Consider the following 223,338-nt stretch of genomic DNA (forward strand, 5'->3'; position numbering starts at 1 on the left):
CCGCATAAAAGGCAAAAAGCGCCTTTTAGCAACCGGAACCTCCCTTCTGGAAGCCAAACGAGGCCCCTCCGCTTTTCTCTATGTTCAGCTGCGGGGCCCGGCTTCCTGCCAGGGAGAACCCGGCCGCATAAAAGGCAAAAAGCGCCTTTTAGCAGCCGGAACCTCCCTTCTGGAAGCCAAACGAGGCCCCTCCGCTTTTCTCTATGTCCAGCTGCGGGGCCCGGCTTCCTGCCAGGGAGAACCCGGCCGCATAAAAGGCAAAAAGCGCCTTTTAGCAACCGGAACCTCCCTTCTGGAAGCCAAACGAGGCCCCTCCGCTTTTCTTATACAGCCGACCAGATGAGCCGGATGCCGACAAGGATCAGGGTGATCCGCAGGGCATTGATGACAGCCTGCCCGCTGAGCCGCGTGTTAATATAGGCGCCGAGCTTGCCGCCGAACCAGGCGCCGGGAATGAGAGCCGCGGCATACAGCCAGTTCACATTGCCAAGGGCAATATGTGTGCCGGAGCTGACAATGGCGGACAGGAACAGAATGAACATGGAGGTCGCCACAGCCACATGGGGCGGGAAGGAAAAGAGCAGCACCATGGCCGGAACAAGCAGGGAGCCGCCGCCGATGCCGAACAAGCCGGAAATAAAGCCGACCGCCACTGAAATGAGGATGGCCAGCCATGGGTTAAATCCGTATTCCATGGTCCGCTCTCCATCAGTAAAGGTCCGGCGCCATACTCCCTTTCCTGTCAGCGGCAGCGGCTTGAGCCGGTTGCGCACAATCAGCAGGAGGGCAACCAAAATCATGAAGGAACCGAAATACAGGTTAAATGTCTGCAGGTTCATGAATTTATTGACATAGGATCCAAGAATACCGGCAGGCCCGCTGCCGATAAACAGGACAAGTCCGCTTTTGTAGTCAACCCGTTTGAGCTTCATGTAGGTGAGAGTGGAGGATAGCCCGGTGAACAGAACTGTTACCATGGAGGTGCCGACCGCCATTTGAGGTGATACAGTGTGCAGGAAGCTCAGATTGCCAAGTCCGACCAAGAGCGGCACTACGATGATGCCCCCTCCGAGCCCGACAAGGCTGCCCACTGTTCCGGCCAGCAGGCCGATGAGTAGTAAGAATATGTAGTCCAATCTAGAAACATCCCCTCTTTTGCATGTTGCATACGTTTATTATACACGAATTGACAAATCTCCCGGTGGCTTTTCTTATGGAAATATGTCAATCCGGCCGTAGACTTGGTATACTTTTGACAGGAAGATTGCGAAAAAGGGGCGGTAAAATGAAGGATTCACACTATACGGTAAGGGGCAGGCTTGAAACCTATTCCCCCTCCTTCACCAAGGCGGAGCAGAAGGCGGCCCAGGTCATTTTGGCAGAACCGGAGCGGGTAATGTATGCCTCTGTGACGGAGCTGGCGCAGCTGGCGGGTGTCGGGGAGGCGACAATTTTGCGCCTATGCCGCAAGATTGGGTATAAAGGGTACCAAGAACTGAAAATCGGACTGGCGAAGGAGTCGGAGGAATCTGCCGCCTCCTGCGGTACAGCTGAGCATGTGCTGCAGGAGGCAGCGGCCAGCATGGACCGGACAGCCGGCTTCCTGGACCAGGACACGCTGAGCCGGGCGAAAGAGGCAATTGAGAAAGCGGAGTGCGTTCACCTGTTTGGCATGGGGGTATCCGGTGTCAGCGCTGCGGCGGCCCAGAACCGGTTTTGGCAGACAGGAAAGCGCGCCTATGCGGCTTCAGACTACCACATGTATGAGATGCTGGCGCGTGTCATTCAAAAGGGAGATGTCGTGATTGTTATTTGTGCCGACGACAAAGCGCCGGATATCATGGAGATGGTGCAGCAGGCGAAGGACAAGGGCGCCGTTCTGATTTTGCTTACACCCTACGCCGCCTCGCCTGTAACAGCCTATGCGGATTATGTGTTCATTGCGAATGGGGGAGACGATTTCTTTCATCTATATATGTCTCAGTTATTCATTGTGGAGTGCTTGGTGCAGGCATGAAAAAAGACGGGGAGCCCGTCTTTTTTTCATTAGAAAATTAAGTTCAGCAGGAAGTAAAGCAAGGCTGCAATCGTTGCGGAAATCGGCAGGGTGATGACCCATGTGATCAGCATACGCTGCGCTGTGCCCCATTTGACACCCTTTACACGATGAGAAGCCCCAACCCCCAGAATGGAAGAGGAGATGACGTGTGTTGTACTTACCGGCAAATGAACGTAGGTTGCCCCGAAGATGATGGCGGCAGATGTCAGGTCCGCAGCCACGCCGTTTACCGGACGGATTTTCATGATGCCGCCGCCGACTGTTTTAATGATTTTCCAGCCGCCGATGGACGTGCCAAGACCCATGGCGATGGCACAGGAAGCCTGAACCCAGAATGGGATGTCTGTCGTTGTTAAATATTTGTTGGAAATGAGGGCCAAGGTGATAATCCCCATTGCTTTTTGCGCATCATTTGTCCCGTGTGAGTAGGACTGCAAGGCAGCTGTCAAAATTTGATAGATACGAAAACGCTTGTTCGTCTTTGTCAAATTGTGATTGCGGAACAGCACCTTGATAATCGTATAGACAATGTAGCCAAGGACAAAAGCCAAAACCGGCGAAATAATCAGCGCCTGCAAAATTTTTAAAAACCCGGCGTAGTTCAGGGCGCCGAAGCCTGCTGATGCAATGGCTGCCCCGGCAATGGAGCCGATCAGTGTGTGGGAGGAGCTGCTTGGAATTCCGTAGTACCAAGTAAGCAGGTTCCAGAAAATAGCCGAAAGCAGTGCTGCCAGAATCACGAGAGAGCCGTTGCCGAGTGTGAACGGATCAACAATATCCTTTGTAATCGTCTTGGCAACTCCGGTGAATGTCATTGCGCCGATAAAGTTCATGGTAGCCGCCAGCAAAATGGCCTGGCGCGGCTTTAATGCTTTTGTCGAAACGGAAGTGGCAATGGCATTGGCTGTATCGTGAAAGCCGTTGATGAAGTCGAAAGCCAAAGCGCCGATAACAATGAGAATCGTTAGTATGAACAATGTATCCATTGGTTTATGACTGCTCCTTATGCGTTCTTCATGATGATGGTTTCAAGAACGTTCGCTACGCCTTGGCAGCTGTCCGCAATTTCTTCCAGGTTTTCATAGATTTCCTTGTACTGGATAATCTTGATTGGGTCCTTTTCCATAGAGAACAGGTGCTTAATGGAATGGCGCAGGATGTCATCGCAAGTGGACTCATAGTCTTTAATCTTGATGGCATTTGTACGGATGTCCAGCAGCTTTTTATTGGACATTAATTCAATGGAATCCGCAATTTCCTTTGCACAGGCATTGATGGCATCCACGAATTTCACCATGAAATCATCTGCTTGTGTGATGGAGTACATTTCAAATAATGCGGCTGAGTGCTCCAGTCCGTCCAGTACATCATCAAGACTCATGGCCAGCTGTAGAATATCTTCGCGCTCAATTGGCGTGATGAATGCTTTGTTCAGCTCCATAATGATTTCATGCATAAATGTGTCGCCGGTTGTTTCATACTGCTTCATCCGCATGGAGAACTCTTTCAAGTCGCTCGCATTCTTGATTTTGTAATCTGCAAAGAATTGTGCAGCCTCTTTTAAATTTTCTGATACCTTGGATAGCATGTCGGAAAATTTATCCTTTTTTCCCTTGAAAACCATAATGAAACCTCCAACAAAAGATATAATAAAAACACAACAATCGCATTCTAACAAAAAAATGCATACAATTAAAAGATTTTCATGCGAATCTTTACAAAACCTTAACATTCAGAGTATTGTCCACACCACATATTCTGCAATAAATTTACATATGGGATTGATACAAGTAGCTTATCCGATTGTGCGGGAGATTATGAGGGAATCAGGGGGAGCAAGAAAACTGCCGCAAAAGCATGCTTTTGCGGCAGGACAGCCGGTTACTTTTCTATTCCGGCATGCGGCGGTGGAGCGGCAGATAGATGCTGAAGATTGTCCCGGCATCGCTGCTGCGCACCTTCATGCTGCCGCTGTGGTTTTGGATGATTTTCTTCGTCACGGACAGGCCGAGTCCCGTGCCGGCATCCTTGGTGGAGAAGAATGGATCGAAAACGTAGTCAATTATAGCCTGCGGAATGCCTGCCCCGTTATCCTCAAAGGTAATGCGAACCTGGTTATCCACCAGCCTGCTGCTGATCACGATGTGCAGAGGACGGTCTCCTTTGGCATCGACAGCATTTTGGAACAGGTTCAGGAACACCTGCACCAGTTCATTTCGGTCCATCTGCACGAAGCAGCCGTCCAAATCAGGCGACAGGGTATACTCCATGGTAATGCTGTGCAGAAAGGCTTCGCTGACCAGGAGCTGCTGTATATACTCCCGCAGAAACACATTGATGGGAAAGAATTCGGTTTTTACGTCATGCTCCTTCGTGATGGAAAGAAACTTCGTAATGATCCCGTTCGCCCTGTCCAATTCCGGGATGAGCAGCTGCTCAAAAAGCTCGCGAATGCTTGAGGATACATCGTCCTGCAAAAACTGCAGATAGCCGCGCACCGTGGTGAGAGGGTTGCGGATTTCGTGGGCAATTCCGGCGGCAATGCGGCCGGCCAGGGCCAGTTTTTCCGATTCCCGCTCTGTGTTCAAATAATGGAACACGCTCATGACACGGAAAATATCGCCGTTTGCATCACGAATAATCCGGTTGTTGCAGATGCCGTAGTTTTGGTCGAGTACCTCTTCATCATACATTTCCCGTCCGGTCCGCAAGGTCTCCAGCGCCTTGATCTTGTGGGGCGGGAGGTTTAACAGGCGCTCAATCGGTTTGCCGATTACGTCCTCACGGTGAAAGCCAAAATCGTCAGCTGCCCGATGGTTGCAAAGGGTGACAAGGCCATTCTTATCAATAAAGGTAATATGATGCGAAATCGCATCAAATAACGGTGTCAGCCAACGCTCAACCTGTGAGAACGGAACTGGGAACTGATACTCCTGTCCGAGAGAGAGAAAGGGTTTGTCTGCAGAATGAGCAGGCAGCTCCTGCAGGGAAACGGAAGAACCGCCCTCCCGCTTATGCAGCTCCAGGCCCAATTCCGGGTCGCGGTAGGTGATGCCATTTGGGAGATGCTGCAGCAATCTGCGGTAGAACAACAGCTCTTTTTCTGGATCTAATGTCGGTTGAATAGGTTTCACAATTTCCTCCGTTTTTTTCTTATATTTTCCGGGTGAATCGGAGCCATGACCATTATAGCATGCTGCGCCCGTATGTAAAATGAAGCAGCGGCGCCTTCGACAAGGCGGCAGGGCTTTGCTACAATGGAAAAAACGAAAAAAGGATGTTTGTGCCATGATTTCAGTAGGTGTGACAGGATGGGGCGACCATGAATCGCTGTATCCTGACAAACAATCACAGCGGCAGAAGCTGCCGGCGTACAGCCGCCATTTTTCCATCGTGGAGCTCGACAGCTCCTTCTATGCCATTCAATCCTTAAAAAACTATCAAAAGTGGCGGGAGGAAACGCCTGCGGACTTTTCCTTTGTCGTGAAGGCGTATCAGGGCATGACGGGGCATTTGCGGGGCGACCTTCCGTTTCCGAACGTGGATGCCATGTTTGAGGCGTTTCTGCAGTCCATCGAGCCGCTGCGGGCGGCAGGGAAGCTGAAGGCGGTGCTGTTTCAGTATCCGCCATGGTTCGATTGTCAGAAGAAAAATGTGGATATGCTTATCTACACGAAGCAGAAGATGGATGGTATTCCGTGTGCAGTGGAATTTCGCCATGCATCCTGGTTTGCCCCGGAGCTGCGGGAGCGGACGCTTTTGTTTTTGGAAAAGCAAAGGTGGGTCCACACCATCTGTGACGAGCCGCAGACGGAAACAGCCTCTATTCCGGCTGTCCTGCAGGCGACGCATCCGGACCTGACACTTGTCCGGTTCCACGGGCGGAACGTGCACGGCTGGAACAATCGCCGGCAATCGAACTGGCGGGCCATCCGCTGCCTGTACCGCTACAATGAGCAGGAGCTGCAGCAATGGGCGGCCGGCCTGCGCCGCTTGGAGCAGCAATCCAAGGAAATTTGTGTATTCTTTAACAACAACTCCGGCGGTGATGCCGCGGACAACGCTAAGCAGCTTATGCGCATCCTCGGTTTACAGCGGGGAGAAGAGGAACCGGAGCAAATCCAGCTGTTTTAGAACAGCAAAGAGCCATACAAACAGGGGGGAATGTACGGCTCTTTGCTTATATAAAAGAGGGGTAACAACTTATATCACTTGCTTACTTAGATGATAACGATTATCATTATCTTTGTCAACGGCTTTTTGAGGGGGAATTACATGAAAAAGGAACAAATTCATGCTGCCGTGGCTGCCCACCTGGCAGCAGGCGGGGCAGCAGCATTTTCAGAGCTCGAGCAGCTTCTGCTGCAACAGGGCATCCTCGCCGGAACGAGAGAGGACCGGCGGCAACTGGCGGAGGTCATCCGGGAGCAGAAGCTGGCCGGATTGTTTTGTCCCAGACCGCGCAGAGAAAAATAAAAAGCAACAGATGGGATCTGTTGCCCTATATAGAACGATGGTGTACGCTGCGGAATTGCTTGGCATCAAAGGGCGTGATTTCCTGTACAAAGGCCCGCATGATCAAACTCTCAACTACATCACTTTCTGTTGTGCCGCTATGCTGCCGTCTCTGTTTTTCCAGCAGCATATCAAGCCGTTCCCGCGCTTCCTTCGATAATCCTACTTCCAATATATATGTTTCCATACAGAATCCCTCCCTATGTCATTGTACCATAACAGGAGGGAGGGGAATGTGAATGTTTTCTAAAATTAGGCAATTCCAATGTACTTCAGCGTTTTGGCCGGTGTCGGATGCTCAAAGAAGTGCTGCAGGAACGCAATGTCTACGCCGGACTTGTAAGCGCAGTAGCCCCATGTTTTCCGGAGGGTGTGCGCGCTGATGCCGTCCAGCCCCGCTTCCTTGGCAGCTTTGTTCAGAATGAACCAGGCATGCTGGCGCGTGATGGAGGCGCTGCCCTTTTGCGACTTCAGCAGCGGCTCATGCAAATGATAGCAGCGGCGCTCGCCCAAGTAATCCGAAATGGCCTGCTGCAAATCCTCGCTGAGGGCAAACCACTTATGCTTCTTTGTTTTTTCATTGTAAAACAGGATGGAACGGCGCAACCGGTTTTGCGCGTCCAGAACGTCGGACACCCGGAGCTGCAAAATTTCGCTCACCTTCAGCCCGGAGTGGACCGCCAGCATAAACAGCAGCGCGTCCCGCTTTGAAGATTGGAGTAATATATGTTTCATCTGTTGTAATTGTGTTTGGTCTTGGATGGGCTGCCCCATTTGTTTCATTTCATCCATGTCATCCATCTCCCCGCACATCCTCTTATGAGGAATGGTATATTGCTTTTTACTATAGCGGGGAGGTGTGTTTTTGGTGTGAACTTGAGGTGAAATTCCGATAGAAATGTTAGATTTCTGCTTGCCTGAGGAAGAAATAGAACTCCACCCCGCCATTTTTGTTCTCTACGCCGTACGGTGCCCCGTGCAGCTCCAGAATGTTCTTGACAATGGAAAGCCCCAGTCCGGTTCCCCCTGTGTGGCGGCTGCGCGACGCATCAATCCGGTAGAAGCGGTCCCAAATTTTGTCCAGGCTCTCCAGCGGAATGGGCTCGCCGCTGTTCCAGATGCTGATCTTCACCAGATGTCCGTCAGCAGCGGCAGATACAATCAGCTGCTGTCCGGCCGGCGCATAGCGGATTGCATTGCTCAGCAGGTTGACAATGACCTGGTCGACGCGGTTCCGGTTCGCTTCCACCAGCAGGCTGTCGTCAATTTCAAGCTGCACCTGCAGCTCCTTTTCCTCAGCGCCAAACAGCAGACGGCTGTATACCTGGCGCAGCAGCGCCCCGATGGGGAAGGCTGTCATGTCCAGCTTATACGTGCCGGATTCCAGCTTGGCCAGCTCCAGCATATCCACAATCAGCGTGTCTATTTTTTCGACTTCTTCCAGAATGACCTCTGTGTAATAGTCTGTATTCTGCCCGACCCCGTCCTGAATGCCTTCTGCAAAGCTGCGGATTACGCTGAGCGGCGTTTTGAGCTCGTGGGAGACGCCGGAGATAAACTCTTTGCGCGTCCGTTCCAGCTGCCGTTCCCGCTCAACATCCTGCTTCAGCTTCTCATTTGCCACCCGCAGCTTGTCAATCCGGTCCTTCAGATTGACGGACAGCGTGTTGATGCTCTCGGATAAGCTGCCAATTTCATCATTTGACGTGGCAGCCAGCTTCTCGGAGAAATCGAAGCCTGCCATTTTCCTCGTGACCTCACTCATCTCCAGCAGCGGCTTGGAGATGATTTTGGAGTAATAGAAGGAAAGCAGAATAATAACAGCAAATGCAATGAGAAGGGCGTACAAATAATAGCTTTTTAACACACCCATCGCCTCATTGACAGGCTGCAGGGAAGTCATCGCGAAGGCAAATTCGGTTGCTTGCCCATTATGCATGATGGGCTTGACAAAGATTTGGTTTTTCACCCCATTGTCATCCTCCATCAAATAGGTGGTCAGCTCGGACGGATCGGATTCGCCAAACCGGACTGACAGTTCCCAGTGCTGAATGCCCTGAATCAGCATGTCCACATTGTTGGCGAACTGTACGTCTGTTTTCGTGGGAAGATGCAGCTGGGTAATCGTCCCCCGCACCGTCACCAGCAGACTCTGGGAGGAGGGGAGGCTGCCCAAATCGGCAAGCTTAATGCCGAAGAACCGCAGACTGTCCACGACACTTTCGTTCGTCCATGTATTTGTGTTTGTCTGGATGAAAATGGGGATGACCATTGTGCCTTTCCGGATGCCCTGGACCAATACATCAGCACCCGCTTCGGCCTGCAGGCGCATAAAGGCGGAATAGGCATCTGCCGTCAGAACATTGTTTAACGGAATTTGGAAGGTTTGCCCTGTAGTGGCATCCTGGACAACCATATCATAGTAGCTCTTGTCGCGGACGACTCCGTTTCGGTCCAACAGGACAATCTGCGCGTTTGTCCGCTCATAGAAAATCTGCTGCAGCTTCCGCAGCGCATCAGGCGACTGGTTGCTTTTTTCATAGGATGTCACGAAGGTTTCAAAGGCGTTTTGTACGTTGTTGATTTTCTTGTTTATATAAAAACGCTCCAAAAACAGCGACTGGCCGAGAAAGAATAAGAGAAACGTCACGATGAATAAACCGGACGTGATCAAAAACAGCTTCATGACGATGCTTCGTCGTTTCACAGCCCCACCCCGCTAGGAATTTTGTATCCATTATACCGGGACAGCGGCAGAAACGCACATAGAAAAAGCAGAGAAGCTTGCCGGACGTATGACAAGTTTCTCTGCTTTTGTCTTATTGCAGGGCTGCTTCCAACGCAATTTCAATCATTTCATTGAAGGTTGTCTGGCGCTCTTCTGCACTTGTTTCTTCACCGGTGAAGATGTGATCGCTTACTGTCAGCACGGATAGGGCATGTACGCCGTATTTTGCAGCCAGCGTATAGAGAGCTGTTGTCTCCATTTCGACTGCGAGCACGCCGTACTCGCCAAGCTTCTTCACCATGTCCATGCTTTCGCGGTAGAAGGTGTCTGCTGTCAGCACGTTGCCGACCCGCAGGCTCAGGCCCTTCGCCAGCCCCGCATCATAGGCGCGCTTCAGTAAATCAAAGCTTGCGCATGGCGCAAAGTCAAAGCCCGGGAATGTCAGACGGTTGATGTTGGAATCGGTGCAGGTTGTCATGGCCAGGATGACATCACGCACTTTTACATCCTTCTGGATGGCTCCGCATGTGCCGACGCGGATTAAATTCTTTACGCCGTAGCTTTGAATCAGCTCATTGACGTAGATTGAAATGGATGGAACACCCATGCCGGTTCCCTGTACAGAGACGCGCTTGCCCTTATAGGTTCCGGTAAAGCCGAGCATGCCGCGCACGTTGTTGTAGCACTGCGCATCCCCGAGAAATGTTTCTGCAATATATTTGGCGCGCAGCGGATCGCCCGGCAGCAGAATGGTTTCGGCAATTTCGCCTTGCTTTGCTCCGATATGTACACTCATTGATAAGTCCTCCTTCATAAGTGATGCAGTATGAATTATATACCAGGGCCGAAACGATTGAATAGTAAAATGTGAAGAGATTGGAAATTTCCTTTTCGTAGTATGTACGCTTTTGAGTGCGGAAATTCCGGGGCGCAGCGGGGAAGGGAAGGAATTGTCCAGCGGCGGCGCGGGCAAGCTATGAAAAAAGAAAGGCGGTGTGCTTATGCCAGACCCGGCATCACGGCAGCAAAAGAAGGAGCGCGTCCATGTACAGAGGGAAGTGAGCGTTTCCCCGACCGGCACAATCAGCGCGGCGGGAGAAATGGCGCAGGGCGCGCTTGGCGGCTTCTCATTTGATGAGATGATTGGGCAGGACATCTTTGGAGATGAGGAATAACCGATGAAGAGAACGAGATTTACGGTGGCGCACATTGACCAGTATATGCATGCGCGATTGAAGCAGATGGAGGAAGAGTTTGAACGGAAGCTGGGGAAGCGTGTGGCCCTGGTGGCTTATGAAGCGGAGGACAAGGGCAGAGAATAATTCTCTGTCTTTCCTTTCAATTTCAATTGACAATGATTCTCATTATTGATATCTTGAAAGAAAGAGGAAAGGGGCGCATACGAGCATATGGAAGCACTTTGGAACCGCTACCGCATTTGTCAGACAAGCGATGATACATCTGTCCACTTAACCGGCCAGCAGCTGTTCTCCGGTCAAGTGGAAATGGCACTTGAGCATATCCGCCAAACCTTTCAGGCGCCGGATCAGCGCGTGGCTGCTTCGTTGTTCATCAAGCGGTATTGCGGGTATTTGGCAGCGCTGGAGGCGATGAGCCGCTGGAATGCGGAAGCTGTGCTTTCTTTGTCCGATATGTGCTTCCGGTGTACGGAAACACAAGTATTTGCCCACTGCCAGGCAGCCTGTGTCCGGCATTTCACGGAAGGAGACCGCAATGAGTGGCGCGAGCAGGTGGTGCAGCGCCTGTTCAGCCAGCATATCGCGGTCATGATTGATGCCCTGTCAAAGGCGACGCGCCTGCCATGTGCGACCATGTGGTCCCATGTGGCCTTCTATATGCATGTCATGTACCGGACATGGCTGCAGGAGGAAATGGATGAAGGGGTGCGCGCCCGCATCCGTGATGATTTCCAATATCTGCAGTCACTGCCGTCCCAATGGTTTGACGGCACCTGTAATCCGCTGTGCATGTCCTTTTGTACGGTCAAGCATCCGTGCAGGGAGGAGGATGTGCTGCTGCGCAAGGCATGCTGCCTCAATTATAAGACAAGCAAGGGCGCCTGTTACACATGCCCGCGCCTTACAGAGGAGGAGCGGCTGCAAAAAATGAAGGATTCTTTGCGGGCATAAACGATTGTTTATGCTCTTTTTTCTGGAGATTATGCTACAATAGAGGAAAAAATTGTTGGGGGATGCGTGTGAAGCGAGCAGCCATGGCAGTCGGAGGACTTTTGGCACTGTTCATCCTGGCGTTTTATTTGCAGCGCAGCGGCCTGTCGGGGCAAAAGACAGAAACAGCTGCCGGTGTGGATCAGGTTGTTTGGGATGTGAAGAATGCGGAAAAGGGAAAAGAGGCAAAGGTTTCGTTCATCATGCAAAACGAACGGGGAGAAGCGTTTCGCGGGCTGGGCGATACGGCGCGCGGGGCTGTAAGAGCAGTCATTGTTCCACCGTCACTGGCGGAGTATGAAGAGGTCCGGCCAGCCTCCTCAGGCGCAGGCACCTTCTCCTTTTCTTACACGTTCAAGCAAACAGGAGAATATGCAGTCTTTGCCTATGTGAAAAATAAAGACGGGCACGAGGCGGTGTCCCGCACAAGTGTAAAGATAGGCACGGACAAAAAGGAGACAAAGGCCAAGCTGGCGCCGAGCCCGCTGCTTTCCATGAAGGTCGGGCCATATGAAGCTTCGCTTGTATTTCCGGCGCTTCGTCCGGGCCAGCCATCGGACATTGTATTCCAGTTTACGCCGCAAAATCGGAAGGAGCTGTCCTTCCAATCTGCATCGGGACAAGTATCTTCGCTCCTTTTGCTTGATGAAAACCGGAAGCACCTGCTGTATGCAGAGCCTGTCCGGGATGAGAAGGGCAAGGAGCTCGTATTTTCCGTCACGTTTCCGGAGGAAGGGATGTACAAGATGTGGGCTTCCCTGTATGTAGATGGCAAGCCGTATGAAAAAACCTTTGTTTTGCATGTGGCAAAGCCGAAATCGTAAATGTTGGAAGGGGCATAGGCATGAAGCAGCTTGTGGAAGCCTGCAAGGTTCTGATTTTTGACCTTGACGGCACACTGTATGAAGGAACGGAACATTATGATTATTACGCAGAGCAAATCAAGCAGGAGCTTCCCGCGGATCTGCAGCCGCTGTTTGTACGTGACTATGAAGAGATGAAGCTGGGGAAGCACGCGCTCTCCATCGGCAAGGTGTATGATATGGAGCAGGATGCCATTCTGACGCTGGACCCGCTGGCGCATACTGTGGTGGAGGTGCAGACATGGACAGGGCAGACCTGGTCGGATGGTGACAGGGGAGCGGCTTATCCGGGACAAATTGTCTACGATGAGACGCGCTACATCGCGGTCGGGGACGGCTGGTGGCTGCCGTATGTCACCGGTGCGCATTATGGCGCCAAGGATACCTATCACTGCTATAACAAAACAAAGGATTATATGTCATCCCCCCAGTTTCACCTGCCGAAAACACCGGGGCTGCGGGAAGCGCTTGCCGGCATGAAGGGTGAGAAAACGCTCGTGCTGCTCACGAATTCGGATGGACCGGACGTACGCCGCCTGCTTCGGGGGCTCGAACTTGCGGACATATTCGACATGACAATTACCGATGCCCTGAAGCCGTTTCGGACAGCGGAGCATCTGCAGCATATTGTGCATACATACGGGGTGCGCCCCGACGAAGTGGTGTCCATTGGCGATAACTTTATCAACGAGCTGGCGCCAGCCCTGAAGCTCGGCATGCATGCCGTTTATATTGCGCCGCATGGCGGCGTCAGCGAGTACGAGAATTTCTTGATTGTACCTACGCTGGCACATGCATTTGCGTAGCGGAGCTGCCCGGACAGGGCGGCTTTTTTGTGCGGCCGGAAGCATTGGGCGCGGAAGCAAGCATCGCTTATCACGGTTTTCAGTCTATTCCCAAAATTATTAACGAATTTGCAAAATACTTATGGTAAGATACAGGTATAGAGTACGAATAGAGGTGTTGGGATGAGAATAAAAGAATATAAAGGATATGAGCTTGTAAAAGCCCAGTCCAATACATCTGAGGACTATTTCAACCGTTCTGAAGTGACATACATAGCAGATGGCGAAGAGCGGACATTGCATGTGCTGTACATCCGCTTTTTTGAGGAGCAGCTGGCAGAATTCACACCGTTTGCTGCCGATCCGGTGCTCGAAGCAGCCGGAGAGCCTGTCACCTTTAAAGAAATTGTCGCGCTGGCCTGTCTGCTGAAGGACCCGGCGCTGCAAAAGCGCAAGCGGCTCTATTTCAACACAAAGGAAGAACTGGGCGCCTTCTTTGACGGGCAGACGATCCAGGCGGTACAGCAGGTTGTGGCGCAGGTTAAGCAGAACGGAAGCGCTGAATATGCTTCCGCATTATCTTAAGGGGAAGAAGGGAGAACGGGCATGTCAAACTCCATTGTGGAAAATCAAACAAAGCAGGTAGAGAGCTTCCTGCAGGAAACCGTAACAGCTATGACACACTACTTGAATCACCACACGATTGGATCGTTGCTTGGGGAAGCAGAGGAAGGAAACCAGCCGTATTATGAAGGTCTCCTGGCAACAATGAGACGACTGCTTGTCTTCTGTGAAGAAGGCTTGGATGCGTGCCGTGTGCTGCTGCAAAGCAAGCCGTTCCGTAAAGGGGCTGCCGAGCGCATGCTGTACAAAATCTATCATCAAGTCATCTGTGAGTTTTTCTCCCCGAAGCATGATCAGTGGTACGAAAACAGCCGCTCTGCTTACACGGGCAGAAATGCAATTGCATTCCATATGGCGCCGCCGCCGTCTCTGAAGGAGCTGATCCGCAGCCTGGAGGGGAAGTTCCAAGCAATGCGCGAAGAGCTGGAGTACTACGAAACAGACTACCAGACAAAGATGATTCAATCGCAATAAGGGGAAGGGGGCTGGCTGCAGCTCCTTTTTTGCTGCAAATCGTTGCTCATCACCCGCGCTGCCATGGCTTCCCGTCATACCCCTATTTCCCGGCGAATACATATAGAAGGTACAGCGTAAGGGGGTGCCACATGAATCAGCGGGAGCTGTTCCGAAATTATTTTCATGAGGTCGAGGATTGGTGCGAAAGTGTGCTGCATATCCTGGACAGCCGGGCTGCAGAAATTTATAACGTGCACATATTGGAGTATAAGATTCAGCTGCTGCTGGAGCGGCTGAAATATCAAGGGGACTGTGACGTTGATTTTGTCTACGAAGTCAGCGATGATGTGGAGAATATTCAGCACCGTCTGGAGGAGATGCTGACATACGGGCGGCAGGAGGGGCTGTTGACCTATGAACGGGGCTATGCCTACACCCGGCAGGCCGTGCCGGTTGGCGGCCATATGCTGCCGCCGCTTCCGTATCCGTACGATTCCTTGGAGCCGTACATTTCCAAGCAGATTATGATGCTGCATCATGATAAGCACCACCGCAGCTATGTCGACGGGCTGAACAAAGCGGAGCTGATGATGCAGAAGGCGCGGGAGACAAACGATTATGCGCTGCTGAAGCACTGGGAGCGGGAGGCCGCCTTTCATGGGTCCGGCCATTACTTGCATACCATTTTTTGGAGCAACATGAGAAAGGGCGGCAGCCAGCCAAGCGGGGCGCTGCTGCAGCAAATTGAAGAGGATTTCGGCAGCTTCGGCCAGTTCAAGCAGCACTTCTCAGAAGCGGCCAATAAGGTGGAGGGCTCCGGCTGGGCCATTCTCGTCTGGGCTCCGCGCGCCGGCCGGCTGGAGATTTTGCAAAGCACGCTGCATCATCTCTTCACGCAATGGGATACGATTCCGCTGCTCGTGCTCGATGTATGGGAGCACGCCTACTACCTGCAGTACCAAAACCGCAGGGAGGAGTATGTACAGAATTGGTGGAATGTTGTGAATTGGGCGAACGCGGCGGAGCGCTTTGAGAAGGCGCGGCAGCTGGAATGGCAGCCGTTTTAAGGACGCACTGCATCGTGCGTCCTTTTTATCGTTTTGCAGGGGGACAAATGTCCCCATAGAGACAGAGAGGTGTGAGCAAACATGGTGATGTTATTTGCGAGAAAAGGAGATTTTGAAATTCCGCGTACAGGGATCAGCACAATCGAAACCATTGAACTTGGCGGCATTGCCCAAACCATTCTGATCCAGGGCGAGGATGCCCGTAACCCGGTATTGCTGATGCTCCACGGCGGACCGAGCATGCCGCTGCCCGGTGTCAGCTCACGCTCCCGTGATTTTGCTGTGGCAACAGCAACGAAGGAGCTGGTGAAGCACTTTACTGTAGTGTTTTGGGACCAGCGGGGAACCGGGAAGTCGTATCATAAGAGTATCCCGCAGGAGTCCATGCATATCGGCCAATATGTAGAGGATGCCAATGAACTGACTGATTATTTGCGGGAGCGGTTCCGGCAGGAGAAGATATTCTTGGCAGGCCATTCGTGGGGAAGTATTCTCGGGCTGCGCCTCGCTTCGGAACAGCCGCATAAATTCCACTTCTATACAGGATTGTCCCAAGTCATCAGCTGGGCGGAAAATGACCGGCTTTCCTATGCGTGGACGTGTAAAGAAGCTGAAAAACGCGGCAGCCGCAAGGCCATTCAGGAACTGGAACGGGTAGGGCAGCCGCCTTATACGAAAAGCCTCGAGCAATGGGGGGTGCTGCGCAGCTGGCAAATGCGCTTCGGGTCCATGATTTATGAGGATGCAGAGGTAAAGCATCCGGGAATGAAGGGCGCGCTTATGCTGCTGCTGCAATCGCCGGATTATACGATGCGGGACGTCATCAACGCATTGTACCGCGGCTTTCAGTTTTCCTATTCCCAGCGCATGATTGAAGAATTTGCCGAAATTGATTTCAAGAGGACGGCGGCCCGTCTGGAGATTCCGTCCTGCTTTATTCACGGCAGGCATGATGTGCACGTGTGGGGACAGCTGCTGACAGACTATTTGGCAGATGTAGAAACAGATTATGCCAAGCAGCTGTACTGGCTGGAGAAATCCTCGCACTTGTTTCATCCCGATGATGCGAAGCGGGTGGAGCAAATTTTTATTGATGAGGTTCGTCCGGCAGCGGATATACATATATAGTGGGAAGGAGGCTCAGATTCCGGGCCTCCTCTTTTTTGCCCTGTAAGTGCCCGTGCCGCTTTAGAAGGGAGATGCGTCCAGCTGCAGGGACTGGCTTGCCGCCAGGGAGAACCAGCCGGTTTCGCTTTTAGTAGCATCCAGCTTCGGCAGCCAACCATCTGCCAGGGAGGTTCTCCGACACAGAGAGGCAAAAAGCGCCTCTCAGGCCGGAGAACCTCCCTTCGGATGGCTAAACGGCTTCCTCCGCTTTTGAATCATATTCTTCATGTCCAAGCATACACTTGTACAAAACAAGAGTGAAGAAGGACGTGAAGCAGGTGCAGAGAGTGTTGAAGACAGGTCTTTCTGTGTTGTGTGTTGTGCTGTTGTACATAACCGCCTCCCCCCATACATATGCCGCTTTTGGCGGAGTGAGCGCCCGCAATGCTGTGCTGATGGAGCAGGAAAGCGGCCGGGTGCTGTATGCCAAGCAGGAGCACGATTCCGAGCTGATTGCCAGCATTACGAAGATTATGACGGCGCTTCTCGCCTCGGAGTCCGGAAAGATGAAGGACACGGTGACAATCACCAATACGATGGTGCGGACGGAAGGCTCCTCCATTTATTTGAAGCCGGGCCAGAAGGTGAAGCTGGAGGATTTGGTGTACGGCTTGATGCTGCGCTCCGGCAATGATGCGGCACAGTCGATTGCCGAGTATGTCGGCGGCAGTATGGAAGGCTTTGTATACATGATGAACGAAAAGGCGCAGGAAATCGGCATGAAGGACACCCATTTTTCAAATCCGTCCGGCTTGGATGGCGATGGCAATCATTATTCTTCCGCTTATGATATGGCGCTTTTGACAAGGTATGCCATGAACAATGAGCAGTTCCGGCAAATTACCGGCACCAAAACGTACCGCTCCGAGTCCTGGGATTATCCGTGGCGCAACAAGCATAAGCTTGTGACCGGCATGTATGAGTATGCCACCGGCGGGAAGACCGGGTTTACGAAAAAAGCAGGGCGCACGCTTGTCACCACCGCTTCGAAGGACGGCATGAATCTCATTGTGGTGACGCTGCAGGCGTCGAGCGACTGGAATGACCACATGTATCTGTTTGATAAGGCGTTTGAGGACTATGAGATGACGACCATTATGAACCAAGGCGGCATTGGGGACGTGGAGAAAGGTCCTTACAGACAGCATGTCTACCTGAAAAATGCCTTCAAATACCCGCTTACAGAAGCGGAGAAGGATAAGGTGACTGTGGACATTCAACTCGACAAAAAGACAGATAAGCAAAGCGGCGGCGATATGGTGGGAAAAGCCATGTTCTACTTGGACGGCCAGCCGATCGGGGAACGCAACGTGTTTTACAGCAAGAAAAAGATCTTTTCGTCCAGCGGCTCGTTTTGGGGAAATTTTAAGGAGGTCTTCTCCTCCATGCTGGGCGTGACGTACGATGGTTAATATTATCTGGGTTGTGATGACGGTTGTCGGCATTGTGTTCGCCATGATCAACGGCACGATGGAGGCAGTCAATAAAGCGGTGTTTGAGGGGGCAAAAAGCGCAGTTACGATTTGTATCGGCCTGCTGAGTGTGCTCGTGTTTTGGCTCGGGCTCATGAAAATTGCAGAGGAAGCCGGGCTCTTGAAAAAGCTGGTGAACCTGTTTCTGCCGGTTATCCGAAAGCTGTTTCCAGAAATTCCGGAGGGCCATCCGTCCATGGGCTTTATCTTGTCCAACATGATGGCGAATCTGTTCGGGCTGGGCAATGCAGCCACACCGCTCGGCATTAAAGCAATGGAGCATTTAAAGGAACTGAGCGGCAACAAGGACTACCCAAGCCGCTCCATGGTCACCTTTCTTGTACTGAATACGGCAGCGATCACGCTCATTCCGACAACTGTCATCTCCATCCGGATGACGTACAAGTCCGCCAATCCGACAGAGATTGTCGGGGTAACGCTCCTGGCGCAGGTGGTTGCCATGATTGGGGCGCTTTGGATTGACCGCATCTTTTACAAACGGCGAGTGAAGAAGGGGAGGGAACATAAATGAGCGTGATGAATACCATCTCTCTCTGGATTATCCCGTGCATGATCGGGTTTATCCTGTTATACGGCACCTTTAAAAAGGTGCCGACCTATGAAACGTTTGTCGAGGGCGGAAAAGAGGGGCTGCAGATTGCCGTATCTATTCTGCCGTTTATGGTCGGCATGCTGGTGTCCATTGCCATATTCCGGGCTTCCGGGGCACTGGATGCAATGGTCGGCGTCATGAAGCCGGTGCTCGATAAGGTGGGCATCCCCGCTGAGATTGTGCCGCTCGCCCTCATCCGGCCCATTTCCGGGTCAGCGGGCCTCAGCATCACGACAGATTTGATTGCCACCTATGGTCCGGATTCCTTCATCGGCCGTCTTGCCTCCACAATCCAGGGAAGCACGGATACGACGTTTTACGTGCTTACTGTATACTTTGGGGCGGTCGGCATCCGGAAAATGGGCGACGCGCTGAAGGTGGGACTGCTTGCCGACCTCATCGGAATCGTTTGCTCCATTATCTTTGTCAGCCTGTTTTTCTAATGAGAATGCCGGAATTCCGGCATTCTTTTTGATTTCCTTTTCCTTTTTGGCAAAACTTTATTATAATAGTAAAAGCTTCATGACATGGTTGTTTCCATTGGACAAGCCGCTTGTCAGGAAGAATTTGCTTGTGACAAAAACGTGAACAAATTGTTAACGGAAAAGTGTGAAAATACACACATAATAAGTCCGCTAACTTGTTTTCCTTTTTTGTGGAAGGTAAGATAAATTTGAGGTGAAGAAACGACATGGAAAGATTGCAGAAGGTGATCGCGCAAGCGGGAATCGCCTCCAGACGCAAGGCGGAAGAGCTCATCCTGCAGGGCAAGGTGAAGGTCAACGGCCAAGTGGTCAAGGAATTGGGAACAAAGGTGTCCGGCAAGGACCGGGTCGAGGTGGAAGGCATTCAGATTGAAAAGGAATCACCGGTCTATTATCTCTTATACAAGCCAACTGGTGTCATTTCCACGGTGAGCGACGATAAGGGGCGGAAAACGGTCACGGACTTTTTTCAGGAGGTGCCGCAGCGTGTATTCCCTGTTGGCCGCCTGGACTATGACACATCCGGCTTGCTGCTGATGACAAACGACGGTGAGTTTTCCAATATACTGACGCACCCGAAATATGAGGTGGATAAGGTATATGTGGCCAAGGTGAAGGGTGTGCTGACGAAGGAAAAAGTCCGGATGCTTGAGCGCGGCGTCATGCTTGAGGATGGCAAAACGGCGCCGGCACAGGTGAAGGTCATCTCCGGTGACCGCCGCAAGGAAACGGCTGTTGTGCAAATTACCATTCATGAAGGCCGCAACCGGCAAGTGCGCCGCATGTTTGAAGCGGTAGGCTGTCCTGTGCAGAAGCTGAAACGCGAGCGCTATGCCTTTTTGGAGCTGGGCAATCTGCGCCCCGGAGAAAAGCGGGAGCTGACGCCGCACGAAGTGAAGCGTCTGCGTGCAACGGCAACGACAAAGCCGCGTTAAACATACACAAACAAGACAGACTCAGCGCTGTGCTGAGTCTTGGCAGCCAAGGGGGAAGAGGATGAAAAAGAACAGATTGCTGTTTCGGTCCGTCATTTTGCTTGTACTCATCGGCGCAGTTGCTTTCACACTGTACCAGAATTTCTCCGGCGATAAGGAGAAGGTCGCAATTGGAAGCGCTGCCCCAAACTTTAAAGCTGTTACGATGGATGGCAAAGAAATCTCGCTGCGGGATTTGCGCGGCAAAGGCGTGTTCTTGAATTTTTGGGGCACCTGGTGCAAGCCGTGCGAGAAGGAAATGCCTTATATGAATGAACTGTACAGCGTGTATAAAGACAAGGGTGTCGAGATTGTCGCGTTGAATGCGGATGAGACCGAGATTGCGGTGAAAAATTTCGCTGCGCAGTACGGTCTGAAATTCCCAATTGCGATTGATAAGGGCCAGGAAATTTTGACTACATACGGCGTCGTGCCGCTGCCAACCTCCTTCTTGATTGATAAGAACGGCAAGGTTGTGGATATCATTAAAGGCACACAGACAAAGGAACAGATCGAAGCCTACATGAAGAAAATTATGCCGTAACGCAGCAAAGGGGTGAGGAAATGGATCATGTGAAATGTGAATGCGGGCACGTCAATCCAATCGGCACGATTTTTTGCGAAGCCTGCGGCAAGCCGTTTGAGGACGGGGAATCTGCAGCGCTGTTGGATATGAAGTATGAAGGCAGCGCCCGCCGGTCCGTGACGAATACAAAAACAATTGTAGATAAGATTTGGAGCTTTTTCTCATCTGTGAAAGTGGGAATTTGGCTCATCGTCATCACATTGGCAGCCTCCGCAATCGGCACAATTTTGCCGCAGCAAATGTACCTGCCGCCAAACGCAACACCCGAGCAGTATTATGCCGACCAATACGGTACGCTTGGAGAACTGTACTACCAGCTTGGCTTCAATAATTTATACAGTTCCTGGTGGTATATCCTTCTCTTGGCTTCCATCGGCATTTCGCTCGTGATTTGCAGTCTGGACCGGGTTGTGCCGCTGTACAAGGCTTTGAAAAAGCAAGGAGTCACACGCCATGCCAGCTTCTTGAAGCGCCAGCGTGTATATGGCGTCTCTGCCGCCACCGGAGAAGAGATTGCAAGAATAGAAGAAAACCTGAAGAAGCGCCGCTACCGCGTACGGATGGAGAACGGCAACATCCTGGCGGAAAAAGGACGTTTCTCCCGTTGGGGCCCTTATGTCAACCATGTTGGTCTCATTATTTTCTTGTTTGGCACCATGCTCCGCTTTGTGCCTGGCATGTATGTCGATCAGTCGGTCTGGCTGCGGGAAGGGGAAACGAAAGAGATCCCGGGCACGAACGGAAAGTACTATATTAAGAATGAAAAGTTTATTAAGGAAGTGTATGACAAGAGTAAGGATGCCGCTGTATTCGGCGATGCCATCGACCGTGTCGGCAATAAAATGATTCCAAAGAACTTCCAAACCAACGTCGTCCTGTACAAGGCGGCCGGCAAGGCTGTGGCCGGCCAGGAGCCAAAGCTGGAGAAAGTGAAAGCCTACGACATCCGTGTCAATGAGCCGCTGGAATTTGATAACTATTCCCTGTACCAGGTGGATTACAAGGAAGGCGAGCTCAGCAAGATGAAGCTGTTTCTGGAGAACAAGGCGACGGCTGAAAAGCTGGGCCCGATTGCCATCAGCCTGGATGACCCGAAGGAATCCTATGATTTGGGCGGGGGCCATGTTGTTAAGCTATTAAACTATTTCCCGGACTTCTACTTCGATGAGGATGGAAAACCGAACACGAAAACAAAGGTGCCCAATAACCCGGCCTTCGTATTCAAGATGATTACGCCGGAGAAGCCTGACGGAGAAGTCAGTTTCGTGGCAATTCGTCAGAATATTGAACCATCTGGCGAAAACAAATACAAGATGACCTTCGCCGGCATTGAGACGCGCAATGCGAGCGCCTTAACAGTGAAGAAGGACCTCACGCTGTGGATCGTTGGCCTTGGCGGAGCCATCTTTATGATCGGAGTGATTCAAGGGATGTATTGGAATCACCGCCGCATCTGGGTGCAGCGTGTCGGCAGCGAGCTGTGGATCGCCGGCCATACGAATAAAAACTGGTATGGCTTCCGCAATGAAATTGCCAAGGTACTGGAGGGTACCAGCATTCCAAAGCCGCAGGATAAAGCATTAACAGAAAAAATCAGCTAAGGGTGGGAGAAATGTGGCGCAACTGAGCAGTGACTTTCTTTTTGTGGCCTTTGTTTTATACTTAATCGCAACCCTATTCTTCGGCGGAGCAATCCGGGAAAAGGGCAAGAGGTGGGCAAATATCGGGATCGGCATTACAATTGCCGGCTTCGCAGCCCAGCTCGTATACTTCATCACGCGCTGGATTGCCGCGGGGCATGCGCCGGTCAGCAATCTGTTTGAGTTCACGACGTTCTTTGGCATGATGCTCGTATGCTCGTTCATTATTATTTATTTCATCTATCGCACAAGCGTGCTCGGACTGTTCGCGCTGCCGGTGGCCATTCTCGTCATTGCCTACGCGAGTATGTTCCCGCGCGAAATTACCCCGCTGATTCCATCGCTGAAGAGCAACTGGCTGCATATTCACGTAACAACCGCAGCGGCAGGGGAATCCATTCTGGCAATCAGCTTTGTGGCCGGATTAATCTATCTGGTTAAAAACATCGACCAGACAAAACGCAGCAAGCAAACATTTTGGCTTGAAGCGGTTATGTTCTTCATGATTTGTACGCTTGGCTTTGTTGTTGCCACAAGTTCTTTTGCGGCGGCAAAGTATGAAGCCAAGTTTCAGTACATTGATAAAAACAAGCAGCAGAGTGAAATGGTGTACAATATGCCGGCATTTGTCGGCCCGAATGAAGGCAAGCTGCAGACAAAGGGCAAGCTGGAGCCGGCTTTACACACGCCAGCCGTTATCAATGCAAAGAAGCTGAATACGGTGGTTTGGTCCATCCTGTTCGGAACCGGCATTTATGCCGTGCTGCGCCTTTTGTTCCGCCAGCGCATCGGAGCATTCCTGAAGCGCTTTGTGCAGCGCGTGGACGATGATTTGCTTGATGAAATCGGCTATCGTTCCGTGGCCATTGGCTTCCCGGTCTTCACACTGGGCGCACTGATTTTTGCAATGATCTGGGCGCAGGTCGCCTGGACGCGCTTCTGGGGCTGGGACCCGAAGGAAGTATGGGCCCTCATTACCTGGCTGTTCTATGCGGCATTTCTGCATCTTCGCCTGTCTAAGGGCTGGCACGGCGAGAAATCCGCATGGCTTGCGGTCATCGGTTTTGCCATCATTATGTTCAACCTTGTTGCGGTGAACTTGATTATCGCAGGCTTGCATTCCTACGCATAAAAGACTCTCCCATTTGGGAGAGTCTTTTTTTCATGGAGGGAGTTTCCCAAGCAACCAAGTGAAAAATAGAAGAAAGCTTAGAAAAGTCAAGGTGTTTGCTATTTTTCTTCGAAATTTTGTCAATTTCTTTTCAATTTTACGCAAAACATAGTAAAAACGGAAATCATTATGTAAAATGTTGACGAGGGTCAAGCGGGAAGATTCATAAAATGCTCATATGTATTGCAAACCTGCAAACATTTAGCAAACTTCCTGTGGGAGGGAGCGCGTATAGTGCGCCTCTCCATGGTAAATTGTAGAGAAATAGAGCGAGAAAGGCAGGTGTGGACCGCTCTGTTTGGCCGAGCGGGAGAACGATGCAAAATACTGAAACGAAGATTCTTGTAGTAGATGATGAGGAGCGTATTCGCCGCCTCTTAAAAATGTACTTAGAGCGTGAAGGCTATACCATTGATGAAGCCGACAACGGCGATACTGCGCTGGCAAAAGCGCTGCAGTACGAGTATGACTTGATTGTCCTGGATCTGATGATGCCCGGCAAGGACGGCATTGAAGTCTGCCGTGAGGTGCGCGAGAAAAAGTCAACGCCGATCATTATGCTGACAGCAAAGGGCGAGGAGGTAAACCGCGTACAGGGCTTTGAAGTGGGAACCGATGACTACATCGTGAAGCCGTTCAGTCCGCGTGAAGTGGTTCTCCGGGTAAAAGCGCTGCTGCGCCGCTCGACACCGGTTACCTTCTTCTCGCAGGAAACAACAACAAAGGATATCACTGTGTTTCCGCATCTGACAATTGATAATGATGCGCACCGGGTGACGGCGGACGGCCAGGAAGTCAACCTGACACCGAAGGAATATGAGCTGCTGCTGTTTTTGGCAAAATCACCGGATAAGGTGTTTGACCGGGAGCAGCTGTTGAAGGAAGTATGGCAATATGAATTCTTCGGCGACCTGCGTACGGTTGACACACATGTCAAGCGTTTGCGCGAGAAGCTGAATAAAAAATCTGCGAGCGCCGCCAAGATGATTGTGACGGTCTGGGGCGTTGGCTATAAATTCGAGGTCGTGAACGAATAATGCTTTGGAGAAGTGTAGTAGGCAAGCTTTGGATTACCATCCTGCTTCTTGTCTCCGTCGTGCTCGGCTTTGTGGCGGTGCTGCTGCTGCAGTTTTTCGAGAATTACTATTTGTCGATGAGCGAAACCAGACTGAAAAACGTTGCCACCCAGATTTCGCAAATGATTGAGGAGGGGGGAGAGGAGCAGACCATTGAGGCGGTGGGCTACCGCTTCGTCGACCCGCTCTCACGCATCATGGTGGTACGCGATGAGGCGAACATCTCCTACTCTCCTGGGGAGAAAGAGCTTGCCAGCCTTTCTTTGTCCGATCTGCAAAAGGACAAAGAGCTGAATCAAGTGTTCACGAAGCAACAGAAGGTACAGAAGCGGATGTATATTCCCGGTGCCAAGGCGGAGGAAAGCAATGAGATTATGATTGTCGGTGTGCCTCTTGGGGCGGGAAGCCATGGTGGCGTGTTTGTTTATCAATCCTTGCAGGTGCCGAAGCAGGCGATGAAAAAAGCAACCGATTTCATCTTCCTGTCGGCCGGGATTGCCATTATGCTGACCACCTTCTTTGCCTTCTTCCTGTCCACCCGCATTACGGCGCCGCTGCGCAAAATGCGGGAGGTGGCCTTTGATGTGGCGCGCGGCCGGTTTGATGTGAAAGTGCCGATGGTGTCGCGGGATGAGATTGGCGAACTGGGAACCGCTTTGAACCAGATGGGCCGGCAGCTGAAGTTCAACATCAATGCGCTGGAGCAGGAGAAGGAGCAGCTCACGAGCATTCTGAGCAGCATGGCGGACGGTGTCATCACCCTGGACCAGGATGGCCAGGCTGTCGTCATCAATCCGCCGGCGGAGCGGTTTCTGCAGCTTTGGCATGTAAAAGGCGAACGGGAGACAGGCAGCCTGCCGGCGGAAGTGATGCAGCTGTTCCACCGGGTTGTCGAGTCAGAGCAGGAGCAGGCGATGGAGCTGAATGTGGAGAGCGGCAGCTATGTGATCCTCATGACCCCCTTGTACAACCAGACGAAAATCCGCGGGGCAGTGGCGGTGCTGCGGGATATGACAGAGGAGCGCCGTCTGGAGAAAATGCGCAAGGACTTCATTGCGAACGTCTCGCATGAGCTGCGGACACCGATGGTGATGCTGCAGGGCTACAGTGAAGCAATTTTGGATGATCTGGTCACCACGAAGGAAGAAGTGCACGAATTTGTGCAGATTATTTATGATGAATCTGTCCGCCTTGGCCGGCTTGTGAATGAGCTTTTGGATCTGGCGCGGATGGAGAGCGGCCATGTAGAGCTGCACCAGACTGAGGTGGAGCTGGGGCCGTTTGTGGACAAAATTATTCGAAAGTTTCAAGGGATTACAAAGGAGAAGGAAATCCGGCTGTACGCACAGTTCGGTTCCACGGCCGAGGTCTATACGTTTGATCCGGACCGCCTTGAGCAGGTGCTGACGAATCTCATTGATAATGGAGTGCGCCACACGGAGGCGGGCGGCAGCGTAACACTTGCCGTGGATTCCCGCTCAGGCGGGCTTGTGTTTGAGGTGCAGGACTCCGGCATCGGCATTCCTGAGGAGGACATCCCGTTTGTATTTGAGCGCTTCTATAAGGGAGATAAAGCCCGGACGCGCAACAGCACGAGCGGAACAGGGCTCGGTCTGGCCATTGCGAAAAACATTGTGCAAAGCCATGGCGGCAGGATTTCTGTCTCCAGCGTGCCGGGAAAAGGCACCACATTTTCAGTCTTTCTGCCTGCATAGCCGGTGCGTTCCTGCGCCGGTTTTTTTTATGGGGAACAGGAGAGCTTGAGGAAAGCGGCGAATACATAGGCTGTGTTATGCTGTAAGCGGGAGGGATTACCAATGAAGCTATATACGAGAACAGGCGATGCCGGCAAGACAAGTTTGATTGGCGGGCGTGTCGCCAAGGATCATATGCGCGTGGAGGCTTATGGCACGGTGGATGAAGCGAATTCGTTCATCGGGCAGGCCATGACGCTTATGGGGGATGAAAAGCTGCAGGATATCTACCGGGAGCTTGAGAAGGTGCAGCACGAGCTGTTTGACTGCGGCGGCGATTTGGCCATTGTCGGCGACAAGCTGCCGTACAAGGCGAATGCAGAGATGATCACCTTTTTAGAGGAGCGGATTGATGCCTACATCCAGGAGGCGCCGCCGCTTGAGAAGTTCATTTTGCCGGGCGGCACACCGGCAGCGGCAGCCCTGCATGTGGCCCGCACCGTTACGCGGCGTGCGGAGCGCTGCATTGTGTCGCTGAAGCATGAGGAGGAAATTAACGAGCATGTGCTGAAGTACATGAATCGTCTGTCAGACTACTTGTTTGCGATTGCCCGGGTCGTCAATGCCCGCTTGGGTGTGAAGGATGTAGAATACGAGCGGAGCGCCATCGTGTTCCGCAGCAAGGATGAGAAGGAAGCATGAAGGGAAGCCGCAGGGCTTCCTTTTTTGCGGCTCATATTCCGCACTTTTCGTCTCTGCTATGTATAGATTTCTAATTTCCTATGCAAACTAACCGGGTAAACTGGCAAGGAGGAAAAACAATGAAATGGTATCGCATACTCCTGCTGCTTCCGCTCCTGCTGACAAGCGGGTTTGCCAAGCAAGCCCATGCGGCGGCAGCGGAGCAGTGGACGTGGCCGGTATCCGGTAAAATCACTGATTATTTTGGCACCCGCAGCGGGAAGCACTACGGCCTTGATATCGCGGCTCCCACAGGAACGCCAATCGTTGCAGCCGCCGCCGGAACGGTGACAAGGTCCTATTATTCGGACAGCTACGGCCATGTTGTGTTCATCCGGCACCGCAACGGCTACGAGGCGGTTTATGCCCATATGAACCGCAGGCTTGTGAAGGAAGGCCAGCAGATCCGCAGAGGCCAGCGCATCGGCGAGGTCGGCAATACCGGTCATTCACATGGGGCCCATCTTCATTTTGAAGTGCACCGCGGTGATTGGAACTTTGAGAAAACCAATGCGGTGAATCCGCTGCTCGTGCTTGGAGAACCGCCGCACCAGGTGGCTTCGAGCATGGCTTATGTCGTGCAAAAAGGGGACACGCTGTCGGCCATTGCCAAGCGCTTCGGCACCACAGTACGAGACTTGCAGAATCGCAACCGCCTGCGCGGTGAAACGATTTACCCGACTCAAAGACTGATGATTAACTAGGTGAATGGATAACGGAAGAGAGATGGCCGGCAGGTCATCTCTCTTTGTAAAAGAGCCGGTGTCACCCTGCCCTTCCTACCAAAACACAAAGGTGGCTACAAATCCGGAAATGGCCAGAAAGCTGTAAAGGTAAAACACATTTTCGCGCGTTTTGGCCCGCAGCTTCGGGAGCACGATGGTCGGGTCAATCATTCCGATCGTCAAGCAGAGCAGCCCAAGCAGCATGATGCCGATAGAAGCGGCAAACAAGGCTTTTTCGATGCTGTAGGGCAGCAGCAGCTTCAGCAAAATGGCGGCGGCGGCGGCATACAGAAGCGATGCAGCATACATATTGCGCTTCACATTGGAACGATAGCCGGGCACCTTTCGCCAAAAGGGGCGAGGCACCTCTTCCACGGTCAGCGCTGTATACTGCTCCAGCAGTTCGCGCAGTTCTTTTCCTTTATGCTGGAGGAGCAGCACCCAATTTGTATCTCCTTGAAAGACAAGCTCAGTTCGTGTTAAGTACTGGTCCATTTTTACACTGCGGAAGCTTGACCATGGATGGCGGCGGACGAGCTTCATCCGGCTTTCAGCTTCTTTGCTATACGTATATATACTAATACCGTCTTTGTCAAAAGCAGCATAGGACGGGTCTGCAGACAGCTTTCCGAGGTCCACAGGACAAGTGAGCAGCAGCTCTCTGCGCAAGTAAAAATATTCTTTGCGGAGATTTTTCCGCATCATATCCTGGACAGTTCGTCTCTGCTTTGTATTCATACACATTCCTTCCTTTTGCCAAGCATGAATTGCGGGCTTCTTGTACAGGAGAGAGCCCGCCCATTCTATAATATGTTCCCAAGCTTCTAATATAGCGGAAATCTTCGTTTCCTTCAATTGGATTTTTTTATTTCCCAATCAGGTTCTATCCTGTATAATAAAGGATGATAATATTATATCGATCTATCTTCGGGGCAGGGTGAAATTCCCGATCGGCGGTAATGGACCATGGTCCTGAGCCCGCGAGCCTGTAAGGGCAGGATCCGGTGCAATTCCGGGGCCGACAGTGACAGTCTGGATGGGAGAAGATGGAGGTTCGCAGCGTTCAAAAATGGATGTTTTGAGCGTTTCTTTCGCGTTCCCGAAATTCTCCCCTTGTCGAGCCGGCAGGGGGATTGTTGCGGATGCCGAACCTTCCCATTTTTCCGGATCAGATCGAGGAAAAAGGGAGAGAAAAAGGATGAAACAGAGCAGAGTGAAAAGAATGGTAAGTGTGGCCATGCTCAGCAGCATCGCGTATGTGCTGATGATGCTGGATTTCCCGGTGTGGGGGCTGCCGGCGTTTTTACGGATTGATTTCAGCGAAGTGCCCGCATTATTGGCGGCTGTCGTGTTTGGCCCTGCGGCGGGTATGGTTGTAGAGGCGATTAAAAATGTATTGTACTATTGGATTAAAGGCAGCTTTACCGGCGTGCCGGTCGGGGAACTGGCGAACTTTACAGCCGGCTGCCTATACATTTTGCCGACAGCGTATTTCTTCCGTAAGTACCGCTCCACAAAAGGGCTGACGCTTGGTCTGCTTGTCGGTACAGTCACCATGACCCTGCTCATGAGCGTGCTGAACTATTATGTAATTTTCCCGGCGTATACTTGGTTCCTGCATGCCGATGCCATGACGGCGGGGCAAACAAAGACAATTATCGTAACGGGTATCCTTCCGTTCAACGCTTTAAAGGGAGCGGCGGTCGCCATTGTCTTTGTTCTCATCTTCACCCGTTTAAAGGGCTGGCTGCAGACGAGAATGGCATAAAAAAAGTCCCCGGCCGCGGCCGGGGACTTTCGTATAAAAAAGATGCGGCACACACATGCCGCATCTTTTTTACTATTCGAACTTCAGCGCGTCGCCGTCGAATGGCTCGTCTGCAACCTTGATGGAGTCTGTCGGGCAGCCTTCAAATGCATCCATCATGTCGTCAATCAGTACATCCGGAATTTCCACGATACCTTGGTTGTCATCCAGGGTAACAAATGCAATGCCTTCATCGTCGTAGTCATAAATGTCTGGTGCAGCTGCGCCGCAAGCGCCGCAAGCGATACAAGTTTCTTTGTCAACAATCGTGTACTTAGCCATTCTGTATACCTCCCGCGAAATATGTACATTACCCATCAGCTGGTGCCGATGAAAGAATTTTCTAATCTCATTGTAAAACGGATGGACGAACTTTTCAATATAAAAGTATAATGATAATGTTTTTCAATTAGGAATGTCAAGATATACTGTCAGAATTCTTGAAAATTCCAACAAAGCAAGCAGCCGGCTGACGCTGCCGGACAGGATTTGTTACAATAGACAAAACGGGCACGAGAAAGGAGGAAGCGTACATGCAGCTTCCATATGCGATTTTGTATGGCCTGGAGCGGACCAAAGGCGAGCGGACAGGGTCTTCCATGTATCACCTGCTTACGGGGAAGCGTTCCTCACAGACCTTGCAGGACGGGCACATGTATGGCTTATCCTTTTTATTCGGAACGTACAAGCGCTTGGACCGTCAAGAATATAATAGGCAAATTGAGGCTCTCTTAACCGGAGGGCGCCTTCAGCAAATACAGGAAAATACGTACGTGCTGACCGAGGACGGGAAGCGCTGGCTGGACGAGGCGCAGCAGTGGGCGTTTCCGGCGCATTTGGATGGCTTGCAATACGGGGAGGCCGGAGACATGCTTTGGAAACGGCTGAATCTGATTGTGCAGACCCTTTCCCATCTGCAGCGGCGCCAGAGTGTCTTCGTGCCGCTTGTTACAGACCAAAGCGTCACGGCCTGGGTGCGGCAATTTTTTCTTCGTGCCGCGCATGCCAGAGCAGAGCTGGCGGCCGCTTTATTTGCGGAGCTGCATATCGCGCTGGCACAGCTGCCGGAGCAGGAGGCCGCTTTGTTTGTATCGCGGTTGAGCGGGGCCGAACGTATCGGGCTGACGGAGGAGCAGCTGGCGCAGCAGCGGGGCATGGATCCTCTGCGCATTCACTTCTTGTTCCTGGCGGTGCTCCATTTTCTTGTCAGAACAGCTGCCTCGGCGCCCCGCCAATACCCGCTTCTGCACAGCATTGCCGCCTACAAGGGGGAGCAGCTGGCTGCTTTGAGCGCCTCGACGGAACGGACGTATGAGCTGTGGCAGCAGGGGCGCTCCCTCGCGGAGATTGCCCGGATGCGCCGGTTGAAGCTCAATACCATTGAAGACCATTTTGTGGAAATTGCCCTGCATGACCGGAGTTTCCCGATGGAACAATTTCTGGATGCGGACAAGGCCGAGAGAATCCGCTGCCTGATGGAAGAGCTGCAGACGCGCAAGCTGCGCATTTTAAAAGAGCATGCAGGCCCGGATTGCAGCTATTTCGAAATTCGCCTTGTGCTCGCTGCGTGGGGGGGACAGCATGAAGCTTGAGGAAGTATTACAGCAGAAGTTTGGCTATGCGTCGTTTCGTCCGGGCCAGCAGGAAATTATTGCAGATCTGCTGGCCGGCCATCATGTGGTGGCCATGCTGCCGACAGGGGGCGGCAAGTCGATTTGCTATCAGCTGCCCGGCATGCTGCTTGATGGGGCGGTGCTGATTGTATCGCCGCTGCTGTCGCTGATGGAGGATCAGGTAAACCAACTGCGTCTGTTTGGCGAAAAGCGTGTCATTGCCTTCAACAGTTTTCGCACAATAGAGGAAAAACAAGAGGCGCTGCAAAATATAAAGAAGTATAAATTCATTTTTGCTTCACCGGAAATGCTGCAGGCCCGCTCGTTTCTGCAGGCGCTGCAGCAGGTGCCGCTTGCACTGTTTGTAGTGGACGAGGCGCATTGCATTTCACAATGGGGCTATGATTTCCGGCCGGATTACCAAAGACTGCAGGAGGTGATCGCCATGCTTCGCCGGCCGCCGGTGTTGGCCATCACTGCCACCGCCACGGGACAAGTGCTGCGTGACATTGTAGGCAGTCTTGGTCTTGGGGAGGTACAAATGCATCTTCGTTCGGTGGACCGGCCCAACATTGCGCTGCAGTTGGACATGGCTGGGAGCATTGAGGAAAAGAAGGAGAAGCTGCGGGCGTATGCCAAGCGTCTGGCAGGGCCCGGGATTATTTACTGCTCCAGCCGTTCCTGGGCTGAAACCATTGCCGAAGAACTTCGCCATGCCGGCATTTCCCGCGCTGCCCACTATCATGGCGGCATGGCGCAGGAGGACCGGATGCTCATTCAGCAGCAATTCATGAAGGGGCAACTGGACGTCATTTCCTGCACAAGTGCCTTTGGGATGGGCATTAATAAAGCGGATGTGCGCTATGTCATCCACTTTCATTACCCAGCCAATCTGGAGGCGTATCTGCAGGAAATCGGCCGTGCCGGGCGGGATGGGCTCGACAGTCTTGCCGTGCTGCTGCTTTGCCCGTTTGACCACGAGCTGCCTGCGGGCATGATTGCGGAGGAGCTGCCGTCAGAAGCGCATATTTCCTATTTTCTTTCTCTGCTGCAGGAACGGCTGTTCCGGCAAAGCGCATTGCCCGTCCGTGATGTGGAGCAAATTGGCCGGAATGTGGCCGGCCTCAGCGAACAGCATTGGCGTTTTCTGTTGTATCATTTAGAGCGGATGGGTGTGGTGCAGCAGGGTAACCTGCTGCTTGGCGTGGTAACCGGGGAGACGGGGCGGCGCCTGGCGCTCGAGGCGGCAAAGCGTTTGGCGGACAAACAGGAGAAGCTGCAGAGGATGCGCTGGTGGCTGCAGCGCACAGACTGCCGGCGCGAAGGGATTTTGCAGTATTTCGACAGCGAAGCGGCAGGAGAGCCTGTGTATTGCTGTGACCTGTGCGGCATTGATGTAACACACTATGAGAATAAGCGGGAGGAGGCAGGAGCGGCGCCTGCGGACTGGGTGGAAGAGCTTCGCAGTCTGCTCGGTCTTGCACATCAGGATGAGTAGAAAGAAAACGCTGGATGAATTTACGGACCGTGAACTGCGGCTCAATTTATATATGACACAAGCCATTATTTTGGGTGTAAGCCTGATTTTGGGCTTAATTTTATTTCAATCTGCAGCCGAGTGGCGCCGGCTTTGGAGACTGGACTGGGAGCCGGTTCTGCTCCTTGGCGGAGGCGCCGCAGTACTGGTTGTGGCCCTGGATTATATGGCAATGAAGCTGCTGCCGGAGGCCTGGTTTGATGACGGCGGCATTAATGAACGAATGTTCCGCGGCCTGTCCATTCCGCATTTGCTGCTGCTCACCTTTATCATCGGCTTTGCGGAGGAGCTGTTGTTTCGCGGCATTTTACAGACACACCTCGGCTTGTGGCTGTCGAGCCTGATTTTTGCGGCCTTGCATTTGCGGTATGTGGCAAAGCCATTCTTATTTGCATTTGTACTTTCCATCAGCATGCTGTTCGGCTGGCTGTTTGCCTGGACCGACAATTTGCTGGTAACAGTATTTGCGCATTTCCTGGTAGATTTTATCATGGGTTTGCATTTGCGTGAGAGTGAAGGGGAGCACAAAGGAGGAGAATGACGGTGAGTCGGAAGGAACAGCAGACTGAACATGAAGAAGCCGGCAAAAGCCGGGTTGCACGGCGAAGAGAGCGGCAGAAATACAATTTCTCCAACTTTCTGGTGTATGCGTTTTTATTGGTGCCCATTCTTGTATTCCTGCTTATTTCCTTAATCAGCCGTGAACAGCCGCGCACAGAGACAACAAAAACATCAGGCGCATATGAAGAGGTGTTTTTCAAAAGCAAGCCGTAAGCTTTCATGAAGTGTTCACAGGAGCATAGTGTGTGCGGCGGGGAGATATGCTATAACAAGGATGTAGTCACATAAAACCGAGGTGGATGCCATGTTCGTAAAAAACATTATGGTTCCAAAGCATCAGTGCGTCACAGTAGCATACGACGAAAGCCTGCAGGCGGCACTGGACCGTCTGGAGCGGTATGATATTGACTCTGTTCCTGTACTGCGGGACGGAAAATATGCCGGTGTCGTTACCCGATATGGAATTTATGAAGACTTTTTCCGAGCGGACCAGCCGAAGGAAAGCTTCCTGGCCGGCACAAAAGCAGGGGAAGCCGCCCGGCGGAAGGATGTATATTTTCATGGGCAGGAGGTGCTGGAGGAAGCGCTGCTCATCCTGAAAAGCTTCCCGATTGTCCCGATTGTGGATGAGGAGCAGCGGTTTGCCGGCATTGTAACCCGCACGGATGTGCTGGAGCAGTTCCGGAGCGCCTTCGGGGTCGGGCGCAGCGGCATCCGTATTGCCATTGCCTGCATGGAATCAGAAGGGCAAATTGCCAAGCTGTCCGAACTGACTAAATCCTTCCATGAAAATATTATCTCGCTTGCCACCTTTGATGAAGAAGACAAGCTTGTACGGCGGATTGTACTGAAGGTTGAGAAGAATCAGAAGGTGGAGAAATTCATCAGCCGGCTCGAGCAGGCTGGATTTAAAATATTGAGCATTTCAGAGACATGAACCGAAGCCGGCCTGCTGAGCAGACCGGCTTTTTTTCGGGCAAGGGCTGGCTGTTCTCTGTCCTGGTTAATTTAGTATGTAAATTTCCAAATGTTTATGATTTTCTTTTTGGAACATTTCAGCTACAATAGAAATAATTTTATACTTTTTCCTTTTGGCCCTTCCCTGTATCCCCGTTCTTTGCCTGCCATGCTCCCCGAACTGCAAGGCTGCGAAAAAGCATGCTGTTTTTTTATTTTCCGAGACATTGTTTTTAAATTTTCTCTTGAGATATGATATGATTTATTGTATAGGTTATACAATAATAAATGTACAACAAAAGTATAAGGAGTTTAAGATGAATATACTGTTTGTGGCTGCAGGTGTGCTGCTCATCACAGGCGCGTCCTTTCTTTGGTGGATGTACTTGGAGGCACAGCGCAACAATGTGCTGGAGCATCGCTTTACATTTTCAGAGCTTCCGGGCAGCTTTGGACAGGTGCGGATTTTCTTCATTTCCGATCTTCACCGCCGGCTTGTCGCGAAGGAAATCGTGGAACAGGCAAAAGGGCGGGCGGACCTTGTTGTAATCGGCGGCGATTTGCGGGAGCAGGGGGTTCCGCTGGAGCGTGTGGCGGAGAACCTGAAGCGTTTGCGCGAGATTGGACCGCTCTACTTTGTGTGGGGAAATAATGACTATGAGGATGATTATCACGAGCTGGATGCGCTGCTCTTGGACCACAAGGTCACTATCTTGGCCAATACAAGAGCCCTGTTTGAATCCGGGGCGGGCGACAAGCTGCTGTTGATGGGTGTGGATGATATTGGCGTAGGACGGGACCGGCTGGACCTCGCCTTGGAAGATTGTGAGGAGGAAGGCTTTCGCATTCTCGTCAGCCATAGTCCTGAGATTATGCACCAGCTTTCCGGCACAGAGCGTATTTCGCTTGTCTTGAGCGGCCATACGCACGGCGGGCAAATCCGGCTGCTTCCGTCCCGCCGCCACATGAAGGGCGGCGTCTACACGTACGGGAATACGAAGCTGCTGCTCAGCAACGGATATGGCACAACGCTTGTCCCTCTCCGGTTTCGGGCGCGTCCGCAGACACATGTCGTGATATTAGAAACAAAGCATAGTAGATAGATTGCCTAAGGTGGGAAAAGACATGCCAACGTCAAAAGGAAAGTATAACATTAAAGCTGTTTCCAACATGCTTGCGATTCAGCCCGGCACATTGCGTGCCTGGGAGCGACGCTATCAAATTATTGCCCCGAAGCGAAATGAGGCAGGACACCGTTTATATACAGAGGAACACGTGAAGATTTTAAAATGGCTCATTGCGAAGGTGAATGAAGGCTTTACCATCGGCCAGGCGGTCAGCCTGCTTGAAAGCAGCCAACTGAACACGCAGCTGCTGTCGGAGAAAGAGGATAACCGGACGGAATCGATTGTCGATGGCATGCTGCATGCCCTGCTGCGCTTTGACGAAGTAAAGGCGCATGAGTATCTAAATGAGGCATTCAGCATCTTCTCTGTGGAGAAAGTGACAATGGAGGTCATGGGCCGGGTTCTGACAAAAATCGGCGACCTGTGGGTGGAAGGCAAGATTACGAGTGCGCATGAGCATTATGCCACCTCATTTTTGCGTTCCCGTATGGGGATGATTTACCATAACCTTCCGGTGAATGCCGTTTTGCCGAAAGCAATTGCAGTTTGTGGGCCGGGGGAAACGCATGAGCTGGGCTTGCTTGTCTTTACCATCTACTTGCGCCGCAAGGGTTATCAGGTGATCTACCTCGGGACAAGCATCGATGAGAAGGATATTGACATTGTCATTGAGGAGGTCAAGCCGAGATACGTGTTTATGTCCTGCACCCTGGAAAAGAACATTGTGCCGACCATTAAACTTGCAAATCGTTTGCGTGAGCAATATGATTATCTTTCAGTGGGACTGGGGGGCTCCGCATTCCATTACTTGCCGGAGCCGGAGCAGCAGGCCATCCAGGAGTACCTGCTCGGAGCCACAAAGGACGAGTGGGATCAGTGGATTGCCGGCGCATAATGGAATCGTAAGAACCATCCCTCTCCTCCTTCATATAATGAGAATCAAGGCAATGGCTGAGGCAAGGAGGTTAAGAGATGAGACTTGAACGCTTGAACTATAATAAGATTAAAATTTTCCTCACATTCGATGATTTGCTGGAGAGAGGTCTGACCAAGGAAGATTTGTGGCAAAATGCGCCCAAGGTGCAGCAGCTGTTCCGCGATATGATGCTCGAAGCGAATAAAGAGCTCGGCTTTGAAGCGGACGGCCCGATTGCGGTGGAGGTGTTCTCGCTGCAGGCACAGGGAATGGTCGTGATTGTGACAAAGGAGCAGCTGGAAGAGGGTCTGGAAGAGGATTTCAGCGATGAGTTCATCGAAATGCAAGTAACGCTTGATGAAAGCGAAGATATATTATATGAGTTTGCAACGCTTGAAGATATCATCTCGTTGGCGGGGCGTCTGTACCCGTTGGGAGTGGAGAGCGGCGCGCTCTACTCGTTTGAGGACCGTTTCTATCTGTTGCTGGAGGATGACAGTGCCCTGCTTGGCAAAGAAGACTTGATTGCCATTTTGGCGGAGTACGGCAACTCCTCCACCATTACTGTCTATCGCCTGATGGAATACGGCCGCAAGCTGATGGAAGAGCGGGCCGTAGCGCAGTTATATCATTATTTTGTTGCGAAATAATCGCCGTGTCCTGGGAGTTTCTGCTTTCAGGGCATTTTTCTGTTTTGCAAGAACTGCATGCTATGCCGAATGAAATATATGCAAAAAGGCAGGAAAAGCAAAACGCGAAAAAAGATGATGGTTTTTCCTTTCCGTATCGGGGAAAAACAATTATAATGAAACTGCAAGCGTTTACATTCATTATATGCGTAAAATATATGCATTCACATTTTTGCTTTGCATTCTGTGAGGCAGCGTGTATACTTAGCAATGAAGATTTTACTAAATGAGTGATTATTTACAGGGGGTTTACTGGACATGGCGGCCGAAAAGGGAGATCGTGCACAGCAAAGGGAAGAACACCTAGACGTATTGAAATCAACGCAGACTGTGATTAAAGAGGCCTTGGAGAAGCTGGGCTACCCACAGGAGGTATATGAGTTGCTGAAGGAGCCGGTGCGGATGATGACCGTGAAGATTCCGGTCCGCATGGATGACGGCTCTGTAAAAATATTTACGGGCTACCGCGCCCAGCATAATGATGCTGTCGGCCCGACAAAGGGCGGCATTCGTTTCCATCCAAATGTAACGGAAACAGAGGTCAAGGCGCTTTCCATTTGGATGAGCCTGAAATGCGGTATTGTGGATCTGCCGTACGGCGGCGGCAAGGGCGGCATTATTTGTGACCCGCGCGAAATGTCATTCCGGGAATTGGAGCGTTTGAGCCGCGGCTATGTGCGCGCCATCAGCCAAATCGTCGGCCCGACAAAGGATATTCCGGCGCCGGACGTGTTTACAAACTCGCAAATCATGGCTTGGATGATGGACGAGTACAGCCGGATTGATGAATTCAATTCACCTGGCTTCATTACCGGAAAACCGCTTGTGCTTGGCGGTTCGCACGGCCGTGAGACAGCTACGGCAAAGGGCGTGACAATTTGTATCCGCGAAGCGGCCAAGAAAAGAGGCATTAACATCGAAGGAGCCCGTGTAGTAGTACAAGGCTTCGGAAATGCAGGCAGCTTCTTGGCAAAGTTCATGCATGATGCGGGTGCGAAGGTCATCGGTATTTCCGATGCGTACGGCGCGCTGCATGATCCGGACGGCCTGGATATCGACTACCTGCTGGATCGCCGCGACAGCTTTGGTACAGTGACCAAGCTGTTCCAGGAGACGATTACAAACAAGGAATTGCTGGAGCTGGAGTGTGACATCCTTGTGCCGGCGGCGATTGAAAACCAGATTACGGAGGAAAATGCCGCGAATATCAAAGCGAAAATCGTGGTTGAGGCAGCAAACGGTCCGACGACCCTTGAGGCAACCAAAATCCTGACTGAGCGCGGCATTCTGCTGGTGCCGGACGTGCTGGCAAGCGCCGGCGGGGTGACAGTATCCTACTTTGAATGGGTGCAGAACAACCAAGGCTACTATTGGACAGAGGAAGAGGTTGAAGAGCGTCTGGAGAAGGTTATGGTAAAATCCTTCAACATGATCTACGACACGGCCCAGGTCCGTAAAGTAAACATGCGTTTGGCGGCCTATATGGTGGGCGTCCGCAAAATGGCGGAAGCAAGCCGTTTCCGGGGCTGGGTATAAGGAAAAGCGTAGCCGGCTCGCTCATCAGCTCTGGCAGATGGCGAACGGAACAAAATATAATTGCCTTACAGCAAAAGCCCGGCTTGGATCCCTATGTCCAAGCCGGGCTTTTTTTAAGCTGGGCGGCTCACGCGGCAGGCTGAGTGGGGACACTTCTAACAGGACAGCCCATGTGAATATGTATAAGGTGAGGCAGGGAAAGGGGGAATACCACATGCGTTTTCCAATTGAACAGTCCTATATCAGCTATGGAAACTCACGGCCCGGCAGGCGGGTGGTGAAGCGCCGCTTCGTTGTGGCCCACGATACCGGGAATCCGGGAAGCAGGGCGATGGGAAACCGGGACTACTTTGAACAAAACCAGCCAAAGTCATCGGCCCACACATTTGTCGATGACCGGCAGATTGTTGAAATTATTCCGCTTGATGAAGTAGCCTACCATGTCAGATACAGTGTGCCGGCCGATAATGAGCGCTACGGCTATGATGCCAATAATGCCGCGATCGGAGTGGAGCTGTGCTACGGAGGGGATGTCAGCTTCTGGGATGCCTACACACGCTTCACTTGGTATTTGGCCTATTTGTGCCAGCTATACGGGCTGAACCCCAAAACGGACATTGTTTCGCACAAGGAGCTTGACCCGAAACGAAAGATTGATCCGGTTGAGGTGCTGAGCCGGCAAGGCATCAGCTTCCGGCAATTTCTGAATGACGTGTACCGCATGTATGTGTCCTTCAGGTGACAAACAGGAAAAAAAGGAATACAATACTATACAGACAAATGCCTGCTGTACCATGATCCGGCTGCAGTGGGCTTTCCTTTTAAAGCAGAGGTGACAAGGATGCAACAGGAAGAAGTACTCATCATCGGCGGCGGCCCGTGCGGCCTGGCGGCAGCCATCGCCATGCAGGATATCGGCATGTCAGCGCTGGTGATTGAGAAGGGGAATATTGTGAACGCGATTTACCATTATCCAACGCATCAAACCTTCTTTTCCTCCAGTGAGAAGCTGGAGATCGGGGAGGTGCCGTTCATTACGGAAAACCGTAAGCCGGTGCGCAATCAGGCGTTGGCATATTACCGGGAAGTGGTGAGGCGCAAGGGGCTTCGCATCCATCCGTTTGAAAAGGTCCTGCAGGTTGAGAAGCAGGAAGGCAGCTTCCTTGTGCGCACGGAGAAGCAGGGCGGCGAGCAGGGCGTATATGAGGCGCGCTATGTCATCATTGCGACCGGCTATTATGATCATCCGAATGATATGCATGTGCCCGGCGAAGAGCTGGACAAGGTGTCACACTACTTTAAGGAGGCTCATCCGTACTTTGACCGGGATGTTGCGGTCATTGGCGGCAAGAACTCCAGTGTGGACGCTGCGTTGGAGCTTGTGAAGGGGGGAGCCCGTGTTACAGTGCTGTACCGGGGCGGAACGTTCTCCTCCAGCATTAAGCCTTGGATTTTACCGGAGTTTGAGGCCCTCGTTCGGCAGGGCACCATTCAAATGGTGTTTCATGCACATGTGAAGGAGATTACAAACGAGACGCTGACCTACGAAGCAGAAGGGCAGACGCACACCATTGCCAATGACTTCGTATTTGCGATGACCGGCTATCATCCTGACCACAGCTTCCTTACCCGCATGGGTGTTGGAATTGACGAAGCGACCGGCCGCCCGTTATACAAGGAAGAGACGATGGAGACAAATGTAGAGGGTGTATTTATTGCCGGCGTCATCGCGGCAGGAAACAATGCCAATGAAATTTTCATTGAGAACGGCCGCTTCCATGGCGATGCCATTGCCAAAGCCATTGCGGCAAGACGATAAAAAGGAGAGGGCCTGTGCCTTCTCCTTTTCAGTGTGTTCAGCTGAACATACGTGCCACCTCGGATACATCCGCAGCGGCCTCCAGCGCCACCAGGAGCTTCAAGCGTGCCTTTTGTCCGCTGAGGCCGTTCGTGAAAATGACGCCGAGTTCCTTCAGTTGCTTGCCTCCGCCTTCATAGGAATACACATCCTGGGCAATGCCGTTGAAGCAGCGGGATACAATCACAATGGGAACACCCCGTTGCAGCAGCCGCTGCAGGGCCGGCACAGTTGCCGGCGGGAGGTTTCCTTGACCGAGCGCTTCAATGACAAGTCCGTCAAGCGGCAGCTGCTCTGCAGCGCCAAGCAGCATGTCATCCATGCCTGCGTGTGCCTTCAGCAGCAGCACACGCTTGGCGGCTTGGGAGATGCGGTACCGCTCCCGGCGAAGCAGCGCCTGATGGAACACCACACTGCGCTTTGTCACGATGCCGATGGGGCCATACTGCGGGCTCTGGAAGGTGGCTACGTTGCTTGTGTGTGTTTTCGTCACATTCGTGGCGCAATGAATTTCATCATTCAACACAACAAGGACGCCTTTGTTTTTGGCTTCCTCGCTGCTGGCCACCTTGACGGCTGACAGAAAATTATATAAACCGTCCGAGCCAAGCTCATTGCTGGAGCGCATGGCGCCTGTCAGCACAACCGGAATGTCTGTTTGCAGAGTCAGCTCGAGAAAGTAGGCCGTCTCCTCCAGTGTGTCTGTGCCGTGTGTAATCACGACTCCGTCCAAATGCTGCTGTCTTGCCCGTTCGTCAATCAGCAGCTGCAGCGTTTGCATTTCCCGCGGCGTGATGTGCGGCGACGGCAGGTGAAACACATCCTCAACAAGCAGCTTGACATGGCCGAGCAAATCCGGGCTGTAGTGCATGAGCGGATTTTGCTGCTGCTGCTTGACTACGCCGGTCTCCCGGTCTTCCTCCATGGCAATGGTGCCGCCTGTATGTAGTACCAATATCGTTTTCAATGCTGTCACACCTTTCCTGACGAATACACCTCCACGATACCACGAGACGGCGTGCCGGACAACCTGCAGCGTATAAAACGGGGCGGGGTGCCTTACAATGGTAAGGACAGAAGCGAAGGAAGGGAGAGGTGCGCATTGAAAGCAGGAGAGCGGATTTTGCTGAAAATCCTGATGATCCAGCTCCTGTGCCTGTTGGCGGCGCAGGCTTTGCTGACGCAGGAGCGTGTTGCGCAATATATGTCAAAGGTCGTGTACTATGAAGGGGTAACGAAGGAATCGGTGACGCGTGTGCTTGAGACGGGCCGATAGTTTTCATTTTCTTCAGGGGTGGGGTATGCTACAATGGAAAGAGTTTCATATTTCAACGGGAAGTACGGCGGGCAGCGCTCCTGCCCTTTACATTCCATACCAAGCCACTCAGACGAGTGACTGAATGAAGAATGAGGTGTTCAGTAAGATGGAGAAACGAATTTCGATTGCGATTGACGGGCCGGCAGCAGCGGGAAAAAGCACGGTTGCCAAGATTGTTGCCAAGAAGCTTTCTTATGTATATATTGATACCGGGGCGATGTATCGCACTTTGACATATGCTTGTCTGCAGCGTGATGTGGACGTTGAGGATGAGGCGCAAGTGATGCGTGTTCTTGAGCCAATGTCCATCGAGTTTCAATATGACAGCGATAACCAGCAGCGGGTGTTCCTGAACGGACAGGACGTAACAGAGGAAATCCGGACGCCGGAGGTCACCAATCTTGTTTCCATTCCGGCGAGGCACCGTTTGGTCCGCGAAGAAATGGTGCTGCGCCAGCGCCGCCTCGGGGCATCCGGCGGAGTTGTCATGGATGGCCGCGACATCGGGACGCATGTGCTGCCGGATGCAGAGGTGAAGATCTTTATGCTGGCATCCGTGGAGGAGCGCGCCCAGCGCCGCCACCTCGAGAACACGGCAAAGGGCTTCCCTTCCGACCTCGGGCAGCTGCAGCGTGAAATTGCCCAACGCGACAAACTGGACTCCGAACGGGAAGTCGCACCGCTGAAAAAGGCGGAGGATGCCATTGAGCTGGATACGACCTCCTTATCGATTGAGCAGGTTGTGGAAAAGATTATGGATATTGTTGCAACAAAATTAACACAATAAGGAAGGAGCGTACGGCTCTTTCTTTTTTATAGAGCAGAAAAATAATCATTGTGCCGAATTTGTCTGCTGAACAGGAAGGGGATTTCCAGCCTCGTGCAGAAATGCATATATAGGTGCGGGTTTTTCTGCTGCTTCAGGGCAGAGACAATATGCTTGACAAATGATGTGATTTGTTAGAAGTTAGTAAAAGAAGGTGTTTTCTAAATTTTTCTTCTACGTGCAAATGGAGGTCTCTGATTTCCATTTCGTATATACATAAAAGACACTTTGTCATTTCAGTAGGGAGGTATTTCCATGGTTGAGAAGATGAATGAAGAAGTTGTAGACACGAAAGCGCTGCAGGTCGGCGACATTGTGACAGCAGTTGTCACGAAGGTGGAGGATAAGCAGGTGCTGGTAAACGCCGGCTTTAAATCTGACGGTGTCATTCCAATCAGCGAGCTCGCGAATGTTCATATCGAGAAAGCAAGCGATGTGGTGCAGGAAGGACAAACTTTAGAGTTAAAGGTGATTAAGCTGGAGGACGATGACCTGGTGCTGTCCAAGCGTGCTGTGGATGCAGAGAAGGCTTGGGAAAGCCTGCAGGCGAAGTTCCAATCAGGCGAAACCTTTGATGTGACAGTGCGCGATATCGTCAACGGCGGCCTTGTGGTCGATCTTGGCGTGCGCGGCTTCATTCCGGCATCCCTTGTTGAAACACATTTTGTAGAAGATTTCACAGATTATAAAGGAACAACCCTCGCGGTGAAGATTGTGGAGCTGGAGCGCGAAAAGAACCGCGTCATCCTTTCTCACAAGGCGGTCGTGGAGGAAAATCTGGAGCTGAAGAAAAAGGATGCCATCAACTCCCTGAAGGCTGGCGAAGTGCTTGAAGGAACAGTGCAGCGTTTGACTGATTTCGGCGCATTTGTCAATGTCGGCGGTGTGGACGGTCTTGTTCATATCTCCCAGATCGCGCATGAGCGTGTGGAAAAGCCATCTGATGTGCTGAAGGAAGGCCAACAGGTGAAGGTGAAGGTTCTGTCTGTAGACCCTGCAACGCAGCGCATTTCTCTTTCCATCAAGGCAGCGCAGCCGGGGCCTTGGGAGACAGTGGCCGGCAAGGTGAAGGCCGGTGATGTGCTGGATGGAACAGTAAAGCGCCTTGTTGCGTTCGGTGCATTTGTTGAGGTTCTGCCGGGTGTGGAAGGGCTTGTGCACGTATCCCAAATTTCCAACCGCCATGTGAAGAACCCAAGTGAAGTCCTGACAGTCGGGCAGCATGTGCAAGTGAAGGTGCTGGAAGTGAATGTGAAGGATAAGCGCATTTCCCTCAGCATGAAGGACGGATCCGGCGAAGCGGAAGAAGCAACGAAGGAAGACTACAGCAAGTACCAGTCAACATCAGAGTCCTCCACGTTCCAGCTGGGTGATATCATCGGCGAGCAGCTGAAGAAATTAAGAAAATAAACGGGGGAATGACTGTGACAAGAGCACAGCGGAAAATAGATCATGTGCAGTATGCTCTGTCCACCGGTCAATCCCGCGCCCACGGGTTTCAGGAAGTGTCTTTTGTTCATCAGAGTCTGCCGGACTTGGCATGCGATGATGTGTCACTGACAACGTCTTTAGGCGAACTTACTTTAAGTTCGCCTATTTTCATCAATGCGATGACCGGTGGCGGGGGGAAGGAAACCGAGCGGATTAATGAAGGACTGGCGCTGGCGGCCAAGGAGTGCGGCCTTGCCATGGCAGTCGGCTCGCAAATGGCAGCATTGCGCGACAGCGAGGAAGCGCGGTCGTATGAAATTGTGCGGCGTGCCAATCCAGATGGCATTGTGTTTGCAAATTTGGGCAGCGAGGCGACCGTAGACCAGGCAAAGCGGGCGGTTGCGATGCTGGAAGCCAATGCGCTGCAAATCCATCTGAACGTCATCCAGGAATTGACAATGCCGGAAGGGGACCGTGACTTTACAGGGGCGCTGTTCCGTATTGAGCAAATTGTCCGCGGCCTGGAAGTGCCGGTAATTGTAAAAGAGGTCGGGTTTGGCATGAGCCGGGAGACGGTGGCGCAGCTTGAGGGCGCCGGTGTATCAATTATTGATGTGGGCGGCTATGGAGGAACGAATTTTGCTGACATTGAAAATGAACGGCGCCAGCGCGTGTTGTCCTATTTTAATGAATGGGGCATTCCGACTGCCGTCTCCATTGCCGAGGCGGCTTCCATACGGCGGAGGGCTGCGCTGATTGCTTCCGGTGGGATGCAGACAGCGCTGGAAGCAGCGAAAGCGCTCGCGCTGGGAGCGTCGGCTGCGGCATTTGCCGGCAGCTTCCTGAAGCATTTTATGGAACGGGGCACAGAAGGGCTGATTGCGGAAATCCACCTGCTGCATGAGGATCTCACTTGGATCATGACCGCCCTTGGGGCAGCGCGGGTGGAAGAGCTTCAGCAGATGCCGCTTGTCATCAGCGGGACAATGCATCATTGGCTCGCGGAGCGCGGTATAGAAACGGCACAATACAGCAGACGTACGAAAAAAAGCGACATGACCAACTAGGTTGTGTCGCTTTTTTTCGTATATGGCACTGTAGGCTTACTCAGCCCCGCCAGCTTATTAATGCTGGTTTTGCTTGCGCGCCTGCTCCGGTGTATCCAGTCCGGTTGCGCCCGGGTATTGCAGGCTTTGGTCGCGGTCAGATGGAACGCGGCGGGACTCCCTCATTTTTTTCTCCTGACGATCTTTTCCCATGGTGTGCACCTCCTCTCGCTTCCTTTCCTCTTTTACAAGTGTTCCTAGCAGGCGGCAAACTATTCGATGCAGGGCTAAGATTATTTCTCATAAAATGTACCCATACTGGAAATGATAGGAGGTAGATGCATGGAAGGAAGCTGGTTTTACTTATTTGCCTGGAGCGGCTGGATTGTAGCTACATTTTGGATGCCAAAAGGGGCACTGCGTTTGTATACTGCCATCTTCATCTTACTTTTGCTAAGTACCGCGCAGTTGGAAATTCCTTTTGGCAGGATAGCAGTGGCGGTGCCGCTGCTGCTGCTTTGTGCGGCCGGATGCCTCGGCATGGCGCGTCTTTCCTTTTGGCGGAAGCTGTACATGATCATTGGTTCTACGGTGCTGGCCATGCTGTATGCCATTTTCCACCTTGTGGAGCTGTATGATCCTGTCTGGATTGTCCTGAATCAAACCTGGCTGCTGGCAGCCTGCTTGGCATACGCGTCGGTCCTGCTGTTCCGTGAGCACTGGCCAAGAGTATTGGTGGTGCTGACGGGAACCGTGCAGGGAGAACTGCTGCTCACGTTCATTCTCCGCCCGTATGGGTTCCGTAATACAGTTGGCGCCGTCTCCAGTTTGGATATTGCCGCTTGTGCCATTGCTCTGCTGTGCGCCTTGCATGTCCTGCTGCAGCTGTTCGTGCATCTGGAACAGGCAAAACAAAAACAGGTAAGGGAGAGACAAGGATAGCATGAATGACTATACGTATCCCATTTTGCTCGGCGTAATCGTCGGGCTCATCACACGCCTTCTAATGCTCCGCACCGATGCCAGACAATATCCGAGCCGTCTGCACGGGAAGATTATCCATGTGGCGATGGGTTTTATTGCGGCCGCTCTCGGGGCGATTGCGATTCCTTCTATTATGAAAAAGGATTTTTCGGCCATCACCTTTCTGACGCTTGCTGCTTCTCAGTTTCGGGATGTGCGCAATATGGAGCGCAATACCCTGCAGGAGCTGGATGAGTTTGAGCTGGTGAAGCGCGGCAATACATATATTGAGGGCATTGCAATGGTATTTGAGAGCCGCAATTATTTGGCGATTTTCACTTCATTTGCAACAACCTTTGCCTATCTGGCTGCCAATTCCGTGTATGCCGGTCTCGCAGTTGGGCTGGTCAGCTTTTTAATTTCGCGCAAGCTCATGACCGGCCATAAAGTCAGGGATATTGCCGATATCCGGCATGTGCCCCTCCGGTTTGAAGGAGCCGGCCTGTATATCGACAACATCTACATCATGAATATTGGCTTGCCGGCCCGCCAGGATGAAATCCTGAAATACGGCATGGGCTTCGTTCTGACGCCAAAGTCTATGGATGCCAACATTACGCTTGCCAATCTGGGACAGCGGCAGGCCATCCTGCATGATGCTTCCGTGGCGCTCGGTGTATTCCGCGATTCCGGCACACCAGCGCTTGTGCCGCTGGCAAAGCGTGACCTGAACGATGGGCGGGTCGGGGTGCTGATTCTGCCGCAGGAGCAGGATCCGGAACGGGCCGCACGTGTCATCGGGCAAGTGCCGACCCTGGAAAATGCCATCCGGAAATCCCGCCAAGCCTTGAATAAGGAGAATGAAAGAACATGACACTGGAAAATTGCATACTTGCGGTCATCACAACAGACGCAAGCAAATTCGCCGGCGGCGCCCCTTTATTCACTTGTCAGGACCAAAAGGAGCTGGAATTTGTAACATCCAATCTGGAGGCCATTCTTGATGGAATTGCCCACCGGCTGCAGGATAATGTATATATTATTGTGAAGCACTGAGATTGTGTGCTATAATGTACAAGGTTTTAAGATGGAAATAATTATGTGCACGGTCCCTTCTTGCCTCAAGAAGGGCTTTTTACATAGTAAGCCATACAAGGAAGGGTGAAAGAAATGGCAAAGCCAACAGTAGCGATTGTAGGCCGTCCGAATGTCGGCAAGTCTACAATCTTTAATAGAATCGTCGGAGAACGCATCTCTATTGTAGAGGATATCCCTGGAGTGACCCGGGACCGTATTTACAGCTCGGCGGACTGGTTGACACATGATTTTAATATTATTGATACAGGCGGAATTGATATTGGGGACGAACCGTTTTTGACGCAAATTCGCCAGCAGGCCGAAGTGGCAATTGACGAAGCGGATGTGATTATTTTCCTGACAAACGGACGGGAAGGCGTTACAGCGGCAGATGAAGAAGTGGCGAAAATCTTATACAAGACGAAAAAGCCGGTCGTTCTGGCAGTCAACAAGATTGACAACCCGGACATGCGTGCGGATATTTATGATTTCTATACGCTTGGCTTCGGGGAGCCGTTCCCGATTTCCGGCTCGCACGGCCTCGGTCTCGGTGATCTGCTGGATGAAGTGGCCAAGCATTTCCCTGAACACGATGCCGGCGATTATGATGAAGATGTCATTAAGTTTTGTTTGATCGGACGTCCAAATGTCGGCAAGTCTTCTCTTGTCAATGCTTTGCTGGGGGAGGAGCGCGTAATTGTCAGCAACGTGGCGGGCACGACGCGGGACGCAGTCGATACTCCGTATACAAAAGATGGACAAGAATACGTCATTATTGACACAGCGGGCATGCGCAAGAAAGGAAAAGTGTACGAAACCACCGAAAAGTATAGTGTACTGCGTGCACTGCGGGCGATCGAGCGCTCCGATGTCGTGCTTGTCGTGATAGACGGCGAGGAAGGCATTATTGAACAGGATAAGCACATTGCCGGCTATGCCCATGAGGCGGGACGTGCGGTCGTGATTGTTGTAAACAAATGGGATGCGGTAGAAAAGGATGAAAAAACGATGAAGGAGTTCGAGGAGAAAATTCGGGCACACTTCTTGTTCCTCGATTACGCACCGATTGTATTCCTGTCGGCGAAAACGAAGAAGCGCATTCATACGCTGCTGCCTATGATCAATGCGGCGAGTGAAAGCCATTCCCTGCGCGTGCAGACAAATGTACTGAACGATGTAATTGCCGATGCGGTTGCCCGGAACCCGGCGCCGACGCACAACGGCAAGCGGTTGAAGCTGTATTATGTAACACAGGTAGCGGTGAAGCCGCCGACGTTTGTTGTGTTTGTAAATGATACAGAGCTGTTCCATTTCTCATATGCGCGTTTCATTGAAAACCGGATTCGCGATGCGTTTGAATTTACCGGAACGCCGATTAAGATTATTGGCCGAGAAAGAGATTAACGGAGAGGGCGGGATACCAATGGCAACAATTGCGGTAGTGGGAGCCGGAAGCTGGGGGACAGCGCTGTCAATGGTGCTGGCGGATAATGGGCACAAGGTCCGCATTTGGGGGAACCGGGCTGAGCAAATTCAGGAAATGAATGAAGCTCATACGAATAACCGGTATCTCCCGGGTGTGCGATTGCCGGAAAGCATTACGGGCTATACCTCCTTGCAGCAGGCGCTTGAAGGCGTGCAGAATATTTTGTTGGTGGTGCCGACAAAGGCGTACCGGGACATTCTGCGTGAAATGCGGGAACTGGTTACACATCCCGTGACCTTGATTCATGCGAGCAAGGGCATTGAGCCGGATACACTGAAGCGCATTTCAGAAATGATCGAAGAAGAAATGCCGGCTCCGCTTGTGCAGGACATTGTCGTGTTATCCGGTCCCAGCCACGCGGAAGAGGTGGCGCTGCGCCAGCCGACAACGGTCACCTCTGCCTCCAAGAACATGCAGGCGGCTGAAGAAGTGCAGGACTTGTTCATCAACCAGTATTTCCGGGTTTACACAAACCCCGATATCATTGGCGTGGAGCTTGGCGGCGCCTTGAAAAATATTATTGCCCTGGCGGCAGGCATGACAGCAGGCTTGGGCTTTGGCGATAATGCAAAAGCGGCGCTCATGACCCGCGGGCTTGCGGAAATTGCCCGGCTTGGCCGTAAAATGGGAGCCCATCCTCTGACTTTCGCCGGCTTGACGGGAATGGGCGACTTGATTGTAACCTGCACAAGTGTACACAGCCGCAACTGGCGTGCCGGCAACATGCTTGGCAAAGGCCAGTCACTTGACGAGGTGCTGTCCAATATGGGCATGGTTGTGGAAGGGGTTCGTACAACAAAGGCAGCCCATCAGCTGGCGCAGGTGCTGGATGTGGAAATGCCTATTACTGCAGCGTTGCACGGAGTGTTGTTTGACGGAGCGGATGTCAAGGAGGCGGTGGACTCTTTGATGGGGCGTGTCCGTACGCATGAGGTGGAAGCTGTTCCGGACCTGTTGTGAATATCGGGGCCGACTCTATGGAGTCGGTCCTTTTGTTTTGGGGCTGCTTCCGCTCATCTGTGTCCAGTTGCGGGTACTGGAAACCTGCCATCATACAAGAGAAAAAGATCCTGTTAGGTATCAGAACCTCCCTTTGGTGAGCCGGGCGAGCCGGTTGCGCTTTTTTTGTTGTCCAGCTCCACCGGCTAGCTCACTGCCAGGGAGAACCCGCCCCCGTAAAAGGCAAAGAGCGCCTTTTAGGGGTCGGAACCTCCCTTCGGTGAGCTGAACGAGCCGGTTGCGCTTTTCTTGATGGGCGTTTCACCAATTTCCTTCTTGTGCATACGATGAAAGGGAGACTGAAGGAGAGGGTGGAATACGTGAGCTCTAATAATTTCTTTGATAATGTGGAAAAAACAACAAAGGTGAATAAGGAAGATATTTTCAAGCTGGCTTCCTCTGTGCAAAATGCCAACCTGAAGGATGAGCAGGTGCTGCGCCAATTAATCGGGCAAGTGGCGGCTTTGGCCGGCAAGCCTGTGCCGAAGGAAAAGGAAGACCAAATTGTGAAGGCCATCATCAACAATAATATGCCGTCTGATTTCTCTTCCTTGGGCAAATTATTTAAAAAATAGAGGCAATAGGAGCACCTTTGGTTCTGGAATGTGCATATGATACTTACGTAATAAACCGCACAGTCAATGTGGATAGGTTTGGTCAAACGAAGCGGGAAGCCCCTCCGCTTCGTTTTTTATATGGCTGGAACCGTTCCCTTCGGATGGCCAATCGGACTGCTTCCGCTTTTCTGGATATCTCAGATTCTTTTTGTTGTGTCGGGCTTATAATTTGCTAAAATAGTAATGTACGAACTTTTGCAATATTGACTACATAGAAGGGGTGTATGTATGAGCCTGTCCATGCTGAAAATGTGGCTGTCGTTTGGGGCGATGGGAGCCATGGCTGTCTCCATTTTGTTTATTATGCTCAGCCGTTATAGATTGCGGAATGTGTTCTTGAAAGGAATTACGGCTGTTGTGGCTTATGTACTGATGATTACGTCCGGACTTGTCATGTTTTACCTTGTGTTCAGCGGTCCAACAAACTAAGCGGCGGAGAAGATGCAGATGAAGAAATGGATAATGATATGTTGTGTACTGCTGGTCAGTTTGTTGTCGGGCTGTATGTATCCGGACAGCAAGATTGCACAGAACAGTGTGCCGTATAAGGACCAGCTGCAGGCCGTCCAAAGTGCGGTAAATCAATTCCGGGAAGCAAACGGAGGGCTGCTCCCGATTAAAACAAAGGAAATGGATACGCCGATATACCAAAAATATCTGGTGGACTTTACGAAGCTGGCGCCGCACTATATGGCGGAGCCGCCGGGAAATGCTTTTGAGAGCGGCGGCATCTATCAGTATGTGCTGGTGGACCCGGAAACAAATCCGACAGTCAAGCTGATTGATTTGCGGGTGACTGAAGTCATACGGGACCTCAAGCTGCGCATTCAAATGTACCGCGATAAAAATCAGTACCCGCCGTTTGAGAAAGAGCTGGCCGCAGGAGTCTATACGCTGAATTACAAGGAACTCGGCTATCAAGAGGAGCCGCATGCCGTCAGCCCGTATTCCGGCGAAAATTTGCCGCTCGTAATCGACGGCAAAGCGGAAATTTATATTGATTACCGCGTGGACCTCTATCAGGCTGTCAAGAAATACAGCAATGAAGCGAAGGAAGGCAAGGATATCCGTCCGCTTCTGCTGAAGGATGCGCCATTCGTTCCAGCCTACTCCTTGCCATACACTGTCAAAAATGGCGAGCCTGTCTTCATGGCACAATAATTGGGTAACCCTAAGCAGCCGAATCTACCGGCTGCTGTTTGCATTTCTGACTGTTTCGGCTGTATCCTTGCACACGTTCCTTCCCGGCTAAAAAAGAAAAGGGTTTTTCTTTCCCCCCAAGTCATGAACACTTCTGCAAAAGAATAAGTTCTACAAGAAGGGTTTTTCCTTCTGTGCACACTACAGGGCGGGGGAAGATTTTTTCTGAAAATAGGCATAGGAGATTAGGACAACATCATACTTATATACTGTCCTGGCTTCTAGAATGCTCGTATATTATTCCCAACAACTCTCAGGGAGGGGATCTCTTGGAAAAGGTCGATATTTTTAAAGATATTGCGGAGCGGACAGGAGGCGACATTTACTTAGGTGTCGTCGGAGCGGTCCGGACCGGGAAATCTACATTTATTAAAAAGTTTATGGAGCTCGTTGTAATTCCGAACATTGACAACGAGGCAGAACGCCAGCGGGCACAGGATGAGCTGCCGCAGAGCGCAGCCGGACGCACGATTATGACAACGGAGCCGAAGTTTGTTCCAAATCAGGCTGTTTCCATTCATGTCGATGAGGGGCTGCATGTGAACATCCGCCTGGTGGATTGTGTCGGCTATACGGTTCCGGGCGCCAAGGGCTACGAGGATGAAAACGGTCCGCGCATGATCAGCACACCGTGGTACGACGAACCGATTCCATTCCATGAAGCGGCGGAAATTGGCACGCGCAAGGTCATTCAAGAGCATTCCACCATCGGCGTGGTCATTACAACAGACGGCACGATTGGGGAAATTCCGCGCCGCGACTACCTGGATGCGGAAGAGCGTGTCGTCAATGAATTGAAGGAAGTCGGCAAGCCGTTCATTATGATCATCAACACGGTACAGCCATATCATCCGGATACAGAGCAGCTGCGCCAGCGGCTGATTGAGCAGTACGACATCCCGGTTCTGGCCATGAGCGTGGAAGGCATGCGCGACGGTGATGTGTACAACGTGCTGCGGGAAGCATTGTATGAGTTCCCTGTGCTGGAAGTGAACGTGAACCTGCCAAGCTGGGTCATGGTGCTGAATGAGAACCACTGGCTGCGCCAGAGCTACCAGGAGGCTGTGCAGGAGACAGTGAAGGATATTAAGCGTCTGCGTGATGTGGACCGGGTGGTTTGGCAGTTCAGCCAATACGATTTCATCGACCGGGCCAGCCTCGCCGGCATTGATATGGGGCAGGGCGTGGCGGAGATTGACCTGTATGCGCCGGATGAGCTGTATGACCAAATTCTGAAAGAGGTCGTCGGTGTGGAAATCCGCGGCAAGGACCACCTTCTGAAGCTTATGCTGGATTTTGCTCATGCCAAAGTGGAGTATGATCAAGTGGCAGATGCGCTGCGGATGGTAAAGCAGACCGGGTACGGCATTGCTGCACCGGCATTAGCGGATATGAGCCTGGATGAGCCGGAAATTATTCGCCATGGTTCCCGTTTTGGCGTGAAGCTGAAGGCTGTTGCTCCGTCGATCCATATGATTAAGGTAGATGTGGAGTCCACCTTTGAGCCGATTATCGGCACCGAGAAGCAAAGTGAGGAGCTTGTCCGCTATCTCATGCAGGACTTCGAGGACGACCCGCTCTCCATCTGGAACTCCGATATCTTCGGCCGGTCGCTCAGCTCCATTGTTCGGGAAGGCATCCAGGCAAAGCTGTCGCTCATGCCGGAAAACGCCCGCTACAAGCTGAAGGAAACGCTTGAACGCATTATTAACGAAGGATCCGGCGGCCTGATTGCCATCATCCTGTAAGGAGAGAACCCCCGCGCAGCGGGGGTTTTCTTCTGTCCGCATGCCGGGCCCGCTGTTCTTCTGTCCGCCCTGAATGCAGGCGCGACAGCATTTTTCGTGCTTTCTTGCCGACATTTTCATGAAAAATATTGAATTATAGAAAAGAATCGTATAATATAAGCCATGACAACGAATTATCTGCATCTTGGTTGTATAAAATACGATGAATTTGCCTACAAATGAAGATAAGATGCACTTTGATACATTGGTCCCTTTGGGAGGAGGTGAATGGCATGAATAAGACAGATCTAATTAATGCAGTTGCAGAAGCGAGCGAGCTTTCCAAGAAGGATGCAACGAAAGCAGTTGATGCTGTTTTCGACGCAATCCTGGATGCTCTGAAAAGCGGTGACAAGGTACAGCTGATCGGCTTCGGCAACTTTGAAGTTCGTGAACGTGCTGCTCGCAAAGGACGCAATCCTCAGACTGGCGAAGAAATCGAAATCGCAGCAAGCAAGGTTCCGGCATTCAAACCGGGCAAAGCTTTGAAGGATGCGGTGCAGGAAGCGTAAGAGTTTGCATTTGAACCGGAATGAACGTCCAGTTTTCATACATAGTGCAATAACACATTCCGTATGCACGGGAGGCCCCTTTTATAAGGGGTCTCTTTTTCTGTGAAAGAGGGAAAAAAGCACTCTTTGTTTTGCCGGCAGGCGCAGAGATGCACGGGAGAGCGGTTGGTGTCTCTGTCCGGATGTTCTTCCATGAAAAAGATGGGAACGGCAAGTGCTCTGCTTTGCTTTTCGGAAGGGCGCTGTGCTAGAATGTGTCTGTATAAGTTTAGTACAATTTTTGTAGGAGGATCTTGACCGGATGGCAAAAGTAAATTTAGAACAAATTGAGCAGGCTGTGCGCCTCATTCTGGAAGCAATTGGAGATGACCCGAATCGGGAAGGCGTACTGGAAACACCGAAGCGTGTGGCAAAAATGTATGCGGAGGTATTCTCCGGTCTGCATGAGGATCCGAAAGAGCATCTGCATAAAGTATTTGGCGAAGACCATGAAGAATTGGTTCTTGTTAAGGATATTCCGTTTTACTCCATGTGCGAGCATCACCTGGTTCCGTTCTACGGGGTGGCGCATGTCGCTTATATACCAAAGGGCGGCAAGGTAACAGGACTCAGCAAGCTGGCTCGTACGGTTGATACAGTGGCGCGCAGACCGCAGCTGCAGGAGCGCATCACTTCTACTGTGGCGGAATCGCTGATGGAGGTGCTGGAGCCGCACGGCGTCATGGTTGTGGTGGAAGCGGAGCATATGTGCATGACGATGAGAGGCATCAAGAAGCCGGGAGCCCGTACGGTGACATCCGCTGTACGCGGTGTACTGGCAACGGACGCGGCGGCACGCGCGGAGGTATTGTCCCTAATCAAGACCAACTAAAAGAAAAGCAGACCACTGCTTTTCTTTTTTTAAAAGGATGAGAACATGTTATGTTTCCGGGGGATGCCCGGTCCGGATTGCAGAATCGGCTCCGGCACAAAGAGCAGGAAGTGCTTTGTGTGCCGGAGCCGATTCTTCCGCAGGGGCACAGTGCAGAACTGGGAGGATGCTGTAAACAAATGGTTTGCTATCGGGCTTCTGTGCAAGAATAAAGATATCCCCTTGTACGATGGGGGGATTTGTTGAAAAAGCGCATTTTTCCGCTTTTCTTGTAGGAAAACTATTTCTGTATGTTATAATAAGTTCCATGAATAAACGCGAGGATACTTCAAGAACAAGGGTGATGAGTGTGAAGCACATCTATGAAGATGTTACAGCAATCAAGGAGCAGCTGTACAACCGATTGCGGCATCCGTATTTGATGCAATATATTGATGAGCCGTTCGTAGATGACGAGAAGCTGCTCCTGCTATATTCCATTTTAAAAAGTGCCCGTCTGCCGGCAGCAGCCCTGCAGCATTACGCCGTGACCATCATGCTTGTGCAAATCGCTCTTGATACTCATGAAAAGGTTTCAAATAAAGGGACAGAGGAAGGCGGCAGGTCGCATAAGTACCGCCAGCTGACAGCGCTTGCGGGAGATTACTACAGCGGACTGTATTACTACTTGTTGGCGCAAAAAAGCGATATCTCCTTAATCCGGGTGTTGGCAAAAGGGATTGAAGAAGTAAATGAGGGGAAGATTGTCCTGCATCAGCAGGGGGGAAGCGACCTGCGGACGCTGCTTGGCAATGTGGCTGTCGTTGAATCGGCTTTGCTGCAAAAAACATGTGAACATTTCAATGTTCCTGTCTGGAAGCCGTTCGTATCATCGTTTCTGAAAATGACCCGGCTGCAGCGGGAGTATCAGTGCTACCAGCGCGGCGAGGAGTCTCCTGTATTTAGGGCCTTTTTGCATGCTGAGCCGGAAAAAAATCCGTTCTCACTGTACGAGGCGCACCTGCGCCAGGAGCAGGAAAAGCTGCAGCAATGGGCCGCGGCGCATCCGGATTCGGAGCTGGCGGCCAGGCTGCTGGAGAACTTGTTAATGAAATTGTAGTGGAAGAAGGGTAAAACATGCAGCAATCGAAGGAACAGAGAGTGCACGACGTATTTGAGAAGATTTATGGCAAATACGATGTGATGAATTCGATTATCAGCTTTCAGCGCCATAAGGCATGGCGCAAAAGCACGATGAAGGTGATGAACGTACAACGGGGCGAAACCGCCTTGGATGTATGCTGTGGCACATGCGATTGGACGATTGCGCTGGCCGAATCTGTCGGTTCGCAAGGAAAGGTGTATGGCCTGGACTTCAGCCAGAACATGCTGTCTGTCGGTGAACAGAAGCTGAAGGCACTTCATATGGACCAGGTGGAGCTCATTCACGGAAATGCCATGCAGCTTCCGTTTCCCGACAACTCGTTTGATTATGTAACCATTGGCTTTGGCCTGCGCAATGTTCCGGATTATATGCAGGTGCTGCGCGAAATGGCGCGTGTCGTCAAGCCGGGCGGCCAGGTGGTTTGTCTGGAAACCTCACAGCCGACTTTGCCGGTCATCAGACAGGGATACCTTCTCTATTTCCGATATATCATGCCGTTGGTCGGCAAGCTGTTTGCCAAAAGCTATCAGGAATACTCCTGGCTGCAGGAGTCTGCAAGCACGTTTCCTGGCATGCAGGAGCTGGCTCGGATGTTTGAGCGTGCCGGACTTGAGCATGTGAAGGTGAAGCCGTTCACATTCGGCGTGGCTGCCATGCATCTTGGATATAAGCCGAAGCAGTGACGAGAAAAACAAGCGTTCAAAGGTGAATGATATGAAGCTACAACTTATGTATTCTTTTTTACGGCCCGATATCGAGAAGATTGAGAAGGAGCTGAAGCAGGTTATAACCTCCGAACAGCCGCTTCTGCAGGAGGCATCTGCACAGCTTCTGCAGGCGGGCGGAAAACGCATCAGGCCCGCTTTCGTGCTGCTGGCCGCCAAGTTCGGCAACTATAAGCTCGATGCCATCAAGCATGTGGCGACGGCGCTCGAGCTGATTCATATGGCCTCACTCATTCACGATGATGTAATTGATGCGGCGCCGCTGCGGCGGGGAAAGCCCACAATAAACGCCAAGTGGGGAGACCGCGTGGCGATGTATACAGGGGACTATTTGTTTGCCAAGTCGCTTGAATGCATCACGAATATTCAGAGTCCGGAAGCACATCAGGCATTATCCAAGACCATGGTGGAATTGTGCAAGGGAGAAATTGAACAAATTCGAGATAAATACGATTTTAACCAAAATCTGCGTGCCTATTTGCGCCGCATTAAACGCAAGACCGCATTGCTGATTGCCGCCAGCTGCCAGCTCGGAGCAATTGCGTCCGGGGCGGATCGGGATACAGTCAACCGGCTGTTTTGGTTCGGCTATTTTGTCGGCATGTCCTATCAAATTATCGATGACATTTTAGATTTCGTTTCAAACGAGGAGGCGCTCGGGAAGCCTGCCGGCGGTGACTTGCTGCAGGGCAACATTACCCTGCCGGTGTTATATGCCATGGAGCAACCGGAATTGCGGGAGCTGATTATTCAGGTGCATGAGGGTACAAATCGCACAGCCATGCAAGCCATCATTTCCCGGATTAAGCAGAGTGATGCGATTGAGCAGGCTTTTGCGTTCAGTGAGCGGTATTTGCAAAAGGCTTTGGCTGCCATTGAGCCGCTGCCGCGCGGCCAAGCGAAATCCTCGCTGCAAAACATTGCGAAATACATTGGAAAACGGAAATTCTGATTATTTTCCGGACAATCACAAATTGTATGAGAATTCCTCCATTTCCGAACAGTTGCGAAATTGGAAAAGTAGTGGTACTATTCTTATTGGGTAACTACCATACATATTCTAAAGGAAGTGGAGAGATTCTTATGGAAAAAACATACTTAATGGTAAAGCCTGACGGCGTACAGCGCGGCCTGATCGGCGAGATCGTGTCCCGCTTTGAAAACAAGGGATATCAGCTTGTTGGCGCAAAGCTGATGCAGGTGTCCAAGGAAACTGCTGAAAAGCATTATGCTGAACATGCAGAGCGTCCGTTCTTCGGCGAACTCGTGGACTTCATTACGTCCGCTCCTGTATTTGCCATGGTTTGGCAGGGCGAAGGCGTGATCGCGACAGCGCGCCAAATGATGGGCAAGACGAATCCGAAGGAAGCGCTTCCAGGGACAATTCGCGGCGATTTCGGTGTAACAGTGGGCAAGAATATCATCCACGGCTCCGATTCTCCTGAAAGTGCAGAGCGCGAAATCGCGATCTTCTTCACAGAAGAAGAAATTGCGGCTTACAGCAAGCTGATTAACGAGTGGGTTTATTAATCTTGAAAACGCTTTAATTGCTGGCATGGGGCGACAGTTGTCGTCTCATGCTTTTTTTTATGCATCTAGGTACGAAGTGTTGCGGGGATGTGTTATATTGATACATAAACAATGAATAGGGAGGGTTTCGTATGCGGTATTTGACAGCAGGAGAATCACATGGTCCGCAGTTGACAGTCATTCTTGAGGGTGTGCCGGCCGGGCTGCCGCTCACGGCTGAGCAAATTAACAGAGAGCTGGCACGCAGGCAAAAGGGCCATGGCCGCGGCCGGCGGATGCAGATTGAGAAAGATGAAGCGCAGATTACATCAGGTGTGCGTCATGGCTATACATTGGGTTCTCCGATTGCCCTGGCAGTGGAAAACCGTGACTTTACCCATTGGACAAAAATTATGGGGGCTGCACCATTGACAGAGGAAGACGCGGCGGAGGTAAAACGCCAGATCTCCCGTCCGCGCCCGGGCCATGCCGATTTGAATGGGGCCATCAAGTATGGGCACCGTGACATGCGGAATGTACTGGAACGCTCCTCCGCACGGGAAACAACAGTGCGTGTGGCTGCCGGAGCAGTTGCCAAACGTATTTTGGCTGAGCTTGGCATTCAGGTGGCCGGACATGTTACGGCCATCGGCGGCATAGAAGCGCGCCCCGCTTCCTATTCCTCCATTGAAGAGCTGCAGCGTGTAACAGAGGAATCACCAGTTCGATGCCTGGATGAGGAAGCTGCCTTGCAAATGATGAATGCCATAGATGAAGCAAAGAAGAACGGTGATTCCATCGGCGGCATCGTGGAAGTGGTTGTGGAAGGCATGCCTGTCGGCGTGGGCAGCTACGTGCATTACGACCGGAAGCTGGATGCCAAGCTGGCGGCAGCGGTCATGAGCATCAACGCCTTTAAAGGGGTGGAGATTGGGATTGGGTTTGAGGCAGCCCATAAGCCTGGGAGCTCTGTTCATGATGAAATTGTTTGGAGTGAACAGGAAGGCTATACGCGCCGTACAAACAATGCCGGCGGATTGGAAGGCGGCATGACCACCGGCATGCCAATCGTTGTTCGTGGTGTGATGAAGCCGATTCCGACGCTGTACAAGCCGCTTCAAAGTGTGGATATTGAGACGAAGGAAGCATTTCAGGCAAGCATTGAACGTTCCGACAGCTGCGCGGTGCCTGCCGCGAGTGTAGTGGCGGAGGCAGTTGTTGCCTGGGAGCTGGCCAATGCGGTTCTGGAGCAGTTTGGTTCTGACAGACTGGGGCTGCTGCAGGAAAATGTGGCGCGCCATCGTGACTATGCGAGGGAATTTTGATGGAAGTTGTACATATTGAAACGACGTCCAAACGTTACCCGCTGTATTTGGGAGAAGCTGTTCTGACAGAGCTTTCCTCTGTGCTTGCCGCTCTGAAGCCGGCTGTCTCCAAGGTGCTGATTATTTGTGATGAGACGGTGGCCGGACTGTTTTTGGAGCAGGTACAGGAATCTCTGCAGCAGGAGGCGCATGTCCATGTAGTTCCAAGCGGCGAACAGGAGAAATCCTTTGCCAACTACTATGCGGCCCAGACAAGCGCACTGGAAGCCGGGTTGGACCGGCGCTCTGTCATTATCGCGTTTGGCGGCGGCATGGTCGGCGACCTGGCCGGTTTTGTGGCAGCGACTTACATGCGCGGCATCCGCTTCATCCAGCTGCCGACAACATTGCTTGCCCATGACAGTGCCGTCGGCGGCAAGGTGGCCATCAATCATCCCCTCGGGAAAAATATGATCGGAGCGTTTCATCAGCCGGAGGCGGTGTTGTATCATACCCCGTTTCTGCGCACGCTGCCGGAAAAAGAGCTGCGCTCCGGCTATGCGGAAATGATGAAGCATGCGCTGATTTGGGACGCTGACTTTTATACATGGCTGCGGGATCAGGTGCGCATATTGTCTGACCTGCAGGGGGAAGTGCTGCAGACAGCCTTGAAGCGTGCCATTGGTGTAAAGGCTGCGGTGGTGGCGGAGGATGAGCATGAAACAGGCATCCGCGCCTATTTGAACTTTGGCCACACACTCGGGCATGCCTTGGAAACAGCTTGTGGCTACGGCAAGCTGACTCATGGCGATGCAGTCGCAGCCGGCATGCGCTTTGCGATTTTGCTGAGCGAGACGGTGTACGGAAAAAGTCTCGGCTATCAGGAGCTGTCGGATTGGTTTTTCTCCTACGGCTATCCGCCATGTCCGGCCCTCGATGCCGCAGAGCTGCTGCAACTGATGAAGAAGGATAAAAAGGCGGCGGGCGGCACCGTGCATATGGTGCTGATGCCGGAAATCGGCCGTGTGGAAACGATGTCGGTTTCTGATGAGCTGATTGTACAGGTGCTGCGACAATTTCAAGAGCAGGAGGGGTTGCGATGATACGGGCAATTCGCGGAGCGATTACAGTGGAAGAGAATGACAGGGAGCAAATGCTTGCGGCTGCAGAGCATCTCCTGCGCGACATGATGGAGCGGAACGGGGTGAAGCCGGCGCATATTGCATCTATTCTGATTTCCGCCACTTCTGACCTGAACGCCTGCTTCCCGGCAGCGGCATTACGGAACATCGAGGACTGCATGCATGTACCGATCATGTGCATGCAGGAAATGGATGTTTCCGGCGCTTTGGAAAAATGTCTGCGTGTGATGATGACTGTTGCCACAGACCTTGAGCAGCATGAGGTTCATCATGTATATTTAGAGAAAGCCATTCAGCTGAGACCAGATTTACAGACACATTAGACCATCGAGGCGAGGAGAAGAATCATGATTGTAAAAAAGCAGCTTTCCACTTTAAAAGCATATTCCCCGGGGAAAACAATTGATGAGGTGAAGCGCCAATACGGCTTGACGAAAATTGTGAAGCTGGCGTCCAATGAAAACCCGTTTGGCAGTTCGCCAAAGGTAGGCGAAGCATTGGCAGAGCTGCCGGGCAAGCTGGCATTGTATCCCGACGGCGCGGCTTACGCGCTGAGACAGAAAACAGCGGGCCACCTTGGCGTACAGCCGGAGCAGCTGTTGTTTGGCAGCGGTTTGGATGAGGTAATCCAAATGGTGAGCCGTGCGCTTCTGGAGAAAGGGACAAATGTTGTCATGGCGAAGCCAACCTTCTCACAGTACCGCCACCATGCCATCATTGAAAATGCAGAGCTCCGTGAAGTGCCATTGAAGGATGGCGTGCATGACTTGGAAGCTATGCTGGCACAGGTTGACGAGAATACGAGAATTGCCTGGATTTGCAATCCAAATAATCCGACAGGAACGTATGTAAGCAAGGAGGAAGTACAATCCTTTGCGGCACGCGTTCCGAAGACAACGCTTGTCATCGTAGATGAAGCGTACTTTGAATACGCATCCGCGCCGGACTATGCAAGTGCGCTTGAGCTTCTGCCGGACTATGAAAATCTGATGGTGATGCGTACCTTCTCCAAAGCATACGGCATCGCGGCGCTTCGTATGGGATATGCTGTTGCCCATGCAGATTTGATCGGGCAGCTTGAGGTTGCGCGTTTGCCGTTCAACACGTCAGCGGCAGCACAGGTGGCGGCTCTCGCAGCACTTGAGGATCAGCAGTTCCTGCAGAACTGCGTGGCAGCGAACCAGGAAGGCTTGCAGCAATACTATGATTTCTGTGAAAAGCACGGCCTGAAGTACTATCCTTCTCAAGGAAACTTCATTTTTATGGAAGTCGGCAAGCCGGGGGATGAAGTATTCCAGCAGCTGCTGCAAAAAGGATACATTGTTCGTTCGGGCGGTGGTCTCGGTCTGCCTGAAGGCATCCGTATTACAGTTGGATCCAAAGAAGAAAATGAGGAAATTATTGCAGTGCTGGAGCAGGTTGTGCAGGAGACAAAGGAGACGGCTTTGTGAAACGCACTGTCCTGCTTGTCGGCACAGGGCTGATCGGATGCTCCGTCGCGCTGGCAATCCGGCAGGAGCATGATGTCCATATTATTGGACACGATGTGAATGAGGAGCATTGCGGATTGGCGAAGTCTCTGGGGATCATTGATGAAAATGAAGTACCCTTGGAGGAGGCTGCGCAGCTGGCGGATTTCATTTTGCTGGCTGCGCCTGTCCAAGAGACGGAAGCATTGCTGCGGCGGTTCGCGGGTTGCACGTTGAAGGAGCATGTGATTATTACGGACGTGGGAAGCACGAAATCGCAAATTATGGAAGCTGCTGCCGGTTTGGCGGAGCAAGGAGCGACCTTTATTGGAGGGCACCCCATGGCGGGCTCGCATAAAACAGGGGCAGGCAGCGCCAAGGCACATCTGTTTGAGAATGCCTTCTATATTCTGACGCCTGCGCCGTACACAGCGCCGGAACGGGTGGGGCAGCTGCAGGATTGGCTGAAGGGGACAAAAGCGCGCTTTTTGGTTATGGATGCGGCGCAGCATGACTTCCTGACAGGTGTGGTGAGCCACTTCCCGCATCTGATTGCTGCGAGCCTCGTCCGGCACATGCACGGCTATTCGCAGCAGCATGAGCTGTTGACGGGACTGGCCGCCGGGGGATTCCGCGACATCACCCGCATTGCTTCAAGCAGCCCGCTTATGTGGCGGGACATTGTATCACACAACCAGGGCAATTTGTTGGAGCTGCTGGATGACTGGATGGAGGAAATGCAAGAGGTGCGCCGCCTCGTGGCTGAGGGAAGCCCGGATGAATTGTACGGCTATTTCCACGGAGCGAAGCAGTTTCGAGATTCGCTGCCAATCCGGACAAAGGGAGCCATCCCGTCCTTTTACGACTTGTATGTGGATGTGCTGGACCGCGCCGGGGTTATTTCCCACATCACCACGCTATTGGCGAAGGAAAATATCAGCATTACCAATATCCGGATCATTGAGGCGCGTGAGGATGTGTTCGGAGTCCTGCGCCTGAGCTTCCAGACAGAGGAAGACCGCCTGCAGGCAAAGCGCTGCCTGGAGCAGCATAGCTATGAAACATACATTACGATGTAGGGAGATTGAATAATGAAGCTGACGCGTGCTGAAAACGGGCTGCGCGGTACCATTCGTGTACCGGGCGACAAATCCATTTCGCATCGCGCCGTCATGTTCGGGGCGATTGCAGAGGGAACAACGACCATTTCGGGTTTTTTGCCGGGCGAGGATTGTTTAAGCACCATTTCTTGCTTCCGTAAACTCGGGGTGGAAATCCGCCAAGAAGGCGATTATGTGGAAGTACAGGGTACAGGCCTGCATGGCCTGCAGGAGCCGGACGAGGTCCTGGATGTCGGAAATTCCGGCACAACGATCCGCCTGATGCTCGGTGTATTGGCCAATACACCCTTTCACAGCTGTCTGATCGGCGACAAATCCATCGCCAAGCGGCCGATGAAGCGTGTCACGGTGCCGCTCAAGCAAATGGGCGCGCAGATTGATGGGCGTGAGGGCGGCCAGTATACGCCAATCAGCATTCGCGGCGGCAATGTAAAGGGTATGCACTATGTATCCCCCGTTGCCAGTGCCCAGGTGAAATCCGCTGTGCTGCTTGCCGGTCTTCAAGGGGACGGCGTCACGGCTGTAACAGAGCCGGAAAAGTCGCGCGACCATACGGAGCGTATGCTGCGGGCATTCGGCTGTGAGGTGCAGGTTGATGGTATGACAGTTTCTGTGCAAGGCGGCCAACAGCTGCATGCCACCCATATCGAGGTGCCGGGCGACATTTCTTCAGCGGCCTTTTTCCTGGTGGCTGGCGCAGTTGTGCCAAACAGCCGCATCAAGCTGCAAAAGGTTGGCTTGAATCCTACACGTACCGGCATCCTGGAAGTGCTGCAGCAGATGGGTGCCAGCATTACAATTGAAAATGTCCAAAATGAAGATTTCGAACCGTATGGCGATGTAACGGTGGAATACTCTTCGCTGCGCGGGGTGGAAATCGGCGGAGACGTAATTCCGCGTCTAATCGATGAAATCCCGATTTTGGCTCTGGCAGCTGCGCAGGCAGAGGGAACGACGGTGATTAAGGATGCGGCAGAGCTCAAGGTGAAGGAAACAAACCGGATTGATACAGTGGTGGATGAACTGAAAAAGCTTGGCGCGCATATTGAAGCGACGCCGGACGGCATGATCATTCATGGCCGGACACCGCTGCGTGGGGCGTCAGTGAGCAGCCACGGCGACCATCGGATCGGCATGATGCTCGGTATAGCAGCGTGCCTCGCAGATGGGGAAATGCTCATTGAGAACAGTGAGGCGGCAGCCGTATCGTATCCTACCTTCTTTGCAGAATTGCAGCGTTTACAGCAATAACCAAAATGGCTCCGTGCCGGACACGGAGCCATTTTGGTTATTGCTGTAAAATTTCATGTATCGAATTAAAAGTCTCAGTATCTCCCGGCTTGCCTTCTCATGCCAATCCTGCGTACAATAGGCATACACAAAGAAAGGCGGAAGCAGTCCGCGGAGCTTCCCTGGCTGCTGCAGCTGGATACAAAGAAAAGCGGAACCGGCTTTCAGGCGCCGTTCCGGCACATATTTTTTTGAATTGACGAAAAGGAGTTAAGCGGCATGAACCAATTAGAACAAGCTGTTCAATACATAGAACAAGGTGAAGTAGAGAAGGGGCTTGAGCTGCTGGAGGAGCGCGAGCAGGCCGGCACAGACGAAGAGAAATACTATGTGGCTTATTATTATCAAAGGCTCGGGCTCGTGGAGCGGGCGCTGCGCATCATGGAAGACTTGCACACTCTGTATCCCGATGAGATTGAGTTTCGGCTGCTGCTGGCAGAGCTGTATGTGGACGATGACCGGGAAGATGAGGCAATTGACCTGCTGAGCGAGGTGGCGGAGGATGAGGAAGGATACGTCCGCACCCTGTTGCTGTTGGCTGATTTATACCAAATGCAGGGATTGGAAGAAGTGGCGGAGAAGAAGCTATTGCAGGCGCAGCGTCTTCTTCCGGATGAACCGATTGTCTCCTTCGGGCTGGCGGAGCTCTACAGCAGCCGCGGTGATGATGCGAAGGCGGTGCCGTATTATAAGGCGCTGCTGGACGAGCACGATGAGATGGGCGGGGTAAACCTCTCCTTGCGCCTCGCAGAGTGTCTGAGCGCGCTTGGCAGCTGGGAAGAGGCAATTCCATACTATGAAGCGGGGCTGCAGGAGCAGGAGAATCTCCATTCCGTATTCGGCTACGGCTTCACACTCTACCAGGCGCAGCAGTATCAGCGTGCCATTCCGGTGTTTCAAAAGGTGCTGGAGCAGGATGAAATGTCCGCCGCCTATGTGTACTTGGCAGAGTGCTATGACCAGGAAGGGATGAAGCAGGAAAGCTATGCAACGTGGAAGCTGGCTCTGGAGCAGGATAAAATGTCCGCTGACCTTCATGTCCGCTTTGCGGAAGCCGCTGCCAAAGCGGGAGAGACGGCGGAGGCTCAGCAGGCGCTGCAGGAGGCGCTCGCTCTTGATCCGTCCCATTTGGAGGCGCTGCTGCAATATATCCATCTGCTGAAGGAAGACGCGGATTATGAGCGCGTTGTGGAACTTGTCGGATATGCTGCGGAACATGGAGAAGCGGACCCGCAGCTGATATGGGAGCTTGCTCATGCGAAAAGAGAGCTGGAGCAGTACTCAGAGGCATTAAAACATTATGAGGATGCATATACTTCTTTTAAGACGGATGCAGTCTTCTTGGAGGAGTACGGGCGCTTTTTGCTTGAGGAAGGGCTGCGCGCGCAAGCAAGAGAAGTCTTTACGCAGCTCCTGCAGCTGGACCCGACACAAACACACATTGAGGAACTGCTATATAATTTAGAGGATTTCGGGTAAACCGGAAGGAAATTCGACAGAGCTTCTTGAATGTTATAAAAAAAGAAAAGTAGGACAGAGGAGGGAGCCGGCGCGATGAATACTCCTGTTTCTGTAAATGAGAAGAAGGATTTTGTGAAGTGGTTTTTAAGCAACTACCAGCTTAAGCAGCGTGAGTGTGTATGGATTTTAAATTACTTGATGAGTCACGATCAATTGATGAAAAAGGTACATTTCGTTGAACATGCCAAGTATTGCCCGCGCGGCCTGGTGATGTCTGCAAGCTGCGTCAAGGATGCTCCGTTCCATTTTTACAAACAGAATGTGATGACGACCGATGCAGAGAAGTCCTTTCATGATATCCGATTGAACCGGGATGAAGATATCTACATCCAGCTGAACTTCAAATCTTCTTTTCAAAATGCAAATTACGTAGCGGTGCTGGAGGACAATCCATTCTTGCCAAAGAATATGGAAGTCAACGAAAAAGACCGTCTGCTTGCAGAGCGTTTCCTGGAGGAGAGTATTTATAACTTTCGTCGTGACCGCCTCATGCGTCTGATTGATGAAGCGCTGGATAAGGATGACCGCGGTGCCTTCGCACAGCTGACCAAGCAGTTAAAGCAATTGTAGGAAATGGCACCTTGTCTTATTTTTGACAAATTTATGTCGCGGCTGTGAAAGAAAACCCCTGCCAAGCAGGGGTTTTTCTTTTTTTTTCCTGCGGCTGTATGGTTTAATAAAAGAGGGAATATTGCAATATCTCGGGTGCATGCCCGCACCTGATGCAGGATGGGGGATTTGGATGGATTGGATTGTGAAAGATATACAGTTGTATGAACAAGCGAGGGAATATGTGGACACGGCTGTGGTTCCGCTTATTCCGGTATCGCTCGGGGCAGACGTCCAGAGCATAGTACAGAAGGGGGAGTATATTTCTGTACTGACAAGAGAACTGGAGCATGAGTATCGCGGCAGATTGCTGCGCTTGCCGGAATTCTCCTATATGACTGTCCATGCGGAAGCCGAGCAGCAGCGTCTGCGGGATTGGACTGACCACCTGCTGGAGAGCGGGATGCGCCATGTGGTGTATGTAACAAGCGATTATAGCTGGAAGGAAGCCGATCTGCCAAAAGGGACGCTGTTCTGGCTGCCGGCACTGCCGATTGAACAGCTCGACAGCAAGGCGAAACGGGAAGTCATCCACTCGCAAATTCGTGAAATGATGACAATTCTTACGAAAAAGTGGGAAAAGACAGAATAAAATGATAGTTTGTATGATTATGAGAAGTATGATATTGACCAATGCATTTTGTTATTATATCATGATAGTGTCCTAGTTTTTCTATTATTACTAATGTTATCCTAAAGGGGTACAACTCTGTATAGAGGGGGGAAATGTTTCATGAGCGAGAAAGAACATCGGGTATCAAGACGCCAGTTTCTGAACTATACCTTGACAGGTGTGGGCGGATTCATGGCGGCAGGCATTATCATGCCAATGGCGCGTTTTGCGCTGGATCCTGTTTTGAAAAAGGAAGCAGGAACTGATATGGTGGCCGTGACGCAAGTCAAGGACATCACAAATGAACCGAAGCGCTTTGACTTTAAGGTAAAGGTAGTAGACGGGTGGTATAAATCCGAAGAGACAAAGTCAGCTTGGGTATTTAAACATGAAAGCGGAGACATTATAGCGCTTTCGCCTGTTTGTAAGCACTTGGGATGCACAGTCAACTGGGGTGGTGACAAGGCGCATCCAAACCAATTCTATTGCCCGTGCCATGGAGGGCGCTACGACAAGGACGGCATTAACATCAAAGGCACACCGCCATTGGCGCCGCTTGATGTGTACCAGTCGCAGGTGAAGGACGGCACGCTGTATCTTGGCAAGGCAAAGCCGCATGGAGGTGCTTAATAGATGTTGAACAAAATTTATGATTGGGTCGACGAGCGGTTGGATATTACGCCGTTGTGGCGCGATATCGCTGACCATGAGGTGCCTGAGCACGTTAACCCGGCCCACCATTTCTCAGCATTTGTGTATTGCTTTGGCGGATTGACATTCTTTGTTACAGTCATTCAAATCTTGTCCGGCATGTTCTTGACAATGTACTATGTACCCGATATCAAGAATGCCTGGGAATCTGTGTACTATTTGCAAAATGACGTGGCGTACGGCCAAATTGTACGCGGCATGCACCACTGGGGCGCAAGTCTTGTCATCGTCATGATGTTCTTGCATACGCTTCGTGTATTCTTCCAGGGAGCATATAAGAAGCCGCGCGAGCTGAACTGGATCGTGGGCGTGCTTATTTTCTTCGTCATGCTCGGTCTTGGCTTTACAGGATACCTGCTGCCATGGGATATGAAAGCGCTGTTTGCGACAAAGGTAGGCTTGCAGATTGCGGAGCAGACGCCGTTGATCGGCAAACAGGTCAAAACGCTGCTGGCAGGCCACTCCGAAATCGTAGGGGCTCAAACATTGACGCGTTTCTTTGCTATTCACGTCTTCTTCTTGCCGGGGGCATTGATGGGCTTGATGGCTGCGCACTTCCTGATTATTCGTAAGCAGGGCATTTCCGGCCCGTTGTAAGATGCAAGAATGATAGATTGTACGGTATTTAAAGGAGGGAGATTATGCATCGCGGCAAAGGGATGAAATTCGTGGGAGATTCGCGCGTGCCGGCATTATCCATGCGCAAGCCGAATATTCCAAAAGACTATTCTGAATATCCGGGAAAGACGGAGGCATTTTGGCCGAACTTTCTGTTGAAGGAATGGATGGTAGGCTCAGTATTCTTGGTTGGATATCTTTGTTTGACAGTGGCGCATCCATCGCCGCTTGAGCGGATTGCCGATCCGACAGACACGGGCTACATACCGCTTCCAGACTGGTATTTCTTATTCTTGTATCAGCTGTTGAAGTATTCTTACGCATCAGGCCCATATACAACAATTGGCGCATTCATCATGCCGGGTTTGGCTTTCGGTTCATTGCTGCTGGCTCCGTTCCTGGACCGCGGTCCGGAACGCCGTCCAAAGAAACGTCCGGTCGCAGTCGGCTTTATGCTGCTGGCCTTGGCGGCAACGGTGTTCCTGACTTGGGAATCTGTTGCGCACCATGACTGGGAAGCTGCCAAGAAGCAAGGAGCCATTAAGAAAACTGTAGAGGTTGACAAAAATGCTGATGGCTATAAAGTGATGCAGGCCAACACTTGCTTGACTTGCCACGGTGATAATCTGCAGGGCGGCGCGGCTGCGCCACAGCTGCAAGGCTTGACGCTGAAGCCGGAAGAAATCGCAAAGATTGCGAAGGAAGGCAGAGGCAAAATGCCTGCCGGCGTCTTCAAGGGTACAGACGAAGAGCTGAAAAAGCTGTCTGAGTACATTGCTCAGTATAATAAGAAATAATGAAAAAAAGCGAAGGTTCTCCCTGGCAGTAAGCTGTCCGGAGAGGCTGGACAATAGGAAAGACCGGCTGCTGCTGCAGCCGGCTTTTTCTTTTCAGCCGGTGCGTATATAATGGAAAGGACTTATACATAGAAAGCTGAGGGAATCAGAGTGGCATTTTTATATCATTTTTTGCGCAGCCGCGGCGTGCTGTGGCTGCTGCTTATCGTAAATACGCTGGGCACTGTATATGGGTACATTTGGTATCAATATCAGCTTGTGGAGACAAAGCCGCAATTCCTCCTGTTTGTGCCGGACAGCCCGACGGCAAGCCTGTTTTTTATGTTTGTGCTGATTGCCTTTTTGCTGCGGAAAAACTGGGGGCTGTTTGAGGCACTGGCGCTGGTGACCTTGTACAAATACGGCATTTGGGCGGTTGTGATGAATGTGCTGCTGCTGCTGGCGGCAGGGACGCTTGATTGGACCGGCTATATGCTGATGGCTTCGCATGGTGCGATGGCCGTCCAAGGAATTTTATATGCGCCGTTCTATCGGATGAAGAGCTGGCATCTGGCCTTTGCTGCTGTATGGACACTGCACGATGTTGTGATTGATTATGTGTTTCGGCAGATGCCGCATTACGGGATTCTGGACCAGCTCTATCAGCCGATCGGGTACTTTACCTTCTGGCTCAGCATCAGCGCGATCGTGCTGGCCTACCTGCTCTGCCTCCATCCAAAACGGCGTACGATGAGCTTGTAAGGTCTATTCTTGTCCCAATCCTCATAGATTGTAGTAGAAGTTGTGGGGGGGACAGGAATGAAACGACTGATTCTACTGCTGATCATATTTTTGTTGTTCATGCCGCCTCGGGCGCATGCAAAGGATTGGAGCGAACTGGATGAACTGGTGGACCAGACCATTCAGCTCGTGAAGAACAAGGAGTGGAATAAAGCGGACGAGATTATGCGCTACTTCCCCACCGCATTTGCCGGCAGCAGCGCTGGTACGGCGCCTGAGCATGTACGTGTGATTTCTATGGCCTATGACAAAGCGGCTGCAGCCGTTCGGAATACGGAAGCAAGTCAGAAGGTGAAGGAGGATGAACTTCTGTCGCTGCGCCTCGTGCTGGATGCTGCGACATCAAAGTATCAGCCGCTCTGGCAATCGCGCCGTCAACAGGTGATGGAGGCCTTTGCGAAAATGGAGCAAGCGGCAAAGGATGGAAAGGACGACATGTTCCAGCTCGACTTGAATGTGTTTTTGTATGAAATGGAAATCGTCTATCCAAGCCTTGTGGTGGATTTGCGGAAGGAAGATCTGCAGCAGGTAAATGCGCACCTGTCTTATCTGGATGAGTATCGCGGCACGATGATGAAGAGCAAGGACAGCGGGCGGCAGCTGCGCATCATCCGGGATGACTTGGACAAAATGTTTCAAAATGCCGGCAAGGACGAGGCGGAGCCTTCCTTGGTCTGGATTATGATTACTACCGGCGGCATTATCATTTTTACATTAACTTATGTCGGTTGGAGAAAATACAAAGGTGAACAAGAAAGGAAAAAGCGCCCTCTGGAGTCCGAAAACGGGTGAGACACGTTTTCTTTGACAGCACTCCTAAAGATACATACAATACAAATACAACAGCTTTGTAGGAGGTTGCAATGCTCTATATCATCTACTTCATCATCATTCTCGTTATCCCGCTGTACGCACAGGCGCGGGTACGCAGTGCCTACAGCAAGTATTCACAGGTATACTCCACATCCGGGATGACCGGAGCGCAGGTGGCGCGCCGCATTTTGGATGCCAATGGCCTTTATGATGTGGCAGTGGAAGAAACACCGGGACATTTATCTGACCATTATGACCCGCGTTCCCGGACTGTCCGTTTGTCTACCAGTAATTATTACGGCCAATCTGTAGCCGGAACAGCGGTCGCAGCTCATGAAGTAGGCCATGCAATCCAGCATGCAAAGGACTACAGCTTCCTTCGCTTCCGCCATGCGCTTGTTCCGGTGGCGAGCTTCGGTTCGAATTTATCCTGGGTCTTCGTTATGATTGGGATTTTCGCGCAGCTTTCCAACATGCTGCTGCTTGGCATTGTGCTGATGGCGGCGGGGGTGCTGTTCCAAATCATCACCCTGCCGGTGGAGTTTGATGCTTCCGGCCGGGCAATGAAGCAGATTGCCGGACTTGGCATTGTGGACCATGCAGAAGAGCGTGATGCCCGCAGAGTGCTGAATGCAGCGGCGCTCACGTATGTTGCTGCAGCGGCGGTAGCGGTATTTGAGCTTTTGCGTCTTGTGCTGATTTATACAGGCATGCAGCGCAGTGATGACTGAGGAGCCTGAACAGAAAAAGCGATCTGGCATATCCAGATCGCTTTTTTGTGTGTGGTGTTCTAGGTATGGAGCGGGTTTTTGTTTTCGTCGAGCGTGAAGCCTTCACCGATCACATCATGCACATCGCTGACCGCAACAAAGGCGTGCGGGTCGATGGAGGTAATGATGGATTTCAGCTTCACAATTTCGTTGCGGGCAACCACACAATACAGAACATTTCGCTCTACCTTTGTATAGGTGCCCATCGCCCGCAGATATGTGGCACCCCTGTCCATTTCGGAGAGGATTTTGGCGGCAATTTCCTCATTCCGTTCCGAAATGATGGTAGCGCCCTTGGCGGCATAAGCCCCTTCCTGCATGAAATCAATGACTCTTGCGCCGATAAACACAGCCACCAGTGTATACATGCCTTGCCGGTAGGAGAGGTATGTGATGATAGAAATGACAATTACCACCGCATCGAACAGAAACATCGTTTTTCCCATGCTCCAGCCGGCATACTTATGGGCCAGCCGGGCGATAATGTCCACGCCGCCTGTGGTTCCCCCGTACCGGAAGATAATGCCAAGTCCGACACCGATGAATACACCGGCAAACAGAGCAGCCAGAGTCATGTCCTTTTTCAGGTCCAGGTGTATATTGAATATGTCGTAGCGCTGGAACAACCAGAGAAACACGGATACGCTGACTGTCCCGATAATGGTGTACAGGAAGGTTGTGCGCCCAAGCATCTTCCATCCGACAAAAAAGAGCGGGATGTTCAGCACCAGATTTGTATAGGATGGATCCAGATTGAAAACAAAGTACAACAGCAGCGTGATGCCGGTGAATCCGCCTTCGGCCAGTTGATTGGCAATATTGATGTTGACAATGCCGAAGGAGAAAATGGCTGCGCCAAATAAGATATATAGAATATTTTGCATGCGTATGTGTGCGAGCATCGAATTCCCCCTTGTTCCATAATCCAACAACTTATTATAGTGTATACGTCCATCTTTGGCAAACATTGTAAAAATATGCAGAATTCTGTCGTGTCTATAGATTATGCATATCTCCCCCAAAATAAATATCGTTAAAGTTTGTCAACTTCTGCAGAATTGGCTAACATAGGAACAGAAGGAGTGGAAGCAAGATGGAACGCAAAACCATGCACGAAATGCAGCAGGAAGTGGACGCGTATATCGGCCAATTTAAAGAAGGGTACTTCAGTCCGTTGGCAATGATGGCCCGCCTGACAGAGGAACTGGGCGAACTTGCGCGCGAAATCAACCACTATTATGGCGAGAAACCGAAAAAAACAACCGAGAAAGAGAAAAAGATAGATGAGGAGCTTGGCGATGTATTATTTGTCATGATTTGCTTGGCAAATAGCTTGAACATTGACTTGGAACAGGCTCATAATATGGTGATGCATAAATTTAATACGCGTGACAAAGACAGATGGACACGTATCGATGAGGGAGAGACAAAGGAATGAAGACAATTGCAGTTGTACTGGCAGGACCGCGCGGCCGGATGGGGCAGGAGGCGCTGCGCCTTATTGAAAGAACACCAAATCTGCAGCTGGTTGGCGCCGTGGACCGTGTCAACGGCGGCAAGCGCATTGCAGATATTGCCGGATTGCCGGCTCTGGACGCTCCTGTCTATGAGGATCTGGCACAATGCCTGCAGGAAGTGCAGGCGGATGTGCTGCTGGATTTGACGACACCGGAGATTGGCAAGAAGCATGTACATATCGCCATGCAGCACGGCGTCCGTTCTGTCATTGGCACAACCGGCTTTACGGAAGCTGAACTGCAAGACTTGACGCATACTGCCAAAGAACGCGGCATTGGCACCATTATCGCTCCGAATTTCGCAGTGGGGGCGGTGCTCATGATGAAGTTTGCCCAAATGGCTGCCAAGTATTTTCAGGATGTGGAGGTCATTGAACTGCATCATGACCAAAAGCTCGATGCCCCGTCTGGGACGGCCATGAAGACAGTAGACCTGATCCGCACGGCCCGTACACCAAAGCAGCAGGGGCATCCAAATGAGACAGAGACGTGGACAGGCGCGCGCGGCGCCAATGTGGACGGCATCCATGTGCATAGTGTGCGGCTGCCAGGATTGGTTGCTCATCAGGAGGTGCTGTTTGGCGGGGATGGCCAAATGCTTACCATTCGCCATGATTCCTTTAACCGTGCATCCTTTATGTCAGGCGTAAAGCTGGCTATTGAAACGGTGATGCAACTGGATACACTTGTGTACGGCTTAGAAAATATTATGGACTGATACATCGCAGAGGAAGTTAGCTTTGCTTGCACGCAAGGATCAGCGGCAGAGCATGGATGATTCACGGCCGGCACAACCGGCCTCTGTATGATGGGAAAACCGGACTCACGGTCACCCGCTGCCAGTCGGGAGCGCTTGTCATGATGGTTGCGAAGCATGAGTTCCGCAATCCTCTCACAACGCAGCTTCATAAGCCTGCAGTCCATGAGTGACGTGTATGCCTGTCATCGGCGGCAAGTATGGCGGGTGCACACGCACTGGAGCGTGGTCACCTGAACTATTGAAAAAAGTAAAGAGGGAACGAGCATGAAGGAATTAGATGTACTGGCATTTGGCGCGCATGCAGATGATGTGGAAATCGGCATGGCGGGCACTATCGCCAAGCTTACAAAGCAGGGATACCGTGTGGGGATTTGTGATCTCACAGAGGCCGAGCTTTCCTCAAACGGAACAGTGTCCCTGCGCAAAGAGGAGGCTGCCGAGGCAGCCTCTATTCTTGGCGCTGCAGTGAGATTGAACCTGGGCATTCCAGATCGCGGATTGAGAGTGGAGGAAGCCTATATTCAGCGTATTACGGAAGCAATTCGGGCGTATCGGCCGAAGTTGGTGTTTGCGCCTTATTATGAGGACCGCCATCCGGATCATGGTCAATGTGCCCGTTTGGTGGATGAAGCTGTGTTTTCGGCCGGCATTCGGAAATATATGCCCCATTTGGAAGCGCATCGGGTTGGGCGAACGTACTACTATATGATTAACGATTTCCACCGTCCTTCCTTCTGCATAGACACTTCCGCGGAAATGGAGACGAAAATTGCGTCCTTGCAGGCGTATCGCAGCCAGTTTACGAAAGGAGACGGTGTCAGTACACCATTGACAGAAGGGTATGTCGAAGCGGTGACAGCCAGAGAAAAGCTGCTTGGCAAAGAAATGGGCACGATGTATGCGGAGGGATTCCTGAGCAAAAAACCGCTGCTGCTGGATATAGGAGGTATATTATGAAGCTGAAAATCGGTATTACCTGTTATCCATCCGTGGGCGGGTCCGGCGTGGTCGGGACAGAGCTTGGCAAGCTGCTGGCAGAACGAGGGCACGAAATCCACTTTATTACGTCGAGTGTTCCTTTTCGCCTGAATAAGTTTTATCCGAACATTTTCTTCCATGAGGTGCAAGTGAACGAGTATTCGGTGTTTCAATATCCGCCGTATGATTTGGCTCTTGCCAGCAAAATTGCGGAGGTGGCGGAGCGGGAGCAGCTTGATTTGATTCACGTGCACTATGCCATGCCGCATGCCGTATGCGGATACTTGGCGAAGCAGATGACGGGCGGCCGTCTGAAGGTCGTAACGACTCTCCATGGAACGGATATTACGATTTTGGGCTACGATGCTTCCATGAAGAATTTAATTCGCTTCAGCATCGAACAGTCAGATGTCGTGACGGCCGTGTCGCATTCCCTTGTCGAGCAAACGCATGAGCTCATTCAGCCGGATAAGGACATCCGAACGGTATACAATTTTATTGATGAGCGGGTGTACCGGAAGCGCGATATGAACCATCTGCGCCGGGAATACGAGATTGCGCCGGAGGAGAAAGTGCTCATCCATGTGTCCAACTTCCGAAAAGTAAAGCGTGTGCAGGATGTCATCAAGGCTTTTGCGCTGGTGCAGCAACAGGTTCCCGCAAAGCTGCTGCTTGTGGGAGACGGACCGGAGCAGTATGCCATGACGGATCTTGTAAAGCAGCTTGGTCTGGAGGAGAAGGTGTTGTTTGTCGGCAAGCAGGAGAACGTGGAGGATTTGCTGTCAATGAGTGATTTGCTCCTGCTGCTCTCTGAGAAGGAAAGCTTCGGCCTAGTGCTGCTGGAAGCGATGTCTTGCGGCATTCCGTGCATTGGCACAGATATTGGCGGCATTCCCGAAGTGATTCAGGACGGGGAGAATGGCTACATTTGCGCTCTTGGCGATATTGAAGCTGTGGCGGATCGGGCGGCGGCACTATTGCAGGATGACGTTCTGTATCACGAAATGTGCCAGAAAGCACTTCAGGCGGCGTCAGAGCGGTTTGGCTCCGCTCATATCGTCTCGCAGTATGAACAAATCTACCGTGATGTATTGGGGATGAGCCGGCATGGAGCAGTTTAAGCAGGCGGCCCGCATTTTACGCACCCTGCGTGAGAACGGGTTTGAAGCATATTTTGTCGGCGGAAGTGTCCGGGACTATTTGCTGCAGCGTCCAATTGGCGATATTGATATTGCCACGGCAGCCCTGCCTGAGGAGGTCATGCGCCTCTTTCCGAAGCATGTGCCGGTGGGCTTGCAGCATGGGACTGTTGTCGTCCTGCAAGAGGGCATACCGTATGAGGTAACCACCTTCCGTACCGAAGCCGGCTATGAGGATTTTCGGCGCCCGAGTGAGGTTGTGTTTGTCCGATCGCTTACAGAGGATCTGAAGCGCCGCGATTTCACAATGAATGCGATTGCTATGCGGGAGGATGGAACCATCGTGGATCCATTCTGCGGCCGGCAGGCACTGGAACGGCGGCTGATTGAAACGGTAGGGCAGGCAGACGAACGGTTTCAAGAGGATGCCCTGCGCATGATGCGCGGCATCCGCTTTGTCAGCACACTGGACTTCACGCTCTGTCCGCGTACAGAGACAGCCATTCGGACACATCGGCATTTGCTGCAGCACATCGCAGTGGAGCGGATGGCTGTGGAGTTTACGAAGCTGCTGCTTGGACCGGCCGTATCGCAAGCCCTGCAGCTGCTCGTTCAGACAAAACTGCATGAGCACCTTCCTCTTCTGGAGCAGAAAGGGGAGGAGCTGCTGGAGGCTGCCGGGCATAATTGGGCCGGTATACAGACGGAAACGGAAGCATGGGCATTGATCATTTGGATGGCGAAGGCGGACGCGGAGGATGTGTGCAGGCAGTGGAAGCTGCCCAATCGGAGGCTGAAGGAGATTCTGGAGGTGTTGCGGGTACTGCAGCAACGCCTGAATCAGCCATTATCCGCGTACCTGCTGTATCAGGCCGGGGAGGAGACGGCCATGATGGCAGAGCGCCTGCTTGCTGCTGTAAAGGGAACGGCGCCTGATGCGGAGAGCATCCGCCGACTGTACAAGCAGCTCCCGATGCATTCGCGGCAGGACATGCAGGTGACGGGACGGGACATTTTGTCCTGGTCAGACAAGCCTGCCGGGCCTTGGGTGGCTGATTGCCTCGCGGCGGCAGAACGGGAGATTGTCAGCGGGAGTTTGGTGAATGAGAAAGAACGGATTAAGGGGTGGCTGAAGCAATGCAATCTTCTATAAGACAACAGCTTCTTGAAGTATTTTCCGAAGCTGACGGGGAATTTGTGTCAGGACAAACCATCAGTGAAAAATTAGGATGCTCCCGCACAGCGATTTGGAAGCATATGGAGGATTTGCGCCGGGAGGGCTATGAACTCGAGGCGGTGCGGCGCCTTGGGTACCGCATTGCCAAAAAGCCGGACAAGGTGACCAACAATGAAATCAGCCTGGGCCTGCAAACAGAAGTGATCGGGCGTCACATTCATTATGAGGAAACGGTGGATTCGACTCAAAAAATTGCAGCACGCTTGGCCTTTGAGGGGGCACCTGAGGGAACGGTTGTTGTGGCAGAGGAGCAGACAGCCGGCCGCGGCCGGCTGAGCCGAATATGGCACTCGCCGAAAGGAACCGGGGTTTGGATGAGCATCATTCTGCGTCCGGCTATCCCCGTGCAGCAGGCGCCGCAGCTTACCCTGCTGGCAGCTGTAAGCGTGGCCCAGGCAATTGAACAGGTAACAGGCTTGTCGGTCGGCATCAAATGGCCAAACGACATTTTAATTGGAGGCAAAAAGGCAGTCGGCATTTTAACAGAGCTGCAGGCTGATCCGGACCAGGTCAACGCGGTGATTATCGGCATCGGCGTGAATGTCAATCAGCAGCGGGAGCATTTTGCCGAGGAAATCTTGCCAATCGCGACCTCACTGGCAATAGAAGCAGGTACAGCATTCCCGCGGGCAAGCCTCATGCAGGCTGTATTTCTGCAGCTGGAGAAGCTGTACAAGGAGTACTTGACGAACGGCTTCGGCATTATTAAACTGCTGTGGGAAAGCTATGCCATCAGCATCGGCAGAGAAATTACCGCACGTACAGTCACAAGCACAATTGTGGGCACGGCCAAGGGCATTACCGAAGAGGGCGTCCTGCTGCTTGAGGACCGGGATGGCCGCATACATGCCATCCATTCTGCTGATATTGAAATTTAAACTAGGAAATAATTGCAGCAGTTTGGTATAATGAACGAGAGAAAGGGCAGTATCTTGTCGAACTGCACCCGTTATACACAGTATTCAAAAATGGGTTCTGCCTGGATCCAATGGACCGGGACAGAGGGATGAAGCAGCTGATACAATCCTTCTTTCCTATGGAGAGAAGGATTTTTACTGTCGTCATCTCCTCTAGCCGGCAAAGAAGGAGGAGACATATGAAGAATACGAAGGATTTCCTGCAGATGAAGCAAAACGGCGAGGCAATCGTGATGGTGACGGCTTATGACTATCCGTCGGGACGGTTGGCCGAGCAAGCCGGCGTAGATATGATTCTTGTCGGTGACTCCCTTGGTATGGTGGTGCTTGGCTATGACTCCACAATTCCGGTGACTGTGGAGGATATGATCCATCATACAAAAGCGGTGCTCCGCGGCGCGAAAGACACGTTCATTGTGACAGACATGCCGTTCATGTCCTATCACGTGTCAAAAGAGGACACGATGCAAAATGCCCGGCGCATCATGCAGGAAGCAGGCGCGCATGCCTTGAAGGTGGAAGGGGCGGATGAAGTGCTTGAAACTATCCGTCTGCTGACGCATGCCGGTGTGCCTGTAGTGGCGCATCTTGGCCTCACACCGCAATCTGTAGGCGTACTTGGCGGCTATAAGGTGCAAGGAAAGGACGCGGAAAGCGCCCGTAAGCTGTTGGCGGATGCGAAGGCCTGCGAGGAGGCCGGTGCTGTTGCTCTCGTGCTGGAATGCGTACCGAAGCAGCTGGGGGCGGAGATTTCTGCCATGCTGCAGATTCCGACAATCGGCATTGGTGCGGGCAGTAAAACAGATGGCCAAGTGCTTGTATACCATGACATTATTACCTATGGCGTCGGCCGTGTGCCGAAGTTTGTGAAATCCTATGCGGCAGTACAAGATGAAATTGTCAGAGGCATCATCCAGTACCGGGATGAGGTAAAGGCAAGGCAATTCCCGGACGATGCGCACTCCTTCACCATGAAGGAGGAAGAGCTGACGGCTTTATATGGGGGACAGATGACATGCAAATAATCTCAAGCATTCAAGAGATCCAGCAGCGCATGCTGCAGCTGCGGGCGGAAGGAAAAACAATTGGCTTTGTGCCGACGATGGGCTTTCTTCATGAAGGCCATATGACCTTGCTGCAGCAGGCCAGACAAGAAAACGATATTGTTGTGCTCAGTGTGTTTGTCAATCCGCTGCAGTTCGGCCCAAATGAGGATTTTGACCGGTATCCGCGGGATATTGAGCGGGATGAGCAGCTTGCCCGTGAAACAGGTGCAGATTACCTGTTCTATCCAAGCACGGAAGAGATGTATCCGGCACCGATGACAACAAAGGTGACGGTCACATCGCGCACCGATGTGCTTTGCGGGGCAAAGCGCCCCGGCCATTTTGACGGTGTGGCGGCTGTTTTGCTGAAGCTGTTCAACATTGTCATGCCGCACCGCGCCTATTTCGGCTTGAAGGACGCCCAGCAGGTGGCAGTTGTGCAGGGTGTCATTTCCGATTATAATATTCCTGTCACGCTCGTGCCTGTTGCCACGGTTCGGGAAGCTGACGGTTTAGCGAAGAGTTCCCGCAATGTCTACCTGTCTGAACGCGAGCGTGCGCAGGCCCCGGCGATTTACCAGGGGCTTCAGCTTGCCCGTCAGGCGGCAGAGCAAGGGGAACGCTGTCCGGAAGCGTTGACGGCACTGGTGCGAGATCATATCGTGTCCCATACTGAAGGGGAAATGGATTATATACAGCTATATTCCTATCCGGAATTGGAGTCTGTCAGCGAGCTGGCCGGTACGTTTATCATTGCGGTGGCCGTGAAGTTTGCCAGGGCAAGGCTCATTGACAATATTATTTTAACGGTTGAATAAGGGGGAGCAGCCATGTTTCGCACAATGATGAGAGCAAAATTGCATCGTGCTACAGTAACCGAAGCAAATTTAAACTACGTGGGCAGCATTACGATTGACGAGGACCTGATGGATGCCGTTGGTTTGGCGGAAAATGAGAAGGTGCAGATCGTCAATAATAACAATGGCGCACGGTTTGAAACATATGTCATTACAGGAGCGCGGGGGAGCAAGGTGATTTGCCTGAACGGTGCAGCTGCCCGTCTCGTACAGCCTGGAGATAAAGTAATTATTATCTGTTATGGACTTGTCCCGGATGAAGGGGTGGCATCGCATGAGCCGCGTATCGCTGTCCTGGATGAAGAAAACAATATCGTGGAGATGCTTGGCCGCGAGCCGGCAGCAACCATTTTGTAAGAAAAATCCCCATGGCAGCATGGGGATTTTTGGTCTGTTTTTATTAGGATGTGCGGAAACGTGGTATAGTAACAATAAGAACGGGACATACCGGTCGATAGATTGAGGTGTAGCAAGTGAGTGAAAGATATGTTGTGGTAGATATCGAAACAACGGGCAACAGCGCCAAGGACGGCACTGACCGCATTACCCAATTTGCCGCTGTTGTCATTGAACATAATGAGATAACGGAGATTTTCTCAACCTTTGTGAATCCGGATCGGGATATTCCGCCTTTTATTGTCGAGCTGACAGGAATCAGCCGGGAGCTGGTGCAGCATGCGCCCCGGTTCCGTGATGTTGCGCCAATGATCGTCGAGCTGCTGCAGGATTCCTGCTTTGTGGCGCATAATGTTCACTTCGACTGGAATTTTCTGCAGGAAGAGCTGCGGCAGGCCGGGCTGCCGCAGCTGGATTGCCCGAATCTGGATACAGTTGAGCTGGCGCGCATTCTGCTGCCCACTGCAGAAAGCCATAAGCTCGGCGATTTGGCAAAAGTCTTTGCATTGGAGCATGACCAGCCGCACCGCGCCGACAGCGACGCGATGGTGACGGCGCAGTTGCTGATGGAGCTGCAGGAGAAGCTGTCGCGGCTCCCTTTGCAGGCGCTGCAGGCGATGTATGAGCTGAGCCATGGCTTTAAAAGTGATATCGGCCGCCTTCTCTCGCCGCATATTATGAAAAAGCTGCAAAGCGGGAAGGAAGAGGAAGACTGGGATGTGTTCCGCAGCCTCGCCCTGAGAACAAGGAGCTATCGCGTACAGATGGACCAGCAGGAGCCGCTTTCGTTTGAAGAGGCCATCCACCACGTTGAGACAGTGCTGCGGCATCGCCCGGGATACGAGAAGCGGGAAGGGCAGGAGCAGATGATTCAAGAAGTGTACCATGCTTTGGCGGAGAATCGCTATTCGCTGATTGAAGCGGGGACGGGCGTCGGCAAAACCTTGGCATATTTGCTGCCGGCTTTAGTATTCTCCAAGGAGAAATCTGTTCCTGTTGTAGTAAGCACACACACTGTACAGCTGCAGCAGCAGGTGATTGACAAGGAAATACCGCTCTTGCAGCGGCTGCTGCCTTTTACATTTGAAGTTTCCTTGCTGAAGGGACGGAAGCACTATATTTGTTTACATAAATTTGAACAGGCTCTGCGGGAGGAAGACCACAATTATGACAGCATCCTGACAAAAGCAAAAATTGTGGTCTGGCTGCTGGAAACAGAAACCGGTGATGTGGATGAGCTGAATCTGCCGAGCGGCGGCCGCCTGCTGTGGGAGCGGATTTGCTGCGACCAGAGCAGCCGGAGCAAGCAAAATCCTTGGTCGAGCCGCTGCTTTTATGAACGGGCTAAGCACAGGGCTCTGTTTGCTGACTTAGTCATTACAAATCATACCCTGCTGCTGCAGGATTTACAGCAAGAGGAATCGCTGCTCGCTTCCTGCGAGCATGTGATTTTGGATGAAGCGCACCATATAGAGGAAACAGCGAGTCAAAGCCTGGGCCGACAATTCTCCTGCATGCAGTTTCAACTGCTGCTGTCACGGATTGGCACACTGGATACAAATGAAGTGCTGTTTCATGTGTATGAGCTTGCCAAGGAATACGGCATTTCGGAGGGCCGTTCCTTCCGGCTGCTGCACCGCTTGCTGAAGGAGCTGAAGCTGGAGTCTGACGAACTGTTCCGCATGCTGCGTGCATACATTTTTGAGCGCAGCCGCGGCGGGGGAGTAGAAGGAAATGTGCGGCTGCTGTACCGTTATGAAGCCGGCCGGGAGCGCGGGCGGCTCTGGCGGGCCATCCAGGAAAGCGCCAGCCGTGTGTCAGCCCTGTATGACCGGCTGCTGCCGCTGCTGAACGAAGCGGTTCAGGAACTGCACCGCCATCCCTACTGCACGGGCCTTTTGGTGGCTGGGGAGTTCCGCCGCCTTGTAGGCGCGCTGCAGCAATCGCAGGAGAACCTCACCCGTCTGCTGTTGGAGCAGCAGGAAGGGAGTATAACCTGGATGGAGACAGAAGCGAAGGGCACCATACACACCACGGTGCTGTATGCACAGCCGGCAGATGTGAGCGAGAAGCTGGCTGACCAGCTCTTTGCCCGGAAAAAGAGTGTGATTCTCACATCTGCCACTCTGACGGTCCATGATTCCTTCCAGTATATGATTGACTCGCTCGGCTTGACAGATTTCCATCCGAGCACGCTGTCTGTGGCATCTCCCTTTGCTTACGAAAAGCAAGTAAAGCTGATGATTCCGACTGACCTTCCGCACGTGAAGCGTGTGTCTGCCGAAGAATATGCAGCCGCGGTGGCGGAGCAGCTGGCCCGGATTGCAACCGTAACCGGTGGCCGGATGCTTGTGCTGTTTACTTCATATGATATGCTGCGGCGCACGCATGCTGTTATGAAAGAGCGGGAGGAGCTGGCTGAGTTTGCCTTGCTGGCACAAGGGGTGAACAGCGGCAGCCGCACCCGCATCACAAAGCATTTCCGGCAGTTCGATAAGGCGATTTTATTTGGAACAAACAGCTTTTGGGAGGGAGTGGACATTCCCGGAGAGGATTTAAGCTGCCTCATTATGGTGCGGCTTCCCTTTGCGCCTCCGGATCATCCGCTGGCGGCGGCGAAGGCGGCTTTGGCGGAACGTCAGGGGAAAAATCCATTTTTGGAGGTATCGCTGCCGCAGGCCATCATTCGCTTTAAGCAGGGGTTCGGTCGTCTCATCCGCACAAAGCAGGACAGCGGAACCTTCTTCGTATTGGATCGCCGGATTACGAATTCCTTTTATGGAAAACGGTTTGTGGAGTCCATTCCAAAGGTTCCCCTGTATGAGAAGCCATTGGAGGAACTGCTGAAGCTCCTGCAGGAAACATGAAAAAAGCCTGCAGGAGACAGCTACAGGCATCAATGTGGGTAGGAGGAAATTTTGTAAAGCCGAAAACAATATTCAAATGGCACTCGTTTTGAAGCAAGTCTTTTTTCAGTGTAACTGACCTGCTATAATAGATGGGTAATAAAGCGTGGATCGAGTGTACTGTTATTGTAACCGAACAGCTTTCTTATATAAGTAGAAATTTTGTGTAACGGAGGATCATCCATGGAGAAGAAAATTGAAGTGCTGGCAACCACGAGGGTTCAATATACATCTGATTTGTATAAAGTGGTCGACATCCTGAACCGGACTTTAAAGGAACGGGACGTAATGTTCGGTCTAGCTTTGGACAACCAAGATAAAGATACTGCTGTATTTACGATTTACAGAACGTAGTGATACAATGAAAAAGTGGGTGGCAGCATGTATTGCGACAGCAGCGCTATTGGCTGCATATGCAATGAATATTTATAATGAAACGATGAGTCAGAAGATTCCCGGCGGCAACAAGGCGGTTGCGGCAGCTGAGGACAAAGCGGCACTTGTCAAGGTCAGCAATGTGGACTATTATCATGGTAAGTCCTCGTATGCAGTGGTGCAGGGAACAGATGATGCCGGAGAAGAATGGATCGTATTTGTGCCGGAAGGAAAAGGCAAAACGCTTATGTACATGGCGAACGAGGGCATTTCGAAGCGGCAGGCCCGGCAAATGGTCACGAAGGAAGAACAGCCGAGAGAGATCATCAACGTGAAATTAGGCGCCGAGGACGAGACTCCCTTATGGGTTGTTACATATATTGACCAAGAGAATCGTTACGCTTACTATTACATGCGGTTTAAAGATGGCAAGCGCGACGTCACTTATAGTATTTCACAATAGATGCAGGGGGAACATAGCATGAAGCTGGCAAAAAGAGTAGCGGCATTGACTCCATCTACCACGTTGGAGATTACAGCAAAGGCGCAGGAACTGAAAGCGCAGGGTCACGATGTAATCGGTCTTGGCGCCGGGGAACCGGATTTTAACACGCCGCAGTATATCATTGATGCGGCTTATCAGGCCATGCTGGCGGGACATACGAAATACACACCGACAGCGGGTTTGGCATCCTTAAAGCAGGAAATTGTCAGGAAGTTTGACCGTGACCAGGGTCTTGCGTATGAGCCGTCACAAATTATCGTTTGCAACGGTGCAAAGCATGCGCTGTACACGCTGTTTCAGGTGCTGCTGGATGAGGGGGACGAAGTGATTATCCCAACTCCGTATTGGGTGAGCTATCCGGAGCAGGTCAAGCTGGCAGAAGGTGTGCCGGTGTACGTGGAAGGGGCAGAAAGCAACTCCTTCAAAATCACGCCGGAACAGCTGCGTGCGGCTATTACGGACCGGACAAAGGCAGTCATCATCAATTCCCCAAGCAACCCGACGGGCATGCTGTATACGGCAGAGGAGCTTCAAGCATTGGGGGAAGTGTGTCTGGAGCACAATGTCTTGATTGTGTCTGACGAAATTTATGAAAAGCTCGTGTACGGGGGAAACAAGCATGTTTCTGTTGCGCAGCTCTCTCCGGAGCTGAAGGAGCTGACAGTTGTGATTAATGGCGTGTCCAAATCACATTCCATGACAGGCTGGCGGATTGGCTATGCAGCGGGCAACAAGGAGCTTATTAAGGCAATGACGAACCTGGCAAGCCACAGCACGTCCAACCCGACATCAATGGCGCAATATGCAACTATTGCCGCCTATCAGCACCCGGAGGACGAGCTGGAAGTGATGCGCCAGGCCTTTGAGAGCAGATTGAACATCATTCATGAGCAGCTGTTGGAAATTCCAGGATTCAGCTGTCTGAAGCCGCAAGGTGCATTCTACCTGTTCCCGAATGCCAAGCGTGCAGCTGTGATGGCCGGCTATGACTCCGTTGATGCATGGACAAAAGCGTTGCTGGAGGAGGAAAAAGTCGCGCTTGTACCGGGCTCCGGCTTTGGGGCGCCTGACAACGTGCGCTTGTCCTACGCTACGTCCCTGGAGCAGCTGGAGGAAGCCGTACGGCGCATGAAGGCATTTATGGAAAAGAAATGCTGAATGAGAAAGTGAAAGGCTGGCTTTGCACAGCCTTTCCTTCTGTATCCATAAATTGTATACAGGATGTAGAAACCTCCCAAAATGAAAACAGGGAGGTTTTTTAAATCGTTTCGAGTCAATGGGGAAGAAATTCCTTATCATTTTGCTTCACAACATAACGCTATACAATTCAATCATTGGCAACAGTAGCAGAACCATGCCTGTGATATACTAGAAAGCGAGGTGTACCGGCGATGAAAAAGAAAGCAATGATTCAGTGGTTTGAACAAGGAAGCATCGCGATCCCGAAGCTTCTTATGATGCAATACCGAAAGCTTGGCTTAAATGAATTGGAATTTATGATTATTTTGCATATCCATACGTTTTTAGAGTGCGGCAATGCCTTTCCGACGCCCAATGAAATTGCGGGTCGGATGACCATTACACCCGCACAGGCGATGGAGGTCATACGGAGCCTGATGCAACGCGGCTTTGTGACAATTGAAGGAAATCGAAAGCAGGAAGCGCTTATGTCCGAGGTCTACTCCCTGCAGCCGCTGTGGGAGAAAATGCTGCAACTGCTGATGCAGGAGAACATGGAGCAGGAGCAGGAGCGCACGGAGCAGGCACATATAAGTCTGTACAGCATGTTCGAAAAAGAGTTTGGCCGGCCGCTCTCGCCATTTGAATGCGAAACGCTCGCCATGTGGCAGGACCAGGATGAGCATGATGCCTCTTTAATTCAATCGGCATTGCGGGAGGCTGTGATGAGCGGCAAGCTGAATTTCCGTTATATCGACCGCATCCTCTTCGAATGGAAGAAAAACGGCATTCAAACAGTGGAGGAAGCACAAAACCACAGCAGGAAGTTCCGGGCGCACCAAACACGCCCGCAGCCGAAGAAGGAACCGAAATATACAGGCAAAGTGCCGTTTTATAATTGGCTGGAGCAATAGGACAGCATAGAGAGGAGGACTGGCTCGCGGCAGCCAGGGCATGATGTTAACGCAAAAGCAAATTCGATACTGTTTAGATGTAATGGGCAACATGTTTCCTGATGCTCATTGTGAATTGAATCATGAGAATCCCTTTGAGCTCGTGATTGCGGTGGCCTTGTCTGCACAGTGCACAGATGCACTTGTGAACAGAGTCACCAAGGATTTATTTCGAAAGTATCAAACACCTGAGGATTATCTCGCTGTGTCATTGGAGGAGCTGCAGCATGATATTCGCTCCATCGGGCTGTACCGCAATAAGGCCAAGAACATCCAAAAGCTTTGCCAGCTGCTCATTGATGAATATGGCGGCGAAGTGCCCCGTGACCGGGATGAACTGACGAAGCTGCCGGGTGTGGGCAGGAAGACAGCAAATGTTGTCGTGTCTGTTGCCTTTGACATCCCTGCTATTGCTGTGGACACACATGTGGAACGTGTCAGCAAGCGCCTTGGATTTTGCCGCTGGAAGGATTCAGTGCTGGAGGTTGAAAAGGCGCTGATGAAAAAGGTGCCCATGGAGGAATGGGGCTTGACGCATCACCGCATGATTTTCTTTGGCCGCTACCATTGCAAAGCCCAACGGCCACAGTGTGAAATTTGCCCGCTGCTGGAGCTGTGCCGGGAAGGTAAAAAGCGTATGAAGGTGAAGCAAAAATGAGCAAATTCGCAGTGCCTTCTGCCTATCTTGTTATCCCGTTCTTTTCACCTGGGGCAGTGCTGCAGGATGATGGGGAGAAGATTTTTGGGGAGCAGTATCTTCTGTATGACATACTGGCAGATCTGCCTGATCTTCCTAAGCCTTGGCAGCAGATGGAGAGCAGCATTCCGCTTTTATTGAAAAGATGGAAGGATGAACATACAAGCATTGCGCAATTATTCCGTGAGCGTCAAAAAGAGGCAGCGAAGGAGCCGATGGTACGGTATACGGCCTACTTGCTTTCTTTGCTGCACTGGCTGAATGGGGTTCCGGTGAAATCTCTGGTGCATCTATATGACGGCCTCGGGCAACTGCAGCGAAAGCCTGTCAATGTGGAGGAACGATTGCGCTTCATTATTGCGCAGCCTGCGCACCACCACTCCTATATTCAGTTGGCAGAGCTGTATGAAGAGGCTGAGAAGCTGTTTTATAAGGCATTGGCCATGCAAAAGAAAAGCTAGTCTATTGCGGACTGGCTTTTCTTTTACATGAAAAAAGGGGGCCGGATACGGAAATCGGTTTCTGTATCACAAGAGTAGAACGTAAAGGGGATAAGGCTGCACTGAGCCGGAATACAAAATAGCCCATCAATCAGAATCCGGTAAAACCAAGGATTCCATTGATGGGCTATTACTTTGGTCATATTTCATGAACCAGGGCTGTTGGCCCTCTAATCAGAAGTCAATCGGTGTTTGGCCGGGCGCCAATGAAGGTGCCTGTGGCTTAATTGTGCCGTTATTGCCGCTGCCAGTACCTGTACCATTGCCAGTACCCGTACCATTGCCAGTACCCGTACCATTGCCAGTACCCGTACCGTTGCCAGTACCCGTGCCGTTGCCATTGCCGTTGCCAGTACCCGTACCGTTGCCAGTACCCGTACCGTTGCCAGTACCCGTACCGTTGCCAGTACCCGTGCCGTTGCCAGTACCCGTGCCGTTGCCAGAACCGTTGCCATTGCCGTTGCCATTTGTGTTTCCAGGATTCGGAGCCGGCTTGGCTGCTTCTGGCACCACTACTGTTACAGTAAGCTCTTGGCTTGCCTTGCTGTTCTTTATTGCAGTGACATAGAACGTATAGCGTCCGCCCGGCTTTACATTGGACACGGCCAATCCGAGCTCTGTTGTTGTCTTGAGCACTGCTTTCGGGCCGCCGTCAAGAGAGTAGCTTACCTGGAAGCTGGTATTCTGCAGCTTGTCGGCAGGGAATGTCCAGTTCAAGGAGATGATGTTCTTGGTCTGGTCATACTTTGCCTGCAGGCCAGCCGGATCTTCCGGTTTTTGTGGAACCGGCTTTTCACCATTAATGATGTACAATTCCTTATCCTCTCCGCGGTATACACTCTGCGGCTGTTCAAAGGCAGAACGATCATTGCCGAAGGATTTCATCATTTGCTTGAAAATAAGCTGTGAAATCTTGGTTGTGTCGCCCACCATGTAGTTGCCCGGCCCGTTTTTGGAATAGCCGGTCCAAACAGACATGGTGTACTGCGGCGTATAGCCGACGAACCAGCTGTCGCTTGTTGCGTTGCCAGGATAGCCGTATTTTGCGATGGTTTCATCTTCAAAGTTGGTTGTTCCTGTTTTGCCGGCGATATCCAGACCCGGTACATTTGCGCTTTGTCCGGTTCCCTCATCCACGACTGTTCGGAGCATATCTGTGATGAGATATGCGGTGGCATCACTCATCACACGCTTTGGCTTTTGGTCAAAGCTGATTTCCTTGCCGTCAGGGAAAACAATTTTCTTTACAAAATGTGCCTTTGTGTATATGCCGCTGTTTGCAAAGGCACCGTATGCACCTGCCATTTCCAGCGGGTTCACGTTATTGGCGCCGATCGCTGTTGATTCATAAGGGCCTTCTTCAAAATGAATGCCCAAATTCTCGGCAAATGTTTTGGACTTGTCAATTCCAACCTCCTTCATGGTGAGGTAGGCAGGAATGTTATAAGACCACTGCAGGGCTTTGCGGATTGTGACCCAGCCCTGATATTGTCTGTTGGCGTTGCGAAGCGGCTTGCCGGTGGAATAGGTTGTCTCTTTATCTTCCATTTGATGGCCAGTGCCCCACTTCAGGTTTTCAATTGCCGGACCGTAGTCGAACACCGGCTTGAAGGTTGATCCAGGCTGCCGATTGATTTCAATCGCATAGTTGTTGCCGCGGAACTTTGCCTTGTTCTCCTTGCGGCCGCTGCCGATGGCCCGCACTTCGCCCGTTTTGGAGTCCATAAATATAAAAGCGGCTTGGAAGCGGTCATTCGGATAGTTCACATAATCGCCTGTATCAAGAATTTTGTCAGCAAGATCCTGCTGCTGCTGGTCGATTGTTGTGTAAATCTTTAATCCGTCTGTGTTGATATCGACATCAGGAAGCTGCTTCTCCACTTCCTTCACGGCTGCATCCAGGAAGGCTTGATGCGGCATGCTGTCAGCTGTGCTTGGAACAAGTCCATCCGTTACAGGTACCTTCATTGCATCGTCCATCTGCTGCTTGGTGATGAAGCCTTGTCTGTTCATGAGAGACAGGACAATGTTCCGGCGCTTCGTCGCTTCCTCGCGGTTCGCTTCCTGAGACGGATCATAACGGCTTGGTCCCTGCGGCAGACCCGCCAGCATGGCAGCCTGGGGCAGGGTGAGCTTGTTCAAGTTGCTTGGATCCTTAATGCCATAGTATCGGGCTGCTGCTGAGGCCAGTCCGTAAGCACGGTTTCCCAGATAAATCTTATTTAAATACATCTCCAAAATTTCATGCTTGGAATATTTCTGCTCCAGCTTGTAAGCCAGGTACCATTCCTGCACCTTCCGCTTCAGTGTCTTTTCGGGACTGAGGAAGGAGTTTTTGATCACCTGTTGGGTAATGGTGCTGCCGCCCTGCGAACCGAAGCCGCCTGTGACGTTTTCAAAGATTGCTTTAGCGGTACGCTTTATGTCAATGCCATGGTGTTCATAGAAACGGGCATCCTCTGTAGCGAGGAACGCATCCTCTACAACCTTCGGAATTTGCTTGTAAGTGATTAAGGTTCGTTTTTCTGACCCATACTCTGTAATGAGCGCGCCATTGCGATCATAAAATTTTGTCGAAAGTGGATCTGCCAGCTTGGATTCGTCGATTGCAGGAACATCCTTAATCATGGCGAAAAAGGCGGAGACACCTGCTCCGAGCCCGACAATTCCAATCAGCAGGCAGGCAATGAGGAACTTTTTGAAAAATGAGCCTTTCTTTTTTGCTTGAGACGGCTTTTCATTTTTCGTCTTCTGCTCCTGCCTTTGTTTTTCCACTTGTTTTCGTTCTTCGCGAGAACGATATGTGTCTGACATTATGCTTTCTCCTGCCTTTCACTTTCTTAAAAGTGTCGAAAAATGAATGTTACGGTTGACTTTATCACGAAAAATACAGTGTGTCCAGTATGTCCAAATAGCGGATGCGCGGGTGGTAGCCGGTCTCAATCCGGTGTCCTTTCTCTTCAATTTCCCGTTTGGGAATGGACTTTCGCTCTCCGGCCATCTGCTTGTTCCAATAGGCGATGACGTGTTCCGCCTCCAGCAGGTACACCTCGTCTTGTTGCGCGAAGCGGATGATGACAAACGCGATGCCCCCGTGTCCAAGCACCTGCTCCATATGATGGATCTGATGAGGGTGAAAGTTTTGTAGCGGAAAGCTTGTTTTGTTTTGCGTTTCCTTCGCCTCAAAATCAATATATTTCCCCTTATAAACACCGTTGTAGTCCGTGGTGGCCGGCTGTTTGAAATATGCTTCCCGGATGACCGCCGCACTGCGCTGCGGGTAATCAACCTTCACAATTTGCAGCGGCGTCGGCTTTTTATGTACACATGCCATGTTGTTGGCCAGATAGTATTGATTTGTCTCATTCAATTCCTCTTCTAAACTCATCCCTCTGTTACTATAAGTATGGTTCTTTACAGGCGGTTTATGAGTGCCTGCCTCCGGGATATACTTTCTGCCATTTGGATATCGAATTGCCATCGCGTGCTCACTCCAGCCTACTGCAAAATCACTTACAAAAGAGATTATATCAAAAAATCGACAAAGTAGGTGATAAAGTTTTTCTGACAAGCCGGGAAACATAGTGTGTAGAAAGGAATGCGGAAGGGAGAGTGACGCACAGATGTACACGGGTATTCAGGAGCGCAGGAAAATACGAAGGCCGACCGCTGCGGAGCATCGTCTGCTGGCTGCGGTGCGAAGACAGACAGAGGCCGGCAATGCGGATAATATTACCCGGACGCATGCCTATCAGGAATATTACAGGCGGCAGCCGGAAATCCGCTGGGCCTTTCTGGCGAGCATGGTTTCCCGCAACGCAGGGTGGAATATGACGGATTTGGAGGGGAAGTACTTTCCGCGCATTCTCTCTGACACAGTACGGAAGCGGCTGTTCTTGACTTACGAGCGGGCCAATTGGTTCATATTTGATGATGCGTATCCGCAGCTTCTGCTGTATGAATACAGCAAGCGGGAAAACAGGCCGCTTTTTCATTTGCTGGCGGAGCTCCGCGTATCCGCCTTCATGGAAGGGGAGTGGGAACGCTTCTGGCAAAAGCCGGATTTGAACCGCCTGATGACCGCCCTGATTATAAATGAACAAAACATGATTCAAAAGCCGGTGATTGAGCATCCCTACTTCCAAAAGCATGTCTTTCATTCCTTATTATTTAAATTTCAAGAGCTCTTCCACTTCAGCTCTGTTTTGTTCCCAACGGAAGGGGGCAGGCTGTACGGGCTCTCGGTTCAGGGATTTGAAGATATCTCAAACCGCATCGATCTTGGCAAGCGGCTGGCATGGCTGCTGTTCCATCCGGACTACCAGGAATCGTTTCAGCTGTTTTCTGATCATACTGTCCACACAGGGTCACGGACGGATTACGAGCAATACCTCGCCTTTCATAAAAATCCGGATACACCGCAGCTGCGCGATGTATTTCCCATGATCCCGCACCAGCGCAGCCATGTGGAGGATTGGTGGACGCCGGAACAGCCGCTGCAGGAGTGGTTCTCCTTTACTGTGCCGGAGGAGGAGCCGGATATTACCGAGCATTTCCTTCTCAAGCAAAAGCAGCTGCATCTCATGGCTGCCTTGGAGGGAATCCTTCATATTAGAGAGGAAATGTAGCGGAAAAAAACGCTTTCTTTGCCGAATTCTAACTAGTTTTGTCAGCGGGGAAGGGGTAATTTCCTGACTGGCGAATTACACATGTAAGAAGGCAATGAGGAGGCTGAAAAACATGGAGATGGTTTCAAAGCATGCAGTGTTGAATGGGATGGATTCGCTTCTCAATACTCTTGATTTGCTTGATATGCAGATGACACTGCGTATCAACCATACGGTAAAGCATAAGGAAGAATCATTGCTGGATCGCATGGACGTGCTGCATGTAAGCCTGACGCATATGGAAGGGAAACTGGAGCGGCATTTGGAGGAGGGCGACTGGCTGGCAACGCCTCTTTTAAGAAAGATTGCGGCCGTGTAGGATGAAATTTACGCCTGTACACGATATACTGAGGCAGGACGGCTTTCAGGTCGTCTGAAACGGAATGGACGGCGGGTGTCAGAATGGAAGAAAAAGTGGAAGAATTGACAAGGCAGCTGCTCGAACGAAATGATGAGATGCTGCTCATACATGAAACAGTACGGGAATTTTCCTTTTATGAGGATATAAAGCCATTTGTGGAGGAAACTGATGATTTGCTGGCGCGATGGCAGGAAGCGGCGCTTACCTGGATGAGGGAGCATCGACCGAAATATATCCATGCTTCCCAAATCCGGCAGACGCATGAGAACCTGCAAAATAATGCGCTTGCATGCTTTGGCACACAAAAGGAGAGGCGGTTCAAGCAAACGCATCAAGCCATACGCTATACGCTTGCCGGCCTGCTAGATGAACTGGCCAAGCATAATTAAAGCTCCTTGGCAGCTGTTCGTGCGGGAGAGCATGTACGAACAGCTGCTTTTGCCACTGGAATAGCCATTGCATTCGTCTGTTGTACCTGCGCCCAAGGAGAAAGTTCCCACAAAAAAAAGAGAGGGTTTCCTCTCCATTGTTTATGCATTCCGCTGCACAAGCCCATCTACTATATAATCGGGCTTCTTCGCGCCAATTGCTTCTAGCTCTCTTATCAAATTCCGGTACTGCAGCACACAAATTTCGCCTTGTAAATAACGCTGTTGGGCAAAATCCAACAGTTCATTCGTATCCTCAGGCTCATACTGCTTTAAACTCATGAAAATTCTCCGAAGCTCCCCTAGTGTCATATCCGTTTCCCCCTTGAAAAGATATGCCTTCCAACTTCATCGTATCACAAAAAAGCAATATCTCTTGATTTTTAAAAATTTAAACTTCCGACAAGAATAGACATTCCCCATGGCTACACATCCGCCCTGTTCCCGTCATACGCTAGGAGTAGAAGAGAAAAAAGGAGGTGGGGAAGATGATGTTTCCAAACCAGGCAGGCGACGGCATGCATCCTCCGGTGATGTACAATATGCATCCGTTTGAGCCGTTTTATCCAACGCAGCCCAACTACTTTCAGCCGTTTCAATTATCCTTTATGAACGGCCATGCACAGCAGCCGGCGTTCTACCCGCCCAAGCCCCCGGCGCAGACGATGAATCCCGGATTTAACCCGTACACACCATATCCAGCCATGAATAAGCAGAATTATATGAAGAAACAGCAAAGCCCGGGGATCATGTCACAATTCAAAACAAGCGATGGCAACTACGATATTCCGAAGATGATGAATACGGCGGGTCAAATGATGAACGCAATGAATCAGGTGACAGGACTGCTCAAGCAGGTGGGGGGCTTCTTTATCCGTTAAATGCATCATAATAGTCAGAAAATAAAGAATTTAATTTCTTGCTGTAAAGCAGTTGTATGCTGGCCCTATCCGTCTTACAATTGTATGTTGTATAGACTGAAATAGGAGAGGGAAGCAAGTGAGAAAGGCAATCTTATATATGTTTTTTGCAATGGTGACGCTGACATTTGTGATTTTTACAAGCTTCAAGCATGTATTGTACACAATTTTCTCTTGATAAATAGGTGTTTATAACAGTCATGTACCATCCCTTTATCATATTGTACAGTGTAATCAAATCTTTATGATAGAGAGGAGAAACAAAGACTATGTATTGCAAACCTTGTTTTGGTGGAGGACCAAATTATGTTTCCCCGGCTGCTACTGGGCCAGTGAATATGGCACCTCCTGTCGTACACCCGACAAAATATTGTGAAACACACACATTCTCTACAACGGTAGTTCCACACATCCATCCACAGCATAATACACTCGTGAACCACCAAATGATCCAGAACCAGCACTATTTCCCGCAAACACAGTCTGTAGCGAACACAGTAAACGTTACAGATGTTCCGGGGGTTGGACCAGCACCGTTAGTGGCAGGCGCAGCAACAGGCCCGTCTCCATACGGCTTCGGCCCGTCTCCGATGGTGGCAGGCGCTATGACAGGCCCGATGATGGGCGGCGCGCCAATGATGGGAAGCCCAATGGTGGCAGGCGCAGCGACAGGCCCGATGATGGGCGGCGCGCCAATGATGGGAAGCCCAATGGTGGCAGGTGCAGCAACAGGCCCGAACATGGGACCAAACATGAACCCGATGGTTGCCGGTGCAGCCATGGGACCAAATATGGGACCAAATATGGGACCAAATATGGGACCGAATGTAAGCCCGGCTGCAGGAATGTTCAAGAAGTAATGACAGGGACCGGCTCAGCCGGTCTTTTTGTTTTGCACTGTTCTGTGGTATGCTGAAGAAGGGTGAAGCGTAATGAGGATTCTGACGGTAACAGGCTACAAACCGCAAGAGCTCGGCATTTTTTCCTCCAAGCATCCCGGCATTGATATGATTAAGAAGGCTCTTCGGCGCCAGCTGCTCTCACTGCTTGATGAAGGGCTGGAATGGGTCATCATCAGCGGCCAGCTTGGCGTGGAGCTGTGGACAGCAGAGGTTGCGTACGAGTTGCGGGAGGAACATCCACACCTGAAGGTAGGCGTGTTCACGCCGTTTCTTGAGCAGGAGGAAAAGTGGAATGATGCGAATAAGGAGTATTATTTACATATCTTATCCCGTGCTGACCATGTAGACAGCATCACGAAACGGAAGTACGAAAGCCCACAGCAATTTCGGGCCAAGAACATATTCTTAATTGAAAAGAGCAACGGTTTGCTGGCGGTATACGATGAGGAGAAAGAGGGGAGCCCGCGGTTTTTGGTAGAGCTTGCCAAGCAGCGGCAGGAGCAGGCTGACTACGGGTGCATGCTGATCCGCTTTTCTGATTTGCAGCTGCTGGCTGAGGAAGAGCAGTGGAGCGAAAGCCACCCGGAATAAGAGAACCGGTTGACAAGAGGGCAACAGGTATGAAAAAATTCAGGTATAGAAAGTTTTGGCAAAGACTTGGGGTGAAAATATGCTTTCTGATAAAATTAAATTGACCGCAAAGGATATTTTGGAGAAGGATTTCAAAACAGGCCTCCGCGGTTATCAACAGGAAGAAGTCGATAAATTTTTAGATGTAATCATTAAGGATTATGAAACGTTCCACCAGGAGATTGAGCAGCTTCAGCTGGAGAATGCCCGCTTGAAGCGCGCGCTGCAGGAGCAAAAGGCAAAGCCGCAGCCGCAAATGCCTGTGCAGCCGCCGCAGCCGGCGTACAACAGTGTCAACACGGATATCCTGAAGCGCCTGTCCAATCTGGAGAAGGCAGTATTCGGCAGCAAGCTGTACGAGTGATTTCCAAAAAGACATTGCAATTCTTTTGCTTTTCCACTATACTAGGTGGAGTCATAACGTTTGGGTGATCGCTGCGGCCCTTTGGCCGTAGAGGAAAGTCCATGCTCGCACAGCCTGCGACGGCTGTAGTGTTCGTGCCTGGCGAAGTCATAAGTCAGGGTAGCCTGTAAAGGTTAACGGCAGGGAAAAGACCTAAGTCCGCCGGATATGGTCTGACTACCTTGAAAGTGCCACAGTGACGGAGTCCCCGAAGAAATGAGGGGAGTGGAACGAGGTAAACCCCACGAGCGAGAAACCCAAATTATGGTAGGGGCATCTTCTCCAAGGAAATGAACGAGAGAGAAGGACAGGGCAACCTGTAGATAGATGGTCGCCACCGGAGTACGAGGCGGGAGCCGCTGGCAGTACAAAGGTACAGAACATGGCTTATAGAACGTTATGCACCTATGTCAAAAACGTAGCAGCTCTCCAAACTGGAGAGCTTTTTGCATGTACATAGCAGTGGGGGTTAAACTGGTAAAGAAGCTATTTGCGTTAGGAGATTTCATATGACGAAACTTACATTAATTGCGACTGCTGCCATGGGGCTGGAGGCGCTGGTGGCACGGGAAGTGCGCGATCTCGGATATGAGTGCCAGGTTGATAACGGCAAGGTCATCTTCGAGGCGGATGAGAGTGCCATCTGCCGAAGCAATCTTTGGCTGCGCACGGCTGACCGTGTGAAAATTAAGGTCGGCGAGTTTAAGGCGACCACCTTTGATGAACTGTTTGAAAAGACAAAGGCGCTGGATTGGGAGCGGTATATTCCGGAGGATGCGGAGTTTCCGGTAATGGGAAAATCTGTGAAATCCACACTGTTCAGTGTGCCGGACTGCCAGAGCATCGTGAAAAAGGCAGTTGTGGAAAAGCTGCGGCGCGTCTACAAGCGCAACAGTTGGTTTGAGGAAAAGGGGCCGCTGTTCCGGATTGAGGTATCCCTGTTAAAGGATATTGCTACGCTGACCATTGATACAAGCGGATTTGCGGGACTGCATAAGCGCGGCTACCGGCAGGATCAGGGCGAAGCGCCGTTGAAGGAAACCTTAGCCGCGGCGCTCGTTATGCTCACAAATTGGCGGCCGGACCGTCCGTTTGTAGACCCATGCTGCGGATCTGGAACAATTCCGATCGAAGCGGCGATGATTGGGCAAAACATCGCTCCCGGCTTTAACCGTGATTTTGCGTCTGAGGACTGGGGCTGGATCGGCAAGGACAAATGGAATCGTGCCCGCCAGGAAGCAGAGGATTTGGCAAAGTATGACCAGCCGCTGCAGATTATCGGCTCGGATATTGACCATCGCATGGTTCGCATTGCCCAAGCCAATGCGGATGAAGGCGGATTTGGCGACCTGATCACCTTCAAGCAAATGCAGGTGAAAGATTTTACGACAAAAGAGGAATACGGTTATATTGTGACGAATCCTCCTTACGGGGAGCGTTTAAGCGAAAAGCCGCAGGTGGAAAAGCTGTATGCTGAAATGGGACAGGTGTTCCGTCCGCTTGATACATGGTCTGTGTATGTGATGACAAGCTATCCGCAGTTTGAGGCCTGCTACGGCAAGGAAGCCTCCAAAAAGCGCAAGCTGTTCAATGGTTTTATCCGTACGGATTATTATCAGTACTTCGGCAAGCGGCCGCCGCGCAGCTAGAATAAATTGCCTCCTGAACACGTATACTGTCTATTATGCGAATTGTTCAAGAAGGAGGAGCGGTATATGAATCGGCTGTATACACAATTTGATTTGATTCAACGGGCAATCCAGACAACATCCCATCTGCTTAAGGAGCATGGCACGGAGGCGGAAAGCCTGCAGTCAGCCCGTGAGCAGTACTTGCATGCGTTGTCTCATGAAACGCTCATTGATCCGGATTATCTGCGGCATATCATTGAATAAAAAGTTTTCCGCATGCGGAAAACTTTTTACATTTTGTATTGTAGAGTTGGAGGAGACGCATGTTGACGAGAGAGAAGCTGCCGTTTACAGTCGGCAAGCAGGATAACTTTTTTGATAAATTGAATGAGTGGATTGGGGATGTATTTTACGATATCCTGCCGGAAGCGGGCTTTGAACTGCGTGATGAGCAAATTTTTATGGCATTCCAGCTTGACCGCGCTTTCCGCGAGAAGCAGGTTGCGTTTGCCGAGGCAGGCGTGGGGACGGGAAAAACAATCGTCTATCTGCTGTATGCCATTTGCTATGCGCGATATACCGGCAAGCCTGCCATCATTGCCTGTGCGGACGAGACCCTGATTGAGCAGCTTGTAAAGGAAGAGGGCGACATCGGCAAGCTTTCCAAGGCCTTGAATCTGCATGTGGATGTGCGTTTGGCCAAATCCATGGAGAATTATCTGTGCCTGAAAAAGGTCGAGCATGCCATGAGCGGGGATGTATCGGAGGAAATTGAGGATGCTTATTACAGCCTGCCTGATTTTGTGTTTGACAATGGCACAATGCAAAGCTTCCATCACTACGGCGACCGGAAGGAATATCCGCTGCTGAGCGACGCGGATTGGAACCGTGTGTCTTGGGATTATTTCCAAGACTGCTTTACCTGCGACCGCCGCCACCGCTGCGGCCAAACTTTATCCCGTGAGCATTACCGCAAGTCTGCCGATTTAATTATCTGCTCACAGGACTTTTACATGGAGCACATTTGGACGCAGGAAGCGCGCAAGCGTGAAGGACAAATGCCGCTTCTGCCGGAAGCGAGTTGCGTGGTATTTGACGAAGGGCACCTGCTCGAATATGCAGCGCAAAAGGCGCTTACTTACCGTTTGAAGCAAAACATGATGGAGGAGCTGCTTACGCGGCTGCTGCAGAATGACATCCGTATTGAATTCGCTGAACTGATTGAAGATACCATTTGGCAGACAAATGAGTTCTTCCAACGCGTGGAGCAATATGCGCAGGAAGTGCCGGGTTCGCACCGTCTGAAGCTGACCGTAACAGACGATGTCCGCAAGGAAGCCAATGCACTGTACAAGCGGGTGGAGGAAATCGGTGATGCGCTTGTATTCGAAAGTGAACTGCATACCGTTGATGAATATGACCTGAATATTGTGGACGAGCATCTGGATATTTTGGAGCATTCCCTCAAGCTGTTTACGGCCGGCAAAAATGTCGTAACATGGGGGGAAAGAAGCAGCGATGGCTTTACACTTGTCATCATGCCGCATGCAGTGGAGGAAGTGATGCGCGAAAAGGTATTCTCCAAGCGTATTCCGTACCTCTTCTCGTCCGCGACAATGTCTGAAAACAAATCCTTCGCCTACATCGCGAAGAGCCTGGGAGTAGAGGAGTATATGTCCTTCTCTGTTGCATCTCCGTTTGATTATGAGGAGAATATGCGCGTGGTGCTGCCGACCTACAGCGGGGATGCATTAGAGGAAAAAGTGCAATATACGCTGCAGGAAATCGAGAAGCTGCAGGGACGTACGCTTGTGTTATTCCGGACGAAGGAGGAGCTGCAGGCCTTCCGCAATCGTGTGGACCGCGAGCAGCTGTCCGTGCCGTTCTTATATGAAGGAGACCAGGAAATCAGCGGCCTCGTGTCCCGGTTCCAAAATGAAGAGGAAACTGTGCTGTGCGCTGTGCATCTATGGGAAGGGCTGGACATCCCCGGCGCCTCTCTATCTCATGTGATTCTTTGGTCGCTGCCATTCCCGCCAAACGACCCTGTGTTTGAATCCAAGCGCAGCCATGCAGATCATCCATTTGCAGAGGTGGACCTGCCATATATGATTCTTCGCTTGCGACAGGGCATCGGCCGTCTCATCCGTACAAGCGAGGATGAAGGGACGGTTACCATTTTCCTCCGCAAAGAAGAGGATGAAAAAGTGGTACAGGCTGTCCTGAATGCATTACCAGTAGAAGGAAACGTGATACAATAGGCTTGGCACCTCGTGCCAAGCTTTTTTTACATATAAGGAGGGGAATATCTTGAGTGTAGAGCAGCAATTTTCGGCTTATGTGAAGCGCATGATGAACTATGGGGAAGCCCTGAACCTGATGTTCTGGGATTTGCGCACCGGCGCGCCGAAGAACGGGGTGGAGCAGCGTTCCGAGGTCATCAGCCAGCTGTCCGCTGATATTTTTAACATGTCGACATCAGAGGAGATGCGGCGGTATTTGGAGGAACTGGAGCAGCAGGAGGGATTGTCTGAGAAAACGCGCAAGACGGTGGCGGAGTGCCGCAAAGAGTATGACCGCAACAAGAAGATTCCGGAGTCAGAGTACCGGGAATATGTGAAGCTGCAGGCGAAGTCCGAAAGCATGTGGGAAACAGCAAAAGAGCAATCTGATTTTGAGGTGTTCCGTCCATACCTGGAGCAGATTGTCGCATATAAAAAGAAGTTTATTGATTATTGGGGCTATGAGGGATACCGCTATAACACACTGCTGGACATGTATGAGCCGGGGATGACGGTTGAGGTGCTGGACCGCGTATTTGGCGAGCTGCGCGAACGGATTGTGCCTTTGGTGCAGCGTATTGCCGCTTCTGGCAAGAAGCTGAAGACGGAGCCGCTGCTGGCGTATTTCCCGACGGAAGAGCAAAAGGCCTTCAGTCTGGAACTGCTGAAGCAGCTGAACTATAACTTCAATGCGGGCCGTCTAGACACCACGGTACATCCGTTTGCCATCACATTGAATCCCGGTGATGTGCGCATCACGACCAAGTATGATGAGTATGATTTCCGCACAGCTGTTTTTGGAACGATTCATGAGTGCGGGCATGCTGTGTATGAGCAAAATATCTCAGCGGATTTGATTGGCACACCGCTGTGTGACGGAACGTCCATGGGCATCCATGAGTCACAATCGTTGTTCTTTGAGAACTTTATCGGCCGCAACAAGAAGTTCTGGGAAAAGAACTATTCCCTGCTGAAGGAATTTGCAGATGGACAATTTGATGATGTGACATTGGATGAGTTTTACGATGCCATCAACGAGTCCAAGCCATCTTTCATCCGCATCGAGGCGGATGAACTGACCTATGCGCTGCATATCATGGTGCGCTATGAGCTGGAGAAGGCGTTGTTTGACGGCAGCTTGGAAGTGCGTGACCTGCCGAGTGTTTGGAATGAGAAGATGGAAGAGTATCTCGGCATTGTGCCGCCAAACGATGCGAAGGGTGTGCTGCAGGATGTGCATTGGTCCGGCGGCGATTTTGGCTATTTCCCATCCTATGCGCTTGGCTATATGTATGCCGCGCAGCTGAAGCAGGCGATGCTGCGGGACATCCCGCATTTTGATGCCCTTCTGGCAGAAGGCAATGTGATGCCAATCCGCGAGTGGCTCACTGAGAAGGTGCACCGCTTTGGCAAGCTCAAGCAGCCGCTGGAAATTCTGCGTGATACCACAGGAGAAGGCTTGACCGCGGCATATTTGGCCGACTACCTGGAAGAGAAATACACAAACATTTACGAACTGTGATTATAAGGGGAGACGGCATAAGCCGGCTCTTTTTTTGTGGGCGACAGTCACATGCCTTTGAGGAATTCTTGCTCCGTATGACAGACAGGCTGATGTCACTTAACCTGAATATACCGTAAAAAGGCTGCCTATGAAAGAAAGGGAACCCAGTGCAGGGTTCCCTCTGTTTGTCTTACCAAAGTTTATATCCTTTTGATCCAGGCGGTGCATTTTGGATAATATCGATGAATGGAATGGTATATGCAAACAAAATCAGAGCAATTGTGATGCCAATCCAAAGCTTCCAGTTCTCAAACACCATTGGCGTGCGCTCGGCTGCTTCTGCCACTTCACCAATCGGGAATTCTGTTTCCCCCTTCGGAGCAAAGAATGCCAGATCCAGGAAGATGATGATGGCAATGATGATGCCGATAAACAGGATGGTTCCGCCGACTGCCTGCGCAATTTGGTATGGAATCCACTCAGCCGCCTGGGCAGAGTTGCCGTAGGTAGAGAAGGAAGAACGGCGCGGCGCTCCCAGCAAGCCCTCGATATGCATGGCTGCTGACATGAAGAACATGCCCACTGCCCATATGCAGGTCTGGATAATCGCCAAGCGGTTCATTTCTTTTGTCAGCACACGGCCGGTCAGGTGCGGAATGAGCCAGTAGCCAACACCGAAGAATGTCAACAGTACAGTTGTCGCCACAGTCAAGTGGAAGTGGCCGGTTATCCAAATCGTGTTATGAACAACCTGGTCCAACTGGTTACTGGCGTTGACGATACCGCCCGCACCTGCCGGAATGAAGATCAGCATACCAACAAATGGCGCGAAGAAGCGGGCATCGCTCCAAGGAAGCACGCGCATCCAGCCAAACAAGCCTGTGGCCCCTTTCGAGCGTCCATACTGCTCGAAGGTGGCAAACATAGAGAATGCTGTCAACAGAGATGGAATGACAACCATGAATGTCAGCACAACCTGGATGAACTTCCAGTTCGGATCCACGCCCGGCTCTACCAGTTGATGGTGGAAGCCGACCGGAATGGAGAACAGCAGGAACAGTATAAAGGAAAGACGTGCCAACGCATCACTGAAAATTTTGCCGCCGATTACCTTTGGAATGACCACATACCAAGCCATATATGCCGGCAGCAGCCAGAAGTACACGAGCGGGTGGCCGAAGTACCAGAAAAGGGTACGGCTGACCAGAACGTCAATTTTATCGACCAGTCCCAAGCTCCAAGGAATGAACTGAACAAGAACGGTTGCTGCGACACCGAGTGTTGCCACGAGCCAAAGCAGCATTGTGACAACTGCCATGAAGCTGAACAGGGGCCCGACTTGTCCGCGGTTTTGTTTTTTCCATGCGCGGTAGTGCGCGAACATGGCAAATCCGCTGATCCAGCTGCCGACCACAACGAGCGCCAGACCGATATAGAAGCCGGGATGCGCCTTCAGAGGCGCGTAGAATGTGTATAGCACAGATGCTTGATTGAGCAAGATGAAGGTAGCTGTAATGGCGGTGCCTACTGTCATCAGCCAGAAGCCGATCCAGCCGGTTTTCCGTCTGCCTTCCGTAAATGTGCCTGCCGTTTTGCTCATGCCGGCAATTAAGAATCCTATAATGAAGAAAGTAGTAAGAACAAGTCCAAGCAATACACCGTGTGTTGTGAGAACCTGGTAATATCCGATTCCGGCCGGCAAGGTAAATTTGCCGGAGCGGACCAGAACCTGCAGGAGGCCGCATAAGCCGCCTAAAAACAGAGCAATGAAGGCTACATACAAGTGCGCCATTGCCAGTTTGCCATCGCGTTTATCCACTCTTTCTGACATTGTGCTCATCAGTCCGTCACCTCAACCTTCGCTGTCATCATGTGATGACCTGTGCCGCAGTATTCATTGCACAGAATTAAGTATTCGCCCTTTTTATCAAATACTTTTGTAGCTGTGCTGACATAGCCGGGCTCAACCATCATATTTACGTTTGTCCCTGCAATTTCAAAGCCGTGCACGACATCCTTCGTCGTGACCACAAAGTCAACGGTTGCCCCTTTTGGCACCTTGATTGTATTTGGCGTAAACGCAAAGGCTTGCATGACGATTGCCACCTGGTAGTGGTTATCGCCAACCTGCTTCACGCCGGGCTGGTCAAATGGTGCAGTTTGGTCCACCTTTTCCGGATCAATGGTGGTCAAGCAGCTTGGCGGCTGCTGTCCTTTGTAGTAGGCGCCGACTCCAATGACGGAGAGGAATACAAGCAGTGATCCAATGCCAAAAATAAGCCAAATTTTTTCGTACTTATGCAAATGCATATGTCGCTCCCCCTTTGCAACAATTTTACAATCTTTCGATGAAGATTGCGTATACGCTCAGCCAGGTGAAAATTAGAAAGGCGCCGAGCAAGAAAACAGCCGTGAGTGTACCTTTCAGTGAAGATTGGCTTTCGACTTTTGTCCCCTTTGCCAATTCTGGTTTTGCCATGTTTCTCCCCCCTGTTTTGGCGAAAATATATATCACATCTTCATCATACAGGACATTTTGGTAATTTCTACATGGATGGAGGCGGTTTCAAAAAGTGTTCATTGTTACAATAATAACTATAGATATAGTGCAAACCTTATGTATCAATGGTCTGGGGAGGTTTCCCCTATTGCAACTGTGAATTTTTTGTGAAACGGCTGCAGGGGCAGAAAAAAGCATATTGACATAGGATACGAACAATATCTATTGCGGATGATAAAAATATACGGTTTTCGCTAATTTGTTTCTTCCCAAGCGACAAGAACTTGTGTATAATTGCTTTATAGCTTACATACATAACAACCACTCATATAATCGCGGGGATATGGCCCGCAAGTTTCTACCGACCGCCGTAAACGGATCGACTATGAGTGAGGATGCTTCATTTTCGATGTTGCTTGGTCTTTCTTTGCCTTAGCAGCCCCAAAAGCTTGTTCCTCACTTGTAAGAGTGGGGTCTGCTTTTTGGGGCTTTTTTGCATTCACAGGAGGGGAGAGTCATTATGCAAGCTTTACAAAACAAAATTTGTTCAGAAGGAAAGGTGCTGTCCGCGGAGGTGCTGAAGGTGGATTCGTTTCTGAACCACCAGATGGATCCGGCATTAATGCAGGACATCGGCCGGGAGTTTGCCAAGAGATTTGTGGACGAGGGGATCACGAAAATTGTAACGATTGAATCTTCGGGCATTGCCCCTGCCATTATGACGGGGCTGGAGCTGGGGGTAAGCGTCGTGTTTGCCAGAAAGCGCAAGTCATTGACGCTGCAGAATAATCTGTACATTTCACAAGTGCATTCCTTCACAAAGCAGGAAACGAACGACATTTCTATTTCCAAGGAGTACCTGCAGGCAACGGACCGGGTGCTGATCATTGACGATTTTCTGGCAAACGGCCAGGCGGCACTCGGGCTGCTTGATGTGGTGAAGCAGTCGGGCGCAACGGCTGTCGGCATCGGCATTCTCATTGAAAAATCGTTCCAAAGCGGCCGGACTTTGCTGGAGCAGACCGGTGTGCGCATAGAATCATTGGCAAGAGTGGCATCCTTGGAGGATGGCACGGTTACATTCCTAGAAACCGTCACTGCAGGAGGAGCACAATCATGAAACAGCATCCCATTCAGGTTTTCTCACTTGGCATTCAGCATATGCTCGCTATGTATGCGGGCGCAGTGGTTGTGCCGCTTATTGTCGGTGGTGCCATCGGGCTGAATTCCGAACAGCTTACATACCTTGTTGCAATTGACATCTTCATGTGCGGCATCGCAACGATTTTGCAGGCGCTCAGCAACCGCTTTTTCGGCATCGGCCTCCCGGTGGTGCTTGGCTGTACGTTCACAGCAGTAGGACCGATGATTGCCATCGGCGGCAAGTACGGCATTTCTGCCATCTACGGCTCTATCATTGTGGCGGGGGTGTTCATGGTTGTATTGGCATCCTTTTTCGGCAAGCTTGTCAAGCTGTTCCCGCCGGTCGTGACCGGCTCGGTTGTAACTGTCATTGGCGTTACGCTTGTGCCCGTTGCCATGAATGATATGGCAGGCGGCGTGGGAAGCAAGGATTTTGGCAGTCTTGCCAATCTGGCCTTGGCCTTTGGCGTCTTGCTGTTTATTATTGCCGTGTACCGTCTGTTTAATGGATTTATTCGTTCCATCGCAATTTTGCTTGGCATTGTTCTTGGCACAATTGCAGCATCCTTCATGGGCATGGTCAGTCTGAAGCCCGTTGCACAGGCAAGCTGGCTGCACGCGGTACAGCCGTTCTATTTCGGAACGCCGACCTTTGAAGTGACACCGATTGTTACCATGATTCTTGTAGTCTGTGTCGGGGTTGTGGAGGCGACCGGCGTATACTTTGCCCTGTCTGACATTTGCGGCCGCACGCTGACGGAGAAGGATCTGACAAAAGGCTACCGGGCAGAAGGCCTGGCGATTATTTTGGGCGGTGTGTTCAACTCGTTCCCATACACAACCTATTCCCAAAACGTCGGCCTTGTCCAGCTCTCCGGCGTAAGAAACCGCGTTGTTATCTACGTATGCGGCGCCTTGCTGGTCCTGCTCGGCTTTATCCCGAAAATTGCGGCATTGGCAACCATCATCCCGCATCCAGTCCTTGGCGGGGCGAGTCTGGCGATGTTCGGCATGGTTATGGCATACGGCATTAAAATGCTGAGCAAGGTGGACTTTGCAAAGCAGGAAAATCTATTGATTGTAGCATGCTCTGTAGGCATGGGTCTCGGCATTACTGTAGTTCCAACCCTGTTTGCCAAAATGCCGGAAAGCATCCGCATTCTGACGGACAACGGCATTGTGCTTGGCAGCTTGACTGCTGTTGTGCTGAACGTGCTGTTCAATCTGCTGCCATCTAAGCAAGCGGAGATGAAGCAAGCTATGGAAACAGCTTCTTAAGCAGAAAGCCTCTCCGGATTCAGCCGGGGAGGCTTTCTTGCTTGCGGATGGGAAAGGTGCGTCCATATGTGCCGATCCGCCATAGATACTCCAGCGGTCCGTACTGAAACCGGGACAGCCATTGCCTGCTCCACCAGATTTGCAGCAGATAAAACAATGGACAGTAGACCAGGCTCGCGGCGAGAGAAAGCGGCCCATCCAGCTTCAGATACAGGCTGAACAGCAAAAGGGTGCCGATGGTTTGAGCAATATAATTTGTAAGTGCCATCCGCCCAGCCCAGGCAAGCGGCTGCAGCCGTCGCAGCCAGCGTTCCCGCCCCGTCAAGCGCAGCAATGTGACTGTATAAAAAATGAATAAAAACTTGCCGCTCAGGAGCACCCAGGGAAAAATAGCCGTGGCATTGTAGGATTCGGTGCTGAAATAATAACGCAGCATGTAATACCAACAAGGCAAGGCCAGCACAAGAGAAACTGATTGTACAATGCATAATGTACGATCGAACTCCCGGGTGCGCTGGAATAATTTGATTTTCCCGGCATACAGTCCCAGAAGAAACAACCCAACTGTCTCGGGAAGGAGAATGATGTTATTGCTCATGTTCCCATGGAGAAAGTAGCTCCAGCGGTACTGAATCTGTCCGCCCCATGCTGCCAGCGGATTTTTAATTTCATTTACTGTATGGGAAAGAGGGACTGTACCATATACCGCAAATATAAACAAAACGAACAAAGTCAGCAAAACCGAGCCTGTAACAAGAAGCGCCTCCGGTTTGCAGCGGTAAAACAACAAGAGAAGCAGGCCGGCCATCGCATAGCTGTGCAGAATGTCCCCGCCCCAGAGCAGCACATAGTGCAGCGCGCCGAAGAGGAACAGGAGCAGCAGGCGGCGCAGGAACAATGTTCGTGCTGAAGCGCCCTTTGCTTCCGCGCGGCTCATGAAGATGTAAAAGCCAAGACCAAATAAAAAAGAAAACATGGTGTAGAACTTCGTTTGCACAAGCATGTCATACAGCAGCCGGACCACTGCATCCGTTCCGCTGTATACGGTTTGCCCATTTAAGGACTCCAAGCCGGACAGTGTCGGCCAATTGACCAGAAAGATGCCAAATACGGCAAAGCCGCGGATGATATCAAGCGCCTGCACCCGCTCTTGGACAGGCTCCGCTATTTTCAATGCAAATCGCCTCCAATCCTCCCCATTATACAAGAGGCATGGAAAAACAATCCATATGAAAGATTTCCATAATTTTTTGCTGTTTTCTGCAGACAAGTGCGCTATAATAAACATGCACAACAAAAGCTTAAACCACTCCTTTAAAACAGGCAGTCAAGCTGGAAGCTCCTTAGGCAGGGAGCTTTTTTTATTTGTCTGCATATTTTCCTGCCGGCAAGAGGAAAGTATAGGTAAATAATGAGATGGAGTGGGAAGTATGCCTAAGGTTGTATCGGTCGGAATTTGTCCGCCTCCCCATGTGCTAAATCAGGATACTGTAGTGGAATTTGCAAAAGAGCTGTTCAGTGATGCTTACCGTGACATAAACCGGCTGCTGCAGGTGTTTGAGAACGGCCAGGTTGAGAAGCGGCATTTTGTGAACGATATGGCTTGGTTCCGGCAAGACCATAGTTTTGAGGAACGGAATGATACATATATAGAGCAGGCAAAGCAGCTTGGCGCGAAGGCAATTGAGACTTGTCTGATGAATCAAGCTTTTTTGCGGAGGCCCGTCGAAGCGGGAGAGATTGATGCTTTCTTTTTTATTTCTTCAACGGGCATTGCGACGCCCAGCGTGGACGCAAGAATTATGAACATGCTGCCGTTTTCGCCGCATGCAAAGCGCATTCCGATTTGGGGATTGGGCTGTGCCGGCGGAGCAGCGGGGCTGTCGCGCGCATTTGAATATTGCCGTGCTTTTCCGGCTGCAAAGGTGCTGGTGCTGGCCGTTGAACTGTGCAGTTTGACCTTCCAGCGCAATGACCTGTCAAAGAGCAATCTGATTGGCACATCGCTGTTTGCGGACGGAGTCGCTGCAGTGCTTGTGGCCGGGGATGAAGCAGATGTTGCCGCTTTATCTGCGCTGCCGGTTTTGCCCGCATATATGGATTCCCAATCGACACTGATGCCGGACTCTGAGGGGGTGATGGGCTGGGATGTGAAAAGTAACGGGTTGTACGTCGTTTTCTCAAAGGATATCCCGGCCATCATCCGCGGCTGGCTGCGTCCCAATGTCGAAAGCTTTCTTGAGCGTCACGGCCTGGCAATGACGGATGTGCCGCATTTCATCGCCCATCCCGGCGGGAAGAAGGTGCTGGAGGCCTATCAGGCGGCGCTTGGTGTCCGGCCGGAGCAAACCGGAATTTCATTTGATGTGCTGCGTGAATATGGCAACATGTCCTCGGCAACAGTGCTGTATGTGCTGGAGCGCTATATGCAGCAGGTAAAGCAGGCCGGTGAAGCCGGCATCGTGGCTGCCCTGGGACCGGGCTTCAGTTCAGAGCTTATTCTGGTGCGATGGGAGGAAGTAAGGTGAGCTTTTTTCCGTTTTTTCTGTTTGTGCTGCTGCAGCGTCTGCTGGAGCTGTTCATTGCCAAGCGCAATGAACGGGTGATGAGGCAGCGGGGGGCGTTTGAATTTGGACAAGGGCATTACAAGTACATGGTCATGCTGCATGTTTCTTTTTTGCTGGCGGTGCTGCTGGAGGTCACGTTGTTTGGGCGCAGTGAATCGCCGCTTTGGCCGGTGCTGCTTGCTGGTTTTGTCGCCGTGCAGTTGCTGCGGGCCTGGGCGATTTTATCGCTCGGGGCTTTTTGGAATACGAAGATCATTGTACTGCCGGGTGCCGAAGTGGTGGCGAAGGGGCCATACAAATATATCCGGCATCCCAACTATATGGTGGTGATTGTGGAGTTTCTGTTGATTCCGCTTCTGTTTCAGGCCTATTTTACCGCTGTCCTCTTCAGTATATTGAATGTGCTGCTGCTGCGTGTCCGCATCCGGGCGGAAGAGAAGGCGCTCATGGAGGCGACGGCTTATGAGAAAACGTTTGCAAATCGTTCAAGATTTACGCCAAAAAGATATTGATACTCATTCTCGCTCCTGCTACAATAAGCTCTATAATGATAACCATTATCAAAGACGGGTGTGGTGAAAGCATGGTATACGCATTTTTAGCTGGGACAATTGCAATTTATACAGTAGTGGCCAAGGTTGTGCTGCAGCAGGTGGCAGGGCCAGCAAAATGAGAATATATGTATAAATCCTCTTTCATGAAAAATGAGAGAGGATTTTTTCGTTTTTACTGTGAACGCCTTGAAAATTCAGATAAAATATACATAGATACGCATCAAGACAAAAAGGGGACACAAGGGATGAAATATGTTCTAGAACGCAGTCAGCTGCAGCCGCTTCTCGGGCTGTACGAGACATGGAAGCTTGAAGGCGATGCCGTATACAGCACGAAGCTTCTTGAGGTGGCGCGCAAGCAGGCAAAGGGAGAGTTCCTGCTCGCCTTTTGTGGCCATTTTTCCGCCGGGAAGTCCACAATGATGAATCACTTGTACGGAAGCGATCTGCTGCCGACAAGCCCGATTCCAACGAGCGCCAATGTGGTGAAAATTCAGCGGGGCGCCGACAGGGTGGTGCTGACGCTGCAGTCCGGCGTGCAATATGAGTATGCCGGTGCATATTCGGATCAGGAGTTGAAGCAGCTTTGCAAGAATGGCGATGAGGTCGTGGGGGTGCATATCTACCGCAGCGATGCCAATTTGCCGGACGGGGTAATCCTCATTGATACACCGGGAATCGACTCCACAGATGAGGCGCATAAGCTGGCCACGGAGTCCGCTCTGCATTTGGCTGATGTAATTTTTTATATGATGGACTACAACCATGTCCAGTCCGAAGTGAACCTGCAGTTCGTCAAAGAGCTGAAGGAACGGCAGAAGCGGGTATACCTGGTCATTAATCAAATTGATAAGCATAAGGAAAATGAATTGACCTTCGCGGCCTATCAGGAGAGTGTTTCCGGCTCCTTTGCAAATTGGAATGTCGTGCCCGATGGCATTTTCTATACTTCTCTGCGCAGCAAGCAGCATCCGCACAATGAGCTCGGCAAGCTGGAGGAGCTGCTGCATGCCATTGTGGAGAATCGTGCTTCTCTTATGAAGGAGAGCCTGGAAAAGGAAACAGATTATTTGCTGCAGGAGCATCTGGATTGGCGGCAGCGGTCGCTGGAGCAGGAGACTGAAGCGGCTGCACAGCTTGTAAGCCGGGCCCCGGACCAGGAAGCAGTGCAGGCGAAGCTTGCCGGACTGTATGAGGCGCGAAACACCCTCCATGAGCGCGGAAAGCAAGTGAAGCTGGAGTACGGCAAAGGGGTGGAGCATATCCTGGAGAATGCCTATCTCATGCCCGCCCAGCTGCGGGAATTGGCGCAGCTGTATCTGGAAACAGAGCTGACAAACTTCAGGTTCGGGCTTTTCTTTGCCAAAGCCAAGACGGAAAAAGAAAAGGAAAGCCGGCTGCAGGCCTTCTATTCCCAGCTGCGGCAGACAGTGGAGTCCCAGCTTGATTTTCACATAAAAGAGTACATTCTTTCCTTCTTGAAGCAGGAAAAGGTGTATACAGAAGAGCTGGGCCGGCTGGTGTACGATTTGTCCGTGGAATTTGAACCCGCGCTGCTGCGCCAAGTCGTGAAGCCCGGTGCCGGATTCACGGGCGACTATGTATTGAATTACACAAACGATCTGGCCCAGGAGTTGAAGCGCAAGCACCGGAATGCGTCCGTAGCCTTTCTGGAGGCGCATTGGCCGCTGCTGCAGGGAGTATGGGAGCGCGAGCTGGCAGACGTGGCTGCACAGCTGGAAGAGTACGAGCGGTATGCATCAGCCTGGCATGCGATTACGCAGGGGAGACAGGAATATGAGGCGTATACTGCTTATGTGAAACATATTCGCAGCGGGGAGGAGGAAGTGGCGGTTCCGCAGGCGGAAGAGCTGCTGCAGGGCGAGGACATTCAGTTGCATGCCCGCCCTGTCCTTCTGTCGGAGCAGACGGAAGAGATCACTGTTGACGAGCAGCCGCAAAGCGTGCAGGATTCCTCTGCCGAAGAACGGGTGGCGGCCATTACGGGACATGTGCGGAAAGCAGAGGAAATCATCCGTTCCATTCCGGCTCTGCAGCATCTCTATGAAGAGATCGCCGAGAAGCGGGAACGTCTGGAGACGCGCCAATTTACTGTTGCGCTGTTTGGCGCCTTCAGTGCCGGCAAATCTTCCTTTGCCAACGCTTTGCTTGGGGAAAAGGTGCTGCCGGTCTCTCCAAATCCGACAACCGCAACCATCAACAAGATTATGCCGGTGACGACTGAGCGCCCGCACGGCACAGTGCTGATTCAGTTAAAGTCAGCGGATGCTTTGTTGAAGGACCTGCAGCAGGTGTATCGCCTGTTTGAAAAGGACGCAGCTTCGCTGGAAGAGGCGCTGCAGCGGGTCGGGGAGCTGTTAGACCATCCATCCCCAAGCGGCCGGCAGAAAACGACCTTCAGCTTCCTGCGCGCCGTGCAAAGGGGCTACAGCTTCTTTGCCCCTAAGCTTGGACAGCTGCTGACCACAGATTTGGAAGAGTTTGCGGCATATGTGGCCGAGGAAGAGAAGTCCTGCTTTGTCGAATACATGGAGCTGTACTATGACTGCGAGTTCACGCGCAAGGGCATTACACTGGTGGATACACCGGGAGCGGATTCTGTCAATGCGCGGCACACAGATGTGGCCTTCCAGTATATTAAAAATGCTGATGCAATTTTGTTCGTTACGTATTATAATCATGTCTTTTCAAGAGCGGACCGTGAGTTTCTGATTCAGCTCGGCCGGGTGAAGGATACTTTTGCAATGGATAAGATGTTCTTTATCATCAATGCGGCTGATCTGGCTGCCTCCATGGAAGAGCTGCAGACCGTAAAAACGTACATTGCGGGCCAGTTGCTGCAATATGGCATCCGCCATCCGCGTATGTTCCCGCTTTCTAGCCTGTTTGCCCTGCAGGAGCGCAAAGGGGAAACGGCGGCGCCGGGGCAATACGGTATTTTGGCGGAATCAGGCATGCATGCCTTTATGGAAGCCTTCACCGCCTTCACCATGAAGGATTTGCTGCGGGTTTCCATCGTATCGCTGCAGCATGTGCTGCAGGGGACGCAGCAGCTTTTAAGCACGATGCTGCAAAATGCCGAGGCTGGCAATGAGGAGAAGGAAGCAAGCAAGAAGAGATATACGCGCGAGCGCGAACAGGTATTGCAGGAAATCCGCTCCTATAGCGTCCTGACCGAAGAACGGGCCTTGCTGCAAGAGGTGCGGGATCTCTTGTATTATGTGCGGCAGCGCATCTTCCTCAGATACCGGGATATTTTCCCGGAGATTTTCAATCCGGCGGCATTGCGTGCGGACAAAGGCGATATCAAGCAGCAGGTGCGTGATTGCACAGCGGAGCTGCTGGACTTTATGAAGCATGATTTGCTGCAGGAAATGCGCGCCACTTCACTCCGCATTGAAAAGTGGATGAAGGAGAAGCTGCACGTGTCCCGTGAGGATTTGGCCGTACAATGCCAGGAGCGGAACAGAGGCATCATGTTTGATGAACGGGAGGCCATTCTTGCGTCGCCTGCCCATGGGGAGCCGATGGCTGGTCTGGAGCTCGGCAGCTTTAAAAAAGCGATGGCCCTGTTTAAGAATACAAAGAGCTTTTTCGAGCAAAATGAACGGGCGAAGATGCAAGAGGAGATGAAGCAGCTGATTGAGCCATTCATTGCCGCCTATACAGCTGAAGAGGAAACCCGGCTTCTGGCGCACTATCAGCAGCTGTGGCAGACCCTTTGGCAGGGAGAGAAGCAGCAAATGGAGGCGGATGTGGAGCAATATTATGAAGGAATTTTGTATGCTTTGTCGGAAACAATTGATGTTTCATTGTACAAGGCGGCGCGTGATACAGTACAATACACAGTAGAAGCTGTACAAAGCGAACTATAGAGAGGTGAACATCATGGGAGAAGTACATGTAGCAATCAGCGCCCACTCCAAGCAGCAGCATGCGGTAGTCACGCAATTTGCCCAACTCGATGCAATGCGCGAGGCGGCTATTGAGGCGGCAGTGGCGCTTTGCCTGCAGGGTCAGCCGTTTTCCGTAGACGGCATCAATGGCGCTACACAGCAGGTGAATGAATTGGCTGCGAAATACGGCTATGTGCCAACAAGAAAATATGTCACAGCAGACATGGTGCAGGAATACGCAGCGCGTTTGCAGAAGAAGTAAACTGACAGCGGCGGAGGGGGGTTCCCCTCCGCTTTTTCCATTTGAGGTAAGGGGGATTTTCATGAAGCATATTGTAGAGGCAGGCTGGCTGGCAGAACGTCTGCAGGACTCGAATATCCGCATTATCGATTGCCGCTTCGACCTTGGCAGACCGGCCTGGGGGAGAGGAGCCTACATAGAAGGGCATATTCCGGGAGCCCTGTACTTCGATTTAAATGAGGACCTGTCTGCACCTGTAGGGGAGCATGGTGGACGCCATCCGCTGCCGGATTGGCACATATTTGCAGAGAAATTGTCAGCGGCCGGAATCGATGATGGCACAATTGTGGTCGCCTACGACAGCCAGGCCGGAGCGATGGCTTCGCGGCTTTGGTGGATGCTGACCTATTTAGGGCATTCGCAAGTGTATGTCTTAAATGGCGGCCTCCAGGCTTGGGGGGATATGGGATATCCGGTAACTGCGGATGTGCCGCAGGTGGAGCGGAAAACCTTCCTCCCGCGCGAACAAACACATTTGCTGCTGTCCATGGAACATGTGCGTGAACGTATCCAAAACGGGGGCGAGTATGTCCTTTTGGATGCACGTGAGCCGCACCGGTATGCAGGAATTGAAGAGCCGATTGATAGAAAGGCCGGACATATTCCGACCGCCGTATCCGCCTTCTGGAAGGACGGTGTGGCTGAGGACGGCCGTTTTAAAGCGGGGGAGGAGCAGCGTCAAAGGTTTGCGGGCCTGCACCAGGAGAAAGAAATTATTGTATATTGCGGTTCAGGTGTAACAGCTTGCCCCAATGTGCTGGCTTTACAAGAAGCGGGCTTCCAAAACGTCAAGCTCTATGCCGGCAGCTTCAGCGACTGGATTTCCTACGAGGCGAATGCTGTCATAAAATCGTGAAACTCACCGGGCATTTTCTGTTGCATCATGTGAACCATTGTATTACAATGAGTACACAAAGCTGATACACGGCTTGTACAGGAAGCATTTTACAGACGGTCAAAAGTGTGATATGATATGAATCAAATGGAAAGCATCCTGCGGTGTACGTGACTTGTTTATGTCTTAAACCGATGTGAATCATACGGAAGTCCGATATTTAGACACTGACATCATGCCCCCGCGTCGGGGAAGATGGATGCGTTTGTGAGGACATCCACCTGCGAGAGCGGGTTTCAAGGCATATCGTAGTGACGGCACAGGCGGGACTTTCTGCTAACCTTACGTAATCCACGTGAGGTTTTTATTTTTTTTGGGAGCGAATGGGATGAAAAAAATTTTATTGATTGATGGCATGGCACTCTTGTTCCGCGGCTTTTACGCGACAAGCGTGCATGGACAATATATGAAAAGAAGCGACGGTACGCCGACGAATGGCGTGAATGGCTTTGTCAAGCATGTGCTGGCGGCAGTCAGTGCGGTTCGGCCGACACATGCCATTGTGTGCTGGGATATGGGAAGCACGACCTTTCGGACAGAGTCCTTTCAGGATTACAAGGCCAACCGCCCTGAACCGCCCATGGAGCTGAAGCCGCAGTTTGACTTGGTGAAGGAGGCGGCTGCGCATCTGCAACTCCCAGGCGTCGGCCTGAAGGGCTATGAGGCGGATGACTGCATTGGAACATTGGCGAAGCAGTATTGCGGGGAAGCGGATATATTTGTGCTGACAGGCGATACAGACCTGCTGCAGTTGGCAGATGAGCGGATAACAATTATGCTCCTGCGGAAAGGCATCGGCAATTATGAGTATTATACGCCGGAGCGCATCATGGAAGAGAAGGGCGTGGCTCCTTGGCAGATCGTGCACGCCAAGGCGTTCATGGGCGACAGCAGCGACAATTATCCCGGTGTGAAGGGCATTGGCGAAAAGACGGCCTACAAGCTCATTCAGCAGTTTGAAACCGTGCAGGGCGTGCTGGACAATCTGTCTGCGCTGACAAAAGCACAGCGCACCAAAATTGAAAGTGATTTGGACAATCTGCATATGTCCCTGCGGCTGGCGGAAATTCACTGTGAAGTGCCGATTTCCTGCGAACTGGAGGAGGCGGTGCTGCGGCTTGGCGAAGAAGGTCTGCAAGCCTTATATGACCAGATGGAATGGCGCCGGCGCGATCCGTTTGCCCCTATCCTGTAAAAGGAACTTCCTGCGGGGAGTTTTCTTTTTATACATAGCCTTATCAATTTCCAGTGCTGCAAAAGTGCGTTGGGAATAGAAAATGGTATGCTACAATAAGGGTATATAGCATAATGGGGGGCGCCATGAAGACAGTTGCAGAATATATCTCCTTTTTGCAGGGGAAAGGGTTTAAATTGCGGGAGGAAGCCCTGGGGTTCATTTCCTTTGGCCAACGCTACACTGGTGCGGCGGATGAAGTGGTCATTGCGGCAATTGAAGCGACGCTGAAGCATCAGCTCCACTTTGACGGGAGCTATTTTGTAGCCCTGCTTGAGCAAATGAAGGGGCATCAAATTGAAGATAGAAAAAGCGCACAGGCATATGCGCGTAAGCTCTTAAACTGAGCCTACGCCGCCTGTGCGTCTTCTTTTTCTTTGCCCGGCAGTTCAGCGAAAACCATGCCGAGCAGGATGCAGGCGCAGCCAATGACGGCTGACAGGGAAAGGTGCTCGCCTGCCGCCAGTACACCTGCGAGCGCTGCAAATACAGGCTCTGTCGCCAGTATGATGGCTACCCTGGTCGGTGACGTGCGCTGCTGTGCTGCCGTCTGAATGAAGAAGGCCAGCGATGTGGCAAATACAGATGTCAACACCAGAGCGAACAGGAAGGACCCGTTCTTCCAGAGGGCTGCAGACAGCAAGGCATGCCAATCCTCAAACAGAAAAGCGCAAATGGTGGAGAACACCCCGACCGCCAGCACCTGCATGGTACTGAGCGTCAAGGCTGAAAATTTTCGGGAGTAAGCGCCGTTTACCAGAATATGCACTGCAAAAGCTACGGCGCAGCACAGCACAAGAAGATCCCCCTTATTCAAACTGAAGGAGTCCTCTGCTGTAAGCAAAAACAGTCCGATTGTGGCGACACCGACACCAATCACTGCGAACATCCCGGTTTTTCGCTTGAGGAACACATAAGAGAAAACCGGAATCATCACGATGCTCAATCCTGTGAGAAACCCAGCCTTGGAGGAGGTTGTATACAGCAGGCCGAATGTTTGGAACAAATAGCCGCCAAATAAAAACAGGCCAATGAGAAACCCGGCCTGCACCGGCTTCCACGAGAAGACAACACGCTGCTTCTTATGAGAAAAGAGCTGCGCCATCCAGAGAATGAGCGCTGCCAGCAGGAAGCGAATTCCATTAAAGGAAAAGGGCTCGACCAGGGAAATTGCATTTTGTACGACTACGAACGTGGCGCCCCAGACAAAGGCAACAAATAACAGAGCAGCATGCGCCAGCCATTCCCGCTTCATGCCTGCGCCTCCCGTTCCTGCTTCTGAATGGCCCGGCGCGCCAGTTCATCCGCCACTTTATTTTGCTGGCTTGGGATCCATTTGATAAAGAATAGATCAAATTGCTCAATGAGCTGCAGCGCCTGCTCCAGCATGGGGGCAAAAGCCTTGTTTTTGGCGTAACGCTTCTCCACCGCCCGCTCTACAAGCTGGGAGTCCGTGCGGAAGGATACCACGTTATACTGATGCTCGCGGCAATAATCCAGCGCCAAAAGCAACGCCCTGTATTCGGCTTCATGATTGCTCATGATGCCAAGCGGCACAGACAGCTGCACCGGATTATCAATGCCTTTAATAAAGATGCCCGCACCGGATGGACCAGGGTTTCCCTTTGTCGCCCCGTCAATGTACACTTCTATCAATGAGATACCCCCTTCAGTCAATTCTTCATCTACTGTACCATGTTTGCATCCAAGAATACAGATGGTATTTATGATAGGAAACATGCCCGCACCGGTCTTTCGTCCCCAGGCTGGATGCCGTCCGCACATTCAGATGTATGAAAATGACATGTTACTATAAGATATAAATATAAGATCTTCCACACTTCTCAAAAAGTCAGATTGCCCGAAAAAAGGAGAATGCGACATGAATTATCAAATCCATTGGCTATACAAACCGAAACGCGGCAAGGATGCCCTGCTTCAAACTGAGTTTATGCCCCTCGATGAAGCTCTGCAACTGGCGGCTGATTTCGAAAAAACCGGCCGGGTAAAGGAGCTGTCCTTCTATGATGAAATGGGGACGCACTGGACACGGAAGGAAGCGGAAAAGCTCGGCAAGAAGGCGGAAGAAGAGCCGCAGCGCATCGTTCTGTGCTTTGACGGCGGCTTCGACCTGCAGCTGAAGCGGGCGGGCATTGGGGTTTGTATGTACTACGAGAAAAATGGAAATACTTACCGCGTTCGCCGAAACAGCCAGTTTCATGACCTTGACAACAATAACGAGGCAGAATATGCCGCCCTTCTTTACGGCATGCAGCTGTTGGAGGAAGCCGGCGTGCAATACCAAACGGTGACGCTGCGCGGAGACTCCCAGGTGGTGCTGAATCAGCTGTCCGGAGAATGGCCGTGCTATGAGGAAGGGCTTGCGCGGTTTTTGGACAGAATTGAGGAAAAGGCGAAGCGGTTAAAAATTTTATTTCAATATGATCTCGTGTCACGCAAGCAAAATAAGGAAGCACATAATTTGGCAACCCAAGCGCTGCAAGGAATCGCAATTGACAGCCATGCGCCGGTTGAGCAGCAGGAGGAGTGATTGCACGGTGAGCCGCAAGCAGCTCATTACAGAGGTCCATAACTTAATTGAAGCATATTGTGAGGGGTGCTTTTTAAATCGGCAGCTCCGCCATGATCACAGCCGGCGGTACGCACAAAATTTTTGTATCCGCCAATGCACAGTTGGTGAAAAGCTGCAGCAGTACGGGCAGCTGCTGTCAGGCGGGGAAACATAAGAAGAGCCTTGAATCTCATGAATAGTACAGTTCCCCAGCTAAAAAAACCGCCCACGGAGGGCGGTTTATCGTTTTGCTTCCAACAGTTGGTGCTCGCAGCGGGCCAGCTTTTCCTCTTGATCCATCAAAAACGGCTCATCGAGGTCCACGGCTTGCGCCTTTGCGCTTTCCAGCTGTGCGCGGGCTTGTTCTACAGCTGTTGTTGCATGATCCATGGTTTCAGGGTCCATGGTAACGGTGGCGGCGCCGACCATTTGCTCGGCAGCCTGCACCCGCATGAACACCTGTTCAAAGTCATTGAAGCCTGTATTTTGGGATTGATGTCTGCTTTGTGTCATAAGTAATACACCTCCTGAGCATAGATTGCACCCATCAGGTGTCTTTCATTCCACGATTCACAAACCTTTTGTACAGAAAAAGGGGACTGCCGAAGCAGCCCCCTTATGTATACGGTGAATTACAGCTTTACAACGTTAGCTGCTTGCGGACCGCGGTTTCCTTCCACGATTTCAAAAGAAACTTCTTGTCCTTCTTCCAGGGATTTGTATCCTTCGCCTTGGATGGCGGAGAAGTGTACAAATACGTCTGCAGCGCCTTCAGCCTCAATGAAGCCGTAGCCTTTTTCGTTGTTAAACCATTTTACTTTACCTTGCATGTTTACTTCCTCCCACTACGAATCCAGTTTCTCATTCTATGAATATCTCAATTATTGCAGCAGAAAGCACCGCCAATTTCTGAAATATTCTGCTAAATGACAGTTTAAATATACAATATAACGCAAAAAATAGTCAAGTAAGCGTTTTAAATTTTCTTGGCAAAAGGAATTTTGCCGGGGAAAGGCGAATATATAAAAAAAGCAAAAGGTGCTTTTGAATGAAACCAGGAGGGATCCGGTATGTATCGGACAACAGTAAATGGACAAGAAATAATTATTAAAGTATCACTGCGGCTCGCTAAGGAATCGGTTGACCGCGATGCTGTATATGAATCTGTTCTTTCCATTGCAGAACGGCTGCTGTGCCGGCCTGAACAGGCGGACTTCGCAGTTCATAATAAGGAAATCGGCCTGATTATTGGAGAAGTGCAGCGCGGCAGCATTACCGTATTTGCTGTGGAACATATCATTCAAAAGCAAAATATTTTTCGGCAGCACATGCAGGATTATATGTTTGAGGAGGGTGCGGGCTTATAATGGCCTCCGCTCCGATTTAAATGTGAAATATTTCACAAATTGTTGCGGGATCCATCGGCCGAGGGGCTGCTATCCATGCTATAGTAGAGGCAAGAACAACGAAAGGGTGATCGACATGATCTGCTGCGAATGGCAGTCCTTTGCAACTGAAGCAGAAACATACACGCGCGATAAGTTTGAAAACATTATTGGAGACAAATTTGAAGCCATGCTGGTGGATGATCAAGGCTTTCCAAGCTACATTTGGACAGCAAACTTTGTATGCATAGTAACAAAGCGCAGCAAGATCGTGGAGGAAGTAGAATTCAGAACAATCCCGCGCAATCCTGTGTGCGAATAATGGCGATTGAAACAGCCGGGGCCGCGGCTGTTTTCTTTTTTGTATAACAGGGGAAAGGCGGGAATGCGCCAATATGCCAAGTGATCAGGGGATTCGGCAGATATTATGTGCAAACTCAGCATTCTGTTATACTACAAGAATTTATGGGAATTTTTGGTGCAATTTGTCGAATGAAATTTCTATGCAGAATGGGACATATTGACTACACTAGACTTAAGTTTCTGAATATTTCCAATTTTAATTCGGATTCTTATTCGTATTTGTCAATCAAGCGAGGGGGGATGCAAGGCAAGAGAGCAGCTGCTGCCGCTGCACACGTCATACAAGTTCTTATTTCGAAAGGAGAGTGCCTTACATGGAGATCAAACAAGAAGCGGTTTCCCGCGCGAGAAAAAATGAAATTGATTACACGGCTGTGGCTAACTCGTCAGAATTCAAGACGCTGCTGCAGGAAAAGAGAAAATTTATTGTTCCAATGTCCATCTTCTTCTTTTGCTTCTACATCGCCCTTCCACTCATGACTTCTTACTCCAAGGTATTAAACACGCCGGCAATTGGGGCTATTACTTGGGCTTGGCTGTTTGCGATCGCCCAATTCATTATGACATGGGCGCTGTGCATCATCTACAGCAGGAAGGCTGAGTCCTTTGACAAGCTGTCTGACAAAATTCTGCAATCATTAGAGAAGGGGAGGGGCTAAGAGTGAACGGCACAGTTAACACTACCGCATTTTCACTATTCCTAGTAATTGTACTTGGAACATTGGCAATCACATATTTTGCATCCCGAAAGACGAAGAACGCGAGCGACTTCTATACAGCTGGCGGAGGCCTTACCGGCTGGCAAAATGGTCTGGCCATTGCCGGCGATTACATGTCGGCTGCATCCTTCCTCGGTATTGCCGGAACAATTGCGCTGGCTGGATTTGACGGATTCTTCTATAGCATCGGGTTCCTTGTGGCGTATCTTGTTGTACTGTACCTGGTGGCCGAACCACTCCGCAATCTGGGGAAATATACGCTGGCTGATATGATTGCGGCGCGGTTTGATCAACGTAAGGTGCGCGGCGTAGCTGCCTTGAACACAATGACGATTTCCATCTTCTACATGATTGCGCAGCTGGTAGGAGCAGGTGCACTTATTAAATTATTATTGGGTATTGAGTATACTACCTCTGTACTGATCGTCGGAACGCTGATGACCGTGTACGTAATCTTCGGCGGGATGACTGCAACAAGCTGGGTGCAAATCGTAAAGGCAGTCATGCTGATGGCTGGAACGTTCATTATTTCCGTGATGGTTTTTGCCAAGTTTGGCTTCAGCCTTACTGAAATGTTCGCGCAGATGAAGACGGCAACACCGTTGAAGGAAGCTTTTTTGAATCCAGGCGTAAAGTACAAGAATGGTTTGGACACGCTTTCGCTAAACCTGGCACTTGTACTGGGAACAGCAGGCCTGCCGCACATTCTCGTCCGTTTCTTCACAGTAAAGGATGCCAAAACAGCACGCCAGTCCGTTGTATATGCAACATGGATGATCGGTGCTTTCTACATTATGACATTATTCCTTGGCTTTGGCGCCGCTGCCTTTGTTGGTAATTCCGCCATTGTCAAAGCAAATCCTGCCGGAAACATGGCAGCACCGCTGTTAGCTCAAGCACTGGGCGGAAACCTGCTGTTTGCTTTCGTATCCGCTGTTGCATTTGCAACAATCCTGGCCGTTGTAGCAGGTCTTGTATTGACAGCAGCTTCTGCTTTCGCGCATGACTTCTATAACGAAATTTTGCGAAAAGGCAAAGCAACAGAGAAAGAGCAGGTTGCAATGGCACGCTATGCCTCCATCGGTGTTGCGATTCTCTCCATTATTTTGGCACTGTTTGCCCAAACATTGAACGTGGCGTTCCTTGTAGCTTTGGCTTTTGCCGTTGCGGCAAGTGCAAATCTGCCGGTTATTCTGTTCACGATCTATTGGAAGCGCTTTAATACAACGGGAGCCATCTGCGGCATGCTGTTCGGCTTGATTACAGCAATTGTGCTTGTGGCAATCAGCCCGAATGTTTGGAATCCGGTTGCAGGCAAAGCGATTTTTGTGGGCACACCTCTGATTACATTGACAAACCCGGGCATTATCTCGATCCCTGTTGGCTTTATTGCAGCATATTTGGGAACGGTGCTGTCCAGCAGGAAGGTGGACCAAGCGAAATTTGATGAAATTTTGGTTAAGTCCAATACAGGACACGGTGTGAGTGGTGTTTCAAATCACTAATATAGGGGAGGAGCGCGTAGGCGCTCCTTTCTCTTTTGGAAAAACAGTGGAGAAACGATCGCTTTAGGCAATCCGAATCAGAATGACTCTGGCTACAAACAATAAAATGAGGTGGATTTCCATGTGGATGAATCATTCTAACGTTGCCATGTCCCAAACAGGCAAGTATAATGGGTGGTAGAGGATAGAATGCTGTTCTTCCATATGCAGCCTGTTGCATATTATTTTTTACCTTTCTATACGTAAAAATTTAATATACAAATTATTTATTAAGGAGTGCGAATGCTGATGGCACACAAAATTTTAGTAGTGGATGACGCAATGTTCATGCGGACAATGATTAAAAACCTGTTAAAGAGCAGCCCGGATTTTGAAGTGGTTGGGGAAGCAGAGAATGGCAAGGATGCCATCCAAAAATATAAAGAACTGCAGCCGGATATTGTGACGCTGGATATTACCATGCCGGAAATGGATGGACTGGAAGCATTAAAGGAAATCATGAAAATAGATGCAAAGGCAAAGGTTGTTATTTGTTCGGCCATGGGCCAGCAAGGTATGGTGCTTGATGCGATTAAGAATGGGGCAAAGGATTTTATTGTAAAGCCATTCCAAGCAGACCGCGTAATTGAGGCGCTTACAAAAGTTTCCGCCATGTAAGAGAGGCGCTTGTCTGTAGGAGAAAGCAAGACAGAGCATACTATCCTTAAAAGCCGCATATGAAAGGGCGCTGTATTCTGGACGGGAATAGCGCTCTTTTTCTCTACCTTTCTGGAGACATCTGTCTCCGGGAAAGCAGGTACATATCGTGAAAGGAGGAAAGAATATGGCAAATGAATTGCTCACGATTTTTTTGGATGAGTCACAGGAGCATCTGCAGGCACTGAATGAGAATGTACTTCGTTTGGAGAGCAATCCTGCTGACATTGCTGTTGTGGGCGAAATCTTTCGTTCCGCCCATACTTTCAAAGGAATGTCCGCTACCATGGGCTATACAAATATGGCAAATCTCACTCATAAAATGGAGAATGTGCTGGATGAAATCCGGAATGGGAGATTGTCCGTTTCGGGGGAAGTCATCGATGTCATCTTCGAGTGCATTGATTCGCTGGAAAAAATGGTGGCCGATGTGCAGCAAGGAGGCACGGGAAATATCTCGGTCAGCAGTACGATGCAGCGTCTGGAAGCATTCATGAACCGCGATCAGGCCAAGAGACAGATAAAGGATGAACAAGCTGTTGAGGCAGGACCTGCAGAAGCCACACATATTGTGCGGGTTACCATTAGTGAGAGCGCGCTTCTGAAGGCTGTCCGGGCCATTATGTGCCTGGAGGCAATACAGCGTGTGGGAGAGCTTCTTGCGACAGAGCCGGCCATTGATAAAATTGAAGCGGACGAGTTTGGCACACAGTTTGCTGCCTATCTGATTACGAATCATGATGCAGAGGAAGTCCGGCAAGCTGTGTTGTCTATTTCTGAAATTGAGGCAGCGGAAGTGCAGTCGCTGGAGGAGAAGCAGGAAGAAGTGGCTTCGGCACCGGCTGCAGGCGCCACAGCAGCGCCGAAGCCGGCTGCTAAAGGTGCGAAGGTGGAAAGCCGGACAATCCGGGTTCAGCTGGAGAAAATTGAAAAGCTGATGAATATGTTTGAGGAAAGCGTGATTGAACGCGGAAGGATTAGTGAACTGGCAGATGCCATTGCAAATAAAGAGTTAATTGAACATCTGAATCGTTTGGGAGACATCTCAAAGGATATTCAGAATCTCTTGTTGAATATGCGCATGGTGCCAATTGAAACGGTATTTAACCGTTTTCCGCGTATGGTGCGCTCTCTTGCCAAGGATTTAGGCAAGAAGATTGACCTGCAAATTGTGGGAGAAGATACAGAGGTTGACAAGATCGTCATTGATGAAATTTCTGACCCGCTTGTACATTTGATCCGCAATGCCATTGACCATGGTGTTGAAACGGTGGAAGAACGGCTGCAGGCAGGGAAAAGTGAAACTGGTTTAATTAAGTTGGAAGCATTTCACAGCGGAAATCATGTTGTCATTCAAATTACGGATGACGGCCGCGGCATCAATAAAGTAAAGGTGCTGCAAAAAGCGATCAGTAAGGGGATCGTGACAGAAGCCGAGGCTTTAAAAATGTCTGACCGTGAAGTGCATGAGCTTATTTTCAGCTCCGGATTCAGTACAGCAGAAGTTGTTTCGGATTTGTCCGGCCGCGGTGTCGGCATGGATGTTGTAAAGCACACCATTCATTCCTTGGGCGGCCATCTTATGATTGAATCGGAGGAAGGAAGAGGAAGCACCTTTAGAATTGAGCTGCCGCTGACGCTTTCTATTATCCAATCAATGCTTGTGCAGACGAATGAGCGGCGATATGCCTTCCCGCTCGGAAATGTGGTTGAGGCGATTCGTGTGAGCCAAGAAGAAATTCAGGTAATTCAAGGCAAGCATGTATTAAACTACCGGGATCAGATTATTGAAGTAATTGGCCTCGGGGATGTATTCGGCGAGAAACAAGCAGAATCAGGTGGAGGCAGCATGATTCCTGTATTGATTGTGCGCAACACAAGACGCAGCTACGGACTGATTGTAACCGGAATTATTGGCCAAAGGGAGATTGTCCTGAAATCACTGGGTGATTTCTTCGCCAATAGCTCTAAGTATTTCTCGGGGGCAACAATTCTCGGAGACGGCCGGGTAGTACTAATTGTGAATCCGGAAGTGTTTTAAGGTGTGATGGGGAGAGTCCAGGGGGGTGCTGCGGCACCTCCTTTTCTATGCGCACAACAGAAAAACATTTGTCAAAAGGCAGGCTTTTAAGTTAATATATTATTATATTTAATTATATTATTTTTAGAGAGGAAAGAAAGCTGTCCGCACGGCTGATAGCTTTTTTGTTTTTAGACAAAACTGAACGTATCAGAGTAAAAGCACAGGAATGCTGCACCAGGAGGGGGGCAAACAGCAATGGAAAACAGCAAGGAGTTACTGACACAAGCCGAGATTGATGTTGTAGGAGAAGTCGCAAATATCTCCTTCGGTTCAGCCGCGACTGTTTTGTCCACGCTGCTGAATAAAACGGTCAGCATTACCGCGCCTCGTGTGGAGGTTGTAGCACTGCAGCAGGAGCAAATGGAGGTTCCGTATGTAGTGCTTGATATCGAGTTTACCAAAGGGTTAAGCATGCAGAACTTGCTTGTGCTTAAGCAGGAGGTAGCGCTGGCGATTGCTGATTTAATGATGATGGGAACAGGTGAAATTGAGCCGGGCCGGGAACTGACAGACCTGGAGCTGAGTGCTGTCCAGGAGGCTATGAACCAAATGATGGGGTTTGCGGCCACCTCGATGTCCCAATTCTTCGGTGATACGGTGGACATGACGCCACCCGGCATTAAGGTTGTGGATCTGTGGCAGGAAATCCACAGTGTGTACGACTTAAGAGAAGGAGAATCTGTGGTACAGGTTTCCTTTGATTTACAGATCGGGGACTTTATCAGCTCCAAGCTTGTGCAAATTGTATCCGTAGAGAGTGTCAAAGCTATGGGCCGCAAGCTGCTGGGAGAAGCAGAACCTGAAGCTCATAAGGAAATGCCGGCTCAGACGAACAGCAAGGAATTGCTGACGCAAGCTGAGGTTGACGTCGTGGGAGAGGTTGCGAATATTTCCTTCGGCTCGGCCTCCACCGTCTTGTCCACGTTGCTGAATAAGACGGTCAGCATTACCGCGCCTCGTGTGGAGGTTGTAGCACTGCAGCAGGAGCACATGGAGGCTCCATACGTAGTGCTTGATATCCAGTTCACCAAGGGGTTAAGCATGCAGAACTTGCTTGTGCTTAAGCAGGAGGTAGCGCTGGCGATTGCTGATTTAATGATGATGGGAACAGGTGAAATTGAGCCGGGCCGGGAACTGACAGACCTGGAGCTGAGTGCTGTCCAGGAGGCTATGAACCAAATGATGGGGTTTGCGGCCACCTCGATGTCCCAATTCTTCGGCGATACGGTGGACATGACGCCGCCCGGCATTAAGGTTGTGGATCTGTGGCAGGAGATCCACAGTGTGTACGACTTAAGAGAAGGAGAATCTGTGGTACAGGTTTCCTTTGATTTACAGATCGGAGACTTTATCAGCTCCAAGCTTGTGCAAGTTGTATCCGTAGAAGGCGTGAAGACAATGGCGCGCAAGCTGTTGGGGGAAGCGGAGCCTGAAATGCAGACGAGCGTCCCCGAGCCTGTGCAGAGACTGTCCCGGGAAGAAAAGGACATTCTTGGCGAGATTGCCAATATCTCTATTGGTTCGGCTTCTACAGTCCTATCTACGTTATTAAATCAATCAGTCGTCATCAGTGTGCCGAGTGTGGAACTGATTAATGCCCGGCAGTACATGGATGTTGCCATGCCTTATATTGTCCTGAACGTGAATTTCATTGAGGGCATTAAGCACGAAAATGTATTTGTGATTGAAAAAGAAACGGCTTTGTCCATGGTGGATTTAATGATGATGGGAACAGGCGAGGTGGATGCTGACAGGGATCTGACCGAACTGGAAGTGAGCGGCGTTAAGGAGATTATGAATCAAATGATGGGCCACGCCGCGACGGCAATGTCAGAGCTGTTTCACGAGAAGGTGGACATTACCCCGCCGACGGTACGGGTGGTGGCATTGGCTGAAGAGCTTGAGCAGATGCGGACAGTTGCCCGTTCAGATGAGGTTGTGCAAATTACGTTCCAACTGGAGATTGGCGACCGCATCCACTCCAGGATGTATCAATTTTTGACGATAGAAGAAGCGCAGAGCATGACAAGGCGTCTGCTGCCTGAAGAAGAGCCGATACCTGTTGCGGTGCCGGAGCCTCCGCAAGCCGAAGCTTTCCTGTTGCCTGACTTTGGACAGACAAAGCCGGCTGCAGAAGAACCGGCGGCACAGGCGGGCAATCAGAATGATCTGATGCTCCAGCAAGTTGAAATCAACCTGGAGTTTGTCTTTGGAAGCACTGTGCGGACGATTGAAAATATTCTGAGTCTGCAGGAGAGTGAAGTAGTCGTACTCGACGAGGATATTGATGAACCCATTCAGATTTATGCAAATGGTGTACTGATTGCTTACGGTGAATTGGTGAATGTAGACGGCTTCTTTGGGATTAAAGTGGCAAAGGCGCTGTAGCTGGTACATGTTGGAGGCTGCTGTTCAAAAGGAATGGTTTTGTTGTATGATCGTGATGTATGAATATAATATCCCATGTGGTCAGGAGGAGTTGGATGAAACGTTTACTTATGACTGTACTTGCTGCAAATGCTGCGGTAGTGCCGGTGGCGGCAGAAGAGCCGGGAACAGCTCCCTCTCCTGCTGACCAGCCCCCGGCTGATCAAGCAGAACAGCAGCCTGAGGTATCCATGGAGTTGAGTGTGCAGGCATCGCAGCAAACAGCGGAGGTTGGGGATACAGTGTCTCTTCTGCTGCGCCCGTTGGATTCGGTGGAGTCCACTGGCGATCTCTATGCGATGCTTCGTTCCCCGGACGCAAGCGCGACAGTGCAGGAGCGCTTTTTGCATTTTTCCTATGATGAACAGGAGCATGCCTGGAAGGCGGATTACACCGTCACAGCTTATGACCAGCCGGGAGAATGGACACTGGATGTATACGGCGGACACGCCTTGGAGGATGTGAAGGTGCTCCAGATCCACAACGAGGAGCCGCGCGTTGACACAGAGCCTCCTCAGCTGGTGGACCTGCTGCTCCCGGACAAGATGGAGGTCATGGAGGGCCGGACACTGCAGGCCAGTGAACTAAAGGTAAAGGCCAAGGACGAGGGCTCCGGCGTACGCAGTATTACAGTGGCGCTTGTCAATGAGGAGAGCATGGATACCGAGCGGACACTGCAGTTGCGCTGGCAGGAGGATAATACATGGACTGCCGATATCGCGGAGCATGAGACACTCCGTGCCGGTACGTATAAGATTGTATACACAATGGTGGATCACACAGGCAATGCAGTTCATGAAATTGCTAAGCAGCAGCTGCAGATCGTAAGCCGTGAGCCGCAGCCGAAGCCTTCCGAATTGTTACAACCAAAGCCGGAGACAAAGCCGTCTGAAAAAACGCATGTGCAGCCGAAGCCAGCTCAAATGCCGGTGAAAAAACCAGCCCAAACAGTGGCTGCAAAAAAAATGCCTGCAGCTGTAAAGGCGGTGCGGAAGCCGGCGGCAAAGACGTATTTTGTCAAAAAGGAACTATCAAACCCGGCTGCTGCCGTGCTGAAGTCAGCCCAAAAGGCACAGCAGAAGCATACTGCCGCTTCACAGCCAAAACAGTCGGTGCCGGCACAGCAGGAGAATAAACCATCTGCTTCTACGATGTTTGGCTATGTGGCGGGTGTATTTCTTCTCTTGTCTGTATTCAAGCATAATAAAGATTGGGCCCAAGAGAGCTGATCGGAAGTCAAGCACGAGTGTTGCTTGACTTTTTGCGCCATATGCAGGCGATAAAGGCAAAACAGGAGGGGAGAGGGATATCGTGAGAGTGGAGAAGAATGCGCCGGCTCTAAAAACAGAATATCCACCCAAGCAGCCGGAAGCCAGACCGGAACGAATGCAACTGACAGGATCAGGGGGACTATTGAAAGAAACGAAGCAACCAGGAAATCCAGTCCAGTTTGCTATCCACACGTATGTGCATAAGGAGAGCGGCCGTACAGGAGTAGTATTGCACAGCATCAAGGACAGCATTGCCCTGCTTCGGGAGGCGCAGCAAGCCACAAAGCTGATTGCCGGTATTTTAGGGAAAATGCATGAAATGCTGAAAAGTGGGAACTCGGACGCATTCGCCTGGGAGATGCTGGTGAAGAAGCTGCAGCAGGTGGCTGCAGAGACTCATTTTAAGGGGATTCATCTGTTGAATAAAAGTGCCCGGCACACTTCTTTGGAGCTTGGCAACCCGTCCCATCCATTGCAAGTGCAGCTTTTGGACGCAACAGCGGCAGGACTGGGAATTCATAAGGCGATGCAGCAGCACTCAGCAGAGCAGCTGGAGCGGATTTTGGAGCTTACCCGCAGCCAACTGCAGCAGCTTGTCGGCGCTGAGCAGATTATGCAATGCTATCAGGAAGGAAAGAACGGGCCGGCAGCATTTCTGCGGGCGCTGTACGAGACAGAAAGTGGGGCAGGCAAGCTGCTGCAGGATCTGCCGGCCCTCCGATCTGCTGCTGAATGGGCTGCCATGCTCATGCTGCAGCCTGAAAAAGGAAGGCAGGCATCCATCGCGGCTGCTGTTTTGGCGGGAGTGCTGCTGCTGATAGTTGCATATATCGCAGCCGGCTCTTATTAAAGCACTATAAAAAACGGTCGGCCATAGGCTGGCCGTTTTGCTGTTTTTGATAAAAGAATGTATCAGCCATGCGCAGGTGAAAGCGTTCCGGGTGGATGACCTGCTCCGTACTGCCGATGAAAAGTACCCCGCCCGGACGAAGTGCTTTGCTGAACTTTTCGTAAATCATTGCCTTCGCCTGTTCTGTAAAGTAAATGGTGACATTGCGGCAGACAATGAGGTCGTACGGACCTTGATACGGCTGCAACAGCAGATCATGCCGCTTGAAGGATACCGGACGCTTAAATTCTTCTTTCATGATATACAGACCGTCCTGTTTGACGAAGCAGGATTGCTTCACCTGTTCCGGAGCCTCGGTAAGGGCATGCTCGTCATATATGCCGCACTTCGCCTTCTGCAGGATGCCGGGATCCAAATCGGTTGCCAAGATCTCAAAACGGGATGGAGGCAGCAGGCGGGAGAGAATAATGGATAAGGTATAGGGCTCTTCTCCCGATGCGCAGGCTGCACTCCAAATCCGCAGCCTCCCCTGGTTTTGCGCCAACAGCAGCGGCAAAATTTTTGTCTCCAATACGTCCCACTTACTTTTGTTGCGAAAGAAGCCGGACACGTTGATGGTCAGTTGTTCAATGAACTCATCTAATAACCCGGATTGATCAGCAAGAGCCTTCAGAAAAGCAGTATGGTCCCTAAAGTGGCGCCGGACAAGGAATGCTTCTACACGTCGTTTCATCCGGTCTTGCTTATAGAGAGATAAATCGAGATGAAACCGGCTTTTCAACTGTTGGGTAAAGGCGGCATATTCATGTTCTGTCATCGTTGTGCCCCTCTCATTGTATGACTCGCAGTTTATCTGCAAGTCTGCGGTGTGTTTCCCCGGCATTTTCCCCGGGCAGCTCATAAATGACGGCATCAATGCCCATCTCTTTGGCTACATCGACCGGGATGACGGAGGTGTGGGAATCACCGTTATAGAAGCAAACGACAAGTTCGATACCGAGCAGAACAGACCGCAGGTAAGTGATATATTCTGACCGGTAGATCGAGGAGTGTGCATAGCCGAAGCTGACATAACGGGCCCCTTGCTCTTCCAAGTAGTGCACGATGCTTTGGAAGGAGGGGGAAAGGGTATGAATCGGCTGCAGGGAGTACATATGCAGCTGTGGCGCGAGATGGTCGCGCTGTACAAAGAAGCGGAGCACCTCCCGCTCAATATTTTTATAGCTCAATACATGCACCTGATGCTTCGGCGCATAGCGAAGCAAAAACTGTTCAATTTCGGTCTGGTCTGCTGCTGATAAATGGCTTGAGCCGCATACAAAAATATTCATTCGAACACTCCTATCAAGAATTGCCAGCTTTGCAAGAAATAACAGCTGTTAATTAGGCCTTTTCCTTGTACAATAAGAAGAGATATGTACGCTTCACTGTTAGATAGTGTAAGGAAAAGGCGAAGAATTATAAGGAAGCGGGCATGAAAAATGATTCCAATGCGGGTCTGCAGCCCGGCATATTGCAATTCAATCAGACATGCTATAATATAATTATAATCTATATATTTGTTTAATGTGAAATTATAATTTGAAAAGGGTGATGCATATGCTACGGACAGTTTCTTTGCAGCCCGCGTTCTTGCACGCAGCTCCCATCCAACAGCAGACACAAAAGGAACAGTCAGCCTCTTCATCCTTTCACCTTGGTTTGCAGTCAGAGCGAAAAACTGAGGGTGTAATGGAGAAAATGGGAAAGTTAGTAGAGAGCATCGGCAAGATTAAGGAGAAGATGGAGACAGACCTGACGCTCGACAACATCTCGGAGTACAAGAGCGCCGTCAAATCATTTCTCAACTTTTATGTGGACAATGTGCTGCAATATAAAGATGTGCATTCCCGCCATCCAAAGTATGGTTACGCACAAAAGATGACCATCATTGAACAAGTGGAGAACGGCCTCAAGGAAGCTGAAGACGTCTTGAGCCTTATTAATACAAAAACCGGACATCTCGAAATGCTGAATAAGATTGGGGAGATTCACGGACTCATCCTGGATCTCGTTCTATAGTGAGGAGGAAGCACTCATGTTTCAAGCACTTTCACGCGCTTTGGCCGATATACTGGCGTGCTATCAGGGAATTCATGAGAATGGCAAAAGCATTTACCGTTTGCTGCAGGAGCGGAAGCTGAAGGATGTGCAGCCCTTTAACTCAAAGCAGCTGCAGCAAATTCAGCAGCTGGGAAAGCTGCAGCAGGACCTTGAAGGAATTGTCGGCACCTACTGCAAAGAGCAGAACATCGGAGAGCTGAAAATCAGCCGGCTGCTGCCGCTTTTGGCGGAACGCGAGCAGGAATATATCCGGCAGCTGCAGGGGCAGATCCGGAGCGCGGAGGCGGATGCCAAGCGGATGCTGCTGCAAAATCAATATTACTTGGATATTCTGCTGAAGACAACAGAAGGCATTGTAGACTTTGTTTCGGATATGAATCGGGAGCGCGGCCATAATTCACAGCTGTTTATGGACGAACTGCTATAAGCGGGAGGAGGACAGGCAAGATGAAGCTGAGCGAATACAATACTTCATTGTCAGGCATGCTCGCGGCACAGCGGGCAATGGCGACAACAAAGCAGAACATCTCAAACCTGAATACAGAAGGCTACGTACGGCAGAAGGTGAACTTTCAAGAGGCGGGTCCCTCACAGGGAAGCATGCTGGCGCAGGACCCGGGATACGGCGTGCAGGTGCAAAGTATTGACCGCGTGACAGATGCCATGCTGACGCAGCAGTACAACAAGCAGCTGTCCCAATCTTCCTATTATGAATATAAGAGCAGCGGGCTGGCTCAAGCGGAGACCGCTTTTTCCGGAAGCGGCGGCTCCTCCCTGTCAGCCTTGACGGACGAAATGTTCCAAGGCTGGCATGAGCTGGCCAAGCATCCGAATGAGCAAGTGTATTATCAGCCTGTTCTATCCGCTGCGACAAAATGGACAAGCCAGCTCAATCGGATTACCGGCGATTTGAACACTGCAGAAGCGCAGGCAGCCCAGGATACAGAGGGCCAGGTGCAGGAATTCAATCGTTTGGCACAGCAGCTGGCAGCAGCCAATAAAGAAATTGGCAAAGCCGGCGCAAATGTGCCAAATGAACTTTTGGATAGAAGGGACAGCATTATTGCTTCCATGGCAAAGAATGCTCCCATTGAAGTGTCTTATGAATCGCAAAATCCAAATATATCAACAGTTAGAGTATCGGGTATTCTGGCTGTTTCCGATCAAGCCGTGTACCCGCTGCAGCTAAAGAATGAAGGAGGAGCAGGAAGCTTCTTCATTGGGTCCAGTGCGGTCAAGATTGACAGCGGTATGATTGGTGCGTCGGTAGATGTGCAAAAGCAGATAGCAGGATATCGGGAGAAATTGGACACGTATGCAAATGCCATCAACCAGAAGGTGAATACAATGCTGCATGATGATTATGCGGCGAAAAATGGAACAGAGCCTGCAACAGATGCTGACGGCACATATGTTACGGATTTCTTTAAAGGAGAAGGTGCCCGCAATCTTCGTGTCAACAATGACATGCCAAAGACAATTTCCGGCGATACACTGTCGCAGCTGGACCGGCTGTCCGGCGATGAGGTTGCAGATGGGTTGACTTATACGAATTATTTGGATGATGTGACCGTGCGTGTGGCAGCAGATGTAAACGAATCAGATTCCTTTAAGGATATTCATCAGGAGCTGATGACAAGCATCCAGACAAATAAAGCCGGTGTTGAGGGTGTCAACATGGATGAGGAAATGGTGAACTTGATGATGTACCAAAACTATTTTACCGCCAACTCCAAGGCAATCCAAACGATGAACCAAGTGTATGAGGCATTGTTTGGCATTATTTCATAACGAAAGGAGGTGCTTGAAGGATGAGGATTTCTACATTTCAGCATAACAATTGGACGAAAACAGAGCTGGGTAAAGTACAGGCGAAAACCGTGTACCACCAAGAGCAGGTGGCCAGCGGAAAGAAGAATATCCGAATGAGCGAGGCGCCGATCGCGGCAGGAAAGGGCATGGCGGTAAATCACTCTATTCGAAATCTTGAGCAGATGCAACAAGATCTTTCAGACGCGAAAGAGATTATGACCACGAAAGAAACAGCATTATCAGGCATTCAAAAAGCACTTGACCGGGTTAATTCGCTGGCACTGGATGCAGCAAATGGCACCAAGTCACCGGAAGACCGGCAGGCAATTGCCACTGAGGTTGACGGGCTGATTCAGCAAGTGGTTCATTTGGCCAATACTGAACAGGGCGGCCGTTTTCTGTTTGGCGGCAAAGATACTACGCAGCCGCCGTATGCGGCTGATGGCTCAAGCCAGAGTAAAGGGGAAGCGACATCCTGGCAGTTGGGCAGCAGCTACACAGTGAAGGTTACGGAGGACGCTGGCAATGTGTTCAGTCCCATGTTGAAGACACTGTCTGATTTATCGCAGACACTAAAGGACCCGGCGGCAGATGGCAGTTCTATAAAAGGGTTGATGGACCAAAATAGTAAAAGTATGGACAATGTGCTTAACATGCTTACAGAAACAGGATCCGTAATGAGCACCATGCAGTCCTTTGAGGACATTCTTGCGGAGCAAAAGGTGGGGCTGGAGGAGCGGCGTTCTTCCATTGAGGATGTGGACGTAATGGAGGCCGTATCTGATTTGTCGACAGCCAACGCTGCCTATCAGGCAACGCTGCAGGCTGTCAGCATGATGAATAAAATCAGCATCCTGAATTATATGTAATGAGGCAAGGGGGAGAGGAGCATGACGGCAACAGTTACCAGCATGGGCGGCAATAACCAGATATGGAACCTTGGCAATAATATGATTAATACGGCTGACTTGGTCAATCTTGAAATGCAGGCCTTGGAAACACGAAAAAGTCCGATGACAACACGGAAACAAAATATCACCAATGAGAAAAGCATATATGAGGGATTTAAAAAGGACTTCAGCAAGCTGGTACAGACCTTTAAGGATATGTCTTCATTTAAGGGCACAGACAAGCCAACCACCCTGTCACAAACAGGGTTTGTCAGTGCGGCGGCTTCCGCGGATGCAATAAGCGGCACCTTCAGCCTTACAGTTGACAAGCTGGCGGAGCGTCATCAAATTTCCGGCACAAAAAACGTTGCAGACCTGGATGCGGATCTTGGGGTTTCGGACCAGTTTACTCTGACCGTCGGTACAAAGAGCTACAGTATTCCCGTTACGCCGGACATGAGTGTCCGTGACCTCATCAATAATGTGAATAACGGCAATTACGGGGTCAGCATGTATACAGTCGGCAGCCGTGTATTTATGGCTGCGTCGGAAAGCGGTACAGCCAACACTATTTCGTTGACTGACGGGGCTTCCAACACACTCCGGGATACGCTCGGTTTATTGGCGGCAGACGGAACGGTCAACACAATGACAGCGGCGCAGGATGCAGCCTATACGGTAAATGGGGTGCCATTGACAAGCTCATCCAATACTGTGGAGAATGCGATTTCCGGCGTGACATTGAATTTGCAGCAGACTACAACCTCGCCTGTCCGGCTCGATGTCAGTAATTCCACAGATGCTGCAGCCACGAAGATGGTACAGGATATGGTAAGTACTTTTAATGATGCAGTCGGTATTCTTTCCAATTATGCCGGCGAGGGCTCTTATATGCAGGCAAGCACAGCAGCACTCAGCACCGGCAGAGCAATGTCCCAAATTGCTTCCTTTGAGTTGAACGGCCAACGGTTGTCTACCTTTGGAATCCAGACTGATAAAACAGGGAATCTCACCGTTGACAGTGCAAAGCTGGCGGCCGCATTTAAGCAAAATCCGGATGCGGCCAAGCAATTTTTCTTTGGTGCGTCCGGCCTCAGCAGCTATATGAACAAGCAGATGGACCCGGTGTTTGGTGATACCGGGATGGTTTCGGGCCGTGTACAATCGCTTGACGGCGAACTGAAAAAAGTGAACGATCAAATTGACAAAATTGATGCGTCAAACAAGGATAAGCAGGCCGCCATCATTGACAAGTATTCCAAATATGAGCAGCAGATGTCTGCATTGAATGTGCAACTGTCATACCTAAAGGCCATCACAAATCAGAAAAGCAGCGATGAGTAATGACTAACGATTGACTGCGAAGGAGAGAGCATGATGCAAGCATGGCAGCGTTATATGGAAAACAGCATCGCGACAAGCAACCCTATTAAGAATACGATTTATATATATGAAAGATGCATCGTGGAATTCCGGAAGCTTGAGGAACTGCTGAAGGAGCTGAAGATAAAAGAGGCAGATGAGATGCTTGAAAAAATGGAAAACATTTTTGAAGAGTTGAAGCTGCAGCTGAATCCAGATGTAGGTGAGCTATATGATGATTTAACAAAGCTATATGACTGGATTTTGGAGCGTGTCCATAAGATGAAGATCACTCGTCAGCCGGAGGACATGGATGCCGTCGTAGAGATTCTCAACAATTTAGCCGAGGGCTATCGCGGAGTACTTGCCAATGCCGGACAATAAGGAATGGTCTGCCTTCCTGGGCTGCTTTGGCACAGGATATGAGATCACTGTTTCCCAAGAAGAGCTGCAAGCGCGGATGGAGGCGTTGAATAAGTGGCTGATGTCACTGCCGGCAGAAGAGCGCAAGCAGGCAGCAGCTGATGCAGAGACACTTATCCTGAAGGTGCAGCGTCATATCAGGCAGCAACAGCAGATTCTGGAGGAAACGATTCTGTCAAATCATTCTCAGGCTTTCGCCAATATGAGGTATGGAAGGTTTTGAACAAAAGCGGACATTGTCCGCTTTTCTTGTTTATCACGATTTACCCGCACTGGACAATTCTTACTGAAGACAAAGCGCATAAAATGACGTACAATGTGAACTGTGCCGGACAGCATACAGATGCTGCCGCAGATGATAAAAGATATTCTCAAAAACTTTAAATCTAAATAGATAAATATAAAAATAGATGCTATAATGATGGGGGAAGATGGCGGAAAGGAGGAAATACAGTGAACAACTTTGTTGGGAACATGAGTAATTATATGACCTATTTAACGGCGCGCCGCAACGTGATTTCGAACAACGTTGCAAATGCGAATACACCTGGATATAAAGCGAAGGATGTTACCTTCATTCAGCAGCTTGAGGGAGATGCTCCGGCAGCTGCAGGCAGCAAAACTGCCTTTTACCAAACGAATCCGATGCACCTTCCGCCATCGCTGCAGGGCCGTTCAAGCTATGAAGTGGTTACCAAAAGCGGTTCTGCAAAGCAGGATGGCAACGGTGTAGATGTGACAAATGAAATGGTTGAACTGGTAAAGACGAATCAGCTTTACAGCATATCAATAAATGCTTTGAATACACAATTTACAATTGACCAGGCAGCACGAGGCAAGTAAGGACGTGACAGAAGGAGGCTGTGAACATGTTTGAGTCCATTAACACAAGTGGTTCCGGAATGACAGCAGCAAAGAAATGGATGGAGGTTACCTCCAATAACATTGTGAATATCAATACAACAGGCAGTCCCACTCAGGATCCGTACCGCCGGCGCAGCGTTGTAATGGGAGAGGCCGGCAGCTTTGACAGCATGCTGGCCAATCAGCGGGGCAGCGGCGTGAAGATTGAACGGATTGTAGAGGATCGCAGCGAGAAGCTGGTCTATGATCCGACCCATCCGCACGCGAATAAAGATGGATATGTCCGCTATCCAAACATTGATTTGACTGCTGAAATGACCAATGTTATGGTCGCGCAGAAAATGTACGAGGCGAACAGTTCTGTATTGAATGCGAATAAGAAAATGCTTGATAAAGATTTGGAGATTGGCCGAGGATAAAAATTTATAAACAGGAGCGTTGATGTGATATGCGTATTGACCAAATAAAATCTAACCCAATCTACAATGCTCCGCTCACGCCGGCTCCGCAGGCAGGGCAGAAGACGGAAGGGAAAGCCTTTATTGATTTGCTGGAGGGCATGGACACCACGCAGAACGGTGCGCAGAAGGCTGTGTACGATTTGCTGGTAAATGGCAAGGGAGATGCACATGAAGTACTGATTCAGCAGAAGAAAGCCGAGAGCCAAATGAAAACAGCAGCTGTCATCCGCGATAACCTGATTGAGGGATATAAGCAGCTGCTGAATACGCAACTATAAAAAGGGTGAACAGACTAAATGGAAAAGCTAAAGAGTTTGTTCCAGTCGTTGAAAACATGGCACAAGATGGTAATCGCGGCTGTCCTGTTGGCTGTTATTACAATTGTTTCACTGTACTACACGCTGCCTGGCAGCAATGTTGTTCTCTACAGTAATCTGACTGAGACAGACAAGCAGGATATTTTGACAGAGCTGTCCAAGCTCGGCGTAAAGTATGAAATCGATAAAAACGGGTCAATTACTGTGCCGCAGCAGGACGCATCCTGGGTGCGCAGTGATTTGACGGAGAAAGGTCTTCCGTCTTCGGGAGATGGGACGAGCGGTGATGATATTTTGCTCCAAAGCCCGCTTGGCACCAGTGAACAAGATAAAAAGATGCGTGAGATTGTCGGTATACGCAAGCAGCTGGAGACGGATATTGTCCGTAATCTGGATGGCATCCAAACAGCAAATGTTCAAATTAATCTTCCGGATAAAGGAAGCATCTTTGATGAACAGCAGCCAAAGGGCTCAGCCGCTGTTACCCTGGGAATCCGCAGTGGCACAGTTCTGACTGAAAACCAGGTCAAGGGCATTCAATATATGGTCAGCTCTGCTGTTTCCGGTGTGAAACCAGAGGAAGTAAGCGTCATTGACAGCAAAAAAGGCGTAATCTCTGCGAATGGAAACGATGGAAGCGCGGCTGGCACATCTGGTTATGAGAAAGAGCTGGCAATTCAGCAGCAAATGGAAGATAAGATGAAATCAGATATTGAAGATACACTGGTAAACATTTTCAATATTAACAATTTCCATGTCAATACAAAGGTCACAGTGAACTTTGATGAAATCCAAAGCCAGAGCGAGAAATATGGCGATAAGGGTGTGCTTCGCAGCAAGCAGGAGCAAAAGGACCGTTCTGTTGCGTTAGATGGTGCAACAACAGCGGCGCAGGCTGGTGTGAGCGCCAATGGCGATGTGCCGGGCTATAATGCTGATACTGCCAACGGCGACGGCAAGCGTGTGTATGACCAGAGCAATGACAACACAACAGAAAACTATGAAATTGATAAAACAGTCGAGACAGTCAAGAAGCATCCGGAGCTTGCCAACACAAACGTGGTTGTCTGGGTGGATGAAAAGACGTTAATGAAGCAAAACATTGACATCAATGCGTTCAAGCAAGCAATCGGCACAGCTGCCGGCTTAAAGCTTGACCAGACCGGCAACTTTGTGAACGGTCAAGTCAATATTATGCAGGTGCCATTCAGCGGAGCAAAGGCGAGCACGGCTAATAAAACGTCTGCCGCTGCGGCTGGAACAAACTGGTGGCTGATTGGCGGAATCGGTGCAGGTGTGCTTGCTGCTGCCGGTGCAGGAACATTCTTCTTATTCAGACGCAAAAAGAAACAGCAGGAAGAGCAAGAGGATTTGTTCGTAATCGAAGAGGAAAAGCCAGCATATGAAGAAGCGGCTGCCGCACAGCAGATGCCATTGCTGAAGGAACGCAATGAGCAGGATCTTACACTTGATGAGCAAGTCAAGAAGATTGCGAAGGATCATGTGGAAGAAACAGCCCGTGTGATGAAAAAATGGCTGAACGGATAAGTGAGGGGAGAATCATGGCAGAAAGCGCAGATAAGTTATCCGCAAAACAAAAGGCTGCGATTCTTGTTCGTGTCCTCGAAGAAGATGTCGCAACCAGGATCATTGATTTGTTGAACGAAGAGGAGCGGGAAACACTGATCAGAGAAATTGTGAAGCTCCGCGCCCATAAACCGGAAATGGTTGAGACAGTTATGTATCAATATTTGCATGAGCTGAATGAGCGGGAGCTGGTAATCAGCTCCCCGGATAAGCAATATATTCGCCGCCTCTTCCGCAATATGTCGGAGGACGAGATGGAGAAGATGCTTGAGGATCTGCCATATAACCGCGAGAACCCATTTGAGTTCTTGAATGAGTTGGCAGACCTGAACCCATTGCTGACCGTGTTGAATGAAGAATCACCGCAAACCATCGCCATCATTGCTTCTCATATTAAGCCGCAGCTGGCATCCCGTCTGATTGAGAAGCTGCCGGAAAATAAGATGATTGAAACAGTGATGCGCGTGGCGAAGCTTGAGCAGATTGATGCTGATTTGATTAATCAAATCGGTGATGTCCTGAAGGCGAAAATGAACACGATGTCGTTTGGTTCCACGAACAAAACAGATGGTCTCAAGACCATTGTAAATATCTTGAACAACGTATCCCGCGGTGTGGAGCGTACGTTGTTTGATCGTTTGGACCATGTCGACCAAGAGCTGTCGGAAAAAATTAAAGAGAATATGTTTGTCTTCGAAGACCTGCTTCGTCTTGACGACTTGGCGCTGCGCCGCGTACTCGAGGATATCAAGGACAACCTGTTGATTGCAAAAGCACTGAAGGTGGCAAAGGAAGAAATCAAAGAGAAGCTGTTTACCTGTATGTCCAGCAGCCGCCGCGATATGATCATCGAAGAGCTCGATACACTCGGACCGCTCAAGATGACAGATGCGGAGAAGGCGCAGCAGGCAATTACAAGTGCAGTCAAGCGTCTTGAGAAGGAAGGAAAAATTGTCATTCAGCGGGGTGAAGAGGATGTCCTTATCTAAAAGCAGAATTCTTAAGAATTCTGTTTCTTTTTCTAATGAGAGCTATCAGCTGACGTACAATAGCTTCAATGAAACGGGGCAGACAGAAGAGGCTGCGGAAATCAACCAAGGCTGGAGAGAGCTGGAGGCAGAGCGGGGACGGTTAGAACAAGAGAAGCAGCAGCTTCAGGAACTGCAGCAGCTGCTGGCCCGCCAGCAGGAAGAGCTGCAGCAGGAGTTCGCCCGGGTTATACAAATGAAGCAATCTGTTGAAGAACATGCCAAGCAGCGGGAGCAGGAGCTGGAAGCACAAAAACAAGAAATGCTGTATCAGTTTGCCGATGCGCTGTGGGACAATGCCCTGCAGCTGGCGGAAAAGGTTGTCGGACAGGCAATCGATACAAGACAGATTTCCATGTTGACCATGCTGAAGCGTACGGTGGAAACGCTGCCGGTTGCATTTGAGAAGCTGGTGATCACGGTGCATCCTGAAACGTACGAGTGGCTGAAGGGCGAGCAGGCAGAGACAAAGGAGTACTGGTTGCTTGAACTGGTGGAATGGAAGTTCGATTTTTCTCTGAAGCCCGGCGAATTCATTGTGGAAGAGCAGAAGGAATACTTTCAGTATCGTTTTAAGGAAATCTTTGAACGGCTGCGGGAGCAATGGCAAGATCAAAAAGACTTTGAGGAGCGATGAGCATGAACACATACTTTGCAGGCGAACGCCAAAAGTGGGAGCAGTTCCTCGCTGCTCCGCTGTACTTACCGACAGGAAGAATTCATAGCATACAGGAGCAGGTGTTTGTCTCCAAAGGGCCAAAAGCAAAAATTGGCGATATTTGCGTGGTGGGCGAGAAGAAAGTGATGTGCGAAGTCATTGCAATTGAAAAGGAAAACAACATGCTGCTTCCGTTTGACCAGAACGAAAAGGTCAGCTACGGCGATGCTGTTATCTTAATCGGAGAAGAAGTGAAGGTGCCGCGCGGCGAGCATTTGCTTGGCAAGGTTTTAAATGCAAACGGCGAGGTGCTGAACGATGCGGTTGGGGACTATGCATATCAGCGTATCCATCTCGATGCGCCGCCCATCCATGCTTTTGACCGTTTGGAAATTCAGGATGTATTCCAGACAGGCATTAAGTCCATTGATTCCATGCTGACAATTGGGGTTGGCCAAAAGATTGGTATTTTTGCCGGTTCCGGTGTCGGGAAATCCACGCTGCTGGGCATGATTGCAAAGAATGCCAGTGCGGATGTTAACGTCATTGCCCTGGTCGGGGAGCGCGGACGCGAGGTGAAGGATTTCATCCGCAAAGAGCTGGGAGAGGAAGGAATGAAGAAGAGCGTGCTTGTTGTGGCGACCTCCGATGAAAGCCATCTGATGCAGCTTAGGGCAGCGAAGCTTGGCACCTCTATTGCAGAATACTTCCGTGACCAAGGAAAGAATGTCCTTCTCATGATGGACTCTGTCACCCGTTTTGCCGATGCCCGCCGCAGCATTGACATTGCCATCAAGGAGTTGCCGATCGGCGGTAAGACGCTTTTGATGGAAAGCTATATGAAGAGACTGCTGGAACGTGCCGGCCGGACAAGGAAGGGAGCCATCACAGGTATTTATACTGTACTGGTGGACGGCGATGATATGAACGGTCCTGTTCCTGACCTGGCCCGCGGTATTTTGGACGGACATATTGTCCTGAAGCGTGATTTGGCGACGCTGGGCCACTATCCGGCCATCTCCGTATTGGACTCTGTCAGTCGTATTATGGAAGAGATTGTAAGACCTGAGCATTGGCAGCTGGCAAAAGAGATGCGCAAAACCATGTCTATTTACAAACAAAATGAGCTGTACTTCAAGCTTGGCACAATTCAGGAATCAGCAGAGAATCGTGACATCTTTGATTCCAAACGAAAAATTGACGGCATTAACGAGTTTCTGAAGCAGGGACGCCATGATTATTTGGAGTTTGACGAAACACTTGAGCAGATGCAGCGGGTCATTTAAAAGCAGGAAGAAGAGGAAAAAACTTTTTGAAACGTATTATTAAGATATTATGCGATTAGTGCATGAAACATTATATAATAGGTCTATAGAGCGGCAGAGGGGGGAGCAGTGTGAACCGTGAGCAGTACAATGTCATTAAGATGCAGCTTGAACGTGAAAAGGAGAAGGTGCTGGCTGAAATCAGCGCGCTGACAAGGGAAAAGCGTTTCATAGAGCAGAGGAAGAGCTATGAGATTCAAGTGTTCTGTTCGCGCAGCCAAAACACCGGGACGGTTGCGGCAGGCATGCTTGCAGCTCCTTCCTTCTCGCCGGAAAGACTGAAGGACTTGGACAAAAAGCTTGGCAAGGCTGTGGAATTTATTCAGCGAAATGAGCGGGAGCTCGAGCAGCTGAAGGAGAAGGAAAGAACCATTGATGATTTGTACCGCGAGCACGAGAGGCAGCGGCAGGACAAGGAAAACAAGCAAGAAGAAAAGGTGCTGTTAGATTTGAAAATGGCATTGGCAGTCCGTTAAGGTGGTGGAAGCTGGATGATGATTGAACAGGTGCTGCCTGTGGCACAGCGTGCACAGGAGCCGCGAATGGAACAAAGGAATGAGCAAGAGCCAGGTAAATTTGCGGAGGAACTGAAGAAAGGAATAGTCCGGGAGAAGAAGGCAGCGGAGAAGGATCCAGAAACGAAAACACTGCAGAAAATAGAAGAAAAGCACGATACAGGAACACTGAAGAAAAAAGAAGGAAAGCATGATACAGAAATTACGAAAAGTGGCAAGAAGCCCTTCTTGCTGCCGGAGCAGGAAGCGGCCGTGCCCCTGCAGCCAGCCTCGATTCCAGTCGAACAGATGCAGCCGCTAAGCCATGATGCCAAGGCGCAGGAGCTTTTGCTGGCTGTATCTGATAAGGGGCTGGCATTGGAAAAGCTGAAGGACCGGCCTGAAATACTGGAGCAGCTTACAGCTCTTTTGCAAAGCATGCAGGGGAATACTCCGATATCTCAGTTGCCGCAGGTGCAGCAATTTTTGCAGGAGCAAGGCTTAGAGACGATTGCCGGGCCTGGCCAGTCGGCTGCCCAACTGCTGCAAAGCTTGGCTGATTTGCAGCCGTCCCTGCTTGTGGAGGATGTCTCCTTGCCTGCTGCAGCTGATGAGAAGGATAAGCAGAAGGATGATATAAAAGATGGCATGCCCCTGGATTCTCTTCATGCTTTGACGGCAGAGACAGTGCAGCCAAAGCAGCCGAATGGCGGGCAGCCGGAAAAGGTGCCGGTAGCCGACTTGAAGGAGCATATGCAGCAGAAGGTTGAAGAGCTGCAGAAGTTTGTCGCCCGGAACGAGCGCATCTATATGCAGCTTGATCCAGACCGCTTCGGCACGCTCCATGTATTTCTTCGCAAACAGGGCGATCAAATTCATGTGCATGTGGAAGGGCAGCGCAATGAGATGCAAAAGCAGGTGGAGAATATCTTCCAAGAGCTGAAGCATCAGCTGAAGGAGCGCAATATTGATGTGCAGCTAAGCTATACGGAGCGGGACAACAAGCAAGAGGGTGGACAAGAGCAGCGGCAGGAACGGCAGACAAAGCGGGACAGCCCAGGGGCTGAAGCAGAACAAAATCAGTTTGCGGGATTATGGGAGGGAGTAGACGATGGCAATTAATTTGAACACATTGGCAAACCAGGCCTTGCAGCCGGCTGCAAGTACCGGAGCATCCTCCTCAGCCTCGAAGGCCATGAGCAGCATGATGGGGAAGGATGACTTCTTAAAGCTCTTCTTGGCGAGCATGCAGTATCAGGATCCGATGAACGCCATGGATACGAACCAGATGATGAGCCAAATGTCACAGCTCACGCTTATTGAACAGGTGCAGAATATGTCCAAAGCGGTAGAGTCCTTCTCAGCCGTGGCGCAGACAAGTGCATTGGACAGCGGGATGAAGTTTTTGGGCAAGCAAATTAAGGGTGTGGATCAGGACGGCAATACGATAGAAGGGCGTGTAGATCAAGTTCGTTCAGTGTCCGGTGCAGTAGAGCTGGTGGTGGGCGATAAGACTGTACCGCTTCAGCAGGTGGCAAGCGTGGAAGCAGGCCAAGCGTAATACTAGTGTAACACCCATACATTCATTTCATACAGGGAGTGGAGACGATGATTCAATCTTTATATACAAGCATCAGCGGGATGAAGTCATTCCAGGAAGCATTGAGCGTGACGTCCAATAACATTGCCAACGCACAGACAATCGGTTTTAAAAAGCAAAAGGCCATGTTCGATGATCTTCTCTATCAAAGCGCTGCCGGATCAAAGAGCGACGGCAAATATGCCGGCACAAATGCCCGCAGCGTCGGTACAGGGGTTAAGCTCAGCAGTATCAACACAGATTACTCCAGCGGCTCATTGACGCTGACAGGCGGGAAAACGGACGTAGCTCTTGAAGGAAATGGCTTCTTTCTGCTTGGCGATGCAAGCGGTGCAAACCCTCAATACACACGGAAAGGCGCTTTTAACGTTTCAGCAGATTTCCGGATTGTGAACGCCGAGGGCAAGTACGTCATGGGTTATCCGGCAGACCCGGCGACAGGAAACATCAAGCAAGGCGGCGTCCCGCAGCCGATTGAACTGCCGATGGGCACAGCGGTCGGCGGGATTAAGACAGATACGGCAACCATGTCCGGCAACCTGCCGAAGGACGGCACAACCATTCAGTTTCCGTTCTATGATGATGCCGGCAATAAGCTGGTAATGGAATTGAAATATACTCCGGCCACAGACACTGAGAAGCAGGCAGCCGGTCTTGCGGCTGACGAATCCATGTATACCTATAACGCAACTGTGCAAAATCCGGATGGCAGCACAGCGCAGGCGGGTTCAGGCAGCATCACATTCAATGCAAATGGAACATTAAAACAAGATCCAAATGTGGATCCGGCCCAAATACCGTCTCTTGATTTAACGTATGGAGGCAGCCCTGTCAGCCTGAAAATCGGCGGCATGACCAACTATCCTACAGACAAGACAATGAAGGTAACGGATATCAGCGGACGTCAGGCAGCGGTTGCAATGGATTATTCCATTACAGACGGCGGTTACGTCATGGTGAAGTACTCTGACGGCACCATGAAGGCGGCCGCCCAATTGGCAGTTGCCACGTTCCCGAACGAAAAGGGCTTGGTTAAGACAGGCAGCGGCAACTATATTGAAGGGCCGGCAGCCGGTGCGGTAGCCTATGGCGTATCCGGGCAAAATGGCGCCGGACAAGTCCGCGGGGGCGCGACAGAGGGCTCTAACGTGGACTTATCTACAGAGTTTGTGGATTTGATGGTGTACCAGCGCGGCTTCCAGGGAAACTCCAAGGTGATTAAGGTAGCTGACGATGTTATGAATGACATTGTCAACCTTATTCGCTAAGGATGCGAGAGGAGGAGTGTTTTGCCGCTTCTCCTTTACATAATGAGGGTTTGGATAAAATACAGCGGCATTTCATATCATAGAAAAAAGATTATGGTCCAGAGAGGATTTTTGCCATGCAACGAGCAGAGCGGATTCGCAGCCTGCCCTTCTTTCAGGACAAGGAGGGTTTGGCCCGGCAGATCATACGTCTCGAACAGGAAGAGAATATGTATCTTCCGAATGAGTTTGCCATCAAGCAGGTGCCTCCTTATGATTTTGACGGCAAAGAGGCTGTCATCGGCCGCATCCATGACTTCTATTATATCGGGATCCAAAATGGGAGCGGGAGCTGGAAGTATCAAGCATTTGCCAGTGAAATCAAGTGTAAGGAATTTTTCATCAACCTGCCGGATATCACGGATAGGCAGCTGGCATTCTGGCTGCATAATATTGAGATGCTGTCCTAGGGAGGCAGACAATGGGTGAAAAGCAGAACAAGTATCGTGTGACATTTATAACGGCAAGCGGCATTGAGCAGCGTACAGTGCTGGATGCGCATAATCTGCCGGACTGCATCCGCAAGGTCGAAGGGATTATGAAGGATCCGGCCGGCTATTTCACCAATGATAAGAAAAATAATACGTACTTCACTGTTCAAAAGCAGCAGGCCGCTTACGTTCAATATGAACTGCTGTTTTCCGGACGGGAAATCCATATGGAAAAGCTGAAGCACCTTCCTGTTGAAGCCGTGCAGCAGGTGCTGCAAGCCTTGACCGACCCTGAGGTGTATGCGCTTGCCCTGGCCGAGGTGGATTTGGAAACACGCAGCCTCTTTTATCAGCACATGTCCCCCGGATTCCGCCAGGATGTGGAGCGGCATCGGCAGGAACGCTGGGAGGAAGGCTCCATGGAGGCTTATCAGGCGCAGGAAATGCTTTTGGATACCGTTACATCCATTATCCGCAGGAACTGATCCTGCTATCGAGGAGGTCTACTTATGTCTGATAATAAAAACAGCATCCTGCTGGAAAGCGGTACAAACGAGCTTGAGATTGTTACATACACAGTGGGGAGCAGCCTATTCGCCATTAACGTCATGAAGGTGCGGGAAATCATCAATCCGCTGCCGGTGACAATTGTGCCCCAATCTGATCCCGCTGTCGAAGGGGTCGTCCAGGTGCGCGGTGAAATTTTGCCGGTCATTAATCTGGCCTATGTACTGAAGCTGCAATCCGACCGCGCCGTGGAGGATACAAAATTCATTATAGCTGAATTGAACCAAATGAAGGTGATTTTCCGTGTGGACGAGGTGCACCGGATTCAGCGCATTTCCTGGGAGCAGATTGACGAGCCGGCTTCGCTCTCCATGGGCTTGGAGGAAACAACCTCCGGCATTATTAAGCTTGACGGCAAGATTGTGCTCCTGCTGGATTATGAACGCATTGTCTCTGAAATCAATGATTCCGGATATGATTCCCAAAAGCTGAACAACATTGAAAAGAAAACAGAGCGCAACAGCAAGATTGTATACATTGCCGAAGATTCGGCGATGCTGCGGCAGGTGCTTGAAGAGACACTCACACAAGCCGGCTATACAAAGCTGCAGTTCTACAGCAACGGCGCAGAGGCACTGCGCAACATCGAGCGTCTGGCCAAAGACTATGGCGAGAAAATGTTCGACCACATTCATCTTTTAATTACAGATATTGAGATGCCGAAGATGGACGGGCATCATTTGACGAAGAATATCAAGGAGCACCCAATTGCCCGGAGGCTGCCGGTCATCATCTTTTCCTCCCTTATTACAAATGAACTGCACCATAAGGGTGAGGCAGTGGGAGCGGACGCGCAGGTCAGCAAGCCGGATATCCGCAAGCTGATCGGGCTGGTGGATGAATTGATTTTCTCATGAACTGTTACAAGGAGAGTGCTGCCTATGATGCAGCACTTTCCTTGTCATGTAGTCGGAAAGGGGAACACATGGAGAAGCCATTTTTGTCAGCGTGTTTGATTGTAAAAAATGAAGAGAAGGTGCTCCGGAGATGCCTGGAATCCCTGCAGGGGGCAGTGGATGAAATCATTGTGGCTGACACAGGCTCAACGGACAAAACGAAAGAAATCGCCAGTGAATTCACACCGCATATATACGATTTCGTCTGGATAGATGATTTTTCGGCAGCCCGCAACTTCGCGGCACAGCATGCTTCCGGGGAATGGGTGTTAAGTGTGGATGCGGACGAGTATTTGGATCGGGACAGCCTTCTAAAATCATTGGAAGTACTGCGCAGCCCAGAGAATGAGCTTAGCATGTTTACGGCCGAAATCATCAGCTTTACAGGTGAGCAGGGAGAAGGGACAGCCACACACCGCATGGGCAGGGTGTATCGAAGAAACAAGGTGGAATACGTCGGGGCGATCCATGAGCAGCTGTCAGGAGCCGGAGGCATGGGCAGTCTGCCGCTGACCTTTTACCACTATGGTTACTTGCAGCATGTTGTTAAGGAAAAGAAAAAGGATGAACGGAACTTGGCTATTTTGCGTGCCGAATTGCGGAGCGGCAAAGCAACAGGCTTTACATACTATAACTACGGGCAGGAATTGATGCAGTTGGAAAGATGGGAGGAAGCCCTGCAGGCATTTATGACAGCATATGAACGGAAGCCAAATATGCAGGCGGCTTGGATTCCTCACACGCTTCTTTCCATTATTAAGACCTTATTTCAGTTAAAACGGTACAGTCAGGCCTTGACAGTTGCAGCTGAGGCGGAGAAAGCATGGCCGGATTCTCCCGATTTTTTGTTTTGGCGCGGTGAAGTGTACCGGCAGCAGGGGCGGTTGGCTGATGCCAAAGAAGTCTTCCACCACCTTCTTGCCCGCTCATATGCGCATGTTATTGTGCTGTTTGACGCGAAGGAGTACTTGCCTCATGAACGTCTTGCAGTGATTTACGAGCAGGAGCATCGGCCGCAGGAAGCGGTAAAGCATTATGTGGCTGCGATGAACGTAAAAGGTCCCATAGAATTGCTTGTGTGGCGTCTTGCGAGGATTCTAAGCAAGCATCATGAGGCGGAGGAGGTTGTTGTGTTCCTGGAGAAGCATAAAATGCTCCCCACAAAGCGGAGTCGTTTAAATCTCATCCGCAAGCTGGTGCATGAAGGCCATATTGAATTGTCGCTGCGGCTTGCGGCCGATGAGTTTGAGCCGCCTATTCAAACAGCTATTATGTGCAAAGCTGCCATCCTGTCAGAACCGCACTTGGAGCCAGACATGATGGAACTGTCAGAAGAAACGGTCAGCACAGCCTTACAGCTGGGTCTGATGGATTTAGGAGACTTATGTGTACTGTATTATTATAGGAGAGATGAGGCATTAAAAAGCTTCTTCCAAGGGAAAGGAACAAGACAACTGATTCCTTCCTTATTTCAAGAAGGAAAGGCTAAGAAAGCGGACCAGCAGCAGTTCTTACAGGTGCTGGAGAAGGCTCTGGTTGCCAAGAGATATGCTTTTATCGAATATTTGCTGCTCTATGCCGAGAAGTACAGCCACGCTTTGGATGCAAAGATGGCAGATTTGTTCTACTGGCATGGATACAGCGATATTGCCTTGAATCTGTACCAAAGCGCACCGGACAGCCAACTGACAAAGCAGGGATACGAAAATGTGGTGCTTTGGCTGCGGGAGCATGGGGAGGAAGAGGAGGCAGTGCGGATTGCCAAGGAAGCTGCTGCGAAATTCCCGGCCGATTTCCGCTTTTACCCTTACATTTTAGAGAGCCATGCACTAGACAAAGAGCAGTGGCTTGCCCGGGCGCTGGAGCAATATCCGGACAGCCACTATCTGAGACAGAAATCGACCCCATAAAAAGGACAACACGCGCAGCAGCACTCATGGCCCCCGAAGAACACAATATGTACAGGACTGTCAAGGCTCCCGACTCTGGAGCAGCTTGGAAATATCGGCAGCTTGAATTTGAAATGCGAAGGCGGCCATGGAAGCTGCTTATGTGTTGGGTTTTCAAGATTGTAGCAAAACGGTTTAGGATGGCATCAAGCTCGGCACAGCTATCTGCCGCCGTTTGGAGAGGGAGAGGTGATTATGTCGCTGCTGCCTTCTAATTCATAGAAATACCGTTATTTATGTTGTGTAAGAAGCAACCTTTAGGCGGGAAAAATGGTATCATTAAGAAAAAATGGTGTGAAGCTGCGGCAATCAGAAGCGTGTAATACAACGGATATCAGGAAACACTATGTATAAAGGCAAGCCCTCCTCAAGGAGAGCTTGCCCAAGAAATCTATATTAGCCCTGAAGCAGCTTAGAAACGTTCTGTGTAGACTGGTTCGCCTGGGACAGCATGCTCACGCCTGCTTCTGCCAGCACCTTGAACTTTGTCATTTCGGACATTTCCTTCGCCATGTCGGCATCCTGGATCTGGGATGCAGAAGCTGCCATGGAAGTCGCTTGTGTGTTCAGGTTTTCTACGTTGTAGTCAAAACGGTTCATTGTTGCACCCAATTGTGCCCGGCTGTCTGCCACTGTCTTTAAGGCGTCATCAATTGCACCGATTGCAGCCTTGGCGTCTGCGGAGTTTGTGATGCCGCCGCTCAATGTCAAGGCAGTTGTGTCAATTTGGGAAAGTGCTACGCCAATTGTACCGCCGCTGCCATCTGTTACAATATCAATTGTCTTGTTGGCATTCAGCAGCGCTGTGCCGTTGAACTTTGTGTTTGTAGACACATAGTCAATTTGGCCCTTCAGTGCTTGATATTCTTTGTCCAAAGCAGCTTGGTCATCGCTGTTGTTTGTACCGTTCTGGGACTGTACAGCCAAGTCACGCATACGAGTCAGCATATTGGACACAGAGTTCATTGCACCTTCTGCAGTTTGAATCATGGAAATACCATCGTTTGTGTTGCGGGAAGCAGCTTCCATACCGCCCTGCTGCGCCTTCATGCGGGTCGCGATAGCCAGGCCGGCTGCATCGTCAGCTGCAGAGTTGATGCGCTTGCCGCTGGACAGACGGTTCATTGATTTTTCCATCTGTGCTTGAGATTGGCGAAGGTATTCCTGAGTCTTCATAGAGTTGATGTTAGTATTGATCTTCATGGATGTGACCCCCACATTTTATATTTTTTCAGCGAGCTCCCGTTGTTTTCAATCTATCATTTCGTTGCCCGTTTAGGAGTGCCTCGCTACAATTCATATTCTAAAGCATAAATATAGAATGGTCAACAGAAAATCATAATATAAAAATATACAATATAAACCAAGCTTGTAAATGTTCCTCTGAAATCATACTTGGTCCATAATAAGTTTGCAATTGCCCGACAAAAACAAGAGAATGTGCTAATGAATACTTGTAAGTGGCAAGGGAAAAATAAAAACGGACTCCCGTGAGAGAAGCCCGTTTAAGAAATTTATATCAGCCCTGAAGCAGCTTGGAAACGTTCTGTGTAGACTGGTTTGCCTGGGACAGCATGCTCACGCCTGCTTCTGCCAGCACCTTGAACTTCGTCATTTCAGACATTTCCTTGGCCATGTCGGCATCCTGGATTTGGGATGCAGAAGCTGCCATGGCAGTTGCTTGTGTGTTCAGGTTTTCTACGTTATAGTCAAAACGGTTCATGGTTGCACCAAGATCAGCACGGCTGGTTGCCACTGTCTTCAAAGCATTGTCAATCTTAGAAATTGCCGAATTGGCGTTGGTCGCAGAAGTGATGTCAGCCTGCAGGCCAAGGGTTGAAGATTTAATGCTAGACAGGTTTACGCTGATTGTACCGCCGCTGCCATCTGTTACGATGTCAATTTGTGTCTTTGAACCGTCCAGCAATGTTGTGCCATTGAATTTTGTATTGTCTGCAACATAGTCAATTTGCTTGGACAATGCTTGATATTCCTTATCCAAAGCAGCTTGGTCGTCGCTGTTGTTTGTACCGTTCTGGGACTGTACAGCCAAGTCGCGCATACGAGTCAGAATGTTGGACACAGAGTTCATTGCACCTTCTGCAGTTTGAATCATGGAAATACCATCGTTTGTGTTGCGGGAAGCAACTTCCATACCGCTTTGGCTTGCTTTCATACGAGTCGCAATAGCCAAGCCGGCTGCATCGTCAGCTGCAGAGTTGATGCGCTTGCCGCTGGACAGACGGTTCATGGACTTCTCCATCTGTGCTTGAGATTGGCGAAGGTATTCCTGAGTCTTCATAGAGTTAATATTAGTATTAATCTTCATGGATGTGACCCCCACATTTTATATTTTAGCGAGCTCCTGTTTCTTGTATCATCTCGTTGCCCTGTGAGGAGTGCCTCGCTACAATTCATATTCTACCTTCCTTCTATTCTATCGTCAACATAAAATCTACATTTATAAATATAGAAATAAATGCTAAAATGGATGAGGCGTTTCTTTCTTTTGGTCTTTAGTGAAGTCATGCAGTTTGAACGGGCATACTTGTAAGGCAGGAAGACTTGTCTGATAAGGAAGGAGGAAGGCAGAATGGAACAAGGGAATCAGGCGAAGGTGCTTTTTCAGCAGCGTATGCAGGAAGCAGCCTCTTTTTGGTTCAGCCTCATGCCGGAAGAATCGCATCACCTGATCGGTACAGCCATGCTGATGGATGGTCAAATAGAAAGAGGAATGGCATTGTACAGCCAACTGCCGCCAAGCCTGCACCGAAATTGTAATGTGAACAGCGCCTATAGACTTGCGGGCGTCGATAATGCTTGTGGACAAACGGGGGAATGCAGGATGGATACAAGCGGCGGCCAACCTTTTCGTAAAAAAGCAGCTATGTTCCTCGCTTATTTAGGAAACACAGGGGCGGTAAGGATGTTATTGACGCATAAGAGATGGCTGGAGGAGGATGGCTTTCAGGTGGACTTATTTTTCCCGTCTGTGAATCGGGAGAAGCTGGCATACAAACTGTTTGGGCAGGATCTCATAATTCAGACCTATCAAACTGATGCAGATATGCCGCAAATCGCAAGTGAGTATGACATTGCTTTTGCCCCTCACTGGGATTACTTGTTTCCTTTATATCGAAACTTCAGAAAGGTGTTCTACTTTACACAAGGGGATTATGATGTGTTCTCTGAGGATGAGCAGGGCATTCAAACCTTACAAAACTTTTACCTGCTGCCAGTCCATATTTTCACGGTATCCCGCTTCCTGCAGCAGCATGTGCTGCGAAAACAGCATCGTAATCCGCCTATAATCCCCTGTGGAATCGATTTGGATTTATTTCAGCCAGGAGAGAAGTTTGAGCAAACAACTGTGCTTGTTGTAGGGAACGCCGGTGCAAAACAAAAGCATATTGTGGATGTTTTGGCGAATGTAAGGGTACTCCAGCAAAGATACGACTTTCAAATTGTTTGGATCAATCCCTCGCCCCAACCAAATGAGTTAAATGGTATCACGGTTGTGTGTAACCCGGACGCGCAGACATTGGCAGCCTACTTTCGCAAATCCCATATTTTTGTTTCCGGGTCAGAAATTGAATCTTTTTCGTTGCCGCCGCTTGAAGCGATGGCCTCCGGTACCGCTGTTGTTGCTGCTGATAACGGCGGCATTCTGGAATACGCAAGGCATGGAGAAAATGCCCTGCTTTTTGAACTGAATAATTGGTCTCAGATGAATCAATATATTGAATTTCTTTTGCGCGACATCGAAGCAAGAACACATCTGGAACGAAGCGGGATACAAACAGCGGCAGCCTTTGCAATGGGGAAAATTCGCAACCGGTTTTTGGCCTATGTAGAGCGCTGCCTCTCTGTCCCGTTTTTCACAAGCTGACAGGGGGTGCACCGTATGAAGCTTTCACTGGCCATGATTGTAAAAAATGAAGAAAGAAATATTGCTCTATGCATCGAGCATGTGCAGAAGTATGTAGATGAAATTGTGGTTGCGGACACGGGTTCGACAGACCGGACAAAGGAGATTGTATCACAGTTGCCGGTACGCCTGCTGCACATTCCGTGGCAGAACAGCTTTGCCGCAGCGCGTAATGCCGTGATTGCCGAGACAACAGGGGACTGGGTGTTGGTGCTGGATGCGGATGAAATGGTTCTTTCGTTCGATGAGAGTGCTGTACATTCATTTATAGAAAAAGAGCAGATTGGCCAAATCCGGATTACGAGCGAATTTGTGGATGAGGCGGGGGCGAAGAAGCAGGCGGTGCAATATGTTTCCCGCCTGTTTCCCCGCCGCTTTCGCTTCACCGGAATCATTCATGAGCAGCTGGCGAGTGATTTGCCGCGTGTCCCGATCCCCATTCATGTCAGGCACTCCGGCTACTATTTGACGGAAAAGGCCGGGCGGAATCTGCCGCTGCTGCTGCAGGCTCTCACTGAACAGCCAAACCATCCATATTACTGTTATCAGACTGCGAGAGAGTATCGTAATTTGAAGGACTGGCCCCGTTCCCTTCAATATTACGAGATCTTCTTCCAGAACAGAGAAGAGCAATACGCCTATACCAAAGAGGCAATTGTCGAGTATCTGTATGCCCTGCTGCACGCCAAGCAGTATGAACGGATGCTGCAGGTGATGGAGCAAACAGAGCACGTCATGAAGCACTATCCTGATTTCTATTTTGTTTGCGGCCTTTTTTATATGGAGTACATTCAAGAGGATATGGAAAACCGGATGCATCTGATGCCGGAGATTGCCCATAGCTTCGAAAAGTGCTTGGAGATAGGGGATGAGAAGAAAGTGGGCGGAGTGGTCGGAACCGGCACATTCCTGGCAGCGTATAACCTGGGGCTGTATTATGAATTGATGGACGGACTTGTGGCAGACAGCAAGGAGAAGGCGCGGACAGCCTATAGGGAGGCTGAAAGATATGGGTATCAGCCGGCCATTGAAAGATTGAACAGGCTGTGAGGAGATACAGGAAGCTCCTCCTGTTTGCTGCAATGAAAGGAAGGAGGCACCGCGCTCCTTTTCTTTCCTTTTATGCGTCCTCTAGCTTCAACAATCCTAAAAATCTTGTCTTGCCAAGCGGTACAAAAGCTATTAATATTATATTATATGGATATTTAATTTGATTATCCGTGCAGACAAACCTGCTGTGATATTCTATATAGATAAGGTGATGCTCTCATGATTAATAATGTGGTCACACAAATGTTATCTTATAAAAGAGCCGAATTTGAGGAAAAAATAAAGAATCCACCATCCTTTTCAGATGCACCTGCAAGCAGCTTTGCCGAGCAATTATCCGCTGCTCCCGAAACAGGCAGCACAGGAGCCGGTGAGGCAAGTGCGGCAAGCATGAGCAATGTCCTGGATAATCAAGAGTTTGCCCGCCGTTTCGGCGCAGTATCCGGAACGGGAAGCGATACATGGGGATTGGTGCAAAAGTATAATATTCAACCCGTATCTTCGAGCAATGCAAATGCGTATACAGATATCATCGGCGAGGTGAGCGCGAAGTACGGCGTGCCAAAGCAGCTGATTCAAAAAATCATCGAGACAGAGTCTAATTTTAATCCAAATGCCCGTTCTTATGCAGGAGCGCAGGGGCTGATGCAGCTGATGCCCGCCAATCAGCGGGAGCAGGGCGTTGCCAACCCCTATGACCCAAGACAGAATATTGAGGGCGGCGTGAAGGAGCTTGCCGGCTATCTTAAGCGATATAATGGCGACCTTGTCATGTCGCTGGCAGCCTATAATGCCGGGCCGGGCAATGTGCAAAAGTACGGCGGAGTGCCTCCATTCAAAGAGACAGAGGGCTACATCCGCAAAATTTTGGGGATTCAGGTACGATAAGGAGCATGATGTATGGAAATTCCAGAAAATATTCCGTTGACCATTCATTTTGAGCTGGGACGCACCCGTAAAAAGATTGATGACCTGCTGCAGATTACAAAAGGAACACTTTACAAGCTGGAGCAGTCAGAGAAAAATGTGGTGACGATTATGCTTGAAAACCAAGAAATTGGTCGTGGCAAAATTTTAACAAAGCAAGGTAAAATGTACGTGGAGATTACGGAGCTGCAGAAATTATAAGCTCTTGGAGAGAAGGGAGGGGAGTAGTTTATGAGCGGCGGTGACAAACTAAGTCAAGAGCAGATTGATGCCCTGCTGAAGGCAATGCAGGAAGGGGCCGAGGTGCCCAATTTCGAGGAAGAGATAAAGGAAGAGGAGAAATTCCAGGAGTACGATTTCAACCGTCCGGAGAAATTCGGCATTGAGCACTTGCGGAGCCTGCAAACCATTGCCAGCAATTTCGGCAAAACCTTTATTCAAAACATGTCAGCCCGTCTCCGTATGCCGGTGGAAATGGAGCCTTCAACTGTGGAACAGGTTCCATTTATGAATGAGTATGTGGAGAAAATGCCAAAGGATTACTATGCGTATTCCGTGGTGAATCTCGGGCACCCGGAGCTGGGGGAAATTATTGTTGAGATGGACCTGGCGTTTATTATTTATTTGCACGAGTGCTGGCTCGGCGGTGACCCAAGGCGGGACTTTCAGCTGCGCCGTCCGTTGACTACGTTTGAGATGATTACGCTCCGCAACCTGTTTGTAGTCATCAATGAGCAGCTGCGCCAAGCGTTCGGCAATGTTGCAGATATTGAGCCGCGTCTGGTCACTACTGAAACAACGCCGACCGCACTCAAGGTAACTACGCCAAGTGATATTATCTCTCTGCTCAACGTGAACATTCGGACAGAGCATTGGAACACAACCGTGCGGATCGGCATTCCGTTTCTCTCCATTGAACCCATCATGGACGAGCTGACTGCCGAAAACATTGTGGAGCACGCTTCTGACAAGCGAAAGCATTATTCGAAGGAAGTGGAGCAGGAGCTCAAAAAGGTGAAGAAGCCTGTTCACATTTCCATCGGGGAACGACGCATGACCATTGCGGACCTACAGCAGCTTGAGGAAGGGGACATCATCCCTCTTGGCACGAAAATTACGGATAAGCTGGGCGGATATGTGGCCGGTAAGCGGAAATTCGAGTGCTTGATCGGCAGGGAGGGCCATAAAAAGGCCTTTTTGTTCCAAAATTATGTGGAGGAATAACGAAGTCATACACAGGGGAGGGAATGCCTAGGACATTTGTCCGAAGCATCCAATGAATCAAAAGCATACGATTTCATCCGTAGAACTGATGGACTTCCAGCGCGCCAGTGAACAAGGAGCCAAGGGTGAGCAAACCGGGCAAATTGAAAATATTGCCGATGTGTACGTCGACATGGTCGTGAAGCTCGGCAAAGCCCAAACAACCGTGGGTGCCGTGCGAAGCATGAAGATTGGCGATATTTTGGAAGTGGAGAAAAAGCTCGGCCATAAGGTCGACATTTATCTAGGAGAAACAAAGGTCGGCATCGGCGAAGTTGTTGTGATTGATAATAGCTTCGGCATCATCATTTCAGAAATTCAGGCATCCAAGCGTCGGGAAGCATTGCACGAGGCTGGGATGTAAGCGGTGCGGGAGCCAAATTTGGCAGACTGACACATGGAAATGAAATGCGATTGGCGAGCGAAGTGGATTGTGTTAGATTATGAATGTGCCGGTAATGACCGCACAGCAGGAAAGGAGGATGCGGCGTTTGCCGCACGTTCCGCTACATGAGCTATGTATGGACATTATTACAAGTGGCCTTATTCCTGGGCGTCCTTGGTTATGGCGCTTATTATATGACAAAAAAAACAAAAAAGCATGCCTTCCGTAAGCAGGGTGAGAATGGCATCATCCAGGTGAAGGATGGCATTTATATCAATCAGCAGACGGGCGCATTTTTGTTCGAGGTGGACGGGAGACAGGTATTCACCGTGTTCGGGCAAAACGGTGTGCAGTCAATCCAGCTGAGCAGCGATAAAAGCTTTACAAATATGCTGCAGCAAACACTGCAGGAGGAAATGCCAAAGACGGAAGAAGCAAAGGAGAATATATGAAAAAACAACACATTGCCTTGTTTGCAGTTTTGTTCGCGTTTTTCGTTTCCTTTGCTTTTATGCCGCATGCGTATGCGGCGGCAAAAGAAACGAAGGCTCTCTTCGACCTATCTGGCAAGGGCTCTATGAACGAGAGCGTGCAGCTGTTCCTAATGGTCACGCTGCTGTCGCTTTCTTCCTCAATTGTCCTGATGTTTACACAGTTCACGTACTTCGTGATTGTGCTTGGCATGACGCGCCAAGGTCTTGGGGTGACAAACCTGCCGCCGAACCAGGTGCTCGTTGGTCTTGCATTGTTCCTGGCACTGTTTACGATGCAGCCGGTCATTTCGGACTTGAAAACGGATGTTTGGGACCCGATGCAGGCTGGCAAGCTGCAGGCTACGGATATCGTGGAGCGGAGCGCCCCAATTTTGAAGGAATATATGGCCAAGCACACGTATGAGCATGATTTGAAGATGATGCTGAAGGTGCGTGATGAAGAGGTGCCGAATAAGCCGGAGAAGGTGTCCATGCTGACCATGGTGCCGGCCTTCACACTGACGCAGATTCAAAAAGGAATTTTGACGGGGATGTTTATTTACCTGGCCTTCGTCTTTATTGACTTGATTGTCAGCACATTCTTGATGTATCTGGGGATGATGATGCTGCCGCCAATGGTGATTAGCTTACCCTTTAAAATCCTAATATTTGTATATATAGGTGGATACACGAAGATTGTTGATATTATGTTCAAAACGGTATCATAAGAAGCGGTTACAGCCGCTTTTTCTCATAGATTCATACTTTCAGAAGGAAGGTGTCCGGGTGAATACAGCTCCGATTTTCGATATTTTTCAGTCCTTCATGTATAAAAGCTTTGAAGTGCTGCTTCCCGTTGCGGCAGTCAGTACGGTCGTTGTTGTCATTATCGCCGTCATTATGGCCATGATGCAGATTCAAGAGCAAACGCTGACCTTCTTTCCGAAGATGGCAAGTGTCATTATTGTCTTGGTCGCGCTTGGTCCATGGATGTTCGGTGAACTGACAAGCATCATTACGCATATGTTTGACAAAATTCCAGATATGCTGCGTTAAGCAGCTGAACAAGGAGGCTATGTGGCATGAATATGGAGCTGTTAACTGCAATGTTTCTCGCTTTTTGCCGCATCGGCTCGTTCCTGTTCTTTCTGCCTGTTTTCTCAAGCCGGGCGCTTCCGGCAATGGCAAAGATGGTATTCGGCCTGGCTTTAGCTGCCTCAGTGGCAGACCGCATTCCTCTTGAAAAGATTGATGGTGTGCCTGCCCTGTTCGCCTATGCAGCCACGCAAATCATCATCGGGATCGCTTTGGCCAAAATTGTTGAACTGTTCATGAGCATTCCAAAAATGGCCGGCAACCTGATTGATATGGATATGGGTTTGGCCCAGGTTACGCTGTTTGATTATAATGCCGGGTCCCAGGCAACCGCTTTGGCAATCCTGTTGGACATTTTCTTTGTGATTGTGTTTATTTCACTGGGCGGCATTGATTATCTTGTCCTGGCGATTATGAAATCCTTTCAGTATACCGAGACAGCGGCAGCCCTGCTTCATACCGACTTCCTAAAGATGGTGCTGTCGACCTTGCTGTTTGCCATGACATCGGCTGTAGAGATTGCACTGCCAATTATGGGCAGTCTGTTCATCATAAATTTTGTCATGCTGATTATCGGTAAGAGTGCACCGCAACTGAACATCTTTGCCAATGCGGCGATGGTGAAGCTGACGGTCGGGATTTTGATTATGGGTGCCAGTGTGCCGATGCTCGGATTTGTGTTTAAAAACTTGACTGCCAGATTGCTGGAGGAGTACACGAATGTATTTAACTTTTTCCTGACGAAATAATCGTCAGTATGATTTGAAAGGGCAAGGGGGGAGACAGTGTGGCAAAGGATAACCGTACCGAAAAAGCGACCCCGCAGAAGCTGAAGAAGGCGCGGGAGGAAGGGAATATTGCGCGAAGCCAGGATTTGAACAACTTATTTTCCTTGGTGGCGCTCGCAGTGTTTTTGTACGTGTTCGGCACGAAAATGGGCGGAGAGGTCCCGAAAGCAGTCAGCACACTGCTCGACCAAATTAATGGCTCCACAGACCCGAAGCAGTATTTGCAGCTGATGGGCTCCTTGCTTTTCCGAATCGTACTGCCGATTTTGCTGCTGGTCACAGGCTTGCATCTGGTCAACTATGTACTGCAGGTCCGTTTCTTGTTTGTGCCAAAGCTGATTATGCCGAAGCCTTCGCGTTTGAACCCAAAAGGGTATTTCTCCCGTTTGTTCGGCCGCAAGGGCCTGATTCAGGTGGGGAAGTCGCTGCTGTATACCGTTCTGATCGGCTATGTCGGTTATGTTGTTGTAAAAAAAGGAATTGCTCATTTCGTGGGCGCCATCGGCCAAAGCTGGTCGGCAACATTGCTGCAAACCTTGAGCGAGTTGAAGTCTGTGTTTCTTGTGCTGCTTTTGCTGACAGCCGTTCTGGCAATCGGCGACTACATCTATCAAAAGTGGGAGCACGGTGAGGACTTGAAGATGAAGAAGGAAGAGGTAAAGCAGGAGCACAAGGATAACGAAGGAAATCCAGAGGTTAAGCATCAGCAAAAGAGCTTCATGCATGCCATCATTCAGGGAGCCGTGGCCAAGAAGATGGAGGATGCCACCTTTATTGTGAACAATCCGACACATATCTCTGTGGCGCTGCGCTACCGCAAGAATGTGGATGCCGCCCCGGTGCTGCTTGCCAAGGGGGAGGATGAGCTTGCCATGTATATGCGGCAGCTGGCAAAAGAGAATAAAATACCAATGGTCGCAAATAAGCCATTAGCTAGATCTGTATATTATAATGTAAATGAGGGCGAGATGATTCCCGAGGATTTATATGTCGCCGCCATTGAGGTTATGCGTTACTTAATTCAAACAAAACAATTAGAACTATAAGAGAAATTGAAAGACTAGGAGGAGATGGCTTTGCTTCGAGCAAGTTCCGCCAAGGCGTACGCATCCATTTTAGTGGCAGTGTCATTCGTAGTTGCTTTACTTGTGCCGCTGCCGCCGTTTGTGCTGGACATGACGCTTGTATTCATGCTCGGCTTGGCCGTGCTGATTTATATGCGCTCCACAAGCATTAAGGGCTGGGATGAGCTAAAGACCTTCCCGACAATGCTGTTGTTAATCGGGATTTTCAGGGTTGCGCTGAACATTTCCACTACGCGCGCCATTTTGTCAACAGGCAATGCCGGACATGTCATCGAGGAGTTCGGCCAGTTCGTAATCGGCGGCAATATGCTGATTGGCGTTGTCATCTTCCTGGTGCTGATTGTGTTCCAGTTTATTATTGCCCACGGCGCCTCCCGTACAGCCGAGGTGGCGGCCCGCTTTACGCTGGACTCGCTTCCAGGGAAGCAGATGTCCATCGACGCGGATTTGAACCAGCGCATGATTACGGAAGAAGAGGCCAAGGAACGCCGTAAGAAGCTGAATATGGAGACAGACTTCTACGGGGCGATGGATGGTGCCGGCAAGTTCGTTAAGGGTGACGTTGTGTTTAGTATTGTCATTTTGTTTGTAAATATTATCTTCGGTCTGATTGTAGGGATGCTGCAGCAGGGCATGAGCTTTACAGATGCAGCCTACCACTTCACCAAGCTGACAATTGGTGACGGCATCATTAACCAGATTGGTTCCTTGATGCTGGCGATTTCGACAGGCTTGATTGTGACGCGCGTATTTGACGGCTCTGAGGATAATCTGACGCAGGGCATTTTTAGAGAATTGATGGCACAGGAGATTATCGTATACGCGATGGGCGGTCTGTTCATTGCGATGGGTGTGTTCACGCCGCTGCCGATGTTTCCATTCCTATTGATTGGCGGCGCAGTCATCTACTTCGGCTACCGCAGCAAGAAGGAGCGCAAGAAGCAGCAGGAGCAGGAGCTGCAGCAGGAGATGGAAATGATTAAAAACGAGGGCGACACAAAGCAGGTTGAGGATTCCTTCGGTGTCTTCACTGACAAATATCCAATTATCGTGGAATTAGGATTAGATTTGGCTGCGCTTGTGAAACAGAAAATTAATGGTGAAACTGCGCGCGATAAGGTTATGCTAATGCGTAAGTCCATTATTAATGATTTGGGAATTAATGTACCCGGCATTAACTTTAAAGACAACACAAGCTTCCGTCCGCGCGGCAAGTATGTAATCACAATTAAGGGAGCAAAGGTGGCGGAGGGTGTGCTGAAATCCGGTCATCTGCTGGCGCTGAAAACGCCGCATGTGATGACAGATTTGGATGCAGAACCGACGAAGGATCCGGTATTTGGCGAGGACGGCTACTGGATTATGGAGCATATGGTGCAGGATGCACAAATGAAAAACTATCAGGTGCTTGAGCCGCTCAGCATTTTAACAACGCACCTCGATGTTGTGATTCGCAAAAACATTCACGAGCTGATTCAGCGCCAGCACGTGAAAGATTTGATCACATCGCTTGAGAAGGACCATGAAGTGTTGCTTGAAGAGATTAAGAAGAAGGAAATTGACTTGTCTTTGATCCAAAATGTAGTCAAACAGCTGCTGAAGGAGGGCATTTCCATCCGGGAGCTGCCGACGATTATGGAGGCCATCATCGATGGCAAGGAGATTTATCAAAACCATGTGGATGGGGTTACATCCTTTGTTCGTGAGTCTATTGCCAAGGTGATTTGTGAAAATGCCAAAAACTATGATGGCAAGGTATATGCTGCGTTGTTCCAGGACTCACTGGAGCTGGAAACAGAGGTTGTAAATAATTCGTATCAGGGTTATGTGCTGAGCTGGGACTTGCAAACGGAAATGCGTGTCATGGAGCAGGTGCAGCACATTCTGAAGAAAGCGCGTCTGACAGGCAAAGAGCCGGTGCTGCTTACAAGACGAAAGGACTTCCGCTTCGGGTTTGTCCGTACGCTGGAGCGTTACCAGCTTGATATGAAGGTGCTGACGGTGAGCGAGCTTTCTCCTGAGGTGATGGTGGAGCAAATTGCGGTTATAGAGTAATGCGGCCGGTGAGGTGAGGCGAAGCGATGAGTATTGAAACAAAGCTGGAGGTGCTCCAGGCGCCTTCCCGGGATGAATTGTACCGGGAGTTGTTTGAGCGGTTCGGAAGCCTGCAGTATCATATCATTGATGAAAAGGTGAAGCGGAAGTTCCCGCTGTTTTGGCGAAAGCAGTATGAGTTGAAGGTGATGCTGGTGCTGCAGGTGCAGCAGCCTGCTCCGCAGCCGGATATCCCCGCAGCGGGAGCGGAAGAGACAGAGATTGCGGCTCCCCCGAAGGATGCGGTGCAGGCATTGCTGCGTAAGCTCGAGGACAGCCCGGCAGCGCGGCTGCCATCAAGGACTATGGGGCATGACGGCAGAAAGGCAGTCCTGCTGCAGCTGCTTGGCGATTCATTCACGGTTGTTCCTGCAAATGCACGCTCAGCAGCAGCTGTGCCGCAGCAGCAGGAGCTGCAGCAGCTGAAGGAAGCTATTGCGCTCATCCAGCAGAAGCTCGGCGAGCAGGAGCAGGCAACCTCGCCGCTGTTCTCTGATTTATTGTTCGGACAGACGGACCAAACGAAATAGAAGGGGGAGAAGAACACAGAGGCAATCTGCTTCTGGTTCGTTGCGAATGAGTCAAGGATTATATATCGGCTCCATGGGGATGATGACGTACATGCGGCGCTTGGATACGCATGCCAATAATATAGCCAATGCGCAGACAACGGGTTTTAAAGCTGATTTTCTGACAACAAAGCCGATTGCAAACCATACAATGTACCGTCAGGATGATGGTGGCCGTACAGGGATTGGCAATGAGGATTATGCTGTTATGTCGGCCAGGGTATACTCGAAGCTGCAGCCCGGGGCGATGCAAATTACGAACAGCCCAACCGACTTGATGCTCGAGGATGGGATGGAGGGGAATACATCCTTCTTCGTTGTCGAGCAAAATGGCGAGTCGATGCTGACAAGAAATGGCCATTTTGGAGTGAATGAGGAAGGGTACCTGAAGACAGAAACGGGGTCCTATGTGCTCGATGTCAATAACAATCATATTCAGGTGCCGTCCGGTACAAAAGTGGGTGTGACGGCAGAGGGGTATTTGTATGATGTAAATACAGGCAAAAACATTGCCCAGCTGCAGACAAGAAGTGTGAGTGCCGCTGCTTCTGACCAGCTGGTCAAGCATGAGAACGCCGGATTCACTTTGGATGGGATGCAAATCGGAAATCTCCCTTCCGGTACAGCGAAAGTGCATAACTATATGCTGGAGGCCTCCAATGTAGATATGACAAAGGAAATGGCGGAGGTTATGACAAACCAACGGAGCATCCAAGCTTCTCAGCGCATTATGACATCCTTTGATAAAATTTATGAAAAAGAAGCAAATGAACTTGTGAAATAGCCTGCCGCTGCGGCAGGCTTTTTCTATTTGGGAATATAGCAGAGAAGGATGCCTATGGAGAAACACCGGACTCCTTCATTGTAAGGAAATGTGCGAACTATTATAATAAAGCAGACTATTATGAGAGAGGAGCGGACGTACGTGAAACTTGTCATTGCCGAGAAGCCGGACCAGGCCATGAAGCTGGCGGCGCCGTTTCGCCCGAAGAAGAAGGACGGTTATGCAGAGGTTGCCCCGAATGAATTATTCCCGGAGGGCGCTTACTTTACTTGGGCGGTCGGCCATATTTGCGAGCTGCTGCCGCCGGAGGAATATAACGAGTCATGGAAGCGCTGGACGCTGGGCACATTGCCCATGATTCCGGAGGCCTTTCAATATAAAGTGATGAAATCCAAATCAAAGCAGTTTTATATCATTAAGGATTTGCTGAAAAAGCCGGAGGTGAAGGAGATTATTCATGCCGGGGACGCCGGGCGGGAAGGTGAGCTGATCGTGCGCACTATTTTGCAGACAGCCCGGACCCGGAAACCGATGAAGCGTCTCTGGATTTCCTCTCTGACAGAAAAAGCAGTCCGGGACGGCTTTCGCAGCCTGCTGGCGGAAGAGGATACACGAAGCCTGTATCATGAAGCCTACAGCCGTGCCTGCGCCGATTGGCTGGTGGGAATGAATGCATCCCGTGTATATACCATTCTGATGAAGCAAAAAGGAATTCAGGATGTTTTTTCTGCCGGGCGGGTGCAGACGCCTACATTGGCGCTTGTGGTGAAGCGGGAAAAGGAAATTGCCAGTTTTGTGTCAAAGCCGTTTTGGGAAGTGCTTGCCCTGTTTGACATCAATGGCAAGCAGTATGAGGGGAAATGGCATAAGGATGAGGAATCGCGGCTCGATAACCCGGAGATGGCAGCAAAAATTGCGGCCTTCTGTCTTGGAAAGCCGGCTCAGGTGGCGGAAGCGGAGAAGGAGCGGAAGGAGTATCAGCCGCCCTATTTGTTTAATCTGTCTTCTCTCCAGGCAACAGCTAACCGTGCCTTTAAATTTTCACCGAAGAAAACGCTAGACTTGGCCCAAAGCTTATACACAAAGGGATATTTGTCCTATCCCAGATCGGATTCCTCCTTTGTGACAAAGGGAGAAGCGGCCGGTTTTCCAGATATCTTGCAGAAGCTGGCCAAGCAGGAGGCATATCAGGCATATTTCCCGACCCCGATTGCTTCCATTATGGATAACAAACGGTATGTGAACGAGAAGAAGGTGACAGACCACTATGCCATCATCCCGACAGAGCAGGTACCGAACGTGGACAAGCTGGGCGGTGATGAGCGGAAGCTGTATGATTTGGTGGTAAAGCGTCTCATAGCCGCCTATTATGAAGCCGCCATCTTCGACTATACAACCATCACAACGCTGGTGGACGGCCGGGCTGTCTTCCTTTCAAAGGGAAAACAGCAGATCCGGGAGGGCTGGCGCAAGGTGCTGTTTCAGGAAACGGCACAGGATGAGGATGACGAGGCCTTGCTTCCCCCGCTGGAAAAAGGAGAAGAGGGCATAACGTTGGATGTGCGTGTAAAGGAAGGGAAAACACAGCCGCCAAAGCGCTATACAGAGGGGCAGCTCATTACAGTGATGAAAACAGCCGGCAAGGTGCTGGAGGATGAAGCGCTGGAGAAGGTGCTGAATAAGACAGAGGGGCTTGGCACAGAAGCTACGCGCGCCGGCATTATCACGATGCTGAAGGACCGAAAGTACATGGAAGTAAGGAACAACCAAGTGTATGCGACAGAAAAAGGCATCCTGCTGATTGATGCCATTGGGGAACACATTCTCGCTTCACCGGAAATGACTGCGCGCTGGGAGCAGCGTCTGGCGGAAATCGGACAAGGAAAGGCTGATCCGGATGCCTTCATGGAACAGGCGAAGAAGCTGGCGTCCAGAATTGTGGAGAGTGCGCAGCAGGCAGCCGGGTCCTGGGATTTCACCGGTGTTGATACGGAGGCAATGAGCCAAAAACGGGAGAAAAAGGCAGCGGTGCCGGTGGGGATTTGCAAAAAATGCGGCGGGCAGGTTGTGGATAAAGGCACCTTCTATGGCTGTGCCAACTATAGCAAAACAAAGTGCAATTTTACATTTTCCAAGAAGATTCTAGGCAAGACTCTCTCGCAGGCAAATGCCAAAAAGCTGCTGAAGGAAGGGCGCACCGGCTTGATTAAGGGCTTTAAAAAGGGAGAGAAGACGTTTGATGCCGTACTTGTGTGGAGCGAGCAGGAGCAGCGTGTGAACTTCTCATTCGAGCAGTAGGAAGCGCATGTTTGAAGAGAAATATTTGCGGCTTCCGCAAACTGCAACAAAGCTGAAATTACCTTTGTGCTTTCCATTATGATGAGATTGAGGGGATGTTGTATACGTATACGTACATAACATCCTCTTCATCTGTATATCGTATGGAAAGGTTTCCGTTTCCTTTGCGCCTAAAAAATGGTAGCATAGTAGGGTGACTGAAATGCATGTGAAAGGAAGATATGTATGACACAGGTACAAGCATTTATTTTTGACTTAGACGGCGTAATTACGGATACGGCCGAGTATCATTATCTTGCATGGAAACAGCTTGGCGGAGAGCTGGGCATCCCGTTTGACCGTGAGTTTAACGAGCAGTTGAAGGGTGTGAGCCGTATGGAGTCCCTCGAGCGAATTTTGGCTTTGGGAAACCGCCAGCATGATTTCACCGCAGAAGAAAAGGAAGCATTGGCAACGAAGAAGAATGAACATTACAAGGAACTGATTACGAAAATTACACCGGCGGATGTTCTGCCTGGCATCACGGAGTTTCTGCGGGCCATCCGTGCGCATGGTCTTAGAATCGGGATGGCCTCTGCAAGCAAGAACGCTTTTGTAGTGGTGGACCGTCTGGGTGTACAGGAATATTTTGATCATATTGTAGATGCCGCGACAGTAGCCAACAGCAAGCCGCATCCGGAGGTATTCCTGCGTGCAGCGGAGGTATTGGGCGTGCCGGCGGAAGCCTGCATTGGCGTCGAGGATGCCGAGGCCGGGGTGGAAGCCATTAAAGCAGCGGGTATGTTCGCAGTTGGCGTAGGCACGAAGGAAGCAATGGCAAAGGCCGATGTAGTTGTGGCAGGCACGGCGGAATTGAGCTATGAGGAGATTGTCGCAGCTTTTGCGGCGCATACACGCCGTTGAGTGAAAACGGTTGCGCAATCCTTGGACAGGCTATCAGCCTGTCTTTTTTGCATGGACATTTTTGGGAATTACTCATATAATAGGGATAATTCTATTTGGAACGGAGTGATGTTTTATGGTGAATGTACAAGTGAAGTACGCAGAAGCAGGAACAGAAGGAGCGGTGTCCGGATTCTGACATTCACCGGGTCCTTCTGCATTTTAAAATCAGGAGGATATACCATTGAAAAATGAAAAGCTATTGGATTTGGGCTGGAACGAATTTTTTGACGGGCAGTGCCCGGCGGAACGTACAGCGGGGCGTATTGTGCTGGAGCACAAGCACCTGTACCGTGTCATGACAGATGACGGGGAGTACTTGGGAGAGCTCTCGGGAAAGTTCCATTACCGGGCTGCTGTGAAAAGCGATTATCCGAGTGTCGGAGACTGGGTTTGGCTGACGAAGCTTCCGGATGAGCGGAAGGCAGTCATTCACGGGGTATTCACCCGCAGAAGTGCATTCTCCCGCAAGGAGGCCGGCGAACGGACAGAGGAGCAAATCGTGGCGGCCAATGTGGACTACGTGTTTCTCGTGAATGCGTTGAACCGTGATTTTAATGTAAGGCGCTTGGAGCGATATTTACTGGTTGCCTATGAAAGCGGGGCAATGCCCGTGATTGTGCTGACCAAAAGCGATTTATGCGGGGATGTAGCGGGGAAGGTGGCAGAGGCTGAAGGCGTTGCCTTTGGTGTGCCCATTGTGGCTGTCAGCAGCTTGGAAGGCAGCGGTATAGAGCAGTTGGCGCCTTATTTGGAGAGGGGCCGGACTGTTGCTCTTCTTGGTTCTTCCGGGGCAGGCAAGTCAACGCTGCTGAACGCGCTTGCCGGCCGGGACGTCAGCAAAATCGGCGATATCCGTGAGAGCGATGACCGGGGCAAGCATACAACCACGCATCGGGAGCTGTTTTCGTTGGCGTCGGGGGCGCTGGTTATTGACACACCTGGAATGCGCGAGCTGCAGCTTTGGGAAGGCAGTGATGCTATAGGGGCGGCCTTTGCAGATATTGAGGCGTTTGGGGCGGTATGCCGGTTCAGCGATTGCCGTCATGAACAGGAGCCGGGCTGTGCTGTCAGAGCGGCAATTGAAACAGGAGAATTGCCGGCAGGGAGGCTTGTCAGCTATAATAAGCTGCAGAAGGAGCTCGCTTACGCAGCACGCAAGCAGGATGCGGGTTTGGCTCGGCAAGAAAAGGAAAAATGGAAGAAAATCAATCAAACGATGCGAAAGCAGGGGAAAAAGAGGTGAGCCACACCTCTTTTTTGTGCCTGTTGTAAGATGGAGGACATACTATGATTCAAGAAGCACTGAGGGCGTTTTTTCAAAGTGAGCCGGGAGAATGCCGGACCGGGCATCGATACGTTTTGACAGAACAGGATGGGACGTACAGCATCTCCTCGGATGCCGCTGTAGAATATACAGGGAACCGCATAATCATTGAGTGCACGGAGGAAAATGAAGTCCGTATTGTGCTGCAGCAGGCTGGCAGGCCGCTTGTGCACGTGCAGCGGATTGAAATGGAGCGGGTTGTTCCCATACGTGATGATGGGGAAGAGGCCTTGCAGTTTGTGCTTGCGCGTATGTCAAGCCGCATGATCCAGGTGCAGCTTAAGCCGTTTTTTGCGGTGGAGATGGGGCTGTTCTGGGAGTTTTGTGACGATTGTGATGAATAGAGGGCGGCATCATATAGGCGGACGTAAAGTGTGTATCCTTTATGTCCGCCTTTTTGTCTGCCTTGGCAGCCGGCAGCGGCTTGGAGCTTTTTGGTGAGCAGCGAGGCTCTCATCTGTTCGCCTGTTTGATGGCCAGAAGCGGGAGGAGCACAAGGCTGATCCAGCCTATCAGCGGGTAGAGTGTATGAAGCAAATCGCCGTAGCCGATATAGCTGATGCAATAGCTGACTGCCAACAGGACATAGATAATCATGTCACTCCGCCAGCCCGCCATGGATTGCAGCTGCTTTGTCATGCCGAATACATTGCCAATCAGGGTCGTGAAAATTTCGCCGTAGATAACAAAGACAAAGAAAAAGTGGAACACAGGATTAAAGCGGCGCACGACCTCCGCCATCGGAATATTGTACTGGGCAAAGTCCGGCACAGAGAGTAAAGCAAACTGGCTGCAGATCAGAATCAGACATAGACCTGCTCCGCCCAGCATGCCGCCGGCCCGGACGGCTTTTTCATCATTCACTTCATAAGCAAGCGGCACAAGGACACTTTGGGAAAGGGCAAGATTCATGGCGACATATGTAATAGGACTCGTCACCCATCGCCAGTTCCATTCCTCCTGCGGGACGGAATTTGTGAGAATCGGCCATGCCTGCGATAAAGTCGTGGAAAACAGCCCGATGATAAACAGCATCATAATGGGCACAACGAGTGAATTGACACCGAATACCCCGGATAGCCCCCGCGTAGAAATAAAGATGCAGACAAAGACCGTGAGCAGCACACCGAGCTGGCGCGGCCAGTTCAGCTGCTCTTGAAATACAGCCCCTGCTCCTGACAGCATGACACTTGTGACACCCAATAGCACAAGCAGGAGCACCATATTCACGATATTGCCGAATACATCGCCAAACAAGTATTTATTGAACTCTTGGGCGGAGTAGGCGCGTATGCGCATCGACAGCAGCATCATGCGCGTGCCGAGCCACATGAATAAAAGCCCGCTGCCAAGAATGCCGAGAAAGCCGTAGGTGCCATACATCGTGAAGAATTCGACGATTTCCCTCCCTGTCGCAAAGCCGGCACCGACAATTGTTCCGATATAAGTGGCCGCGATTTTTTTGGCCACCTTCCATTGTTGATCGTTCATAGCTTCCCCCCTCTGAGACGGGTTTGTTATATGCATATGAGGGGACTTGGCCAATTAGACATGCGTGTATTTCGAAAAGTGGCGGGTGGTACAGTAAAGGTTGTTTGTTTCGGGTATGCTACGTGTATCCTGCAGTTTTAAAGATATTTTTACATTTTAATGATAAATACTACCTAATCATTATAAAAGGGGACGGTGTCAGGAAATGAGTGAAGTACAGTATGAAGCTGTTGTGCAAGAGTTAAATAAGCAGGTGGCCAATTGGAGTGTGCTGTATGTGAAGCTGCACAACTATCACTGGTATGTAAAGGGACCGCAATTTTTTACGCTTCATGCAAAGTTTGAGGAGCTCTATACAGAGGCGGGTGCATACATTGATGAGATTGCAGAGCGCATTCTGGCACTGAAGGGGCAGCCGATGGCAACGATGAGAGAGTACTTGGAAGCATCTACTGTAAAAGAGGGACAAGGAACGGAGAATGCAGAGGAAATGGTGCAGGAGATTGTAAATGACTACTCCGCCATTATCGCCGAACTGCGGGAGGCCATGGAGATTGCCGGGCAAGCGGAGGATGAGACAACAGCAGACATGCTGCTGGCCATCCATATGGCCCTGGAGAAGCATGTATGGATGCTGGGTGCGTTTCTTCGGTAAAAAAAGCTTCATAACTGTGTCCAAAGCAATCGGAGATTCTATGGTATAATGTAGGTGGAGAGGGAGTGATTGCATGTTCCGTTTCTTTAAGGAAGGAAAGGGAAAAAGAGAGATTACACAGCAAGAGCTGGAAATTGCGATTGCGGCGTTTCTCGAGCAGCACCCGAATATTGCCTATACTGTACTGGTGAACGAAGATTATACAGTAAATTTCAAGCTGCTGAAGCCTTATTTGCCGGCGGTGCCGCTCAACCAATTTTTGATTACCAGGGAAACACTGGAGGTGTTTCCGGATACTCCGGAGTATCGGGAATTGATTCAAGAGATTGATGCAGTGCAGAAGGCTGTGGATCAGTATGTGATGGACAAAGAAACGTTTCCGGTTGTGGAAAGCGATGAATATCACCGGATTTGCCCAATGAAGCTGCTGCCTTATTTACGCCGGCAGCTTGAGCGGGAATTGTATATATCCGAAAAGCACTATCTGGTCAGCAGCAGACCGGACCATAAGAAGATTGGATAAGAGGGTGTGGAAGCGCACCTTCTTTTTTGTGTGTAAGAATTGCCGGAACAAGGGTGCAGCCCTTACAATGGGAAGGTTGGGATTTTGAAAAGAACGGGGATGTTAGAATGAAGTGGAAAGAATGGAATCGCAATCTGAAAATCCGCCTGGTCGGCGAATGGCTGTTTGGTTTGTTCTTTTGGATGCTGCTGCCGTTCATGGCAATTTATTTTTCGGAAACATTGGGAAAAGCAACAGCAGGAATCCTGCTTGTTGTGTCGCAGTTGCTGTCAGTGGCGGCGAACCTGGTGGGCGGATATTTGGCGGATACGTATGGCCGGAAACGAATGATGGTCGTTTCTGCAACGGTGCAAACTGCGGCCTTCTGTCTATTTGCATACGCAAACTCGCCATGGTTGGAATCGCCTGTGCTGACGTTCATCGCGTTTTCTCTCGTCGGCATCATGGGCTCCTTTTATTACCCGGCGAGCGCAGCCATGGTGGCGGATTTGGTTGAGGAAGAGAAGCAAAACAGTGTATTCGCTGTCTTTTATACCATGATTAATGTAAACGTTGTGCTTGGCCCGATTTTGGGCGCGTACTTCTTCTTTACAAGCCGGTTTGAGCTTCTCTTAGTCAGCGCACTGGTGAATGCAGCAGTTACGCTTGTGTTTTGGCGCTATGTGGAAGAGACCCTGCCGGCGGAGCAGCGGACAAAGCGCAAAAGAGGCGGCAGCTGGATTTCATTCGTCACGGACCAAGTGCGAAGCTACCGGGTTATTCTGCAAGACAAGGTGTTTCTGTTATTTATTGTCGCCGGTATTCTGATTGCCCAGACGTTTACGCAGATTGATTTGCTGGTGGCAGTCTATATTAAGGAAACCGTACCGCTGCAGCAGCTGCTGAGCTTTACGGTAAATGGCGAAAAGCTGTTCAGTTGGATCATTGCGGAGAATGGCTTTTTAGTGGCTTTATTCACTGTGTATGTGACAAAGATTGCGGACCGCTTTAATGAGCGGAACATCTTTGTGGCTTCTTCCGTTGCTTACGGCATTGCCATGATCATATTCGGCAATACTGTGGCAGCATGGGGCTTGATCTTTGCGATGGCGCTATTTACAATGGCTGAGATTATGGTGGTTGGCATTCAAAACAGCTTTATTTCCAAGCTGGCGCCGGAGGATACGCGCGGGCAATATTTCGCGGCTGCTTCCTTGCGCTGGTCAGTCGGCCGGACTCTTGCGCCGTTGGCCATTCCCATGACGGAGTGGATTGGCTATCGGATGACCTTTATGTCCATTGCTGTGTTAGCGTTTGTCAGCGCCGGCCTGTACGTCTATATGTACCGGCTGTTTGGGCAAAAAGAAGCAGGGGTCCATCAGATGGCAAGCAATGAGTGAGTGCGGGTGTAAGACCCGTGCTTTTTTCATATCAAGAAGCAGGGGAGCTTTGCAGGAGGAGGGTGATGTTGTTGGAATGGAAGGAAATTCAGTTGGGAGATACAGACGGATTGGAGCAAGCGCTGCAGCTGTATGACGAAATGTTTCCGCTGCCGGTTCGGGAGCCGCATGAGGTGTTTTGGAACGGGCTGCGATATGGAGCAGGGCAGGGGCAGGGCAGCTTCCGTTTTCTTGTTGCCTGTGAGGGAAAGCAGGTGAATGCCTTTGCCACCGGCCATTATTTCCAGGACATGCATGCGGCTTTCATCGTGTACATCGCGGTCAGGCCATCAGTCCGGCACCACGGGCTTGGCTCACAGACCTTGCAGCGCATGGAGGAGCTGCTGCGCGGGGGCGCAGCAGCCCCGCTTCGGGCTGTTATCCTTGAAGCAGAAAAGGAAGAACTGGCACATGATGAACAGGAGCGGGTGGATTGTATGCGGCGCAGCTGTTTCTTCATCAGAAACGGCTATCGGAAATATGAGGGACTGGAGTACGTGCAGCCCCCTCTGCATGCAGGAGAACAACCGGTTCCGCTGCAGCTGTTCATAAAAGGTCCAAGGCAGACAAGCCCGGATGTCCGGTCTTATGTACAAGCCATGTACAGAGAGAAGTACGCGGCAGTGAATGGAATTCAGAGTGAAGTGTTGGAGCGCTGTCTGCGGCAAATGGGATTGGAATCATCTTAAGGCGAAGCAGTGTATGCACCTTGTCCGTCATGGCCGGCCAATCATAGGTGATTGCTTGTTTTTACATCTCCATTCACTTCCCCAAGAAAGCTGACTCTTCATATATTTGCGGAAGGCCTTTGGGTATCCTGCCGGTCCCAAAGGAAAAACCCGGGCAGGCTGCCCGGGTCCCGCGGCATCAGTAATGGATGCCGCGGCCAAAATGGTTCATTTCCACAAGGTCAAGGATATATTGATAATTGTCAATTGACATCTGGATTGCTTCACGTTCCTGCTCCGTTAATGCCTGAGTTTGCAGCTTGTGCAAAAGGCTTTGCTTTTGTCCTTCTAGGCGGTCTTTAATTTCCTGGTAATTGTAAGTATGTGTGTTTGTCATCACCTATAACCCCTTTCCGGTTTTTTCCTTCCCTACCCTTAGTATAGAAGAAAAGAATGACAGAGTTCACACAGCAATATGGATTTTTCATGAATGTTTGCACAATTTCCAAAAATGCAGATTCTAGTATGTTTTAGGGGATACTTTCAATAAATTCCTGTATGATAAGAAGGGAGTAAAAAGGAGGCGTTTGGAATGCAGGAGGCAGTGTCTATTTTGCATGAAGGGCAAGTGCTGCGCGGGATGCAGCATATTCCGGGAGGAGCGGAAAGCGCGCCGGCAGTCATTTTGCTGCATGGCTTTACCGGTACTAAGCTGGAGCCGCACCGCCAGTTTTTGAAGATTTCACGGGCGTTGGAGCAGCAAGGGGCGGCGAGCTTCCGGTTTGACTTTCTTGGCAGCGGTGAAAGCGACGGCAATTTCGAGGAGATGACGGTGCTGCGTGAACTGGCGGAAGCCAAGACAATCTTGGAATATGTACGTTCACATCCGGCAGTGGATCCAAACCGGGTAACCGTGCTCGGCTTCAGCCTTGGGGGGCTTGTGGCCAGCCTGCTTGGGGGCGACGTGCAGGATGATATTCATAAGCTCATTCTCGTGGCGCCTGCGGGAACGTTCCCGCAAAAGGCAGCCATGTTTGCTGATGAAGCGATGTACATACCGGAAAAGGATGCCTATGATTTGGACGGAAACCTGATTGGCCGTGCCTTTGTGGAAGAAGCAGCCGGTATTGAAGTATGGGAGCGGGCATCTGCCTTTCGTAAGGAAGTGCTGCTGATTCATGGGACGAATGACGAGGCGGTGCCCTTTGAGGTGTCTTCGCTGTACATGAAGCAGTGCTATAAGGAGCAGGCAACGCTGCATGTGATTGCCGGGGCGGACCACACCTTTAACAGCTTCCTTTGGGAGCAGGATTTAATTGCAGCTGTATGCAAGTTTGTCTGACGGAGAGCCCGGGCACATGGCCCGGCTCTTTTTGCTATAATAGAGAAAATATGCAGGGAGAGATGAAGATGGAAGGGAAAATTCCAGTCACGATTTTAACCGGGTACTTGGGATCAGGAAAAACAACGCTGCTGAATCGGCTGTTGGCGGATACGCACGGCCGCAAGCTGGCAGTCATTATCAATGAGATCGGCAGCGTGAATATAGACGGCAAGCTTGTGATGAATGTAGAAGAGGGCATGATGGAGCTTACAAACGGCTGCCTATGCTGCACTGTGCGGGAGGATTTGGTGCAATCCTTGCGGCAGCTGGCACAGGCAAGGGAGGCCGGAGACGTTCAATTTGAAGCTTTGGTAATTGAAACAACAGGCTTAGCGAATCCGGGCGGGATCATCCAAACCTTCTTCGCAGTGCCGGACGTCCAGGCTGCTTATACCATCGACGGGGTGGTAACGGTCGTTGATGGCTATCATTTGGACAAGCATATAGAGAAGGGGGCGGAGGCGGAAGAGCAGATTGCATACGCAGACGTGGTTCTGCTGAATAAGGCGGATTTGCTGACAGGGAAACAGCAGCAGGAGCTGGCCGCTTATATACAGAGATTGAATCCGACAGCGGAAGTCATTCCAACCATTCAGGCAAATCTTGATACGGGCCGGCTGCTGCAGCTGCAAACCCTGCTGACAAAGGATCGTCTAGAAGCACGCGGGCTTGGAGGCGCGAGCCATTTGAGCGGAGTCACCTCCTTTGTCATCCGGGAAGAACGGCCGTTGGATTTACAAATGGTGTATGAGCTCATGGGCGCCATCGTGCAGGAACTGGGTGATTATCTGTATCGCTATAAGGGGATTCTATACATTGCGGAACTGGAAAAGCGGGTGGTGTTTCAGGGAGTCCACAGCATGTTCGCCGCTGCGTATGACAGAGAATGGCGTGAGGGAGAAGTCCGGGCCAGCGAGCTTGTATTTATTGGGCAGGGCATAAGCAAGGAATGGTTTGCGGAGCATTTGCGGCAATGCGCTGCAGAATAAGGAGCATTGTGGAGCCCCCGGAAAAGGAGGCTCTGCAACCTTATATGCTTACACACAACGAAAAAGGTGTTTTCGTTGTTTACTGCATGGAATCTTGAATGCCCTGATCCATCTTTTTGCGTCCCGGTGACGGGCTGTCTTTCGGCACATGGTTGGTGGCCGTACGGCGCGCCTGCTTCTTCTTGCCCTTTGCCATAGCTATCCCCTCCTTATCACCTATAATGTGAGCGGAGCAAAGCAGAATTATGCAGAAAAAGCCTCCGCTTGGGGAGGCTTGGCATTAGGAATTCATGGCTGTCTGCAAGGCTTTCAGATTTTCCTCCATCAGGGTGAAGTAGTCTTTTTTAGCCTTCAAGTCTTGGTCTGAAATGGTGGAGATATGGTGCAAATATAATGCTTTTGTGTTTGTTTCCTTTTGTACCACCTCTGCCACTCTTGGGGTGGAGAAGGTTTCAAACAGAATGTATTTGATTCCGTGCGCCTTTGCCGTGTCGGCAATGGCAGCCAGCTGCTTTTGGGAAGGCTCCTGCGCGGAGGAGACGCCGGTGACTGCGATTTGCTTGATACCGTAACGGTGCTCCCAGTAGCCGTAAGCAGCATGGGATACAAGCACTTCTTTTGTTTTCGCGTGCTGAACCAGATCTTTAAATTGCTGATCCAGTTGCGTAAACTGCTGCGCCAGCGCCTCGTAGTTTTTCTCAAACTCCGTTTTATGGGAAGGCTCCAGCTTTACCAGCGCATTTTTAATCGCTTCAGCCTGCTTCATCGCCAGAAGCGGATCCAGCCATACATGCGGGTCTTCGTCATGCTCATGCCCTGCTGTTGCATCCTCATCATCGGAGGCCTTCAGCAAGGCAAGCCCCTTCGAAGCGTTTACAATGCTTACCTTTTCCTTCTTCAGAGATTGCTCCACTTTGTCAACAAAAGGCTCCAATTCTGCGCCATTGTATACAAATACATTTGCTTTCGCAATTTGCACCATTTGCTTTTGGGAAGGTTCAAATGTATGTGCATCTGCACCTGCAGGGTAAATGGATTGCACATCTACATAGTCGCCGCCAATTTTCTTTGTAAAATCAGCCAGTGGGAAAATGGTTGTATATACGGTCAGCTTTCCATCCTGCTTCGTTGCTTCCGGGCTCTTTAAACAGCCGGAAAAAAGCAGTGATGCACCAAGCAATACAGAGAGGGCTGCTGCTTTTAGTTTCATAGGTTTTCCGCCCCTTTCATCATGTCCATTCTGCATTATATCGTAACTGTTCCGCTTTGTATATTTTTTTCTCCTGCGTACTCAGAAGGGCGGAAGCCTACCATTCATTCTGCCCGAATCGGGCGGAAAATACGTATGCTTTCCGTATTTCTTTGACACGGCTGTATCAAACAGGCCCGGAAAATAAAGCGTAACCTTTTCGATTTGGCAGATAGGCTCAAGTATACTATGAAACTTCCCTTCTGACAATAAACAGGAATAATTCTGATTTATTACGAGATGCCGGACCCGCGCAGCTCGATTATATGTGCCAAAATGTTCAAAAATTGCAGGAATAGAGAAAAAGGTTTAGGTATACCTCTGTTGCCCTCCTAATATATTAGAGCAAGACGATATAAGGGGGAATGGTTATGGAGTACGGATTTGAGGCATTTTTTATTTTAATTGGCGTGCTGTTCCCGTTGGTGTGCTGTGTGATTTTCCTTTATGCCCTTGTCGGAAGCCTGGGCAGCTCCAGTACGGTGGACCCGCTGCCGGAGGAGATTGAAAAGGGGTAGGCGGGAACAGGAGGCCGGACTGGCGGAAGAGCGGGGCTTTTCGCCAGTTTTTTTTGTGCTTTCTGCAGAACAAACGATGGCATTGTATGCATAAGTTTCCTGTATTCCTGCATTTCCAAACATGATAGGATAAAGGAGTATGAGATGTCAGAGCGAACAGTCAGAAAGAGAGGAATCATTTTATGGAGAGAAACGAGATTTTGCTGTACGAGAACGAGGCGGTCAAGTACACCATTACTGAGGATGGCTACATATTTCGTTATTGCTTCCAGAACAAGTGGGTGTTGCTGGAAAGCGCTCCTGTGAGCGAGGCGCATTACATCGTTTCTAAGCTTCATCAGGCTTCCAAGCAGCTGCAAGCGCTATCTTTGGCCGTGGATTATGCTGTGTATGAAGAATTCTATGAGAAAATGAAAAACCAGCAAAAAGGACGGAAGCTGGATTATGTGATGTCAATATTGAATTAAGCCTGCCTGCAGCGGGCTTTTTTTCATACGGGGATGCAGGCGGATAATATGTTCCGGATCAGAATATATATGGAGCAATCTATTTTTTCTTTCCGCATTCAAAAAAGCTTCTCTCGGCGGGAAGCCGGCGGAAAAGCAGTTGCAACCGTCATGCCGTGTTCGTTATACTTGCTAATAAATACTATGTTTAACTGGGGTACATATGATGCATACACGAACAGCGCTCGTACTTGGAGCGACAGGTCTTGTCGGGCAAGAGGTTGTCCGGCAGCTGCTGGATTCGCCGGCGTACAGTTCCGTTGCCATTCTCACAAGAAGGCCGCTGGATTGGGAAAGCCCGAAGCTGCATCAGCACATTGTTCAGTTTGATGAGCTGGAGGTATATGCTGCACAATTTCAAGTGCATGACGTATACTGCTGCCTTGGTACAACGATTAAAAAGGCGAAGACAAAGGAGCAGTTCTGGAAGGTTGATTATGAGTACACAATTCAGGCAGCAAAGCTGGCTGCCGGGCAGGGTGTACAAAACTTTTTAGTGATTTCTTCGATGGGGGCCAGTGAAAAGTCACTGTTCTTCTACTCACAGGTAAAGGGCAGGATGGAACGTGAATTGAAACAGCTGCCGATTCGCAGCATCCATGTGCTTCGCCCCTCGCTTCTGTTGGGAGAGCGGGAGGAGTTTCGCTTTGGCGAGAAGCTGGCTGAGAAAGTGTCGGCAGCCTTCCCTTTTCTGTACAGCGGAGCTTTGCGGAAATACCGCCCCATTACGGCGGAGCAGGTGGCCAAGGCCATGTGCAGACTGGCATTGGCAGACGGGAAGGGCATCCATGTCCATGAATCGGATGAGCTGGGAGGCAATGACAAATGAGGGGTGAGAAAATGGACCGGACGATTTTGGACTTATTCAGCTTGGCTGCTGAAACCGCGGCAGCTGCGCATCAAGGCCAAACACGCAAGGGGAATGGAATGCCGTATATTACGCATCCATTCACAGTGGCGCTGCTGCTGCAGGAGGCAGGATGTTCCCCTGCTGTGATTACAGCGGGTCTCCTTCATGATACGATTGAGGATACGAGCCTCACATACCAGGATTTGCAGCGTAACTTCGGAGCTGCTGTTGCCGATATTGTACAGCAGTGCTCGGAGCATGATAAGGAAAAGTCTTGGGAGGAGCGCAAGCAGTATACGATTGCGCATGTACAGACCATTTCGCCGGAAGCATGTATGGTGATTTGCGCAGATAAGCTCCACAACATCCGATCTACCGTAAAGGGAAAGGAGAAGGAGGGCGAGCTTGTTTGGAAGCGATTTACCCGCGGCAGAGAGCAGCAGGAATGGTATTACCGGAGCATGGTGGAAGCGCTCGGAAAGAGAATTCCAGGTTTTTCCTTGTATGGTATGCTGCGAAGAGAAGTTGAAGAACTGTTTGCATAGCAAAGGCGGAGGCAATGCCTCCGCCTTTGCTATGCAAACAGCAGATGCTCTCTCTCTCATTTTGGCTTATAATAGAATAGACAGGAGTGAGAGTATGTATCAGAGCTACTATAAAAGCGAGCTTGGCTGGATTGAAATCAAAGGGACGGAGAGCGGAATTGCGGCTGTTGAATTTGTGGAGAATCCGGGGACGGAGCAATTTCATCCCATCGTGGAGCAGGCAAAGACAGAGCTGGATGAATATTTCAAAAAGCAAAGGACAGCATTCACGGTTCCCCTTTGCGCTGCAGGCACCCCTTTCCAAAAGCAGGCATGGGATGCGTTATGCACCGTTCCGTTTGGCGAAACTGCATCGTATGCAGACATGGCGGTGAAGGTGGGAAATCCAAAAGCCGTCCGTGCCATCGGGGGAGCGAACAATAAAAATCCTATTTCCATTATTGTTCCGTGCCATCGGATAATTGGCAAGAATGGCAAGTTGGTCGGGTATGGCGGCGGCCTTTGGCGAAAAGAATGGTTACTGAAGCATGAAGGCGTGCTGCCGGAAGAGGCAGGCAAATAACAAAAGCAAGGAAGCAGAAAGAGGCTGAAATGAAAACAGAGGATATACATAGATTTGCGGGAAAGAATGCGGGGTATTACGAGCGGGCCTGGAGGAAGAAAAAGCGTGTGGCCTGGAACAGCGCGGCTTTTCTGTTTCATGCGGCTTGGCTTGGCTTCCGGAAAATGTACCTGTATGCGATTCTGTTTTTTCTATTACTGACTGTTGCACACGCACTTGCGTATGCGGCCGGATGGAATTATGCACTTCCAATCATTAATATTACCATACCGGCGCTGCTTGTGGTGCTGGCGGCCATGGCAGGACTCGGACTGTTTGGCAATCACCTCTATCGCCTGCATGCACAACGCAAGGCCGGGAAGGCTGCAGGTGTGGAGGAGGAAGCGAAGCATTTCTTTTTACAGGCTGCCGGCGGAACGAGTTGGCTGGGGGTGCTGTTTGTCGTATGCCTGGGAGTTGTAGCGCATGTCGCCAGCCATGTGTTGTTTCCCACTCAGCTTGATATTATCCGGACGGTGAAGAACAGCTCGCTGTACAATTATCCGCTGTATGAAATCGGCGAAACCTTTGAAGAATATTTTCAGGACCCTTCGTGGACGTACTCTCATGCGCCGGATGGACTGGAGATGGTGGAATTTCATGGCACTGACAAAGAGTACGGGCGTGTGGATATGCAATTTTTGGTGGATTACCGCATGAAGGAAATTGAACCGTATTCGCTGAAAGTCTCCGGAAAAGAGCGAACTGAAAAGCAAATGGGAGAGCTGCTGGACCGGGTGTTCCATGTGGAAACGCCGTTTGAATTGGATGATCAGTTGGATGAGGGAAGCAAGAAAAGTGCGATGTAGGCTGCCGTTGCGGGCAGCCTTTTTGATTTGAACGGTCTATTGCCGGAGCAGTTGGAGATTATTTTTCTAATATACGTATAAAGTGCTGGGAATATAGTGTGAAGGGGTTCTGTTGTCAAAATATGAAGAAATATGCTTGTAGCAAAGAGGGGGTATCGTTATTTTGAAAGCGGATTCAGGTAAAAAGCATTGGAGAATTACCTGTTAACTGGAAAGAATTGAATATGTATTCATGAAAAGAGATAGATGTAAGCATATTTCTGAAGAATTTCAAAAATAGTAATTGACCATTCTGAAATATTCTGTATAATCAAAACAGACAGAAGTTATCCGAGAGTTAAGCAAGTTCTTATTTTTCGGATTATCAGAAAATTAAAACATTGTAACTTCTATCATGCTATGGAGGGGGATTTCAACAGATGAAAAAGAAACTTACTGCGCTGACGGCTGTAGCACTATCCACAAGTGTATTGTTAGCAGGCTGCGGCGGCGACAAACAGGCATCAACAGAAACGAAGAAGGAAGAGGGCAAGAGTGCGGACCAGCTGGCTGACAAGCAAGTGCTGAACCTGCTCGAAACGGCTGAAATTCCGTCCATGGACACAACAAAGTCCACAGACAGCGTATCCTTTAAGGTATTTGTAAACGCAATGGAAGGTCTGTACCGTTTGGACAAGGACAACAAGCCGACTCCTGGTATGGCGAAGGATGTAAAGGTCAGCGATGACAAGAAAACATATACATTCACACTTCGCGATGCAAAGTGGTCCAACGGCGAACCGGTTAAGGCACAGGACTTCGTATATGCATGGCAGCGTGCGGTTGACCCTGCAACAGCAGCAGAGTACGCGTTCATTCTGTTTGACGTGAAGAATGCACAAGCAATCAATGAAAAGAAAGCGACACCTGACCAGTTGGGCGTAAAAGCAACAGACGACAAAACACTGGTTGTTGAACTGGAGCATCCGCTTCCATACTTCCTGGAGCTGACTTCCTTCCCGACATTCTTCCCGTTGAACGAGAAGTTTGTAAAAGCGCAGGGCGACCAGTATGCGCTGGAGGCTGACAAGGTATTGTACAACGGACCATTCGTGCTGACAGATTGGAAGCATGAGCAGGGCTGGAAGCTGAAGAAGAACGACAGCTACTGGGATAAAGACAATGTAAAGCTGCAGGAAATCAACACAAGCGTTGTAAAGGAAACTTCCACAGCGGTGAACCTGTATGACACCAATCAGGTGGACCGTGTAACATTGGCTGCAGAATTTGTAGACAAGTACCGTAAGAGCGCTGAGTTCAAGACAGTGCTGGATCCGCGTTTGTTCTTCGTCCGCTTCAATCAAAAGGACAAGAACTTTGCGAACCAGAAGCTTCGTGAAGCGATCGACCGCGGCTATGACAAGGAAGGCATCGCAAATGTCATCCTGAATGACGGTTCCTTGGCAGCATACTCCCTTGTTCCGAAGGACTTTGTAAAGAGCCCGTCCGGTGAAGATTTCCGCAAGACTGGCGGCGACTACAACAAAGCCAAGGACAATGCTGAGCAGGCGAAGAAGCTGTGGGAAGAAGCAAAGAAAGAGCTTGGCGTAAGCACGCTGAACGTGGAAATGCTGAACTACGACAACGACAACGCGAAAAAAATCGGTGAGTACATGAAGGAGCAGCTGGAGAAGAATCTGCCAGGCTTGACTGTCACACTGAAGTCTCAGCCGTTCAAGCAAAAGCTTGATATGGAGAAAAAGTTCCAGTATCAGTTCTCTCTGTCCGGTTGGGGCCCTGACTATCCAGACCCAATGACATTCGTTGATATGTTCGTAACAGACAGCGCGTTCAATGAAATGGGCTACTCTAATAAGAAGTATGATGAGCTTGTAGCACAATCCAAGGGCGAATTGCTGTCCAAGCCGGAAGAGCGTTGGAAGGCAATGCTGGAAGCTGAGAAAATCCTGATGGGCGACACAGCGATTTCTCCTGTATACCAGCGCGGTATCGCGTACCTAGAAAAGCCATATGTAAAAGGGGTTATCAAGCATCCGTTCGGCGGTGACTACTCCTACAAGTGGGCTTATATCACAAAGAAATAAGCACGGCAAAGAGTGCATATCCATTCGTGGGATATGCACTTTTTTGTGAAAAGGTGCTCTGCATAAAGGCGGCGGGGCAGCCATATACATGGGGAAAATGTGAAGAGAGGGAACCGGATGCTTCAGGTGTTTATATCTCCTATTTCCATACGCATGCTGCTTCGCCTGCTTCTATTTATGTCTGCCTGTGTGAGCGGCGGCTGGCTTCTTGTCTATGCGAGCAGCCGTCATACGCAGGAAGGGAAACAGACGCGCTTGTCCGCTTTCTTGGTGCGCGCCGGGTTTGTCAGCTGGTTTGCCGCAGCATGCGGCATGCTGTTGTTTCTGCTTGACGTGATCTGGCATGCGCTGGAGCTGTTTTGGCGTCAGTAGGAGAGGGCTTCCTTTTTAATAGTATTTTAATATACGTAACGGTGTGGAGGATGAAAAGGAATCGCTTCATTTCAATAATTTTTAAAAATTAAAAATTTTGGACTTTTCGAAATATATTTTCCTGCTATATAATAAGCCTATGTAAAGAGAAAGGGGGATTTTCGTGGACTTTAATTTTCAGATTATTGCAGAGTACGCACCGTTCTTTGCGAAGGGTGTATTGTATACACTCGGCATTTCACTTGTCGGCATTTTATGCGGGACAATCCTTGGACTCGGAATGGGCTTGGGCCGTCTGATTCAAAATCCCTGGCTGCGGATGCCTTTCACCTGGTATGTGAACTTCTTCCGGGGAACGCCGCTGCTGGTCCAACTGCTCATTATTCATTATGGCTTAATGCCGCTCTTTATGTCTCCGCCAAATCCAGTTGTGTCCACAATGGTTGGACTGTCCTTGAATGCAGGCGCATATATTGGAGAAGTGTTCCGCGGCGGCATTCAATCGATTGACCGGGGCCAGACGGAGGCGGCCCGTTCACTGGGGATGACGCACGCGCAGACGATGCGCCACGTCATTGTTCCGCAGGCCTTCCGCCGCATGCTGCCGCCGCTTGGCAATGAATTTATTGTTTTGCTGAAGGATTCCTCCGTTGCCAGCGTATTTGCTACACCGGAGCTGCTGTATTGGGGCAGAGCTGCTGTTTCCCAGTACATGCGCGTGTGGGAGCCGTATGTAACAATTGCACTCATTTATTTGTTCCTTACTTTGACGCTGACGTATCTGCTAAATTATGTAGAAAAGAGGTTGAATCAGCATGATCCAAGTCAAGCAGCTAAAAAAGAGCTTCGGGCCGCTCGAGGTGCTGAAAGACATCTCGGTTAGCATTCGGCAAAAGGAAGTGGTGGTGGTCATTGGGCCGTCCGGATCCGGGAAATCCACGTTTCTGCGCTGTTTAAACCTGCTGGAGGATGTAACGGCAGGAAACATTGAAATTGACGGTATATCTTTATTGGACAAGTCGACAGACATCAATGCCCTGCGTGCCGATGTCGGGATGGTGTTTCAGCACTTTCATCTCTTCCCGCACAAAACGGTGCTGCAAAACATTATGCTGGCACCCATGACAGTGCGGAAGTGGCCGCGCGCACAGGCAGAGCAAAAGGCGCTGGAGCTGCTGCGAAAGGTGGGGCTGGCTGATAAGGCGGATGTATATCCCGACTCTCTTTCCGGCGGACAGAAGCAGCGCGTCGCCATTGCGCGGGCCTTGGCGATGGAGCCGAAGGTGATGCTGTTTGATGAACCGACATCTGCGCTGGATCCGGAAATGGTCGGTGAGGTGCTGGAGGTTATGAAGGACCTGGCGCGTGAAGGAATGACCATGGTGGTGGTAACGCACGAAATGGGCTTCGCCAAGGAAGTGGGCGATCGGGTGCTGTTTATGGATGGCGGCTATATTGTCGAGGAAAATGTGCCGCAGGAGCTGTTTGAAAAGCCGCAGCAGGAGCGGACGAAGCTTTTCTTAAGCAAAGTGTTATAGAATGGGGGGCAGACCTTAAGAGCACACGTGTTCTTTGGGGGAGGCCTCTTTTTCTATGCGGAAAAGGTTGGCAAGCCGTCGGTTTCATGGAATAATGTGTTGTAGGAAACTATGAAATGAAGGAGAAAGCGATGCTTGCACATGTAGTAGAGACATTATTAGAATTTTTTATGGGGCTGGGGTACTTCGGTGTCGCCCTGGGTCTTATGATTGAAGTCATTCCAAGCGAGATTGTATTGTCCTACGCCGGATTTCTGGTGGCGAAAGGAGAAATTAATTTTATTGGCGCGGTGATTGCCGGCACAATTGGCGGAACAGTGGCCCAAATCTTTCTGTACTGGCTCGGCTATTACGGAGGCCGTCCGATTGTTGAGAAATACGGCCGGTATTTGCTGATTAACAAAAAGCACTTGGATGTTGCTGAGGACTGGTTCCGTAGGTACGGTGTCGGGGTCATCTTCTCAGCCCGTTTCATTCCGGTTGTCCGTCATGCCATCTCCATCCCTGCCGGTTTGGCAAAAATGCCGCTCAGTACATTCACCCTGTATACAGTGCTTGCCATTGTTCCATGGTCCATTTTCTTTATTGTTCTGGGAGAGCAGCTTGGGTCGAACTGGCGCCATATTAAAGAGTATGCAGCGGATTATATGCCGTATATTGTGGCCGGCGCGATTGCATTCATTGCTCTGTATTTTGTATATACCGCACTTAAGAAAAGACGGGCTGCCAAGTAAATGGCAGCCCTACATATTTTTCGGCGCCCTGCGGCATACTGAGGGGAAAAGGCAGGGTGGTGCAGTGTGAACAGAGGTTTGCGGTATGGGTCCGAAGTACTGCTGGGTCTGGCACTTGGTTTCTTCTATTATGTCTTCATGATCCAGGTTCCGAAATCAGCCTTTTTGAACCCGATTTTCCTTGATTATCAGCTTGTTGCCTATTTTGGAATTCCACTTGTTTTTCTCTCCTTTTTATTCGTATACTCACATTTTAAGCTGTACGCGTTTGTCTCGTTTGCAGCCATCATCGGCTCCTACGTGTGGTTTGGCACAGAGCTCGTCCGCTAGTCCGCCATTTCGGTTCTAAAGAAGCCAAGCTGTCCATATGCTGTAGCATAGAAGGTCCGTGACCGGACAGATGAGCGGGGGATGTGGATGAAGAGCTCGCCTTTTGTGCGGGGAACAGTATTTTTGACGATGGCTACCATGATTTCCAAGCTGCTTGGCTTTGCTTACGTCATTCCCTTCACAGCCATGGTGGGGACGAGCGGCTATGTGCTGTATACATACGCGTACCGCCCATACACAATTATGCTGAGCATTGCAACGATGGGCTTGCCATTGGCTGTGTCCAAGATGGTATCGAAATACAACCAGCTCAATGATTATCACACAGTCAAGCGGGTGCTGCGCAGCGGTGCGGTCTTCATGCTTTGTATGGGGACAGCCTCCTGCCTGCTGCTATATATGCTGGCACCCAAGCTTGCCGGACTGGTCATCAACGGGGATGATCCGACGGGCAACAGTGTAGAGGCCGTAGAGCTGAATATCCGGATCGTCAGCGCTGCCTTGCTGCTGGTGCCCGTTATGAGCCTGCTGCGTGGCTTCTTTCAAGGCTTTCAGTCCATGGGGCCTTCTGCTGCGAGCGTGGTTGTGGAGCAAATATTCCGTGTGCTGACGATTCTTGTTGGAAGCTTTGCGGTGCTGCGCTTCTATCGTGGCGGAACAAGTCTGGCTGTCGGCCTTGCCACATTTGGCGCTTTTATCGGTGCTGCAGCCGGGCTGTCGGTATTGCTTTTTTTCTATATGAAACGACGAAAATACTTAAAGAAGAGAGAACTGGAAAGCCTTCCGCTTACAAATCAGTCCTTCTTCTCCTTGTATCGGGAGCTGTTTACCTATTCCATTCCCTTTGTTGTGGTGGGCTTGGCAATTCCGCTGTATCAAACAGCCGATACGTTCACTATGAACAGGCTGCTGCTCGGCATTGGCTACGGGCAGGGAGAGGCGGAGAAGGTAAACGCGATTATTGGGCTCGTGCAGATGGTTGTGCTGATACCGGTTTCCCTGGCAACTGCCTTCAGTATGTCCCTTGTGCCGGAAATGACAAAAGCCTTCACAGCGCGCCGGCAGGATACGCTGTACCGGCATTTTACAAGGACCAATGGATTTGTGGTGCTGGTTACCCTTCCGGCAGCGCTTGGCATGATTTGGCTGGCGGAGCCGGTCTATACGCTGCTCTTTGGCAGCGGCAATGATCCGGCGCTTGGCAGTGAAGTGCTTCGGTACTATGCGGCTGCCTGTATTTTGTTTTCGCTGTTTTCGGTGACTGCCGCCATGCTGCAGGGAATCAACCAGCAGATGAAGACCATTATCGGGCTGTTAATCGGCCTTGCCCTGAAAATTACACTGAATGTGCTGCTTGTCGCTCATTTTGATTATGTCGGCACAATCATTGCAACCTACACAGGCTATACATTTTCCGTCCTCTTTAACCTCATTTGTCTATATCGGCACATCAGACGGACAGAGGAGGCGGTTTGAAGTGCGGCCGGCCGCATTTTTCTGTTGAAATCCGGCTGCACTTTGCATATGCTTGATGTGATGAGCAATGCGCAAAGGCTGGTTTTCGGATGTGATGGAACTGAGGTGGCAGAATGTTAAATATGTATTTGACGGATGAGAACGGAAGGCTCCAAGAGGTGGACAACATTGAGAAGGGCTGCTGGATTAATGCACTCCACCCGACAGAGGAAGAAGTGCAATATCTAATTGAGACCTTGCATTTGGAGCATGACTTTATTAAAGACCCGCTGGACGACGAAGAACGGTCGCGGATTGAAAAGGAAGACGACAAAACACTCATTATCGTGGACATCCCAACCGTGCGGCACGACGACGACGGAAACTCCACCTATGATACCATTCCAATCGGGATGATTATTACGCCGGACTGCTTCATCACGATTTGCCTGGAGGAAAATCCGATTTTCGAGCGGTTTATCAACCAGCGGATCAAGGGCTTCTATACCTTTAAGAAAACGCGCTTTGCTTTGCAGCTTTTATATATCATCTCTACTTACTATTTGCGTTACTTAAAGCAAATCAGCCGGAAAACGGTTGACTTGGAAAAAGAACTGAATAAATCAATGAAAAATAAGGAAATCTTCACACTGCTTGGGCTGGAAAAAAGCTTGGTCTATTTCACAACCTCTCTAAAATCCAATAAAACTGTAATTCAAAAGCTGACGCGCAGTGAGTATTTGCGCATGTACGAGGATGACCAGGATCTATTGGAGGATGTGCTGATTGAGAATAAGCAGGCGATTGAAATGGCGGAAGTATACAGCAACATTCTGAATGGCATGATGAATACGTTTGGTTCGGTCATCTCCAATAACCTGAACAGCGTAATGAAGCTGCTGACCTCTATCACCATTATTTTATCCCTGCCGACCATGGTGGCCAGCTTCTTCGGCATGAATGTGGAAGTGCCATTTGGGCATTACCCCCATGCGTTTACAGTGATTATGGTGATTGCGGCAATTTTGTCCTGCACGACTGCGTTTATTTTTTGGAAAAAACGATATTTCTAGGAAATCCGTTCTTTGCAGCGGATTTTTTTGTATGTGATGTTAAAAAGACCCCTTGTTGAAACGGAAAAAGGGGCGTACAATCACAAGCATGTCCTATATGTAACGGGGTGAGTACATGCTTTTATCTATACCAAAATCATTTCTACAGATGAATACTATTTTTATTTCCATTCTGATTGAGGCACTCCCGTTCATTCTGCTCGGGGTATTTGTATCCGGCCTCATTCAAATGTTTGTAACAGAGGACATGGTGGCCCGCTACATGCCGAAGAATCGGGTGCTGTCCATTCTGACGGCGCTGCTGCTTGGGCTCTTTTTCCCCGGCTGCGAGTGCGGCATTGTGCCCATTGTGCGCCGGCTGATTGGCAAGGGTGTGCCGGCCCATGCAGCTGTAGCCTTCATGCTCACCGGCCCGATTGTAAATCCGGTGGTGCTGTTTGCCACCTATGTGGCATTCGGGAACAGCTGGCGGATGGTTCTGCTGCGCTCTGCCGCCGCCATGGCCGTGGCTTTTACAGTCGCATTGCTGGTGTCCTTTTTCTTTAAAGGCTCCGTTTTGCGGCACGAGCCGGCAAGAGATGCTGTCCAGAAGCAGCAGACGGTGAAGGAAAAGCTGTGGGCAGTGTGTGAGCACGCAGTGCAGGAGTTCTTTTCCACGGGCAAGTACTTGATTATTGGTGCCCTCATTGCGGCAGGTGTCCAAACCTTCGTGAAAACGTCGCTGCTGCTCTCAATTGGCCAGGGGCCTTTTGCTTCGGCGGCAGTCATGATGGCCTTGGCATTTATCATGTCCCTTTGCTCAGAGGCAGATGCCTTTATCGCCTCTTCTTTTCAAAGCACATTTGCGGCCTCTTCGCTTGTTGCTTTTCTCGTGTTCGGTCCAATGGTCGACATTAAAAATATGCTGATGATGGCAGGAGCGTTCCAAAAGCGGTTTGTGGTTTCTTTGATTGCAATGATTGCCGCTGCGGTATATATCAGCTCTATACTGCTGCATATTGCGGGGTGATGGAATGGCACGCGCCTATATTTTACTTGGCTTCACGTTCTTGCTGGTGCAATTGCACATCTCAGGAGATATTACGAAATATATCAATATGAGGTATGCCTATCTTTCAAAAAGTGCTGCGGTCCTGCTGGTGCTGCTCACTGTGGTGCAGGTGATTTCTTCCTTCAGGCAGGAGCGCGGCCACGCTCACCATACTCATGACTGTGATGACCATTGCGGCCACCATCATGAGGAAGAGCGGGGCTGGAAGCGGAAGCTGACTTTTGCTTTATTTGTGTTTCCGATTTTCACCGGCTTATGCTTGCCGGTTGCGGTGCTGGATTCAGATATTGTAAAGGCAAAGGGGTTTCATTTCCCTGTTGCGGAGCCTGGCAATCAGGACCCGTTCATGCAGCGCCAGTTTCTGAAGCCGGACACAAGCATTTATTATGGAGAAGAAGGATACCGGGAGCTCATTGAGAAGGAGAAAAAACAATTTCTGCAGCGCGACTCCATTTCTTTAAATGATGCCAACTTCTTAAAAGGCATGGAGTCCATTTATAATAGTCCCGGGGAGTTTTCCGGAAAAACGCTGTCCTTCAAAGGGTTTGTCTTTGCCGATAAGAGCACCGGAAAAGAGGAGTACTTCCTGTTCCGCTTTGGCATTATCCATTGTGTGGCTGATTCCGGGGTATACGGCATGCTGGTGGAAAAGCCGGCAGGTGCCCAGTGGAAGGATGACGAATGGATTATGGCGGAAGGAAGCATTCAAACGCAGTATTATCAGCCGTTTCATACAACGATTCCTGTGCTGCATGTGACCGGTTGGACAAAGGTGGCAGCGCCCGAAGAACAGTATGTGTACCGGGGTGCAGAATAGAGGGGAAAAGGGTTCAGAAGATAAAAACGTCTTCTGAGCCCTTTTTGTTTTGGCTGTTTTTGCACTTTCAGCCGCTTCGTTGTATAGGCTGAGAAAAAGGGAAAGACTAGGAAATAGAACAGCGGGCAGCTTACGCTGTCCATTTGGATACAGCAAGGAGGATGGCAGCATGAATCAGATGGAGAAGTTAACGGTGCAGAGCTACGAAATGATCCGCGTGGTCGGCATCTATTTGCAGCAGACAAGTGACCGGGATTTACAAGAACTGCTGCAGCAGCATTTGCCGAATTTTCTGCAATGCTACAACCGGCTGCTGGAGTTTTCTGAAGGGGAAGAATTGCAGGTGCTGCTGATGCAGTCCCTGCAGGCCATGCTGATGGTACAGGAGGAGCAGCCGCCTCAAGGAGCGGATCTGGTTGCATGTTCATACCTGCAGGACATGCAGCAGATGGCCGCAGCATACGCTAAGGCGGCCATCGAAATTGCAAACCCGGGGGTGCGGCAATTTCTTGAAAACAGCTTTCTGGTCATCAACCGCCATGCGTATGAAGCTTGGCAGTATGTGATGAAGCGCGGTATGACCATGCCGGTGCCGGACGCCTGCCGGGAAGCAACATAACAGAGACAGCTTATATGCGCGGCATATAAGCTGTCTTGGCGTTACAGGCTTTTCACCATTCCACCGTCCACAAGGAAGGTGCTTCCGGTCATATATGTATTCATCGCAGAAGCAAGGAACAGCACAACCTTGGCAAATTCCTGCGGCTCGCCGTAGCGGCCAAGCGGAATGATAGATTCATAGGCTGCCTGCACCTCTGCTGCTGAAATCCCCTGCTTCTCGGCAGCCGCTGCATCCAGGAAGGCCACGCGGTCTGTAGAGATGCGTCCCGGTGCTGCGGTATTGATTAGAATGCCGGAAGATGCCAGCTCCGCCGCCAATGTCTTCGTCAAACCCGTGAGAGCGACGCGGAAGGTGTTGGAAAGCAGAAGTCCGGGGATCGGTTCCTTCACTGAAGAGGAAGCAACGTTGACAATCCGCCCTCCTTGCATCCGCAGAGCCGGCAGAGCGGCACGGATCAGGCGGATGCAGCTCAGTACATTCAACTCGAAGGCATTGTACCAATCTTCATCAGCCAGCTGTTCAAATGTACCTGGCTTTGGTCCGCCGGAGTTGTTAATCAGAATATCAATCGTGCCGAATTGCTGTACGGTTGTTTCCACGAGCTGCTGAATTTCCCCGGCTTTTGTAATATCGCACGGATGATAGGAGACCGTGCCTGTGCCAAGCGGAGCGAGTTCTTCCTGCACCGCCCGCAGCTTGTCCGCATGGCGGCTTGTAAGCATGACGTTCGCGCCCTCGCGGACAAGCTGCTCAGCAATGGCTTTTCCAAGTCCTTGGCTTGAGGCAACCACAAGTGCGCTTTTTCCTTTTAGCTGTAAATCCATCTTCATTCCTCCATTTCCACACGTACATAATTCTATTATAATGGGTGGGAGGAAAAAATTGGAGTGATATGAAGGTGGATATTTTTACAAAAACAGCAGAGCGGGTTGCCGGGGAGTATGGAAAACTCGGGAAAGTAGAAGGAGTTATGCTTACGGGTTCAGTGTCACGCGGGTGGCAGGATCTCTATTCTGACATTGAACTCTATGTCCTGTGGAAGGAAGCGCCAGAAGAGGAAGACCGCACGGCGGTTGCAAAGGCCTTGGGGGGAGAAGTGCTTCAGCTGCACCCCTACGAGGAGGGAGAGTGGGCAGATGTATACATGGTGGATGGAATCAAGCTTGAGATCAGCGGCTTTTTGCCGGACACCGTGGAGCAGTGGATTTATGAGGTGACAGAGCAATATGATACCGATATAAGCAAGCAGCATGTTCTTGCTTCCATTGCGGATGGACGCGCACTTTTGGGTGAAGGATTGATTGTACAGTGGAAAAAGCAATGTGCCGCATATCCAGCCGGGCTGATGGCGGCGCTTATGGAAGAGCATTTGGAAACAACGGGGCGCTGGAGCAGCCGCTATGCGCTGCTGCACCGGAAGGATGTGCTGATGCTGCAGGCGGTCAAGTGCCAGGTGCTGCAGCAGCTGTGGACACTGTTATTTGCGGTAAACCGGCAGTATATTCCGCACCCTCTGTTCAAATGGAGCCGGCAGTATGCCAAGCTGCTGCCTGTTATGCCGCAGGATTTCCAAAAGCGGGCCGAGCATGTGCTCACACAGCTGACGGAGGAAAGCGTTGAGATGCTCGAGACGATGCGCCAGGAGGTCTATGACCTGGTGGAGGCGGCAGGTACACCGGTGGACAAAGTGTACCGCCATACTTTTATACGTCCAGTGCAGTGATAAAACGAAGATTTGTTTCGTCAGGTAAAGCAGTACTGAAGCTTCCTGACAAACGATGCTTTTCCTTCTTGAAACTGCTTGTGTCGATGGCCGTTCGCGCCTGATGGATGCGGAAAGCCGAACAGGCAGCGCTCCTCCTCCAGCAAGCCTTCCTGTGCCAAATGCTGCAGTGCATCTGATACCGCTTTTCCAAGAGGGATGAGCACAAGCGGATGCACAGAACGCCATTCCGGCACAAACACAGTCCGGATCCAATCCAGCAGCAGCGGGGATTTCACCATCTGCGGATTGTGTCCTGTATAGTTGAGATTGTTGCGAAACACTGGATAGCGGAGGAGGGAGCATGGGTGCAAAAGCTCTCTCCCGGCGCCGAACAGATCGGAGGAAGCAGGAATGCCCAAATAGCCGGGCAACTCCAGTTCATCGAGCATGGCGTTCAGGTTCGTGCGCATGGAGCCGGCAAAGCTGGCCTGCTGCTTGACACGCCGGACTCCTTCCTCCGGCGGTTCGCCCCGGCGCAACGCATCCAATACTGTGGTATAGGAAAGCTGCATTTGCGTCCAGCCAGGGGTGATGCCCACAATCATCACTTTTGCAGCAGTGTTAATGTAGTCGAACGGCGCATAGTAGATTTCCAGGCCGGACTCGCGCTGCAGCAAAAAACGGGGATGCAGCAAATTCTCTCTCGTTAAGGTTTCAAGGCAGAGCAGCTCTTGCAGTGCAGGCAGAAACTCCTGCACCTGATGAATGGAAGCCATCGAATCACCCCATTTGCCGAATTGTACAGCAGTTTGCTGTCAAAAGAAACGAAACTCATATATAGTATACCCAAAGAGATTTGCGGGAAGGGGAAAGAAAGATGAAGCTATGTATATTGGGGGCAACCGGCCGGACAGGGCTGCATCTGGTGCGGCTGGCGCTTGCAGGCGGACATGATGTGAAGACACTCGTGCGGGATGCGGCGAAGCTGGGCGATTTGCAGGGCGGTGTCTATATACTTGAAGGAAATGCAAGAGAGGCAGGAGACCTGTCAGCGGCAGTATCGGGCTGTAATGCGGTCATCAGCGCGCTTGGCACAGATGGAAACGGCACGCTCAGCTGCAGTACACCACTGCTGATGGAAGCGATGAAGCAGGCCGGAGTCAGCCGCCTCATTACGATTGGGACCGCCGGCATTTTGCAGGCGCGCAGCAATCCTGCGCTGTACCGTTTTCAGTCCGGTGAATCCCGGCGCAAATCGACCGCAGCGGCCGAGGACCATTTACAGGCTTATTTGCAGCTGGAGCAGTCAGACCTGGATTGGACCATCGTTTGCCCTACCCACTTAATTGACGGGGAAGCGGCCGGACAGTACAGGACAGAGAAGGACATGCTCCCGGAAGACGGCCTCGCGATTACAACAGGGGACACAGCGCTGTTTGCTTACAGACAGCTCTTTTCTGATGCTTACAGCCGCAGCCGCGCCGGTCTGGCAAACTAGAAAGCTCTCCGCAGACGGAGAGCTACCAAATTAAGTATAAAGCAAACACAGCAATCATAATAAACTGTATCACAGCTTTGGCGACGGAGCTGCTGAGGAAGCTGATGACCGTGGCCAGCGCCGCCATGAAAGCAGCCTTGGCAGCTTTTTTCTGCGCCATTTCTGTTATGAACACAGAGAGGAATGGCACGATGAGCAAGCCAAAGGGCGGAAGGATGAAGGAGCCGATGAGAATCGAAACAACCCCGATTCGTTCTCCCCATTTGGTGCTTCCATATTTTTTGAGGAAATAGCTATTGGCAAGAAAATCTACAAGAAATAAGAAGACAGTGAACACTGCCTGCAGCACCCAGAAGGTCCAGTGCAGTTCCCCGCTGTCAATTCCAAACAGATAGACAAGAAAGCCGGCCCATAGTAAGGCAACACCTGGAATGACCGGGTACACGAGGCCGACGAAGGCAAGAATGAAGCAAGCCGCAATTACGGCCCAAAGCACAATTTCAAGCATGACCAATCCTCTCGCTTTTCCCCTGATTTTTCCTCCATGATAAGGGGAATGGGAGCGGCAAGTCAATATCGGTTCACAGCGGCAATTCGTTGGCTGTCCGTTCAGAGAATTCTTTCCTGTGCCCCGATTGCAGGAGCAGCATGTTCAGCAGCAAATACGGCATATAGAGCAACAGCAGGCTGACTGCAACAACACTTGGCGACAGCAGGATATATTGCATGAGAAAGGTAATGAGCCCGTCTGTATTCAACATGTATTCAAACAGGGATGCGCTGATCCAGACAGCGAAGCAAAGCGGCTTCCAATGCCGCAGAAGCAGCGCAAATGGCAGACGTATTGCCTGCAAGAAGGACGAAGGCGGTATTCCGTCCTTTTGCAGCCAAAGGTTCACACACTCCAAGGGAAGGACAAGCGAAGCAGCGAGTATAATGAACAGCTGTGCCGGGAGCTTCGGCATGTGCCATTGCATGGTAAGCAGGAGCAGCAAAAGCTGCAGGCCGGCTGTCAGAGGGACAGTAGGAAGAAACCGAAGGACAGGCCCTGGTTTGACAGCAAAACAGCATACCATCAGCAGCATGCTCAGCAAGAGTCCGACCAGCAAGGCTGCTGCAAAACGGCTGACGGACAGCAAGTAAGGAAGCCAGATGTAAGGGAATAAGAAAGTCGTCTTGTCATGAAAGGAAAATTGAGCCGTGAGGTCCACCGCCCGGACATTGGAGAAGAAGAAAGGCTCCCGAATCCAGTGCGAGGAGGGAAACAGGATGGTTTGCGGCTGCAGCAGCTGCTGCAGCACAGAGCTGAGGGCGGCCGTATAGGAGGTGCCGGTAAACACTACAGAGCAAACGGGACTGAAAAAAATAATGAAGCAAAATGAAAGGCTTGCATGGCGCAGCAGGGCGGCAGACAGGCGCATATCGGATTCCCTCCTTTTTATTCAGAATATTTTTTACAATTGGGCAGAGGACAGGTACAATGAGAGAGAGTCTGCTGCAGCAGGAGCAGGCATGCTTGAGTAAATAGCGGGGGAGATGGTGCTGATGCGCATTGCCGACGTATGGATGCAGCAGGATTCATCACTGATACTATTTCAGGAAATTGTGAATTGTGCCAGCCGGCATGAAGCGGAAATCTTGCTGCGGGTACGGGGGCGGACAGTGGATGTGAAAAGTATGCTGGGCCTATGCAGCCTGATGTGGTATGCAGGTGACCTCGCTGAACTGCGTGTCTGCGGTGACGATGAGGAAGAAGCACTTCAGTCAATTAAGGATGTATTAAGCCGGGCGCAATGTGGCCATACATAACAAAGGGAACTCCTGTCAAGGAACTTCTTTTGCCGGGATGGAAGCTGTACAGAGAAAGATTCGGCATAGAGAGGGGAATGCCCTGCCGCGGCAGGATTTTTTCTGCCGGCGGAGAATGGGATAGAGCCGCTGTATATGACAAGTTTTCTTTTACAAAGGAGTGAAAGGACATGGCAACAATTGAAGATTTTCTGAAGCTTGATATTCGTATCGGCACGATTCGGCATGCAGAGCCGTTTCCAGAGGCAAGGGTGCCCGCCATTAAGCTGCAAATTGATTTCGGCGAGCTTGGCATGAAGCAGTCCAGCGCCCAAATCACAAAGCGGTATGTGCCGGAGGACTTAATCGGCCGGCAGGTTGCTGCTGTCGTCAACTTTCCGCCGCGCCGCATCGCCGGCTTTCAGTCGGAAGTGCTTGTTCTTGGCGGGATGCCGGAAACAGGCGATGTGATTCTGCTTCGGCCTGATGAGGAAGTGCCAAACGGAACACCTGTCGGTTAGACAGGTGTTTTTAGGCGCGCAGCTGTTCCATAATCAGGCGCAGCAGCATATACAGGCCATATGCACCAAGATAAGCTCCGCATAGGAGAAAAACCTCGTTTAAGAGCACTTCATGCACCTCGGTCATAAAAACAGTATGGTTCCTGCGCACTTCATAGATGGTTATAGATAAGATGGCACCAAAGATATAGGCGCATATATAAGCCAGCACGTGCAGCAGCAGACGGATGCGCGGGTGGACTGCCAGCAAAAGCAGGATTGCCGAACCGGCCAGCGGGCCGGCCATGAGCAGGAATTTCATCAGCTTCACCTCACTGCCAATATAGACAAGTACAAGCTGTTCTAATCAGGAGGGCTTGTACATATATTGGAGGTAGAAAGGGTGATCCAATGAGCCGAAGCTATTTTTATATTAAAAAAGCAAACTTAGCGAAAATAAGCCTCCTCTTTCTTCTCGGCATCATCAGTGCCTTCCTTGTTACAGGCATGATGGTGACATCCTTCAAACAGACAAAATCAGGCTACCTGCATAAATGGTTAAATGAACTGTCCATGAACGGATATATGTACGCATTCGGGACAGAAAATCATTATTTTACCCAAGAGTACCGCAATTTGAATAAGGAATTTTCCGTATCTTCCTTTCTGTTCTCCACCGCAACCAACATTCGAGTTGACGATGTGCGCAGTCTGTTCGGCACAGAGCTTCCGGGCTTTTCGAAATATGACACCGAAATTATTGCGGCCGGAGAAGGGACAAACTATACGAATCTTCCAATTGAATCAGATGTGCCTCTTGAGGAACTGCTGAAGGAACGAAAAGGTGATGGAACGCCGCCGCCGGCAGAGGCGCCGAAAAGCACAAAGCCGCCTGCCCAGACGACGGGAGGCAAGAAGGTGGTTTTTATCTATCATACACACAGCTGGGAGTCTTTTCTGCCGATGCTGAATATGGCGGGAAGTCCCAATTCGAATGATGCATCCAGTTCGGCAACCAACATCTCCATCTTTGGCGACCGCTTCCGGCAGCAGCTTGAAAATAACGGAATCGGCGCCTCAAATGATAAGACGGACATCGGCAGAATGCTGGTCAGCCGCGGCTTAAATACAAACAGCTCCTACAAAATGTCACGCGAGGTTGTAAAGGAAGCCATGGCCGGAGACAAGGATTTGCAATTCTTGTTTGACCTGCACCGGGACAGCGCCAGGAAGCAGGTGACCACAAAAGAACTGAATGGGCAGTCCTATGCCAAGCTGGCCTTTGTTGTCGGAAAAGGAAATCGGAATTATCAGCAGAACCTGAAGCTTGCCCAGGCTTTGCATGAATGGATCAACAAGAAGTATCCGGGTGTCAGCCGCGCTGTCATCGGCAAAGACTTCAGCACAGGAAACGGCATCTACAACCAGGACTTGTCCGGGCAAGCTGTTCTGGTGGAGGTCGGGGGCGTGGATAATACGGCCGAGGAGCTCAACCGGGCTATTGATGTTCTGGCGGAGGCCTTCAGTGATTATTATTGGCAGGCCGAGAAGGTAAATGGCTAAACTGGCAGAATGTATGATTCAGAGGCAGCCTTGGAAGATATATGCTTCCAAGGCTGCCTTTCTGTGGAAATGAAAAGCGATGTTTGATCAGCATGCAAGCAGACATAACAAGGCAAAGAGCAGGCTTCTCCCCTGAGCGGCCTTGCAGCGCCCGGACGGGAGAGAACAGATTGGCCGGTTTACGGAAGTGGTGTCCGGCCGATAATGAAGATAAAACAAGAGCTGGAGGGGTGGCAATGAAAGATAAAAAGAACAGATTTCTTTTCATTCTTCTGCTTGTCGGGACTGCACCCATGCTCAGTTGGCATTCGCCCCAAAAACCGTTTGCCGACCCCAATTTGCAGAATCCCCATATTATTAATGAAAGCCGTCCGGCATTTCCGTCATATGAAGAAACCATCGCGTCCCCGGATGGCCCGGTGTACATTGTGAATAACCCAGATTCGCTGCTCGTGCTTGTCAACAAAGAGCGACGCCTTCCTGACTTTTACATTCCTGAGGATTTAAGAATTCCTAAGGTAAGATTTTCCTTCGATGGCGACCAAGAAAAAATGAAAATGAGAAAGGAAGCAGCAGGGGCTATGGAGAATTTATTTAAAGCGGCTGAAAAACAGAATATTCATTTATTTGTTGTTTCCGCCTTCCGCTCCTATGAACGGCAAAAGGTGCTGAACTCCATGTACAAGCGGACAGAAGGAGAGGCAGCGGCTGCTGCTTCCAGCGCGGTGCCGGGGACAAGCGAGCATCAGACGGGTCTTGCCGCGGATGTAAGTTCTGCATCCATCAATTTTCAAATTCATGAGCGGTTTGCTGAGACGAAGGAAGGAAAGTGGCTGGCTGCCCATGCACATGAGTACGGCTTTGTGGTCCGGTACCCAAAGTATAAAAGCGAGGTGACCGGCTATACATATGAGCCGTGGCATATCCGGTATGTGGGGCAAGCGCCCGCAGCCTACTTGTACGGTCATCACCTGACGCTTGAGGAAGTCATGCCGAAGAAGTAGAGGTAACAGCTGTTTACAAACAGGGGACGAAAAAGGGGAGGAAGACAAGATGAAGGAACTATACACAAAAAAGGTCTATGCTTACATCACAAGAGAACAAGACGGACGGGAACAGCTGCTGGTCCATGCACACCGTGACTTCCCCGAAGCCGGCGTGCAAGTACCAGGCGGGACAGTGAATCCGGGCGAGACGCTGGAAGCGGCCCTTTTGCGCGAGGTGTATGAGGAAGCCGGATTGCATGCTGTCCAAGTACAGCGCCATGTAGCAGATGAACTTGTGCATATAAGAGAAAAAAGTGAGTATCAAAAGCGCCATTTCTATCATATCACGCTTACTGCTGTTGTCCGTGATGAGTGGGAGCACGTTGTAACCGGTGATGGTGAAGATACAAATCTCGTATTTCAATACCGTTGGGTGGACCTGCAGCAGACTCCGCCTCTTTCAGGCAGACAAGGGGCGTACCTGCATCTGCTGGAGCACCCGCACCTGCTGAAATAAAAACAGGCACTCCAGAGCCTTCTGGAGTGTTTTTTGTTGTGCTTCGACATATTCAGCAGGAATGCTCCAAAAGGAGTCGAATAGTAACTGACGGGGTGCCAAATGAAAGGACGCCGTGTCTCATATACATAGTGGTAACAGCATTTACTCTACAGCTGGAAAGGGGTGGGACGAATGGCAGCTTGGGTCATTTGGTTACTTGCAGCCGGCTTTTTATTTGTGGTCGAAATGCTCACCTTAACCTTTTACTTGCTTTGGCTGGGAGTCGGGGCTCTCGCCGGTGCAATTGCAGCGCTGGCATTGCCGGGTTCCTTCTTAGCACAGGTCCTTGTCGCCTGCTTGACAGCGCTCGTCCTGACCATCTATTCAAAGCGCATCTCGGGGAAGGTGCGGATTGGACGGGGGTATCAGGATGCGGTGGATACACTTGTCGGCAGACAGGCTGTCGTGATACAGGACATTTCCAAGGAAGGGAACGGCATCGTCAAGGTAGGCGGCGATTTATGGAGCGCCAAGGCTGATGAGCCGATTGGGAAAGGGGAAACCGTAACCATCGTTCAGCGCAGCAGCACCATTGTTCATGTACAGAAAGGGCGTGAAGGGAAATGATTGGAACTATCCTATCAATTGTATGTATTATACTTGTTGTCGTATTCGCTGCACTTACCGTGAAAATCATTCCACAGCAGCAGATTGGCGTCGTGGAACGTCTCGGCAAGTTTCATCGTCTCATGCATCCGGGCCTCAATATTCTTATGCCGATTATTGACCGCGTGCGGGTGTACCACGATTTGCGCATTCAGCAGACGAATGTGCCGCCGCAGAAGGTCATTACGAAAGATAACGTGCAGGTGGAAATTGACACCATTATTTTCTATCAGGTCGTGGATCCTGAACAGGCAACATACGGCATTTCCAATTACGTAAACGGGGTACGGAATATTACAACAGCCACGATGCGCCAAATTATCGGGAACATGGAGTTGGATGAGACTTTATCCGGCCGTGAGAAAATTTCCTCTGAAATCCGGATTGCGCTTGATGAAGCAACCGAAAAATGGGGTGTGCGCATCGACCGGGTGGAGGTCGTTGACATCAACCCGCCAAAGGATGTACAGGCCGCCATGGAAAAGCAGATGAAGGCCGAGCGGAATAAACGTGCCATCATATTGGAGGCAGAGGCTGCCAAGCAGGATATGGTGCTGCGGGCAGAAGGGGATAAGCAAAGTAAAATTCTGATTGCCGAAGGGGACCGGGAAGCCCGTATCCGGGAAGCAGAGGGGGTCCGGCAGGCGAAGGAGTTGGAGGCACTCGGGGAGGCACGGGCCATTGCCGCCATTGCCGAAGCTGAACGGGGCCGGATTGAGCTGCTGACACAGGCGGGACTGACGGAGAGATTTCTGGCCTACAAGTCCTTTGAGGCACTGCAGGAGATTGCAAAGGGACCTGCCAATAAAATCTTTTTGCCGACGCAGGCGCTGGAAACACTGGGGAGCCTGGGGGCTGTGTCTGAGGTCTTTCAGGAAAAGCTGAAGAACTGAGGAAGGGGCATGCGGCGGCATGCTCCTTTCTTTATATTGTCTTTCTCCACATCATCGGGCCTATCAAGGAAATGATAATAAATAATAATATTATGTAAACTAAATCCATGCCGCAAGCACCGGTTTCATCCGGTGCTTGCGGCACTATGAAATTAAACGGCTGCCTTTTCCTTCACCTGCTGCTTCATGCGGCCGGCTGCTACGACACCGGCGATGACGGTAACCTGAATGACCCACTTCAGCCAGGACTGGTCTCCCAGCAGACCTTTCACGAATGGCTCTGCCACAAGCATTTTTGACGCTGTCCATGCGAGGATGGCAGCACCCGCCGTAATGATAACCGGGAAGCGCTCCACCCACTTTAGAATCAATGTGCTGCCCCAAACAACAATGGGTACGGAAATCAAGAGACCCAGTACGACGAGGAGTGCGCTGCCGTGGGCTGCACCGGCTACTGCCAATACGTTGTCAAGGCCCATGAGCGCATCCGCAATGATGATGGTGCGGATGGCGGCCCAGACACTGTTGCCCGCTTCCACTTCATGTCCGGAATCATCCGTCATCAGCTTGTAGGCAATCCATATTAGCATGATGCCGCCGATTGCCAGCAGTCCCGGAATTTTTAACAGCCAGACAACGACGAGTGTAGCCACAATACGAATTGCAATGGCACCCGCCGTTCCCCACAAAATGACCTTCTTCTGCTGGTCCTTGGACAGCTTTCTGGCAGCCAGGCCGATCACAATGGCATTATCCCCTGCCAATACGAGGTCAATCATGACGATGGCCAGCAAGGCGGACACAAATTCCCAAGATAAAATTTCCATCTTCTTCACTCTCCCAGATTTAATATAGGTTTCGCCTGCAGCCTGTCAAAGCTGATAGAAGCAAAAAAGACCTTTACCAAAGAAATCGAGACAATGCTCCATTGCTTTGGTAAAGGTCTTGCTAACAGCGCGGCTGCCAACAAAGCCGAGGGATGTATCCCTGTAATGACGACTTTGCTGTAAAAGCTACTCCCCTTTATCTATCATGCTTTTATTCTATACGTATGGGGCCAACTTTGTAAATATGCATTTTGTAAAAAGAGAAAGAGGGGTGTTCGTCTGATTTCGATAGCGCTTCATTCTTATTTGTTCAGACTATTTAAGAATGCATGCCCGGTCATGAAGAATATGGTATGTTGAAATGGGTTACATAATTTTCGAATGGGGAGAGAGAGACATGAAAGTACAATTGCTGCAGACAGAGGAAGAGCTGCTGGAAGCCTTGCCGGTGCTGCGGGAGCTGCGGCCTCACTTGACAGAGGAGTCGTTTGGAGAGCTGCTGGCACAAATGAAGCTGGAGGGATATCGGCTGTTCGCGCTGCGGAATGACGCCGGCCGCATTGTATCGCTTGCCGGTACGGCGATTATGACCAATTTCTATAATCGTAAGCATGTGTTTGTGTATGATTTGGTGACAGCTGAAAGCGAACGTTCCAAAGGCTATGGCGAAGTACTGCTGGCGGCAGTTGAGGCCTGGGGCAGGGAGGATGGCTGTGAGGCTGTATCGCTGACATCCGGCCTGCAGCGGACGGATGCCCATCGGTTCTATGAGCGGGAAGGGTATGCGAAAACAAGCTTCGCTTTCCGCAAATCTCTGTAACATGATTATACGAAAAGCCGGACGGTCGTGTCCGGCTTTTCCTTCAATGTATGGACTGGGCAGAGCCTTTGGCAAAGGTAAAGGATTGCTCCGATATTTCGTAGTCTGTATGTGCTTCTTCTACAGCAGATTGATTGAGTACCCGTTCGCGTTTCTCCATAGCCGCTTTCAAGCCTGCCGCCATCAAATTCAGGAAGAAGATGGTCAACGCAAAGGCGAAAAGCGGCCCCAGTACAACCCATGGCTTCAGGTTGGCTTCGAAATAGTTCAGGCCGATAAGGCCGGACCATTCATTGGACAGAGAGACAGGGCGGTAGTCATTCTCATAGAGCTCCTTATACTGCACGCCGCCGATGAACAGCTGCAGCAAGCCCATGTGTGTAAATAAAATCAGCGTCTGCACCGCATGCTGGATAAACAGGAGAAGCAGCCGTTCCTGAAATAAGACAGACAGGTGCCGGCGAATCAGGTGGCGTCGGCTGGCCCCGAGAAGCCGGGCGCTGACCATATACTCCTTTTTCATGAATGTGTCAATCTCATCACTGACATACAGCGATAGAGAAGGCCAAACCACAAAGACCGCAACCGCTGCTTCGTACAGCAGAAGCGGTATGTTGGGAGAAACGTTTTCCCGGTTGTCGTGGATGGCATACATAACCGGGGCAATTAAAATAAAAGCAGTGAAGATGGTCGGGATATAATGGAACATTTCTCCAAAGTAGCGGAAAAATGGCTTCAGCTTTTTGGTGTACAGGCTGAGCATGACACCGCAGATCACACCCGAAAACAGTCTGATCAGGGCGATGCCGATTGCCAGACTGATCGTGAACTTGGCCCCTTCGAGCACCTGCAGGAAGATTTGGTCGCCGAAGCGCCCTGTTCCCATAGGCGGATACAGCAGGGGAGAGGCCGGGTGCGTTCCGATGATTTGCCCTTTGTCTCCGTATATATACTTAGGCGGTTTAGGAATATCCGCTTGAAAGCCGTATGTGTAAATGAAGCTTGCGCTCATGACCGCAATCAAGTACAGCAGCCCAATCATAAACCGTTTGGACTTCCAAATATATTTCATGGCTTTGCCGCCCCGCTTTCTCCGGAAAACCGTTTTGCTATACAAGAGCTGCCGAGAAAAAATAAAAAGAACGGGGCAAAAATGAGCAGGAGCACAGCGAAAGTGACTGCCGGGGCGCCTGCATAGGTACGGACGAGAAAGCGCATAATGCCCGGGATGTTGAATACAATTTCCAGCACGAGCAGATTGGAGATCAGGAACAGGGAGATCGTTTTGGCATGATGCAGCAGATGAATCCACACGTTGCGGAACAAATGCATCCGGACAATATAGGCGGAGGACATCCCTTTGCCCCGCGCTGTTTCCACATAAGGCTTGCTGCTTTCCTCCGCCAGGCAAAGAACGAACATGCGGAAGAGCTGTACGGTTGGCAGGATCGTCAAACAAATAATCGGCAGTGCGTACGCTTTCTTATCGCCAAAGGCTAAAATGTGAAACGGCATCCAGCCGGTCTGCCGGAGCAGCCAAATGAAGAACATTTGGGAGCAAATGAGAATCATCATATCTGGTGTGGATTCCAGAACAAACATTACCGCCTGTATCGTTCCCTTCCACCGTTTGGAAATCAGCACGTATACATAAGCAAGGCATGAAGCAAGGAGCAGAGCGGAAACAAAAGCAGCAGCGAGGAGCGCAAAGGAATACATGTAAGGCTCCCATACATTGGGGAACAGGGGGAACATGCGCGGCAGTTCGCCTATTCTCTGCATGGAACTGGCGTATTCCAGCTTTTCCGGGTGCAGCAGCTGCTTCGCCAAAGCAAGCAGCTTATCCCAAAATACGGCGGGCTGGAAGCTGATGCTGCCTTGTTTGGAGAACAACGCCGGCAGACTGAGCAAGATGAGCAGCGCTGTCAGGACACCGAGCACACCGGCAATGATACGGAACAATCGTTGCAGCAAATCCATCATTCCTTTCTGTAGAAAATTTCCACAATACCTATTATACAAAATATCTCACTTTATTTTTGAAAATTTTGATATTTCTATCACAAAATCTGTGAATATGAAAACAGGAGGCATAGAAATCCTGTCGAAAAGAGTAAGCACGGGAAAAGAAACTGACATGTTCAGGTGCTGTCTTCCATATATTCGCAGTAAAAGAGGTGGTATTGTGAAGCAATATTTCGAGTTGGGTCTGTGTGTGGCGGCCCTGACAGGAATCATTGCGGTGCTGCTGCAGGATTGGTATATCGTGTACCAGTTTTCGGGTCTGATTGGCATCACAGCAATTGTATTTGCCGGCTTGCTGCTGCTGACAGCCCGAAGCAAGCATGTGTTCAGCGGAAAATCTGTTTCGTTGCTGCTGCAAAGGCGAAAGCAATTTGCAGCGGCGCTGCTCGTCTTCAGCATGCCAAACCTGTTGGCTGCCGGTTTGTCCATGCTGTTTCGTTAGAAGGGGGGATGGGAAATGCCGCCAATATGTTTAACAGGGCAGCGGGTGAAGGTGCGGACACTGTATGAACAGGACTTATACCCGCTTTGGTCCTTCATGTACGGCGAAGCAAATCCGGAATGGAAGAAATGGGATGCACCATATTATCCGCTTGTGCATCAGGATTTTCATAGCTTCGGGCGGCAGCTGCGGCAGCGCCTGGAGCGCGATCCATACTCGTGGCTCGTTATCGAACGGAATGGGGAAATTATCGGATCTGTCAGCTACTACTGGGAGCATGAAGCCTCGCTTTGGCTGGAGGTCGGCATTGTCATCTACAGGCCGGAATATTGGAATGGCGGGTACGGAACGGAGGCCCTGCGGCTGTATACGGATTTCCTGTTTCAAGCACTGCCGCTGGGGCGGCTCGGGCTGACGACATGGTCCGGCAATGAAAGGATGATGAAGGTGGCGGAAAAGCTGGGTATGCGATTGGAGGGGCGGCTGCGCCGCTGCCGCTATTACAATGGGCGGTATTATGACTCCATCCGGATGGGGATGTTGCGCGAGGAGTGGGAGCAGGCCCGGTATGAGCAACGGCTTCCCCGAAAACAAAAAGGATAGGGACACAGGCAACATACCTGTGTCCCTATCCTTTTTGTGCAACAAACGCTGTGTCCTTGCTTTAATGGATCCACCTGAAAAAATTGTGGGATAATAGTTGGTGAACAGTTTCATAACAAACTGCTGATTCTTCCTTGCTTACCAGCAAAGGATTGTGTCCAAATGTCACATGAAATAGATGATTCTTCTTGGATAGGTGAGAGAAATAACTTAGCGAATTGCCATAATCCGAGTCATCTTCATGGGAGGGCAGTACAGGAAGCTGCCGCTGATATGCTTGATGAATCACCGATACATGTTCCACATGCCGATATCCTGGAATCCAAGCCTTTTGTAAATGCGACCGGCATCCGGATTGTCGTAGAAGAGGCAGAGTGTCTTGCCCTCGGCAGTTATGTCGCGGATCATTTGGGCGACGACCCGGGAAGCATAGCCTTTCTGCCGGAAGTCCGGGTGGGTGCAGACAGCGACAACCATGGCGGACATGGAGTTCTCGGCGGCTGTTGCTGCCGAAGCCACAGCCTGGCCGTTCTCTTGGATATAGTATGTTCTGCCTGTTTTGGAGGTCATGGATTTTCTGAAGCGTTCCTCAGCATCAGGCGGTACAACGAAATCTTCAATTGTATGCCGCAGGCTGACGATCCGGCTTGCATCCTCCAGGTGTGCCCGTTTAATACCGTGTGCCGGAACCAGCACAGCGGCAGCAGCATCCCGGCATTCACAAAAATACATGGACCTTTTCTTTCCCAGCGAAAGACCCTGCACGTGCTCAAATGCCTCTGTGACAGCCGCCTTGCCTGACAATGTGAAGCCCTCATATCCTATCATGCACCGGGCCAAGCCTGCTGCATCAAACTCCCCTTTTGCGTAAGGAACGAAGGAATCATAGTAGCGGAGCAGCACGGCACGCAAGGCGCCATCCTCCGTAAAATCCCCCCACAGCTCCTGAAATGCCTGTTCATATCCGAAGGCCTCAAGGTCTCCAAGCAGAAATAAGTTGAAGGAAGGCTCTTCTGCCAAGAAAGCATATACGCGTCCATGATCTTCCCTGCATAGCTTTCGAATCAAGTGAAGCCCCCCTTTTATTTGTATTTTTAGAATTTTACACCATTTTATTATGGAGAACAATTGAAACTTTTATGTTTAGTTCTTATGTTTTCGGAAAAACTAGGGAAAGGAAATGAAAAGGAGGGAATGTCAGGTGGATCATCCAATTCAAGGGTTAATGAGAGCAGCCATGGAAAATTTAAAAAGCATGGTTGATGTGAATACAATTATCGGCGAGCCGGTACAGACGGCAGACGGCGGAGTTGTATTGACGGTATCAAAGGTGGCATTTGGTTTCGGGGCCGGGGGAACAGACTTCCAGACGGATCATACAGCCGCAAACCATGAGGATCATGCGTTTGGAGGCGGAAGCGCCGGCGGAGTTTCTATTACACCGGTTGCGTTTCTGGTCGTGAATCAGGAGGGCATTAATATCCTGCATCTGCAGAATTCTACACATTTAGTGGAGAAGGCCATGGATTTGGCGCCGCAGACACTGGATAAGCTTCAATCCATGTTCGGCCAAAACAGCAATTCCAATTCCGGGAACCAGCAGCAGCAGCAACAGCAGTCACAACAGCCGCAGCAGCAGCAACAGCAGTCACAACAGCCGCAGCAGCAACAGCCGCAGTCACAACAGCCGCAGTCCCAGCCGGTGAGCGAGATTGTAGTCGAGCTGGAAACGCGTCCGGCAAACGACCCGGATATGATTTAAGAGGCCAAAGCGGCCTCTTTTTTTGTTTCTGTAATAATTTTGTAATAAAATAAACGGAAATGTAAAGAAAAGAATTAGCTATTTTTTACAGCTGGTCTATGTTTCTAAAAATTTTCATGATAAAATAAAGTGGTGCAATCATTGGATGCATGCATATCCTGCTGCATCGTGTATAATAGATGAAAAGTTGACCATATGAACAAAGGTGGCTAGGTGTTTTGTCTGGAGGATCCGATCTCATAAAAGATATTATTTATATTAACGGTGACCGGCGTAACCACTGTTTTCTGACATCGGGCATTACCTTTCGGGAATTTGCCGGCAACATCCCTTCTCCGCTCCAAAGCTTGCTTCTTTTGAAGCACAACTTTGAATGGACTGATCTAAATTATCATACGCTGCTGGAGTATGTGGAGGAGGAGAATGTGCAGAGGCTCATTGCTGCAGATGTTGAGCAATTCGGGGAGTTCTGCTGGGTGGATGTGGATGACATCAATGACTTGGATGAACTGGAGCCGGCTGAAATCGCGGAGCTTCTGTATCTGGCGCATAAAAAGGAACCGATCGGCAAGCCGTTCTTCCCGCTGCTGAAGAACAAGTATGTATATCTATCCCGCGATGACGGCTGGTATAACAAGGTGTATTACCGCCGGCTGCAGGATTTCAGTGCTATGCTGAGCAAGGTAATCCCATATAAGCTCGGGTCATTTGGGCGCCGGCGTCTTTTGCTGTTTCAGAAAACACGTATTTATCCGGCCATATCCAAGGATATTATGGAGCAACTGCTGCCTTACGCCGAGGATGGGCTGCTGTTTGATTTGTCCCACAAGGATGATTCGCGCCGCGGTCTGGAAATTCCTTTGTTTGTCATCGGTTCCTTTAGCGGTACAGATGATATCCTGGAGAATTTGTCGGAGGTAAAGCGTGAGGCATCTGAACGGGCCTGGCTCATTTTCGATAAGAAAGACCAGGAATGGAAGCTCTCCTTTGAATAGAGCCGGCGTGAGGAGTGAAGCGGTTGAATAAGTCATTTGCCGCTGTCGGCATTTTCAGCATTGTGCTGGCGGCGCTGCTGATTCTGCTTTGTCCGGATGAGCAGGATTTTGTGAAGTATATAGAACAGAAGCAAGACATCAGCTGTTCCGGCACAAGCTTGGTTTGTGAGCAGAACGGCGTGAAAATGACGCTGGCGGAAACGCACATTCGAAAAGGTGTGTTTTTCATGACCGGTGAAAGAACATTTGAGTACGAAGGGCACCGCCTGAAGGTGTGGTCCTTCGGGATGCTGGGGACATTCTTTGGCACAAGAGTAACAGAGACCACGTAATGGGTCTCTGTTATTTTTTTTAGTACGAGCCAAACAGCATGGGATACAGGATGCTGAACAGTACGGAAAAGCCACCGAAGCCAATAGCTGTATAGCCGAGTGTCTTGGCGCCATACCGTGCCGCAATCAGTCCCATTACAACGCCGAGTGCCCCGAAAACAATTGGGTAGAAGGCGATGGAAAACAGAGAGAGAAAGAGGGCCATATAGCCGACAATCCGCCCTGTGCTGATGCCATCCTGTTCGCGTGTCTGCCGGTATGCTTGCAAACGCCCGGTTGTCAATTCGGCCGCATATTCCTCTTCATGTTTTTGGTCATCATGTGTATGCAAGTTTATCCCTCACTTTCTGTGGAGATATGAGTAGCTTATGCCTGCGCGGGACAAATGATAAGCGTAAGTTTCTCCCATGGACAGGAGCTCGCCTGCCTGCTGTAGAAATAGGAAAGAGAGGAGGGGTAGGATGTTTAATTGGCATGAGGAAGCGCGCCAGCAGTGGAATGAGCGGGCTGGACACTGGAACAAGGGCAGCAGGGAGATGTGGGACAGCGGGAGCAGAAGCACAGTAATTCCGTTCTTGCAGCGATACGCCGCAAAGGGCGCGGCAGTCTTGGATGTCGGCTGCGGCGATGGATATGGGGCTTACAAAGCGGGCCAGGCAGGTTATGTCGTGTGCGGTGTCGATTTGTCTGAGAACATGATTGAAATGGCAAAGCAGCATGAGGAGAAAGGCCGGCTCACCTTTCTCCAGGCTGATTTGGCGGCTTTGCCGTTTTCAGACGAGGCGTTTGATGCGGTCATGGCGGTGAATTCCCTGGAATGGACGGCACAGCCGCTGCAGGCGCTGGAGGAAATGCGGCGGGTGCTGAAATCAGGCGGCCATGCCTGTGTGGCTATTTTGGGACCGACTGCCATGCCGCGGACCAACAGCTACCGGCGCTTATACAATGAGCCGGTCATCTGCAATACCATGATGCCGTGGGAATTTGCAAAGCTGGCGGCAGAGAACGGCTTTACTATTATAGATGGCCAAGGAGTATATAAGCGCGAAGTGCGGGAGCAGCATGTGGCTGGCCTGCCGGCGGAACTGCGGCAGGCAGTAAGCTTTCTGTGGGTATTTATGCTGCAAAAAAGCTGATGCGCTCTAGGAGTGGGCCAGCCAGTACAGCAGCGGAATGCTCAGCATGGACAGCAGGGTGCTGACGGCGACAGCGGCAGACGGGAAGGCCGTATCACATCCGTAGCGCATCGCATACAGCGTCATCGTCGGAGCTGACGGCATGCCTGCAAGCAATACGGCTACTGTGAGGATGGGAAGCGGCACAGAGAACCAGAGCAGAAGTCCCGGCAGCAGCAGAAGTCGCATGGAGGCGCTGAGCCACAGATAAGGCAAACGGATCATGGTCCGGAGCGTCTGCCGCGGCACGCTGCCAATCAGGCTGCCAATGACAAGCATCGAGAGCGGCGTTGTCATGCCGCCGGTCAGCTGCAGGGCGGCGTGAAGCGGCTTTGGCAGCGACAGTGGCAGGAGAAAGAGAACGACCCCGGCAGCGGTTGCGGCAACACCCGGATTCCAAAGAATGCTGCGTATGCTCATGACAGAAGAGGTCCGGGCAAATATATACATGCCGTACGTCCAAATGAGGAATAAATAGAGAATGTTGAATACTGTCGCATACACTATGCCGGTTTGGCCGAGCAGGATGCTGCAGACAGCATAGCCGATAAAGCCTTGGTTGCCAAAAATGATGCTGCCTTCATAGCCGGGCTTTTGGGCCGAAGGAAGCTTTGCCAGCCGGCGCAGCAAAAAACCTATGAGACAGGCGCTGCCGAGTGCGAAGGCGGACATCAGCAGCAGCTGGCCAAATTCCTGCAGCAGCCGGCGGGAAAAAGGGATATCCAAAGCGGAAACAATTAAAGCAGGTAAAGTAATTGTCAAAATAAGCTGCATCAGCAGCTGGTCGCTTTGACCGGTGAACAGCCGCTTTTTCTTTGCGGCAAAGCCGATAACAGCAAGAAGATAAATGGCGAGCAACTGCTCCCATAGCAGATTGAACCAATGCATATGAAACACCCCATAATACGCATATGCGTATGGCGGCGGGACTGTGCCTGTCGCAGCAGACCAAGTTAAGCTGCCTTGAAAAAAGGAACAAATGCGAATGTTTTGTAAATCTGGTACAATAGCGCTTGAACATACATAAGGGGGATTCCTACATGACAACTACCGTTCCATTTCAGTCAGACATCGAAATTGCCCAGGAAGCCAGCATGAAGCGGATTCATGAGATTGCTTCCGCATTGGATATTCAAGAGGAGGAGCTTGAGCCTTATGGGCATTACAAAGCGAAGCTGTCCTTGTCCGTTCTGGAGCGTCTGCAAAGCAAGCCGGACGGCAAAATTATTCTGGTGACAGCCATTAATCCGACACCGGCGGGAGAGGGGAAATCCACGGTTACGGTCGGATTGGGACAAGCCTTCCACAAAATTGGCAAAAAGGCTGTCATTGCCCTGCGGGAGCCGTCCCTTGGACCGACCATGGGCATGAAGGGCGGAGCGGCAGGCGGCGGCTATTCACAGGTTGTGCCGATGGAGGACATCAATTTGCATTTTACCGGCGATCTCCATGCCATCACGACGGCCAACAATGCATTGGCAGCGCTGATTGATAACCATATCCAGCAAGGAAATGAGCTGGGCATTGACGTGCGCAAGATTGTTTGGAAGCGCTGTGTGGACCTGAATGACCGGGCTTTGCGCAAGGTTGTGATCGGTCTTGGCGGACCGATGCAGGGGGTGCCGCGCGAGGATGGCTTCGATATTACGGTTGCTTCAGAAATTATGGCGGTGTTCTGCCTGGCCACAGATATGGCTGATTTGAAGCAGCGCCTGTCCCGCATTGTCGTTGCCTACGATATGCAGAACAAGCCTGTCACAGTGGAAGCACTGGGGGCAGCCGGAGCATTGACATTGCTGCTGAAGGATGCTTTAAAGCCAAATCTCGTGCAAACACTGGAGCATACACCTGCGATTATCCACGGCGGGCCATTTGCTAACATCGCGCATGGCTGCAATAGTGTTATCGCTACAAAAATGGCAGCCAAGCTCGGGGATTATGTGGTGACGGAGGCAGGCTTTGGCGCTGATTTAGGCGCAGAAAAGTTCCTGAACATTAAGGCCCGCACTGCAGGCATCAAGCCGGAGGCAGTGGTCATTGTGGCGACCATCCGCGCTTTGAAGATGCATGGCGGTGTAGCGAAGGATCAGCTGAAGGAAGAAAATGTGGAAGCCCTGGAAAACGGCATGGAAAATTTGCAGAAGCACGTGGAAACACTGCAGGCCTTTGGAGTGCCGTTTGTCGTAGCCATTAACCGCTTTGTTACGGATACAGAGGCGGAGGTAGCCTTCCTGGAGAATTGGTGTGCGGAGCGTGGCTATACCGTTTCCCTGACAGAGGTATGGGAGAAGGGCGGCCAAGGCGGCGTGGATCTGGCGGAGAAGCTGCTGCAGGTAATCGAGCAAGGAACGAATACATATGCGCCTTTATATGATATCGAGGCATCACTAGAGGAGAAAATCCGTACCATCGCCCAGAAGGTATACGGGGCAAAAGATGTGGAGTTTGCGCCGCAGGCACGCAAGCAGCTGCTGCAGTTTGCAGGCGAAGGCTGGGACAAGCTGCCGGTTTGCATGGCAAAAACGCAATATTCCCTGTCCGATGATCCGTCCAAGCTGGGACGTCCAAGTGATTTTGTCATTACGGTGCGGGAGCTGAAGCCATCCATCGGCGCCGGCTTTATTGTGGCGCTGACAGGAACGATGCTGACGATGCCGGGCCTGCCGAAGAAACCGGCTGCATTGAACATGGATGTTGCTGCGGACGGAAAAGCTGTCGGCTTGTTCTAAGGTTGCTTTTTGAAGCAGTTATCTGTAGACTAATGGTGATATAGACGAGGCGCCTTTCGGTGAGAAAGGCGCTCAATTTTTTGGAGGAACGTGATGTTTGATCCAACTGCATTTGAAAATCTGAAGGTTGTGGCAGAAGGAGCTGTCTATGACCATGACCTGGCAGGCGAGGTGCTTGTCACCGGCCGGAAGGATCTGGTCGATTTGGCCTCGATGAGCCGTACGTACCGCATTGCTTTTCAACTGCATGAACAAATCGGCACGGAAGTCACTGCCTGTCTTGTGCTGCAGACGGATGTGAAAAGCTGGGCGGGCGAAATTATGGAAGAGCCCTTCCTGACGCCTGTTTGCCTGCTGTCGCTGGAGTTCAGCTTTCCGATTCCCGCTGATTGGACAGGCTATGAAGAAATAACGGAAATACTCTATAAGATGTGGGGACAGGAACGCATGATTCAGCAGGTGATTTCATACGAATATAAGAAGCAAGCGTTTTCATCCCGCGACACTGTGACGGTTCTTTTTCCGAAGCCGCTTACGGAGGAGCATGCGGAGGATTTGCCCGCTGTCGCGGAGCATACGGTGCAAACGCTGCACGCTTTGCAAGATGTCCTTGCAAAATAGAGATAAAGGAGAAAGATACATGATACAGCAACTACAACCATTTTTACAGCATGCCTGGGAAAAGGCCGGCTTCCAGGATGCGACAGATGTCCAGAAGCAAGCCATTCCACTCGTGCTTGAAGGAAAGGACCTCATTGTGGAGTCCCCGACGGGCACCGGAAAAACGCTGGCGTATGTACTGCCGCTTTTACATAAAATTAATCCCGAGGTGAAAAGCCCGCAGGTTGTGATTTTGTCGCCGACCCGCGAGCTGGTGATGCAAATTCATGAAGAAGTGCAGAAGTTTGCGGAAGGCAGCGGCATTACGGGAGCCTCCTTTATTGGCGGAGCGGATATCAAGCGCCAAGTGGAGAAGCTAAAAAAACACCCGCAGGTCATTGTTGGCTCGCCCGGCCGCGTGATGGAGCTCATCCGCATGAAAAAGCTGAAAATGCACGAGGTAAAGACAATTGTGTTTGACGAGTTTGACCAAATGGTAAAGCAGAACATGGTCGGCACAATTGAGGAAGTTATTAAGACAACGATGCGTGACCGGCAGCTGCTGTTCTTCTCGGCAACAATGCCGGCCGCGGCTGAGGATGCGGCCCGCAATGCCGCAAACGAGCCGGCTGTGGTGCGCGTCAAGCGTACGGCTGATACCGGCCGCGTCAAGCATCTCTATATCGTGTCCGAGCTGCGCGAAAAGCTGGACTATGTACGCCGTATCGTACACATGGAGGATGTCAAGGCAGTCGCATTCTTGAACGACCCATTCCGTCTGGACGAAATGACGGAAAAGCTGCAATTCCGCAAAGTGGCAGCCGGTACGGTGCATGCCGAGGCGAAAAAGCAGGAACGGGAAGCGACGATGCGGGCTTTCCGCCAAGGGAAGGTCCAGGTGCTGCTGGCAACGGACTTGGCGGCACGCGGCTTGGATATCGAGGGACTGACGCACGTCATCCATCTGGATTTGCCGGACACACTGGACCAGTACATCCACCGCTCCGGCCGCACGGGCCGCATGGGCAACGAGGGCACAGTCATCTCTCTGGTGACGCCGAACGAAGAGAAGAAGCTGCTGCAATTTGCGAAGAAGCTTGGCATTGAATTTGAAAAAATGCAGATGTACAAGGGAAGCTTCGTGGACCGCAAGCCGCCGGCGCCAAAGAAAAAACGCCCGGCTTATGCCGGACGCAAGAAGCCTAGATAATTCTAGGCTTTTTCTGCTTGGGCTTGCTTGACCAGGTAGTCAATGAGCCCCATGGCGCTGACCTCCATATCAAGCCGCAGCACATTTTGCGCCGATTCGCTTACTTCTGCGCCGTTTTCGGAAAGAAACTCATGCACCCGTGCGAGCATGACCTTGGCAAGCTCGGCGGAAGCCGCAGGGAAGTCTGTTTGGGCGGCAAACACGCTCTGCCCCATCTCCAAAAACTGTGGAAGCCAAGCCGCAACCTGTCGGTACACCTCCTGTACGTTGACCGACATGCCGTAGTGTCCGAAATAAATGCGGTCCACATGCAGGCTGCGGATGCGCTCCAGCGATGCCAGCATCGCGTCCGGCTGGAATTGCGTCGGCGATGTGGACGGCAGATACAGCTCAAAGTCCCCCAGTCCCTGATAAAAAATGCCGATCGTGTCGCCTGTGAAAATTCCGTTCGTCAAGGAGTCATGGATGCCGATATGATGCAGGGCATGTCCAGGCGTATGATAGAAGGTCAAAGTGCGCGCATCGCTGATTTGCAGTGTTTCACCGTCCTGCACGGTCATCACGCGCTCCTCCGGAATCGGCACAATCGGATCAAACAGGCGGTCAAATTGTTCGCCGTATACAGCCCGGGCTCCTTGGATCAGCTTCACCGGGTCAATCAGATGGCGGGCGCCGCGCGGGTGCACAATCAGCTTGGCGTTCGGACATTTTTCCATCAGCAGCCCAGCGCCGCCGGCATGGTCCAAATGAACATGGGTGACGATGATGTAGGCGACATCAGACAGGGAAACGCCGAGTTCCCCCAGTCCCTTCAGTATGTATGGCAAAGACGGGCTGGCGCACGTTTCCACAATGGTGACTTTTTCTTCAAGCAGCACATAGGTGCCGGTGCGCTCCGGCTCCCCCAAATCATAGTCATCAATTATATATAAGCGTTCTCCCATACATTGCGGCAATTCAATCTCTCCCCTCACAGACTATACGTTTAATTATAGGGGAAAAGGAGGGAAGTGTAAGGGCTTTCTTCCGACAAAATTTGTAGGTGCTGAAATTAGACTTTTGTAAGAAAAATCAGTAAGATGAAACCAATACTAGATACTGGGAGGAAGCATGATGACAGTCTATGATTTTTCTGTCCGCACCATTATAGGTGAAGAGAAGACGCTCCGTGATTACGAGGGCAAAGTGCTGCTCATTGTCAACGTTGCCAGCAAATGCGGCCTGACGCCGCAGTACAAGGGATTACAGGCATTGTATGAGAAGTATAAGGACCAAGGCTTGGAGATTCTTGGTTTCCCGTGCAACCAGTTCATGAATCAAGAGCCGGGCACAGAGGAAGAAATTGCGGGCTTCTGCGAGCTGAACTACCGTGTGACATTCCCGCTGTTTGCCAAGATTGACGTCAACGGCGAGACAGCCCATCCCTTGTATAAGTATTTGTGCAAGGAGGCCCCGGGCGTGCTCGGTTCCAAGGCGGTCAAATGGAACTTCACGAAGTTCCTGGTGGACAAGAGCGGCAAGGTGCTGGACCGTTACGCGCCGCAGACGGTTCCGGAGGATTTGGAGAAGGACATTGCAAAAGCGCTGCAGGCGTAAGAGAGGCTGCTGGATGGATTCCGGCAGTTTTTTTGTTCAATAGAGCACCACACCGCCTTTCTCCCGAACGAGGGCAGACTGTGGTACAATAGGAAATTGGGTGATGATGATGACAAACGAACAAAAAATTCAGCAAACCATCGTTTTTGTAAAGGGAATTTTGGCCGGTGACGCCAGCGGACATGACTGGTATCACATCGAGCGTGTACATAAATTGGCTGCCGCCTTGGCAGCGAGTGAGGGCGGCAATATGTTCGTCATTGAACTGGCGGCCCTCTTGCATGATGTTGCAGATGAAAAGCTGAATGAGAGCGAGGAAGCCGGCCTGCAGAAGGTACAGAGCTGGCTGGAGCATTTGGATGTCAGCAGGGAAGAGCAGGAGCACATCCTGCATATTATTACAAACATGTCCTTTAAAGGCGGGCATGGCGGCAAGGTGGAGACACTGGAAGGGAAAATTGTACAGGATGCGGATCGTTTGGATGCGATTGGCGCAATCGGCATTGCCCGCACGTTTGCATACGGCGGAGCAAAGGGCCGTCTGATGTATGACCCGAATGTGCCATACCGCGAAGCCATGACAAAGGAAGCGTACCGGAAATCCAATGACCCGTCGCTGAACCATTTCTATGAAAAGCTGCTGAAGCTGAAAGACTTGATGAATACAGCGGCGGCCAAGCGGGTGGCAGAGGAGCGCCATCGGTATATGGAGCAGTTTATTGAACAATTTATGAAAGAGTGGAATGCAGAAATATGAAAATGTTGACTGTCGAGCATCTATCAAAATCATATGGGGAAAAGCCGCTGTTTCAGGACTTGTCCTTCAGCATTACAGAGGGGCAGCACATCGGCATCATCGGGGTAAACGGCACCGGAAAATCTACGATGCTGAAAATTTTGGCGGGGCTTGAACAGGCGGATGAGGGGCAAATCTCCCAGACACGCGGCTATACCATCAGCTATCTGGCCCAGCAGCCGGAGTTTGCAGAAAATTTGACGGTGCTGGAGCAAGTCTTTTACGGCGATACCCCGCTGATTCGGCTTCTGCGCGAGTATGAAGCAGCATTGCTGGATTTAGAAAAAGACCCGATGAACGAGCAGCTGCAGCAGCATATTTTTATGCTGCAGCAGCGTATGGACGCTATGGATGCCTGGGATGCGAGCGCCAATGCGAAGGCGTTATTGACAAAACTCGGCATCCACGACTTTACAGCGGTGGTCGGCACGCTCTCGGGCGGACAGAAGAAGCGGGTGGCGATGGCCCAAAGCCTGATCCAAACGCCGGATTTGCTCATCTTGGATGAGCCGACCAACCATCTCGATCATGCAACGGTTGAATGGCTCGAGGAATACCTGTCCCGTTATACCGGCTCCTTGCTGCTGGTGACGCATGACCGCTATTTCCTCGACCGGGTGACAAACCGGATTTTAGAGCTCGATAACGGAAAGCTGTACAGCTATGAAGGCAACTACGGTGCTTTCCTTGAGGCGAAGGCTCTGCGTGAGGAGCAGGAAATCGCCCAAGAGGAAAAACGGCAGAATCTGTACCGGCGCGAGCTTGCCTGGGTGCGCCGCGGCGCCAAAGCCCGGACGACAAAGCAAAAAGCCCGGCTGCAGCGCTTTGATGAGCTGAACAAGCAGGAAGGCCCCGCTGCCAAGCAGCAGGTGGATATTTCGCTTGGCGGAAGCCGCCTCGGCAAAAAGGTGCTGGAGCTGCACGAGGTCACGAAGCAATTTGACGGCCGGAAGGTGCTGGATCACTTCAGCTATATTGTCAAGCCGGGAGACCGCATCGGCATCATTGGGCCGAACGGCAGCGGCAAGTCCACGCTGCTGAATATGCTGACCGGAAAGCTGACACCGGACAGCGGTGAAATTGAAGTGGGCCAAACGGTGAAAATTGCCTATTACACGCAGGAAACAGAGGATATGGACCTCAATCAGCGCATGATCGAGTATATTAAGGAAGCGGCGGAGGTTGTCCATACAACAGACGGCAAGGTCATTTCCGCTTCCCAAATGCTGGAGCGCTTTCTGTTTCCGCCTCGTACGCACGGCACGCTGATCCGCAAGCTGTCCGGCGGGGAACGCCGCCGTTTGTACCTGCTTCGCATCCTGATGAGCGAGCCGAACGTACTGCTGCTGGATGAGCCGACCAATGATCTGGATACACAGACGTTGACGGTGCTGGAGGACTATCTGGATGAGTTCCCGGGTGTCGTCATCACAGTGTCACACGACCGGTATTTCCTGGATAAAACAGCCGAGGAGCTGTTTGTGTTTGAAAGAGAGGGGCGCGTGCGTGTGTTCTTTGGCAGCTACAGCGAGTATCTGGAGGAACGGAAGCAGCAGGAGGCGCTGCTGAAGGCAGAGGTTGTGAAGGAGAAAAAGCGTGAGGAGCAGCCGAAGCAGAAGAAGCGGAAGCTCTCCTACAACGAGCAGCGCGAGTGGGATACGATTGAAGACCGGATTGCCGGGCTGGAAGCGAAGCTGGAGGAGCTTGCCGAAGAGCTCGAGAAGGTTGGCTCTGATTATACGCGTGCACAGGCTGTATCAGAGGAGCAGCAGCGTGTGGAGGAGGAGCTGGAACGCGCGATGGAACGGTGGGAAGAATTGTCCGAAATCGTGGAAGGTTTGAAGGCGTAGGTGCATAGTATTGAAGAAAAGGACAAAATCTCGTATAATGGTCATATGAACTTATTGGAGGTGTTCTCATGAGAACGAATAATCCGATGCTGCGGGAAGAGGCTTTTCGGCGCACTGGTGCTTCACAAGCAACGATGACTGTCGGCGGCACAGTCGGCAAGACATTCATTATGCTGGTGTTGTTGTTGGGAACGGCAGTCTATTCTTACATGCAGGTTGTACTGAATCAGATGAGCATGGGTGTGATTGGCGGCGCGGTCATTACGGCAGCCATCATCGCTTTTGCATCTGTGTTCTTTCCGCGCATTACGCCTGTGACAGCCCCGGTGTATGCGGCGGTGGAAGGCGTCGTGCTGGGCAGCGTGTCCGCCTGGTATGCGCTGCGGTTTGGCGATACGCTTATTTTGCAGGCTGTGCTGCTCACCATTGCCGTGTTGTTTGCTATGCTGCTTCTGTACGCAACCCGTATTGTCAGAGTAACAGACAAGTTTCGCATGGGCGTGCTGTCGGCGACCTTGGGCATTGCGCTGATGTATCTGCTCTCCATGGTGCTGCAGCTGTTCGGCGTGGCGGTCCCGTTTCTGCATCAGGGCGGCACAGTCGGCATCATTATCAGTGCAATTGTGGTTGTTGTTGCCGCTTTGAACCTAGTGCTTGATTTCGATTTTATTGAGCGGGGTGCCCACTACGGAGCGCCGAAGCATATGGAATGGTACGGCGCGCTCGGTCTAATGCTGACGCTTGTTTGGCTGTACATGGAGATTCTGCGTCTTGTTTCTTATTTTACGAGAAATGATTGAGAAAAAAACTCTCGCTTCAGCGGGAGTTTTTTCTTTGCCTGCTTGTCAAAGAGAAAACCTCCGGGAGAATTTGCCCCCATCTATGTAAGAAGTCCTTATTTCCCTTTTTTTACCTGTTTCATTTTCTCGGCTACAATGAAACAAAAGTGAGGTGAAAAAGGATGATTAATCGTGTAGCACTTACGGGGCGGCTGACGAGAGACGCGCAGCTTGCCCATACGTCCAGCGGCAGAGCATACACCCGGCTGACCATCGCTGTCGACCGTGTGTACCGGGGACGGGATGGAGAGCGGGAAACCGACTTCATCAGCTGTACCCTTTGGGGGCGCACCGCTGAAGCTATGTCGCAATATTGCCAGCGGGGACGGCTGATTGCTGTGACCGGGCAAATTCGGACCAGCCGATATGAGAAGGAAGGCAAGCGCGTGTATCAAACAGATGTCTTGATCGAGAGTATCGCGTTTCTCGACCGGAGACGGCAGACAGAGCCGGAGCCGGACTTGCAGGAGGCGTAGAAGCGTACGGGGACTGATTCAGGTCAGTCCCCTTTTGTATGTAAATGGGGAAACGTTGCAGGGCAATCCGTGAAAGCGTCGGAGAAAAGCTCTCGTATCGGAGCCTTCCAGAAAGGAGGGGCGGATTTGAGCCAGTCTTTCTTGAAATATCACATACCGTATAGGGCAGATATACTGCTGTTGCAAGTGCGCCTGATGCGATTCAATTGCGAAACAGCCGATAGATGTGCTTAAATTTAGATGAGTTATAAGCAAAGAAACAGAAATGATATATACATATAGCAGTAAAGGAGAGAGTACGTTGAAGATTAAAGCAATTGAACCAACGCCGAGCCCGAATACCATGAAGGTCATCCTGAATGAAGAGCTGTCCGGAGGCAAGCGCCACAATTATACACGCGAGAACGCGATGCAGGCACCTGAGAAGGTGCAGCAGATTTTACAGATTGAAGGAGTAAAGGGTGTGTACCACGTAGCGGACTTCCTGGCTGTGGAGCGCAATGCCAAATTTGACTGGAAGCTGATTCTCCAACAGGTGCGTGCCGTGTTCGGCGAGGATGCGGAGGAAGCGCAGGCAGGCGGATCCGCAGAGACGCCTTATGGGGAAGTGAAGGTATTCCATCAGATGTTTTACGGCATTCCGATGCAGGTCAAGCTGCTGGATGGCGAAAGTGAAACGCGATTTGGCCTTCCGGATTACTTCAAGGGCTCCATCATGAAGCTGCAAATGTCGGCGCCAAACGTCGTGAAGGAGCGCAAATGGGTGGAGCAGGGCACACGCTACGGCGATGTGCAGGAAATTGGCCAGGAGGTCGTGGAGGAGATTGCAGCTGCCTATCCGGAGGAACGGGTCCGCTCCCTGGTGGATGATATCCTGCAGCAAGCGGGCGTAACCGAAATTCAGGTGGCCAAGCGCGAGCCGTACCGGGTAACAGAGGACATGATGGAGGACGCCGACTGGAAGAAGCGCTATGCCGCTCTGGAGCAGATGAATCCGACAGAAGAGGATTTGCCGGTGCTGGCAAAAGCCATTCATGATGAAAAGCCGTCCATCCGCCGTCTTGCGGTTGCCTATCTCGGCATGATTAAGGGGGAAAAGGTGCTGCCGCTCCTGTACGAAGCGATGGAGGATAAGTCAGCCAGCGTGCGCCGCACAGCGGGTGACTGTCTTTCAGATATCGGTGATCCGGACGCCATCCAGGTCATGATTGCGGCGCTGCAGGACCCGAGCAAGCTTGTCCGCTGGCGGGCGGCCATGTTCCTGTTTGAAACGGGAGACGAGAGTGCAATTCCGGCGCTGCAGGAAGCGCAGGAGGATCCGGAGTTTGAAGTTGCGATGCAGGCGCGCCTGGCGCTGGAACGGATTGAAGGCGGCGAAGAAGCAAAGGGATCTGTCTGGAAGCAAATGACTGAATACCGAAACGGGGAATGATGGATGCTCACCGTCTTTTATGATGGCTGGTGTCCGCTTTGCACGGGAATTGCGGAGCGGACGAGAAAGCTGGATGTCCGGAACGCCACAAGGTTTGTGTCATTTCGTGAGAGGGCGGTCATTGAGGAGTATGGTTTAACAAGAGAACAGCAGGAGCGGATGAATCAGCGCATGTTCGCCTATGACGGCAAGTGGCATGAAGGCATAGGGGCTGTATATGCCCTTGCCTGCCAAATTCCGGCGTATTGGGCAGCAGTGCCATTCCTGAAGCTGTCGCTCTGGACGGGAACGGGGCAGCCGCTGTATGACTGGATTGCCGCGCGGCGCAAAATCGTGCCGGTCGGCCACTGTGAGAACGGGGCCTGCAGCTTGGAGGACCGCAAAGGAAGGAGATAATAGCCTTTCCTTTGCCCTGCCCGTCCTGCCATGGTATCATAAGGAAAGAATATAACAAGAAGGAGCAAACCCCATGAATGCATATGAAGAATATATGAGACAAATGGTCATTCCCATGCGCCAGGAGCTTGTGCGCGCCGGCTTTGAAGAGCTGACAACATCCGAGCAGGTGGAGCAATACGTAGAAAATGCAACAGGCACAACACTCGTTGTCGTCAATTCCGTGTGCGGCTGTGCAGCCGGCCTTGCACGTCCGGCAGTCGCACAGGCGCTGCTTCGTGCGGAAAAGCGCCCTGACCATCTCGTGACAGTGTTTGCCGGCCAGGATAAGGATGCAACAGCGATGATGCGCTCTTACTTTGATGACATTCCGCCATCCTCTCCATCCATGGCACTCCTGAAGGGCAAGGAAGTCGTACACTTCATCCACCGCCATGAAATTGAAGGAAACTCCATGGAAGGCATCATGAGCAATCTGCTTGATGCATTTGATCAGCATTGCTAAAAGGGAGCGTTGTCTCCCTTTTTTCTATTCGGTGAACATATGATTATTACAACAGCAGGAAGAACGAATGAAGAGATGGTGCAGTATGCCAAAAAAGTGGCTGCTGATTTGGACAGTCTGTTTGTCTTGCGGCGGGATGCGGCAGTCGCTGATTTACGAAAGCGTTTGCGCGACGATGTGCTTGTGGTGGGCAAAAATCGTTTGGAGATTTATCCGCACCGCGGCGAGGAATCCTTTTTCTTTCATCCAAACTCCGCCGGCTTTCGTGTCAAGCGGCTGCTGAGAGGGGAGCACGATCCGTTCCTGCAGGCGGCTCAGCTGGAAAGCGGCATGGCAGTGCTCGATTGCACATTGGGTATGGCTTCTGATGCAATTGTTGCCAGCTTTGCAGTCGGCAGCAAGGGGCGGGTAACCGGCATTGAAGGAAACCGCTATATGGCCTATCTCGTGAAAAAGGGTTTGCGGGAATGGCAGTCAGATGTGCCGGAGATGAATGAGGCGATGCGCCGGATTGAAGTGGTGCAGGGGGATCATGCGTCTGTGCTGCGGGCATGTGCCGACCAATCCTATGATGTGGTGTATCTGGATCCTATGTTTGAGGAGAGTATTTTGGAGTCGGATGGCATCCGGGGGCTGAAGCATTTTGCCCTCTATGATGAGATTGCGGACGAAACAATTGAGGAGGCAAAACGGGTGGCGCGCAGCCGCGTGGTGCTGAAGGATCACTTCCGCAGTCCGCGCTTTGAGCGGTACGGATTTTCCGTCTATCGCCGCAAAAGCGCGAAATTCCATTTTGGCGTCCTGGAAAAGGACTGCACTTCCGGAGAATTTCGTTACAATAGCTAATGAGCAAGTTTTGTAAATCCGGAGATGGCGAGAGTAGTCTGCTTGGAGGCCGCAGCGAGCCGGGGACGGTGGGAGCCTGGCGCACAGAAGGGCAGAGAAAGCGCACTTCGGAGACGTTCTTCCGAAAGCAGCAGGGAGAACCGGGGGACCCCAGCCCCGTTATGGACGGGAAAGGTGTCCCATAGGACAATAAGAGTGGTACCGCGGATTCGGCCCGCCTCTCGCATAAAGAGGCGGGCTTTTTTGTGTACTCAAAAAGGAGGATAACAAATCAGATACAAACAGGCATGTGCTGACAGTTTATCTGAAGCATTGCAGGGAGCCCTGTCCGTAGATGCGGACATGATTGAAAGTCCAAAGCTGGAGCACC

250 protein-coding genes, 2 other RNA genes, 1 pseudogene and 2 riboswitches are annotated in these 223,338 nt (G+C 50.8%); of the genes and pseudogenes, 210 read left to right on the forward strand and 43 right to left on the reverse strand.

All coding sequences use genetic code 11. The features are described from left to right. Nucleotides 1–323: 323 nt before the first annotated feature. On the reverse strand, nucleotides 324–1,136 hold the full coding sequence (locus NK662_RS09090) for a sulfite exporter TauE/SafE family protein (RefSeq protein ID WP_254758612.1): 813 nt from the start codon (nucleotides 1,134–1,136) through the stop codon (nucleotides 324–326). A gap of 149 nt (nucleotides 1,137–1,285) precedes the next feature. On the opposite strand from NK662_RS09090, the gene NK662_RS09095 reads away from it, so the two are divergent. Continuing rightward, on the forward strand, nucleotides 1,286–2,017 hold the full coding sequence (locus tag NK662_RS09095) for a MurR/RpiR family transcriptional regulator (protein ID WP_254758613.1): 732 nt from the start codon (nucleotides 1,286–1,288) through the stop codon (nucleotides 2,015–2,017). 29 nt (nucleotides 2,018–2,046) lie between these two features. Here the strand turns inward: NK662_RS09095 and NK662_RS09100 are convergent, their stop codons facing one another. The 3 genes from NK662_RS09100 to NK662_RS09110 all read right to left on the reverse strand — a co-directional run bounded on the left by NK662_RS09100 (nucleotide 2,047) and on the right by NK662_RS09110 (nucleotide 5,196). Further along, entirely contained in the window at nucleotides 2,047–3,045 is a 999-nt protein-coding gene (locus tag NK662_RS09100) for an inorganic phosphate transporter (protein ID WP_254758614.1), read from the reverse strand. 17 nt (nucleotides 3,046–3,062) lie between these two features. After that, on the reverse strand, nucleotides 3,063–3,683 hold the full coding sequence (locus NK662_RS09105) for a DUF47 domain-containing protein (protein WP_254758615.1): 621 nt from the start codon (nucleotides 3,681–3,683) through the stop codon (nucleotides 3,063–3,065). Nucleotides 3,684–3,948: 265 nt separating this feature from the next. Beyond that, nucleotides 3,949–5,196, reverse strand: coding sequence for an ATP-binding protein (locus NK662_RS09110; protein ID WP_254758910.1), 1,248 nt, complete (start codon nucleotides 5,194–5,196; stop codon nucleotides 3,949–3,951). A gap of 151 nt (nucleotides 5,197–5,347) precedes the next feature. Here NK662_RS09110 and NK662_RS09115 point away from each other — a divergent pair, with 151 nt between their 5' ends. Together NK662_RS09115 and NK662_RS09120 are read left to right on the forward strand one after the other, a co-directional pair. After that, on the forward strand, nucleotides 5,348–6,193 hold the full coding sequence (locus tag NK662_RS09115; protein WP_254758616.1) for a DUF72 domain-containing protein: 846 nt from the start codon (nucleotides 5,348–5,350) through the stop codon (nucleotides 6,191–6,193). A 141-nt stretch (nucleotides 6,194–6,334) separates the two neighbouring features. After that, a complete protein-coding gene (locus tag NK662_RS09120; RefSeq protein ID WP_254758617.1) occupies nucleotides 6,335–6,535 on the forward strand; it encodes a hypothetical protein in 201 nt (66 codons plus the stop codon). Between the two features lie 25 nt (nucleotides 6,536–6,560). Here NK662_RS09120 and NK662_RS09125 read toward each other — a convergent pair whose 3' ends face one another. The 4 genes from NK662_RS09125 to deoD form a co-directional block, all read right to left on the reverse strand. Then, nucleotides 6,561–6,761 (reverse strand): DUF3924 family protein, encoded by a 201-nt coding sequence (locus NK662_RS09125; RefSeq protein WP_254758618.1) that lies wholly within the window; start codon nucleotides 6,759–6,761, stop codon nucleotides 6,561–6,563. 65 nt (nucleotides 6,762–6,826) lie between these two features. Next, nucleotides 6,827–7,357, reverse strand: a complete 531-nt coding sequence (locus NK662_RS09130; RefSeq protein ID WP_254758911.1) for a tyrosine-type recombinase/integrase — start codon at nucleotides 7,355–7,357, stop codon at nucleotides 6,827–6,829. A gap of 118 nt (nucleotides 7,358–7,475) precedes the next feature. Beyond that, the gene (locus NK662_RS09135) at nucleotides 7,476–9,281 is read right to left on the reverse strand and encodes a sensor histidine kinase (protein WP_254758619.1); all 1,806 of its coding nucleotides are present in this window, start codon (nucleotides 9,279–9,281) and stop codon (nucleotides 7,476–7,478) included. Between the two features lie 112 nt (nucleotides 9,282–9,393). After that, on the reverse strand, nucleotides 9,394–10,098 hold the full coding sequence (gene deoD / locus NK662_RS09140) for a purine-nucleoside phosphorylase (RefSeq protein WP_254758620.1): 705 nt from the start codon (nucleotides 10,096–10,098) through the stop codon (nucleotides 9,394–9,396). A 205-nt stretch (nucleotides 10,099–10,303) separates the two neighbouring features. Between deoD and NK662_RS09145 the strand changes: the two genes are divergently transcribed. From NK662_RS09145 to NK662_RS09240, 20 genes are all read left to right on the forward strand, one after another. Continuing rightward, nucleotides 10,304–10,477, forward strand: a complete 174-nt coding sequence (locus tag NK662_RS09145; RefSeq protein WP_254758621.1) for a hypothetical protein — start codon at nucleotides 10,304–10,306, stop codon at nucleotides 10,475–10,477. Nucleotides 10,478–10,480: 3 nt separating this feature from the next. Continuing rightward, the gene (locus NK662_RS09150; protein WP_254758622.1) at nucleotides 10,481–10,624 is read left to right on the forward strand and encodes a hypothetical protein; all 144 of its coding nucleotides are present in this window, start codon (nucleotides 10,481–10,483) and stop codon (nucleotides 10,622–10,624) included. Nucleotides 10,625–10,711: 87 nt separating this feature from the next. Beyond that, the gene (locus NK662_RS09155; RefSeq protein ID WP_254758623.1) at nucleotides 10,712–11,452 is read left to right on the forward strand and encodes an IucA/IucC family C-terminal-domain containing protein; all 741 of its coding nucleotides are present in this window, start codon (nucleotides 10,712–10,714) and stop codon (nucleotides 11,450–11,452) included. Between the two features lie 68 nt (nucleotides 11,453–11,520). Next, on the forward strand, nucleotides 11,521–12,315 hold the full coding sequence (locus NK662_RS09160; RefSeq protein ID WP_254758624.1) for a DUF8832 domain-containing protein: 795 nt from the start codon (nucleotides 11,521–11,523) through the stop codon (nucleotides 12,313–12,315). Nucleotides 12,316–12,335: 20 nt separating this feature from the next. Beyond that, nucleotides 12,336–13,160 (forward strand): HAD family hydrolase, encoded by an 825-nt coding sequence (locus NK662_RS09165; RefSeq protein WP_254758625.1) that lies wholly within the window; start codon nucleotides 12,336–12,338, stop codon nucleotides 13,158–13,160. Between the two features lie 162 nt (nucleotides 13,161–13,322). Further along, complete coding sequence (locus tag NK662_RS09170) at nucleotides 13,323–13,724, forward strand: hypothetical protein (protein WP_254758626.1); 402 nt, start codon at nucleotides 13,323–13,325, stop codon at nucleotides 13,722–13,724. A gap of 21 nt (nucleotides 13,725–13,745) precedes the next feature. Beyond that, nucleotides 13,746–14,237, forward strand: a complete 492-nt coding sequence (locus NK662_RS09175; protein ID WP_254758627.1) for a YpuI family protein — start codon at nucleotides 13,746–13,748, stop codon at nucleotides 14,235–14,237. Between the two features lie 131 nt (nucleotides 14,238–14,368). Beyond that, the gene (locus tag NK662_RS09180; protein ID WP_254758628.1) at nucleotides 14,369–15,286 is read left to right on the forward strand and encodes a superoxide dismutase; all 918 of its coding nucleotides are present in this window, start codon (nucleotides 14,369–14,371) and stop codon (nucleotides 15,284–15,286) included. 81 nt (nucleotides 15,287–15,367) lie between these two features. Beyond that, the gene (locus NK662_RS09185) at nucleotides 15,368–16,414 is read left to right on the forward strand and encodes an alpha/beta fold hydrolase (protein ID WP_254758629.1); all 1,047 of its coding nucleotides are present in this window, start codon (nucleotides 15,368–15,370) and stop codon (nucleotides 16,412–16,414) included. Nucleotides 16,415–16,743: 329 nt separating this feature from the next. Further along, nucleotides 16,744–17,865 carry a D-alanyl-D-alanine carboxypeptidase family protein gene (locus tag NK662_RS09190; protein ID WP_254758912.1) on the forward strand — a complete coding sequence of 374 codons (1,122 nt, stop codon included), beginning with the start codon at nucleotides 16,744–16,746 and terminating at the stop codon, nucleotides 17,863–17,865. Continuing rightward, nucleotides 17,858–18,457: a nucleoside recognition domain-containing protein gene (locus tag NK662_RS09195; protein ID WP_254758630.1), complete on the forward strand. Its 600-nt coding sequence runs from the start codon at nucleotides 17,858–17,860 to the stop codon at nucleotides 18,455–18,457. Before NK662_RS09190 ends, NK662_RS09195 begins: the two co-directional genes overlap by 8 nt. After that, on the forward strand, nucleotides 18,454–18,981 hold the full coding sequence (locus NK662_RS09200) for a spore maturation protein (RefSeq protein ID WP_254758631.1): 528 nt from the start codon (nucleotides 18,454–18,456) through the stop codon (nucleotides 18,979–18,981). Before NK662_RS09195 ends, NK662_RS09200 begins: the two co-directional genes overlap by 4 nt. A gap of 248 nt (nucleotides 18,982–19,229) precedes the next feature. Next, nucleotides 19,230–19,958 carry a 23S rRNA pseudouridine(2605) synthase RluB gene (gene rluB / locus NK662_RS09205; RefSeq protein ID WP_254758632.1) on the forward strand — a complete coding sequence of 243 codons (729 nt, stop codon included), beginning with the start codon at nucleotides 19,230–19,232 and terminating at the stop codon, nucleotides 19,956–19,958. A gap of 61 nt (nucleotides 19,959–20,019) precedes the next feature. Next, the gene (resA, locus tag NK662_RS09210) at nucleotides 20,020–20,541 is read left to right on the forward strand and encodes a thiol-disulfide oxidoreductase ResA (RefSeq protein ID WP_254758633.1); all 522 of its coding nucleotides are present in this window, start codon (nucleotides 20,020–20,022) and stop codon (nucleotides 20,539–20,541) included. Nucleotides 20,542–20,561: 20 nt separating this feature from the next. Beyond that, complete coding sequence (locus tag NK662_RS09215; RefSeq protein WP_254758634.1) at nucleotides 20,562–22,184, forward strand: cytochrome c biogenesis ResB family protein; 1,623 nt, start codon at nucleotides 20,562–20,564, stop codon at nucleotides 22,182–22,184. A gap of 13 nt (nucleotides 22,185–22,197) precedes the next feature. Further along, entirely contained in the window at nucleotides 22,198–23,355 is a 1,158-nt protein-coding gene (ccsB, locus tag NK662_RS09220) for a c-type cytochrome biogenesis protein CcsB (RefSeq protein ID WP_254758635.1), read from the forward strand. A gap of 356 nt (nucleotides 23,356–23,711) precedes the next feature. Beyond that, the gene (locus NK662_RS09225; protein WP_254758636.1) at nucleotides 23,712–24,431 is read left to right on the forward strand and encodes a response regulator transcription factor; all 720 of its coding nucleotides are present in this window, start codon (nucleotides 23,712–23,714) and stop codon (nucleotides 24,429–24,431) included. Continuing rightward, nucleotides 24,431–26,185: an ATP-binding protein gene (locus NK662_RS09230; RefSeq protein ID WP_254758637.1), complete on the forward strand. Its 1,755-nt coding sequence runs from the start codon at nucleotides 24,431–24,433 to the stop codon at nucleotides 26,183–26,185. Before NK662_RS09225 ends, NK662_RS09230 begins: the two co-directional genes overlap by 1 nt. A 102-nt stretch (nucleotides 26,186–26,287) precedes the next feature. After that, a complete protein-coding gene (locus NK662_RS09235) occupies nucleotides 26,288–26,866 on the forward strand; it encodes a cob(I)yrinic acid a,c-diamide adenosyltransferase (RefSeq protein WP_254758638.1) in 579 nt (192 codons plus the stop codon). A 119-nt stretch (nucleotides 26,867–26,985) separates the two neighbouring features. Continuing rightward, complete coding sequence (locus NK662_RS09240; protein ID WP_254758639.1) at nucleotides 26,986–27,609, forward strand: peptidoglycan DD-metalloendopeptidase family protein; 624 nt, start codon at nucleotides 26,986–26,988, stop codon at nucleotides 27,607–27,609. 75 nt (nucleotides 27,610–27,684) lie between these two features. On the opposite strand, the gene NK662_RS09245 is transcribed toward NK662_RS09240, so the two are convergent. Further along, on the reverse strand, nucleotides 27,685–28,368 hold the full coding sequence (locus tag NK662_RS09245) for a hypothetical protein (protein WP_254758640.1): 684 nt from the start codon (nucleotides 28,366–28,368) through the stop codon (nucleotides 27,685–27,687). Nucleotides 28,369–28,549: 181 nt separating this feature from the next. Then, nucleotides 28,550–28,682, forward strand: a riboswitch (FMN riboswitch). Between the two features lie 146 nt (nucleotides 28,683–28,828). Here NK662_RS09245 and NK662_RS09250 point away from each other — a divergent pair. Continuing rightward, complete coding sequence (locus NK662_RS09250; RefSeq protein ID WP_254758641.1) at nucleotides 28,829–29,398, forward strand: ECF transporter S component; 570 nt, start codon at nucleotides 28,829–28,831, stop codon at nucleotides 29,396–29,398. A gap of 72 nt (nucleotides 29,399–29,470) precedes the next feature. Here the strand turns inward: NK662_RS09250 and NK662_RS09255 are convergent, their stop codons facing one another. Then, nucleotides 29,471–29,719, reverse strand: a complete 249-nt coding sequence (locus NK662_RS09255; protein WP_254758642.1) for a ferredoxin — start codon at nucleotides 29,717–29,719, stop codon at nucleotides 29,471–29,473. A gap of 251 nt (nucleotides 29,720–29,970) precedes the next feature. Here NK662_RS09255 and NK662_RS09260 point away from each other — a divergent pair, with 251 nt between their 5' ends. From NK662_RS09260 to NK662_RS09310, 11 genes are all read left to right on the forward strand, one after another. Beyond that, a complete protein-coding gene (locus tag NK662_RS09260; protein ID WP_254758643.1) occupies nucleotides 29,971–31,029 on the forward strand; it encodes a YpbB family protein in 1,059 nt (352 codons plus the stop codon). After that, on the forward strand, nucleotides 31,019–32,548 hold the full coding sequence (locus NK662_RS09265; RefSeq protein ID WP_254758644.1) for a RecQ family ATP-dependent DNA helicase: 1,530 nt from the start codon (nucleotides 31,019–31,021) through the stop codon (nucleotides 32,546–32,548). Before NK662_RS09260 ends, NK662_RS09265 begins: the two co-directional genes overlap by 11 nt. Further along, the gene (locus tag NK662_RS09270; RefSeq protein ID WP_254758645.1) at nucleotides 32,541–33,128 is read left to right on the forward strand and encodes a CPBP family intramembrane glutamic endopeptidase; all 588 of its coding nucleotides are present in this window, start codon (nucleotides 32,541–32,543) and stop codon (nucleotides 33,126–33,128) included. Before NK662_RS09265 ends, NK662_RS09270 begins: the two co-directional genes overlap by 8 nt. A gap of 2 nt (nucleotides 33,129–33,130) precedes the next feature. Beyond that, on the forward strand, nucleotides 33,131–33,361 hold the full coding sequence (locus tag NK662_RS09275; RefSeq protein WP_254758646.1) for a hypothetical protein: 231 nt from the start codon (nucleotides 33,131–33,133) through the stop codon (nucleotides 33,359–33,361). 91 nt (nucleotides 33,362–33,452) lie between these two features. Continuing rightward, nucleotides 33,453–34,085, forward strand: a complete 633-nt coding sequence (locus NK662_RS09280) for a CBS domain-containing protein (protein ID WP_254758647.1) — start codon at nucleotides 33,453–33,455, stop codon at nucleotides 34,083–34,085. Nucleotides 34,086–34,422: 337 nt separating this feature from the next. Further along, the gene (locus NK662_RS09285; RefSeq protein ID WP_438503607.1) at nucleotides 34,423–35,208 is read left to right on the forward strand and encodes a metallophosphoesterase; all 786 of its coding nucleotides are present in this window, start codon (nucleotides 34,423–34,425) and stop codon (nucleotides 35,206–35,208) included. Nucleotides 35,209–35,230: 22 nt separating this feature from the next. Continuing rightward, nucleotides 35,231–36,127 (forward strand): MerR family transcriptional regulator, encoded by an 897-nt coding sequence (locus tag NK662_RS09290; protein WP_254758648.1) that lies wholly within the window; start codon nucleotides 35,231–35,233, stop codon nucleotides 36,125–36,127. Nucleotides 36,128–36,204: 77 nt separating this feature from the next. Further along, nucleotides 36,205–36,798, forward strand: coding sequence for a genetic competence negative regulator (locus tag NK662_RS09295; protein WP_254758649.1), 594 nt, complete (start codon nucleotides 36,205–36,207; stop codon nucleotides 36,796–36,798). 297 nt (nucleotides 36,799–37,095) lie between these two features. Further along, entirely contained in the window at nucleotides 37,096–38,373 is a 1,278-nt protein-coding gene (locus NK662_RS09300; RefSeq protein WP_254758650.1) for a Glu/Leu/Phe/Val family dehydrogenase, read from the forward strand. Between the two features lie 214 nt (nucleotides 38,374–38,587). Then, a complete protein-coding gene (locus NK662_RS09305; protein ID WP_254758651.1) occupies nucleotides 38,588–39,115 on the forward strand; it encodes a peptidoglycan recognition protein family protein in 528 nt (175 codons plus the stop codon). Between the two features lie 99 nt (nucleotides 39,116–39,214). After that, the gene (locus NK662_RS09310; RefSeq protein WP_254758652.1) at nucleotides 39,215–40,192 is read left to right on the forward strand and encodes a YpdA family putative bacillithiol disulfide reductase; all 978 of its coding nucleotides are present in this window, start codon (nucleotides 39,215–39,217) and stop codon (nucleotides 40,190–40,192) included. Between the two features lie 37 nt (nucleotides 40,193–40,229). On the opposite strand, the gene NK662_RS09315 is transcribed toward NK662_RS09310, so the two are convergent. After that, nucleotides 40,230–41,198: an asparaginase gene (locus NK662_RS09315; RefSeq protein ID WP_279664114.1), complete on the reverse strand. Its 969-nt coding sequence runs from the start codon at nucleotides 41,196–41,198 to the stop codon at nucleotides 40,230–40,232. A 135-nt stretch (nucleotides 41,199–41,333) separates the two neighbouring features. Here NK662_RS09315 and NK662_RS09320 point away from each other — a divergent pair, with 135 nt between their 5' ends. From NK662_RS09320 to fni, 4 genes are all read left to right on the forward strand, one after another. Next, a complete protein-coding gene (locus NK662_RS09320) occupies nucleotides 41,334–41,507 on the forward strand; it encodes a DUF5359 family protein (protein WP_254758653.1) in 174 nt (57 codons plus the stop codon). Nucleotides 41,508–41,655: 148 nt separating this feature from the next. Beyond that, nucleotides 41,656–42,336, forward strand: a complete 681-nt coding sequence (gene cmk / locus NK662_RS09325; protein WP_254758654.1) for a (d)CMP kinase — start codon at nucleotides 41,656–41,658, stop codon at nucleotides 42,334–42,336. Between the two features lie 294 nt (nucleotides 42,337–42,630). Continuing rightward, on the forward strand, nucleotides 42,631–43,785 hold the full coding sequence (rpsA, locus tag NK662_RS09330; RefSeq protein ID WP_254758655.1) for a 30S ribosomal protein S1: 1,155 nt from the start codon (nucleotides 42,631–42,633) through the stop codon (nucleotides 43,783–43,785). A 14-nt stretch (nucleotides 43,786–43,799) separates the two neighbouring features. Continuing rightward, nucleotides 43,800–44,873, forward strand: a complete 1,074-nt coding sequence (fni, locus tag NK662_RS09335; protein WP_254758656.1) for a type 2 isopentenyl-diphosphate Delta-isomerase — start codon at nucleotides 43,800–43,802, stop codon at nucleotides 44,871–44,873. 57 nt (nucleotides 44,874–44,930) lie between these two features. On the opposite strand, the gene NK662_RS09340 is transcribed toward fni, so the two are convergent. Continuing rightward, nucleotides 44,931–45,065 carry a YpzI family protein gene (locus NK662_RS09340; RefSeq protein WP_254758657.1) on the reverse strand — a complete coding sequence of 45 codons (135 nt, stop codon included), beginning with the start codon at nucleotides 45,063–45,065 and terminating at the stop codon, nucleotides 44,931–44,933. A 129-nt stretch (nucleotides 45,066–45,194) separates the two neighbouring features. Here NK662_RS09340 and NK662_RS09345 point away from each other — a divergent pair, with 129 nt between their 5' ends. The 30 genes from NK662_RS09345 (at nucleotide 45,195) to NK662_RS09490 (ending at nucleotide 71,261) form a co-directional block, all read left to right on the forward strand. Continuing rightward, nucleotides 45,195–45,794 (forward strand): YphA family membrane protein, encoded by a 600-nt coding sequence (locus NK662_RS09345; RefSeq protein ID WP_254758658.1) that lies wholly within the window; start codon nucleotides 45,195–45,197, stop codon nucleotides 45,792–45,794. Between the two features lies 1 nt (nucleotide 45,795). Continuing rightward, nucleotides 45,796–46,689 (forward strand): YIEGIA family protein, encoded by an 894-nt coding sequence (locus NK662_RS09350; protein WP_254758659.1) that lies wholly within the window; start codon nucleotides 45,796–45,798, stop codon nucleotides 46,687–46,689. Then, the gene (locus tag NK662_RS09355; RefSeq protein ID WP_254758660.1) at nucleotides 46,686–46,871 is read left to right on the forward strand and encodes a capping complex subunit for YIEGIA; all 186 of its coding nucleotides are present in this window, start codon (nucleotides 46,686–46,688) and stop codon (nucleotides 46,869–46,871) included. Before NK662_RS09350 ends, NK662_RS09355 begins: the two co-directional genes overlap by 4 nt. A 114-nt stretch (nucleotides 46,872–46,985) precedes the next feature. Beyond that, on the forward strand, nucleotides 46,986–48,296 hold the full coding sequence (gene der / locus NK662_RS09360) for a ribosome biogenesis GTPase Der (protein WP_254758661.1): 1,311 nt from the start codon (nucleotides 46,986–46,988) through the stop codon (nucleotides 48,294–48,296). 19 nt (nucleotides 48,297–48,315) lie between these two features. Continuing rightward, a complete protein-coding gene (locus NK662_RS09365) occupies nucleotides 48,316–49,338 on the forward strand; it encodes an NAD(P)H-dependent glycerol-3-phosphate dehydrogenase (RefSeq protein ID WP_254758662.1) in 1,023 nt (340 codons plus the stop codon). 359 nt (nucleotides 49,339–49,697) lie between these two features. Further along, entirely contained in the window at nucleotides 49,698–49,952 is a 255-nt protein-coding gene (locus tag NK662_RS09370) for a stage VI sporulation protein F (protein ID WP_438503608.1), read from the forward strand. 270 nt (nucleotides 49,953–50,222) lie between these two features. Next, a complete protein-coding gene (locus NK662_RS09375) occupies nucleotides 50,223–50,423 on the forward strand; it encodes a DUF2768 domain-containing protein (RefSeq protein WP_254758664.1) in 201 nt (66 codons plus the stop codon). Between the two features lie 18 nt (nucleotides 50,424–50,441). After that, nucleotides 50,442–51,155, forward strand: a complete 714-nt coding sequence (locus tag NK662_RS09380) for a YphF family lipoprotein (protein ID WP_254758665.1) — start codon at nucleotides 50,442–50,444, stop codon at nucleotides 51,153–51,155. A gap of 308 nt (nucleotides 51,156–51,463) precedes the next feature. After that, nucleotides 51,464–52,942: a stage IV sporulation protein A gene (gene spoIVA / locus NK662_RS09385; protein WP_254758666.1), complete on the forward strand. Its 1,479-nt coding sequence runs from the start codon at nucleotides 51,464–51,466 to the stop codon at nucleotides 52,940–52,942. A 272-nt stretch (nucleotides 52,943–53,214) separates the two neighbouring features. After that, the gene (locus NK662_RS09390; protein WP_254758667.1) at nucleotides 53,215–53,493 is read left to right on the forward strand and encodes an HU family DNA-binding protein; all 279 of its coding nucleotides are present in this window, start codon (nucleotides 53,215–53,217) and stop codon (nucleotides 53,491–53,493) included. A gap of 301 nt (nucleotides 53,494–53,794) precedes the next feature. Beyond that, nucleotides 53,795–54,364, forward strand: a complete 570-nt coding sequence (folE, locus tag NK662_RS09395) for a GTP cyclohydrolase I FolE (RefSeq protein ID WP_254758668.1) — start codon at nucleotides 53,795–53,797, stop codon at nucleotides 54,362–54,364. Between the two features lie 349 nt (nucleotides 54,365–54,713). After that, nucleotides 54,714–55,463, forward strand: a complete 750-nt coding sequence (locus NK662_RS09400; protein WP_254758669.1) for a heptaprenyl diphosphate synthase component 1 — start codon at nucleotides 54,714–54,716, stop codon at nucleotides 55,461–55,463. Nucleotides 55,464–55,480: 17 nt separating this feature from the next. After that, nucleotides 55,481–56,191 carry a demethylmenaquinone methyltransferase gene (locus NK662_RS09405; protein ID WP_254758670.1) on the forward strand — a complete coding sequence of 237 codons (711 nt, stop codon included), beginning with the start codon at nucleotides 55,481–55,483 and terminating at the stop codon, nucleotides 56,189–56,191. Nucleotides 56,192–56,222: 31 nt separating this feature from the next. Beyond that, the gene (gene hepT, locus NK662_RS09410; protein WP_254758671.1) at nucleotides 56,223–57,185 is read left to right on the forward strand and encodes a heptaprenyl diphosphate synthase component II; all 963 of its coding nucleotides are present in this window, start codon (nucleotides 56,223–56,225) and stop codon (nucleotides 57,183–57,185) included. Nucleotides 57,186–57,316: 131 nt separating this feature from the next. After that, the gene (gene ndk / locus NK662_RS09415; RefSeq protein WP_254758672.1) at nucleotides 57,317–57,763 is read left to right on the forward strand and encodes a nucleoside-diphosphate kinase; all 447 of its coding nucleotides are present in this window, start codon (nucleotides 57,317–57,319) and stop codon (nucleotides 57,761–57,763) included. Between the two features lie 131 nt (nucleotides 57,764–57,894). Then, entirely contained in the window at nucleotides 57,895–59,067 is a 1,173-nt protein-coding gene (gene aroC, locus NK662_RS09420; RefSeq protein WP_254758673.1) for a chorismate synthase, read from the forward strand. Then, on the forward strand, nucleotides 59,067–60,149 hold the full coding sequence (gene aroB, locus NK662_RS09425) for a 3-dehydroquinate synthase (RefSeq protein ID WP_254758674.1): 1,083 nt from the start codon (nucleotides 59,067–59,069) through the stop codon (nucleotides 60,147–60,149). Before aroC ends, aroB begins: the two co-directional genes overlap by 1 nt. Beyond that, nucleotides 60,146–60,511, forward strand: a complete 366-nt coding sequence (aroH, locus tag NK662_RS09430; RefSeq protein ID WP_254758675.1) for a chorismate mutase — start codon at nucleotides 60,146–60,148, stop codon at nucleotides 60,509–60,511. Before aroB ends, aroH begins: the two co-directional genes overlap by 4 nt. A 24-nt stretch (nucleotides 60,512–60,535) precedes the next feature. Continuing rightward, entirely contained in the window at nucleotides 60,536–61,639 is a 1,104-nt protein-coding gene (hisC, locus tag NK662_RS09435) for a histidinol-phosphate transaminase (protein WP_254758676.1), read from the forward strand. Continuing rightward, the gene (locus tag NK662_RS09440; protein ID WP_254758677.1) at nucleotides 61,636–62,736 is read left to right on the forward strand and encodes a prephenate dehydrogenase; all 1,101 of its coding nucleotides are present in this window, start codon (nucleotides 61,636–61,638) and stop codon (nucleotides 62,734–62,736) included. The genes hisC and NK662_RS09440 overlap by 4 nt, the downstream gene beginning before the upstream one ends. A 12-nt stretch (nucleotides 62,737–62,748) precedes the next feature. Next, on the forward strand, nucleotides 62,749–64,029 hold the full coding sequence (gene aroA, locus NK662_RS09445) for a 3-phosphoshikimate 1-carboxyvinyltransferase (RefSeq protein WP_254758678.1): 1,281 nt from the start codon (nucleotides 62,749–62,751) through the stop codon (nucleotides 64,027–64,029). Nucleotides 64,030–64,287: 258 nt separating this feature from the next. Beyond that, the gene (locus NK662_RS09450; RefSeq protein ID WP_254758679.1) at nucleotides 64,288–65,547 is read left to right on the forward strand and encodes a tetratricopeptide repeat protein; all 1,260 of its coding nucleotides are present in this window, start codon (nucleotides 64,288–64,290) and stop codon (nucleotides 65,545–65,547) included. A 75-nt stretch (nucleotides 65,548–65,622) separates the two neighbouring features. Further along, nucleotides 65,623–66,159: a ReoY family proteolytic degradation factor gene (locus NK662_RS09455; RefSeq protein ID WP_254758680.1), complete on the forward strand. Its 537-nt coding sequence runs from the start codon at nucleotides 65,623–65,625 to the stop codon at nucleotides 66,157–66,159. Nucleotides 66,160–66,331: 172 nt separating this feature from the next. Continuing rightward, the gene (locus NK662_RS09460) at nucleotides 66,332–66,790 is read left to right on the forward strand and encodes a YpiF family protein (protein ID WP_254758681.1); all 459 of its coding nucleotides are present in this window, start codon (nucleotides 66,332–66,334) and stop codon (nucleotides 66,788–66,790) included. 141 nt (nucleotides 66,791–66,931) lie between these two features. Continuing rightward, nucleotides 66,932–67,441, forward strand: coding sequence for a QcrA and Rieske domain-containing protein (locus tag NK662_RS09465; RefSeq protein ID WP_254758682.1), 510 nt, complete (start codon nucleotides 66,932–66,934; stop codon nucleotides 67,439–67,441). A 3-nt stretch (nucleotides 67,442–67,444) separates the two neighbouring features. Further along, nucleotides 67,445–68,119: a menaquinol-cytochrome c reductase cytochrome b subunit gene (qcrB, locus tag NK662_RS09470; protein WP_254758683.1), complete on the forward strand. Its 675-nt coding sequence runs from the start codon at nucleotides 67,445–67,447 to the stop codon at nucleotides 68,117–68,119. Nucleotides 68,120–68,163: 44 nt separating this feature from the next. Next, nucleotides 68,164–68,937: a menaquinol-cytochrome c reductase cytochrome b/c subunit gene (locus NK662_RS09475; protein WP_254758684.1), complete on the forward strand. Its 774-nt coding sequence runs from the start codon at nucleotides 68,164–68,166 to the stop codon at nucleotides 68,935–68,937. A 150-nt stretch (nucleotides 68,938–69,087) separates the two neighbouring features. Next, nucleotides 69,088–69,678, forward strand: coding sequence for a lipoprotein heptaprenylglyceryl N-acetyltransferase LhaT (lhaT, locus tag NK662_RS09480; protein WP_254758685.1), 591 nt, complete (start codon nucleotides 69,088–69,090; stop codon nucleotides 69,676–69,678). Between the two features lie 57 nt (nucleotides 69,679–69,735). Then, nucleotides 69,736–70,509: a sporulation protein YpjB gene (gene ypjB / locus NK662_RS09485; RefSeq protein ID WP_254758686.1), complete on the forward strand. Its 774-nt coding sequence runs from the start codon at nucleotides 69,736–69,738 to the stop codon at nucleotides 70,507–70,509. Between the two features lie 71 nt (nucleotides 70,510–70,580). Continuing rightward, the gene (locus NK662_RS09490; RefSeq protein ID WP_254758687.1) at nucleotides 70,581–71,261 is read left to right on the forward strand and encodes a zinc metallopeptidase; all 681 of its coding nucleotides are present in this window, start codon (nucleotides 70,581–70,583) and stop codon (nucleotides 71,259–71,261) included. 59 nt (nucleotides 71,262–71,320) lie between these two features. Here NK662_RS09490 and NK662_RS09495 read toward each other — a convergent pair whose 3' ends face one another. Then, entirely contained in the window at nucleotides 71,321–72,184 is an 864-nt protein-coding gene (locus NK662_RS09495; protein ID WP_438503610.1) for a YitT family protein, read from the reverse strand. A 209-nt stretch (nucleotides 72,185–72,393) separates the two neighbouring features. Here NK662_RS09495 and NK662_RS09500 point away from each other — a divergent pair, with 209 nt between their 5' ends. From NK662_RS09500 to NK662_RS09580, 17 genes are all read left to right on the forward strand, one after another. After that, on the forward strand, nucleotides 72,394–72,738 hold the full coding sequence (locus NK662_RS09500) for a nucleotide pyrophosphohydrolase (RefSeq protein ID WP_254758689.1): 345 nt from the start codon (nucleotides 72,394–72,396) through the stop codon (nucleotides 72,736–72,738). After that, nucleotides 72,735–73,535, forward strand: coding sequence for a 4-hydroxy-tetrahydrodipicolinate reductase (gene dapB, locus NK662_RS09505; RefSeq protein WP_254758690.1), 801 nt, complete (start codon nucleotides 72,735–72,737; stop codon nucleotides 73,533–73,535). The genes NK662_RS09500 and dapB overlap by 4 nt, the downstream gene beginning before the upstream one ends. Nucleotides 73,536–73,561: 26 nt before the next feature. Further along, entirely contained in the window at nucleotides 73,562–73,747 is a 186-nt protein-coding gene (locus tag NK662_RS09510) for a hypothetical protein (RefSeq protein WP_254758691.1), read from the forward strand. Nucleotides 73,748–73,841: 94 nt separating this feature from the next. Beyond that, on the forward strand, nucleotides 73,842–74,534 hold the full coding sequence (bshB1, locus tag NK662_RS09515; RefSeq protein ID WP_254758692.1) for a bacillithiol biosynthesis deacetylase BshB1: 693 nt from the start codon (nucleotides 73,842–73,844) through the stop codon (nucleotides 74,532–74,534). Then, the gene (bshA, locus tag NK662_RS09520; RefSeq protein WP_254758693.1) at nucleotides 74,531–75,676 is read left to right on the forward strand and encodes an N-acetyl-alpha-D-glucosaminyl L-malate synthase BshA; all 1,146 of its coding nucleotides are present in this window, start codon (nucleotides 74,531–74,533) and stop codon (nucleotides 75,674–75,676) included. Before bshB1 ends, bshA begins: the two co-directional genes overlap by 4 nt. After that, a complete protein-coding gene (locus NK662_RS09525) occupies nucleotides 75,663–76,847 on the forward strand; it encodes a CCA tRNA nucleotidyltransferase (RefSeq protein ID WP_254758694.1) in 1,185 nt (394 codons plus the stop codon). The genes bshA and NK662_RS09525 overlap by 14 nt, the downstream gene beginning before the upstream one ends. After that, nucleotides 76,832–77,809 carry a biotin--[acetyl-CoA-carboxylase] ligase gene (locus tag NK662_RS09530; RefSeq protein ID WP_254758695.1) on the forward strand — a complete coding sequence of 326 codons (978 nt, stop codon included), beginning with the start codon at nucleotides 76,832–76,834 and terminating at the stop codon, nucleotides 77,807–77,809. The genes NK662_RS09525 and NK662_RS09530 overlap by 16 nt, the downstream gene beginning before the upstream one ends. Before the next feature lie 218 nt (nucleotides 77,810–78,027). After that, entirely contained in the window at nucleotides 78,028–78,873 is an 846-nt protein-coding gene (gene panB / locus NK662_RS09535) for a 3-methyl-2-oxobutanoate hydroxymethyltransferase (RefSeq protein WP_254758696.1), read from the forward strand. Further along, nucleotides 78,864–79,712, forward strand: coding sequence for a pantoate--beta-alanine ligase (gene panC, locus NK662_RS09540; protein ID WP_254758697.1), 849 nt, complete (start codon nucleotides 78,864–78,866; stop codon nucleotides 79,710–79,712). Before panB ends, panC begins: the two co-directional genes overlap by 10 nt. Before the next feature lie 12 nt (nucleotides 79,713–79,724). Beyond that, entirely contained in the window at nucleotides 79,725–80,108 is a 384-nt protein-coding gene (gene panD / locus NK662_RS09545; protein WP_254758698.1) for an aspartate 1-decarboxylase, read from the forward strand. A gap of 116 nt (nucleotides 80,109–80,224) precedes the next feature. Next, on the forward strand, nucleotides 80,225–83,014 hold the full coding sequence (gene dinG / locus NK662_RS09550) for an ATP-dependent DNA helicase DinG (RefSeq protein WP_254758699.1): 2,790 nt from the start codon (nucleotides 80,225–80,227) through the stop codon (nucleotides 83,012–83,014). A gap of 222 nt (nucleotides 83,015–83,236) precedes the next feature. Beyond that, entirely contained in the window at nucleotides 83,237–83,407 is a 171-nt protein-coding gene (locus NK662_RS09555; RefSeq protein WP_254758700.1) for a YpmA family protein, read from the forward strand. A gap of 7 nt (nucleotides 83,408–83,414) precedes the next feature. Continuing rightward, nucleotides 83,415–83,891, forward strand: a complete 477-nt coding sequence (locus NK662_RS09560) for a cell wall elongation regulator TseB-like domain-containing protein (protein ID WP_254758701.1) — start codon at nucleotides 83,415–83,417, stop codon at nucleotides 83,889–83,891. 18 nt (nucleotides 83,892–83,909) lie between these two features. Next, nucleotides 83,910–85,091 carry a pyridoxal phosphate-dependent aminotransferase gene (locus NK662_RS09565; RefSeq protein WP_254758702.1) on the forward strand — a complete coding sequence of 394 codons (1,182 nt, stop codon included), beginning with the start codon at nucleotides 83,910–83,912 and terminating at the stop codon, nucleotides 85,089–85,091. A gap of 233 nt (nucleotides 85,092–85,324) precedes the next feature. Beyond that, complete coding sequence (locus NK662_RS09570; RefSeq protein WP_254758703.1) at nucleotides 85,325–86,026, forward strand: DnaD domain-containing protein; 702 nt, start codon at nucleotides 85,325–85,327, stop codon at nucleotides 86,024–86,026. Between the two features lie 43 nt (nucleotides 86,027–86,069). Beyond that, a complete protein-coding gene (nth, locus tag NK662_RS09575; RefSeq protein ID WP_254758915.1) occupies nucleotides 86,070–86,723 on the forward strand; it encodes an endonuclease III in 654 nt (217 codons plus the stop codon). After that, nucleotides 86,720–87,223, forward strand: coding sequence for a YpoC family protein (locus tag NK662_RS09580; RefSeq protein WP_254758704.1), 504 nt, complete (start codon nucleotides 86,720–86,722; stop codon nucleotides 87,221–87,223). The genes nth and NK662_RS09580 overlap by 4 nt, the downstream gene beginning before the upstream one ends. A 213-nt stretch (nucleotides 87,224–87,436) precedes the next feature. Here NK662_RS09580 and NK662_RS09585 read toward each other — a convergent pair whose 3' ends face one another. Beyond that, nucleotides 87,437–90,076 (reverse strand): PBP1A family penicillin-binding protein, encoded by a 2,640-nt coding sequence (locus NK662_RS09585; protein WP_254758705.1) that lies wholly within the window; start codon nucleotides 90,074–90,076, stop codon nucleotides 87,437–87,439. A gap of 64 nt (nucleotides 90,077–90,140) precedes the next feature. Further along, nucleotides 90,141–90,743 (reverse strand): Holliday junction resolvase RecU, encoded by a 603-nt coding sequence (recU, locus tag NK662_RS09590; RefSeq protein WP_254758706.1) that lies wholly within the window; start codon nucleotides 90,741–90,743, stop codon nucleotides 90,141–90,143. Nucleotides 90,744–90,885: 142 nt separating this feature from the next. Between recU and NK662_RS09595 the strand changes: the two genes are divergently transcribed. The 3 genes from NK662_RS09595 to NK662_RS09605 all read left to right on the forward strand — a co-directional run bounded on the left by NK662_RS09595 (nucleotide 90,886) and on the right by NK662_RS09605 (nucleotide 92,679). Then, on the forward strand, nucleotides 90,886–91,890 hold the full coding sequence (locus tag NK662_RS09595; RefSeq protein WP_254758707.1) for a DUF2515 domain-containing protein: 1,005 nt from the start codon (nucleotides 90,886–90,888) through the stop codon (nucleotides 91,888–91,890). Between the two features lie 112 nt (nucleotides 91,891–92,002). After that, nucleotides 92,003–92,248: a hypothetical protein gene (locus tag NK662_RS09600; protein WP_254758708.1), complete on the forward strand. Its 246-nt coding sequence runs from the start codon at nucleotides 92,003–92,005 to the stop codon at nucleotides 92,246–92,248. An 83-nt stretch (nucleotides 92,249–92,331) separates the two neighbouring features. Beyond that, nucleotides 92,332–92,679: a YppE family protein gene (locus NK662_RS09605; RefSeq protein ID WP_254758709.1), complete on the forward strand. Its 348-nt coding sequence runs from the start codon at nucleotides 92,332–92,334 to the stop codon at nucleotides 92,677–92,679. Between the two features lie 141 nt (nucleotides 92,680–92,820). Here NK662_RS09605 and NK662_RS09610 read toward each other — a convergent pair whose 3' ends face one another. Then, complete coding sequence (locus tag NK662_RS09610) at nucleotides 92,821–93,030, reverse strand: YppF family protein (RefSeq protein ID WP_254758710.1); 210 nt, start codon at nucleotides 93,028–93,030, stop codon at nucleotides 92,821–92,823. Between the two features lie 176 nt (nucleotides 93,031–93,206). Between NK662_RS09610 and NK662_RS09615 the strand changes: the two genes are divergently transcribed. From NK662_RS09615 to NK662_RS09655, 9 genes are all read left to right on the forward strand, one after another. Beyond that, entirely contained in the window at nucleotides 93,207–93,599 is a 393-nt protein-coding gene (locus NK662_RS09615) for a YppG family protein (RefSeq protein ID WP_254758711.1), read from the forward strand. A 377-nt stretch (nucleotides 93,600–93,976) separates the two neighbouring features. Beyond that, nucleotides 93,977–94,498, forward strand: coding sequence for a CotD family spore coat protein (locus tag NK662_RS09620; RefSeq protein ID WP_254758712.1), 522 nt, complete (start codon nucleotides 93,977–93,979; stop codon nucleotides 94,496–94,498). A 72-nt stretch (nucleotides 94,499–94,570) separates the two neighbouring features. Further along, a complete protein-coding gene (locus NK662_RS09625) occupies nucleotides 94,571–95,131 on the forward strand; it encodes an SLOG family protein (protein ID WP_254758713.1) in 561 nt (186 codons plus the stop codon). A 79-nt stretch (nucleotides 95,132–95,210) separates the two neighbouring features. Further along, nucleotides 95,211–95,534 (forward strand): cell division regulator GpsB, encoded by a 324-nt coding sequence (gene gpsB / locus NK662_RS09630; RefSeq protein WP_254758714.1) that lies wholly within the window; start codon nucleotides 95,211–95,213, stop codon nucleotides 95,532–95,534. 56 nt (nucleotides 95,535–95,590) lie between these two features. Then, nucleotides 95,591–95,968: RNase P RNA component class B (gene rnpB / locus NK662_RS09635), an RNA gene on the forward strand. A gap of 114 nt (nucleotides 95,969–96,082) precedes the next feature. Continuing rightward, nucleotides 96,083–97,222: a THUMP domain-containing class I SAM-dependent RNA methyltransferase gene (locus NK662_RS09640; protein ID WP_254758715.1), complete on the forward strand. Its 1,140-nt coding sequence runs from the start codon at nucleotides 96,083–96,085 to the stop codon at nucleotides 97,220–97,222. Between the two features lie 66 nt (nucleotides 97,223–97,288). Next, a complete protein-coding gene (locus NK662_RS09645) occupies nucleotides 97,289–97,468 on the forward strand; it encodes a DUF3921 family protein (protein ID WP_254758716.1) in 180 nt (59 codons plus the stop codon). 59 nt (nucleotides 97,469–97,527) lie between these two features. Next, nucleotides 97,528–99,465: an ATP-dependent DNA helicase gene (locus NK662_RS09650; RefSeq protein ID WP_254758717.1), complete on the forward strand. Its 1,938-nt coding sequence runs from the start codon at nucleotides 97,528–97,530 to the stop codon at nucleotides 99,463–99,465. Between the two features lie 49 nt (nucleotides 99,466–99,514). Next, nucleotides 99,515–101,008 carry a carboxypeptidase M32 gene (locus tag NK662_RS09655; protein ID WP_279664144.1) on the forward strand — a complete coding sequence of 498 codons (1,494 nt, stop codon included), beginning with the start codon at nucleotides 99,515–99,517 and terminating at the stop codon, nucleotides 101,006–101,008. 172 nt (nucleotides 101,009–101,180) lie between these two features. Here the strand turns inward: NK662_RS09655 and NK662_RS09660 are convergent, their stop codons facing one another. From NK662_RS09660 to NK662_RS09670, 3 genes are read right to left on the reverse strand one after another with little or no spacing between them, the layout of a single operon-like run. Then, a complete protein-coding gene (locus NK662_RS09660) occupies nucleotides 101,181–102,830 on the reverse strand; it encodes a b(o/a)3-type cytochrome-c oxidase subunit 1 (protein WP_254758718.1) in 1,650 nt (549 codons plus the stop codon). Continuing rightward, entirely contained in the window at nucleotides 102,830–103,300 is a 471-nt protein-coding gene (locus NK662_RS09665; RefSeq protein ID WP_254758719.1) for a cytochrome c oxidase subunit II, read from the reverse strand. The genes NK662_RS09660 and NK662_RS09665 overlap by 1 nt, the downstream gene beginning before the upstream one ends. Nucleotides 103,301–103,325: 25 nt before the next feature. After that, nucleotides 103,326–103,469, reverse strand: coding sequence for a cytochrome c oxidase subunit 2A (locus tag NK662_RS09670; protein WP_254758720.1), 144 nt, complete (start codon nucleotides 103,467–103,469; stop codon nucleotides 103,326–103,328). Nucleotides 103,470–103,795: 326 nt separating this feature from the next. Further along, a riboswitch (purine riboswitch) is annotated at nucleotides 103,796–103,896 on the forward strand. A 114-nt stretch (nucleotides 103,897–104,010) separates the two neighbouring features. Between NK662_RS09670 and NK662_RS09675 the strand changes: the two genes are divergently transcribed. Next, on the forward strand, nucleotides 104,011–104,610 hold the full coding sequence (locus NK662_RS09675; RefSeq protein ID WP_254758721.1) for a xanthine phosphoribosyltransferase: 600 nt from the start codon (nucleotides 104,011–104,013) through the stop codon (nucleotides 104,608–104,610). Continuing rightward, on the forward strand, nucleotides 104,607–105,911 hold the full coding sequence (gene pbuX, locus NK662_RS09680) for a xanthine permease PbuX (RefSeq protein ID WP_254758722.1): 1,305 nt from the start codon (nucleotides 104,607–104,609) through the stop codon (nucleotides 105,909–105,911). Before NK662_RS09675 ends, pbuX begins: the two co-directional genes overlap by 4 nt. Nucleotides 105,912–105,930: 19 nt before the next feature. On the opposite strand, the gene NK662_RS09685 is transcribed toward pbuX, so the two are convergent. After that, nucleotides 105,931–107,085, reverse strand: coding sequence for a DUF418 domain-containing protein (locus NK662_RS09685; RefSeq protein ID WP_254758723.1), 1,155 nt, complete (start codon nucleotides 107,083–107,085; stop codon nucleotides 105,931–105,933). Between the two features lie 256 nt (nucleotides 107,086–107,341). Between NK662_RS09685 and NK662_RS09690 the strand changes: the two genes are divergently transcribed. The 8 genes from NK662_RS09690 to NK662_RS09725 all read left to right on the forward strand — a co-directional run bounded on the left by NK662_RS09690 (nucleotide 107,342) and on the right by NK662_RS09725 (nucleotide 115,726). Continuing rightward, the gene (locus tag NK662_RS09690; protein ID WP_254758724.1) at nucleotides 107,342–108,439 is read left to right on the forward strand and encodes a type III polyketide synthase; all 1,098 of its coding nucleotides are present in this window, start codon (nucleotides 107,342–107,344) and stop codon (nucleotides 108,437–108,439) included. Next, nucleotides 108,436–108,990, forward strand: a complete 555-nt coding sequence (locus NK662_RS09695) for an isoprenylcysteine carboxyl methyltransferase family protein (protein WP_368736063.1) — start codon at nucleotides 108,436–108,438, stop codon at nucleotides 108,988–108,990. Before NK662_RS09690 ends, NK662_RS09695 begins: the two co-directional genes overlap by 4 nt. Nucleotides 108,991–109,277: 287 nt before the next feature. Beyond that, on the forward strand, nucleotides 109,278–112,928 hold the full coding sequence (locus NK662_RS09700; protein ID WP_254758726.1) for a dynamin family protein: 3,651 nt from the start codon (nucleotides 109,278–109,280) through the stop codon (nucleotides 112,926–112,928). Between the two features lie 13 nt (nucleotides 112,929–112,941). Beyond that, nucleotides 112,942–113,211 carry a YpbS family protein gene (locus NK662_RS09705; RefSeq protein ID WP_254758727.1) on the forward strand — a complete coding sequence of 90 codons (270 nt, stop codon included), beginning with the start codon at nucleotides 112,942–112,944 and terminating at the stop codon, nucleotides 113,209–113,211. Nucleotides 113,212–113,272: 61 nt separating this feature from the next. Continuing rightward, nucleotides 113,273–114,106, forward strand: a complete 834-nt coding sequence (locus tag NK662_RS09710) for a sulfurtransferase (protein ID WP_254758728.1) — start codon at nucleotides 113,273–113,275, stop codon at nucleotides 114,104–114,106. 132 nt (nucleotides 114,107–114,238) lie between these two features. Continuing rightward, a non-coding RNA gene (gene ssrS, locus NK662_RS09715) (6S RNA) lies at nucleotides 114,239–114,419 on the forward strand. 54 nt (nucleotides 114,420–114,473) lie between these two features. Continuing rightward, nucleotides 114,474–115,340 (forward strand): 5'-3' exonuclease, encoded by an 867-nt coding sequence (locus NK662_RS09720; protein WP_254758729.1) that lies wholly within the window; start codon nucleotides 114,474–114,476, stop codon nucleotides 115,338–115,340. A gap of 125 nt (nucleotides 115,341–115,465) precedes the next feature. After that, on the forward strand, nucleotides 115,466–115,726 hold the full coding sequence (locus tag NK662_RS09725; RefSeq protein ID WP_254758730.1) for a DUF6123 family protein: 261 nt from the start codon (nucleotides 115,466–115,468) through the stop codon (nucleotides 115,724–115,726). A 2-nt stretch (nucleotides 115,727–115,728) separates the two neighbouring features. Here NK662_RS09725 and NK662_RS09730 read toward each other — a convergent pair whose 3' ends face one another. Both NK662_RS09730 and NK662_RS09735 read right to left on the reverse strand, forming a co-directional pair. Beyond that, nucleotides 115,729–116,634, reverse strand: a complete 906-nt coding sequence (locus NK662_RS09730; protein WP_254758731.1) for a DMT family transporter — start codon at nucleotides 116,632–116,634, stop codon at nucleotides 115,729–115,731. Next, on the reverse strand, nucleotides 116,631–117,035 hold the full coding sequence (locus tag NK662_RS09735) for a reverse transcriptase-like protein (protein WP_254758732.1): 405 nt from the start codon (nucleotides 117,033–117,035) through the stop codon (nucleotides 116,631–116,633). The genes NK662_RS09730 and NK662_RS09735 overlap by 4 nt, the downstream gene beginning before the upstream one ends. 226 nt (nucleotides 117,036–117,261) lie before the next feature. On the opposite strand from NK662_RS09735, the gene NK662_RS09740 reads away from it, so the two are divergent. Both NK662_RS09740 and NK662_RS09745 read left to right on the forward strand, forming a co-directional pair. Beyond that, nucleotides 117,262–117,930, forward strand: a complete 669-nt coding sequence (locus NK662_RS09740; protein WP_254758733.1) for a reverse transcriptase-like protein — start codon at nucleotides 117,262–117,264, stop codon at nucleotides 117,928–117,930. Between the two features lie 7 nt (nucleotides 117,931–117,937). Then, nucleotides 117,938–118,126, forward strand: a complete 189-nt coding sequence (locus NK662_RS09745) for a zinc-finger domain-containing protein (protein WP_254758734.1) — start codon at nucleotides 117,938–117,940, stop codon at nucleotides 118,124–118,126. A gap of 65 nt (nucleotides 118,127–118,191) precedes the next feature. On the opposite strand, the gene NK662_RS09750 is transcribed toward NK662_RS09745, so the two are convergent. Further along, nucleotides 118,192–118,464, reverse strand: coding sequence for a DUF2564 family protein (locus NK662_RS09750; RefSeq protein WP_254758735.1), 273 nt, complete (start codon nucleotides 118,462–118,464; stop codon nucleotides 118,192–118,194). A gap of 119 nt (nucleotides 118,465–118,583) precedes the next feature. Then, on the reverse strand, nucleotides 118,584–118,781 hold the full coding sequence (cspD, locus tag NK662_RS09755; RefSeq protein WP_254758736.1) for a cold-shock protein CspD: 198 nt from the start codon (nucleotides 118,779–118,781) through the stop codon (nucleotides 118,584–118,586). Between the two features lie 240 nt (nucleotides 118,782–119,021). Between cspD and NK662_RS09760 the strand changes: the two genes are divergently transcribed. The 9 genes from NK662_RS09760 to NK662_RS09805 all read left to right on the forward strand — a co-directional run bounded on the left by NK662_RS09760 (nucleotide 119,022) and on the right by NK662_RS09805 (nucleotide 129,250). Continuing rightward, on the forward strand, nucleotides 119,022–119,318 hold the full coding sequence (locus NK662_RS09760; RefSeq protein ID WP_254758737.1) for a cytoplasmic protein: 297 nt from the start codon (nucleotides 119,022–119,024) through the stop codon (nucleotides 119,316–119,318). Between the two features lie 115 nt (nucleotides 119,319–119,433). Continuing rightward, nucleotides 119,434–119,658, forward strand: a complete 225-nt coding sequence (locus tag NK662_RS09765; RefSeq protein ID WP_254758738.1) for a hypothetical protein — start codon at nucleotides 119,434–119,436, stop codon at nucleotides 119,656–119,658. Between the two features lie 355 nt (nucleotides 119,659–120,013). Then, nucleotides 120,014–120,358, forward strand: coding sequence for a DUF485 domain-containing protein (locus tag NK662_RS09770; RefSeq protein ID WP_279664158.1), 345 nt, complete (start codon nucleotides 120,014–120,016; stop codon nucleotides 120,356–120,358). Between the two features lie 2 nt (nucleotides 120,359–120,360). Beyond that, on the forward strand, nucleotides 120,361–121,923 hold the full coding sequence (locus tag NK662_RS09775; RefSeq protein ID WP_254758739.1) for a solute symporter family protein: 1,563 nt from the start codon (nucleotides 120,361–120,363) through the stop codon (nucleotides 121,921–121,923). 288 nt (nucleotides 121,924–122,211) lie between these two features. Continuing rightward, nucleotides 122,212–122,580: a response regulator gene (locus tag NK662_RS09780; protein ID WP_254758740.1), complete on the forward strand. Its 369-nt coding sequence runs from the start codon at nucleotides 122,212–122,214 to the stop codon at nucleotides 122,578–122,580. 166 nt (nucleotides 122,581–122,746) lie between these two features. Further along, nucleotides 122,747–124,660 (forward strand): chemotaxis protein CheA, encoded by a 1,914-nt coding sequence (locus NK662_RS09785; RefSeq protein ID WP_254758741.1) that lies wholly within the window; start codon nucleotides 122,747–122,749, stop codon nucleotides 124,658–124,660. Between the two features lie 237 nt (nucleotides 124,661–124,897). Further along, complete coding sequence (locus tag NK662_RS09795) at nucleotides 124,898–127,090, forward strand: chemotaxis protein CheC (RefSeq protein WP_279664161.1); 2,193 nt, start codon at nucleotides 124,898–124,900, stop codon at nucleotides 127,088–127,090. Between the two features lie 95 nt (nucleotides 127,091–127,185). Next, complete coding sequence (locus tag NK662_RS09800; RefSeq protein WP_254758742.1) at nucleotides 127,186–128,358, forward strand: hypothetical protein; 1,173 nt, start codon at nucleotides 127,186–127,188, stop codon at nucleotides 128,356–128,358. 82 nt (nucleotides 128,359–128,440) lie between these two features. Beyond that, nucleotides 128,441–129,250, forward strand: a complete 810-nt coding sequence (locus NK662_RS09805) for a flagellin family protein (RefSeq protein ID WP_254758743.1) — start codon at nucleotides 128,441–128,443, stop codon at nucleotides 129,248–129,250. A gap of 4 nt (nucleotides 129,251–129,254) precedes the next feature. Here NK662_RS09805 and NK662_RS09810 read toward each other — a convergent pair whose 3' ends face one another. Continuing rightward, nucleotides 129,255–130,067, reverse strand: coding sequence for a CheR family methyltransferase (locus NK662_RS09810; RefSeq protein ID WP_254758744.1), 813 nt, complete (start codon nucleotides 130,065–130,067; stop codon nucleotides 129,255–129,257). A gap of 13 nt (nucleotides 130,068–130,080) precedes the next feature. Further along, nucleotides 130,081–130,581 (reverse strand): flagellar motor switch protein FliG, encoded by a 501-nt coding sequence (locus tag NK662_RS09815; protein ID WP_254758745.1) that lies wholly within the window; start codon nucleotides 130,579–130,581, stop codon nucleotides 130,081–130,083. Nucleotides 130,582–130,849: 268 nt separating this feature from the next. Between NK662_RS09815 and NK662_RS09820 the strand changes: the two genes are divergently transcribed. From NK662_RS09820 to NK662_RS09925, 22 genes are all read left to right on the forward strand, one after another. Further along, the gene (locus tag NK662_RS09820) at nucleotides 130,850–131,311 is read left to right on the forward strand and encodes a YaaR family protein (RefSeq protein ID WP_279664165.1); all 462 of its coding nucleotides are present in this window, start codon (nucleotides 130,850–130,852) and stop codon (nucleotides 131,309–131,311) included. A 16-nt stretch (nucleotides 131,312–131,327) separates the two neighbouring features. Further along, nucleotides 131,328–131,780 (forward strand): flagellar export chaperone FlgN, encoded by a 453-nt coding sequence (flgN, locus tag NK662_RS09825; protein ID WP_254758746.1) that lies wholly within the window; start codon nucleotides 131,328–131,330, stop codon nucleotides 131,778–131,780. Nucleotides 131,781–131,800: 20 nt separating this feature from the next. After that, complete coding sequence (gene flgK, locus NK662_RS09830) at nucleotides 131,801–133,144, forward strand: flagellar hook-associated protein FlgK (RefSeq protein ID WP_254758747.1); 1,344 nt, start codon at nucleotides 131,801–131,803, stop codon at nucleotides 133,142–133,144. A gap of 20 nt (nucleotides 133,145–133,164) precedes the next feature. Then, the gene (locus NK662_RS09835; RefSeq protein WP_254758748.1) at nucleotides 133,165–134,034 is read left to right on the forward strand and encodes a flagellar hook-associated protein 3; all 870 of its coding nucleotides are present in this window, start codon (nucleotides 133,165–133,167) and stop codon (nucleotides 134,032–134,034) included. A gap of 21 nt (nucleotides 134,035–134,055) precedes the next feature. Beyond that, the gene (locus NK662_RS09840; protein ID WP_254758749.1) at nucleotides 134,056–135,399 is read left to right on the forward strand and encodes a flagellar hook-associated protein 2; all 1,344 of its coding nucleotides are present in this window, start codon (nucleotides 134,056–134,058) and stop codon (nucleotides 135,397–135,399) included. A 33-nt stretch (nucleotides 135,400–135,432) separates the two neighbouring features. Next, entirely contained in the window at nucleotides 135,433–135,801 is a 369-nt protein-coding gene (locus NK662_RS09845) for a flagellar export chaperone FliS (protein ID WP_254758750.1), read from the forward strand. After that, nucleotides 135,788–136,063 carry a flagellar biosynthesis protein FlgG gene (locus NK662_RS09850; protein ID WP_254758751.1) on the forward strand — a complete coding sequence of 92 codons (276 nt, stop codon included), beginning with the start codon at nucleotides 135,788–135,790 and terminating at the stop codon, nucleotides 136,061–136,063. Before NK662_RS09845 ends, NK662_RS09850 begins: the two co-directional genes overlap by 14 nt. Before the next feature lie 230 nt (nucleotides 136,064–136,293). Continuing rightward, nucleotides 136,294–136,683, forward strand: coding sequence for a flagellar basal body rod protein FlgB (gene flgB / locus NK662_RS09855; protein WP_254758752.1), 390 nt, complete (start codon nucleotides 136,294–136,296; stop codon nucleotides 136,681–136,683). 26 nt (nucleotides 136,684–136,709) lie between these two features. Beyond that, on the forward strand, nucleotides 136,710–137,123 hold the full coding sequence (gene flgC / locus NK662_RS09860; RefSeq protein ID WP_254758753.1) for a flagellar basal body rod protein FlgC: 414 nt from the start codon (nucleotides 136,710–136,712) through the stop codon (nucleotides 137,121–137,123). A 29-nt stretch (nucleotides 137,124–137,152) separates the two neighbouring features. Beyond that, nucleotides 137,153–137,443 carry a flagellar hook-basal body complex protein FliE gene (fliE, locus tag NK662_RS09865; protein WP_254758754.1) on the forward strand — a complete coding sequence of 97 codons (291 nt, stop codon included), beginning with the start codon at nucleotides 137,153–137,155 and terminating at the stop codon, nucleotides 137,441–137,443. Between the two features lie 18 nt (nucleotides 137,444–137,461). Then, nucleotides 137,462–139,030 carry a flagellar basal-body MS-ring/collar protein FliF gene (gene fliF, locus NK662_RS09870; protein ID WP_254758755.1) on the forward strand — a complete coding sequence of 523 codons (1,569 nt, stop codon included), beginning with the start codon at nucleotides 137,462–137,464 and terminating at the stop codon, nucleotides 139,028–139,030. Between the two features lie 14 nt (nucleotides 139,031–139,044). Next, nucleotides 139,045–140,058 carry a flagellar motor switch protein FliG gene (gene fliG, locus NK662_RS09875; RefSeq protein WP_254758756.1) on the forward strand — a complete coding sequence of 338 codons (1,014 nt, stop codon included), beginning with the start codon at nucleotides 139,045–139,047 and terminating at the stop codon, nucleotides 140,056–140,058. After that, entirely contained in the window at nucleotides 140,045–140,734 is a 690-nt protein-coding gene (locus NK662_RS09880) for a FliH/SctL family protein (protein ID WP_254758757.1), read from the forward strand. The genes fliG and NK662_RS09880 overlap by 14 nt, the downstream gene beginning before the upstream one ends. 2 nt (nucleotides 140,735–140,736) lie before the next feature. Further along, the gene (locus NK662_RS09885) at nucleotides 140,737–142,041 is read left to right on the forward strand and encodes a FliI/YscN family ATPase (protein WP_254758758.1); all 1,305 of its coding nucleotides are present in this window, start codon (nucleotides 140,737–140,739) and stop codon (nucleotides 142,039–142,041) included. Nucleotides 142,042–142,151: 110 nt separating this feature from the next. Continuing rightward, nucleotides 142,152–142,556, forward strand: a complete 405-nt coding sequence (locus NK662_RS09890) for a cytoplasmic protein (protein ID WP_254758759.1) — start codon at nucleotides 142,152–142,154, stop codon at nucleotides 142,554–142,556. Between the two features lie 15 nt (nucleotides 142,557–142,571). Beyond that, nucleotides 142,572–143,696, forward strand: a complete 1,125-nt coding sequence (locus NK662_RS09895) for a flagellar hook-length control protein FliK (protein WP_254758760.1) — start codon at nucleotides 142,572–142,574, stop codon at nucleotides 143,694–143,696. Continuing rightward, entirely contained in the window at nucleotides 143,686–144,135 is a 450-nt protein-coding gene (locus NK662_RS09900) for a flagellar hook capping FlgD N-terminal domain-containing protein (RefSeq protein ID WP_254758761.1), read from the forward strand. Before NK662_RS09895 ends, NK662_RS09900 begins: the two co-directional genes overlap by 11 nt. Nucleotides 144,136–144,182: 47 nt before the next feature. Further along, entirely contained in the window at nucleotides 144,183–145,442 is a 1,260-nt protein-coding gene (locus NK662_RS09905; RefSeq protein ID WP_254758762.1) for a flagellar hook protein FlgE, read from the forward strand. Nucleotides 145,443–145,558: 116 nt separating this feature from the next. Beyond that, on the forward strand, nucleotides 145,559–145,891 hold the full coding sequence (locus NK662_RS09910; protein WP_254758763.1) for a DUF3964 family protein: 333 nt from the start codon (nucleotides 145,559–145,561) through the stop codon (nucleotides 145,889–145,891). Nucleotides 145,892–145,902: 11 nt separating this feature from the next. Next, nucleotides 145,903–146,397 (forward strand): LysR family transcriptional regulator, encoded by a 495-nt coding sequence (locus tag NK662_RS09915; RefSeq protein ID WP_254758764.1) that lies wholly within the window; start codon nucleotides 145,903–145,905, stop codon nucleotides 146,395–146,397. Nucleotides 146,398–146,421: 24 nt separating this feature from the next. Continuing rightward, the gene (locus tag NK662_RS09920; protein ID WP_254758765.1) at nucleotides 146,422–147,336 is read left to right on the forward strand and encodes a chemotaxis protein; all 915 of its coding nucleotides are present in this window, start codon (nucleotides 146,422–146,424) and stop codon (nucleotides 147,334–147,336) included. A gap of 68 nt (nucleotides 147,337–147,404) precedes the next feature. Further along, the gene (locus NK662_RS09925) at nucleotides 147,405–149,285 is read left to right on the forward strand and encodes a TPR domain-containing glycosyltransferase (RefSeq protein ID WP_254758766.1); all 1,881 of its coding nucleotides are present in this window, start codon (nucleotides 147,405–147,407) and stop codon (nucleotides 149,283–149,285) included. 435 nt (nucleotides 149,286–149,720) lie between these two features. Here NK662_RS09925 and NK662_RS09930 read toward each other — a convergent pair whose 3' ends face one another. After that, entirely contained in the window at nucleotides 149,721–150,527 is an 807-nt protein-coding gene (locus NK662_RS09930) for a flagellin N-terminal helical domain-containing protein (protein ID WP_254758767.1), read from the reverse strand. A gap of 316 nt (nucleotides 150,528–150,843) precedes the next feature. Next, nucleotides 150,844–151,653 (reverse strand): flagellin N-terminal helical domain-containing protein, encoded by an 810-nt coding sequence (locus NK662_RS09935; protein ID WP_254758768.1) that lies wholly within the window; start codon nucleotides 151,651–151,653, stop codon nucleotides 150,844–150,846. Between the two features lie 264 nt (nucleotides 151,654–151,917). On the opposite strand from NK662_RS09935, the gene NK662_RS09940 reads away from it, so the two are divergent. The 18 genes from NK662_RS09940 to NK662_RS10025 all read left to right on the forward strand — a co-directional run bounded on the left by NK662_RS09940 (nucleotide 151,918) and on the right by NK662_RS10025 (nucleotide 168,676). After that, on the forward strand, nucleotides 151,918–153,213 hold the full coding sequence (locus tag NK662_RS09940; protein ID WP_254758769.1) for a glycosyltransferase family 4 protein: 1,296 nt from the start codon (nucleotides 151,918–151,920) through the stop codon (nucleotides 153,211–153,213). 15 nt (nucleotides 153,214–153,228) lie between these two features. Beyond that, nucleotides 153,229–154,302, forward strand: a complete 1,074-nt coding sequence (locus NK662_RS09945; RefSeq protein ID WP_254758770.1) for a glycosyltransferase family 2 protein — start codon at nucleotides 153,229–153,231, stop codon at nucleotides 154,300–154,302. 219 nt (nucleotides 154,303–154,521) lie between these two features. Beyond that, nucleotides 154,522–155,190, forward strand: a complete 669-nt coding sequence (locus NK662_RS09950; protein WP_254758771.1) for a lytic transglycosylase domain-containing protein — start codon at nucleotides 154,522–154,524, stop codon at nucleotides 155,188–155,190. A 12-nt stretch (nucleotides 155,191–155,202) separates the two neighbouring features. Beyond that, complete coding sequence (locus NK662_RS09955; protein ID WP_254758772.1) at nucleotides 155,203–155,430, forward strand: flagellar motor switch protein FliN; 228 nt, start codon at nucleotides 155,203–155,205, stop codon at nucleotides 155,428–155,430. A gap of 30 nt (nucleotides 155,431–155,460) precedes the next feature. Beyond that, nucleotides 155,461–156,453 (forward strand): flagellar motor switch protein FliM, encoded by a 993-nt coding sequence (gene fliM, locus NK662_RS09960; protein WP_254758773.1) that lies wholly within the window; start codon nucleotides 155,461–155,463, stop codon nucleotides 156,451–156,453. Between the two features lie 52 nt (nucleotides 156,454–156,505). Further along, a complete protein-coding gene (locus tag NK662_RS09965) occupies nucleotides 156,506–156,856 on the forward strand; it encodes a FliM/FliN family flagellar motor switch protein (protein WP_254758774.1) in 351 nt (116 codons plus the stop codon). A gap of 146 nt (nucleotides 156,857–157,002) precedes the next feature. Continuing rightward, nucleotides 157,003–157,329, forward strand: coding sequence for a flagellar motor switch protein FliN (locus tag NK662_RS09970; protein ID WP_254758775.1), 327 nt, complete (start codon nucleotides 157,003–157,005; stop codon nucleotides 157,327–157,329). Next, nucleotides 157,326–158,078, forward strand: a complete 753-nt coding sequence (locus NK662_RS09975; protein WP_254758776.1) for a flagellar type III secretion system pore protein FliP — start codon at nucleotides 157,326–157,328, stop codon at nucleotides 158,076–158,078. The genes NK662_RS09970 and NK662_RS09975 overlap by 4 nt, the downstream gene beginning before the upstream one ends. Nucleotides 158,079–158,136: 58 nt before the next feature. Next, nucleotides 158,137–158,406: a flagellar biosynthetic protein FliQ gene (locus tag NK662_RS09980; protein WP_254758777.1), complete on the forward strand. Its 270-nt coding sequence runs from the start codon at nucleotides 158,137–158,139 to the stop codon at nucleotides 158,404–158,406. Nucleotides 158,407–158,432: 26 nt separating this feature from the next. Beyond that, a complete protein-coding gene (locus NK662_RS09985) occupies nucleotides 158,433–159,194 on the forward strand; it encodes a flagellar biosynthetic protein FliR (protein ID WP_254758778.1) in 762 nt (253 codons plus the stop codon). Between the two features lie 38 nt (nucleotides 159,195–159,232). After that, the gene (gene flhB / locus NK662_RS09990) at nucleotides 159,233–160,279 is read left to right on the forward strand and encodes a flagellar type III secretion system protein FlhB (RefSeq protein ID WP_254758779.1); all 1,047 of its coding nucleotides are present in this window, start codon (nucleotides 159,233–159,235) and stop codon (nucleotides 160,277–160,279) included. Nucleotides 160,280–160,309: 30 nt separating this feature from the next. Further along, the gene (locus NK662_RS09995; protein WP_254758780.1) at nucleotides 160,310–162,373 is read left to right on the forward strand and encodes a flagellar biosynthesis protein FlhA; all 2,064 of its coding nucleotides are present in this window, start codon (nucleotides 160,310–160,312) and stop codon (nucleotides 162,371–162,373) included. Between the two features lie 26 nt (nucleotides 162,374–162,399). Then, a complete protein-coding gene (locus tag NK662_RS10000) occupies nucleotides 162,400–162,942 on the forward strand; it encodes a hypothetical protein (RefSeq protein ID WP_254758781.1) in 543 nt (180 codons plus the stop codon). A gap of 46 nt (nucleotides 162,943–162,988) precedes the next feature. Then, a complete protein-coding gene (locus NK662_RS10005; RefSeq protein WP_279664184.1) occupies nucleotides 162,989–163,765 on the forward strand; it encodes a flagellar hook-basal body complex protein in 777 nt (258 codons plus the stop codon). Nucleotides 163,766–163,906: 141 nt separating this feature from the next. After that, complete coding sequence (locus NK662_RS10010; RefSeq protein ID WP_254758782.1) at nucleotides 163,907–166,063, forward strand: DNA topoisomerase III; 2,157 nt, start codon at nucleotides 163,907–163,909, stop codon at nucleotides 166,061–166,063. Between the two features lie 225 nt (nucleotides 166,064–166,288). After that, a complete protein-coding gene (pgmB, locus tag NK662_RS10015) occupies nucleotides 166,289–166,966 on the forward strand; it encodes a beta-phosphoglucomutase (protein WP_254758783.1) in 678 nt (225 codons plus the stop codon). A 223-nt stretch (nucleotides 166,967–167,189) separates the two neighbouring features. Further along, a complete protein-coding gene (rsgA, locus tag NK662_RS10020) occupies nucleotides 167,190–168,251 on the forward strand; it encodes a ribosome small subunit-dependent GTPase A (RefSeq protein WP_254758784.1) in 1,062 nt (353 codons plus the stop codon). Nucleotides 168,252–168,295: 44 nt separating this feature from the next. Beyond that, on the forward strand, nucleotides 168,296–168,676 hold the full coding sequence (locus NK662_RS10025) for a DUF3979 family protein (protein WP_254758785.1): 381 nt from the start codon (nucleotides 168,296–168,298) through the stop codon (nucleotides 168,674–168,676). 109 nt (nucleotides 168,677–168,785) lie between these two features. Here NK662_RS10025 and NK662_RS10030 read toward each other — a convergent pair whose 3' ends face one another. Beyond that, a complete protein-coding gene (locus NK662_RS10030) occupies nucleotides 168,786–169,823 on the reverse strand; it encodes a YkvI family membrane protein (RefSeq protein ID WP_254758786.1) in 1,038 nt (345 codons plus the stop codon). 205 nt (nucleotides 169,824–170,028) lie between these two features. Here NK662_RS10030 and NK662_RS10035 point away from each other — a divergent pair, with 205 nt between their 5' ends. From NK662_RS10035 to NK662_RS10050, 4 genes are all read left to right on the forward strand, one after another. Beyond that, nucleotides 170,029–170,478, forward strand: coding sequence for a Dps family protein (locus tag NK662_RS10035; RefSeq protein WP_254758787.1), 450 nt, complete (start codon nucleotides 170,029–170,031; stop codon nucleotides 170,476–170,478). Between the two features lie 73 nt (nucleotides 170,479–170,551). Further along, the gene (locus NK662_RS10040) at nucleotides 170,552–171,001 is read left to right on the forward strand and encodes a DUF3939 domain-containing protein (protein ID WP_254758788.1); all 450 of its coding nucleotides are present in this window, start codon (nucleotides 170,552–170,554) and stop codon (nucleotides 170,999–171,001) included. Between the two features lie 107 nt (nucleotides 171,002–171,108). Next, nucleotides 171,109–172,380, forward strand: a complete 1,272-nt coding sequence (locus tag NK662_RS10045) for an MDR family MFS transporter (RefSeq protein ID WP_254758789.1) — start codon at nucleotides 171,109–171,111, stop codon at nucleotides 172,378–172,380. A 65-nt stretch (nucleotides 172,381–172,445) separates the two neighbouring features. Further along, on the forward strand, nucleotides 172,446–173,108 hold the full coding sequence (locus NK662_RS10050) for a GNAT family N-acetyltransferase (protein WP_254758790.1): 663 nt from the start codon (nucleotides 172,446–172,448) through the stop codon (nucleotides 173,106–173,108). 178 nt (nucleotides 173,109–173,286) lie between these two features. Here NK662_RS10050 and NK662_RS10055 read toward each other — a convergent pair whose 3' ends face one another. Next, nucleotides 173,287–173,484 carry a DUF3896 family protein gene (locus NK662_RS10055; RefSeq protein WP_254758791.1) on the reverse strand — a complete coding sequence of 66 codons (198 nt, stop codon included), beginning with the start codon at nucleotides 173,482–173,484 and terminating at the stop codon, nucleotides 173,287–173,289. Nucleotides 173,485–173,679: 195 nt separating this feature from the next. On the opposite strand from NK662_RS10055, the gene NK662_RS10060 reads away from it, so the two are divergent. Together NK662_RS10060 and NK662_RS10065 are read left to right on the forward strand one after the other, a co-directional pair. Further along, the gene (locus tag NK662_RS10060; RefSeq protein WP_254758792.1) at nucleotides 173,680–174,429 is read left to right on the forward strand and encodes an alpha/beta hydrolase; all 750 of its coding nucleotides are present in this window, start codon (nucleotides 173,680–173,682) and stop codon (nucleotides 174,427–174,429) included. Nucleotides 174,430–174,497: 68 nt separating this feature from the next. Beyond that, complete coding sequence (locus tag NK662_RS10065) at nucleotides 174,498–175,460, forward strand: CobW family GTP-binding protein (protein ID WP_254758793.1); 963 nt, start codon at nucleotides 174,498–174,500, stop codon at nucleotides 175,458–175,460. A 280-nt stretch (nucleotides 175,461–175,740) separates the two neighbouring features. On the opposite strand, the gene NK662_RS10070 is transcribed toward NK662_RS10065, so the two are convergent. Then, a complete protein-coding gene (locus NK662_RS10070; protein ID WP_254758794.1) occupies nucleotides 175,741–176,670 on the reverse strand; it encodes a metal ABC transporter substrate-binding protein in 930 nt (309 codons plus the stop codon). A 410-nt stretch (nucleotides 176,671–177,080) separates the two neighbouring features. Here NK662_RS10070 and NK662_RS10075 point away from each other — a divergent pair, with 410 nt between their 5' ends. The 17 genes from NK662_RS10075 (at nucleotide 177,081) to NK662_RS10155 (ending at nucleotide 190,611) form a co-directional block, all read left to right on the forward strand. Further along, a complete protein-coding gene (locus NK662_RS10075) occupies nucleotides 177,081–177,227 on the forward strand; it encodes a hypothetical protein (protein ID WP_254758795.1) in 147 nt (48 codons plus the stop codon). Nucleotides 177,228–177,409: 182 nt separating this feature from the next. Next, entirely contained in the window at nucleotides 177,410–177,694 is a 285-nt protein-coding gene (locus NK662_RS10080; protein WP_254758796.1) for a hypothetical protein, read from the forward strand. Between the two features lie 205 nt (nucleotides 177,695–177,899). After that, entirely contained in the window at nucleotides 177,900–178,562 is a 663-nt protein-coding gene (locus tag NK662_RS10085) for an oxidoreductase (protein ID WP_254758797.1), read from the forward strand. Next, entirely contained in the window at nucleotides 178,559–179,128 is a 570-nt protein-coding gene (locus NK662_RS10090) for an HD domain-containing protein (protein ID WP_254758798.1), read from the forward strand. The genes NK662_RS10085 and NK662_RS10090 overlap by 4 nt, the downstream gene beginning before the upstream one ends. Nucleotides 179,129–179,222: 94 nt before the next feature. Further along, nucleotides 179,223–179,690 (forward strand): methylated-DNA--[protein]-cysteine S-methyltransferase, encoded by a 468-nt coding sequence (locus NK662_RS10095; protein ID WP_254758799.1) that lies wholly within the window; start codon nucleotides 179,223–179,225, stop codon nucleotides 179,688–179,690. 29 nt (nucleotides 179,691–179,719) lie between these two features. Beyond that, nucleotides 179,720–180,538, forward strand: a complete 819-nt coding sequence (locus NK662_RS10100; RefSeq protein ID WP_254758800.1) for a DUF2628 domain-containing protein — start codon at nucleotides 179,720–179,722, stop codon at nucleotides 180,536–180,538. 419 nt (nucleotides 180,539–180,957) lie between these two features. Then, a complete protein-coding gene (locus NK662_RS10105; protein WP_254758801.1) occupies nucleotides 180,958–182,622 on the forward strand; it encodes a peptide ABC transporter substrate-binding protein in 1,665 nt (554 codons plus the stop codon). 117 nt (nucleotides 182,623–182,739) lie between these two features. Further along, a complete protein-coding gene (locus NK662_RS10110) occupies nucleotides 182,740–182,994 on the forward strand; it encodes a hypothetical protein (protein ID WP_254758802.1) in 255 nt (84 codons plus the stop codon). 163 nt (nucleotides 182,995–183,157) lie between these two features. Next, on the forward strand, nucleotides 183,158–183,877 hold the full coding sequence (locus NK662_RS10115; protein ID WP_254758803.1) for an amino acid ABC transporter permease: 720 nt from the start codon (nucleotides 183,158–183,160) through the stop codon (nucleotides 183,875–183,877). Next, nucleotides 183,810–184,532 carry an amino acid ABC transporter ATP-binding protein gene (locus tag NK662_RS10120; protein WP_254758804.1) on the forward strand — a complete coding sequence of 241 codons (723 nt, stop codon included), beginning with the start codon at nucleotides 183,810–183,812 and terminating at the stop codon, nucleotides 184,530–184,532. The genes NK662_RS10115 and NK662_RS10120 overlap by 68 nt, the downstream gene beginning before the upstream one ends. Nucleotides 184,533–184,663: 131 nt before the next feature. Next, on the forward strand, nucleotides 184,664–185,266 hold the full coding sequence (uptA, locus tag NK662_RS10125; protein ID WP_254758921.1) for an undecaprenyl phosphate transporter UptA: 603 nt from the start codon (nucleotides 184,664–184,666) through the stop codon (nucleotides 185,264–185,266). 66 nt (nucleotides 185,267–185,332) lie between these two features. Continuing rightward, nucleotides 185,333–185,596, forward strand: coding sequence for a hypothetical protein (locus NK662_RS10130; RefSeq protein ID WP_254758805.1), 264 nt, complete (start codon nucleotides 185,333–185,335; stop codon nucleotides 185,594–185,596). An 87-nt stretch (nucleotides 185,597–185,683) separates the two neighbouring features. Next, on the forward strand, nucleotides 185,684–187,072 hold the full coding sequence (locus tag NK662_RS10135) for a putative polysaccharide biosynthesis protein (protein WP_254758806.1): 1,389 nt from the start codon (nucleotides 185,684–185,686) through the stop codon (nucleotides 187,070–187,072). 113 nt (nucleotides 187,073–187,185) lie between these two features. Further along, nucleotides 187,186–188,124, forward strand: coding sequence for a magnesium transporter CorA family protein (locus NK662_RS10140; RefSeq protein WP_254758807.1), 939 nt, complete (start codon nucleotides 187,186–187,188; stop codon nucleotides 188,122–188,124). Nucleotides 188,125–188,239: 115 nt separating this feature from the next. After that, a complete protein-coding gene (locus tag NK662_RS10145) occupies nucleotides 188,240–189,133 on the forward strand; it encodes a permease (RefSeq protein WP_254758808.1) in 894 nt (297 codons plus the stop codon). 4 nt (nucleotides 189,134–189,137) lie between these two features. Further along, nucleotides 189,138–189,992: a TIGR03943 family putative permease subunit gene (locus tag NK662_RS10150; protein WP_254758809.1), complete on the forward strand. Its 855-nt coding sequence runs from the start codon at nucleotides 189,138–189,140 to the stop codon at nucleotides 189,990–189,992. Nucleotides 189,993–190,161: 169 nt separating this feature from the next. Beyond that, nucleotides 190,162–190,611 carry a spore coat protein gene (locus NK662_RS10155; protein WP_254758810.1) on the forward strand — a complete coding sequence of 150 codons (450 nt, stop codon included), beginning with the start codon at nucleotides 190,162–190,164 and terminating at the stop codon, nucleotides 190,609–190,611. 41 nt (nucleotides 190,612–190,652) lie between these two features. Here NK662_RS10155 and NK662_RS10160 read toward each other — a convergent pair whose 3' ends face one another. After that, nucleotides 190,653–191,438 carry an SDR family oxidoreductase gene (locus NK662_RS10160; RefSeq protein WP_254758811.1) on the reverse strand — a complete coding sequence of 262 codons (786 nt, stop codon included), beginning with the start codon at nucleotides 191,436–191,438 and terminating at the stop codon, nucleotides 190,653–190,655. Nucleotides 191,439–191,512: 74 nt separating this feature from the next. Between NK662_RS10160 and NK662_RS10165 the strand changes: the two genes are divergently transcribed. Then, nucleotides 191,513–192,337 carry a DUF4037 domain-containing protein gene (locus tag NK662_RS10165; protein WP_254758812.1) on the forward strand — a complete coding sequence of 275 codons (825 nt, stop codon included), beginning with the start codon at nucleotides 191,513–191,515 and terminating at the stop codon, nucleotides 192,335–192,337. Nucleotides 192,338–192,357: 20 nt separating this feature from the next. Here the strand turns inward: NK662_RS10165 and NK662_RS10170 are convergent, their stop codons facing one another. After that, nucleotides 192,358–193,095 carry a hypothetical protein gene (locus NK662_RS10170; RefSeq protein ID WP_254758813.1) on the reverse strand — a complete coding sequence of 246 codons (738 nt, stop codon included), beginning with the start codon at nucleotides 193,093–193,095 and terminating at the stop codon, nucleotides 192,358–192,360. A gap of 101 nt (nucleotides 193,096–193,196) precedes the next feature. On the opposite strand from NK662_RS10170, the gene NK662_RS10175 reads away from it, so the two are divergent. After that, the gene (locus NK662_RS10175) at nucleotides 193,197–193,817 is read left to right on the forward strand and encodes an NAD(P)-dependent oxidoreductase (RefSeq protein WP_254758814.1); all 621 of its coding nucleotides are present in this window, start codon (nucleotides 193,197–193,199) and stop codon (nucleotides 193,815–193,817) included. A 22-nt stretch (nucleotides 193,818–193,839) separates the two neighbouring features. Here the strand turns inward: NK662_RS10175 and NK662_RS10180 are convergent, their stop codons facing one another. Together NK662_RS10180 and NK662_RS10185 are read right to left on the reverse strand one after the other, a co-directional pair. Next, nucleotides 193,840–194,325: a DUF456 domain-containing protein gene (locus NK662_RS10180; RefSeq protein WP_254758815.1), complete on the reverse strand. Its 486-nt coding sequence runs from the start codon at nucleotides 194,323–194,325 to the stop codon at nucleotides 193,840–193,842. Between the two features lie 73 nt (nucleotides 194,326–194,398). Beyond that, nucleotides 194,399–195,238 carry a hypothetical protein gene (locus NK662_RS10185; protein ID WP_254758816.1) on the reverse strand — a complete coding sequence of 280 codons (840 nt, stop codon included), beginning with the start codon at nucleotides 195,236–195,238 and terminating at the stop codon, nucleotides 194,399–194,401. A 124-nt stretch (nucleotides 195,239–195,362) separates the two neighbouring features. Between NK662_RS10185 and NK662_RS10190 the strand changes: the two genes are divergently transcribed. Together NK662_RS10190 and csaA are read left to right on the forward strand one after the other, a co-directional pair. Next, nucleotides 195,363–195,626, forward strand: a complete 264-nt coding sequence (locus NK662_RS10190) for an HPr family phosphocarrier protein (protein ID WP_254758817.1) — start codon at nucleotides 195,363–195,365, stop codon at nucleotides 195,624–195,626. A 170-nt stretch (nucleotides 195,627–195,796) separates the two neighbouring features. Further along, nucleotides 195,797–196,126 carry a chaperone CsaA gene (csaA, locus tag NK662_RS10195; RefSeq protein ID WP_254758818.1) on the forward strand — a complete coding sequence of 110 codons (330 nt, stop codon included), beginning with the start codon at nucleotides 195,797–195,799 and terminating at the stop codon, nucleotides 196,124–196,126. A 10-nt stretch (nucleotides 196,127–196,136) separates the two neighbouring features. On the opposite strand, the gene NK662_RS10200 is transcribed toward csaA, so the two are convergent. Then, the gene (locus NK662_RS10200; protein WP_254758819.1) at nucleotides 196,137–196,427 is read right to left on the reverse strand and encodes a hypothetical protein; all 291 of its coding nucleotides are present in this window, start codon (nucleotides 196,425–196,427) and stop codon (nucleotides 196,137–196,139) included. An 89-nt stretch (nucleotides 196,428–196,516) separates the two neighbouring features. Between NK662_RS10200 and spoIIP the strand changes: the two genes are divergently transcribed. The 5 genes from spoIIP (at nucleotide 196,517) to NK662_RS10225 (ending at nucleotide 200,712) form a co-directional block, all read left to right on the forward strand. Next, nucleotides 196,517–197,668, forward strand: a complete 1,152-nt coding sequence (gene spoIIP / locus NK662_RS10205) for a stage II sporulation protein P (RefSeq protein ID WP_254758820.1) — start codon at nucleotides 196,517–196,519, stop codon at nucleotides 197,666–197,668. A 236-nt stretch (nucleotides 197,669–197,904) separates the two neighbouring features. Further along, on the forward strand, nucleotides 197,905–198,672 hold the full coding sequence (locus NK662_RS10210) for a M15 family metallopeptidase (RefSeq protein ID WP_306470828.1): 768 nt from the start codon (nucleotides 197,905–197,907) through the stop codon (nucleotides 198,670–198,672). A 49-nt stretch (nucleotides 198,673–198,721) separates the two neighbouring features. Next, a complete protein-coding gene (locus tag NK662_RS10215; RefSeq protein ID WP_254758821.1) occupies nucleotides 198,722–199,171 on the forward strand; it encodes an NUDIX hydrolase in 450 nt (149 codons plus the stop codon). Nucleotides 199,172–199,345: 174 nt separating this feature from the next. Further along, the gene (locus NK662_RS10220; protein ID WP_254758822.1) at nucleotides 199,346–199,780 is read left to right on the forward strand and encodes an NfeD family protein; all 435 of its coding nucleotides are present in this window, start codon (nucleotides 199,346–199,348) and stop codon (nucleotides 199,778–199,780) included. Next, a complete protein-coding gene (locus tag NK662_RS10225; RefSeq protein WP_254758823.1) occupies nucleotides 199,777–200,712 on the forward strand; it encodes an SPFH domain-containing protein in 936 nt (311 codons plus the stop codon). Before NK662_RS10220 ends, NK662_RS10225 begins: the two co-directional genes overlap by 4 nt. 152 nt (nucleotides 200,713–200,864) lie before the next feature. Here the strand turns inward: NK662_RS10225 and NK662_RS10230 are convergent, their stop codons facing one another. Next, nucleotides 200,865–201,539: a TerC family protein gene (locus NK662_RS10230; protein ID WP_254758824.1), complete on the reverse strand. Its 675-nt coding sequence runs from the start codon at nucleotides 201,537–201,539 to the stop codon at nucleotides 200,865–200,867. A 397-nt stretch (nucleotides 201,540–201,936) separates the two neighbouring features. Here NK662_RS10230 and NK662_RS10235 point away from each other — a divergent pair, with 397 nt between their 5' ends. Beyond that, nucleotides 201,937–202,359, forward strand: a complete 423-nt coding sequence (locus NK662_RS10235; RefSeq protein WP_254758825.1) for a GNAT family N-acetyltransferase — start codon at nucleotides 201,937–201,939, stop codon at nucleotides 202,357–202,359. Nucleotides 202,360–202,402: 43 nt separating this feature from the next. On the opposite strand, the gene NK662_RS10240 is transcribed toward NK662_RS10235, so the two are convergent. Together NK662_RS10240 and NK662_RS10245 are read right to left on the reverse strand one after the other, a co-directional pair. Beyond that, entirely contained in the window at nucleotides 202,403–203,431 is a 1,029-nt protein-coding gene (locus NK662_RS10240; protein ID WP_254758826.1) for an ABC transporter permease subunit, read from the reverse strand. Then, entirely contained in the window at nucleotides 203,428–204,333 is a 906-nt protein-coding gene (locus NK662_RS10245; protein ID WP_254758827.1) for an ABC transporter permease subunit, read from the reverse strand. Before NK662_RS10245 ends, NK662_RS10240 begins: the two co-directional genes overlap by 4 nt. 211 nt (nucleotides 204,334–204,544) lie before the next feature. On the opposite strand from NK662_RS10245, the gene NK662_RS10250 reads away from it, so the two are divergent. Next, nucleotides 204,545–204,826, forward strand: a complete 282-nt coding sequence (locus NK662_RS10250; protein ID WP_254758828.1) for a DUF5316 family protein — start codon at nucleotides 204,545–204,547, stop codon at nucleotides 204,824–204,826. 15 nt (nucleotides 204,827–204,841) lie between these two features. Further along, the gene (locus NK662_RS10255) at nucleotides 204,842–205,429 is read left to right on the forward strand and encodes a GNAT family N-acetyltransferase (RefSeq protein ID WP_254758829.1); all 588 of its coding nucleotides are present in this window, start codon (nucleotides 204,842–204,844) and stop codon (nucleotides 205,427–205,429) included. Between the two features lie 285 nt (nucleotides 205,430–205,714). Here the strand turns inward: NK662_RS10255 and NK662_RS10260 are convergent, their stop codons facing one another. Next, nucleotides 205,715–206,497: a GNAT family N-acetyltransferase gene (locus tag NK662_RS10260; RefSeq protein WP_254758830.1), complete on the reverse strand. Its 783-nt coding sequence runs from the start codon at nucleotides 206,495–206,497 to the stop codon at nucleotides 205,715–205,717. Between the two features lie 133 nt (nucleotides 206,498–206,630). Between NK662_RS10260 and ytfJ the strand changes: the two are divergent. From ytfJ to NK662_RS10275, 3 genes and pseudogenes are all read left to right on the forward strand, one after another. Continuing rightward, nucleotides 206,631–207,038: pseudogene (gene ytfJ, locus NK662_RS10265) on the forward strand (GerW family sporulation protein); the annotation flags it as partial. Nucleotides 207,039–207,409: 371 nt separating this feature from the next. Continuing rightward, a complete protein-coding gene (locus NK662_RS10270; RefSeq protein WP_254758831.1) occupies nucleotides 207,410–208,186 on the forward strand; it encodes an oxalate:formate antiporter in 777 nt (258 codons plus the stop codon). 23 nt (nucleotides 208,187–208,209) lie between these two features. After that, nucleotides 208,210–208,518: a hypothetical protein gene (locus NK662_RS10275; protein WP_254758832.1), complete on the forward strand. Its 309-nt coding sequence runs from the start codon at nucleotides 208,210–208,212 to the stop codon at nucleotides 208,516–208,518. Nucleotides 208,519–208,537: 19 nt separating this feature from the next. Here the strand turns inward: NK662_RS10275 and NK662_RS10280 are convergent, their stop codons facing one another. Next, nucleotides 208,538–208,855, reverse strand: a complete 318-nt coding sequence (locus NK662_RS10280) for a permease (protein ID WP_438503611.1) — start codon at nucleotides 208,853–208,855, stop codon at nucleotides 208,538–208,540. Between the two features lie 124 nt (nucleotides 208,856–208,979). On the opposite strand from NK662_RS10280, the gene NK662_RS10285 reads away from it, so the two are divergent. Continuing rightward, on the forward strand, nucleotides 208,980–209,654 hold the full coding sequence (locus NK662_RS10285) for a class I SAM-dependent methyltransferase (RefSeq protein WP_254758834.1): 675 nt from the start codon (nucleotides 208,980–208,982) through the stop codon (nucleotides 209,652–209,654). A 6-nt stretch (nucleotides 209,655–209,660) separates the two neighbouring features. Here the strand turns inward: NK662_RS10285 and NK662_RS10290 are convergent, their stop codons facing one another. Next, nucleotides 209,661–210,581 carry an AEC family transporter gene (locus NK662_RS10290; RefSeq protein ID WP_254758835.1) on the reverse strand — a complete coding sequence of 307 codons (921 nt, stop codon included), beginning with the start codon at nucleotides 210,579–210,581 and terminating at the stop codon, nucleotides 209,661–209,663. Nucleotides 210,582–210,733: 152 nt separating this feature from the next. On the opposite strand from NK662_RS10290, the gene NK662_RS10295 reads away from it, so the two are divergent. From NK662_RS10295 to NK662_RS10305, 3 genes are all read left to right on the forward strand, one after another. After that, a complete protein-coding gene (locus tag NK662_RS10295; protein WP_254758836.1) occupies nucleotides 210,734–212,422 on the forward strand; it encodes a formate--tetrahydrofolate ligase in 1,689 nt (562 codons plus the stop codon). Between the two features lie 93 nt (nucleotides 212,423–212,515). Further along, complete coding sequence (locus tag NK662_RS10300; RefSeq protein ID WP_254758837.1) at nucleotides 212,516–213,043, forward strand: hypothetical protein; 528 nt, start codon at nucleotides 212,516–212,518, stop codon at nucleotides 213,041–213,043. Nucleotides 213,044–213,062: 19 nt separating this feature from the next. Beyond that, the gene (locus NK662_RS10305) at nucleotides 213,063–214,232 is read left to right on the forward strand and encodes a DEAD/DEAH box helicase (RefSeq protein ID WP_254758838.1); all 1,170 of its coding nucleotides are present in this window, start codon (nucleotides 213,063–213,065) and stop codon (nucleotides 214,230–214,232) included. 2 nt (nucleotides 214,233–214,234) lie between these two features. Here the strand turns inward: NK662_RS10305 and NK662_RS10310 are convergent, their stop codons facing one another. Beyond that, nucleotides 214,235–215,176 (reverse strand): MBL fold metallo-hydrolase, encoded by a 942-nt coding sequence (locus NK662_RS10310; protein WP_254758922.1) that lies wholly within the window; start codon nucleotides 215,174–215,176, stop codon nucleotides 214,235–214,237. Nucleotides 215,177–215,345: 169 nt separating this feature from the next. On the opposite strand from NK662_RS10310, the gene NK662_RS10315 reads away from it, so the two are divergent. From NK662_RS10315 to NK662_RS10355, 9 genes are all read left to right on the forward strand, one after another. Beyond that, complete coding sequence (locus tag NK662_RS10315) at nucleotides 215,346–215,828, forward strand: glutathione peroxidase (RefSeq protein WP_254758839.1); 483 nt, start codon at nucleotides 215,346–215,348, stop codon at nucleotides 215,826–215,828. Between the two features lie 109 nt (nucleotides 215,829–215,937). Further along, on the forward strand, nucleotides 215,938–216,585 hold the full coding sequence (locus NK662_RS10320) for an HD domain-containing protein (protein WP_254758923.1): 648 nt from the start codon (nucleotides 215,938–215,940) through the stop codon (nucleotides 216,583–216,585). Then, the gene (locus NK662_RS10325) at nucleotides 216,582–218,474 is read left to right on the forward strand and encodes an ABC-F family ATP-binding cassette domain-containing protein (protein ID WP_254758840.1); all 1,893 of its coding nucleotides are present in this window, start codon (nucleotides 216,582–216,584) and stop codon (nucleotides 218,472–218,474) included. Before NK662_RS10320 ends, NK662_RS10325 begins: the two co-directional genes overlap by 4 nt. 68 nt (nucleotides 218,475–218,542) lie before the next feature. Next, complete coding sequence (locus tag NK662_RS10330; RefSeq protein WP_254758841.1) at nucleotides 218,543–219,274, forward strand: Bax inhibitor-1/YccA family protein; 732 nt, start codon at nucleotides 218,543–218,545, stop codon at nucleotides 219,272–219,274. 161 nt (nucleotides 219,275–219,435) lie between these two features. Continuing rightward, nucleotides 219,436–219,789, forward strand: a complete 354-nt coding sequence (locus NK662_RS10335; protein WP_254758842.1) for a single-stranded DNA-binding protein — start codon at nucleotides 219,436–219,438, stop codon at nucleotides 219,787–219,789. A gap of 301 nt (nucleotides 219,790–220,090) precedes the next feature. Beyond that, on the forward strand, nucleotides 220,091–221,221 hold the full coding sequence (locus NK662_RS10340) for a conserved virulence factor C family protein (RefSeq protein WP_254758843.1): 1,131 nt from the start codon (nucleotides 220,091–220,093) through the stop codon (nucleotides 221,219–221,221). 3 nt (nucleotides 221,222–221,224) lie between these two features. After that, nucleotides 221,225–221,617 carry a thiol-disulfide oxidoreductase DCC family protein gene (locus tag NK662_RS10345; protein WP_254758844.1) on the forward strand — a complete coding sequence of 131 codons (393 nt, stop codon included), beginning with the start codon at nucleotides 221,225–221,227 and terminating at the stop codon, nucleotides 221,615–221,617. Between the two features lie 73 nt (nucleotides 221,618–221,690). After that, complete coding sequence (locus tag NK662_RS10350; RefSeq protein WP_254758845.1) at nucleotides 221,691–222,122, forward strand: BrxA/BrxB family bacilliredoxin; 432 nt, start codon at nucleotides 221,691–221,693, stop codon at nucleotides 222,120–222,122. 39 nt (nucleotides 222,123–222,161) lie between these two features. Further along, nucleotides 222,162–222,968: a class I SAM-dependent methyltransferase gene (locus NK662_RS10355; RefSeq protein ID WP_254758846.1), complete on the forward strand. Its 807-nt coding sequence runs from the start codon at nucleotides 222,162–222,164 to the stop codon at nucleotides 222,966–222,968. Nucleotides 222,969–223,338 lie beyond the last annotated feature (370 nt).

Source organism: Ectobacillus ponti (genome assembly GCF_024294785.1).
GTDB classification, from domain to species: Bacteria; Bacillota; Bacilli; order Bacillales; family Bacillaceae_G; genus Ectobacillus; species Ectobacillus ponti.

Excerpts from the sequence above, each read along its gene's own strand:
- NK662_RS09295 (WP_254758649.1), top strand. The coding sequence starts at position 36,205 with ATGAGACTTGAACGCTTGAACTATAATAAGATTAAAATTTTCCTCACA.
- NK662_RS09500 (WP_254758689.1), top strand. The coding sequence starts at position 72,394 with ATGGAACGCAAAACCATGCACGAAATGCAGCAGGAAGTGGACGCGTAT.
- NK662_RS09640 (WP_254758715.1), top strand. The coding sequence starts at position 96,083 with ATGACGAAACTTACATTAATTGCGACTGCTGCCATGGGGCTGGAGGCG.
- NK662_RS10145 (WP_254758808.1), top strand. The coding sequence starts at position 188,240 with ATGCTTTTATCTATACCAAAATCATTTCTACAGATGAATACTATTTTT.
- gpsB (WP_254758714.1), top strand. The coding sequence starts at position 95,211 with ATGCTTTCTGATAAAATTAAATTGACCGCAAAGGATATTTTGGAGAAG.
- NK662_RS09195 (WP_254758630.1), top strand. The coding sequence starts at position 17,858 with ATGGTTAATATTATCTGGGTTGTGATGACGGTTGTCGGCATTGTGTTC.
- NK662_RS09185 (WP_254758629.1), top strand. The coding sequence starts at position 15,368 with ATGGTGATGTTATTTGCGAGAAAAGGAGATTTTGAAATTCCGCGTACA.
- qcrB (WP_254758683.1), top strand. The coding sequence starts at position 67,445 with ATGTTGAACAAAATTTATGATTGGGTCGACGAGCGGTTGGATATTACG.
- NK662_RS10090 (WP_254758798.1), top strand. The coding sequence starts at position 178,559 with ATGAGGGGTGAGAAAATGGACCGGACGATTTTGGACTTATTCAGCTTG.
- NK662_RS09455 (WP_254758680.1), top strand. The coding sequence starts at position 65,623 with ATGAATACTCCTGTTTCTGTAAATGAGAAGAAGGATTTTGTGAAGTGG.
- NK662_RS09930 (WP_254758767.1), bottom strand. The coding sequence starts at position 150,527 with ATGAAGATCAATACTAACATCAACTCTATGAAGACTCAGGAATACCTT.
- recU (WP_254758706.1), bottom strand. The coding sequence starts at position 90,743 with ATGGCAATTCGATATCCAAATGGCAGAAAGTATATCCCGGAGGCAGGC.
- NK662_RS09145 (WP_254758621.1), top strand. The coding sequence starts at position 10,304 with ATGCCAGACCCGGCATCACGGCAGCAAAAGAAGGAGCGCGTCCATGTA.
- flgC (WP_254758753.1), top strand. The coding sequence starts at position 136,710 with ATGTTTGAGTCCATTAACACAAGTGGTTCCGGAATGACAGCAGCAAAG.
- flgK (WP_254758747.1), top strand. The coding sequence starts at position 131,801 with ATGAAGCTGAGCGAATACAATACTTCATTGTCAGGCATGCTCGCGGCA.
- NK662_RS10045 (WP_254758789.1), top strand. The coding sequence starts at position 171,109 with ATGAAGTGGAAAGAATGGAATCGCAATCTGAAAATCCGCCTGGTCGGC.
- NK662_RS10060 (WP_254758792.1), top strand. The coding sequence starts at position 173,680 with ATGCAGGAGGCAGTGTCTATTTTGCATGAAGGGCAAGTGCTGCGCGGG.
- csaA (WP_254758818.1), top strand. The coding sequence starts at position 195,797 with ATGGCAACAATTGAAGATTTTCTGAAGCTTGATATTCGTATCGGCACG.
- NK662_RS09815 (WP_254758745.1), bottom strand. The coding sequence starts at position 130,581 with ATGAATATTTTTGTATGCGGCTCAAGCCATTTATCAGCAGCAGACCAG.
- NK662_RS09375 (WP_254758664.1), top strand. The coding sequence starts at position 50,223 with ATGAGCCTGTCCATGCTGAAAATGTGGCTGTCGTTTGGGGCGATGGGA.
- NK662_RS09125 (WP_254758618.1), bottom strand. The coding sequence starts at position 6,761 with ATGGAAACATATATATTGGAAGTAGGATTATCGAAGGAAGCGCGGGAA.
- NK662_RS09285 (WP_438503607.1), top strand. The coding sequence starts at position 34,423 with ATGAATATACTGTTTGTGGCTGCAGGTGTGCTGCTCATCACAGGCGCG.
- NK662_RS09095 (WP_254758613.1), top strand. The coding sequence starts at position 1,286 with ATGAAGGATTCACACTATACGGTAAGGGGCAGGCTTGAAACCTATTCC.
- NK662_RS09610 (WP_254758710.1), bottom strand. The coding sequence starts at position 93,030 with ATGACACTAGGGGAGCTTCGGAGAATTTTCATGAGTTTAAAGCAGTAT.
- NK662_RS09235 (WP_254758638.1), top strand. The coding sequence starts at position 26,288 with ATGAAGCTATATACGAGAACAGGCGATGCCGGCAAGACAAGTTTGATT.
- NK662_RS09820 (WP_279664165.1), top strand. The coding sequence starts at position 130,850 with ATGCTACGGACAGTTTCTTTGCAGCCCGCGTTCTTGCACGCAGCTCCC.
- hisC (WP_254758676.1), top strand. The coding sequence starts at position 60,536 with ATGATTGTAAAAAAGCAGCTTTCCACTTTAAAAGCATATTCCCCGGGG.
- NK662_RS10035 (WP_254758787.1), top strand. The coding sequence starts at position 170,029 with ATGAGTGAAGTACAGTATGAAGCTGTTGTGCAAGAGTTAAATAAGCAG.
- NK662_RS09525 (WP_254758694.1), top strand. The coding sequence starts at position 75,663 with ATGGAGCAGTTTAAGCAGGCGGCCCGCATTTTACGCACCCTGCGTGAG.
- resA (WP_254758633.1), top strand. The coding sequence starts at position 20,020 with ATGAAAAAGAACAGATTGCTGTTTCGGTCCGTCATTTTGCTTGTACTC.
- NK662_RS10320 (WP_254758923.1), top strand. The coding sequence starts at position 215,938 with ATGACAAACGAACAAAAAATTCAGCAAACCATCGTTTTTGTAAAGGGA.
- NK662_RS09940 (WP_254758769.1), top strand. The coding sequence starts at position 151,918 with ATGGAACAAGGGAATCAGGCGAAGGTGCTTTTTCAGCAGCGTATGCAG.
- NK662_RS09115 (WP_254758616.1), top strand. The coding sequence starts at position 5,348 with ATGATTTCAGTAGGTGTGACAGGATGGGGCGACCATGAATCGCTGTAT.
- rpsA (WP_254758655.1), top strand. The coding sequence starts at position 42,631 with ATGGTTGAGAAGATGAATGAAGAAGTTGTAGACACGAAAGCGCTGCAG.
- NK662_RS09785 (WP_254758741.1), top strand. The coding sequence starts at position 122,747 with ATGGCAAATGAATTGCTCACGATTTTTTTGGATGAGTCACAGGAGCAT.
- cmk (WP_254758654.1), top strand. The coding sequence starts at position 41,656 with ATGGAGAAACGAATTTCGATTGCGATTGACGGGCCGGCAGCAGCGGGA.
- bshA (WP_254758693.1), top strand. The coding sequence starts at position 74,531 with ATGAAGCTGAAAATCGGTATTACCTGTTATCCATCCGTGGGCGGGTCC.
- NK662_RS09620 (WP_254758712.1), top strand. The coding sequence starts at position 93,977 with ATGGCACCTCCTGTCGTACACCCGACAAAATATTGTGAAACACACACA.
- NK662_RS09165 (WP_254758625.1), top strand. The coding sequence starts at position 12,336 with ATGAAGCAGCTTGTGGAAGCCTGCAAGGTTCTGATTTTTGACCTTGAC.
- NK662_RS10285 (WP_254758834.1), top strand. The coding sequence starts at position 208,980 with ATGTTTAATTGGCATGAGGAAGCGCGCCAGCAGTGGAATGAGCGGGCT.
- NK662_RS10315 (WP_254758839.1), top strand. The coding sequence starts at position 215,346 with ATGACAGTCTATGATTTTTCTGTCCGCACCATTATAGGTGAAGAGAAG.
- NK662_RS09460 (WP_254758681.1), top strand. The coding sequence starts at position 66,332 with ATGGATTGGATTGTGAAAGATATACAGTTGTATGAACAAGCGAGGGAA.
- NK662_RS10180 (WP_254758815.1), bottom strand. The coding sequence starts at position 194,325 with ATGCTTGAAATTGTGCTTTGGGCCGTAATTGCGGCTTGCTTCATTCTT.
- NK662_RS09475 (WP_254758684.1), top strand. The coding sequence starts at position 68,164 with ATGCATCGCGGCAAAGGGATGAAATTCGTGGGAGATTCGCGCGTGCCG.
- NK662_RS09130 (WP_254758911.1), bottom strand. The coding sequence starts at position 7,357 with ATGAAACAAATGGGGCAGCCCATCCAAGACCAAACACAATTACAACAG.
- NK662_RS09585 (WP_254758705.1), bottom strand. The coding sequence starts at position 90,076 with ATGTCAGACACATATCGTTCTCGCGAAGAACGAAAACAAGTGGAAAAA.
- fliE (WP_254758754.1), top strand. The coding sequence starts at position 137,153 with ATGCGTATTGACCAAATAAAATCTAACCCAATCTACAATGCTCCGCTC.
- NK662_RS09770 (WP_279664158.1), top strand. The coding sequence starts at position 120,014 with ATGGAGATCAAACAAGAAGCGGTTTCCCGCGCGAGAAAAAATGAAATT.
- NK662_RS09260 (WP_254758643.1), top strand. The coding sequence starts at position 29,971 with ATGCAGCTTCCATATGCGATTTTGTATGGCCTGGAGCGGACCAAAGGC.
- NK662_RS09850 (WP_254758751.1), top strand. The coding sequence starts at position 135,788 with ATGCCGGACAATAAGGAATGGTCTGCCTTCCTGGGCTGCTTTGGCACA.
- uptA (WP_254758921.1), top strand. The coding sequence starts at position 184,664 with ATGCTTGCACATGTAGTAGAGACATTATTAGAATTTTTTATGGGGCTG.
- NK662_RS10355 (WP_254758846.1), top strand. The coding sequence starts at position 222,162 with ATGATTATTACAACAGCAGGAAGAACGAATGAAGAGATGGTGCAGTAT.
- panD (WP_254758698.1), top strand. The coding sequence starts at position 79,725 with ATGTTTCGCACAATGATGAGAGCAAAATTGCATCGTGCTACAGTAACC.
- NK662_RS10310 (WP_254758922.1), bottom strand. The coding sequence starts at position 215,176 with ATGGGAGAACGCTTATATATAATTGATGACTATGATTTGGGGGAGCCG.
- NK662_RS09105 (WP_254758615.1), bottom strand. The coding sequence starts at position 3,683 with ATGGTTTTCAAGGGAAAAAAGGATAAATTTTCCGACATGCTATCCAAG.
- NK662_RS09100 (WP_254758614.1), bottom strand. The coding sequence starts at position 3,045 with ATGGATACATTGTTCATACTAACGATTCTCATTGTTATCGGCGCTTTG.
- NK662_RS09945 (WP_254758770.1), top strand. The coding sequence starts at position 153,229 with ATGAAGCTTTCACTGGCCATGATTGTAAAAAATGAAGAAAGAAATATT.
- NK662_RS10140 (WP_254758807.1), top strand. The coding sequence starts at position 187,186 with ATGTTAAATATGTATTTGACGGATGAGAACGGAAGGCTCCAAGAGGTG.
- NK662_RS09950 (WP_254758771.1), top strand. The coding sequence starts at position 154,522 with ATGATTAATAATGTGGTCACACAAATGTTATCTTATAAAAGAGCCGAA.
- hepT (WP_254758671.1), top strand. The coding sequence starts at position 56,223 with ATGAAGCTACAACTTATGTATTCTTTTTTACGGCCCGATATCGAGAAG.
- NK662_RS10120 (WP_254758804.1), top strand. The coding sequence starts at position 183,810 with ATGATCCAAGTCAAGCAGCTAAAAAAGAGCTTCGGGCCGCTCGAGGTG.
- NK662_RS09690 (WP_254758724.1), top strand. The coding sequence starts at position 107,342 with ATGCCTAAGGTTGTATCGGTCGGAATTTGTCCGCCTCCCCATGTGCTA.
- NK662_RS09345 (WP_254758658.1), top strand. The coding sequence starts at position 45,195 with ATGGAAGGAAGCTGGTTTTACTTATTTGCCTGGAGCGGCTGGATTGTA.
- bshB1 (WP_254758692.1), top strand. The coding sequence starts at position 73,842 with ATGAAGGAATTAGATGTACTGGCATTTGGCGCGCATGCAGATGATGTG.
- NK662_RS09705 (WP_254758727.1), top strand. The coding sequence starts at position 112,942 with ATGGGAGAAGTACATGTAGCAATCAGCGCCCACTCCAAGCAGCAGCAT.
- NK662_RS09765 (WP_254758738.1), top strand. The coding sequence starts at position 119,434 with ATGATCTGCTGCGAATGGCAGTCCTTTGCAACTGAAGCAGAAACATAC.
- NK662_RS09310 (WP_254758652.1), top strand. The coding sequence starts at position 39,215 with ATGCAACAGGAAGAAGTACTCATCATCGGCGGCGGCCCGTGCGGCCTG.
- NK662_RS09490 (WP_254758687.1), top strand. The coding sequence starts at position 70,581 with ATGCTCTATATCATCTACTTCATCATCATTCTCGTTATCCCGCTGTAC.
- NK662_RS10040 (WP_254758788.1), top strand. The coding sequence starts at position 170,552 with ATGTTCCGTTTCTTTAAGGAAGGAAAGGGAAAAAGAGAGATTACACAG.
- NK662_RS09915 (WP_254758764.1), top strand. The coding sequence starts at position 145,903 with ATGGGTGAAAAGCAGAACAAGTATCGTGTGACATTTATAACGGCAAGC.
- NK662_RS10095 (WP_254758799.1), top strand. The coding sequence starts at position 179,223 with ATGTATCAGAGCTACTATAAAAGCGAGCTTGGCTGGATTGAAATCAAA.
- NK662_RS09170 (WP_254758626.1), top strand. The coding sequence starts at position 13,323 with ATGAGAATAAAAGAATATAAAGGATATGAGCTTGTAAAAGCCCAGTCC.
- NK662_RS09955 (WP_254758772.1), top strand. The coding sequence starts at position 155,203 with ATGGAAATTCCAGAAAATATTCCGTTGACCATTCATTTTGAGCTGGGA.
- NK662_RS09465 (WP_254758682.1), top strand. The coding sequence starts at position 66,932 with ATGAGCGAGAAAGAACATCGGGTATCAAGACGCCAGTTTCTGAACTAT.
- aroH (WP_254758675.1), top strand. The coding sequence starts at position 60,146 with ATGATACGGGCAATTCGCGGAGCGATTACAGTGGAAGAGAATGACAGG.
- NK662_RS09920 (WP_254758765.1), top strand. The coding sequence starts at position 146,422 with ATGTCTGATAATAAAAACAGCATCCTGCTGGAAAGCGGTACAAACGAG.
- NK662_RS09230 (WP_254758637.1), top strand. The coding sequence starts at position 24,431 with ATGCTTTGGAGAAGTGTAGTAGGCAAGCTTTGGATTACCATCCTGCTT.
- NK662_RS10295 (WP_254758836.1), top strand. The coding sequence starts at position 210,734 with ATGACAACTACCGTTCCATTTCAGTCAGACATCGAAATTGCCCAGGAA.
- NK662_RS09810 (WP_254758744.1), bottom strand. The coding sequence starts at position 130,067 with ATGACAGAACATGAATATGCCGCCTTTACCCAACAGTTGAAAAGCCGG.
- NK662_RS09720 (WP_254758729.1), top strand. The coding sequence starts at position 114,474 with ATGAAAAAAATTTTATTGATTGATGGCATGGCACTCTTGTTCCGCGGC.
- NK662_RS10100 (WP_254758800.1), top strand. The coding sequence starts at position 179,720 with ATGAAAACAGAGGATATACATAGATTTGCGGGAAAGAATGCGGGGTAT.
- NK662_RS10080 (WP_254758796.1), top strand. The coding sequence starts at position 177,410 with ATGGAGAGAAACGAGATTTTGCTGTACGAGAACGAGGCGGTCAAGTAC.
- nth (WP_254758915.1), top strand. The coding sequence starts at position 86,070 with ATGTTAACGCAAAAGCAAATTCGATACTGTTTAGATGTAATGGGCAAC.
- NK662_RS09965 (WP_254758774.1), top strand. The coding sequence starts at position 156,506 with ATGAATCAAAAGCATACGATTTCATCCGTAGAACTGATGGACTTCCAG.
- NK662_RS09905 (WP_254758762.1), top strand. The coding sequence starts at position 144,183 with ATGATTCAATCTTTATATACAAGCATCAGCGGGATGAAGTCATTCCAG.
- NK662_RS09970 (WP_254758775.1), top strand. The coding sequence starts at position 157,003 with ATGAGCTATGTATGGACATTATTACAAGTGGCCTTATTCCTGGGCGTC.
- NK662_RS10170 (WP_254758813.1), bottom strand. The coding sequence starts at position 193,095 with ATGGCTTCCATTCATCAGGTGCAGGAGTTTCTGCCTGCACTGCAAGAG.
- ndk (WP_254758672.1), top strand. The coding sequence starts at position 57,317 with ATGGAAAAAACATACTTAATGGTAAAGCCTGACGGCGTACAGCGCGGC.
- NK662_RS09565 (WP_254758702.1), top strand. The coding sequence starts at position 83,910 with ATGAAGCTGGCAAAAAGAGTAGCGGCATTGACTCCATCTACCACGTTG.
- NK662_RS09760 (WP_254758737.1), top strand. The coding sequence starts at position 119,022 with ATGTATCGGACAACAGTAAATGGACAAGAAATAATTATTAAAGTATCA.
- NK662_RS10240 (WP_254758826.1), bottom strand. The coding sequence starts at position 203,431 with ATGAAATATATTTGGAAGTCCAAACGGTTTATGATTGGGCTGCTGTAC.
- NK662_RS09155 (WP_254758623.1), top strand. The coding sequence starts at position 10,712 with ATGGAAGCACTTTGGAACCGCTACCGCATTTGTCAGACAAGCGATGAT.
- NK662_RS09605 (WP_254758709.1), top strand. The coding sequence starts at position 92,332 with ATGGAAGAAAAAGTGGAAGAATTGACAAGGCAGCTGCTCGAACGAAAT.
- rluB (WP_254758632.1), top strand. The coding sequence starts at position 19,230 with ATGGAAAGATTGCAGAAGGTGATCGCGCAAGCGGGAATCGCCTCCAGA.
- NK662_RS10330 (WP_254758841.1), top strand. The coding sequence starts at position 218,543 with ATGAGAACGAATAATCCGATGCTGCGGGAAGAGGCTTTTCGGCGCACT.
- NK662_RS09900 (WP_254758761.1), top strand. The coding sequence starts at position 143,686 with ATGGCAATTAATTTGAACACATTGGCAAACCAGGCCTTGCAGCCGGCT.
- NK662_RS09710 (WP_254758728.1), top strand. The coding sequence starts at position 113,273 with ATGAAGCATATTGTAGAGGCAGGCTGGCTGGCAGAACGTCTGCAGGAC.
- NK662_RS09175 (WP_254758627.1), top strand. The coding sequence starts at position 13,746 with ATGTCAAACTCCATTGTGGAAAATCAAACAAAGCAGGTAGAGAGCTTC.
- NK662_RS09795 (WP_279664161.1), top strand. The coding sequence starts at position 124,898 with ATGGAAAACAGCAAGGAGTTACTGACACAAGCCGAGATTGATGTTGTA.
- NK662_RS10050 (WP_254758790.1), top strand. The coding sequence starts at position 172,446 with ATGTTGTTGGAATGGAAGGAAATTCAGTTGGGAGATACAGACGGATTG.
- pgmB (WP_254758783.1), top strand. The coding sequence starts at position 166,289 with ATGACACAGGTACAAGCATTTATTTTTGACTTAGACGGCGTAATTACG.
- fliM (WP_254758773.1), top strand. The coding sequence starts at position 155,461 with ATGAGCGGCGGTGACAAACTAAGTCAAGAGCAGATTGATGCCCTGCTG.
- NK662_RS09265 (WP_254758644.1), top strand. The coding sequence starts at position 31,019 with ATGAAGCTTGAGGAAGTATTACAGCAGAAGTTTGGCTATGCGTCGTTT.
- NK662_RS09240 (WP_254758639.1), top strand. The coding sequence starts at position 26,986 with ATGAAATGGTATCGCATACTCCTGCTGCTTCCGCTCCTGCTGACAAGC.
- NK662_RS09660 (WP_254758718.1), bottom strand. The coding sequence starts at position 102,830 with ATGAGCACAATGTCAGAAAGAGTGGATAAACGCGATGGCAAACTGGCA.
- NK662_RS10190 (WP_254758817.1), top strand. The coding sequence starts at position 195,363 with ATGCGCATTGCCGACGTATGGATGCAGCAGGATTCATCACTGATACTA.
- NK662_RS09180 (WP_254758628.1), top strand. The coding sequence starts at position 14,369 with ATGAATCAGCGGGAGCTGTTCCGAAATTATTTTCATGAGGTCGAGGAT.
- panC (WP_254758697.1), top strand. The coding sequence starts at position 78,864 with ATGCAAATAATCTCAAGCATTCAAGAGATCCAGCAGCGCATGCTGCAG.
- NK662_RS10155 (WP_254758810.1), top strand. The coding sequence starts at position 190,162 with ATGAATCAGATGGAGAAGTTAACGGTGCAGAGCTACGAAATGATCCGC.
- NK662_RS09340 (WP_254758657.1), bottom strand. The coding sequence starts at position 45,065 with ATGGGAAAAGATCGTCAGGAGAAAAAAATGAGGGAGTCCCGCCGCGTT.
- aroB (WP_254758674.1), top strand. The coding sequence starts at position 59,067 with ATGGAAGTTGTACATATTGAAACGACGTCCAAACGTTACCCGCTGTAT.
- NK662_RS09835 (WP_254758748.1), top strand. The coding sequence starts at position 133,165 with ATGAGGATTTCTACATTTCAGCATAACAATTGGACGAAAACAGAGCTG.
- NK662_RS09150 (WP_254758622.1), top strand. The coding sequence starts at position 10,481 with ATGAAGAGAACGAGATTTACGGTGGCGCACATTGACCAGTATATGCAT.
- NK662_RS09880 (WP_254758757.1), top strand. The coding sequence starts at position 140,045 with ATGTCCTTATCTAAAAGCAGAATTCTTAAGAATTCTGTTTCTTTTTCT.
- NK662_RS10175 (WP_254758814.1), top strand. The coding sequence starts at position 193,197 with ATGAAGCTATGTATATTGGGGGCAACCGGCCGGACAGGGCTGCATCTG.
- NK662_RS09380 (WP_254758665.1), top strand. The coding sequence starts at position 50,442 with ATGAAGAAATGGATAATGATATGTTGTGTACTGCTGGTCAGTTTGTTG.
- NK662_RS09280 (WP_254758647.1), top strand. The coding sequence starts at position 33,453 with ATGTTCGTAAAAAACATTATGGTTCCAAAGCATCAGTGCGTCACAGTA.
- NK662_RS10255 (WP_254758829.1), top strand. The coding sequence starts at position 204,842 with ATGCCGCCAATATGTTTAACAGGGCAGCGGGTGAAGGTGCGGACACTG.
- NK662_RS09290 (WP_254758648.1), top strand. The coding sequence starts at position 35,231 with ATGCCAACGTCAAAAGGAAAGTATAACATTAAAGCTGTTTCCAACATG.
- cspD (WP_254758736.1), bottom strand. The coding sequence starts at position 118,781 with ATGCAAGGTAAAGTAAAATGGTTTAACAACGAAAAAGGCTACGGCTTC.
- NK662_RS10000 (WP_254758781.1), top strand. The coding sequence starts at position 162,400 with ATGAGTATTGAAACAAAGCTGGAGGTGCTCCAGGCGCCTTCCCGGGAT.
- NK662_RS10345 (WP_254758844.1), top strand. The coding sequence starts at position 221,225 with ATGCTCACCGTCTTTTATGATGGCTGGTGTCCGCTTTGCACGGGAATT.
- NK662_RS09925 (WP_254758766.1), top strand. The coding sequence starts at position 147,405 with ATGGAGAAGCCATTTTTGTCAGCGTGTTTGATTGTAAAAAATGAAGAG.
- NK662_RS10335 (WP_254758842.1), top strand. The coding sequence starts at position 219,436 with ATGATTAATCGTGTAGCACTTACGGGGCGGCTGACGAGAGACGCGCAG.
- NK662_RS09665 (WP_254758719.1), bottom strand. The coding sequence starts at position 103,300 with ATGCATTTGCATAAGTACGAAAAAATTTGGCTTATTTTTGGCATTGGA.
- NK662_RS09350 (WP_254758659.1), top strand. The coding sequence starts at position 45,796 with ATGAATGACTATACGTATCCCATTTTGCTCGGCGTAATCGTCGGGCTC.
- NK662_RS09450 (WP_254758679.1), top strand. The coding sequence starts at position 64,288 with ATGAACCAATTAGAACAAGCTGTTCAATACATAGAACAAGGTGAAGTA.
- NK662_RS10055 (WP_254758791.1), bottom strand. The coding sequence starts at position 173,484 with ATGACAAACACACATACTTACAATTACCAGGAAATTAAAGACCGCCTA.
- NK662_RS10200 (WP_254758819.1), bottom strand. The coding sequence starts at position 196,427 with ATGAAATTCCTGCTCATGGCCGGCCCGCTGGCCGGTTCGGCAATCCTG.
- NK662_RS09800 (WP_254758742.1), top strand. The coding sequence starts at position 127,186 with ATGAAACGTTTACTTATGACTGTACTTGCTGCAAATGCTGCGGTAGTG.
- NK662_RS09530 (WP_254758695.1), top strand. The coding sequence starts at position 76,832 with ATGCAATCTTCTATAAGACAACAGCTTCTTGAAGTATTTTCCGAAGCT.
- NK662_RS09895 (WP_254758760.1), top strand. The coding sequence starts at position 142,572 with ATGATGATTGAACAGGTGCTGCCTGTGGCACAGCGTGCACAGGAGCCG.
- NK662_RS10215 (WP_254758821.1), top strand. The coding sequence starts at position 198,722 with ATGAAGGAACTATACACAAAAAAGGTCTATGCTTACATCACAAGAGAA.
- NK662_RS09570 (WP_254758703.1), top strand. The coding sequence starts at position 85,325 with ATGAAAAAGAAAGCAATGATTCAGTGGTTTGAACAAGGAAGCATCGCG.
- NK662_RS09750 (WP_254758735.1), bottom strand. The coding sequence starts at position 118,464 with ATGACACAAAGCAGACATCAATCCCAAAATACAGGCTTCAATGACTTT.
- NK662_RS09615 (WP_254758711.1), top strand. The coding sequence starts at position 93,207 with ATGATGTTTCCAAACCAGGCAGGCGACGGCATGCATCCTCCGGTGATG.
- NK662_RS09270 (WP_254758645.1), top strand. The coding sequence starts at position 32,541 with ATGAGTAGAAAGAAAACGCTGGATGAATTTACGGACCGTGAACTGCGG.
- NK662_RS09730 (WP_254758731.1), bottom strand. The coding sequence starts at position 116,634 with ATGAAGCGGGAATGGCTGGCGCATGCTGCTCTGTTATTTGTTGCCTTT.
- NK662_RS09405 (WP_254758670.1), top strand. The coding sequence starts at position 55,481 with ATGCAGCAATCGAAGGAACAGAGAGTGCACGACGTATTTGAGAAGATT.
- NK662_RS09560 (WP_254758701.1), top strand. The coding sequence starts at position 83,415 with ATGAAAAAGTGGGTGGCAGCATGTATTGCGACAGCAGCGCTATTGGCT.
- NK662_RS10185 (WP_254758816.1), bottom strand. The coding sequence starts at position 195,238 with ATGCGCCTGTCTGCCGCCCTGCTGCGCCATGCAAGCCTTTCATTTTGC.
- NK662_RS09725 (WP_254758730.1), top strand. The coding sequence starts at position 115,466 with ATGAAGACAGTTGCAGAATATATCTCCTTTTTGCAGGGGAAAGGGTTT.
- NK662_RS10160 (WP_254758811.1), bottom strand. The coding sequence starts at position 191,438 with ATGGATTTACAGCTAAAAGGAAAAAGCGCACTTGTGGTTGCCTCAAGC.
- NK662_RS10105 (WP_254758801.1), top strand. The coding sequence starts at position 180,958 with ATGAAAAAGAAACTTACTGCGCTGACGGCTGTAGCACTATCCACAAGT.
- NK662_RS09255 (WP_254758642.1), bottom strand. The coding sequence starts at position 29,719 with ATGGCTAAGTACACGATTGTTGACAAAGAAACTTGTATCGCTTGCGGC.
- panB (WP_254758696.1), top strand. The coding sequence starts at position 78,028 with ATGAAGAATACGAAGGATTTCCTGCAGATGAAGCAAAACGGCGAGGCA.
- NK662_RS09645 (WP_254758716.1), top strand. The coding sequence starts at position 97,289 with ATGAATCGGCTGTATACACAATTTGATTTGATTCAACGGGCAATCCAG.
- NK662_RS09935 (WP_254758768.1), bottom strand. The coding sequence starts at position 151,653 with ATGAAGATTAATACTAATATTAACTCTATGAAGACTCAGGAATACCTT.
- NK662_RS09215 (WP_254758634.1), top strand. The coding sequence starts at position 20,562 with ATGGATCATGTGAAATGTGAATGCGGGCACGTCAATCCAATCGGCACG.
- NK662_RS10210 (WP_306470828.1), top strand. The coding sequence starts at position 197,905 with ATGAAAGATAAAAAGAACAGATTTCTTTTCATTCTTCTGCTTGTCGGG.
- NK662_RS09910 (WP_254758763.1), top strand. The coding sequence starts at position 145,559 with ATGCAACGAGCAGAGCGGATTCGCAGCCTGCCCTTCTTTCAGGACAAG.
- NK662_RS09845 (WP_254758750.1), top strand. The coding sequence starts at position 135,433 with ATGCAAGCATGGCAGCGTTATATGGAAAACAGCATCGCGACAAGCAAC.
- NK662_RS10150 (WP_254758809.1), top strand. The coding sequence starts at position 189,138 with ATGGCACGCGCCTATATTTTACTTGGCTTCACGTTCTTGCTGGTGCAA.
- NK662_RS09200 (WP_254758631.1), top strand. The coding sequence starts at position 18,454 with ATGAGCGTGATGAATACCATCTCTCTCTGGATTATCCCGTGCATGATC.
- NK662_RS10290 (WP_254758835.1), bottom strand. The coding sequence starts at position 210,581 with ATGCATTGGTTCAATCTGCTATGGGAGCAGTTGCTCGCCATTTATCTT.
- NK662_RS10225 (WP_254758823.1), top strand. The coding sequence starts at position 199,777 with ATGATTGGAACTATCCTATCAATTGTATGTATTATACTTGTTGTCGTA.
- NK662_RS10325 (WP_254758840.1), top strand. The coding sequence starts at position 216,582 with ATGAAAATGTTGACTGTCGAGCATCTATCAAAATCATATGGGGAAAAG.
- dapB (WP_254758690.1), top strand. The coding sequence starts at position 72,735 with ATGAAGACAATTGCAGTTGTACTGGCAGGACCGCGCGGCCGGATGGGG.
- NK662_RS10235 (WP_254758825.1), top strand. The coding sequence starts at position 201,937 with ATGAAAGTACAATTGCTGCAGACAGAGGAAGAGCTGCTGGAAGCCTTG.
- NK662_RS09780 (WP_254758740.1), top strand. The coding sequence starts at position 122,212 with ATGGCACACAAAATTTTAGTAGTGGATGACGCAATGTTCATGCGGACA.
- NK662_RS09245 (WP_254758640.1), bottom strand. The coding sequence starts at position 28,368 with ATGAATACAAAGCAGAGACGAACTGTCCAGGATATGATGCGGAAAAAT.
- NK662_RS10025 (WP_254758785.1), top strand. The coding sequence starts at position 168,296 with ATGATTCAAGAAGCACTGAGGGCGTTTTTTCAAAGTGAGCCGGGAGAA.
- NK662_RS09580 (WP_254758704.1), top strand. The coding sequence starts at position 86,720 with ATGAGCAAATTCGCAGTGCCTTCTGCCTATCTTGTTATCCCGTTCTTT.
- NK662_RS10085 (WP_254758797.1), top strand. The coding sequence starts at position 177,900 with ATGCATACACGAACAGCGCTCGTACTTGGAGCGACAGGTCTTGTCGGG.
- NK662_RS09305 (WP_254758651.1), top strand. The coding sequence starts at position 38,588 with ATGCGTTTTCCAATTGAACAGTCCTATATCAGCTATGGAAACTCACGG.
- aroC (WP_254758673.1), top strand. The coding sequence starts at position 57,895 with ATGCGGTATTTGACAGCAGGAGAATCACATGGTCCGCAGTTGACAGTC.
- NK662_RS10305 (WP_254758838.1), top strand. The coding sequence starts at position 213,063 with ATGATACAGCAACTACAACCATTTTTACAGCATGCCTGGGAAAAGGCC.
- NK662_RS09840 (WP_254758749.1), top strand. The coding sequence starts at position 134,056 with ATGACGGCAACAGTTACCAGCATGGGCGGCAATAACCAGATATGGAAC.
- NK662_RS10075 (WP_254758795.1), top strand. The coding sequence starts at position 177,081 with ATGGAGTACGGATTTGAGGCATTTTTTATTTTAATTGGCGTGCTGTTC.
- NK662_RS10030 (WP_254758786.1), bottom strand. The coding sequence starts at position 169,823 with ATGAACGATCAACAATGGAAGGTGGCCAAAAAAATCGCGGCCACTTAT.
- NK662_RS10065 (WP_254758793.1), top strand. The coding sequence starts at position 174,498 with ATGGAAGGGAAAATTCCAGTCACGATTTTAACCGGGTACTTGGGATCA.
- NK662_RS09740 (WP_254758733.1), top strand. The coding sequence starts at position 117,262 with ATGAATTATCAAATCCATTGGCTATACAAACCGAAACGCGGCAAGGAT.
- NK662_RS09650 (WP_254758717.1), top strand. The coding sequence starts at position 97,528 with ATGTTGACGAGAGAGAAGCTGCCGTTTACAGTCGGCAAGCAGGATAAC.
- NK662_RS09250 (WP_254758641.1), top strand. The coding sequence starts at position 28,829 with ATGAAACAGAGCAGAGTGAAAAGAATGGTAAGTGTGGCCATGCTCAGC.
- fliG (WP_254758756.1), top strand. The coding sequence starts at position 139,045 with ATGGCAGAAAGCGCAGATAAGTTATCCGCAAAACAAAAGGCTGCGATT.
- NK662_RS09975 (WP_254758776.1), top strand. The coding sequence starts at position 157,326 with ATGAAAAAACAACACATTGCCTTGTTTGCAGTTTTGTTCGCGTTTTTC.
- NK662_RS09885 (WP_254758758.1), top strand. The coding sequence starts at position 140,737 with ATGAACACATACTTTGCAGGCGAACGCCAAAAGTGGGAGCAGTTCCTC.
- ypjB (WP_254758686.1), top strand. The coding sequence starts at position 69,736 with ATGAAACGACTGATTCTACTGCTGATCATATTTTTGTTGTTCATGCCG.
- NK662_RS09985 (WP_254758778.1), top strand. The coding sequence starts at position 158,433 with ATGAATATGGAGCTGTTAACTGCAATGTTTCTCGCTTTTTGCCGCATC.
- NK662_RS10110 (WP_254758802.1), top strand. The coding sequence starts at position 182,740 with ATGCTTCAGGTGTTTATATCTCCTATTTCCATACGCATGCTGCTTCGC.
- NK662_RS09390 (WP_254758667.1), top strand. The coding sequence starts at position 53,215 with ATGAATAAGACAGATCTAATTAATGCAGTTGCAGAAGCGAGCGAGCTT.
- NK662_RS10230 (WP_254758824.1), bottom strand. The coding sequence starts at position 201,539 with ATGGAAATTTTATCTTGGGAATTTGTGTCCGCCTTGCTGGCCATCGTC.
- NK662_RS10350 (WP_254758845.1), top strand. The coding sequence starts at position 221,691 with ATGAATGCATATGAAGAATATATGAGACAAATGGTCATTCCCATGCGC.
- NK662_RS09495 (WP_438503610.1), bottom strand. The coding sequence starts at position 72,184 with ATGCAAAATATTCTATATATCTTATTTGGCGCAGCCATTTTCTCCTTC.
- NK662_RS09700 (WP_254758726.1), top strand. The coding sequence starts at position 109,278 with ATGAAATATGTTCTAGAACGCAGTCAGCTGCAGCCGCTTCTCGGGCTG.
- deoD (WP_254758620.1), bottom strand. The coding sequence starts at position 10,098 with ATGAGTGTACATATCGGAGCAAAGCAAGGCGAAATTGCCGAAACCATT.
- NK662_RS09675 (WP_254758721.1), top strand. The coding sequence starts at position 104,011 with ATGCAAGCTTTACAAAACAAAATTTGTTCAGAAGGAAAGGTGCTGTCC.
- NK662_RS10070 (WP_254758794.1), bottom strand. The coding sequence starts at position 176,670 with ATGAAACTAAAAGCAGCAGCCCTCTCTGTATTGCTTGGTGCATCACTG.
- NK662_RS09225 (WP_254758636.1), top strand. The coding sequence starts at position 23,712 with ATGCAAAATACTGAAACGAAGATTCTTGTAGTAGATGATGAGGAGCGT.
- NK662_RS09670 (WP_254758720.1), bottom strand. The coding sequence starts at position 103,469 with ATGGCAAAACCAGAATTGGCAAAGGGGACAAAAGTCGAAAGCCAATCT.
- NK662_RS09600 (WP_254758708.1), top strand. The coding sequence starts at position 92,003 with ATGGAGATGGTTTCAAAGCATGCAGTGTTGAATGGGATGGATTCGCTT.
- aroA (WP_254758678.1), top strand. The coding sequence starts at position 62,749 with ATGAAGCTGACGCGTGCTGAAAACGGGCTGCGCGGTACCATTCGTGTA.
- fliF (WP_254758755.1), top strand. The coding sequence starts at position 137,462 with ATGGAAAAGCTAAAGAGTTTGTTCCAGTCGTTGAAAACATGGCACAAG.
- NK662_RS09625 (WP_254758713.1), top strand. The coding sequence starts at position 94,571 with ATGAGGATTCTGACGGTAACAGGCTACAAACCGCAAGAGCTCGGCATT.
- NK662_RS09555 (WP_254758700.1), top strand. The coding sequence starts at position 83,237 with ATGGAGAAGAAAATTGAAGTGCTGGCAACCACGAGGGTTCAATATACA.
- NK662_RS09120 (WP_254758617.1), top strand. The coding sequence starts at position 6,335 with ATGAAAAAGGAACAAATTCATGCTGCCGTGGCTGCCCACCTGGCAGCA.
- folE (WP_254758668.1), top strand. The coding sequence starts at position 53,795 with ATGGCAAAAGTAAATTTAGAACAAATTGAGCAGGCTGTGCGCCTCATT.
- NK662_RS09355 (WP_254758660.1), top strand. The coding sequence starts at position 46,686 with ATGACACTGGAAAATTGCATACTTGCGGTCATCACAACAGACGCAAGC.
- NK662_RS10005 (WP_279664184.1), top strand. The coding sequence starts at position 162,989 with ATGAGTCAAGGATTATATATCGGCTCCATGGGGATGATGACGTACATG.
- NK662_RS10135 (WP_254758806.1), top strand. The coding sequence starts at position 185,684 with ATGAAGAGCTCGCCTTTTGTGCGGGGAACAGTATTTTTGACGATGGCT.
- NK662_RS10220 (WP_254758822.1), top strand. The coding sequence starts at position 199,346 with ATGGCAGCTTGGGTCATTTGGTTACTTGCAGCCGGCTTTTTATTTGTG.
- spoIIP (WP_254758820.1), top strand. The coding sequence starts at position 196,517 with ATGAGCCGAAGCTATTTTTATATTAAAAAAGCAAACTTAGCGAAAATA.
- NK662_RS09300 (WP_254758650.1), top strand. The coding sequence starts at position 37,096 with ATGGCGGCCGAAAAGGGAGATCGTGCACAGCAAAGGGAAGAACACCTA.
- flgN (WP_254758746.1), top strand. The coding sequence starts at position 131,328 with ATGTTTCAAGCACTTTCACGCGCTTTGGCCGATATACTGGCGTGCTAT.
- NK662_RS09595 (WP_254758707.1), top strand. The coding sequence starts at position 90,886 with ATGTACACGGGTATTCAGGAGCGCAGGAAAATACGAAGGCCGACCGCT.
- der (WP_254758661.1), top strand. The coding sequence starts at position 46,986 with ATGGCAAAGCCAACAGTAGCGATTGTAGGCCGTCCGAATGTCGGCAAG.
- pbuX (WP_254758722.1), top strand. The coding sequence starts at position 104,607 with ATGAAACAGCATCCCATTCAGGTTTTCTCACTTGGCATTCAGCATATG.
- NK662_RS10300 (WP_254758837.1), top strand. The coding sequence starts at position 212,516 with ATGTTTGATCCAACTGCATTTGAAAATCTGAAGGTTGTGGCAGAAGGA.
- NK662_RS09365 (WP_254758662.1), top strand. The coding sequence starts at position 48,316 with ATGGCAACAATTGCGGTAGTGGGAGCCGGAAGCTGGGGGACAGCGCTG.